Source organism: Flavobacterium sp. LC2016-01 (assembly GCF_009711135.1).
Lineage (GTDB): Bacteria > Bacteroidota > Bacteroidia > Flavobacteriales > Flavobacteriaceae > Flavobacterium.
Genome location: NZ_WMIC01000003.1, coordinates 173,014 through 403,699, shown reverse-complemented (window position 1 = coordinate 403,699; position 230,686 = coordinate 173,014). Strand labels below are relative to the sequence as shown.

Below are 230,686 nucleotides of genomic sequence, written 5' to 3'. Positions count from 1 at the left end.
GTAGTAAATAGCATCATCATAATTAGATAATTCCTTATCAGCGATTCCAAAAAAGTTATTGATTGCGGCACTGTAAACATCCTTTTTTTTTACATAAGGTAATGCTTCAGTAAGTGTTTCTCTACTGCCATAATAATCTCCATTAATTTGTTGGATATTAGCCATGAGAATAAGATTGTAAACCAAATTGGCGCTATCTTTCGAATTTTCAAATGCTATTTTGGATTTGTTTAAATTATAAAAAGCAGTACTAAAGTTTTTTTTTGCAAAGTCAGCTAGGCCTTTTTCCTGATTCTTTTTTGCTTCTTTCTTTATGGAATCCATATTCGCAGTGATAGGTTCTTTTTCATTGCATGAAAAAAGAAAAACAAATAGGATTAAATATAAAAACGGGGATTGTAACATAAACTTTACTTTCCCCGAATTTAATGATTAAATTATATTAAAATAAATTTTATTTAGTCTTTGGTTGGCGGTGGTGGCGGAAGTGGCACAGGCAAATCTCCAGGTCCATCAGCATAAGAAGGTTTTACAGGACTAATTTCCTTTTTAACATCATCATATTCGTCGGCTGTGCAAGAAAATAATGTAGTTGACAATAGGGCGAACGCTCCCAAAATGAATATCTTTTTCATAATAATTTTGTTTAAAATTTTGAAATAGGTATTGCTGTCCGGAACTTTTCCAGAGCATTTTTTAATGGCAATACCAAATTGTTTTTTTGGGAAGTGAGGTATGTAAAACAGTAAGATTTTTGTTTAGACTTCCCGGCTAAACTCCGTCTTACGGATTTCCATACTTTTAATAAAACTAGTTTTGTACTTTTGTTTTTAATCTGCAGATCATTACGTTAACTAATTTTGTTGAGGCAAAGTTATGGGGGGTTTAGAGCTGTATTGATCCGAAAGTCAGGAAAGTCTAATTAGTTTTTTTAAAGTTGAGATAAGTTCTAAAAAGTCACAAAAAGTCATAAAAAGTAGAATAAAGTCCTTTAGAAAAAGTTGTAAAAAGTTCAAAATGCCTATGTCAAACTTTACTATTGAAGATTACAGAAAAGCGATTAAAGCTAAATATGAAGAAGAAATAGAAGGAGAATATTCAAATAATTTAAGTTCGCCAACGACTGCAAATCTTAGAAATTTATGTATCAAAAGATTTGAGTCAAATAATAGTAAAGATGACTTAAGCGCCTTTGAGTATTTTTTTAATTTTCCATTTGATAAGGATAAAAAAAACTTATTTGGAGAAGAAGAGCTAAATAAATTAGAGGCAGTTAAGAGATTTTTTCAGGGCAAAACGGAGAAACCAGCAGAAGATACTATTCAATTAGCCGCCATACTTGTAGATCTTCAGCCAAGACCTTTTAATAAGTTTAAGAAGCATATTGATGAAGAAGATTTAGAACTAATAAATGACTTGAGGATTCCTAATAATTCCGGTAAAGAAGTAGTTTCTGATACTTTGAGGGAGCAAGTAGAAATTAAAGACTTAGAGGATTTAAAAACAGAATGTGCGACTGAAGAATCACGTTCAGAATCAAAAAAGTCAGTTAAGAGAAATAAGTATTTTGAAAAGCTATTTAATAGATCAAAACCGACAATGATTACAACTGCTGTAATTTTTTGTTTAATAGCAGCAACAATCTATTTTGCTTTTATTAAAAAGCATTGTATGCAATGGTCTCAAGATCATTTTGACGTTGTAGATTGTAATTCAAATAGTTCAGATAATCAAAATAAAATAATTCCATATGATGCAAATCTTCTGGAATTTAAGAAATTAAGAGTCTGTGATACGACAACTAATTATAGCGCTATCTGGTATTCTAAAAAAAATAATGTTGTAGAATTTTTTAATACGCATGGAAAAAACCCAGTAAATGATAGTCCACTTAAAGCTGTGTCGAAACATATTTTTGAAACATATGCAGAAAAATGTGGTTCTAAAAAATAAAAAACCTCCCAAAAAAATCTTCTTTGGGAGGTTCATTGATGAGGTGTATTAGATCTATTCCTGATCAGATTTATAGGCAGTATCATTTGGGAATAACATTCCATTTAAACGAGTATCTCTCTGATATACATCAGGGTAAAAATTCATATTTCCGTCTCTTGTTACCCAAGCGGTAAAATACCCTATATAAATTGGGATTTTTTTCTTCAAGAAAAAGGGTGTTTCTTTTTCACCGCTCATTGCTGCATTTATTTTATCAATTGTCCAGTCGGGATAATCTTTCATCATCGAAATGGCAAGTTCTTTCGCCTTTTCAACATTAATACAGCCGTGGCTGAAAATACGTTTTTCAAACCCAAACAAAGATTTAGATGGAGTGTCGTGCATGTAAATATCATTAGGATTTGGAAACATGAATTTTACAAGTCCTAATGCGTTATCTGGTCCTGGTTTTTGTCTTACTTTACCGCCGTTCCATTCCATATTGTGATCGGCTAGATAATTTTTATCTTCGGCCATTTTTAATTTTAATTCGTTTTGAATAATACTGGTAGGAACGGACCAATATGGGCTGAAAACAATTCGATCAATCTGCCCGCTGAAAATCACGGTTTTGGTTAAGGGAGTTCCAATAAAGACCTTGGAAACAATATCAAAATTCTTATTTCGTACAAAATACAGCATAAATGAAGGAATATTGACCATTACATATTCGTCCTGATCTTCCAAGGATGGCGGAATCCATCTGCAGCGCTCCATATTCAGCATGATCGTTTTGATTCGGTCGCTGACTGGCTCATTCATTTGGTCGATATGTTCTTTGGTAATAATATAATTTGGTGTCAAAGCGTGACGAATTTTATATTTCATTACGCCATCCATCAATTCCTGATCATAAAAATTACTTTTAGAATCTTTTGCCAAGTCGCCAATTACAAATAAACGTTGTCTCACATCGGCAATGGTCTGCGAAGTGGCGTCTGGGCGTAAATCTTGAAAAGGACTGTCCATGTGAATCACATTCCACTGATTGTTCTTTTCAATTTCGCGGTATTTTTTTAAGACTTCTTGAAGTTTATAATATTGGCTAAAAAGAACATGCTTGTTTTCCTTCAATAAATCTGGATTGCTTGCAATTGAATCTAATAACGTATCATAAGACAATTTTTTCTTTGGCAGATACCATTGAATTTTATTTTGTTCATCGGCATTAATTCCTTGATAAACGTGTTTGGCATATAAAATATACATAGAACTCAGTAAAAGCTCCGTATCAGAATCTGAAATTTTTGATTTCGATTTTGATTCCTCATTAAAAACTTCGTCGAGTTTGCCTTTGTACGGAATTTCTATTTGAACACCCTCTTCATAAGTCGAATTTAATTTATGATACAAAAGATATCCAAACTCATTGATATCATCGTTTTCATACCAAATCGCTTTATATGATCTGTCCTGATATAATTTGGCAACATCGCCTTGATACGCTTTTAAATCAGAATATTTTTTGAAAAAAGTGGTAATTGAAGCACCGGTAATTGTGGGAGCAGTAATAATGAAATGATTCTTTTTATCTGCAGAAAAGTTCAGATGATTGCTCGAGTAAGCAAATGAAGAATTTGAAAAATACCCAAATAAAAGAATTACAGCAAAGGTAAAATTTTTCATTTTTTTTTGATTTACGTTAGTAGTCCTTTAATGAAACAGTGAAAACAAAAGGTAATCTGTGTAAAAAAAATGATTTGGGGGAAATCAGTAATGCTACTCAAATTTATAAAAAATATCTTAATATTTTACGCTTTATGTTTTAAGAAATTTTGGCTTTAATGGATTCTATTTCAGTGTCTTAAGTTGTAATGATTTCTTGGTGGGAATCTTGCATCTTAGTGTTCGGCTTTCAGTATTTTTAGAGCCTGAGTAGAGAATTTTTAAAGCAAAGAAAGTGCAGGACAGTTTTTTAAATTAGGATACTTTTATTTGTCTTTAAAATTATTTTTTTGAAAAAAGTGGAGTTAAAATTTTTTTCTTCTCTAACAATCTTATATTTTTACGCAACCGATTGCAATTGTTGTTTTATTTGTAATAATGTATTTTTTAGATTAAATTTTTATCAAATATCTTTATTGTTACATAAAACATTGATTCTTTCAAAATGTAAATTTTAAAGAATAATAAAATGACTTTATCAAGATTTGTATTCCTGTTTGTTCTAATTTCTTTTTCAGCTTCGGCTCAAAAGGATTATAAATTATGGCTTCAGTATAATAAAATAACAAATCCTGAAATTGTTTCAGAATATAAAAGCAGTCTTAAGAGTATTATTTCATTTGGAAATTCAGAGACCTTAAAAATTGCGACAAAAGAACTAGAAACTGGCATTTTGAGCATCTTAGATCAAAAGCCAGAAATCAAAAAGGAAATTGAAGGAGAAAATAATTTGATTATTGGAAGTCAATTTTCTCTGAATTCTGATTTGCAAAAAGCACTTCAATCTGATTTTGAAAAAATAAATAATGAAGGTTTTATCATTAAATCGATTGCTCTAAAAAATAAAAAACAGCTTATTATTACTGGAAAAAATGATGTTGCCGTTTTGTATGGCGTTTTCAGTTTCTTGAGATTAATGCAGACAAATAAATCGCTTAAAGATTTAAATATTGCTGATTCACCAAAAACAAATATCCGAATTTTAAATCATTGGGACAATCTCGATCGCACTGTCGAACGCGGTTATGCTGGATTTTCACTTTGGAACTGGCAAAAATTGCCTGATTTTATAGATCAGCGTTATATTGATTACGCCAGAGCAAATGCTTCAATTGGAATTAACGGAACGGTTTTGACCAATGTAAATGCCAATGCCTTGATTTTGACACCCCAATATTTAGAAAAAGTTGAAGCTTTAGCCAATGTTTTTAGACCTTACGGAATAAAAGTGTATTTAACCGCAAGATTTTCGGCGCCAATTGAAATTGGAAATCTAAAAACTGCCGATCCAAAAGATCCTGAAGTGATGAATTGGTGGAAAAATAAGGCAACCGAAATTTATAAACGAATTCCAGATTTTGGCGGTTTTTTGGTAAAAGCAAATTCTGAAGGCCAGCCTGGTCCGCAAAATTACGGAAGAGATCATGTTGATGGAGCCAATATGCTTGCTGATGCCGTTGCGCCGTTTGGAGGAGTAATTATGTGGCGAGCGTTTGTATATTCTGAACATGACGCGAACGATCGTGCCAAACAAGCTTACGCCGAATTTCAGCCGTACGACGGAAAATTCAAAGAAAATGTAATCGTTCAGGTTAAAAACGGAGCAATCGATTTTCAGCCGAGAGAACCCTTTCATCCGTTATTTGGAGCAATGCCAAAAACGCCTTTAATGATGGAATTTCAAATCACTCAGGAATATTTGGGTTTCAGTACACATTTGGTTTTTCTGCCTAAATTATTTCAAGAAGTTTTAGCATCAGATACGTACCAAAAAGGAAAAGGTTCAACCGTTGCCAAAGTTGTTGACGGTTCTTTATACAATAATAAAATTACTGGAATTGCCGGCGTTGCCAATATTGGAAATGATTTAAACTGGACCGGACATCCTTTTGCGCAGGCAAATTGGTACGGCTTCGGAAGATTGGCGTGGAATCCTTATTTAGATGCAGAAGTTATCGCTGATGAATGGCTAAGAAGCACTTTTTCAAATGATGAAAATTTCATCAAACCAGTTAAAAAAATGATGATGGAATCGCGTGAAGCGGTTGTGAATTATATGACACCGCTTGGTTTGCATCATATTATGGATACAGGTCATCATTACGGACCAGGGCCGTGGGTTTCGAATTTGTCCCGACCAGAATGGAATCCGGTGTATTATCATAAAGCAGATAAAAATGGAATTGGTTTTGACCGATCAAAAACAGGTACAAATGCCACAGCGCAATATGCACCAGAAGTTGAAAAACTTTTTGATAATTTAGAAACCTGTCCAGAGAAAGATTTATTATGGTTTCATCATGTTTCATGGGATTATAAATTGAAAAACGGACAAACGCTTTGGAATGGCCTGGCATTGAAATATCAGGAAGGCGTAAATCAAGTGGCAGCAATGCAGGATGTTTGGAACAAAACTGGAAAATATATAGACAGTGAGCGTTTTCATGAAGTTCAAATGTTATTGGAAATTCAGTACAAAGAAGCAAAATGGTGGCGCGATGCCTGTTTGCTTTATTTTCAGCAATATTCTGGTAAAGAACTTCCGTTGGGAGTGGAAAAACCAACGCAGACATTAGATTATTTTAAATCATTAAAATTCCCATTTGCACCGGGAAATGGATAATAAATGGAGTAATTATAACGCAGATGTGACGAATTCGCTATCGCGAAGACACGGAAAAAAACGGATTTCCCACTTCTAAAAATGAGAATAAAAAAAATCCGTATAAATCAGCGTTTTCGCGATAGTGAATTCGTTTCATCAGCGTACGAATAAATATATTTTAAAAATTATGAGCAAGAAATCGGCAATTGTTACCGGAGGAAATTCGGGTTTAGGATTTGCAACAGCAAAAAAACTTTGTGATAATGGTATCACAACTTACATAATAGGAAGATCAAAAGAAAAAACAGAAGAAGCCTGCAAGGAAATTGGAGAAAATGCTGTTCCAGTTATTTTTGATTTGAATGATTTGGCTGGAATTCCGGCTATGATTGAAAGCATTGCTAAAAATAGTCCAATTGATATTTTGGTAAATAATGCCGGAATCAATCTGAAAAAAGAATTTTTAGATGTTACCGATGAAGATTTTTTATCGATAATTCACACCAATCTTTTAAGTGTTTTTGCAGTCAGTAAAGCGGTTGTAAAAAACATGAAAGAAAATGGAGCAGGAAGTATTGTAAACATCAGTTCGATGGCATCACAATACGGAATCCCGAAAGTAATTGCGTACTCAGCCAGCAAAGGTGCAATCGAATCGATGACTCGTGCCATGGCGGTAGAATTGGCTCCTTTTGGAATTCGTGTTAATTGTGTTGCTCCTGGATTTATCAAAACGAAAATGTCGGCAAAAGCATTGGACAGCGATCCAGAAAGAAAAAATAAAGTATTAGGAAGAACGCCAATGGGTTTTTTAGGAGAACCTTCAGATATTGCTGATGCCGTTTATTATTTCGCTTTAAGCGAATCAAAATACACAACCGGAACTATTTTGCCTGTCGATGGCGGAAATAGTATTGGGTTTTAATTTAAAGTTACTAAGGGGCGTAGGCTCATAGGTTCAAAGGTTTTTTAAAGCCACAGATTAGAGGATTAAAAAGATTAAAATCAGCTCAATATGCAAAATCTGCGGGAAACAAAACTTTGCGACTTAGCGCCTTCGTGGCATAAAAAAAAATAGTATGACAAAAATGCAACAAACAATGCGTTGGTTTGGACCTCAGGACAACGTTACTTTATTAGATATCAAACAAGCTGGAGCAACCGGAATTGTTACAGCTTTACATCATATTCCGGTCGGAGAAGTCTGGACGATCAGTGAGATTAAAGAAAGACAGCAAATAATTAAAAATGCTGGATTGGAATGGTCGGTTGTGGAAAGTCTTCCAGTTCATGAAGAAATTAAAAGAGCTTCTGGAAATTATCTTCAGTACATTGAAAATTATAAAATCAGTTTAAAAAATCTGGCAGCATGCAGTATTAAAATTATCACCTATAATTTCATGCCGATTCTGGATTGGGTTAGAACACATCATAATTTTGTTAATACTGACGAAAGCAAAGCTTTATTGTACAATCAGGATGCTTTTACTTTTTTTGATGTTTTTCTTTTAAAAAGGCCAAACTCAGAAAATGATTATTCAGATATAGAAAAAGAAAATGCACTGCAATTTGGAAATCAATTATCTGAAGAGGAAAAAGCATTATTATTTAAAAATGTTTTATTAGGATTGCCGGGAAGCAAAATCAATTTTACGGCCGAACAAATTTTGGCACTTTTAGAAAATTATGCCGATATCGACAATCAAAAACTGAGAGAAAATCTGATTTACTTTTTATCTGAAGTTGCGCCAATTGCAGAAGAAGTTGGAGCTAAATTAGCGATTCATCCTGATGATCCGCCATTTTCAGTTTTAGGTTTGCCAAGAATTGTTTCAACAGAAGCCGACTTAAAGGCGATTTTCGATGAGGTTCCTTCTCAAGCTAATGGATTATGTTATTGCACAGGTTCTTTAAGCGCCGATCCAAAAAATAATCTGGAAAAAATAATTGATGATTATGGAGATAGAATTCACTTTTTACATCTGAGAAACACCATCCGCGAAAGCGAAACTATTTTCCGTGAATCAGAGCACTTAAATGGCGATGTGAAAATGGAAATTATTCTAGAGAAAATCCTGTTGCTGATGGATAAAACAAAGATAAGTCTGCCAATGCGCCCAGATCATGGATTTTTGCATGCCGTTGATGAAAAAACAGAAACGTATCCAGGTTACTCATTGACAGGGAGATTAAAAGGTTTGGCAGAATTGCGAGGTTTGGAAATGGGAATTGCTTATAAATTGAATTTGTAATAGTATTGAAATAATACGTTTTGTTTGTCATTCCGAGGAACGAGGAATCTCCGCGAGAAGCTCTACAAAGCTTGGCGACATTCTGTGCGGAGTTACTTGCGGAGATTCCTCGTTCCTCGGAATGACAAACTAGACTAAAAACTATGTGTGTTTATACAAGTGAAACGCCTTTTTACAAACAAAGAAAATCTATGATTCTATGTGTTTAAAAATTAAGATGCTAAATATAATTTCTCTGCTTTTCCTCTTCGGATTAAGCACAAAATCATATGCAATAAATCCAGATAAATACGTAGTAAATAAAGCTTCTTCCAAAAACTTCCCTTTGGTTTCAAAAGGAAAGACAGCTTCAATTTTAGTCAGTTCAACTGATTTTTCGGGCGTTTTGAAAGTTGCGGGACATTTAGAAAATGATATTTTTAAAGTGTCAGATTTGCATCCAAAGCGAATTAAAAAGATTTCTGAAGCCGAAGATTTTGTGGTTATTATTGGAACATTTGGAAAAAGTGAAATCATCAATCAATTAGTCAAAGACGGAAAAATTGATGCGAATCAGCTTCAAGGAAAATGGGAAAAATTTACCACGCAAATTGTCGAAAATCCTTTTAAAGGAATTAAAAAAGCTTTGGTAATTGCAGGTTCGGATAAACGAGGAACGATTTACGGAATTTACGATTTGTCAAGCCAAATTGGAATTTCTCCATGGTATTTTTGGGCCGATGTTCCGGTTAAAAAGCAATCGGAACTGCATGTTTTACACGGAATTCATTCGCAGGGAGAACCAAAAGTAAAGTACCGCGGTATTTTTATAAATGATGAAGCGCCGGCATTAACGGGCTGGGCTTTTGAAAAATACGGCGGATTCAATTCTAAATTTTATGACAACGTTTTTGAATTGATTTTGAGAATGAAAGGCAATTATTTATGGCCGGCAATGTGGGGAAGAATGTTTTATGTGGATGATCCGCAGAATGCTGTTTTGGCCGATGAATACGGAATTGTGATGGGAACTTCGCATCATGAGCCTTTAACAAAAGCCCACGCCGAATGGGGAAAAGAAAATGGGAAATGGGATTTTAATAGCAATTCAGAAACCTTGATTAATTTCTGGAAAGACGGAATTAAAAGAATGGGAAATAAAGAAACCATTGTTACCATTGGAATGCGCGGTGACGGTGACGAACCGATGACGCAAGGAACTGCAATTGGTCTTTTGGAAAATATCGTAAAAACACAGAGAAATATCATTCAGGAAATTACTAAAAAACCAATTGAAGAAACACCGCAAATGTGGGCGCTTTACAAAGAAGTTCAGGATTATTACGACAAAGGAATGACGGTACCCGATGATGTTACGCTTTTATTGTGCGATGACAATTGGGGAAATATTCGAAAATTGCCGGAACTGAATGCAAAACCCAGAAAAGGCGGTTACGGAATTTATTATCATTATGATTATGTAGGCGGACCTCGAAATTATAAATGGATCAATACCAATCAAATCGAGCGTACGTGGGAACAAATGGATTTGGCGTATCAGCATGGAGTTGATAAAATCTGGATTGTAAATGTTGGCGACATAAAACCAATGGAATTCCCGATTGCCTTTTTCCTCGATATGGCGTGGAATCCTGAAAAGTTTAATGCAGGAAATTTACAAGATTATTATGTGAATTGGGCGAAAGAGAATTTTGGAAATCAGTTTGCACCAGAAATTGCCGAGATTTTAAAATTGTACACCAAATACAATTCCCGCAGAAAACCTGAATTATTAGATGAGAAAACATACAGCATTACCAATTATAACGAAGCAGATCGCGTTTTAGCGGATTATCAAAAATTGGTCGAAAAAGCCAATTCCATAAATAAAAAATTGAAGCCAGAATATAAAGATGCTTATTATCAGCTGGTTTTATTTCCGGTTTTGGCAAGCGCAAATTTAAATGAATTGTATGTCGCGACGGCTAAAAATCATTTATATGCAGAGCAGGGAAGAGCTTCGGCAAATGATTATGCTGAAAAAGTAAAATCATTATTTGAAAAAGATAGTCTGTTGACCAATTATTATCATACCAAAGTAGCGAATGGGAAATGGAATCATATGATGTCACAGACGCATATTGGTTATACAAATTGGCAACAGCCAGATAAAAATGTAATTCCGAAAACGAAAACAATTGAGGTTTCAAATAAAGCTGAAGCGAAAATTTCTGCAAAGGCTGAGACATCAATTAATAAAAATAGAAATTTAGATCATGTTCGAGGTTTTGTTGAGGATAACGGTTATATTTCGATAGAAAGTAAAAACTATTCTAAAGCAATAAATTCGGATGCTGTAAAATGGACTATAATCCCAAATCTTGGTAAAACAGATTCTGGAATAACAATAAAACCTTCGAATATTCAGCCGATTGAAATTTCGGACAAGTCGCCAAGATTAGAATATGATGTTCATTTTTTCAGCGAAGGAAATGTAAAAGTAAGCGCCTATTTTTCGCCGACAATTAATTTTAAAACGGGAGATGGTTTAAAATACGGAATTGGTTTTGATGATGAAAAGCCTCAGATAATTAATTTTAATCAGGATGATTCAGAGAAAAGTTGGGCTCAATCGGTTGCTAACAATATTAAAATTATAACCTCAACACATCAAATAGAAAATGCAGGAAATCACGTTTTGAAAATTTATGCTGTTGATCCAGCATTAGTGCTTCAGAAAATTGTAATTGAGACGGAAGAAGGAAAAGTTTTGGAGTCGTATTTAGGACCGCCTGAGAGTTTTAGGAAGGAATAATCTAAAGGAGATAATCCGTGCTGTTTGTCATTCCGAGGAACGAGGAATCACACTCGAAACTCCGCACAGAATGTCGCCAATCTTTGTCGAATCCCGAGTGTGATTTCTCCTCCGTCGAAATGACAAGATTGAGAGAGAAAAAAAACGATTAACTATTAAAACCAAAATATATGAAATTTATTAATCCTTATGTGTTTGCCGTCGCAACATTGCTGATGGTAAGCTGTTCTTCGAAAAAAGAAATGCTGTCGTTAAAAGACGCCTATAAAAACGATTTTTACATCGGTACGGCTTTAAGTGCAGATCAAATTCAAGAGAAAAATACCAAAGAAGATTCATTGATTAAAAAAGAATTTAATGCAATTACTGCAGAAAATATTATGAAATCAATGTTTGTGCATCCGCAAAAGGATAAGTATGATTTTACATTGGCAGATAAATTTGTTGCTTATGGTGAAAAAAACAAAATGTTTGTTCACGGACATACTTTGATTTGGCACAGTCAATTGGCTCCTTGGATGGAAAAAATAAAGGACAGCACAGAGATGAAGGCTTTTATGAAAGATCATATCACGACAATTGTTTCAAAATATAAGGGAAGAATTGGTTCATGGGATGTTGTCAATGAAGCTTTAAATGATGATGGAACCTTAAGAAAATCGGTTTTTTTGAATACGCTTGGAGAACAATATTTGGTTGATGCTTTCAAATTAGCAGCAAAAGCAGATCCAAAAGTAGATTTATATTACAACGATTATAATATAGAAGAACCTGCAAAAAGAGCTGGAGCAATTGCTTTAATTAAGAAAATAAAAGCAGCGGGCGGAAAAATTGATGGAGTTGGAATTCAAGGACATTGGCGATTAGCAAGCCCTTCAATAGAAGAAATCGAAAAAAGTATTTTAGAATATTCGGCTTTAGGAATTAAAGTAGCGTTTACAGAATTAGATATTACAGTACTTCCAAATCCGTGGGATTTAAAAGGCGCAGATGTAAATCAGAAATTTGAAGGAAACGAAAAAATGAATCCGTATTCAAAAGCATTGCCAGATTCTATTCAAAATAAATTGGCAGAACGATATGCTTCTATTTTTAAATTATTTTTAAAGCATAAAGACAAAATAAGCAGAGTTACTTTTTGGGGCGTTCATGATGGACAATCTTGGTTAAACGACTGGCCTATAAAAGGTAGAACAAATTATCCGTTGCCATTTGATGCTCAATTAAAACATAAAAAAGCGTACGACAGTATTCTGCTGCTTAAAGAGAAAAAAGAGTAAAAAAGGTGTGAATTCTATTTATTGAGAATGCCGGCAGACTGTTTTTTTGAAAATAATGTAATAAAGCAAAGTAAATTTGGATGGTATATTTTTTTTACTAAATTTACACAACCGATTGCTTAAGCAGAAACCTTTTGAAATCAGTGCAAGAGCTAACGAAATAATCAAAATTTTTGTGAGTATTGATTATGAAACTAACCAAAATAACCACGAACTAATAATGAATTTTAATTCCCAAAAATTATCCATTAAAGAAAAAATTGGATATAGCTTAGGCGACTTGGCAGCCAATTTAGTTTTTCAAACTTTGATGACTTATCTGGCCTATTTCTACACCGACATTTATGGCTTATCGCCAGCACATTCTTCTATAATAATGCTGGTTGTCGGTCTGATTGCAGCTTTCATTTTTAATCCTATTATTGGTGTTTTGGCAGACAGAACAAGCAGCAAATGGGGAAAATTCAGACCTTGGATTTTATGGACTGCCGTGCCGTTAGGAGTAATTGCATTGCTGGCTTTTACAACACCTAATTTTTCGTATCATGGCAAAGTAATTTATGCTGTCGCGACTTATAGTTTATTATTGCTTTTTTATGCCGGAAATAATTTGCCTTACTCGGCTTTAAGCGGTGTAATTACAGGTGATATGGGCGAGCGAAACAGTTTGTCGTCATATCGCTTTGTAGCAGTAATGTTTGCACAGTTTTTTGTTCAGGTTTTTATGTTGGGAATTATTAAAAGTGCCGGAAACGGAGATAAAGCCGTTGGAATTGAGAAAGTTATGACTGTTCTAGCTGTTATTGGAACAATTATGCTTTTAATTACTTTTTTCACCACAAAAGAACGTATTGTTCCTAAACCAGAACAGAAATCAAGCGTCAAAGAAGATTTGGCAGATTTAATAAAAAACAAACCTTGGCTGATTATGCTGGCTCTGACCACTTTGGTTTTCATTACGCTAGCAATGAAAGGTGGGTCATATGTTTATTATTTTGAGAATTATGTAGATAAAGAACAATTGGCAATAGTTATTCAGCCTATTTTGAATGTATTAGCTGATATTGGATTGAATCAGTTTGGAAGTGACCCAATCGCAGCCGGTTTTGGATTGTTTAATGCGGGAGGAATTATCTTTATGATTGTTGGGATTACGTTATCAAAAAGACTGGCAGATAAATATGGAAAACGAAATATATTTGGTTCCTTTTTATTTGTTTCAACCCTATTTGTTTTAGCTTTTTATTTCTTTTCTTCTAAATCAATCAGCTTCATGTTTTTCTCCCAAATTCTGCACGGATTTTTCTACGGAATAACAATCCCAATTCTTTGGGCGATGATTGCCGATGTTGCTGATTATTCAGAATGGCTTAATAACCGCCGAGCAACTGCAATTATTTTCTCTGCCATGATGGTTGGATTAAAGGCAGGTTTGAGTATTGGCGGGGCTTTGACTACTTCATTATTAGGATATTTTAATTATGTGCCAAATGCAGCACAACAGAGTGATATAGCTATAAACGGAATTAAACTTCTTGTAAGTGTTTTTCCAGCAATACCTTTCCTGATTGGTGTTGGATTATTGTTTTTCTACAAAATCGACAAGAAAATGGAAGTTCAGATTGAATCTGACTTAAAAGAAAGAAGAGTTTAGTGTATTTAAAAAAATAAAAAAAAGAGAACATGCCTGAAGATAGTATTGAAAACATTGACTTCGCTGCGTTAGATAAGCGCGCTATTTCAAATCCATTAGTAAATCATATTTATACCGCTGATCCATCGGCACACGTTTTTAACGGCAAAATATATATCTATCCATCGCACGATGTTGATGCAGGAATTCCATTTAATGATAATGGAGATCATTTTGGAATGGAAGATTATCACGTTATTTCAATGGATAATGTAGATGCAGAAGCTGTAGATCATGGAATAGCTTTACATGTTGATGATGTTTCCTGGGCAGTACGACAAATGTGGGCGCCCGATGCGGCCTGCAAAAACGGTAAATACTACTTATATTTTCCTGCAAAACGTGCAGACGAAATTTTCCAGATTGGTGTTGCAGTAAGCGATTCTCCAACGGGTCCTTTTAAACCAGAAGAAAATGCGATAAAAGGAAGTTACAGTATTGATCCGGCTGTTTTTGAAGATCATGACGGAAAGTTTTATATTTATTTTGGAGGAATTTGGGGCGGTCAGCTTCAAAAATACCGAAACAATACTTATGATAAATCAAATGAAGAACCTCAGGCAAATGAAGCAGCATTAGGCCCAATTGTGGCTTTGCTTACTGATGATATGAAAGAATTTGCAGAAGTTCCAAAAGAGATTAAAATTCTTGATGAAAACGGAAAAGAACTTCTTGCGGGCGATAACGACCGTCGTTTTTTTGAAGCTTCATGGGTTCATAAATACAACGGAAAATATTATTTCTCCTATTCAACTGGTGATACACATTTTATTTGTTATGCGATTGGCGACAGTCCGTACGGGCCTTTTGTTTATAAAGGAAGAATTTTAAACCCGGTTGTAGGCTGGACTTCGCATCATTCAATCTGCGAAATAAATAACGAATGGTATTTGTTTTACCATGATTCGAGTTTGTCAAAAGGAGTAACACATTTGAGGTCTATAAAAGTGACCAAAATTGAATATAATGAAGATGGCTCAATTGTAACGATAGATCCATACAGTAAAGAAGATTAAATAAGACGATTTTCAAAATTAATTCTAAAGATGATTAACGTAAAAACAGCCGGTTTAAAAATTACATTATTAACCTTTTCTATGGTTAGTGTAATGGCATGTAAAAAAATTTTCTTGAAACCACAACCGGTTGTTCAAGGAAATGCGGTTAATTACAATGGGATAAATTGTCAAAGAAAAGATGATGCGTCTGTCAATATTTTTAGATCAGAAAAAGAATCATTTGTAGAAAACTTTTCCCCGTTCAGTTTGTCATTTCGGTTCTTTCAGTCGAAATGACAAGTAATGCGGTGAATAATTCGGTAAATTTCTTTTGAAAACGTTTTGCGTGAGGGATAGCAGTGGAAAGCCCACAGCCTGACGAAGGAAGTGCGAGGACTTGAAACGGATAGTCCGACCCGCCTTTTTCGGCGGGGCACGCCCAAAAAGTCTAAATTGATTTGAAAAAGTTAACAATTTTAACGTTAAAAGTATTTTTTTATAAAATAGATTTACTTAATTTAGCATACCAGAACAGAACGTAACAGTATGCTAAACGAAGAACAGGAAACATTTGTATTTACAATAAACCATGATAGTGATATTCCGAAATACCAGCAGTTGGTAAACGGAATTAATAATGCGATTGCAGAGAATATTTTGCAGAAAGGCGATTTGCTGCCATCTGTAAATGCGATTTGTAAAAATAATCAGCTGTCGAGAGATACGGTTTTTAAGGCGTACAGTATTTTGAAGGATCAAAATGTGATCGATTCGGTGCCCAATAAAGGATATTATGTGGCAGGCGAAACGAGAAAAGTGCTTTTGGTTTTAGATACTTTCAAAGCGTATAAAGAGGTTTTGTATCACTCGGTTGTGAATAATTTGCCTGATAATGTGATTATTGATGTGCAGTTTCATCATTATAATATTGATGTTTTTAAAACTATCATTAATAACGGAATTGGGAAGTATTATAAGTATGTGGTGATGAATTTTGATCACGGCGATATTGCTTCGACTTTATCGTCAATTTCGAGTGATAAACTGCTTTTGATTGATTGGAATATTCAGGCTGATAAAACGAATAATCATGTTTTTCAGGATTTTGGAAAGGCGTTTTATGATGCTTTGACAGAAGCTGTTGATTTGTTTAGAAAGTATAAAAAAATAGAATTTGTTTATCCGGATTTTACGAATCATCCTTATGAAACGGTTGAGTTTTTTAAAAAATTCTGTGCTGATTTTAATTTTGAATATGGAATTATTACAGATCCTAAAAAGTTCAATATCGAAAAAGGAATTGCTTATATCAGTGTAAGCGACAGAATTTTGGGACACTTTTTAGAGCAGTGTAAAGAGAAAGATTTTGAACCTGGAAAAGACGTTGGATTTTTGTCGTATAACGAAACGCCAATGAAGAAATTTATATACAAAGGAATTTCGGTTGTATCAACTGATTTTAAAGAAATAGGAACCAAAGCAGCGGCATTTATTACGCACGACGAAGAAACGCAGTGTTATGTGCCGACAAAATTAATAATAAGAGAATCATTGTAAGTATGTATTATATTGGATATGATATTGGAAGTTCTTCTGTCAAGGCAGCCTTGGTAGAAGCAGAAACGGGCAAAAAAGTAATCGTTTTGAATGAACCGCAGAACGAAATGGAAATTCTTTCGCTTCATTCGGATTGGGCGGAGCAGGATCCTGAAATTTGGTGGCAGCACATTTGTACGGCAACCAAAAGAGCGATTCGTGAAGCTAATATCGATGCATCTAAAATTCAGGGAATTGGAATTTCGTACCAAATGCACGGATTGGTGATTGTAGATGCAGCTGGGAATTCACTTCGAAATTCGATTATTTGGTGTGACAGCCGTGCGGTTGAAATTGGAAACAAGGCTTTCGCCGAAATTGGAGAAGAGAAATGTATGGAGCATTTATTGAATTCGCCAGGAAATTTTACGGCTTCAAAACTGAAATGGGTAAAAGAAAATGAACCTGCAGTTTACAATAAAATTGCTAAATACATGCTTCCAGGAGATTACATCGCTTTGAAATTAACAGGCGAAGTAACGACAACTAAAAACGGTTTGTCTGAAGGAATGCTTTGGGATTATAAAGAAAATAAAGTGGCCGACTGGCTTTTGGATTACTACGGGATCGATCAGTCTTTGACGCCAAAAATTGTAGAGAATTTTACCAATCAAGGAATTGTTACTGAAAAAGCTTCGCTAGAATCTGGACTTCCTGCTGGAATTCCGATTGTTTACAGAGCGGGAGATCAGCCGAATAATGCGTTGTCATTAAATGTATTGAATCCGGGAGAAGTGGCAGCTACGGGCGGAACTTCTGGCGTTTTTTATGCGGTAAGCGAAATGTCTTCAGGAAAAAGCACGAGAGTAAACAATTTCGTTCACGTAAACTACGAACTGGAAACACCAAGAGTTGGCAAACTTTTAAATATTAACGGAGCTGGAATTCAGTACAGATGGCTTCGTAATAATATGGGCAACGAAAGTTATGAAGCAATGAATGAAAAAGCTTCAAATATTGAAGTGGGTTCAGAAGGCGTTGTGGTTATTCCGTTTGGAAATGGTGCAGAGCGTATGTTCAATAATAAAAACATCGGAACACATTTCTTAAATCTGAATTTAAACATTCATAACAGCGCGCATTTATTTAGAGCTTCTTTAGAAGGAATTGCTTTTTCATTTGTGTACGGAATGGAATGTTTAAAAGATGATAATGCGACGATTAATGTCATCAGAGCTGGAAATGATAATTTATTCCGATCAGAAATTTTCTCTAATACAGTGGCAACTTTAATTGGCCACGAAATCGAAATTTACAATACAACCGGAGCGGTAGGCGCAGCAAGAGCAGTGGGTTTAAAAGATGGCGATTACAGCAAATTTGGAACTAATGTAAGTGACAACGATCACGTAATGACGTTTTTACCATTGCACAACACAGCACCTTACGAAACGGCTTATAAAAAATGGAAACAAGAATTAGAATTAATATTAACAACTAAATAAAAGAACAAATGATAGTTTTAGGAGATAAAGAATACTACAAAGGTATTGGCCAAATTAAATTTGAAGGAAAAGAGTCTGACAATCCGTTGGCATTTAAATATTACAATCCAGACCAAGTTGTAGCTGGAAAAACAATGCGTGAGCACTTTAGATTTGCTATCGCTTACTGGCATACTTTCTGCGGACAGGGAAGTGATCCATTCGGACCAGGAACACAGCATTTTGCTTGGGACCAGTCTTCAGACCCTTATCAGGCTGCAAAAGATAAAGCAGATGCAGCTTTTGAGTTTATCAGCAAAATGGGATTTGATTATTTCTGTTTTCACGATTACGATTTGATTGCTGAAGGACCAACTTTCGCAGAATCAGAAAAACGTTTAGCATTCATTACAGAATACTTAAAAGAGAAAAAAGCAGCATCTGGAATTAAATTGCTTTGGGGAACTTCAAACTGTTTCTCAAACCCAAGATTCATGAACGGAGCAGCTACAAATCCTGACTTTAATGTAGTGGCAAGAGCTGGAGGACAAGTAAAATTAGCTTTGGATGCAACAATTGCTTTAGGCGGAGAAAACTACGTATTCTGGGGTGGTAGAGAAGGTTATATGTCTTTGCTGAACACCGATATGGGAAGAGAATTAGACCATATGGCGCAATTTTTAACAATGTCTAGAGATTATGCAAGAGCTCAAGGTTTCAAAGGAACTTTCTTTATCGAACCAAAACCAATGGAGCCATCAAAACACCAATACGATTTTGACTCGGCTACTGCGATTGGATTCTTGAAAGAATATGGTTTAGATAAAGATTTCAAAATCAATATTGAGGTGAACCACGCTACTTTGGCGCAGCACACTTTCCAACACGAATTAGAAGTTGCAGCAAAAGCTGGAATGTTAGGAAGTATTGATGCAAACAGAGGTGATTACCAAAATGGCTGGGATACAGACCAATTCCCAAATAACATTCAGGAAACTACTGAAGCAATGTTGGTTTTCTTAAAAGCTGGCGGATTGCAAGGCGGTGGAGTTAACTTTGATGCTAAAATCAGAAGAAATTCTACTGATTTAGAAGATGTTTTCTTAGCGCATATTGGAGGTGCTGATACGTTTGCAAGAGCTTTATTGACGGCTGATAAAATCATCACTTCTTCTCCTTACGAAAAATTAAGAAAAGAAAGATACAGCTCTTTTGACGCTGGAAAAGGTAAAGATTTTGCTGAAGGAAAATTAAACCTTAAAGATCTATACGATATTGCAAACCAAAATGGAGAGTTGACACTTCAAAGCGGTAAACAAGAATTGTTTGAAAATATTATCAATCAATATATTTAATTGATTAACAGCTGTCAATACAGCTTCGCATAAAATAATTTTCGATTTTTTGTGAGATTATAAAATCGAAATGAAGATTGTTTTTTGTAGTTTTTCTTCTCTGGTGCATATTGAAGGTTAGTTGATGCGCCAGAGAAAAATTTTGTAAATTAATTAGTAATTATGGCCGCTGGCTGATTGAAGCACCGGCGGTCATATCATTAATTTTGTATTCAGGCAGGATTTTTTCTGCTTTCTTCCAAGTAATTTCTTTTACTTTTTATATTTCAAATTAAACATAATGCATTTTAATCTATATCGAAAATTCAGCACTGTATGAATTGGCGATGTAACAATCACTATTAACTTAAATCAAAAAAAATAATGAAATTTTTTATAGACACAGCAAATTTAGAAGATATTAAAGAAGCACAAGCTTTAGGCGTTTTAGACGGTGTAACAACAAATCCATCGTTGATGGCAAAAGAAGGAATTACAGGAAAAGCGAATATATTAAAGCATTATCTGGATATCTGCAATATTGTAGATGGTGATGTTTCGGCAGAAGTAATTTCAACGGATTATGACGGAATGATCAGAGAAGGCGAGGAACTTGCGGCCTTGCATCCGCAGATTGTGGTAAAATTGCCTATGATTGCAGACGGAATTAAAGCCTGTAAATATTTTTCAGATAAAGAAATAAGAACAAATGTTACTTTAGTTTTTTCGGCTGGTCAGGCATTGCTTGCAGCAAAAGCTGGTGCGACGTATGTTTCTCCGTTTTTAGGAAGACTTGATGATGTGTCAACTGACGGAATGCATCTTATTGCTGAAATCAGAGAAATTTATGATAATTATGCTTTTAATACTCAGATTCTTTCAGCTTCGGTGCGACACACTATGCACGTAATCAATTGTGCGAAAATTGGTTCTGATGTTATGACTGGACCATTGTCTGCTATTAAAGGTTTGCTGAAACATCCTTTGACAGATATTGGTTTGAACCAATTTATAGAAGATGCTAAAAAAATGAATTTGTAATTTTCTCTGAAAAAAGAAGAGTTTTAACTGGATCAAGATGGAAAAATTAGAGGTAATTACGATTAAAAATAACGGTGCTCTGGAAATGACAATTTCCAATTTTGGTGCAACTGTAATTGGGCTGAAAGTTAAAAATTCAAAAGGTGAGATCTATAATGTTGCTGCGGGTTTGAAAGAAGCTTCGAATTATCTTGAAGAACCTTACTCCAATGTAAAACTCTTTTTAGGATCAAGTATTGGCAGATATGCCGGCAGAATTTCTGGAGGTGAATTTGAGATTGATAATGTTGTTTATAAAATCGAAAATGAAAACGGAGTTCATCTTCACGGAGGGGAAAATGGTTTTTTCAAAAAGTTTTGGTTTGTAAAAGAAGTGGCCGATGATTTTGTAATATTTTCTTATGAAAGCAAACATCTTGAAGAAGGTTATCCTGGAAATTTAAATGTTGAAGCACTGTTTCAGCTTACTCCAGAAAATGAAGTGAAAATAACTTATAAAGCAACGACTGATCTGGCAACTCCTGTAAATTTGACAAGTCATGTTTATTTTAATTTAAACGGAAAAGGTTCTGTTTTAGAGCATGAACTTCAAATCAGCAGCGATTTTTATTTAGATGTTGATTCGCAATTAATTCCGACAGGAAAACTGAACAAATCTCAAGGAACTGCTTTTGATCGAAATGAAAAAGGTAAAATCAAAAGAAACGATTTCAAAGGTTTTGACGATACTTTTGTATTTAATGAAAAACAGCTGAAAGCGTCTTTATCTTCTGAAGAAAGCGGCATCAATATGGATATTTTTTCGAACCAGCCTGCAATGGTTGTTTATACGCCTGAAGAATTTCCTGCTTTGCCCTTTTCAAATGAAAGTCAGTATAAAAAATTTCCAGCAATTTGTTTTGAACCACAAAATTTTCCTGATGCTCCTAATAATAAGCACTTTCCAAATTCGATTTTAAGAGCGAATGAAACCTATCTAAATGAAATGGTTTTTGCGTTCCATTTTAAATAAATATTTTCCATTTAAATTTTAAAGCTTCTTTTGAAAAAATGGAGCTTTTTTTGTTTTTTTATGCAAGCGATTGTGTGAAAATAAGTTCTTTTTTCGGGTAAAATAAAAACTCGGTTTTGAATCCTATTGTAATCATAAATAATTGTTTGAGAAGCTTTTTAATCACTATTTTTAATTGTTTAAAATACACTTATTTTTTAACTATTTTATTAGAGTTAAAACGCTGTGAATCTGTAATTTTATTGACTTTTGTGAAATTATTAATTATTGTTTAAAATCGATAAGCATAGCCGTAAATGTTTTGTTGAAATTGAAGTTTTATTGTTGATAGTCTAATTATTTGGGTTTAAAATTATTCAGTATTTAATTTAAGTGGTAATTTTTTTTGGTATAAGTAAAAAAAATACACACAACCGGTTGTGTGATTTAGTTTTTTAATTATATTTGTTAAAGAAATGCAAAATGATATGTTTTTCGGACTTATAAAAACACACGATTTTGCTCCTTAATTTGTAACTAACTCAAACTATATATTAACTATCTAACTCAATTTTTATGACTGACTTTTTTACAATGAAAAGCAAATTAAAGCTCCTAAAATGTCTGGGGTTTTTATCTCTCATGTTTCTGTTTTCTGTGAGTGCCACAGCTCAGACAACAATAACGGGAGTTGTATCTGATGCAAATGGACCAATTCCAGGAGCTAATGTGACTGTTAAAGGCACTAAAAACAGTGTTGCTACAGGTTTTGACGGAAATTATTCTATCGCTAATGTTCCATCAAATGGAGTTTTAGTGTTTAGTTTTTTAGGTTTAAAGGATAAAGAGATTTCGGTTGCAGGGAAAAATAAAATCAATGCAGTTTTAGAAGAAAGCCAGAATAATCTGCAGGAAGTTGTAGTTATTGGTTACGGTACACAGCGAAAAGAGGCTGTTACAGGATCCGTTTCTTCTATTAAAGGAGATGTAATTCGCGAAGTGCCATCGGCTAATATTACGCAGGCTTTACAAGGACGTTTAGCCGGAGTTCAAATGAATCAGACATCATCTAAACCGGGTGCCGAAATGCAGATTCGTATTAGAGGTACACGCTCTTTAACAGCAGACAATAACCCGCTTGTTGTATTAGATGGAGTTCCATTCGCAGGATCAATTGGTGATATCAGTCCAGACAATATTAAAAGTATTGATATCTTAAAAGATGCTTCGGCAACTGCTATTTATGGTTCGCGTGGTGCAAATGGTGTTATTTTAATTTCAACTAATAAAGGACAAAAAGGACAGAGAGCTAAGTTTTCATACAACACTTACAGTGGTTTGAAAACGATTTTTGCTAAATTCCCAATGATGGACGGACCTGAATTTGTTGCTTTGCGTAAAATAGCAACGCTTCCGGGATCAACTGCTCCACTTTATTCAAATGGTGCTGATGAAGCTGATAATATAAATACGGATTGGCAAGATTTAATGTATGGCGCAGGTCTAGTAACCAATCATGATGTAGGTGTTTCTGGCGGTACAGAAACAGCAAACTATAATTTTGGAACTAGTTATTATAAAGAAGAAGCAGTAGTGCCTGGGCAGGACTACAGCCGTATCTCATTGCGAGCAGCTGTAGATCAGGCAATAGGGCAGTATTTTAAAGTTGGTTTCACTACTAATAATAACTATTCGATTTCAAATGGAGCTAATTTAAGTCTTTATAATACTTTAAGTACGACTTCTATTTCTAATCCATATAATGCAGATGGTTCTTTAAAAAGAACTGTAAAAATGCCATTAGATGAAAACTGGGTTTATACAAGAGGAACGATAAATAATTTGGGAGACAAATGGATCGACCAGACAAAGGCATATAGTTCTTATAACACTTTATACGCTGAGTTAAAAATACCAGGTGTCGAGGGTTTAAAATTTCATGTAGATCTTGGAGGTAATTTCCGTACTACGAATGGAGGGCAATATACAGGAGAAGGGGTATTTAGTATTAATCCAACAACAGTTTCTACGGCTTCTGTTACGAATACGCTTAATACGAACTGGACCATTCAAAACTTGCTTACGTACGATCGTACTTTTGGAAAACATCAAGTGAATGCGGTAGCAATGTACTCATCAGAACAAACTACTTATAATAAATCGCAAATTACTGCAAAAGATATTCCTTCTGATGCTTTCCAATTTTATAATTTAGGAAGAGCAGCAGGCGAGATTGCAGTTAATCCAGACAACCAAGATTATCAGCAAAGCGGATTGGTTTCATACATGGCGCGTGCAATGTATTCTTATGACAATCGCTATATGTTGACAGCTACAGTGAGATCAGATGCTTCTTCAAGATTGGCTAAAGGACATCAATGGCATACTTACCCTGCAGTATCAGCTGGATGGAACGTGAAAAATGAATCATTCATGCAAGATGTGTCTTGGCTGGATCAATTAAAATTACGCGCAGGTTATGGAGAGACTTCTAATCAGGCAGTTGCTCCTTATTCTACTCTTGGAAGTTTAGCATCAAGACCGTATAATTTTGGTGAAACGAATACAACAGGATATTACGTATCGACACTTCCTAATCCTGATTTAGGCTGGGAATATTCGACTACAGTAAACTACGGTATCGATTTTGGCTTCTTTAAAAACAGATTAACAGGTACGGCTGAGTATTATGTTACAGATACAAAAGATATTCTTTTAAGCGTAGGTTTGCCTCCAACTGCGGGTGTGGGAAGTTACACAGCAAATATCGGACAAACTCAAAATAAAGGTTACGAATTTACACTTAACGGATCAATATTTGACAATGCAAATGGCTGGTCTTGGGATGTTGGGGTTAACTTTTATTCTAACAAAAACAAGCTGACAGCTTTATCTTCAGGACAAGACAGAGACGAAAACAACTGGTGGTTTGTTGGACATCCAATCGATGTAATCTTTGATTATGAGAAAATAGGACTTTGGCAGCAAGGAGATGCAAATCTTACTAAATATGAGCCAGGAGGAAATGTTGGTATGATTAAAGTAAAATATACGGGAGATTTTAATGCAGATGGTTCGCCAACAAGACAAATTGGACCAGCAGACAGACAAATCATAGATGTAAATCCTGATTTTCTTGGAGGTTTCAATTCTCGTGTAGCGTATAAAAACTTAGATCTTAGTGTGGTTGGTGCTTTTCAAAGTGGAGGAGTTCTTATCAGTACACTTTATTCTTCGACAGGTTATTTAAATATGTTGAGCGGACGTAGAGGAAACGTTGATGTAGATTATTGGACACCAGAAAACACAGATGCTAAATACCCTAGACCAGGCGGAATTTCAAGTAATGATAATCCAAAATATGGATCAACTTTAGGATACTTTGATGCATCTTACGTTAAAATTCGCACGATTACTCTTGGTTATAATATTACTGAAAAATTTATTAAGGATTTAGGAGTTGATAGATTTCGTCTTTACTGCACCGTGCAGAACCCATTCGTAATCTATTCACCTTACCACAAAGAAACTGGTATGGATCCAGAAACCAACTCGTATGGTAACGAAAATGCGGCAGTAACTGATTTCTACAAAAGACGTTTGCTGACATTAGGAACAAATACTCCTTCAACACGCACTTTCTTGCTTGGCCTTAATTTAACATTTTAAAAAAGATAACGATGAAACCTATACAAATAAAAACTTTTATGGCAACAGCACTGATAACGCTGTTCCTGGGAGCATGTTCTAATGTTTTAGAAGAAGAACCTCGCAGTATTTACACTCCTGAATATTTTAAGACTGAAAAAGGAGTTGTTGCAGGATTAACGTCAATGTATGCTCATTTACGTTATATCTACGGACAAGGTTATTACTACAATACAACCGAAACCGGAACCGATGAAGCGACTTATGCACAAAGTGCCGATGCCAACTTTAAGGATATGGATCTTTCGGGCGTGGGATCAATTACGCCTTCTTCAAGCCGTGCTGATGCTTTATGGCAACCGGCATTTATCAACATTAATACGGCCAGTGGCGTTATAGAAAATGCTACAGCAATTGGAACTGTTTCAAATGCAATGATTGCTGAAGCTAGATTCTTCCGTGCATTTGATTATTTCCTTTTGGTTCAAACTTTTGGAGGGGTTCCTTTAGATTTAGGAGCTGGAGAACTTAAATTCAATACAAGTCCATCAAGATTTTCTGTTAGAAATACAGTACCACAAGTTTATACTAAAGGTATTTTTCCAGATTTAGTAACAGCTGTAAATGATTTGCCAGATGTAGGAAGAGTAAAAGGAGGTTTGACTAAAACAGCTGCCAGACTTTATTTGGCTAAGGCATATTTGACTTATGCTTGGTGGTTAAAAAATCCAAATAATATCCCAACTTATCCAGAAACTACTCGCGTTGATCCAGATGGACACGATGCTGCATGGTATTTCCAGAAAGCTTATGATGTAGCAGCGACTGCTATTGACAGTCACGGTTCGTTTGCATTGCAGCCAACTTACTACGATGTAAACTTAGGCAGTAATGACCGTAACAGTGAAATTTTATTGTACGCTGACCACACTGAAAAAAGTGAATTTTTTAATGCCAGCAGTCTTACGTTTTCGAATGGTAACGCTCCAGAAAACTTTTCTATCTGGATGATGACTCCAAATTATACTGTTTTAAGAAGTTCAGGGGTAAGTTCAGTACAGCGTGAAGCAGAACAGCATTTAGGGCGTCCATTTATTCGTATGTGTCCTACTATTGGTGCAATTGCGAATACATTTGCCGACAAAACAAACGATTCTCGTTATGATGGAACATTTACAACGGTATACCGTGGAAACTGGAATAAAGCAGGAATCACAACTCCAACGTTAAATAACGCAAACGGATTGCCAGTTGCTCCAGGAGGTGCAATTCTTTCCTTCTTAAATGCTGAAAATCCAGCAATTGTTTATGCAGCAGGAAATGGCCCTGAAGGTGGAGCTGTTGGTGCAGGAGTATTGCCAGGAAGATCTGATTTTGTTATTGCGCCAAGCGGTATCAGCAGAATTATATATCCAGGTTTATGGAAATTAGGCACTTACCGTACAGATAACGGAACAGGGCTTGGTTCTCCAAACGGAGCGAGCACTCGTCCTTATAATATCGCAAAATTATCAGAACTTTATTTAATTGCTGCCGAAGCAAACGTTATGGGAGCAGCGCCTCAAGGCGGAAAAAGTGCTAGAGAACTAGTAAACGTTTTACGTGCTCGTGCCGGAAAATGGAGATTTGATAATAATGGAAATGTAGCAAAATCTGTTGATAACAGTGCCGCAATGACTGCTGCAACACCAGCAATTATTGATATTAATTATATTTTGGCAGAGCGTTCTCGTGAATATTTTGGTGAAGGATACCGCTGGTACGATTTGCTTCGTACTCAAAAATGGACAGAACTTTCTAGTTCGTACCAAATTTGCGGTGCCGCTTATGGAAACCATACACCAATTACTGTAGCTAGAGATATTAAGGCGTACCATTATTTACGTCCAATTCCTCAAGTTCAATTTGATGCAATGATTATGACAGCTTCTGAAAAAGCAGCATATCAAAATCCAGGCTACTAGGAAATGAAATCCTGATTTGCCAGAAATTAAATAGTAAAACAAACTAAAGCAGCAATTAAGTTAGATATAAGTAAGTGTTATTTTACGGAATTGGTTAGAACTGCAAATAGATTTGTTTTATAAAAAAAAAGCCGAGAGTTGAGCCCTCTCGGCTTTTTGCTGTCAAATGTTAGGCGAGAATAATTATATTTAAAAAAGATTTCAGAATTAAAGCAAAAAATAAATTGTAAAAATGAGAAAAGTATTAATTCTTATAAGCGTGCTTCTGTGCAGTACCATTTATTCTCAAATAAAACTTCCAAGGCTAATTAGCGACGGCATGATTTTGCAGCGCGATATTCCTGTGAAAATTTGGGGATGGGCAGCGCCAAATGAAAAAATCGAAATAACCTTCAATAAAAAAAAGTTTCAGACTACAACTTCTCAAGATGGAAATTGGGTTATTAGTTTGCCGTCTCAAAAGGCAGGCGGACCATATGAAATGACTTTAACAGCAAGCAATACAATTGTTTTGAAGAATATTTTATTCGGCGATGTTTGGCTTTGCTCGGGACAGTCAAACATGGAACTTCCTATGGAACGCGTGAAAGACAAATACAGGGATGTAATTGCAAAGGTAAATAATTCGGAAATCAGACAATTTTTAGTGCCGGATCAGTATGAATTTGCAAAAGAAAATAGTGATTTGTCAAGTGGAGAATGGAAAGAAGCTAATCCAGCAAATATTTTGAATTTTTCAGCGGTAGCTTATTTTTTTGCAAGCGAAATTTATGCAAAATATAAAATTCCGATTGGATTAATCAATAGTGCTTTAGGTGGTTCTCCGGCAGAATCATGGCTTAGTGCCGATGCAATTAAAAAATTCCCAGATTATGATGCCGAATATCAGAAATTCAAAGATGGAACTTTAGGTGCACAAATTGAAGCAAACGACAAAAAAATCAGCAGCGATTGGTATTCTGAAGTAAATCGTCAAGATGAAGGTTTGAAAAAACAATGGTCAAAAGCTGATGTAGATGATATTGACTGGCCGGTTATGAATATTCCGGGATATTGGACTGATTATACTTTGAAAAATACAAACGGTGCAGTCTGGTTTCGAAAAGAAGTTAATTTATCAAATCTAAAAGCTTCTTCTGCAAAATTGATTTTAGGAAGAATTGTTGATGCCGATTCGGTTTATGTGAATGGAAATTTCGTTGGAACAACTTCCTATTTATATCCGCCGAGAAAATATTCTTTTGATCCAAAGTTTTTAAAAGAAGGAAAAAATGAAATTGCTGTCAGGGTTATTAATAATTCTGGGAAAGGCGGTTTTGTTGAAGATAAACCCTATCAATTGATTTTAGATAAAGATTCAATTGATTTGAAAGGCGAATGGAAATACAAATTGGGAGTAAAAATGGCTCCTTTGCCGCCATCAACTTTCATTAGATGGAAACCTGTCGGACTTTATAATTCGATGATTGCACCTTTAAAAAATTACACAATAAAAGGCGTGCTTTGGTATCAGGGTGAATCAAGTACTAAAAAACCTCAGGAATATGCCGCACTTATGGAAACCTTAATCACAAGCTGGAGAACAGAGTGGAAGCAGGGCAATTTTCCGTTTTTATATGTGCAGCTGACTAATTTTATGGAACCAAAAACAGAGCCGGCAGAAAGCAACTGGGCGGCGCTGCGACAACAGCAAAAAAATACTTTAGCAGTTTCAAATACTGGAATGGCAGTAACCATTGATTTAGGCGAGTGGAATGATATTCATCCTTTAAATAAATACGATGTCGGAAAAAGATTGGCTTTGCAGGCTCGAAAATTGGCTTACGGAGAAAAAAACATAGTTTCTTCGGGACCGCTTTTCAAGTCAATGGAACAAAAAGGAAATCAGCTTTTGCTGTCTTTTACTGATACGGGAAGCGGATTGACAGCTAAAAATAATTCCAGTTTAAAAGGATTTGAAATAGCGGGCAGCGACGGTAAATTTGTTTGGGCAAATGCTGCGATCGAAGGAAACAAAGTTAAAATTTGGAATGAAACTATTTCAAAACCTACAAGAGTTCGATACGCATGGGCTGATAATCCAACAGGGGCTAATTTGTATAATAAAGAAGATTTACCAGCTTCACCTTTTGAGGGAAGTTTAGATAAATAAAGATTAAAAAGAAAGCAGGATTTCAAACAACGAAATCCTGCTTTTTCTTTTAAAATTAGAAATTAGAAAAGAAGAATTAGAGAAAACTCTTTCTTCTTTGTTCTTTGTTCTTTTCTCTATCCTATTGCGCAATCTTCAAATTAACATCATTTACAAAAACAAGTATCTGCATATTGCTCATATTGGTCAGCGATAAAACGCCATTTTTGTTTTCGTTTACTGCATTTATTTTGAAGCAATATTCATCGCCATCTTTATCTCTTAACGTTACAAATTCAGTAGTATCACTTGAATTATTCTGACAGCTGTTTGATATACTGTATTTATACATCACTTTCATGATGTCTTTGTCGTAATTGTAAACTTTTCCATCCTGAGTAAAGACCCATTTTGTAGTTCGGTTGGTGTTGGAAAACCAATTTCCTAAAATGCGCTTAGATGAAGGATCTTGACTTTGAGCAAAAATTGCTGATGCAAAAAACAGCAATGGCAGTATAAAAAATAGCTTTTTCATAGTTTTTAAATTATAAATAAGGTTTATTTCTTTTAAATTAGTTTGCCGGAATATAAATATCAAAAGTGGCTCCTTTGTTCAATTCGCCTTTCGCTGTGATAATTCCGTTATGATTATCGACAATTTTTTTCACAATAGCCAGTCCAATTCCGGTTCCGGTATATTCGAGTTTTCCATGCAGACGCTGAAAAACTTCAAATATTTTTGAACTGTACTGTTGTTCAAAACCAATTCCGTTGTCTTCAATTCTGATGTGGCAATATGTTTTTTCGGCATCTAATTTTTCATTTTCTAAAACAGCGCCTTTGGCAATTTCGCTTTTAATTTTGATGACAATAGGATTTTCTGGATATGAAAATTTAAGAGAATTGCTGACTAAATTGTATAAAAGCTGTCTGAATTGAAATGGAATTATGTTGGCTTCACAATTTTCTAGAACTTCAATTTTGGCATTTTTCTGTTCAATTTCTTCTTTTAAATCATCACGTACTTCGTTGACAATTTTACCAATATCTGTTTTTTCAAAAACTCTTTCCTGAATATTTGTTTTTGAATACGAAAGCAAGTCGTTAATAAGTGTCTGCATTCGCTGTGCTGCATTTTGCATTCTTTGAAATTTATCTTTTCCATAATCCGATAAATTTTCAGATTCTTTCTCCATAATCTGCGTTGCAAAAGTCTGAATTTTACGAAGCGGTTCCTGCAAATCGTGACTAGAAATATAAGCAAATGACTGAAGTTCCTGATTCATCTTTTCAAGTTCTTTGTTTTTTTGCTCTAATTCTAACGCATTTAGTTTCAGTTTGTCATCGGCTGTTTTTTTCTCTGTTAAGTCATGTGTTACTTTTGAAAAACCTATAACTTGATTTTTTTTGTTATGAACAGCGGTAATGGTAACGCTCGCCCAAAACAGTGTTTTGTCTTTTCGAATGCGCCAGCCTTCTTGTTTTGCTTTTCCTTTTTCAATAGCCAGATTCAGGAGAGTTTGCGGGAGATTGTTTTTGCGGTCAGACTCAGTATAAAATTCAGAGAAGCTTTTTCCAATAATTTCTTCGGCTTTGTATCCTTTTATTTTTTGGGCACCCAGATTCCAGTTTTCAACAATTCCTTCGTGATTAAGGTATAAAATGGCGTAATCTTGAACTTCTTCAACCATTAAATGATAACGTTCCTCGCTTTTTATGAGCGATTCATTCATAAGGCTTAATTCTTTGGTTCTTGCTGTTACTTGCTGTTCAAGTTCATGCGTAAATGCTTTTTCAGTATGAATATCAGTAAAAGCGCCTACCCATTTTATAATTTTATTTTCTTCGTTTAAAACCGGCTCTCCAATTACGGTATGCCATCTGTACACGCCATCATTTCTTCTGATGCGTACATCGCATCGATAAGTTTCTCCCGTTTTAAGACAATGACTCCAAATTCGGGCATTTTCTTCGTAATCATCAGGATGAATCATGCTTCTCCATTCTTTTTCTCCTTCTGGATAAATTCCGGTGTATTCAAACCATTTTCCAGAGGCAAATAAGGAATTTCCTTTTTCGTCTGTTTCCCAAATTAATTGTGGAATACTTTCTGCTAAAGATCGAAAACGTTTCTCGCTTTTTTCCAGTTCCTGCTGATGACTTTTTTCGTCTGTAGTATCTCTTACAGTACCCAGAAGTTTTTCTGGATTTTTATTGGCATCAAAAAAGACTTTTCCTTTGGCTTCAACCCAATGCACAGAATTATCCTTCCATATTACGCGTAGTTCATAGTTTATAATCCCAGTAATAAGCGCCTCATTGTACGCCAGATTTCGTATTTCTAAATCATCTGGATGAATGTAAGTTAAAATTTGTTCGTGTGTTAGGTTGATGTTTTCTTTATTTCCAGTTACAATTTCTAAGTAACGCTGTGAATAATGAACTTGTTTTTCTTTTACATTTAACTCCCAGGTACCAAGTTCGCTGGCTTCTACAATAATTTTAAGCCGCTCTTCATTAAGTTCGATTTTTTTTCTGGCCTCGACCTTTTCGCTTACTTCGGTCACAGTAACGATAATTCCTGAGATTTCTCCATTTTCCTCTTTAAGCGGATTATAAAGAAAGTCAAAATAAGAGACGTCTAGTTTTCCGTAGCGTTTTAAGGGAATCGCAACTTCGTTTCCATGAAATGGAACTCCTGTTGTCAATACATCGTTTAAAAGCTGGTTTACACTTTTCTTAACCTCTGGAAGCGAATCAAACAGCGGTTTGCCTACAAAATCATTTTCTGTTCTGTCAATAATTTTTAAATAAGCATCATTGGCCATTTCGACCATAAAATTAGTGCCACGTAAAATAGTTATTCCTACCGGAGCCTGTTTTACAGTATCGCGAAAACGCTTGTCTGCTTCTTCTATTTTTTTTGTGGCAAGGTGCAGATCGGTTATATCAGCGGCAGTATTCATTACGCCATAAATATTTCCATTTATGTCATAAAGCGGTGTAAAACTGTAATTAAAATAGAAGCTTTCCAATACACCTTTCATGTTAAGGTCTATTCGTGCATTTTTATTATGAAACGCTTGGCCTGTTTCAAAAACAGTATTGATCTGCTCAAAAACAGACTGATTATCAAGTTCGGGTAAAATTTCGGTATATAATTTTCCAACAACATCATTGCCTTTTCCCCAAACATCCATAATAGCTTGATTGGCAAGTTCAATTCGTTTTTCTTTACCTGTGTATACACCAATTGGGAATGGCGCATTTTCGACTAATTGTCTAATTTTTTGCTCACTTTCTTTAACTTTTGACTGTGCTAAAAGCTTTTCATTTTTTTCAGTCGTTTCAATTACCGTTACTAGAATACCTCCAACTTCACCATCTTCTTTTTTTATTGGGCTGTAGGAGAAATCAAAATAGCATTCTTCATCATAACCGTTTCGGTTTAAAACGACCATAAAATCTGGAGAACTGACTGCCTTTCCTTTCATAACATCTTGAAACATTGGGCCAATAGTAGTCCAAATTTCCGAAAATGTTTCTTTTGAACTGATTCCTAAAGCTTCGGGATGTTTTGTGGAGCCTAAAATTGGGCGAAATGCATCATTATAAAGCTGCGTAAAATCAGCTCCCCAAGCAATATACATTCCAAATGGATTACTGAGTATTACCGAAACCATTGTTCGGAGACTTTGAGGCCATAAATCTGGATCGCCTAATGCGGTTTTGCTCCAATCTTTGGATCGTATTAATTCGCCCATTTCACCGCCATCGGCTAGAAAATAATGTTCCTTATTTGTACGGCTCATTTTTTATGATTTACGGCTGAAGAACAAATTGCTCTCGCGCAGGCTGTTTTAGATTATTTTCGACAGTTGTGGTCAAAGCATTGCTGATCACAGTTTTTAGCTTAGAAAATTCGCCGGGTTTTCGTATATAATGTGTTGCTCCTTTTTGATACATCAAATCAACAATTTCAATATCTAAAGAAGTAGAAAAAATAATAACAGGAAGTGTATCGAATTCTCGGATTTCCTTAATTTCTTTCAGACATTCATGACCATTTTTGCGAGGCATATTAAGATCAAGAAAAAGTATGTCTGGCAAATTATCAGGAGAATTGGCTTTTAAATAATCCATTAATTGTACGCCGTCATGAACAGTTACAAGAGTTACAGGAAGATCTAATTCATCAAGTGCTTCTTTAAAAAAAGAGCAGTCATCATCATCATCATCTGCAAGTAAAATATTGTAGTGTTGTTTATTCATTTTATAAATAGGGTAAAATTAAATCTAAAGCGTATTTTCTCAAAAAAAAACTGATACCAATGATTAATTATAAGTTAATGTGATTCAGTTGTTTTGATAACGTATAACCAATATTTTGCCATATAACCAAAGTTTTGGTTAAATTATTATTGATAAAAAGCTTTTTTACTGCTAATATATGGCTATTTTTTTGACAAAGAATACATATTATGCTATTAACTTGTTCGCGCGATATGCAAAATACAGCTGTGACGTTATGGTTTATGATAAGTTGCTGTAATTCATTTAAATATAATAAATTGTTTTTAAAATTTCAGATTCTATGTTATAATATTTTTATGCGAAAAAACTTGATATTTTAATTTTTATAAGTACTTTTAATGTATAGTTTTAAATCCTTAAATATATGAAAAACAATCTCTTAAAAGGAATTTTATTGTTAGGTGTTTTAACTTCTGTATTTGCCTGCAATACAAAAAAAGATGAACCTGTCGTGGTTGATAAAGAAGCGATAAAAAAGGAAATTCAGGCTAAAGAAAATGAATTTGCTTCCGTTTATAATTCAGGTGAAATAAAAAGCATCGGTTATTATGATGACAATGCGATCACTTTTTTTCAGAATCGTGCGCCATTAGTAGGGAAAGCAGCGATTGTAGACTTTTTGAAAGCCGACGCAGTAGCAAATTCGAACAAAATTTCATTTAAAACCACTGAAGTTTTTGTCTCAAACGACGGAAATCAAGTTGTCGAAACAGGTGCCTATACCGTAGTAGATTCAGCAAATACGACACTTTCTACTGGAAATTACATGAGTTTGTTTGAAAAGAAAGATGGAAAATATGTTTGTGTTAGGGATATGAGTGCTTCAGACATGCCAGCGAATTAAGACAAGATGCCATATAAATAAAAAGTGATTGAATAAAACTTATTCAATCACTTTTTTATTTTAGAGTGTTTTCTTTTTAACGTCTGCGTCCGCCGCCACCTCCGCCAAAGCCACCGCCTCCGCCATGAAAGCCTCCGCCTCCGCCTCCACTAAAACCGCTTCCGCTAGATCGTGTGCGTCCACCAGAATTAAAGTTAGAAGAACTGCGATTTGATGTTGATGGACGATCAAATGATGAACCTCTATCTGAAGTTCCCGCAGAAGGCCGGTTTACAGAAGATCTGTCTGATACTCCAGATCCGCGATTTCCCGCTCCATTTGAAGCTCTGTCCGATACTCCGGCTCTATTTCCAGAACCATTTGACATTCGGTTTGATACGCCTGTATTGCCTGCGCGATTACCATAGCTTCCATTTCTATTATTGTTAGCTACTGTATTGGATCTGTTCCTGCTGTTGTTGTAATGATTTATACTGTTTCTGTTGTTAATAACTACCGTATTACGACTGTAATGCCCTCCATAATAACCTCCGTGATACCAATTATTATGGCGATAAATACCTACTGCAAGAACTGTAAATGCAGCAAAATAAGGAGGATAATAGCCGTAATAATAGGGAGGATAATAAGGTACATAAGCTGGTGAATAAACATATTGAACTATTGGCGCCGACTCGACTACTACAGTGGTAGCTGGAGCACTTACTGTAACCGGGTTAGAACCCTGATAGCCTGGATTTGCAGTAACTGCCGGAGTGCTTTTAGGCTCAATAACATAATCTTTACCATAAAGATCTTCATCTCCAACACATTGAATGGAAACTTTTCCATTTTTATCTTTATCTACTAAAATGACAGCGACATCCTGAGTTTCACTTTTGCTGATTGCATCCTGAAGCACAAACGTGAATGAATTGTCTTTTTTCTTTGTAGTAACTTTTATAAAATCTACTTTTTTATCCAGGTTTAAATCCAGATTATTAATTCCTGTTTCTTTTTTATTTAAAGCTGTTTCAAATTCTTCAATAGTTTTTGACTTTTGAAAAAGTGTCAATACGGCATATAAATCGAGATTATCTCCAGGAAGATTCAAAGCCGGTGCATCGTCACCAGATTGAGAAAAAATAGATTGGCTTGATAAACTAATCACAACTGCTAAAAAAAAGAATAGAAATTTTTTCATAATGTGTTGATTTTTAATTTGCTACATGCAAGTTAGATAATATTATGCACATAAAAAAGTATTAGTCTTAAAATTCTTATTGTAATTCGCTTTAAATCAGTATTTTATTTTTTTACTATCGAAGAGGAAGGTAGGTCTCGGTAAAAATGAAACGATATTAAAAAGGAGTACTTAATCTCTTATTTTAAAGGGTTTTTGCGTTTTTAAATCAAAAGTATGAATTGATTTAAAGTCTTAATATGTTGTTTTTTAGTCTTTTGTGGTGGTGTTTGTTTTGTCGAACGCCGATAAATTTGCACCAAAATAAAAACAGTTTTCTAAAAAGCTGTTTGGTGTAAATTTTAAATACCACTTTTATGAAAATTTTCAATTTAATCGTATTCCTTTCGATATCATTTTTTGGAACTCCGAAAACAATAATCGGCACAGAAAATTGGACTGCATCAGATATTGAACGCTTTAATAATCAGCTTACAGAAGTAAAAGAAAAAATAAAAACCAGTCATTCTTATAATGCTAAAATCGCCTTTTTTATAGACATGAAAATCAAATCAGGTAAAAACCGATTCTTTGTTTATGATTTGGAAAACGATAAAATTTTAGATGAAGGACTTGTTGCCCACGGCTGTGGATCAGAAACTGGAATTGCAGGAAATTTGAAATTCAGCAACGAGCCCAATTCTAATGCGACATCTTTAGGTCTTTGCGCAATTGGAAAATCTTATAACGGAACATTCGGAAAATCGTACAGATTATCAGGCTTGGATGAAACAAACAGCAATATTTTAAAAAGAGCTGTTGTTTTGCATTCTTATTCTGCAGTTCCTGAACAGGAGCAGGATTATTATATTTCCAGAAGCCACGGCTGTCCCATGGTAAATGAAGCTTTCTTTAAAAGACTTGAAAAAATAATTGACGGTTCAAAATCCAGTATTATCTTAAATATCTATTATTAAGCAGGATAGTGCATGACGCGAAGTTTTTTGTTATTAGATAATTTTATTACCAACTAACTAACCGTAATAAATATGAAAATTCAAAAATGGTATTCTTTGAGCGTTATTCTTCTAATGCTTTGTTTGGGAATATCAAATAAAACTATCGCACAAAATAAAACGATTAAAAATGATATTTTTTGGAATACCCAAGACGGAAAACCGTTAAACAGCCAAGGCGGAGGTATTTTTAAATTTCCTGATCCTAAAACGGGTAAAACGAAATATTATTGGTACGGTGTACATTATGCTGAAGCCGATCAATATCGTGCCGATCCTTCTAAAACATTGCCAAATGCAACTTTTGAAGCCGTAACCTGCTACAGTTCAACTGATTTTGTGAACTGGACTTTTGAAGGAAATGTTTTAACCAAAGATAAAGTCAATCAAAATGGAAAAACTTGGGTGGGTCGTTTGGGTGTCGCTTTTATAAAAGAAATTAATAAATATGCCATGTTTGTACAGCATGGAAGCGAAGTATTAATTACACTTTCAGATTCGCCAACAGGTGAATTTATCTGGCATCAGAAAATCAATATGGAAAAAATGATTGGAACCAGTAATACCGGTGACCAGACCGTTTTTACTGATGAAGATACCGGAAAATCGTATTTGATTTATTCCTATGGAAGAGGGCGAAACAAAATTTACGTTTCTGAAATTGGAATGAAAGATGAAAAAGTGAATCTGTTAGATTGTAAAGAAATTTTTAAAGGTGAAAGCAGGGAAGGAAATTGTATGTTCAAATACAAAAATCGCTACTACATGTACGCTTCAAATATATACGGCTGGGATGGTTCGTTTGCCTATTATTTAGTGGCCGATGATATTCGCGGTCCGTATCTTCCAACGAATGAAATGTTGGTAACGAAGGGTGCCGAAGAAGATTTTGCACATGTTTCGCAGACCGGTTTTTTCTTTTCTGTAAAAGGAAGCAAACAGGAAACTATTGTGTTTTGTGGTGATCGCTGGTCTGATTTTGCAGGAAACGGTTTAGGATATAATCAATGGTGTCCGCTTTCTTTTGATGGAAAAACACCTTATTTCAATTCGCTGAGCGCTTGGGATTTGGATTCAAAAACAGGAAACTGGAAAGTAAATAAAGAAAATAATTACGTAAAAAATGGCAGTTTTGAAGCCGACCGCCGACATATTCCGAGTCCTGTTAAGCCGGTGCAAATTCAGCTGACGGGCTGGGCAAGCGAGGTTATTGAAGGAAATACAATTGGATTAGACACGCTTACTTCACCTGTTTTAAATCATTTTAATACACAAGCCGAAAGGAAGATTGTAATTGGCGAAAAGAGTCTTAATATCAGTGATAAAATTAATTTCAAACGAAAAGTATTTCAAACCATAACCTCATCACCATATGTAAAACTGGAAGACGGATCATACACGCTAACCGCTAAAATTAAAAACAGCACCGGATTTGATAATCTTGAAGTGTATGTTTTAAGCAATGAAAAGAAATTTCAGTTTACAATAAAAGAGGAAAACACCGAATGGAAAACAATTGTAATAAATAATATAATAATAAAAGGAGGAAAAGCGGAGGTTGGTTTCTTAGCCAGCGGAAAAGCAAATTCTTTTTGCCTCGCCGATGATGTTTCGCTGGTGAGAAGTAAGTAGTTATGAATTAGAAGAAAGAGGCAAGAAGCAAGATATTTGAAGAAAGAAGTGAGCTGAAAATTTTAGAAGAAAGTAATTTTATTTATTTGTTTAGTGTTTTTTAAAGTCTGTAAGCGTTTGTTTACAGACTTTTTTTATTGGTTTTATTTCGAAGAAATCAATTTTCCAATTTCCAAGATTCAAGATTTTTTTTTCAAAATCTTGCTTCTTGCCTCTTTTTTCTAAAAGCATCAAAAAAATAAATAAATAAAAAAGCGTTCATTCATTTATTATTTTATCTTTGCAAAAAAAAAAGCTATGAGAGTTAGAGATATTGACAAAGAAAAACTGGTTATAAAGACGGCGATTGACCAGATTGTGCAGGAAGGATTTCAAGGTTTCAGTATGAATAAATTGGCGAAAGCCTGTTCGATTTCTGTTGGTACGCTCTATATTTATTATGCTGACAAAGATGATTTAATTCAAAAAATAGGGAGCAAAATAGCATTGAAGTTTTTTAACAGCACTGTAAATGACTTTTCGCCCGAAATGTCATTTGAAGAAGGTTTGTGGAAACAATGGGAAAACCGCGCCAGCTTTACAATGAAGTACCCTAAGGAAGTTGCATTTTTTGAGATCATCAAACATTCCCCACACGGAGAAATCATATTGGATTCGATTGCAGAGTTTGCCGATTTCAGAACCATTATGAAAAATTTTATAGACAATGCTCTTCAAAACAAAGAACTTCTCCCAATGAGTTTTGAGGCATTTTGGTGTGTGGCTTACGGACCTCTTTATACGTTGCTGAACATGCACACTGAAGGCAAAAGTATGGGAGGAAAACCATTTGTTCTTACAAAAGAAATTATGAAAGAAGCTTTTCAATCAACGGTTAAAGGCTTAAAACCATGAAAAACTATGGAAACAGATTTAAACACAATACATATTTTTAAAACAAACATCAGTGCAATTGATTCAAATTGCGCGGCGCATAATGCACTCAACAATCATCAAAATATTGAGCAGTGGAGTGTTGATTGCGAAGATGTTGACTGCGTTCTTCGCGTGGTTTCAGAAACATTGAAACCGGAAGAAATTATTAAAATAATCAGCGATTTAGGCTTTGAATGCCAAGAATTATCGTAAAAAACATATTTATAAAAAATGGAAAAAACTACTATAGAGAGCCCCGCTTTTACCTCTCATCAAAAAATTATTATTGCCATACTGGCGCTTTTGCAATTCACTGTTATTCTTGATTTTATGGTGATTTCTCCGCTTGGAGATATATTAATGAAAACATTAGATATGACAACTTCAAACTTTGGTTTTGCAGTATCGGCGTATGCTTTCAGTGCTGGAATTTCAGGTTTATTAGCGGCAGGTTTTGCAGATAAATTTGACCGAAAAAAACTATTGATTTTCTTTTACACCGGTTTTATTATTGGAACTGTTTTTTGTGCACTTTCAACCAGTTATATGATGCTGCTTATGGCGCGAATTGTAACAGGACTTTTTGGAGGTGTAATTGGTTCGGTTTCATTAGCCATCGTAACCGATTTATTTGTAATTCAGCAACGAGGGCGTGTGATGGGCGTTATACAAATGGCGTTTGCAACAAGCCAGATTTTAGGAATTCCGGTTGGACTTTACTTTGCAAATAACTGGGGATGGCATTCTGCTTTTATTATGATTGCCGTTTTAGCGGGATTGATTCTTCTTGCTGTAATCACGCAAATGAAACCTATTACAAAACACTTGGAACTTCAGTCAGATAAAAGTCCGTTTTTGCATCTTTGGCACACTTTGAGTAATAAACATTACCAAGTTGGTTTTACAGCAATTGCATTTTTGTCTGTTGGCGGATTTATGTTACAGCCTTTTGGAAGCGCATTTTTAGTAAATAATATTCATATCAGCCAGCTTGAACTGCCAATGGTATTTTTCTTTACTGGCCTTTCGGTACTTTTCATCATGCCAATTATTGGTAAACTCAGCGACAAAGTGAGCAAGTTTAAATTGTTCGCCGCAGGATCTGCGATTTCTGTTGTTATCATTGTAATTTACACTAATCTGGGGCCAGTACCTTTATGGCAAATTGTCGGATTAACGATGATTATGTTTATGGGAATTATGAGTAGAATGATTCCGGCAACAACTTTGAATACTGCCATTCCAGAGATGAAAGATCGAGGCGCTTATATGTCCATCACATCTTCTTTACAGCAGATTGCAGGTGGAATCGCAGCAGTTTGTGCGGGATTTATTGTACATCAAAAAACGAAAACATCACCACTTGAAAACTATGATATTTTAGGATACGTAATTGCTGCAGTTACTTTATGCACCGTGTTTTTAATTTGGAGAGTTGATCAGTTAGCAAAAGCAAAAATTAAAGATGCAAAAATTTAATTTGCTAGTTAATTTTTAGCACATAGAAACATAGAATTGATTGCTTAACAAAAGGCGTTTCACTTGTATTAATAAACATAGGCTATGTGTAAATGATTTGTCATTTATTTTAATCTTTATCGAATTAAATATAAATCTATGTTTCTATGTGTTGAAAACCAAATTTTTAGGAAAAACAAAAGCTTGTTCAATCGGACAAGCTTTTTGTTTTAAAATAATATCTAAATAGTTACTTTTTTCTTCCAATAAAAATAAACCGAAAGCGCATTTATAATTGCCAAAAGCCATAAAATCGGACTACTGAAAAAACTATAATAACTTCTCCCGTTTGGTATTTCGACAAAAGGAACTGTGATAAAAATATCCAAAATTAAAGCGGTTAATGACATTACAATTCCGAGTAGTAAGCCATTCGTTTTGGAAACTTTTTTATAATAAATCTTAGCGCCAAGAATTCCAAAAAAGACAATTCCAAATAGTACTATTACTGATTGAAGCCAGAAAAAATCTTGGATAAATGGAATTTGATCTAAAATGTAAAACGAAATGCTGACCAAAACCCAAACCACAAAACCAGAAAAAATTGCTCTAAAATAATTCATCCGTAAAGTCTTAAGAATTCCAAATTCCAGTTTTGGCTGTTTCTTTCGCGTAAGCAGAAAAATCTTTTGCTTTTCGGCCTAAAACTTTTTCAATATCAGAAGTGATATGCGAATTTCTTCCATCCAAAACCTCATCAAAAAGATAATTCACAAGCCAGATATGATCTTCAGGAACCTGATATTCTTTCAGCATCTGCGTATATTCTTCTAATGATAAACCTTGAAAAGTAATGTTTCGGCCAGTCGATTCGGCGATTGTATTTACGGCTTCTTTAAAAGTCAGCAATCTTGGTCCTGTTAATTCGTAGGTTTTTGAATTATGACTTTCATTTAAAAGTGCTTCCAAAACAACATCGGCAATGTCATCGGCATCGGTGAAAGGTTCAAGTGCTTCAGCTCTTGGCAAAGCAACAATTCCGGCTAAAATTGGTTCTAGAAAAATACTTTCGCTGAAGTTTTGATTGAACCAGCTTGCACGCACGATGGTCCAGTTTTTAGCATTTTGTTTCACGATTTCTTCGCAAAGCTGTGCTTCTTTTTCGCCTCTTCCTGACAATAAAACTATTTTTTGAACGCCTAGTTTTGTTGCAGTTTGAGTAAATTTCTCCATAGTTTCAACTGCCGAAGGAATGGCTAAATCAGGCTGAAATGTTACATAAACAATCTCAATGTCTTTCAGAACATTTTCCCAGGTTTCTGGTTTTTCCCAATCAAAAGGAATTTTTTCAGATCTGGAACCTAGACGAATTTCGACATCTGAATTATTTCTCAATCTTTCAACTACTCTGCGTCCCGTTTTCCCATTGGAACCCAAGACTAAAATTTTCTTTTTGTTCATATCAATATTTTTTTTAAGATTACTGATACAAAGTTGATTACATTAAAAACGAATCATTTGTCGCAAAAGAATTAAGATTTGTTTGAAAGGAATTGAAGACGGACTTCATTCGGGCGCACGCCGAATTTTTTGTGAAAGGCATTCGAAAAAGAACTCAGACTTTCATAACCCACTTCCCAAGCCGCTTCCTGAACCGTTTTTTCGCTTTCGCGGAGTAATTCATACGCTTTATGAAGCCGTTCTTCCTGGACATATTTGAAAACCGGAATCCCGAAAAGTTCTTTAAAATTCTTTTTCAGTTTACTGCTGTTCAAACCCACCATTTGCGATAATTGTATAATTGACGGCGGTTTCGAAAAATTATTGGTTACAATTTCCTTTGCTTTAAACAATTTGTTTTTGTCAATTTCTGAGAAATCAATTTTGGAATCGGTACTTAAAAGCGCGAAAAAATGCGCCAAAAGTTCGTTGACCTGACTTCTTAAAAATAACAATCGCGTATTTCCAAGGTAAGTTGTATTGAAAATTTTTTGAACTGCTAATTGCATATCAAGTGTCATATAATAGGAGGGCCCTTTTACAAAATGTTCCTTCGGATTTAATAATTCCGGAAGGTATTTTTCAAAAATCTCTTTTTCGGCCTCAGGAAGTGAGTTCAGATGTTTCGGTTTGGTAAAAATACTGATGGATTGAAGCGGTTTGTCAGGTTCAATTTTATGTGAGAATTCGACTTTCTGATTTCCAAAAAAACAAATAGCCAAACCAGTAGTATTCGTGAGATATTTTGTCTGATTGTTGTGTTTAATTTCTAACTCAACATTTCCAGATCCATAAAATGCAAATCCAATCGCGTCGCCGTCGATTTCACATTTCTGAACGATAGTTTTTGTCGTGTTCGATTGTTCTATTAAAACAATAAAGTCATTCAATTCTATAATATCAGTTGTCATCTTGTTTTTAGGTATTTAAAAATTGTTTAAGAGAAAAAGCTCATTTTTGTTTCTTCCTTAAGATTTATAAATTTAAGTTTAAACAATTCTTAAATTATGTAAAATGTTTAAAATTAAACAATTAGTGTAATTTTGGCAATTTGATTTTTTTGAATCTCAAACTTTTTGAGTGTTTAAATAAGACTTTAAAACCCTTTTTTTGTAACAGTTTTAAAGACAAAATGTTGTTGTTTTTTAAGTTTGCTGTTGATAACCTTTTTTTGAAATCAACGAATGAATGTGTTTTTTTCTGTTGACAACTTTATTTAGATTCTTTTTAAATAACTGGTTTTTCGAGTATTATGAGTTTAAAAAGAGCTGTTGATAAATACTTTTTTTGGTACTCTAAAAGAGTTTTTTTTGCTGTTGATAATTGCCTTTATTTTTAACATGAAAACGAAAGTAAAACCAAAATTCGTGGCTTAAATTTGTAAGTATCGAGATGTCAAAATACCTCCCAAATCGACATTTCGTATCCTTAATTTTGTCACCATTAAATATTTTATATTATGTCTATTTTCGATAAAAGAATCAATTATAAGCCGTTTGAATACCCGGAGGTACTGCAATTTACTGAAGCCATTAATAAGGCCTACTGGGTTCATACAGAGGTTGATTTTACTGCAGATACGCAGGATTTTCATTCGCATTTAACAGTAGCCGAAAAAACGGCAATTAAAAACAGCTTGCTGGCAATTGCTCAGATTGAAGTAGCAGTAAAAAGTTTTTGGGGAAATATTTATGAGCATTTTCCAAAACCTGAATTTAATGGACTCGGAACTACTTTTGCAGAATGTGAATTCAGGCATTCTGAAGCCTATTCGCGTTTGCTTGAGGTTTTAGGTTATAATGATGAATTCGAAAAATTACTAGACGTTCCTGTAATCCGCAAGCGTGTCGATTATCTTTCAAATGTTTTAAAAGATACACGTTCGCAGGACAATAAAAAATATATGGTTTCGCTGATTTTGTTTAGCATTCTTATCGAAAATGTTTCACTTTTTAGTCAGTTCGCCATTTTGCTTTCTTTTACAAGATTCAAAGGCTACATGAAAAATGTCAGCAATATTATTGCGTGGACTTCAATCGACGAACAAATTCATGCAAATGGTGGCATTTTTATCATCAATAAAATCCGCGAAGAATTTCCTGATTATTTTGATGATGCGACTCTATTGACGATCAGAGATACAGTAAAAGACTCAATTGGTGTAGAGTCTGATATTTTAGACTGGATTTTTGAAGATGGTGAAATCGAAAGTATCAATAAAACAGATTTGGTTAATTTCATGAAATTCAGATTGGATGAAAGTTTAAAACAAATAGGAATTCCAACTGTTTTTGATGTTTCGATAGAAGATTATAGAGCAATGTCTTGGTTTGAAGAAGAAGTTTTTGCAAACAGTCTTGATGATTTCTTTGCAAAAAGACCGGTAGAATATACCAAACATGATAAAAGTATTACAGCAAACGACCTTTTTTAATTAGCCAAGTAACATGAATACAATAATAGATACAATTTCAGAAAAGAGCGCTCCGTTAAGCGATGCAGATAATAAAATGTGGTGGAAAAATTCTGAAAGTGAACAAATATTAAACCGCGGCTATCTTTTAAAAGGAGAAACAGTCGAAGGTGCAATTGACAGAATTTGTACCGCTGCAGCAAAAAGACTTTATAAGCCGGAACTAAAAGATTCTTTTGTAGAAATGATCGAACGCGGCTGGATGAGTATCAGCTCACCGGTTTGGGCCAATATGGGAACAGAACGCGGTTTGCCAATTTCTTGTTTTAATGTTCACGTTCCAGACGAAATTGAAGGAATTACGCATAAACTAGGCGAAGTAATCATGCAGACCAAAATTGGTGGAGGAACATCTGGATATTTTGGAGAATTACGCGAAAGAGGAAGTGCCGTAACGGATAACGGAAAGAGCAGTGGTGCAGTAAGTTTCATGAAACTTTTTGATACTACTATGGACACGATTTCACAAGGTGGCGTTCGTCGTGGTGCGTTTGCAGCATATTTAGATGTAGATCACCCGGATATTGAAGAATTTTTGAAGATAAAAAGCATCGGAAATCCAATTCAGAATTTGTTTACCGGAATCTGCGTACCCGATTATTGGATGCAGGAAATGATTGACGGGGATGCTGAAAAACGTCAAATTTGGGCAAAAGTTCTTGAAAGCCGTCAGCAAAAAGGATTGCCTTATATCTTTTTCAGTGACAACGTAAATAAAAACAAACCTCAAGTTTATAAAGATAAAAATCTCCGTATTAATGCCAGCAATTTGTGCAGCGAAATTATGCTTCCGTCAGACTTTGATGAGTCGTTTATTTGCTGTCTTTCGTCAATGAATCTGGAACTTTATGAAGAATGGAAAGATACTGAAGCGGTAAAACTGGCGATCTTTTTCTTGGATGCCGTTTTGCAGGAATTTATCGAAAAGACCGAAGGAAACTACTATTTAGCTGCAGCTAATAAATTTGCAAAAAGACACCGTGCTTTAGGGTTGGGCGTTTTAGGATGGCATTCGTATCTGCAAAAAAATATGATTCCGTTTGAAGGATTGGAAGCCAAAATGAAAACAACAGAAATTTTCAAACACATCAGTGACAAAGCCGATAAAGCAACGCAGGATTTAGCCCGAATTTATGGCGAACCAGAATTGCTGAAAGGTTATGGCAGAAGAAATACAACGACAATGGCAATTGCGCCTACAACCTCTTCATCGGCAATTTTAGGGCAGACTTCTCCGGGAATTGAACCTTTCAGCAGTAATTATTACAAAGCTGGTTTGAGTAAAGGAAATTTTATGCGAAAAAATAAATATCTGAAAAAATTATTGGAAGAAAAAGGTCTTGACAACGAGGAAGTTTGGCGCGGTATTATGCTGAATGGAGGAAGCGTACAGCATATGGAACAGCTTACTCAAACGGAAAAAGATGTTTTTAAAACTTTCAAAGAAATCAGTCAGCTTGAAATTGTGCAGCAGGCAGCAATTCGTCAAAAATTTGTGGATCAAGGACAAAGTTTAAATCTTAATATTCCGGCAGAATTGCCTATTAAAGAGGTAAATCGTTTAATGATCGAATCGTGGCAGCTCGGAATTAAAAGTTTGTATTACCAAAGAAGCCAGAGTGTTTCTAAAGAATTGGTTACAAGTCTCGTGAGCTGCAGCAGCTGTGAATCTTAAAAATATAAAAATCGGAAGTATTGCTTCCGATTTTTTTTGCTTTAAAAATAAGGCCACGAGAACATCTAAATTGATAGTAAAGCTTTTTACTTTTTTATATTGAGCATTTTTTTTGAATTTATGATCTAAGAAATTGGCTACGTCATTTTTGCAATAATTCATAAAAATTCGATTTTTCCTTAAGATCGGCCCCTTTGTTAAATCCATTTTTAAACTCAAAAAAATTATGTAATGTCAAAATTTTAAGATGGCAAAGCATTTAATATTATGAAATTTTTAAGTAAAAAAGTTTTTTGTAAGATTATTTTAATAATTATAAACGAATAATATAGAAAAGAGCAAATTAGGATTATTGGATAATATTATTAAGTTTGTTGCGAATTATTCAATTTCTCTAAAGCCAAAAAATTGTCGTTACCCTCATTAAAACAGGATCAAATTTTAATCGATCGTCTTCGCCTTGGAGATGAATCGGCTTTGACGGAATTATATAATACTTTTTGGCAGGCACTCTTTATGTCGGCTTATAATGTGATTAAAGACAAAGAACTGTGCGAGGATATTATTCAGGATATATTTTTGAATATCTGGACCAACCGCGAAAAATTAGAAATTCATATTTCTTTAAAAGGTTATATGTACGCCTGCGCCCGTTATCAGGTTTTTAATCATTTAAGAAAAAACAAAGACAAAGTTAAAGTCGAGCTTTTTGATGATTTAGAAAAACGTTTTCAGCACACAACGCCTGAGACGGAACTAATGCATGAAGAATTACTGCAGCAGCTCAATTTAATTATTGAAACACTTCCAGAAAAATGCCAAGCCGTTTATAAACTCAGCAGGGAAGAACAGCTGAGTCATAAAGAAATTAGCGAACGTCTCAACATCTCAACAAAAACGGTCGAAAATCATATTACAAAAGCGCTTCATACCATTCGTTTATCAATGGGAAGTTCCTTGGGTGCTGCAATGGTTTTGTGGCTTTCTAAAAATTTATAGAAAGTCTTAAAATGATTGCCGATTATAAGTCTATACCGTTGAATTTTCTCTTATACAACGGGGCTTTTCTTAAAAAAGTAAAAAAAATAAAAAAAAATACAATTTTGACTAGGGGGTAAATGTCTTTTTAGATACTTACTTAATATACTCCCGTATTAATAATAAAAAAAATGAAAAAAGAAGAATTCTTAACGTTATTAAACAGATATCTTTCTGGCGATACTAATCGGGAGGAGAGTAAAAAATTATTGCATTTTTATGAAAGTTTCCAAACTTCTGAAGAGTGGGATGAAAGCTTAGGACCTAAAGAAGAAATGCAGCATAAAATGCTTCAAAAAATTCAGACTGCAATAAAAGCAGATGAAACTGAAGCTATTCCGTTAAGGCCTTTTTATACTAGAACAAGTTTTAGAGTTGCGGTTGCTGCATCAGTTGCTATGCTGATTTCAATTACTTTATTATTCAATACAGCCAAAAACGCGAAAAATACTATTCCTGCAGTTGCCAATAAAAATATTTTAATAGGAACTGATAAAGCCACTTTGACTTTAGAAGACGGCTCTGTCATTGCATTGGAAAAAGGAAAAGGATACGCAACCGGAAATGTATCAAGCAATGGAGAAAAATTAATTTATAATGCCAAAAATCATTCGGCAGCAATAGCAAACAACTTTTTAACGATTCCGAGAGGAGGACAGTTTTTTGTTCAGCTGGCTGACAGTACAAGAGTTTGGCTGAATTCTGAATCGCAATTAAAATATCCGGTCGCTTTTGTTGATGGAGAAACAAGACAAGTTGAGCTTGTATATGGAGAAGCTTATTTTGAAGTTTCACCAAGTACAAAACATAAAGGTTCTAAGTTTAAAGTAAAAACTTCAATGCAGAATGTTGAGGTTATTGGTACCGAATTTAACATCAAAGCTTATAAAGACGAAAGTACAATTTACACGACATTGGTAAAAGGAAAAGTAGCTGTGAGCAATGTTAATAATAAAGAAATTTTAGCACCAAATGAACAATCTCGAATCAGTAAAAATGCTGATAACATTGCAATTTCGGAAGTTGATGTTTACAACGAAATTTCATGGAGAAAAGGATTGTTTGTTTTTAAAGGGATGCCTTTAAAAGATATTGCAAAAGTATTATCAAGATGGTACGATACTGATATTGAATTTGCTGATCCGGCTCTTGGTAATGTGAAATTTAATGGAGTTTTAAATAAAAATCAAAAATTAGAAGACATATTGACTACCATCAAGAATATTAATTTCATTAATGCCTATGAGAAAAAAGACAATAAGATTATAATAAAATAAAAAGAAAAGGGATTAAAGTTCAGACCTCTCACCGTACCGCACTTCATCCCTTTCTGTGTATTAATCAATTAATCATTTTTTAACAACCAACCAATTAACATGTAAATTTATGAAATTTAAATTAACCAGTGCTTATTTCTATATTAGAAATAGGCTAATTATTAACATTATGAGAACTTTTATCTTCTTGTTTTGTACTACAATTTTTGGTTTTTCTCCCGTAAATCTATTTTCGCAAAACACAAAAGTTGTAATTGCTGCTGATAAAACGGTATCAGTCGACGAGGTTTTTGACATTATCAAGCAGCAGACAGATTATACTTTTATTTATCAGGAAGATTTATTTAAAAAATTACCTAAAGTACATTTAAAAAAGGGCAAAATTAAAGTAAATGATTTGCTGGAAGCCAGTTTTCCCAGCAAAAATTTTAATTTCAGTTTTATGAACGGGAACACAATTGTAGTTAAAGAAACTCCAGTTGAAAAAGTGGTTGTACTACAGTCTAAAAATATTGAAATTACTGGTGTTGTAACGAATCAAAAAAAAGAACCTCTGCCAGGAGTTAACGTGACGGTCAAAGGATCAAATGTAGCATCACGAACTGATTTTGATGGAAAATATAAAATTATAGCGCCAAATAACGGAATTTTATTATTTTCTTACATTGGCCACAAGTCAGAAATTGTTGCTGTAAACAATAAAAAAGTACTTAATGTTACACTAGCAGAAGAAACCAAACAACTTGAAGGTGTTGTAGTAAATACTGGGGTTACAGTTCGTAAAAAAGAATTGATTACTGGAGCGGTAACTGTTTTTAGAGGTGAGGAACTAAGACAGGTATCAACGCAAAATGTTGTACAGGCTTTAAAATCATTAGATCCCTCTTTTATTGTGGTCAATAATAATATTGCAGGTTCAAACCCAAATATTTTACCAACAATTGAGGTGAGAGGACAGACGAGTTTAACAGCAAATCAGGTTGGTAGTCAGTTTAGAGACGACCCAAATCAGCCTTTGTTTATTTTGGACGGATTCCCTACTACTTTACAACAAGTTGTTGATTTAGATATTAATAGAATTGCTAGCATTACTTTATTAAAAGATGCGGCCTCGACTGCATTGTACGGTTCTCGTTCTGCAAACGGTGTTGTGGTTATTGAAACCAACAAACCTCTTCCAGGGAAGTTGCAATTTTCTTATGTGTATAATTCATCTTATGAATTAGCAGATTTGAGTGTTTATCATTTAATGAGTGCCGAGCAAAAGCTTGAATTCGAAAGACTTTCTGGAGCATTTATTGTTAAGGATGGAACTTCTGAAACAACACCATTAACTTGGGATAAAGAATATAACAGACGTTTGGCGTCGGTTCGAAGCGGTGTAAATACGTATTGGTTAAACGAACCGATACAAATGGGAATTACATCTGGACATAGTTTAAATTTTGGAGGAGGTTCTGATGAATTTAGATTTAACGTTGCCGGAAATTATAAAACGCTGACAGGAACAATGAAAGGTTCAGAGCACGATACTTGGGGCTATAATACCACTTTGACATACAGAAAAAATAAATTAAGTATTAACAACCAGTTTTTTGTTTCTGGAGGAACGAATCAGGAATCTCCGTATGGTTCATTTGAAACTTGGGCAAAAGCAAGTCCGTATTATCCAAAGTATAATGAAAACGGAGTGATAACACGTTATATGGATGGATCGTCACTGCCTTTAACTAGTTTACAAACAATTGTAAATCATCCGGCTAATCCACTTTACAATGTCTTTTTAGGGAGTTATGATAAAGGAAAAGATTTTAATTTCACCAATAACTTTGCTATTAATTACGATATAAACTCACATATCAAGGCAACTGGAGCATTATCTGTTTCAAGGCTTGAAAACAACAATATGGTTTTTGTTTCTCCAGATGATACTCGTTTTATTAATAATATTGCGACAGAAAAAGGAACTTACACTAAGTATGATGCAATTACAGATAAATGGAATGCTAATCTTGGTGCAACTTATGCGAATGTTTTTAAAAATGTCCACTCATTCAATTACACCATTAGAGCCTCAGCTTTAGAAACAAGAAATAATTCGTATAAATCATTTTTACGAGGATTCCCTCTTGGTGTTCCCGGAAATCCCTCATTTGCTTTTGGATATGAACCTAACGGTAAACCAGAAATTTATACAGAATTGATAAGAAGTGTCGATTTAACTAATCAGATTAACTACGCTTACGACCGCAGATTTTTATTCGATTTTACTCAGACAATTTCAGGAGCGACCAATTTTGGAACAAACAAAAAATATTCACCTTATTGGGGAGTTGGTTTTGGATGGAATTTGAACAATGAGTTTAAAATGAATGAAGATATTGTCAACATTTTGAAAATTCGTGCCAATGTCGGTCAAACCGGAAATCAAAACTTAGTAGGTTTTGCTTCTTATGATGTATATGCTTATAACCCAAATACAAACGTTTTTGGTGCAGGGCTAGGAGTTTCTCAAATTGCAAACCCAAATTTAGAAGCACAAAGAACCAAGGATTTGTCTTTAGGGCTGGATCTGGCTATGTTTAGAAACAGATTAACAATGACTTTGGGAGCTTACAAACGTAAAACGTCTCCACAGATTGTAGCGATCGATCTTGCGGCTTCGACAGGACTTAATGGTTATCCTTTAAATTTGGGTTATCTAACTACACAGGGATTAGAGTTAAAAATGAACTACAATTTTATCTATGATTTGAGCCGAAATTTTATTTGGGGAATCGGCTTAATGGGAACTACTGGTGATAACAAATTAGGTGGTTTTGGTAATGCATTATCTTCTCTAAATTCTGAAGCACAAAAAACAACCAGCTTAACAAGATACTATGATGGAGCAAGCAGCAATGATCTTTGGGCTGTACCGTCATTGGGAATTGATCCGGCAACTGGTAGAGAAGTTTTCTTAAAGAAAAACGGTCAGACTACTTTTATTCTAGATAAAAAAGATGAAGTAGTAATGGGGAATTCTAGAGAAACGGCTACAGGAGTAGTTTCTACAAACTTAAGTTACAAAGGTTTTAGTTTTGGATTGTTTGTGCGTTATAGTTTTGGTGCAGAGCGATTTAACTCTGCCTTATACAACAAAGTAGAAAATATCTCGAGAGATAATATTTTTGATAATCAGGATGTCAGAGCTTTTACAGACCGTTGGACCACTCCTGGACAGATGGCACAATTTAAAGCGATAGGGCTAACCAATAATACACCAATCTCATCACGTTTTATCCAAAAAGATGATTACATCTCTGGAGAATCTATTCGATTAGGTTACCGTGTTACAGATAGAGCTTGGCTAAAAAGAGCAGGTTTGACAGCATTAGGATTTAACGCTTTGGCAAACGAATTCTTCCGTGTTTCAACAATCAAAGCAGAACGAGGTATTGATTATCCTTTCTCAAGAATATATTCTTTGAGTCTTAATTTATCATTTTAATACAGAAATTATGAATAAGTATTTATATAAAATTACATTCCTTTTGCTTGCTTCTTTAGTTGTAGTAAGCTGCAGTGATTTTTTGGATGTTGTGCCACAAGATAAAATTTTAGAAGATCAGGCCTACAGCTCTGAAGCTGGTGTGCAAAATGTGCATAACGGACTTTATCTTCAGCTGGCTGTAAATAATTTGTATGGCAGACAGCTGACTATGGATGCTGTAGAAATTTTGGGACAGCAATATAATATAGGAAGCTCACATGTTAAAAGTACAATTTCGAACTATTCTTATGCTGAGACACTTCCAAAAAATACTTTCTCTGCAATTTGGCAAAGTGCTTTTACAACGGTTTTGTCTGCAAATAAATTTTTAGAAAGTATTGACCAACATGCTGGAGTTATTTCAGCTGAGAAAGCAAATCTTTTAAAAGGAGAAGCAATTGCTATTCGTGCGATGATTCATTTTGATATGTTAAGATTGTACGGACCAATTTACAAAGTTGCGCCAGCAAATCCATCAATACCTTATTATGATGCGGCAGTAACAGCAAATAATCCAATTTTACCCGCTACAGATGTTATTGCAAAAATAACAGCCGATTTAGATGCTGCTATTGCGCTTTTGGCAAATGATCCTATACTTACGACAGGAAAAACGGTAGCATCAACAGCATTTGATTCAAATCCGTATTATTCTTCATACCGCGGACAAAGAATGAATATTCTGGCTGTGAAATGTTTAAAAGCCAGAGTTCTTTTGTACGCTGGAGATAAAACGGGAGCTTTTGCTATAGCAACTGAAGTTATAAATTTTGTAAAAGCAAATTCTTTTATTACTTGGACTCCATTTTTAGAAGCTACAAACACGTCTAATCCAGATCGTATTTTTTATGCTGAAAATTTCTTTGCTCTTAGTGATTATACTTTGTATACCAAACAAAAAGTACTTTTTGATTCTAGTTTAGACGAGTTTAATATTTATGCTCCAATGTTGAGCAGAATTAATGCTGTTTTTGAATCTAATGATAACGATTATAGAAGTTTGCCAAGCTGGAAAATTCCAATTACGGGAGGAAAAACTCAGAAGACATTTTTTAAATATGAAGACGTAACAGACAAAACTAAACTTTTCCGCTTTCAGATTCCAATGTTCAAACTTTCAGAATTGTATCTTATTGCGGCAGAAACAGCACCCGTACCAGCTGATGGTATTGCTTTTTTAAACACACTTCGATTTAATAGAGGTTTGACCAATTTGGCAGCTACTGCAGTATTGGCTACAGAAATTACAAAAGAGTACAGAAAAGAATTTATAGGTGAAGGACAACTGTTCTTCTATTATAAAAGAACCAATTCGACTGCAATTCCAAATGGTGCTGCATCTTCAGGAAATGTGACCATGAATGCAGTTAAATATGTGGTGCCATTACCAGATTCGGAAGTTAATTTTCAAAACTAAAAAAGTAATCATGAAAAAAATATTGATTTTAAGTATTCTTCTTTGTTCTCTTTTTGGCTTGACATCTTGCGATAAAGAAGAAATTGAAACGTATAAAGCCACAGATAACATTTATTTTCCACTTGCTGTATTTCCAGCATATAACAATGGACCACTTATAGACAGTACTGGATTCAGTTTTAGTTTTGATAAAGCTTCTATTACTGGAAGAGTTTATATGCTTCCAATTCGAGTTCAAGGAAAAGTAAGTGCTGTTGATCGAAAAATTAAAGTTTCTGTAGATCCTGCAAGTACAGCGGTTTTAGGAACACATTTTTCTTTGCCTGAAAATATTGTGCTGCATGCCGGCAAAGAGATAGATTCAATTCCCGTAACGGTTAAAAGAACTTTAGATTTAAAAGATAAATCGGTAACATTAGTTTTAAATCTCGAAGAAAACGAGTTTTTCACTGTAAATATGAAGGACAAAGTGACAAATGTTTTGACACAGAAAAAGATTAATTACACGCGTTTTAAATTGACATTTACTGATAAGCTGATGCAGCCAATAAGTTGGCAAACAGGAACATTCGGAGTATTTACTGCTAAAAAACTCTTTTTGATGTGTGATTTGATGAATCTGGAACCAGAAATGTTTAATCTGCCTACAACTGCGCCAGGACTTTCAATACCTGAAGTCTTGTATTATGGAAGTTTTATGAAACGTTATCTCGCCGATCAAAAAGCCAACGGCAATACAATTTATGAGGAAGACGGAAAAGAAATGTTCTTTCCTTAAAACCATTCTTTAATTTAAAAATATAAAGCGATGTTTAAAAATATAAAAATACAGACAGCCGTAGTAGCGCTTCTCTTTTTGGCATACGGATGTGTAAGCGATGAAGGCAATTACAATTATGCTGCTATAAATGAGTTGAATGTAACAGGAATTCAACAAGAATACACGGTTTACACAGGAGATTATTTTAAGATTGCACCAGAAATAAACCCGACTTTAGATGAAGGCAAAGATCCTGACCGATATGAATATAAATGGGTTGCGGTAAATCCTTTAAAATTGGTTAATGAGGCAAGGACAACTATTGCGACCACAAGAAATTTGGATGGGATTTTAAAATTACCGCCGGCAAAATATAGTCTTTATTATTTTATCAAGGATAAAGTAACGGGAATCAACTGGCAGCAACCCATTATTACATTAAATGTAGTTTCTTCTATTTATGAAGGATGGCTGGTTGTGGGAGATGTAGACGGAAAAGCGCGATTAGATATGGTTTCTGTAATCCCAGGAATTCCGCAGCCGCGTATTATAAATGATGTGTTAGATGCCGCTGGGTCTGCATTGAAATTAAAAGGAAAAGCTGTAGATGTAGAATCTTTTAGCGGGCCTTTGTCGGGAAGTGTTATTTATGGAATTTATGTAACAGCTTCAGAATCTGGAACAGCAAGATTAGAACCCGATTCTTTTGAATGGAATCAGACCATGAATATTGCATACGAAACAATTGGGGGAAATTTTCCAACAAATTTTGCAGTAGATTTTATGAAATGTCCTGGAGGATCAGAAAATTACCTGTATAAAGATGGTGATATTTATTATTACAATAGAGCCGTACAAATTAGATATGGATTGCCGCAAAATAAAGTAGATCTTGAAACTAAAACTTTCTATGCAGCTCCTTTCATCGCAGAAACCACAGGAACAGGAACTCCTGTCTTTTTTGATGCTGAAAAACACCGTTTTCTGCGTTATAGTTATTCAAAAGGAAATTGTTCAGCAATGCCTCCTGTTACAGCTTCTCCAACAACACTGGATTGGAATAATCCCAACTGCGAGCTGATTTTTATGACTACATCAAATTTCAATTTAAATGAAAGTTTTGCGGTATTAAAGAATATTTCTACAGGTAAATTCTATATGCTTCGTTTTAATACAAGTGCCGTGCAGACCTATTATAAAGAAATGCTGAATGCACCCGATTTAGATAAAGCCACAAAATTTGCCGTAAGTCCAGATGCTGGTTATTTATTTTATACTGTTGGAAACAAAGTGTATGAATACGACAGCGGAACGCAATCTGCAAAATTAATGTTGGATAAAGGAAATGAAGAAATTACCTATCTAGGTTTCAGCAAAAGAGGAAAAAAAGAGATTATCAACAAATTAATTGTGGGTTCTTACAGCACAACAGGAAAATTAGAATTGTATACAGTGCCGCCTGTAAATGGTAATTTAATTTTAGAAAACAGTTATTCAGGCTTATGCAAAATTGTCGATGTTACTTACCGTGTACGATAATTAAAGAAAGTTAAAAACTTAAAAACAATACCGAATGAAGCATGATGTTCATTCTTCATTCGGTTTCTTAACAATCACATTTATGAAACGATTTATCAAAATCGCAAGCGCAGTTTTGCTGCTTGCCTGTCCTTCTATTGCCTTAAAAGCACAGACACAATCAACCGATGAAAGCTGGGAAAATGCTAAAAAACAAGCTCAAACGGAGAAAAAATTAATTTTTGTCGATTTGTATTTCACAGGCTGTATGCCGTGTGCACAAATGGACAAAGAGGTATTTCCAGATCCTAAAGTAGCCGCTGTTTTAAATGCTGATTTTGTCACTTTCAAATCGGATATTTTAAAAGAAGAAATCGGAAAAAAACTATGCATGAAATACGGCGTTACTGGATTTCCAACTTTTTTATTCCTGAATTCTGACGGAAAAGTAATTGATATTGCTGGCGGTTTTCAAAACGTAGAACAATTTACGGCTTTGCTTCAAAATGCCAAAGATCAGGCTAAAAAAGGAATCTTTAAAAAATACAGTCCGCAGATCAACGAAAAAGAGTATCCGGATTTTTATGTGCAGGCCTATATGGCAAACAAAAGAAATGTTCCTTTTGACGTTATCGACACTTATTTGAAATCTAAAGATGTTACTGAAGAAGTTTCTTTTGTGATTATTACAGGTTTAAGAGTTGGGAAACAATATGACGATGCATTTCTTTTTAGCAGTAAAAAATTAGCGAAAGATTACGGAAAATGGAGCGTTAACAGTCATGTATTTACCATTTTGCAACGCAAGAAAAAAGAATTCGAAAAGAACAAGGATTTGAAAGGCTTTACAGAATTAGTAAATGAATCTAAAGATTTTTATACGCCGGAAGAATTTACAAAATATTCGGGTATTTTATTGAAAGATTTTGGCGTAGAAAAAGTGGTAACGAATCCATATACTTTACAAAAGTAATTCGAAATGAAAAAGATATTCTTGTTTTCAATCTTGATTTTTGGATATAATGTTTACGCTCAAAACAGCGTTCAAAAAGCTATTGAATCTTTCGAAAAAGCTTTTCAGAATAAAAATTACAGCGAAATTAAAAATCTTCTGGCACCTGAATTTACTGTTGGTGCCGGAGATTCTTCTTCAAATGAATTTTATCTGAACGGTATTTTTAATGCTTTTCCGGTTTTAGATTCTATCCAAATTGGAAAATCGGCAACAATTAAAAACGAAACTTTTGTTTTGGCCGATTTTTGCTTCAAAGGAAAAGAAAAGAAACCGACTCAAATTGTTTTCAATTCGGAGAATAAAATCGTGTACGTAACTTTTTTTGATGGTTTATATAAAGTCGATCGAAATGCGCAAGTAAAACAAGTTGCCAGTATTCCGTTCCAAATGATCGAAAACGGAATCGCTATCAAAATAAAACTAAACAAAGCCGATCGCGAATTTTTAATGCTCTTTGATACCGGTGCGGACGGAATGGCTTTAAATCCTGACAGCGCGTACAAAGCCGGAGTTGTGGTAACCAAAACTAAATCGGCTTCTGTGGTTGGCGGAAGTCAGCAAGTGCAATATTCGGCAGATAATACGATTCATATTGGCGATCAAGTTTTAAAAAATCAAGGTTTAGTAATTTTTCCAAAAAATGGTGTTTATGACGGATTATTTGGTGCCAATTTACTCCGCAATTATATAACGTCTGTCAATTTTGATACGATGACAATTGACTTGTACAATTTTGGAAATTTCACTTATTGGGGGAAAGCAAAACCATTGGTTTTTGATTATAAATCAGGGCTTCCGGTAGTAAAAATGAATCTGACTTTTGAAGATAAAAAAACAGTCGAAGGCAGTTTCACTTTTGATACTGGAGCGGGTTACGATTTAATTGCTTACGGGCCTTTTAATCATAAAAATGATCTGGAAGCAAGTTTAAAAACCGAATATACATCGGTCAATTACAGTTTAGGAAAACAAACTAAAATTGTTGGCGGTGCGATTCCGAATGTTGCGATTAACGGAAATAATTTTCCAGATGTAACTATCGCGCTTCAGGAATATGAAGAAGCTAATAAAAACTGGGCTTTCGCCGATGGATCTTTGGGAATTGATTTAATAAAACGTTTCAATTTTACAATGGATGTACTTCACAAAACAGTTTATTTGGAACCCAACAAAAATTTTAAAAGAAAGTCTTCATTTTATTTTGCCGGACTCGAATTAGAATTTGACGAGAACGAGAATATTTTAGTAAAGCGAATTTTAGACCAGCAAAATAAAGATTTGCAGCAAGTCAAAATTGGAGCAAAAGTCACTCAAATTAATGATTTTGAAGCCAAAGATTTATTGAAACCAGAAAATCTTAAAAAGCTTAAGGAAACCAAAGAAAGCAAAGATTTGATTATTGAACAAAACGATCAGTCACTGCGAATTTCAATTTAAACATCAAACAAAAAACAAATAACTATCATGAAAAAACACATTTTTTATTTCATTTTGACCGTGTTTACGGCTCAAATAGGTTTTGCTTCGAGCATTTCAGAATACGCAGTAATAAAAGGAACCATTTCGATTCCGGATTTTATTGCAAAAGAAGTTACGCTTTACAATGTTGAAGAAGGAAAGCCAGTCGTTGCTGCTACCGCTAAAGTTAATTCACTGGGGGAGTTTGGCTTTATGACACCAGTTTCAGCTGCTGGCTTTTATTATGTTGATTACGGGCAATTTAAATCTAGAAACCAATTAATTCGTTTGTATTTAGAGCCAAAACTGGATATCAATTTGGTAATCAATAAAACGAGTTATGTTTTAAGCGGAAAAAACGTAGGACAGAATGTTTTGGTTCAGAAAGCAAATGAAATCTATAACGAATTTGCGCCTTTTGCCAGACTTGGAGGAGATGCAACTTATGTAGAATTTTATCCTTGGCTTGATAAAGGGGTATCTAAAGCCAATGAATTTTCTAAAACAATCAAAACCAAAGATGCTGCATTTGATAAGTTATTAAAATTAGCAGTAGCAACAGATGTTGAAGAACTTACGTATACTTTTTTCAGAATGCCGAGAAGCGCATTTCCTGATAAAGATGATCGTCCTGCGGTTATAAAAACTTGGCAGACAGATAAAAAGTTTACAGATCCAGATTTATTAAAATTGCAGAACGGTGTTTCATTAATGTCAAATTATTTCTTTTATGTGACTATGAATTCTGGTGATGCGCCAAAACGTTTGGATTTAGCTGAAGCAATAACGCACATAACAGATCCGGCTTTAAAAGACGTTTATTTACGTGATGCTGTTGCAGGTTCTAGAATGAAAATTGAAGAATATGAAAAAGTAGCGCCAAGCATTAAACCGTATATGATTTCAAATGCGAGCAAAACATTTTTAGTAGAATACGAAAAAGTGCTTCACAAAAATGTGGGTCAAAAAGGACTTGAATTTACGTATAATGACATTAACGATAAACCAGTTTCGTTTTCAGATTTTAAAGGAAAATATGTTTACATCGATTTATGGGCAACTTGGTGCGGACCTTGTAAAGCTGAGATTCCTCACATGAAAAAAATCGAGGAAGATTATCACGATAAAAATATCGTGTTTGTAAGTCTTTCGTTAGACAAACCAAAAGACGCTCAAAAATGGAAAGATTTTGTGACTAAAGAGCAATTAAAAGGAATTCAGTTAATGGCCGATAAAGATTTTGCTTCAGCTGTGGCTAAAAATTATGATGTAAATGCGATTCCGAGATTCTTGTTATTTGACACAAAAGGAAACATCATTAATGCCGATGCGCTTCGTCCGTCAAATCCTGAGTTGAGAGTACAGCTGGATAAATTATTGAAAGGTTAAAAATAGCGCTTTATGAAGTACAGCAAAAAAATATCAGTTTTACTGCTTTTTATTGGAAGTTTGACATTCGCACAGAATTTTAAAGCAAATGATCCAATCGCGGTCAATCAGAAAATAAAAAAAGGCGTTTTGCCAAACAGAATGACGTATTATATTTATCCGACTGACGTCAATAAAAATACGGCGAGTTATTATATCATTCAAAACGTGGGTTCTATTTTAGAAAATGATCAGCAGAAAGGCCTGGCGCATTTTCTGGAACACATGGCGTTTAACGGAACCAAACATTTTGAAGGAAAAGGAATCTTGAATACACTTCAAAAACAAGGAGCCGTTTTCGGAAAAAATATCAATGCCTACACCAGCACAGATGAAACAGTTTACAACTTAGACAATATTCCGTCTAAAGATGGTGGAGTGGTGGACACTTGTTTATTGGTTTTGCACGATTGGTCTAATTTTTTGTCTCTGACGAATGAAGAAATCGATGCCGAACGCGGTGTAATTACCGAAGAATGGCGTACGAGACAAAATGCAAGAGCCAGAATTTACAATCAGCTTGCACCGTATTATTACAACAATTCGCTGTATGCAGAGCGTATGCCGATTGGTGATATGGAAATCGTAAAAAACTTTAAATATCAGGTTTTGAAAGATTTTTATAAAGATTGGTACCGACCAGATCTACAGGCAATCGCGATTGTTGGTGATATTAATGCAGATGAAGTTGAAGCAAAAATCAAAAAACTTTTTGCAGATATTCCGACGCCAGTAAACCCTAAAAACCGTTTTGAAATTGCGATTCCAGAGAGAGTTGAGCCAGCTTTTAAATTGGCTTTAGACAAAGAAATTTCAGCTTCGAATATCAATTTCATGGTTCGCCATGAAGCTGAAAAACCAACTGGAACTTTTGCCGATTTAGAAAAATCAACACAGCGAAGTATTGCTTTCGGTATAATAAACAATCGTTTGGCAGAAATGGCTCAGAAACAGGAATGTCCTTTTAAAGGTGCCCAAATTGGATATCAAAATTATTCTCGTTTAAATGATGTTTTTGTTGTAAGCATAAGCCCGAAACCGGGAAAACAAGCAGAATCTTTAACGGCGGTAATGAATGAATGGGTTCGCGCCTATAAATTTGGTTTCTCAAAAGGAGAAATGGAAAGAGCTGCTAAAGAAACGATTTCTGGATACGAAAATTATTTAGAAAAAATAAATGAGATTTCGCATAAACAAGTAATCGGAATGGTAAAAGACGATTATTTGAACCACGAAGTAATTGCAGATCCTGCAGTAGAATTTGAAATGACAAAAAGCATTTTGAAAAATATTGACAGTAAAATTCTTCAAGATCAAGTAGCTAAATTATATACAAAAGAAAACCGTGTGGTAACGGTAACTGGTGTAGAAGGTGAAGAAAATTTAATGAAGGAAAAAGCATTTGATATTATTCAGAAAGCAGAAAATGATGCTTCGTTACAGCCTTATGCAGATACTTTTGTTGCTAAATCGCTAATGGATGGTACAGATTTAAAGCCAGGTAAAATTGTTGCTGAAAAAGAAACGAAAGAAATTGGAGCGACAACTTATACGTTAAGCAACGGTGTAAAAGTGCATTATAAATTTGCTGATAAAAATAAAAAAGAAGTTATGCTGCAAGCCGTAAGTCTTGGAGGATCATCTTTATATGACGCTAAAGATACTCCTTCTATAATTTCAGCAACAAATCTGGCCATGATGTCGGGGGTAGCATCATTTTCGTATGTGGAGTTAAATAAAGTACTAAAAGGAAAAATTGTAGCAACCTCTGCTGATATAAATAATTTGACAGAAACAGTTTCGGGTTCAGCAAATGTAAAAGACATTGAAGCCATGATGGAATTGGTTCATTTGCGTTTTGTTAAACCAAGATTTGATAAAGATCAATACGATTTGTTAAAACAGAAAATGCAGAATTCTTTAAAAAACAGAGAAAATGATATTTCATCTAAAATGAAGGACAGTTTGACTTTTGCGATTTATGGTAAAAACAATCCAAAAGTGCGAATAATGAACCAGCAATTCATTGATGACTTGTCTTTTGAAAACATGAAAGCTTTCTATTTGGATCGTTTTGCTGATGTTTCAGGCTTTGAATTTTATATTGTTGGAGATGTTACGCCAGAAGTTTTAAAACCTTTATTAGAAAAATATATTGCAAGTATAAGCGGTATTAAACGAAAAGAGAAGTTTAAAAAGGACGTTCCAAAATGGGTTTCAAGTAAAATTGACAAAGATATTTTCATTAAAATGGAAACTCCTAAAAGCTCAGTTCGTATAGGATTTTTGAAAGAGTGTGCTTTTAGCCATAAAAACAAAATACTGGCTTCTTTCTTAGGTGATATATTGACGTTGCGATATACTGAAAGTCTTCGTGAAAAAGAAGGCGGAACGTATGGTGCACAAGTTAGCTCAAGTTTAGAAGAATTGCCAGTTTCAAGAATAAAAATGAATATCAATTTTGACTGTGATGCAGATAAAGTTGAACATTTACTGCCAATTGTTTATCAGGAAATTGATAAAATCAAAAAAGGCGAAATCGCTTCAGAAGATATTGAGAAAACCAGAACAAATTATTTGAAAGCAAGAGAAGACAGCAAAAACTTTAACAGTTACAGCATGAACCTAATCTATAATTATTTTGGAAATAAATATAATATGGATGATGCTGCAACTTATGAAAATATCGTAAAAAGCATTACAGTAAAAGACATTCAGGAATTTGCCACTTCTTTTTTTAGCAAAGCCGATTCTATGGAAGTTGTTTTCAAGCCCTTAAAATAATCTATCACAAGAATTTAATTTGTACTTCCGGAATCAATTAATATTTTGAATTAGTAAGCAGTGTTAATTGCAACGGATTAAACAGAGGGTTGTTTTTTGCTATTCAGCCCTCTTTTATAAAAAAAATACCCATGAACAAGAACATATTTTTAGTGAGTTTTCTGTTGTTGTTCACCATAATGGTGCAGGCACAGATATATAATCCGATAAAATGGAAAACCAGCGTTCAAAAAATTTCAGATACTGAATATGAATTGCAGGCAAAAGCCAGCATAGAAAATGGCTGGCACTTGTACAGTCAGAATGTTGCTGACGGAGGACCAATTCCAACTCATTTTACTTTTACAAAAACATCAGAATTTAAATTAAATGGTGATGTAAAAGAAGAAAAAGGACAAACGATTAGCGATCCTGTTTTTAAAATGCAGATTACGTTTTTTGAAAAAGAAACCACTTTCAAACAGCGTATAAAACTTGCCGGAAATAAACCTTTTAAGATCAAAGCAGAGGTTGAATTTATGGTTTGCAATGATGAAAATTGCCTGCCTCCGAGTTATGATTCACTTGAATTTTCTGTAACTCCATCTGCATCTGCTGTTGCGGCGGTTGAAGAAATTGTTCCTGAAATAACAGCAGATAAAATTCTGCCAGATTCAACTGCAGCTGATGAAATTCAAGCCGAACCAATCGTTATAAAAGAATCAATTGCCGCAGTAAAACCAGTCCTTACAAAAAAGAAAAGCAAAGCCGAATTAGATAATTTATGGACGATTTTTATATTGTCTTTTTTCTCTGGTTTTGCCGCATTGCTTACGCCTTGCGTTTTCCCAATGATTCCTATGACCGTAAGTTTTTTCACCAAACAAAGCAAAACAAAATCACAAGGAATTAGAAAAGCTGTTTTTTACGGAATTTTCATCATCACCATCTACATTTTTCTTGGTGCGGTTGTAACCTGGGCTTTTGGCGCAGATTCGCTAAATGCCTTGTCGACAAATGTCTGGTTTAATGTTGTTTTCTTTTTGTTGTTAATAATTTTCGCACTTTCGTTTTTAGGAGCTTTTGAAATTATGCTCCCAAATTCGCTGGCAAATAAAGTAGACAGTCAGGCAGATAAAGGCGGTATTGTGGGCATATTATTTATGGCTTTGGCACTAGCAATTGTTTCATTTTCGTGCACTGGACCAATTGTAGGTACATTATTAGTCGAAGCCGCGTCACGAGGCGGTGTTGCGCCTTTTGTCGGGATGTTTGGTTTTTCTTTGGCTTTGGCTTTGCCTTTTACCTTATTTGCGGCTTTTCCGGGCTGGCTGAATTCATTGCCAAAATCGGGTGGATGGCTGAATTCGGTAAAAGTAGTTTTAGGGTTTTTAGAATTGGCTTTGGCGTTTAAATTTTTGTCCAATGCCGATTTAGTATTGCAATTGCATTTACTGGAAAGAGAAACTTTCATAGCCATCTGGATTGCTATTTTTACAGCGCTTACTTTATATTTATTCGGAAAAATACAATTACCTCATGATAGTCCGCTGTCACACATCAGCGTGGGGAGATTAGGTTTAGGAATTGTTGTTTTGTCCTTTACCATCTATTTAATTCCCGGAATTTGGGGCGCACCTTTAAAATTGATCAGCGGTTTTCCACCGCCACTAAATTACAGTGAAATCCCGAATGGCTTTGGAACAAATTCAAATGAAATAAGTTCAAATTTACCAGATGGAGCTGAATTGGGCCCACATAATATTGTTGCTTTTACAGATTATGATAAAGGAATGGCATACGCCAAAAAAATAGGAAAACCGGTTATGATTGATTTTACCGGACACGCCTGCGTTAATTGCCGTAAAATGGAAGACAATGTATGGTCTGACAATAAAGTGCTTAAGGTTTTAAAAGATGATGTTGTTCTTATTTCTTTGTATGTTGATGATAAAAGAGAATTGGCTTCAAATGAGCAGGTTGTTTCTGAATTAACGGGGAAAAAGATTAAATATATCGGACAAAAATGGAGTGAATTTCAGACCATTAAATATAAAACCAATGCGCAGCCTTTTTATGTATTGGTCAATAATGATGGCGAATTATTAAATGAATCATCATCCTATAATCCTGATATTGACGATTATCTTAATTGGCTGAACGTCGGAGTTTCTAATTTTAAAAACAATCATTCAGATATGCAGCTAACGCAGTTTTAGCTTAAAAGAGTTTTATTTTAATTTTTATTTTTTGTTAAGCAAGGTTAAATTGCAAAAGAGGAATAGTGTAAATGCTATTCCTTTTTTTGTTTTAAAAAGTCATGAAACCACTAAAATTGCGGTTTCAAAATCGTTAAGGATTTTGGCATTTATTTTTTTTGAAAAATATCGTTCTAAAACATTCACTTGTTTAAAAAATAGTATTTATTTTGGCGGTGAATATATTTATGTATGAAGCAAATTTTAATTGTTGATGATCATTTAGTGGTTCGAAATGGAGTATCTATGGTTTTGGAGAAACAAATCGAAAACGTAGAAATTTCAAATGCTGAAAATTTCTTTGAAGCTGTTGCCCTTTTAAGGGAAAAACCTTTCTGTATGGTTCTTTTGGATATTAATATTCCGGGCGGTAAAAGCACAGAAATGATCAGCGATATCAGAGCGATTCAGCCAGCAGTTAAAATTCTTGTTTTTTCGGCACACGAAGAAGATCAATATGCACTTCAGTATATTTCGGCTGGTGCAAATGGCTATCTGAATAAGCTTTGCAGTGAAGAAAAAATGATGTTTGCAATAAAATCTGTTTTTGAAACTTCGTCTTATATTTCTCCAGAATTGGTGAGTAAATTATTGGAAGTCCGAACGGCTAAAAAAGTAAAAAATCCGCTTGAAACGTTATCAAAAAGAGAACTTCAAATTGCCGAAATGCTGATAAATGGCAATGGAAATCTTGAAATTTCAAACATGCTTAATATTCATATGTCAACGGTGAGTACTTACAAAGCCAGACTTTTTGAAAAACTTAAAATCACGAATTTAGTTGAACTGATTAATCTTTTCAAGACTTTCGATTATTAATCATATTCGACTATAATTTCAATAGCAGTTCCTTGGTTAACTTCACTTGTAATATTGATATTTCCTTCAATAATCAGGAGGAGTTCAATAATCATGTGTAATCCCAAATGGTAGTTTTTAACAATTGGATTTTTGTAAAAATCTAAATAGTACTTAATAAGTTCTGGACTCATACCTTTTCCGTTATCAATAATCGTGAGCAAAAGCGTATTGTTTTTAATTCCAGAAAACAATTCTACACGGCCATTTGGTGCATTCTTCAGCGCATTATCAACCAGATTATGCACTATAATAGAAAGGGCTTTTTTATTGGTTCTAATTTGCAGATTTGGGTCTACGCTGTTGACCATTTGTATGTTTTCAGCTTCTGCAATTTTTTCAAAAATATCAAATTTTTCTTCAATCAGATCGTATAGCGAATAACTATGATCTTCTAATTTTTTTCCTTCAATAAATATTGACGAATACTTAATAAGATTTTCAACATATTCATACAGCTGTGTAGTTGACATTCGAATTGTCCCTACATGTTTTTTTAGTTTTGGATCGTCCTGAATTATTTCACTTTCAAATAAATGACTGATTGAATTGGTCAAGAATTTCAACGGACTTTTGATATCGTGGCTTATACTTTTAACTAAGGTTTCCTGCTGTTTGATTTCTTGTTTTAGATTGCTTTTTGTCTTTTGCAGTTTCTTGACTGTTGCCGCCAGCTTTTTTGTTTTTACATCAATAACCTCCTGCAATTTGATACTTTTTCTTTTAATGTAATACAATCTGACATACCAAAGTGAAATTACAAAAGCAATTAATAAAACATAGCCTAAGATTGCAAACCAAAGCGTTTGATAAAATTTAGCCGGAACTTTAAGTAAAATTCTTTTATAAACATATTCAGAGTCAAAATCAGATAAGCTTCTGAGTGTCAGTTTGTATTCGCCGGGAGGCAAAGAGGTAAATGATATTGATCTTTCATTTTTTATTCGCTCCCAACGGCTGTTAGGTGTTTTTTCCAGTTTTGCTTCGATGTGTAAATTTTCAGGGTTGCCATAATACGGATAAGCAATTAAAATGCTGACCCTTTGAAAATTATTTGGCAGTATAATGGTATCACTTGAGTGAATCACTTTTTGATCTACAATTACTTTATCTATATAAAGATCTCTACCAGGAAGTAACGGGACGACTTTATAAGGATTAAAGAATACGAAACCGTTTATTGATGGTAAAACAATATTATCATTTTTAAGAAGATTACTGCTAGGCTGACATCCTCCATTGAATTCATTTGTCAAAAAACCATCAGATTTGTTGTATTGATGATAATAGATCGCACCAGATTTATTCTTATTATATTTAATCAAGGTTTTTCTTAATACTTGAAAAAGTCCTTTGTTTGTTGGAATCCAGAAAAAACCTTTTTTGTCTTCTACAATGCAATGTGCCGAATTTAGATAATTGTCTTCGTCTTTCGGAAAAGAAGAGAACCTTTTGCCATCATATAAAAAGAAGCTTTTCTCATAGGTCGTCAGCCATATTTTTTTCTGACTGTCAATATAGATGCTTCTGATATTTATTCTTTCAGAATTCTTTATATAATAGAGCTTCCGTGAGCTTTTATTAAATCTGAAAAGGCCTTTCTCAGTTCCAAAATAAAGGATATCTTGATCATATTGTGCAATAAAAGTAATCCTGTTTTTTAATACAGCAACCAGAGAAATTTTTCCGTTTTTGATGCAATATAATTTTGCATTATTAAATTCGTCTTCGCCAAGACTGACCCAGATTGTATTGTCTTGATCTTTAAATATAGTCTTTGGGTTTTGATTGAATTTATAAACAACATACTTTTTATAATTTGTATTTTTTAAATAACAAAGAACATTGTACAAACGGGCAATCCAGATATTTTTGTCATTGTCCAGGGCAAGCGTAATTTTTTCATCTAAGAAAACAGTTTTAGGAAAAGGAATACTGTCAATAACTCTTTTATTACTGAATATGAATCCTTCGGGAGTGATTATGGTACTGTCGCTAAGAGCGTGCCCAGCATAATAAACCTCAGCATTTTTAGAATCTTTTTTAACCGATTTAAAAACAGGAAAATTAATAATACACAAACCGTCTGTACTGCTTCCTAAATATATTTTTCTATTGATTTGATCGTAGTAAATAGAAATGATATTGCTTTTTTCAAATTCTTTGAATTCTATGATTAGTTTTGCAGAAAGCTGTTTGTTATGCTCTTTCAGAAAGTATACTTTATTTTTAACCGAGAAAAAAATCTGATGCGTGGTTATATTCCAAAAAAGTTTGCGCTTGGCTGTAAAAACACTTGGATCTAGTGAACCGGAAGATTTTCCAGATTCCGAAAAGCTGTCATATTTTCCATCTTCATTTAAATAATAAAGTGTATTTGTAGTGGCAAAAAAATTAAAAACATTACTGTTTTCATAAGCAATTTTATAGATGCTTTTCATCTTAGCATCACATAATTCAATAGTTTTAGAATCTACAAAAAAGATATTTCCATTAGATAATCTAATATAATAGGGCTCGGACTGATCGATTGTAACGTAAGAAGGCAGTCCGTCATGAAAGAAAAAATGCTGGCCATTTCTGTCAATATTAAGAGCTTCTCCTTTTTTCTTGATAATCTTTACCTTTCGCCCATTAATCAGCGCCAGCTCTTTTTTTCCTTGATTATAAGCTGTCAGACTGTCTTTTTGAATACTTCCAAAAATATCTGTAAAACGGCTTTGTTCTAACGAAGTATTGGATGAATTAAAGGCCGTAAAAACGTTGCCGTCGTAACGTACGATCCCGTTTTCTGTAGTCATCCATATAAAATTGTATTTGTCTGCAACGATTGCTTTTATACTGCTTTGTGGCAATTCGTTATTATCTGCAGTATACCATCTGAAAGCGTAGTTTTCCTGACAAAAACCTTTGACTGCGATAAACAGCAGTAAAAACCAATAATAACGAAAAGTGGGCAGTAACGTCATTTTTGAAATCAGATTTATAGCACAAACATAACAAACAAAATTTAGAATTTTTGGTTTGTAGTTTTAAATCTACAAAAATGTAGGTTTATTGGTACGCTCTTGCAATTCAATCGATTGCATATAGAATTATATTTGTAATGCTAACAAATTTTACTTTAACGATTTAAGAATTTTTTTATAAAATCAAAGTAGATTAAAAACGAAAAAATTATGAAAATTGGATTTATTGGAGTTTGCAGAACAACTATGGACTTGGCAGCAAGAGCGGCTAAATCAGGACACCAAGTATTAATTAGTCATTCACGCAACAACAGCCATGCACGGGAACTTGTTGGAATGATGGAAGGCAAAGTAAAATTAGTCAGCCGACGTGAAGCTGCAAAAGCAAGCATGCTTGTTTTATTTATCCCTCGGGAAGATATCCAGCTTTTTTTGTCTGATCTGCCTGATATGACAGAAAAAATATTGGTACACGCCAACAATCCGATTTTTAGTTTAGAATGTCTTGCACCGAGTTTAAATTTGAAATCATCGGGTGAAATTATCGCATCGCTTTTGCCAGAAGCACATATAGTTAAAATACACAATATCGTCGATTCAGAGATTCAGGTTTCGCCAAAGAAAATACAATCTGAAAATGAATTATTTTACACGGGAGCAAATAAGGAAGCAAAAAACAAGGTGAAAAGCTTTTTAAAAACCTTGAATTTTATGGGAGTTGATTTTGATGAAATGTATCTTGAAACAAAGTTTGCTTATTCTCCGAATTAAATTAAAAGTCAGAAAAAGGGAAGGTTTCTTATTAATTTTGTTGAGTTTATTGGGGGTTATTTTTTAGATTTTGAATTTAAAACTGCTTTTTTTAAAGCAGTTTTTTTTGTTTGTAAGCATTTGCAATGTTTATTTGAAAGTGCATTTATTTAAGGTTTGAAGTTCTTTTTTCATTAATTTAGACCTAAATTAAATTTTTCTGAAGAAAGAAATCTAATCTTTAAAATTCTATTTTATTATGAAAGCATTAGTAATTGGAGCGACAGGTGCAACGGGAAAAGAATTGGTAGAACAGCTTCTTGTAAATGATGATTATGATGCTGTCTCAATCTTTGTACGCCGTGCAACAGGAAAATCGCATTCAAAACTCACAGAACATATTGTAAATTTTTCAGAAATAAATCAGTTTAAGGATTTAATTGTTGGAGATGTTCTTTTTTCCTGCCTCGGAACAACATTAAAAGATGCGGGTTCAAAAGAAAATCAGTGGAAAATTGATTATGATATTCCTGCAGATTTTGCAGTTGCGGCTAAAAACAATGAGGTGCAGTCTTTTGTTTTGGTTTCCTCTTACGGAGCCTCGGCAAAAAGCAGTGTTTTTTATTCTAAAATGAAAGGAAAACTTGAAGATTTTATTGCTGCTCTTCATTTTGAGCAATATTTGATTTATAGACCTGGACCGCTGATCAGAGAAAATACAGATCGTTTGGGCGAAAAGATTTCTATTAAAGTAATAAAAGCACTAAATGTATTGGGACTTTTCAAAAATTTGAAACCAATTTCGACTTCGCTTTTGGCCGAAAAATTAATTATTGGTGCCAAGGAACTTCCATCAGGAAAAACTATTCTGGAACTTAAATCGATATTTAATTTGCATTAAAAAGTTCACATAATATAATTTAAAAAGCCTTGAAACACACTGTTTTCAAGGCTTTTTAATACTATGCTTTTAATTAATTTATTTCTGGAGCAGGAACATCAAAACCATTTAATACCATGGCCAGAAAGCTGTACGAACCTATGAGGAAAATAAGTTCGGCAACGCCGTCTTTTCCCAGTAAATCTGTTCCCAAGTTATATGCGGCATCCGGAACAATTTTGCCTTTTGCTAAAACAGAAGTAATATCATAAGCTATAGCTTCTTCTTTATTCAATTCCGCCGGACGAATTCCTGATGCTAATGATGCGACTGCCTCTGCAGAGAAGCCAAGATGTTTCGCCATGATTTCGTGTGCATAAAGTTCAAAGCGTGCGCCAAATGCTGCGCCAACTGTTAGAATTGCCACTTCTCTGACTTTTTTTGAAAGCGTCGCATGATTGTCTAATGAACGTACAAAACTTAAAGCTGGAACTCCAAATTGAGGAAAAGCAAGCATAGGAGGGAACGGGCCAGTTAAAGCACCTTCGTCATTTGTCATGGAAACTGGGCCTTGACTGTGCATGATGAGTTTAAAAATTTCATCATGAACATAACGAACTTCGGGAGTCATTGTTTCGGGGATTATAGGATTTACTCGCATGGCTTTTTTTATTTGAGTTAGTGTAGTTTTTCGTCAAATTTTCCATCTATCAGAATAAATACAACACGGCACATTTTTCCTGATTTATTGCTCCAGGCATGATTCGTGCCTCGTTGTATGATAATATCGCCGGCTCTTGCAGTTGTTTCACCGCGATCAACAATTAAGGTAAGTTCGCCTTCAAGAACAATTCCATAGTCAATAGTTTCTGTTTTATGCATCAATGGGTGTGGTGCATTTTCATCTGCTTTTGAAGCGTGCTCGCCTTTCATGGTTTTAAAATGTTCAAAAGCTTGCTCTTTGGTAAGATTTCTAATTTCCTCACTTTCGGGCGGAAAATCAATAACTCGAATTCTTGTACCCTGTTTTGGAGGACCTAAAGTAAGTGCGTTTTCTTCTGGATCTGTTTCATTGTCAATTAATGCTGGAGTTTCTTTTGTGTTCCAAATTTCGTGAAACTTAGCGCCATTTGGTCCTCCAACCATATAGGTGCGTGAAGGGACTTCGTTAGATACTATAATGGCTTTTCCGTCAGTATCATGACCCGTTACTATGCGTTTAAATGCTGTATGATTGGTTTCCATGACGATAAGATTTAGTGTTATTTTTTTTGAATACAAATACGCCTAAATAGTGAAAAACGACTCCCACTGCCCATGCTGGTGTTGACCAAAGTGGCCAAGGATAAGTTGTACTAGTAAGATACCAAACGATAAATACAATTGGGGTAACTAATAAAAATACAAGAAGATGGATTTTAAATCCTAGTTTTGGATTCTTGTTTGATTTTGCTTCGATGTTGAATGTAGTTTTCATGATTAAAAGTTTTTATTATTAGCAATAGATTAATTTTTTAAATGATATAAATAATTGATTTTCAACTTATTTACATGACAAAGGTAGCGCCGTAATTTTGTATATACCATTGACTTTGGTTAAGAACGAATCATTAATATTTATAATTGAATTTTGTATTTAGCAGAATTAAATCTAATTTTAAGGAACTTAATTCTTTTAAAATCAGTATTATGGATGCGCTTAAGAACGTTATTACATCAATTGTACCTATGTCTGACGAAGAATACAATTTTATGCTGCCGATTATTAGCCACATGGAAGTAAAGAAAGACACAGACCTTTTACAGCAGGACGAAATTTGCCGTCACATCTATTTTATTGAAAGTGGTTTTTTTAGAATGTTTTATGTGGATTATAAGGGAAACGAAATCAACAGCAGATTTGCAAAAGCAAATGATTTTCTGGTTGATTTCGCTAGTTTTATTACACAAGGAACCGCTCATTACAGCTGTAGAGCAATGGAAGATTCAAAAGTAATTGCTTTAGAATATGAGAAAGTAGAACGTTTATACAATAGCTGTCCCAATTGGTCAAAATTTGGAAGACTCATCGCCGAAGCTGCTTATCTGATCATTATTGAACGTCAGGAAATGCTTCATTTTCAAACTCCGGAAGAGCGCTACAAGACCATTTTAAAAAAAGAACCTTATCTTTTTCAATTAGTGTCGCAAAATCAGCTTTCGTCTTACATTGGCATTAAGCCAGAATCGTTAAGCCGACTCCGAAAAAGAATGATTGGCAAGTAAATTAAGCCATTTCAAGTTCTCTATAGGTTTTCCAATCTGTATAGCCGTGATTTCCCAAACCGTAATGTAAATTTCTGTTTGGCGGCGTCAGTTCCCAATTGTTTTCTAAACGTTCAACCAAATCAGGATTTGAGATAAAAGGTTCGCCAAAACCTGCAATATCAATAATTCCGGCATTTATAAGTTTTTCAGATTTTTCTCTGTCCATGCTTCCTGCCAAGATTATAACACCATCGTACCAAGAACGGAAACGCTCCAAAAATCCGTCAGGCAGCGCGTGGCTTCCTTTTGACTGTTGATCCATTAAATGTAAATAAGCAAGATTTCGTTTGGCTAGTTCTTTTGCCAGATATTGATAAGTGGCTTCAATTTCATCATAATGAGGCAAGTCTCCTAAACTGCCGTAGGGAGTAAGTCGGATGGCAGTTTTTTCATGGCCGACAGCTTCAATAACAGCATCAACAGCTTCTAATAAAAATCGGGATCTGTTTTCAATACTGCCTCCATATTCATCGGAACGATTATTCACAAATGGATTTAAAAATTGCTCGATCAAATAGCCATTAGCTCCGTGGAGTTCAACACCGTCAAAACCAGCATTGATTGCATTTTTAGCAGCATTTGCAAATTCTTTTACAATTTGCTTCACCTCTATGTTTGAAAGCGCTCGCGGTTTCGAAGAAATCACTGGGCCTTCTTTTCCATTTTCATCATAACCCCATGCAAACGAAGTTGTTGCCTGAATGTCTGAAGGACCAACTGGAGCAATGCCGCCCGGCTGATTTGATGTATGAGAAACTCGGCCAACATGCCATAATTGAGTAAATATTGTGCTTCCTTTTTCGTGTACCGCTTTAGTTACTTTTTTCCAGCCGTCTATTTGTTCTTTTGTATATAAACCGGGAATATAAAGTACGCCTTTCGCCGTTTCAGAAATTGCTGTTCCTTCGGTAATAATTAATCCGGCTCCGGCGCGCTGTGCATAATATACTGCATTGTCATTATTCGGAATTCCGTCTGCATTTCTAGCTCTCGTCATAGGGGCCATCGAAATACGGTTTTTTAGTTTTAACGAACCTAAAGAAACAGGTTCAAAAATATTTGTTTTCATTATTTTATAACGTAAGTTTTGTTTGATAACGGAAACTGAAATTTCGGTTTCCGTTATTTATTTTTTGAATAATTATTTTTTAGCCAGCCAGCTTTCTACAGCTTTTGAAAAATCAGCAACATCAATTGGATGTCTGCTTGTAATAATGTTGGCATCAACTACTACAGGTTGGTCAGAAACGATTCCGCCTGCGTTTTTAAGATCAATTTGAATGTTCCAATAGCCAGTCAGTTTTCTTCCTTTAAGAATATCTGCAGAAGCTAAAACCACAGGAGCGTGACATATAGCCGCAATTAGTTTACCTGATTTATTGAAATCCTGAATAAATTTGATAACATCTTTGTCGTAACGAAGATTATCTGGATTCCATGCGCCTCCCGGAATAAATACGGCATCATAGTCGCTTACTTTTATCTGGTCAGCCGTGCGGTCAAATTTAATCCATCCGACAGGCTGTAAATATTGAATTGCCATGATATGCGTCTTTGCCATTTCGGGCGTGCTTAAGCCATATCTTGCTGGAGCTGGATTAAATTTTGGAGCAATAATATCGACTTGAGCACCAAGTTCTCTAAAATACCAAACCGGACCAGTTAATTCAATTTCTTCAAAACCATCTGCAGCAAGTACAGCGATTTTTTTGCCTTTTAATACGGTTTTATCTTTAACAGGAGTAAAAAAGAATGTTCTCAAAGCTTCATTTCCAGGTGCGTTTAACAGCTGTGAAACGGGCATCACAGAAACATGTGAAGGAGTTGCTAATTGGTTCATTACATTCAGTTCGTGATTAACTTGTGCATTTAATGCTGTAGTTCCTAGTACGCTTGCTGCGATAATTGGTTTTAAATTTTTCATGATTTCTAATTTTTAAAATATTTATAATTGTTTTTTATGATGAAATTCTCTAGATTATTCTCTTGTTAATGGCGCAAATTCAATCAGATTATGCAATCCATTTTGAAAAGGCTGACTTTTTATGCTTGTTTCCAAATATTCAATGACAGGCTTAATTGGAGGAAAATTAAGATGATACTGAAACGCGTCATTGCTTCTGAATTTTTCATAGGTTACAAATTGTGTATCATCGCCTTCAATTTCAGAAAGCTGATAAGTCACTACTCCCGGTTCACTGCGAAACTGTGGCATTGCAATGTGATAGGTGTCTTTAAAGTTTTGCTGTGTTCCTTTTTTAGCATCAACAAACAGCATTATCACAAGCTGATTGTCTTCTTTTTTAGAAGTTGTTCTCCATTGTTCCTTTGTCAGTGGCTCAAGATCTTTTACATAATATGTTTTAGCAGGTTTTAGCAGCGATTTTTCAACTAATGTCTCTAATGATTTTGCCTGTGTTTTTTTGCTGAATTTTTCTAATTCTTTTTTGCTGTTCCATCTTTCAATCAGCCATAAAATGTTTGGTTTTTTCTCTTCGTAAAAAGCTTCGGCCATAATATTTTCTTTTGAAGCAATGGCATTAACGACATAATCCGAAAGCACTTTACGAAGTTGAGTCTGTTCTCCTTCTTTAACTTCATACATAGTCATTTTTGAAATTGTTTCGTTTAACACCTTTGTTTTTACAGTTATTGAATTTTGAGCTTTGGCTGTGACTGTCATAAGAACGAGCACATTTATCGAAGCGATAATTTTTTTGTTAATGGATTTAAAAGCTGTTGTTTTCATAATTCTTATTTTTTTAATTATTGAATGTTTTCAGTTAAATAAATTTTGAGCGAAATAATTGGCTTTATATCTGAGACAAATTTCCGTCAAGTTTAAAACCTGGCGGTTGATTGAACTCACTTTAAAAGTGTGATTCAAATCACACCTTTGAAAAAAAGCTTGATTAACTGTTGATTACGGGGCAAAAGTAGATTTACAGCGCCTTTAAAATCATTGACTTTGGTTAAGAATGATTTTTGCTGTTGAAGTGAGGCAAAAAAAAAGCGTGATAAAAATCACGCCTGTATTTTGTTATTATTGGCCGTTATTAGAATACAGGCGGCTTAGAGTTTCCCGACTGACACCTAAATATTCGGCGATATATTTTTTTGGAATTTTTTGCATTATGCTTGGATAAAGGCTCGCAAATTCTTCATATCGTTTTTTTGGATTATTGGAAAGAAGCGAAATAATTCGTCTTTGTTGCGCCGAATAACCGCTGGTTAATTTCATTCTGAAGAAATGCTCCATTTTATGAAGTTCCGAAGCTAATTGCTCCCGAGCGGAAAGTGAAAGCGATAAAATTAAAGCATCCTCCATACAAATGATATTAATGTTAGACTCTGACTGATTAAAAAAAGCATTGTAATCAGAGAGCCACCAATTTTCTAATGCAAATTGCAAAATATGTTCTTTCCCATCTTTATCAATATAAAAAGCACGAAAAATACCTTTTATAATCCAATATTCCGAAGTGACTTTATCGCCATCCTGAAGAAGATATTGATGTTTTTTAACTTTTTTCTCTTTGAAGAAGGTTTTGATATACTCAAATTCTTCATTTGTTAAGGGCGAAATTTCTTCAATATGTTTTCTCAGTTCTTCCATATGAAGTAAATTTAGCTAAACTTTTTTATACTTCAAATCACTTTTAATCTGCAATTGTCGATGATGATTTAATTTTTACATCAGCAAACTGCCAGGAATTATCAAAAGCAGTTTTTATTTTCAAGGCTTCTTTTTCCTTTTTTTGCTGCACCAAAGAATTATAAAGTCCAATTAAAGCCCAGCCATTTTTAGGCAAAGTTTCTAAATCTTGGAGATAAATTTTTTCTGCTTCTTTGTATTTTCCAGATTTGATTAATACTGCTCCTAAATAATGTCTTACAGAGAAAAACCAATCTGGCGGTTCATTGTAATTTAAGCGATCTTCAATTTCGACCGCTTTATTTAACAACACAATTGCCTTGTCCAAATTATTGTTTTTTGATTCAATTCCGGCCGAAAGCACGTTTGATGCAATCTGAACAAGATCGAGCGTTGTATTGATATTCCAAATAGTTAGATCTTTTAAAGCTTTATTTTTTGCCAATCCATTCAGCGAGGCAAGTTCTTTTTCGGCATTTTTTACTTCATTTTTTCCAAGAAAAGCCATTCCTCTTGCGTAATGCCAAATTGCATTCGGATAAACAAGATCTTCGTCAGGCTTTGGAAGCACCATAACATTGTCCCACATGGAAAATTTTACGGCAATATAATACGGAATAGTATAATAATGCTGGAGTGTGCCCCAGCCGGGTTCGCGCATAATTTGAGTTGAAATGTGTTCCTGAAGTTTTTGTGCCGATTTCCAAGCCAATCTAGAATCTCCTTCTAAAGCCGCTGTGGCCGTTAAAAAATGATAATTATGCGGATAATAGGCGAGAGGATAAGCACCCTGCGCATGGCACACGGTTGTATAAAGACTGTCAATTTTTATGGCTTCAATGTTTGAAAGCGAGCCTTGGTGATAATCGCCAGTACGAATGTAGATATGCGAAGGCATATGTACTAAATGACCAGATCCCGGAACTAAAGTTTCTAATAATTTGGCACTTTTTAACGCGTTTTCTGGATGTGCTGAAGCTTCTTCGGCATGAACTAAAAAGTGATGTGCGCCAGGATGTTTTGGATTTTTTTTGATTAATTCGTTTAAAACGCTTAGTATCTGCGGGGTCCATTTTTTGGATTTTTCAGTGTCTTTTTCGTATAAATCCCAAGGATGTAAATTCATTAAAGATTCGGCGTAAAGTGCGCCAATATCAGGATCTGATGAAAATTTGATATAGACTTTTTTCATGGCTGCCGCATAAGCAGTATCTAAAGGTTTTCGGTCAGCAGGAGGATTTTCGGTATAACGAGTGGTTAAAGCATCAATCAGAGCTGCTTCTTTTGGAGTGCAGTTTGCTGCAAGTTTTTTGGCTTTTTGTACTGCATCAAAAGCTCTTTGGAAATTGTCTTCTTCCATTCCTCCATTGTAATTTGGCCCTAAAACATAAGCAAAACCCCAATACGCCATCGCACAATTGGGATCTAAACGAGTGGCTTCATAAAACGATCGTGCAGCTTCAGCATGATTAAAGCCGTACGCCAGCATCATTCCTTGATTAAAGTATTCTTGAACTTCTTGGTTCTTTGTCGATATTTTAAAATTGATACCATCAAGACCTTTAAATTTTGGTGCTTTTTTATTTTCGGTATACCAATCTTTATCATTTGCTTTAGGCATATAACATCCTTGATTGGCACTGACTTTTACTGGTTGAGTTTCTGCATTTTTATTTTTATTGCAGGCAAAAAGAAGGAAAACAGCAATTAATAAGTAATTATATTTCATCTCAAAAATGTATTTGTATTTATATAATCGTTGTAAAAGCTTGGGGAAATAGAACTCGGTTTGATAATCTATTAAATTGAATATGAGTCTCTTAAGTAAAAGTATAAAAAAAATAAATATGTTTTGTAAATAATTGTTTTTCAGTGATTTATAACTGTTTTAAATTGCTTTGTCTATAGGGTTCTCCCGCAGATTCAGCAGATTTACAAGATTTTTTTAATTTAATCTGCCAATCTGCTGAATCTGCGAGAGAAAAAATTGCAACAAAAAAAGGTTTATACTTTTCAGCATAAACCTTTTAATATTCATATAAAATTATTTTTTAATTCGTTCCGGCAGCAACTTTATCAACCAAAAACAATAATTCGCCAGAAACTGGTTTGATCAATTGCATTGGGTAAAGCGTTGGATTGTATGCTCCCGTTGTAACTTCTTTCAAAGCGTTAATTTTCTTCTCTCCAAAAGCAACCACAACAATCTTTTCTGCTTTGTTGATTAACGGCGCAGTAAGCGTAATACGGTGCATTTTTTGAGGCGCTAAATAATAAGCGTCAACCCATTTGTTTTGTTCTTCTAAAACGGCTTCACCAGGGAAAAGAGAAGCTGTATGACCATCATCTCCCATTCCTAATAAGATTAGGTCAAATTTTCCTTCCTCACCTAAAACAGTTTTAATAGACTTCTCATATTCAGCTGCATAATCTTCTGGCGTAACACCATCTTTATACATTTCGAAGATATTTTCTTGCGGAATAGGAATGTGGCTTAATAAAGTACTGTAAGACATTTTTGCATTACTTAAATCATCATTAAGAGGCACCCATCTTTCGTCTCCCCAAAATATGAACACTTTGCTCCAGTCTATTTTATTTTTGTAATCATCAGAAGCCAATAATTTGTAAATCCCCGCAGGCGAAGAACCTCCCGTCAACACAGCAGTAAATTTGCCTTTTTCGGCAATTGCTTTCTGTGCTGCTTCAACAAATAGATTTGTAGCTGCAATATTAATTTCTTCTGTATTATTATAAATCTGTATCATCTAAAACTTCTTCTTTTGTTTGTGTATTCGGAATCCATTTGTGGCCTTGGCGTGCTAATAATTCGTCCGCTTCTTCAGGTCCCCAGCTTCCTGCTTTATAATTTGGAAAATTGGTTGGAGCTGTAGTTTTCCATACTTGCTGAATGGTATCAATAGCATCCCAGGCTTCTTCTACCTGATCCCAACGCATAAATAGGGTAGGATCTCCTGCCAAAGCATCTGCTAATAAAGTTTCATAAGCTTCTGGCGACATAGTAGAGCATTCAAAATAATCAAATACCATTTCAGCTGGTCTTAGCGACATTGATAAACCAGGTTTCTTGGTCATAAACTGCAATTTGATATCCATAGACGGCTGAATGTTGATAATCAGTCGGTTTGGAGTCATTCCTGCTTTTCCATAAGAAAATGAAGAATGCGGCACTGGCTTAAACTGAATAATAATAGAAGATTGTCTTTCTTCCATTCTTTTTCCAGAACGCAGATAGAACGGAATTCCCTGCCATCTCCAGTTGTCCAGATAAATTTTCATTGCGACATACGTTTCCGTATTAGAATCTGGTGCAATTCCTTTATCTTGACGATACCCTGGAACCGGAGTTCCTTTTATTTCACCTGCACCATATTGACCTCTAACAATGTAATGATCAACTTCATCTGGTTTGATACGGCGAATCGATTTTAAAACATCGGCTTTACGATTTCTAATGTCGTCTGCTGCTAACGAAGCGGGTGCTTCCATAGCCGTCATACATAGAATCTGAAATAAATGGTTTTGAATCATGTCTTTTAAAGCACCAACGCCTTCATAAAAACCGCCTCGTTCTTCAACTCCGACTTCCTCGGCTACTGTAATTTGGACAAAATCAATAAAATTACGGCTCCATAAAGGTTCAAACATCGAATTTCCAAAACGGAAAGCAAGAATATTTTGAACGGTTTCTTTACCTAAATAATGGTCGATTCTGTAAATCTGTTCTTCTTTGAAAGTTTGCGAAAGCATTTCATTTAATGCAATTGCAGACGTTTTATCATAACCAAAAGGCTTTTCAATAATAATACGGTCTTGTTTTGGATTCGCCGCAAGTCCGATTTTTTTGATATTGCTCGAAATTGTTGAAATAAAAGAAGGCGTGATCGAAAGATAGAAAAGACGATTGGCACGTTCTCCAAAAGCAAGATCAAAATTGTTGATCTTTTCATTTAAACCTTGGTACGATTCTTCTTTATCAATATCAAGACTGTGATACGTTATGTGCGAAAGAAATTTTTGTGTTTCTGGATCAGAAATTTCCTTTCTTCTTGAAAAGATGTTTAGATTTTCGGCTACATAACTGCGAAAATCTTCATCTGTTTTTTCTGCTCTTCCAAGAGCAATAATCTGAAACTTCTCAGACATACGTCCGTCAAGGTACAGATTTTGAAATGCCGGAAAGAGCTTTCTCTTTGCCAGATCTCCGGTTCCTCCAAAAATTACAATAATTGTTGGATTTATATTTTTATTTTTAGTCATTGTGTGTAGTTGTGTTGCTTATAAGTATTTTTATTCAGACCATTGTGTATGAAAAACACCTGCTTTATCTGTACGTTCGTAAGTATGTGCCCCGAAAAAATCGCGCTGTGCCTGAATTAAATTCGTTGGAAGATTTTCAGATCTATAGGCATCAAAATAAGACAGCGAATTCATTAATCCTGATATAGGTAAACCTTTTTGAACAGCAAACTGAATAACAGCTCTCATTCCTGCTTGGTTTTCGGTTAATTTTGAAGCAATTCCAGCATCTAAAAGCAAGTTTGGCAAATCTGATTTTGCTACATAAGCTTTTCTGAAATCTTCTAAAATAGTAGCACGAATAATACAGCCGCCGCGCCATATTTTGGCAACAGTTTCAAGATTTAATCCGTAATTGTATTCTTTAGAAGCCGTATGAAGTTGTGCTAATCCTTGTGCATAAGTCACAACGATAGAAAAATATAAAGCCGATTTTAATGCCGCAATTGCTTCGCTTGCATTTACATCTGCATTAGCTGTGTTCCAAACTAAATTTTTAGCAGCTTCAATTCTTTCTGGTTTAGTTTTAGACATATCGCGCATGTTAACTGCAGCGTCGATAGTTGGTACTGGAACCTGCAAATCCATTGCGTTTTGCGAAGTCCATTTTCCTGTACCTTTTGATTTTGCCCAATCAGAGATTTTGTTGATTAAAAGACTTCCGTCTTCATCTTGCTGTTTCAGGATTTTTCCTGTAATTTCAACTAAATAAGACTTAAGGTCATGCGTTTGGTTCCATTCTTCAAAAGTCTTCTGAATTGTATTGTCATCAAGATTATAACCTCTTTTCATTAAGTCGTAAATCTCAGAAATCAATTGCATAATTCCGTATTCGATTCCGTTATGAACCATTTTTACGTAGTTTCCAGCAGATCCGTTTCCAAGATATTCTACGCAAGGTTCACCGTCAACTTTTGCAGCAATTGCCTCAAAAATAGGACGAAGTCTTTCGTATGCTTTTTGATCACCTCCTGGCATCATAGCAGGACCGAAACGAGCTCCTTTTTCACCACCAGAAATTCCCATTCCGAAGAAATAAATTCCTTTTTCAGATAATTCTAAAAATCTTCTGTCAGTATCAGTAAAATAAGTGTTTCCGCCGTCGATAATAATATCTCCTTTATCTAAATGAGGAAGTAAGCTTGCAATAGCGCTGTCAACCGGTTTTCCAGCAGGAACTAATAGCATAATCGCTCTTGGCTGTTGAATAAGCTCAACAAAATGTTTTACATCTGTTGTCGCTTCAATTGTTTGGTTTTCGTCAGCTTCTTGTTGAAGAGAATTAACTTTTTCAGTGTCTAAGTCTAAACCTGCAGCCGCAAAGTTATGGCTGGCGATATTTAAAAGTAGGTTGCGGCCCATTACACCGAGTCCTACAATTCCAAAATCAAATTTGCTCATAGTTTTCAATTAACTAAATTATTAGAAGAATGTTTTTGCAGCAAAAAGTAGGAGAAAGTTTGGTAATTCTTTTTCATTCAATGTTTTGCAGCAAAACAAAGTTTATTTTAATCTTACATTTTAAAATATAGACCGCTAAGTTAGAGAAAAATGCTGAAAAATTAGGGGTAAAATTGTTCACTTTTGGGCTATATTGTTATAGTTTTACAGGTGTTTAAAATACACTTATAAGCCATTTTTGAACTATATCGTTATAATTAAGGAATTGCTTGCAAACTTTTTGAATTGAAAATGAAGAACAAATATTTATGCTGTTCGTAATTTTACAATTTCCTGCAAATGATAATCTTTTTCTTTGTGAAAAAAATTATTAAAAATGAAAAAAGCACTTATTTTAAACGGATTATTGCTGCTTGCTTTTTTTAGCAATGCACAAACTTCAAATTCTTCATTAAAGGAAGTCAGAGAAATTATTGAGGCAAGCAATGCGAACTATGCAGCTATTGCCAATAAAAATGACGGATCAATTTTGACAAAATATACAGATGACGCCTGTTTATTTCCACCAAACACAGCACCTTTATGCGGAGGCCAACAAATTGCTTCATTTTTTAAAAACGGCCCTCAAGTTCATGTCAAATTCACGATTCAGAATTTGTATGGTGACGGCAAAACTTCTGTGACCGAGGAAAGTTTTTACGAAATGACCGATATGGATGGCAAAAAATTAGACGATGGAAAAGTGATTGTGATCTGGAAAAACACTAAAGACGGCTGGAAAATGCACCGTGATATGTTTAGCAGTAATCATCCGGCGAAGTAAAACCTAGAAACCGATATTGACAGCCTGTTGAAAATCGGTGTCATTTTTTATTAACGAAGCTCTTGATGCCGAAGGTGTAATTCCGGTAAATTTTCGGAACTCTTTTATAAAATGCGCCTGGTCATAATAACCGCAGTCGTATGCGATTTCAGTTAATGATTCGGAAGTATTTAAAACGAGTTGCAGACTTTTATTGAATCGAAATACAGATGTAAAAGCAGAAGGAGAGATTCCGATATTATTCAGATAAAGTTTTTGAATATATCTTTCTGATAATCCCGAATCTTTTGCCAGCGTTGGCAAATCTAATTGCGAATGCTCATTGAAAATTTTCTGGCTCAAAAGCTGTAGGGTATTCACTTTTTTCAATTGGGTTTCGTTTTTTTTCAATTGCAGTAAAAAGTAATTTTCCAAGATTCTGATTTTAGAATCGAGTCCGTTTGCTTCCATCATTCGGCTGTACAATTCTCGGTTTTCACTTTTTGCTACATCGTACATGTCTGTAGCATAGTTGGTGAATTCAGAAAGCGGATCTGAGAAAAACAAAGTGCTCGCATGCGGAAAGATGCGGGCAATAAGTACCGAAGTGTCTTTTTTTACCGAAAGTCGAGTGGGAAGAGTGAGATGACCAAGTAATTCTATGGCAGGCGTATCTTTTCGTCTGCCATTGATTATGGTTGCGGCATCTCCTTCAGAAATATTGACAATAAAATCCACATAACCGCTTGGGTAAAACACTTCGTTTTCAAGATTTTTATCGATCGTAACAACCGTATAATTTTTTATATACGGCGCTAAACTTGCGGAAGGTAAAATCTGCATTGGATTATTTGTCGTAATTAAAAATTAGCTCACTGATTCATAGTTGATTATAAAGTTAGAAATTAATTCAATAAGAAGTAAAATAATTTTATTCTGCAAAGATGAGCCCTTCGTAATGTTTTCTTTTGAGATTACGACACCAGAATTGACTAAGTTTTAATTCAATAATTCCAAATGAATGATTTCCTGGGACTTTTGTATTTGTAACTATTTCTTCAAATATATGTTGTTGCTCATTAAACTGTTAGTGATTTTCGTTTTTATCTAAATTTCCTTTTATAATTTGGCGACAAAATGTTAAGTTTAATATTGCTCCAACAACTATTAGAGAAATGAAGAAAAGGCATAACATTGTTAAACTCATCCATATTTCACTGTCATCAAAAATATTTTTAAAGAAATTGTATTTTGCCAAATACTCAGGCAAGATACAAGCTAGCGCAACGGATATCGTCCAATGTAAACCTACCAAAACATTAATCGTGAATTTAGATTTAAAGCTATCTAAATATTTATATAAAAAATGTTCGGATAAGATTTTGATTAAGTAAGAGAGACCTATAATTAATACGGCTATGACAAATAAAAAAAATCGTATTCTAGGATCGTGGTTAAATGTCATATTTGAATTTGGAAGTGATTATTTGTATTGCAATTTTTTTCTATTGCAGTTTGAATCCTCTTTTAGTAAAATTAATATTTCCGACATGCTCAAACTTTTGATTGTCAATTGTAAAGTTTCCCATTTCGCAACCCCATCCTTCGCCTTTCATAGTATATTGTGCCCACATAATCATTTCCATGTTGTTCAATATATAGGGTTTGTCTTTTCCTAAATAAAATTCATAGCTATGATTAACATTTAAATTCTTTTCAATGTGAGTCCAATAAGTTTTATATTCAGGACGATTCAAATTATTTTCTTTATCAAGATAGATAAAGAATGTACTTATTTTTTTAAGATTGCTTTTTTCGATCACTTTAATAGAATCAATTTCATCAAATTCAAAACCCGTAAAGGATATTGGGTCTGGTATAAAATAAATTGTTTGTGAACATTTTGTTTTAAAATCTTGTCTTTCTTTCTCGGTCCATTCATACAATTTGTTGCAACTGATAAGGGATAAGAGAAGACAAAAAAGTATTGAGTACCTCATTCTATTTTTAGATCGGTTCGTTAATTAAAATAGCAAGTAGCTTACGGCCTTTATTTGATAAATATATAAAAAGAATTTTTCGTTTTTTTTATTAAAATTTAAAATAGAGCAAAGTCAAAGTAGATTGCCCTTAAAAAATGAAACAATTCTTATAGTAAAATGTGATATAGATCACATATGTATCTAAGTTTTTAGCCGGAACTTTATTCTTTCATTTGAAGGCATAATAACCTTCAGAAAATTACAACAATTTGTTGTTTAAAATGGGAAGATTATTAACTTAAAAATATTTTAAAATGAGTACATCACATAAAAACTTAAGTATTCCTGCACTTGGATTTGGTACCCTTATTCCTGATCCATTATTAACTATAAGTGCCACTAAAGATGCGTTAAAAGCTGGCTTTCGTCATTTTGATGCCGCAGAACGATACCGTAATGAAAAAGAAGTGGGGGAAGCCTTAAAAGAAGGAATGGCAATGGAAGGAATTGCCCGTGAAGAGATTTTTGTTACTACGAAGTTATGGAACACCAATCATAGACCGGAACGTGTTCAACCAGCCTTTGAGGCAAGTTTAAAGAGACTTGGACTCGATTATCTGGATCTTTATCTTATTCACACTCCATTTGCTTTTCAACCTGGAGATGAACAAGATCCTAGAGATCAAAACGGTAATGTAATTTATGATCACGAAGTAACTTTGCTGGATACATGGAGAGCGATGGAAAGTCTTGTTGATAGCGGGAAGGTCAGATCAATTGGCTTATCTGATATTAGTTTAAAAGAACTTATTCCTATTTACGAAGCTGCTAGAATAAAACCAGCTGTAGTTCAGATAGAAGCACATCCTTATTTGCCAGAAAATGAACTTCTTGATTTTTGTAAAGAGAAAGGAATTGTTTTTTTAGCTTTCGCTCCACTAGGACACGGAATAAAACCCGGACCAATTGAAGATGAAGTTGTTTTAAAGATTGCAGAAAAAACTGGAAAAACACCTGCACAGGTATTATTGTCTTGGGCAGTGCAACGTGGTACCACCTTGCTGACTACTCCTAAAAGCTTGGCACGAGCTCATGAAAATTTTAATATTGGTGTTTTGTCACAAGAGGACTTTGATCAAATTGATAATATAGAGACCAGACAGCGATTTAATAGCGTGGTTAAAACTGGAGTTCCAGGTTTTATTGCAAAAGGGAATTAATTGTAAAAGACGTTGCGACGATTTATCTTTAAGTAACTTTGTTAGGATCAAAATTATGTAAAGCAATGGCTATTTTTAAACTTATAACTAACTAATTTGAATTTCATAAATGTTAACTGATATTATTAAAGAAGATCTGAATGTGCTTTTTTGCGGCATTAATCCGGGCTTAAAATCGGCATCAGATGGGCATCACTTTTCGGGAAGAAGCAATCGATTTTGGAAAGTATTACATCAGGCTGGTTTTACTCCCTATCAAATAGAAGCCATAAACGATATTGATATTTTAGACTTTGAATTTGGTTTGACTACAGCCGTAGCAAGGGCAACTTCTCGTGCAGATCAGCTATCAAAAGAAGAATTTGATGATTCAATTGAGATTTTTAAGCGTAAGATCAAGAAGTTCAAACCAAAGTATATTGCTTTTCTTGGTAAAGCCGCCTACAAGGCTTTTTCAGGTAAAAAACAAATTACTTGGGGATTACAGTCTGAAGATTTTTGCGGGGCCAAAGTTTGGATACTGCCGAACCCCAGTGGCTTAAATCGTGGATTTACACTGAGTGATCTCGTTACTTCTTACTCGGAATTGCGAAAAACAATAGCCTGATATAAAAATCCACTTTTTTATGAATCATAATAAATGGCAGGATAATTCCCGTATAAAGTCTTTTTTGTAAATTTACTTTAAACATTCCTAAACTTACTTGCTATGGAATATATAGATATCAAAAACATTTCTCAACTGCTTGCGTTTTTTCATTACGATAAACCGGTTCGTCCATTGATAGCAGTTGTAGATTTATCCAAAGTCGAGCGATCACATAGAATACCTGATGCTTCGTATCGATTGGACATGTATTCCATCGCTTGCAAAAAAATAGATGGCCCGTTTAAATATGGACGTACGAACTACGATTTTTTCGAAGGTTCATTAATGTTTACAGCTCCAAATCAGGTTTTATCTCTTGGAGCAGAAAAAAATGTTAGGACAGGGCATTCACTAAAGGAATACAGAAATCTGAATTAAAATAAAAACATAGAAAATGAAAACAACATATAAAGGGATGATTTCGATACTGATAGTTTCGATATTCGGGTTTACATTAGTTGCCAATGGACAGGAAATCAAAACAATAAAGAATATTGTGCTCGTACATGGAGCATTTGTGGATGGTTCTGGCTGGAGAGGGATTTATGATATCTTAACCAAACAAGGCTATAAAGTATCTGTAACCCAGCATTCAACAAGTTCTTATGATACAGATGTTGCAGCAGTCAATAGGATAATTGATCAACAGGACGGTCCTTGTATTTTGGTGGGGCATAGTTACGGTGGAGCAATCATCACAACTGCAGGAAATAATCCAAAAGTTGCCGCATTGGTTTTTATTGCCGCACATGCGCCTGATAGTGGAGAATCAGAAGCCAATAACGGAAAATTGTATCCTCCTTTATATAAGTCATTAATAAAAGGCGATGACGGATTGGATTATATTGATCCAAAGAAGTTTTCAGCTGATTTTGCCAATGGAGTTCCTGTTAAAACGGCTGAATTTATGGCCATCTCGCAACCTGCTATAACAGATAATGCTTTTCATGTTGTGATCCAGAACCCTGCATGGAAAATAAAACCAGTCTGGTGTGTGATTGCTAAATCAGATAGAATTATCAATCCTGATCTAGAGCGTTTTTATGCCAAAAGAGCAAATAGTGTTAAAACTATTGAAGTTGAAGGTGCGGGACACTGTGTTTACATAAGCCATCCAAAGGAATGCGCCGCATTAATAGTTTTGGCATCCAAAGGAAAATAAGAAAAAACTAATAGTAGAATGAACAAAGTCAATTCAATTAGCAGACCTTTACCGAAGGAAAAGTAATGCAGTTTACAGTGTTGTTTTTGTAGTTTAATGGTTGGTTTTTAGTATTTTATAAAAGAAAAAAGGAAGGTGTTGAACACCTTCCTTTTTGTGGAGTCGCCGGGAATCGAACCCGGGTCCAAACAAGCAACTAAAGAGCTTTCTACACGCTTATTTCCTGATTAGATTTTCGTTGTTAAGCTAGGCCAGAAACAGCCACCGAACACTTATCTTCTTAATTTTCGAAACCCACCCGAAGCTCATGGATATCTAGGTTTATTTTTACGGTTCCCCTGAACGGAACGCCACAAACCAAGGCTTTCCAGGAGAATCCAGCTTCTCTACCTTGTAGAGACGTGGCGCAATCTTACTATGATTCGGATTATGCAGCTAAAGCGTAATTATTTTCGCCGTGTAAAAGTGTGAGATCTTATATTTACGAGCAAGGTCTCAATGCTCGACGTGCTTACTGTTCAATTCGACTTGCTGTCAAAACCAGTCGACCCCAAAAAATAAGTCTGCAAATTTATACTATTTGAAATTACTTTCTGCTAAAATTTTCAGAAAAATTGTATTATTCTTCGTCCTTGAAATTAAAAGGATAATCTCCAAAGATTGGAGCCAGTTTACGCACCGCATAAGTGTTTCTGGTCATTTTGTTTGACAATGCAATAATCGTAACATGCTCTTTCATTAAAGTAATGTACGATGAGGTATTGCCATGCCACCAGCCATTGTGGAAATAAAAATTCTGACCCGTTTCCCAATTAATCATTCTGATTCCGAGACCATAATTTTTGGTTCCTTTGCGTTCGTTGCTGTAACCCGTGTAAACTTGTTTTAATAATGCCGGCTTTAAAAAGTCTGGCGATTGTCTTGCGCGGTCAAATTTTAAAAGATCACGTACAGTAGAAAATACATTTTTATCTCCGTAAACATTATCTAAATAGTCAAAACCAATTTCGGCACCATTTCCTTTGTAAGAAGGAACAATTGTTTTTCTGTCTTTATCGTCATCAAAAATATAACTATGCGTCATTCCCAATGGTTTGAAAATCATTTGAGACATTGCTTCTTTATATTTTAATCCTGTGATTTTTTCAATAATCAGTGCCAGCATCGCATAATTAGTATTGCAATAACCAAAACGTGTTCCGGTTTTAGCTTCCAAGCCAATATCTTTCGTTGCTAAAATATCTAGAATGTCTTTATTCGTCAGCTGATTATGTCTGTCCCAAACCGATTTGTCGTGATCTGTAAAATAAGCATAATTGCGCATTCCCGTACGATGGCTCAAAAGCATTCTGATGGTGCAGTCTTCAAATGGAAATGTTTTTAAAATAGTATTTACCTTTTGATCCAGATCAATTTTGCCGGCATTTACCAATTTTAAAACTGCGGTTGCCGTAAGTACTTTGCTCACAGATGCAATTTGCACTGGAGTATCTGCAGTAATTTTAGTTCCTTCGTTTTTATTTGCGTAACCGTTGTATCTTTCAAAAATAATCTGTCCGTTTCTTGCTACTAAGAAACTGCCATTCATACTATTGTTTGGCCAATTTTTATTGTAAAAGTGGTTAATTCTGCCTTTTACAGAATTTATATAAGCTTGTGTAAGTCTTTTTTCTGGGCCTAAAGGCTTCATCTTAGGCAAGGTATCTTCTACCGTTTGTGCAGTATCTACGCTTGTTTTCTTATCATTGCCACATGAACTTAAAACTAAAATTAAAAAAAGTATTTGTGGTATCTTTGTCTTTTTAAGGAAACTCATTTTCATCATTCTTTAAAAACAAATATATAGAATTCAATATTTATGTTTTAGATATTTTGAAAGAGCCAACCGGTTGCTTTAACATAATATTAACTAAAATTTTAGTTAGTCGATTGTAAGTCAGCTTTAAACGGTTTTTAAAGATTCTAAATTGTAATTTTTGAAGAAAACTTTAACGAAATTTGTTATATTTGAAACAAATAAGATGTAAAAAGTTATATTATTAAATGCTTTAAACCTATTTAAATGAAATTCGGAATTATAAAAGAAAGAAAAAACCCACCAGATCGACGCGTAGTTTTTGCCCCAGATGAGTTGGCAAAACTGAAACAGCAATATCACGAAGCTATTGTAGAAGTAGAGAGTTCAGATATTAGGATTTTTTCGGATCTTCAATATAAAAGTATGGGAATTACAGTAACTGAAGATGTTTCAGACTGTGATGTGTTATTTGGAGTGAAAGAAGTTCCGGTTGAAAATTTAATTCCAAACAAAACATATTTCTTTTTTTCTCATACGATTAAAAAACAACCGCACAACAGAAAATTGCTGCAGGCCATTTTAGAAAAAAACATTGATTTATACGATCATGAAACCATAGTGAACGAATTAGATCATCGTTTAATTGGTTTTGGAAAATATGCCGGTATGGTTGGTGTTTATAACGGAATCAGAGCTTTTGGGCTAAAGTTTGAATTGTTCAAGCTTCCAAAAGCAGAAACATTATCAGGAAAAGAAGCTTTAATTATGCATTTAAAACGCATCACAATGCCGGCCTTAAAATTTGTGGTTACAGGAACAGGAAAAGTAGGGAGCGGTGCTAAAGAAATTTTGGATGCGATTAAAGTAAAAGAAATTACAATTGATAATTATTTGACTAAAAAATACGCGCAGGCGGTTTATGTGCAATTGGATGTTTTAGAATATAATAAACGTATCGACGGCCAGATTTTGGATTTTAAAGATTTTGTAAATCATCCTGAAGAATATGTTTCCGATTTTGAAAAATTCACGAAAGTTTCTGATATTTATTTTGCAGGACATTTTCACGCCAGCGCAGCGCCAATGATTTTGACAAGAGAAATGCTGAATGCAAGTGACTGCAGATTGAAAGTTGTAGCCGATATTTCCTGCGATGTGAATGGTCCAATCGCCTGCACAATTCGTTCGTCAACAATTGCAGATCCTATTTATGGTTATTTTCCATTAGAAGATAAAGAAGTAGATATATTTCATCCAGCGGCGGTTGCGGTTATGGCGGTTGATAATTTGCCATGCGAAATCCCAAAAGATGCCAGCGAAGGTTTTGGAGAACAATTTATGGAACATGTAATTCCGGCGTTCTTCAACGGAGATAAAGACGGAATTTTAAAACGCGCCAAAATCACAGAAAATGGAAAACTGACGGAAAGGTTTAGTTATTTGCAAGACTATGTTGATAATGGTGAATTGTAAATTGTTAATTATTAATTGAAATTCAGATTGTAATTATACCGTTGTCACCCTGAGCGAAGTCGAAGGGCTTGTGATATCGTAAAGCCCTTCGACTTCGCTCAGGGTGAAAGAAAAAAACAAAAGCCTGAAATTATATTTCAGGCTTTTTTAATTTATAATTAACCATTAATAATTCACAATTAAATTACACCATTTCCTCCGGTTTTACCCAAGCGTCAAAATCTTCAGGAGTAACGTAACCTAAACGAACCGCTTCATCTTTAAGAGTTGTTCCGTTTTTGTGAGCGGTTTGAGCAATTTCTGCAGCTTTATAATATCCAATTTTTGTGTTTAAAGCTGTTACAAGCATAAGAGAATTATCTACTAATTCTTTAATACGTTTATGATTTGGTTCGATTCCTTGAGCGCAATGTTCATCGAATGAAACGCAGGCGTCTCCGAGCAAACGTGCCGATTGAAGGAAGTTTGCTGCCATAACTGGTTTAAAAACATTTAATTCATAATGTCCCTGCATACCGCCAACAGCAATTGCCATATCGTTTCCAATAACTTGCGCGCAAACCATTGTTAACGCTTCGCATTGCGTCGGGTTTACTTTTCCGGGCATGATGGAAGATCCAGGTTCGTTTTCTGGAATGTGAATTTCGCCAATTCCTGAGCGTGGCCCAGAAGCCAGCATTCTCACATCATTTGCAATTTTATTTAAGGAAACAGCTAATTGTTTTAGCGCTCCGTGTGTTTCGACAATGGCATCGTGCGCGGCTAAAGCTTCAAATTTATTTTCAGCAGTTACAAATGGGTGATTGGTGAATTTGGCAATATATTCGGCAACTTTTACGTCGTAGCCTTTTGGTGTGTTTAAACCGGTTCCAACTGCGGTTCCGCCAAGAGCAATTTCAGATAAATGCGCTAAAGTGTTTTTCAATGCTTTTAATCCGAATGCTAATTGAGCAGCATAACCCGAAATTTCTTGTCCGAGTGTCAGTGGCGTTGCATCCATTAAATGTGTACGCCCAATTTTGACTACGTCTTTAAATTCAGCTGCTTTTTTAACTAAAGTGGCATGCAGTTTTTCAACTCCCGGAATTGTAGTTTCAACGACCATTTTATAAGCTGCAATATGCATTCCGGTTGGGAATGTGTCATTTGACGACTGTGATTTATTTACATCATCATTTGCTTTTATAAACTGTTCGCCTTCGCCAATTTCAAAACCTTTTAGAACCTGCGCGCGGTTTGCAATTACTTCATTCACATTCATATTACTTTGCGTTCCTGAACCCGTCTGCCAAATTACCAGCGGAAATTGATCGTCTAATTTTCCTTCCAGAATTTCGTCGCAGACTGCTGCAATAGTATCTCTTTTTTCGATTGGCAAAACGCCTAAGTCATAATTAGCAAAGGCGGCGGCTTTTTTTAGATAAGCAAATCCTTCGATAATTTCTTTTGGCATTGAAGCTGCGTTTCCAATTTTAAAATTGTTGCGGGAACGTTCTGTTTGAGCACCCCAATATTTATCGGCTGGGACTTGAACTTCGCCCATGGTGTCTTTTTCTATTCTGTATTTCATTATGTAGTAAATATGTTGTTTGTAAAATGTATTCTGTTAATGTGAAATGTGTGATATGTGAGTTGTCAAGTTGCTTGAGTAAATGAAACGCTGATAACGCTGATTTACTTCGTAAAGACACAGATTGAAACGGATTATTATTTTGAATGCTTAAAATGTCTTTTGAAAACGGATGCCTAGCCCCGATAGCAGTGAAAATCCTTTTATGTTTTTTCTTTAAAAACATAAAAGATTGTAACGGATAGCGGGAAACAGCTCCTGAAAATACTCATATTCTTCTTATTTAGACAGTTGAATAATAACCGAGAAAAAATCCTTATTTAAAATGAGTATAAATATACGGATAAATGTTATTTCACGAAAATTGATTTAGATTTTATTGCCAAGGACGAATATATAACCTACATTTGTCGTAACATTCAAAAATTCCGGAAAACATGTTTGAATTTTCACAGTACTTAGGCTTTTTACTTTTCTTAACCATACTAACTATAGGGTTTTGGTTAATGTTTTTCTTAGTTGGTTTCGTATCTTATTGGGTTACGGGAGCAAGCTGGGAAATGTTCAAAGAAAAGAGAGCTAAAAAAAGACAAGAAGAACAATCAGTTAAATATTAATTGATTTCATAAAAAAGAACCCAAATGGGTTCTTTTTTTTTGTGTCAAAAAAAAGAAATTCCAATATTGAAAATCCCAAATTTCAATTTTAGAAATACACAAAAAAGAAAATCCAAATTCCAACTTTTACAATTGGAATTTGGATTTTTTAATTTATGCCAATTAGATTGGAATTTGGAATTTCAGTATTGAAATTTACCTAGTGTTATCCAGGGAATTCTCCACCGCCGTCATCATTTCTTGGCTGTGCATTTTTATCTCTTTCACCTTTTGGTTTGTTGAAACGGTAAGTAAACGATAAATTGAATTGACGTTTACGGAACTGCATTTCACCATATGAAGTTTGACTTTCTTTTGTTACGTCATTTTGAAGGTACGTGTACGATCTCATGATTCTTGAATTGAAAATATCACTGATGTTGAAAGCAATTGTTGCTTTGTCTTTTAGTACGTCTTTGCTCAATGCAGTATTCATACCAAACATGCCTAAGTTTTTACCTTGTGCTGTTTTTTGCTCGCCATTGTAAGTAGCGTTCAATTGCCAGTCAATTTTGTACGGAAGCGTAAGTTTAGAGTTGATTCTTGCAAACCATGTGTTAGCTTGATTATCAAGGTTCTGAACTACAGTGTTTCCGTTTACATCAATATATGTATTTTCTCCAGTTGTTTTTACGTTGTAAAGGTTAAAGTTACTGTTGACTCTCCATATTTTGAATGGAGTATAGTTCAAGGTAAATTCAAAACCAAATTTTTGCTCTTGACCTAAGTTGATTGGTCGGCTTAAAATAACTGGAATTCCGTTTACTTCATTTCCGTTTGGAGTTCTTACAAAGCTGAAAACATCTTTAGTATCCTCAAAATAAGCTGAGGTGTTAAATGTTAATTTGGTCCAACGCTTGATGTAACCAATGTCATATTTGTCAGTCAAAGATGGATCTAAGTCTGGATTTCCTTGAAAAATATTAACGTTACTTGAGTAGTTAACAGCTGGGTTCATAAAACGTCCTCTAGGTCTAGTTAAACGTTTACTGTAACTTGCTGTTAAGTTGCTTTGGTCTGAAATTTCATAACTAATAAATGCACTTGGAAATAAATTATTGTATTTTTTAGTATTGAAATCACTGTTGTCTAATAAGTTAACGTGAATATCTGTATCTTCCCAACGCAAACCAAATAAATAAGATAGCTTATTTACTTTGAAACCGTATTGCGTGTAAAATGCGTTGATATTTTCTTTGTATTCTAATGTGTTTGATAAATTAGGATCTTTTACATAAGTGTTAGTTGCGGGATCATATGCAGTGACAAAATATTCATTGTTTAAGTCTCCAAAACTTCCTTTATATCCTGCCTCAAACTGACTTCCTTTTCCTAACGGCAATACGTAATCGGCTTGAAATAATACTTGTTTTTGTACCTGATCGTTTAAAGTATTGTTGAAATTTGGAGAAGCAGTAATAATGCTGTTGCTGTCGTCTGTATTTCTAGAAATAGATAAATCGGCAGTAAGCTTATGACCTTTATCGTTGAAATTTTTGATTAAATTCGAAGTATATTCAACGTTTTGACTTCCAGTATCTCCATTGTTTAAACGGAAAGATGTTCCTGTAGGATTATTATTGGCATCAAAATTACTGTAATTGATCAAATCTGTTGTATTACCAGAATTGTTTTGGTAATTGATGGCGTTTGTCCAGAAAGTGGTTTTATTTAGTGCCCATTCGATACCAGCTCGTCCGTTAAATCCGTCTGATTCTCTTTTTGTATCACGACCTTCATCTAAGAAGCCTTTTGGTGTGCCATCGGCATTAAGATAAGATGTATTAGTTAAACCGCCTCCTTCATTAGTTCTGTGGTTATATCCTAAAGTCGTGAAATAGTTTAATTTTTCTGTTTTGTAATTTAGATTCGCAGTTAAACCGTAAGTTTCAGGAATACCAGTCGAAGCAATAAAAGTTCCGTTAAGACCTTGGTTTTTTCCTTTTTTAAGAATGATATTGATGATTCCAGATCCACCTTCAGCATCATAACGTGCAGATGGATTTGTAATAACTTCTACTTTGTCAATAGCATCTGCAGGAAGCTGACGCAAAGCTTCAGCAATATTAATAGCTTGAGAAGGTCTTCCGTCAATTAAAATACGGATGTTATCGCTTCCTCTTAAACTTACATTTCCTTCAGTATCAACAGAAACTGATGGCACGTTGTCAAGTACGTCACTTACAGTTCCTCCTTTTACCATCATATCTTGACCAACATTGTACACTTTTTTGTCCAATTTGATCTCAACAGATGATTTTTCAGCGCGAACTACAACTTCACTTAATTGTGCTGCATCTTCAGATAAATTTACAACGCCTAAATTAGTATCGCCAGAAATAGTTTTTCCTTTGATTTCAGTAGATTTAAACGAAATAAACTCAACTTTTATATCATAAGTTCCAGGCGCTACTGCTACTTCAAATTCACCTTTTGGATTGGTGATGCCGCCAGCAACAACTTTAGTGTCGTTAGGAAGTATAAACGATATTGTAGCGTATTCTAGGGGTTGTTTGCTAACTTTTTCAAAAACTTTTCCAGTAACTTTTACCTTGTTTTTACCAGGAGGTGCCTGTTGTGCGTAGTTGTAAAAACTTGTAAAAAAAAGAACAAGCAGTACAGCAAATTTAATTTTCTTCATTTTATTTTTTGGTTTCATTTACTCTTTAGACGCTAAATATAGCTTTAGGTTTAAAGGGTAAAATCACAAATAAATGTTAATTCATCATTTTTTAATCAGTCAAGGAAATCAGCAACTAAATCAAGATCTCTGCCGATAATTGCTTTTCCGTCTTTAATGACGATTGGGCGTTCTATTAAAATTGGATTTTCGGTCATTGCCTGAATGATTTCGTCATCACTCAGATCTTTTCCTTTATAATTTTCAGTCCAGATATTTTCTTTAATTCGAACTAATTGAATTGGTTTCAAGTTCAGTTTTGTAAGGAGTTCTTTTAATTCGGTAAAACTTGGCGTGTCTGTTAAATACGGGATAATTTCGTATTCTTTTTTCGACTGATCGATAAAAGCCAGGCAGCTTCTTGATTTTCCGCAGCGCGGATTATGATAAATTTGAATCATTTTGTTATATTTAATATGTTGTAAGAAGGTAACGTAAAAAAATAGGTATTTTCGCAGGACCAAAAATACTATTTACTTAGTAAACTGAATTCTCATTTTAAAATTATATATAAATGTTTTTAGAGCAAGGAATTAAACCTCATAATAAATTTTTTCTGTATCTAATTGGTTCAGTAATTATTATAATCGCTTCATTTATTGGTCAGATTCCACTTTCGTTGGCGGTTCTTTATTCGAGTTTCAAAAATAAAACAGAAGTACCAACTGATAATGACGGTGTTTTGAGAGTATTTGAACCTAATCTTACTTTGTTTCTGGTAATGATTTCTTTTGTTTTTGCATTTGCGGGTGTTTATTTCGTTGTAAAATATCTTCATAAACAGACGCTTTTATCTGTTACGACATCGAGAAAGAAAGTAGACTGGAACCGAATCTTGTTTTCGTTTGTATTATGGGCCGTTTTTTCAGGTTTAAGTTTTTGGGCTATTTATTTAAAAGATCCCGAAAATTTTGTCTGGAATTTTAAATTGATTCCTTTTTTAATTTTAGTTGTAATTGGATCTTTGCTTATTCCTATTCAAACCAGTACCGAAGAATATATTTTTAGAGGGTATTTAATGCAGGGTTTTGCAAATTTGGCTAAAAACAGATGGTTTCCTTTGTTGATGACCTCGCTTGTTTTTGGATCAATGCATGTTTTTAATCCAGAAGTGGCAAAAATGGGTTATATTATTATGGTTTATTATATTGGAACTGGCCTGTTTTTAGGAATCATTACACTGATGGATGAAGGAATAGAACTGGCCCTGGGTTTTCACGCTGCCAATAATTTGACTGGCGCTTTGCTGGTCACTTCAGATTGGACTGTTTTTCAGACGCATTCTATTTTTAAAGATATGTCCGAGCCTTCGGCTGGTCTTGATGTAATACTGCCGGTTGTCGTCGTTTATCCTATTTTGCTTTTTATCTTCAGCAAAAAATACAAATGGACAAACTGGAAAGAAAAGTTGACGGGTGAAATAAATATTGTAGAAACTTCAAATTAATGATCATGTTACAGCTGACACATAAAAACGTACATAATTATTTTAAAATCAACGGATATCATTTAAATGCAAAGGATTTATGCCGAGTTGGTTATAGCTTCATAAAAGAAGGTGATGCCTATGAACGTGCTATAGGGGAGTTTTTTCTCGATTGGTTTGATAATAAGGAGTATATCGAAATGACGACTTCTGGAACCACAGGACTTCCAAAATTAGTCAGATTAGAAAAACAAGCCATGATTCAGTCGGCTTTAGCAACTGGAGATTTTTTTGGTTTAAAGCCGGGAGATAGAGCTTTGCTATGTTTGCCGACGCAATTTATTGCTGGAAAAATGATGCTGGTAAGAAGTTTAATTTTAGGACTTGATATTGATGTGAAAGCGCCAAGTACAGAGCCCTTAGCTTTCAATTCAGAACAATACGATTTTGTTGCGATGGTGCCTTTGCAAGTTCAGAACTCTCTCGATAAACTCAAAAATGTAAAGAAATTAATTATTGGAGGTGCGAAAATGGATTCGGCGCTTGAAGCGGAATTATTGAAGCTAAATGGAGAAATTTACGAAACCTATGGAATGACCGAAACCATAACGCATATTGCCGCTAAAAAAGTAGGCGAAAGTGCGTTTTCGATTTTGCCAAATGTAAAAATTGAAAAAGATGACCGTGGCTGCCTTGTAATTTATGTTTCGTCGATTTCTGAAGAACCTATTGTTACCAATGATTTGGTCGAATTGATCAATGATAAACAATTTGTTTTTTTAGGAAGAATCGATAATGTTATCAATAGTGGAGGAGTGAAGCTGATTCCTGAACAGATTGAGGCAAAATTAGTGGGAAAAATTCCAAATCGATTTTTTGTAACAGGAGTGCCAGATTCTCTTTTAGGCGAAAAATTAATCTTAGTAATTGAAGGTGAAAAGCAAGATTTTGCCCCCGATTTTTTTAATGTTTTAGGGAAGTTTGAAAAGCCAAAAGAAATTGTTTTTGTTCCAAAATTCAAAGAAAATGAAAATGGGAAGTTGCTTAGAAAACCCAGTATAGAGTAAAGAAATCAAAAAGAAAAATTCCAAAAAAAGAAATCCCAAATTCCAATAACTACGATTGGGATTTGGGATTTTTGCTATTTAATTATTCCAAAAATTGAAATTTATCTTATTTTTTTCTTTCCAAAAGTGCCATATAAAATCCGTCAAAACCAGATTCAGATGCCAGCATTTTTCGGTCTTCAATAAAAGTAAATTGTTGTCCGATTTCAGTTTTTAGAAATTTCTCTACCTGCTCCTGGTTTTCAGAAGGTAAAACAGAACAAGTTGCATAAACTAATTTTCCGCCTGGTTTTACAATTTTAGAATAGTTTTCTAAAACTTCGCTCTGAACTTTACGAATGTTATCGATAAACTCAGGCTGTAATTTCCATTTTGAATCAGGATTTCTTTTTAAAACTCCCAATCCGCTACATGGTGCGTCAATCAAAACACGATCTGCTTTTTCGTGCAGTTTTTTGATCACTTTTGTGCTGTCAATAATACGGTATTCAATGTTGAAAGCACCATTTCTTTTAGCTCTCAATTTTAATTGTTTCAATTTGCTTTCATATAAATCCATTGCAATCAACTGTCCTTTGTTTTCCATCAAAGAAGCCATATGCAATGTTTTTCCTCCAGCTCCAGCGCAGGTATCAACAACACGCATTCCTGGTTTTACGTCAAGAAATCCTGCAACTAATTGAGAATTGGCATCTTGAACTTCGAACAAACCTTGTTTAAAAGCATCTGTCAAAAATACGTTTGCTCTTTCTTTTAAAACTAAAGCTTCTGGCTGATCTTTTAAATATTCTGTTTCAATATTTAAATCCATCAACGTATTTCTCAGATTTTCTTTAGTTCCTTTAAGCGTGTTGGTTCTTAAAATTACTTTCGCCGGCTGATTTTGCGCAGTGATTTCTTTTGCCCAAACTTTTTCGCCTAGCTCTTTCACGCCTAATTCATCCATCCAGTCTGGAATAGATTCTTTTAAAGCTCTCACTTTTGAAAGCTCGTCAAAACGGCCTTTTATTTTTCTTTCAGGAGTTCCTTCTAATTGTCTCCAATCTGGGATTGGATAGCCTCTTAAAACAGCCCAAACCGCAAACATTCTCCATAAATTATCTCTGTCGTATGGTTCTTTTACTTCCGCAATTTCTGCGTAAAGACGTTTCCAACGAACAATTTCATATATTGTTTCAGCAACAAACTTCCTGTCAGAACTTCCCCAACGTTTGTCTTTTTTTAAGGCTCTGGCTACCACTTTATCTGCATATTCTCCTTCATTGAAAATTGCATTTAAAGAATCGATGGTAGTATAAACTAAATTTCTGTGTAATCTCATTTTAATAATTTGAGTTGCAAAGGTACTATTAATTGATTGAAAGTTAAATTTTTAATTCTGATTGTTGATTTGACTTTCATTTAAAAAGAAAAAAAACACTCTGATAAAGTTTAAAAGAGTGTTTTTTTTGAAATATTTTGTAAAAGTTTAATTTTTTATGATTCGGGTCAGTCCGATATTCTCTGGAGCGTGAAGCACCATTGGGAATTTCTCTATTTTAACTGAACTGCTGTCTAAACCAAACGCTCTTTCTTCAGATAAACTCAGTTTTTTGATGAAGAAGTAAGAGTTCATAATAATATTTTCATGCCATCTTAAATCATTGTCGTTTGATAAGAACTTCTCAGACAATACAAATTTAAAGTCACCAATAATATTGTTTTTGTTCAATGATTCGTAACGGCTGGTAATATCTACTTCTCCGCGTTTCACCATATCACGAATTACTTCTCTGAACATTAAATTGATTTTTGTAGGTTCTCTAAAGCCTAAATTAAAATCGATTCTGTAAATGTCATCTCTGGCAATCTCAGTCACTTTATATTCTGTTTTATAAGGCTCAGTTAGAATATTTACGTGTACAAACCAGTAAATATCGGCTCTTTTTGGACGTTTTTGCAAGATTGAGTAAATTACTTTTTCCTCCAATTCATCAACACGATTGGCATTCGTCATATAGACCAAATGCGTTGCATATTTAGGTATCGATAAATCTCTGCTCAGTTCTACTAATACTTTTTTATAGTCGTCAATTTTGATGATTTTAGTATAGCTTTTGTTGATTTTCTTAGCCAAGTACCAAATCGTCATAATTGAAATCAAAAGAATTGCAATGATCAAAGTAACATAACCTCCTTCGGCAAATTTTGTAATATTGGCAAAAAGGAAACTGAATTCAATTAATAAGTAAATCGTGATCAGCGGCACCATAAAATACAGTTTTACACGTTTCATGATCAAATAATAATTCAGCAAAATTGTGGTCATGATCATACATAAAATAATGGCAAGACCGTAAGCATGCTCCATATTTCCTGATTTTTCGAAGTGCAGTACGATTCCAACACAACCAAAAAACAATAACCAGTTAATAGACGGAATGTATAATTGTCCTTTAACTTCTGTTGGATATTTGATTTTTACTTTTGGCCAGAAATTCAGACGCATAGCTTCATTAATCAAAGTAAACGAACCACTAATTAATGCTTGTGATGCAATTACGGCTGCTAAAGTCGCTACGACAATTCCGAATGGAAGAAACCAGTGAGGCATGATCAAGTAAAATGGGTTTCCATTTTCTCCGCCCAACTGCTGTAAAGTACTTCCTTCATGGTGTGTTAAATAAGCTGCTTGACCAAAATAGTTTAATACTAAAGTAGCTTTTACAAAAATCCAGCTGATACGAATATTTTTTCTTCCGCAGTGCCCCATATCAGAGTACAAAGCTTCAGCTCCGGTTGTACAAAGGAATACAAAACCAAGAACAAAAAATCCGTCAGGATGAATAGATAATAGATGATAAGCATAATATGGATTTACTGCTTTGATAACTTCCGGATAATGAAAAATCTGAATAGCTCCTAAAGTTCCAAGCATAGCAAACCAAATCAACATCATTGGCGCGAAGAACTTCCCAACCAATTTTGTTCCAAATTGCTGAATTGTAAATAAGACGAAAAGGATTGCAATTACAATAGAAATAATGGTTTTTGTTTCCATTGTAGGATAGAATGCACGGATCCCTTCAACTGCAGATGAAATAGAGATGGGCGGCGTAATAATTCCGTCGGCCAAAAGCGCACTTCCCCCAATAATGGCGGGCACAATGAGCCATTGAATTTTTGTTTTTTTGACTAAAGCATAAAGAGCAAAAATTCCACCTTCACCATGATTGTCAGCACTTAATGTAATAAGTACATATTTTATTGTAGTTTGAAGAGTAAGCGTCCAAAAAACACATGAAATCCCCCCTAAAACAATATCCGAATTTATCGCATATTCACCAAGAATGGCTTTCATTACATACAATGGAGAAGTACCAATATCTCCATAAATAATTCCTAATGTGATCAATAGACCCCCTATAGACAACTTACTATGTAAGTTTTTATGCGCTGCGCTCATGTTTGATTTTATAAAAGACGGTTGCAAATTTACTGTTTTAAAACAAATTAGAGACAATTATAATTAAAAAGATAAAAAAAAGCACAATCCCCAAATTGTGCTTTTAATTTTAAATAAAAATTATGATATTTTAATTATCCTCTTCTTCCGCCTCCTCTAGAATTTGAACCGTTTTCTCTTTGTGGTTCACTGCTTCTTGATTCTTGGCTTGCACGCGGAGATTCAGAACGTTGTGTGCTTTGCGGTCTTGTACTGTAAGATCTGTTTTCACTGTTTCCTCTACTTTCAGAATAGCTTCTTGATGGCTGTGCTTGTTTTGCAGGAGCAGGTCTTTCATTGTTTGATCTATTCATTGAGTTTCCTCTGTTTTCAGAATAATTTCTTGACGGAGCATTGTTTTGTGAGGATGTTCTGTCTGCATAATTTCTGTTTTCTGAGTTTTCTCTAGGAACAGAAACAGTTGCATTATTTCTGTTGTAATCTGGTCTTGATGGCGCAGGTGTATTATTCTCTCTGTTGTTTACGACAGGACGGCTTGTGTTGCTGTAATTTCTGTCTGAACCTCTATTTTCACCGTATTGAGGTCTTCCAGCACTTGATCTTACCGGATTGTTGTTGTTTTGTGGTGTATTGTAAGGTCTGCTGGCCACTCTTCTTTGATCCAAATCATATCTGTTGTTTATAGAAGCGTGTCTGTCTGTAAAGCCGTAATTCGGTCTCATTCTTTCGTAACCATAAGTTCGTCTTGTTTCGTAAATAGCAGGCGCTCTATAGCTTCTTCTGTAATTTACATAGTTGTAGCTGTAGTTTGCGTTGATGCAAATATTTACGTTATTTCTATATCTGTAAACAGGGTAAGGTCTCCATGCAGTGTAATAATTTGGGTAATATCCCCAGTACCAAGTTGAACAGTATGGTCTATAATTTGTAACCCAAAATGAGCTGTAAATTACAGGAACAACATTGTAAACAGGCTCATAAATATAGTTTTCACCATATAAATAAGTGTTTCCTACAACTTGTACACTTACTTTATTGTAATTGTCTCTTTCAACATCGATTGTTGCAACATCTTGATAGACATCGCGATCTAAAACGGCCTGAATAATTACAACGTGCGTTCTGTTTTCTACAGATTCAATTACACGTAAATAATCAACTTGATCGTCATCGTTTAAGTCAAGATTTGATATCTGATATTTTGGATCATTTAGCCTTCTTTCAAAATCCTGAAGATTGGCCGATTCTCCAAACATAGATGCAACAGCTCTTAAGTCTAAGTTATCGCTGATATCTGAGTTTTTTGCATAAACTGTAGTTTGACTTTGTGCTGTACAAGAGCTAAGTCCTATAGTGATTAATGCTAGTATAAGTAGTTTCGCTTTCATGGCAAATAATATTAAAAATTAATTAATGTGGAATATCCAATTACTGTGCCAAAAAAATAATTCCACGACTGGTTTGTGTTAAGGATATGATTTTTAATATTTTGTGTTTTGTTGCTTTATTTTTACTTTTGATTCTGTAAAAAAGGCTGTTAAAAAGATTATTATCAAAAAGAATAAAAGCTATTTTATATGTTATAAATAATTGTATTTTAGCAACAACTAAACCTTAACCTACATGAGAAAATTAATATTATTTTTTAGTTTATTTGTTTTACTGGTGTCCTTTAAAGCGTTGGAAAATAATGATAAAGCACCAGGGCCAGGAGGCTTTGTTTCAATGCAGACTGAAGTTTTATTTCAGGATAAAATCAGCATCCGGGCCATTACAATTGATAATAATAAAGTGTGGTACGGCGCAGACAATTCCCGTTTTGGCTGTTTTGATTTAGATAAAAGAGAAAAATTTGAAGATCATATTTATCGTGATACACTTAATTTAGAATTCAGAAGCATAGCACAAAACGATAAAAATATCTTTTTATTAAGTGTTGCAAATCCTGCTCTTTTGTATCAGGTTGATAAAAAAACTAGAAAAGTAAAATTAGTTTATAAAGAAGTAAATGCCAAGGTGTTTTACGACAGCATGCAATTTTGGAATGATAAAGAAGGAATCGCAATTGGAGACCCTACAGAAGATACTTTTTCAATCATTGTGACACGCGATGGCGGTGAAACATGGACAAAATTATTGTCGGATAAATTGCCAACAAACACTCAAGGTGAATCTGCTTTTGCCGCAAGCAATACTAATATTGTAATTAAAGGAAATGATACTTGGCTGGTTTCAGGAGGAAAAAAATCGCGTGTTTTTTATTCTCCAGATAAAGCGAAAACATGGAAAGTTATTGATACTCCAATAACTCAAGGTAAAACAATGACAGGAATTTTTACGGCCGATTTTTACGATGCAAAACACGGATTTGCTGCGGGCGGTGATTATGAATTTCCAGAGAAAAACTCGGATAATAAAATTTGTACCAAAGACGGAGGAAAAACGTGGGAATTAGTTGGGCAGAATCAAGGTTTTGGATACGCTTCATGTATTCAATATGTTCCAGGAAGCAATGCAAGAGAATTAGTTTGCGTTGGATCTTCAGGGATTCAGTACTCTCAGGATGGAGGCGCAACTTGGAAACAATTATCAGATGATTCTAAGCTTTTTACTATTCGATTTATCAATAAAAATACTGCTATTGCAGCAGGTTACAATAAATTAATCCGAATCACTTTTATATAGCCAGACAAGATTTTTAAAAATAACAAACCCCCTAAATAATAAAGTAAGTATTATTATATAGGGGGTTTGTCGCTGTTGTACTCTTTGTTAATCTTTTCCGGCTTTTTCTCGATATTGTTTTAATAATTTTCGGCTAAAATCGTCTTCAGATTTTTTAAGCTTTAATATTTTCTTTGCAGAAAGTATCTTTTTTAAGTTTGAATTGTATTTCTCGCGCAACAGATAAAGTTCTTTATCAGTGCTTTCCATTTGAGAAAGTAAAACTGCAGCTTCTTTTTCTGAAATTGAATTTACATTGTCATCATCCAGACGTTCTAAATACACTTTCATTTTTTGATGTCTTAATTCGAATTGCTTGTCGTCAAACGCATTGTAAATAGGCCAGAATTTTTCAGCTTCGGCAGGAGTCAATTCTAATTCAGTCGTTAAAAAAGAAACTTTATAAGCTTTAATTTTTTCACGTTTTTCATCTGTTTTTCCACCTTGGGCATAAAATGAAAAACTTATCAGGAATAAAATTATCGGCAGGATATTTTTGATTTTCATCTTTTAAGTTTTGTTTTTTATTCAGAAATTAAGTGTTCAATGTTTGGGTTTGATGCTAGAATGTCTTCTAGTGTCTCATCTTCAATAGCTACATTTTTATTGAGTTTTTGAAGATCTTTGGCGTCTAAATTTTGCATCAGATCATACTGGTTTAAATTAGAGTCATACGATAAATAAGTTTCTAAAGTTGCTTCGTCAAGTTCATTAGAAGTTGTATTATAATTATTTACTATCGGAATCATCAAGGCAAAAACAATCATTGCGGCCGCAACAAGTGAAATTACTTTTTTACGTTTGTAAAGAGGTATTACTTTTACTTCTTTTTCGTTAATCTGCTGTAAAACTTTTGCCGATAAATCATCAAAATAGTGCTCTGGAGTTTTAAATCCAGATTTGATTTTCGGTTCGTTTTCTAATTTAAATGCTTTCATAATGTCTATAAGATAGTTTTTTTTACAAAAGGTTTAATTTGATGTAACATATAATTCAATTTTTTTTACCGCATGATGATAAGATGCTTTTAATGCACCAACTGAAGTCCCTAAAATCTCAGCTATTTCTTCATACTTTAATTCTTCAAAATATTTCATTTTAAAAACCAACTGCTGTTTTTCTGGCAATGTAACAATGGCTTTTTGGAGTTTGATCTGAATTTCATCTCCATCAAAATAAACATCAGATTTTAGATTTTCTATCGTTTTTGTCTGTAAAGCTTCAGATGTCAGTCCGTTTAATTTTGCTTTCTGATTTAAAAAAGTCAAAGCTTCGTTTGTTGCAATGCGATACATCCATGAAAAAAGCTTGCTCTCACCTTTAAAGTTTTTTAAGTACTGAAAAACTTTTACAAAAGTATTCTGCAAAACATCATTAGCATCTTCATGATCCAAAACGATATTCCGGATATGAGAATACAACGGTTTTTGATAATCAGACAAGAGTTTTTGAAACGCAGTATTTTGCGTTTTAGGATTTAATAATTGTTTTATAAATTCCTTCTCGTCTGTCAAATTTGTTTATTTATCTTATTAGAATGAATTTTAAGCTAAAGGTTTAAAAATCTTTATTTTAGAATTCGTCTTCTTCAGTCTTTGCTGGCGGAGTAGTGGCAGGTTTCGGTGCTGTCGGTTTTGGTTTTACAGGTTTTTTTACAACAGGAACGGTTGCTGCAGGATTAGCACCAGCAGGGTCGGTTGTTGTAGTATTTGTGACTGCAGGATCAACTGGATTGTCGTAATCTGCAGGAGCTGCAGAAACTGGGGCAACCGGTACAACTTTAGGTTTTGTTGGGAAATAAATTTCAGTAACTAATTTAGATGGGCTTTTTGTATCTAATTTGCTAACGGTCAAAATTTCAAGATGTGACCAGCTTAGGTCTGGCATTATTTTTTGATTGTTTATGTAAGCTGTTGTTTTAGCAATTGCTTCACCGGTATGTGAATAATCACCCGTTAAAGTTGTTTTTACAGCTTCAAAAGCATTCATTTTACCTGATATAATATCACTTCCAGAAGTAATTGAAATTTCTTTGTTTATTGGTAAACAAATAGAAATTTTGGCTAGACCAGTTTTGGTATCATATGTATGGTAAATGATAAATGGTTTTCCGTTTGCCTGCAATGCATTGGTTTCACTAAACTTAATAAGTTTTGGAATAACGATTCTTGCATTTTTGGTTATTTTCGAAATTTCGCTCGTAAAAGTCTGTTTGATGTATGGAATTTCAGTTTTCTGAACAACGCCATCCACGGTAACATTATACGTTTTAGTTTCGTAATCAAGATTTTTGTCAATGTTCGCAAGACTTTTTTCGTAAATTGTTCCAATAACCTTATCAGAACCTCCATTCAACGCCGTGTAAATTTTAAACAAAAAGCTCATTGTTCCTTTTGCCTTCCAAGTTACTTTTGTTTTTCCTGCTAAAGTATCTTTAAAAGTCCAGTTTACGTCGGCCTCTGTGCCGTCATACTTCATTTTTTGCTGAATACTTTCTCCGTCTTTCGCTTTTAATGTAATTGCATTTCCTGCCCCTTCAGTGCTTGTCCAGTAAAATGAAGCTCCATTTCCTGCTGTTTTATTTGGGAAAGTAAAATTTAATGATGGGTCTTCAACAGCCCAAGATTCAAAATCTTCATAATTTCTAAAATCATTCACATAATTATATACAGTTGCTTTTGGTGAATTGATCACTTTGCTTCTTTCTACAGAAAAAATTCCTTTTTGGGTAGCTACAAAAACGGTAAGAGCAACTAGGCTAAGTAATGCTAATAGAAATAAATATTTAAGAATCTTCATTTGAGGTGGTTGTTTGCTGTCGTAAAGTTATAAAATTTTCTCACTTGTAGTATTGAAATAACATTATAACAAAAATTGGTTTATTAAATTATACTGATCAAAAAACATTCAAATAAAACGATTTTGAACGAGTTTAATTATGAATTTTCTAAATTTATTTTACCTCAATTATCTTTTGAAGAAAAATTTGATTACAAACAAAATTGCAATAAAAAGCAGAAAAACAATTAGGACTTTATAATTTCCTTTATAAAATATTTTATGAAGTGCGAGATCTTTTCGATAAGCAAAAATCATAACGATTACAAAAGCAATAAAAAAACAGACTGCGAATATTAATTGTCCTTGACTAAACATAGTTAAAATTATTTTTGGCAAATTTAGAGAATTGTACACGAATTGTTGCTAATTTGCCAATTCATTTAATCAATTAAAAACATGAAGAAACAACTCGATGCAGTAACGCAATTTCATACTGCTTTTAAAATAGGTCACAGTGAAACTCCAAAAGCCGATTTGGGCGCGACTAAAAAACTGCTTCGTTATAATTTGATGAAAGAAGAAAACGAAGAATATCTTGAAGCTGTTCAAAATAATGATTTAGTTGAAATTGCTGATGCTCTTGGTGATATGATGTATATTTTATGCGGAACTATTATCGAGCACGGTCTGCAGGATAAAATAGAAGCTGTTTTTGACGAAATTCAGCGCAGTAATATGAGCAAGCTTGGAGAAGACGGTCAGCCAATTTATCGTGAAGATGGAAAAGTAATGAAAGGACCTAATTATTTTAAACCTGATTTTTCGAAGCTTTTATAAAAATGAAATTCTGCGCGTAAATATTTTAAACACATAGAAACATAGTTTTTTACCTTGTTTTAAGGAAAGACGCTATGCACATAGCTATGTTTCTATGTGTTTAAAAAAATCAAGCATAAATAGAAAACCCGACAGATTTTAAAATCTGTCGGGTTTGTTTTTATATCAATTTTGGAATTACTGAACTTTTACAGTCCATCCATAAGTATCTTCAGAAAGTTTATTTTGAAGACTTGTCAGTTTTTCTTTTAAGAATGAAGCGTATGAATTTTCAATTGGTGTCATTTCATAATACTCACCTTTATAGGAGAAGCCTTTTATTACGCTGATAACAGCAGCAGTTCCAGCTCCGAAAATTTCTTTTAAAGATCCGTTTTTAGCGGCTTCTACCAATTCTGAAACAATAACAGGACGAACTTCTACATTAAGACCTTCTTTTTCTGCCATTGCAATCAAACTTTTTCTGGTGATACCATCTAAAATTCTTTCGCTTGTTGGAGCAGTTAATAAAGTATCGTTAATTCTGAAGAAAACATTCATTGTTCCAGCTTCTTCTAATTTTGTATGCGTTGCATCATCAGTCCAGATAACTTGCTGGAAACCGTCTTTGTTTGCTAAATTAGTTGGGTAAAACTGCGCAGCGTAGTTTCCTGCCGCTTTTGCAGCACCAATTCCACCATTTGCAGCTCTACTGTAATGCTCAGCAATAATTACTTTTACTTCGCCTCCATAATATGATTTTGCAGGAGAAAGCAAGATCATGAATTTATATTCGTCAGATGGATTTGCAATAACGCCAGGTCCTGTCGCAATCATAAAAGGACGGATGTACATACTTGCTCCGTTTCCTCTCTGAATCCATTCTTGGTCGATTTTTAATAATTCATTTAAACCTTCTAAGAAAATATCTTCCGGTACTTCTGGCATTGCCATACGAACTGCAGAATTGTTGAAACGTTTGTAGTTTTCATCAGGTCTAAACAACCAAACATCATTATTTTCATCTTTATAAGCTTTCATTCCTTCAAAAATCGCTTGTCCGTAATGAAAGACTTTAGAAGAAGGATCCATTAAAATAGGAGCATAAGGCTTAATGACCGGAGTCTGCCATTGTCCATTTTTGTAATCACATTCAAATAAATGGTCTGTAAATACAGCACCAAAGCTTAAGTTTTCAAAGTCTACAGAGCTTATCTTAGACGATTCAGCTTTTCTGATTTCAATTTTGCTTGTTTGAGTTGTACTCATAATTATGTAAAGTTTTATCTAATTGAATTCTTAACAGATGAAAATATAACGTAATGATCTGATGAAGAATAGGGTTTTGTTGAATGCAAAATTACGGAAAAATATGTAATTTGCTTGGTAAAACTGCATTAATTCCTGTGTTTAATTGAGATTTATTTATCTTATAATAAACCGAAAATTTTGGCAGAGTTTTATAAAGAATTTATGAAAAAACTGCGATTTTTTAAGGCTTTACGCATTTGTTTTGATTAATTTTGATGAAGAAAACCGACTGAAAATCAGTGAAACACTATTGTAAAATTCGAAAATCGTGAAAAGAGAAATAATTAAAACGCTAGATGGCTCAACGACAATTCATTTAGAAGAATGGAATGAAAGTTATCATTCAAAACATGGCGCAATACAGGAAGCAAAACACGTTTTTATAAAAAATGGTCTTTCTTTATTTGAAGATAAACCTGTTGCCATTTTAGAAATTGGTTTTGGAACAGGCCTAAACGCTTTTATCACTTTTTTAGAATCAGAACAAAAACAGCAGACAATTGATTATGTTGGAGTAGAAGCGTATCCAGTTAATGCAGAGGAAGTGCTGGCGATGAATTATGTTGCCGAATTAGAGGCATTGGAATTTGATAACATTTTTGAGAAAATGCATAAATGTGAATGGAATGAGAAAACCGATCTTAGCAGCAAGTTCTCGTTAACGAAAAGAAAACAATTTTTTGATGAAATTGACGATTTCGAAACTTTTGATTTGATTTACTTTGACGCCTTCGGATATAGAGTGCAACCTGAGTTGTGGAGCACCGAGATTTTCCAGAAAATGTACAATAGTTTAAAACCAAATGGCGTTTTAGTAACATATGCTGCTCGCGGTGTTGTTAAAAGGAGTATGATTTCTGTTGGATTTACAGTCGAAAAATTAGCCGGTCCGCCGGGGAAACGCGAGATGTTTAGAGCTTTTAAAAAGGTCTGATTAAGTTATTTAGAATAATTCTATATTGATTTATATGTACTAAGAAAACGTATTCGTTGATAAAGTTTTGAAAAAAATAAGTTAAAAAAGATCTTTATATGTGATATTTGTTTAAATTTGGTGCGAGTTTAAAAAAATAGATAACCCCCCAAAATCTTATTTTATTATGTCAAAAATGATGTTTGATTACACGAAATCAATACTCGAGAGAGTAAGTTTCGACCCGGTACTTTTCTGTAAAGAGTTAGAAAAAGCTATCAAAACACTATTACCTTATGAAATGGAACAACTGCAAGAATGGTTATTAAATTTCATAATTGAGAAACCAGAATTAAAACAGAGTCTACTACTGATTAAAGTATAAAAAAAGGAGCCAAATTGGCTCCTTTTTTATTATTGTTTCTTTTGCAGCGGACTTATGATTTGAACATTCTGGAAAACAATTGCTCCTTTTACAACGCCAGCAATTGTTGATCTAATAGCGTCAATGATTTGCATTTTTAATTCGCTTTTAGGGTAAATTAAACTTACCTCACGGGCAGGCTTTGGCTCCTTAAAATTACGGAGTTTCAACTTATCGGAATCTTTTAAATCTAAGGTATGCAAGTACGGAAGTAATGTTGTGCCAAGGCCTTCATCGGCTAATTTTATTAAAGTTTCAAAACTCCCGCTTTGAATCTGAAAATTGTTTTGTTCAATATCAGTCCCATTTTTACATAAGTTCAAAATTCCATCTCTAAAACAATGACCGTCCTGTAAAAGTAAAATTTCGTTCAAATTTAAATCTGCAACTTCAATTTCTTCTTTTTGAAAACTTACGTGATGCTCAGGAATGTATGCGACAAACGGTTCAAAATATAAAACTATTTCTTTAATTTTTTCATCTTCGAGCGGTGTTGCAGCAATTGCAGCATCAAGATGACCATTTTTTAATTTTAAAATGATTTCATCTGTATTCAGCTCTTCAATTAAGAGTTTAACTTTTGGATATTTTTTAATGAAATTATTTAAGAACATCGGCAAAAGTGTCGGCATGATTGTCGGGATAATTCCTAAACGAAATTCACCGCCAATAAAACCTTTTTGCTGTTCAACAATATCTTTGATTCTATCCGCCTCATTTACAATATTTTTTGCCTGATTAACAATTTTTTGTCCAATATCAGTCAGCTGAATAGGTTTTTTGCTTCTGTCAAAAATTAAAATATTGAGTTCTTCTTCAATTTTCTGAATCTGCATGCTTAAAGTTGGCTGTGTAACAAAGCATTTTTCGGCTGCAAGAGTAAAATTTTTGTGTTCAGCAACTGCTAACACATATTGCAATTGAGTTATAGTCATAATGATAGTAATTTGTGATGCAAAAATAAGAAAATATAATTTTTATTTATATAAAATTTATTAAACTTACTTTAGTTTTGTAGTAAATTAGTGTAAAAAATTAGATTATGAAGACAAATATTTTAGGATTACCCGTTAAAGAATCAGAATTGTTAGTAAAAGAATTGAATATATTACTTTCAAATTTTCAAGTTTATTATCAAAATTTGAGAGGAATTCATTGGAACATCCGCGGAAAGCGTTTCTTTGATCTTCATGTAAAATTTGAAGAATTATACACCGATGCACAGCTTAAAATAGATATGATAGCCGAAAGAGTTTTGACTATTGGCGGAACTCCTTTGCATACTTTTGAAGATTATATAAAAAATAACAAACTGACGATTGGAAAAAATATCTCAAACGATGAAAAGGCAGTTCAGTTAATTGTTAATTCATTATCTGATTTACTGAAAATTGAAAGAGAAATCTTAAATAAATCGGGTGGAATTAATGATGAGGGGACAAATTCGATGATGAGCGACTTTATCGCAGAGCAGGAAAAGACAATTTGGATGATGAATGCATGGCTAGAAGAAACCTTGTAATTTATTATTTTTCAGTATATTAAAAAGCAGGATAGTCACTTTTGACCATTCTGCTTTTTTATTTGTGTTAAATTTCTATAAAATTTTTCGCTTCCCGCTTTGATTTTATTTGTTTAACGCTATTTTTGCCACAATGAAATTAGTCGCTCGCATATTATTATTCATATTTATTGCTTTTTTGGCAACACCAACTGTGGTGACGCTGCTGAAGAAAAGCAAAGATACGTCTATGTTTTTCAGTTTTTCTGAAGAGGAGCACTCGCATAAAGAACTTAAGGCTGCTGTTTACCCAGCAATACTTCACCATGAGGTAATGGTGCCAGTTTATATTGAAAAAAAGACCATAGCGTCTGAAAATATTGTAAAATTAGAGAATATTTCTCCGAGCATTTTTGCTCCACCTCCCAACTTGGCATAATACTTCCGATTATTTTGAACTGAACTGCATTTGCATAAATGCGGTCAATCTTTAATGAATAATTTTTTTAGTATTGTGTTATGACAAAAAAAATCAATCTTTTTGCCAACCTAAAATCTGATTTTGCTTCAGGTTTGGTGGTTTTCTTGGTGGCTCTTCCATTGTGTTTAGGTATTGCAATGGCTTCTGGAGCGCCGTTATTTTCTGGAATTATTGCAGGTGTTATTGGTGGTATAGTAGTAGGTTACTTAAGCCAGTCACACATTAGTGTTTCAGGTCCAGCTGCTGGATTAACAGCAATTATTTTAACCGCTATTACTGATTTTGGTGCTTTTGATGTGTTTTTACTGTCTGTTTTTATCGCAGGAATAATTCAATTAGCATTAGGGTTTTTAAAAGCCGGAAGTATATCAAATTATTTCCCTACCAATGTAATTGAAGGAATGCTTGCGGGTATTGGTATTATCATCATTTTGAAACAATTACCACACGCTTTTGGTTATGATGCTGATTTTGAAGGCGATCAGGCTTTTATTCAGAACGACGGAAGCAATTCATTTTCGTTTTTATTTGATGTAATTAATCATATTCAATTAGGAGCTGTTGTAATTTCGCTAGTTTCACTGGTAATTTTGATTGCTTGGGATAAAGTACCTTTTTTAAAGCGTTTAAAATTAGTTCCAGGCGCACTGGTTGCGGTTATTATTGGAGTTGTATTAAATGAAATTTTTGTTTCTTCAGGAAGTTCATTGGCAATTGCAAAAGCTCATTTAGTTTCTTTGCCAGTTCCAAAGTCTTTTGATGATTTCAAATCAATTCTGATTACGCCGAATTTCAGTGCAGTTACAAATCCGCAGGTATGGGTTGTAGCGATTACCATTGCAATTGTGGCTTCTATTGAAACATTATTATGTATCGAAGCTTCGGATAGAATGGATGTTCAAAAACGTTATACTGATACAAATGTTGAGCTTAGAGCGCAAGGTATTGGTAATATGTTAAGTTCGCTTTTAGGCGGTTTGCCAATGACATCTGTTGTGGTTCGTTCATCTGCAAATAATAATGCGGGTGCAAAATCTAAAATGTCAGCGATTATTCATGGTGTTTTGTTATTAATAAGCGTTTTGTCGATACCGGCAATTTTAAATAAAATTCCGTTGGCAACTTTAGCAACCGTTTTAATTTTGGTTGGATACAAATTAGCTAAACCAGCAACTTTCATGCATTTCTGGGAAAAGGGCAAATATCAATTTGTGCCTTTTATAGCAACTTTAGTCTTTGTTGTTGCTACAGACTTGCTGAAAGGGGTTGCGTTAGGAATTATAATCAGTATTATTTTTGTACTGAGAGGAAATTTAAAAAGAGCTTATAATTTCAAGAAAGAAGAATATGAAGATGGAGATGTCATTCATATTGATTTAGCTCAGGAAGTTTCATTTTTGAATAAAGCGGCCATTAAGCAGACTTTAAGTGAGATTCCAGAAAACTCAAAAGTCATAATCAATGCGCATGATACAGAATACATTGCTCATGATGTTCTAGATTTGATACGCGAGTTTAAAGAAACACGTGCCATTGATGAAAATATTAAGGTAAAACTTAAAGGTTTTAAAAAAGCGTACCAACTTGAAAATACGCCAGAAAACCACAATCATGTAACCATTGAACATTACTATGATGTTGCTAAAAGGGCTTTAGTAAAAAGAGAAACTTCTAAAGAACAATTTTAAAACAAATAAATTAAATTTAAGTATTTCTGTGGTATATGAAATGTCAAAATTTAGGTAACTTTACAAAAGTTCTTTTTTTGAGGCAATAAAGCACATCGAAATACAATTCAAAAAATAAAAAAATGAGAGAATTTTATAAACAAATACTTGAGAACAATAAAAAATGGGTAGAAGATTCGTTAGCGAAAGATCCTAATTATTTTGCTGATTTGGCAAAAGGACAATCTCCACCTTTATTATGGATTGGATGTTCTGACAGCCGTGTTCCTGCAAATGAAATTATTGGCGCAAAACCAGGTGAAGTTTTTGTACACAGAAACATTGCTAACATGGTTGTTCACTCTGATATGAATATGTTAAGCGTTCTGGATTATGCAGTAAATGTTTTAAAAGTAAAACACGTTATTGTATGCGGACACTATGGATGTGGTGGTGTAAAAGCGGCTATGGGAAATATGTCTGTTGGAATTATCGACAACTGGATTCGTCATATTAAAGATGAATACCGTTTACACGACAAATATCTAAATTCAATTGAAGACGAAACAGAACGTTTTAATGCTTTTGTTGAAATCAATGCAAAAGAACAAGTTTACAATTTGGCTAAAACTTCTATTGTACAAAGTGCATGGAAAAATGGTCAGGATCTAATGCTTCACGGATGGGTTTATGGTTTAAATTCTGGTTTTGTTACCGATTTAGAAGTAACCATCAGTTCGAATGATGAACTAGATGATGTTTACCAGCTGAGTAATCTATAAGAATAAAAAATCGCCTCAAAAGGGCGATTTTTTTTATTCGTTTTCGTCAAGATTTTCATTAAAAGCTGACGGAAGCATTGTTGGAATAAACTTTATCAAAATTGGCAATAATAAACTACCGCCCGGAAGTAAAAATATGGTCAAAGATGGAATCGTTTTACAGATATCTAAAAGCTGTTTTTTTACTTTTTTCTTTTCTTTGGCATCCAAATCTCTGGTTGTAGAATAAGCCAATAATACCATTAATTCCTTACTCTGAACAATTTCTTTAACCAGTCGGTTTTTGTTTCTTATAATCAATTTTACAACAGTGTGTGTCATTTGATCATAAAAGTGTTTCACCGGATTTGAATAATTGAAATACGGAATTTTCTTTTTATGTGTAGTGATGAAAAAATTAGTCATTGCGATACTTTTGGTTACAAAATTATCAGCAACATTCATCATCGAGCCTAAAGAATATAAAAAGTAAGCTTCTTCATTTTCAACAACACCGTCGCTCCATAAGGCCATTCCTGCCATATCGATTAAATAATAATGCTCTAAAGTATTGTTGAAATAATCTAATTGTAGCGTTTCTAAAGTTTCGACAGTAACTTTCGAAAATTTAGAATAGCGAATTGAGGCTTCAAAAAGTTTTATTAATAAATCATCGTGCTGTGATTTGGCTGTTTTTGTTTTCAGTGCAAGGCCAACGATTCCTAAAACAGTTTCTTCAATGCGTTTTAAATATTTATCAGGAATAGCACCATGTTCTAAATATTGTCTAAAGGCCAATACATCAATAAACAGCAAAGCATTCGTAACTAAATGCGAAAAATTTTTACTGATAATACTGTCATTGGTCTGTACACGCTGATCTATTATGTTTTCTAATGAAAGAGAAGGAGTATCCTTTGGAAGTAAAATTTTAAATAAATTAAAACCTTCCGGATTCATCTGGTTGTAGAACTTTAAAACTTCTGAAATAAAATTATTGGGCTCAGAGTTTCTTTTTTCTAAACAAAAAACATGATATAGTGTATTTAATAAGGCAACTTTAGAAATTTCGGTTTTAAACCAGCCTTTTATCGGAATTGGAATTTGAGAATCTATAGAAATAATATGCCCGTAGATAAAACCAGTTTCTCTCACTTTATAGTAAAAAGAATCTGTAGTCTCAAAAGGAATCGCTTCTGAAAACTTTTGTTCACTAAAAAACTTATCTATCCAGCCTGGTGCCGATGGGTTAATCATTAACTTTAATTTGAGACTGCAAAGCTAATTTTTTTTCTGTTGATAGAATTCATTTTAAATGAAATAACCACTAGATTTTGTGAAAAATAGTGGTTATTGCGTTTTTTATTATTTGATGATTCCTGCGCAGGCAACTCGACCGCCAGCATTTCCAGTAGGCTGCGTCGTAAAGTCGTCGGTTCCTTGGTGTACAATTAGACCTTTTCCTAAAACGTCTTTGTTTGCATCTCCACAGCCAACACACCATTCGTCAGTTGTCAAAGTAATGGTTCCGTTTCCTTTTGCATCAGCAGTAAAGTTCCCGATATCACCTTTATGATATTCGGCTGAACCCCATTTTCCATGTTTTTTGAAAGTTGGATTCCAGTGTCCGCCGGCAGAACTTCCATCAGCAGCAGAACAATCTGATTTTTCATGAATGTGTATTGCATGAACGCCTGGCTGTAATCCGGAAACTTTTGCAACAAACGTTACTTTTCCGTTTTTCTCAGTAAAAGTTGCAGTTCCAGAGACTGTACTGTTGCTTTTTGGCTCCAGATTTACGGTCAAAGTTTTGGCATCATTTGATTTTGTATTTGTCTTACAGCCAATAATTAAGGCTGTAATTATAGCGAAAGAAACAAGTGCTTTTTTCATATTTAAGGCTTTTGAATTAAAGATTAAGTAAATTTAACATAAAAAAGCCGATATAATTAACCCTAAAAGTTAAAAAAATCTAAAACTATTAAACGCAATTTAACGGCAGTTTGAGCTGAGAACAAAAAAATATTGCTTAAATTCGTATACGTTTTTAACGAAAAATTTCCCAAGTCTTGTTTTCTAATTCATTAATTTTTAATGCTTAACATTATGATGAAGAATTTTTTTACACTTGTTTTCTTAGTTACGGTATTGATTTCCTGCAAATGCCAAAAAACAGATTCAGTTTCAAAATTAGATGGAAATTGGGAACTCAATTATATTACCGGACCCAGAATTACTTTTGATGGTTTATACCCGAATAAAAAACCGACAATCAATTTTAATGTAAAAGAAAATCAGGTTTCAGGAAACAACAGTTGTAATTCATATACTGGAAAACTTAGTGTTACAGGAAATAAAATTGATTTTACACAGCCAATGGCAGTTACCAAAATGATGTGTGTAGACGGGCAAGGGGAGCAGGTTTTTATGAATACACTTCAAAAAATAACTTCTTATGATGTTACCGATGACGGAAAAACTTTAAATTTTATTTCAGGAGATATTGCTATGATGCGATTTACCAAAAAATAAAAGCATTCTATTTTAACTCTTAAATTCTATTTTATGTCAGTTAAATTATCCATTTTATTTGTGTTGGCTTGTCTTTTAAATTTTCCGGCCTTTGCTCAGGAAAAAACTAAAAAAGAGCTTAAAGCAGAGCAGGAGTTGAAAAAACAAAAAGAAATCGAAGCTTTAATTGATTCTAAAAATTTTGTTTTTGAAGCACAGAAAGCAACTCCGCAAGGAGGAAGACTTTTAAATCTTGACTATAATACTTATTTCTTAAAATTTAATGAAACGAACACAACGTGTGATCTTCCATTTTTTGGACGCGCCTATAACGTTGCTTACGGTGGCGACGGTGGTATTAAGTTTGAAGGCATTCCTGAAAATACAAGAATTGAGAAAAGCAAGAAAAAAATTATTGTAAGAAGCACAGTAAAAGGCAAAAATGATGTTTACGATCTTTTATTGACTGTTTTTTTTAATGGAGATGCTTCTCTTTCAGTTACTAGCAATAACAGAGCTCCTATATCTTATGATGGTGTAGTAGAGGCGCCTAAAACTGATGACGTTAAAAAATAGGAGTAATAGTCTAATTATTATGTTGCCAAATCTTTAATTTATGCCAAAAAGATACTTTTCTGTTTTGCCTCGAAAATACCTGTGCACGGCACTGTTTTTAATCAATATTATAAGCTATAGCCAAGATTTAGAACCTAGGGTTTATGCCAATGTACCCATAAAGCTAAACGTTGTGGCGGCCGGTTATGTTTTTATGAGCGGAAATGTTCTGACCGATCCCTCGTTGCCAATTAAAGACTTTACACTTCAAAGCAATAATTTGGCTGTAAATTATATCCGAACCTTTGGTTTAGCAAATAAACTCGCCCGTATTCAGGTGGCTTTGCCATTTACGTTTATGGATGGATCTGCTACGATCAGTGATCAATTGGTTACAGGTTCACGAACTGGTTTTGCTGATATGAAAGTTAGATTTGGAATTAATTTATTGGGTTCTCCTGCACTCGACAAATCTGAATTTAGAAAATTTGAGCAGAAAACTATTTTGGGAGTAAGTTTGGTTACTTCGGTACCAACAGGAAGATATTATGAAGACAAACAAGTTAATATTGGCACCAATCGGTGGGCTTTTAAACCCGAAATTGGGGTGTCGAAACGTTTTGCTCATGTATATGCGGAAGCCTACGGCGGTATATGGTTTTATACCGATAATAATGATTATTTAGGGAAAAAATTAGAACAAAAACCTACCTACAGTCTTCAGGCGCACGCTAGTTATTATTTTAAAAATCAAATGTGGATTGGAGCAAATACAAATTGGTTTTTTGGTGGAAGAACAGTAATAAACGGCGTATCAGATAATAGTCAGATTGATAATTGGCGGGTAGGAGCAACCTTTTCAACTCCAATTGCAAAAGGACAATCGCTGCGATTTCAGTATCATGTTGGCGCCTACACTAATAATGGCTTAAATTATTACGCATTATCTGCTGTTTATCAGTATTCCTTTTTTTAAATTTTAGATTAGATGTAAATGTTTTAAAATCAGTTTATTTAAGAGTGCATATTTATTTAGGAACAAATTAAAATTAAAACTATGAAAAAATTAAGTCTTATTTTTATTATGGCGATCGCCACGTTTTCAGTTAGTGCGCAATCTTCTTTTAAGGAAGATGTAGAAGTCCTGCAAAGTCTTTATGGAAAATCTAAAAGTGATTTGGTAAAACAATACATGAATTTGTCTGATGCGCAGTCGGTGGCTTTTACAAAGGTTTATGATAATTACGAAACGCAGCGCAAAGCTTTAGGGCAAACGAAGTTTCAGCTTATTAATGATTATGCCGCCAATTATGCTACTCTGACAGATGCAAAAGCAGATGAATTGGCCAAAGGCACTTTAAAAAATCATATTGCTTATGAAAAACTATATGAGAAAACGTATAATCAGGCTAAGAAAGCAATTGGTCCTATAAATGCGGCAAAATTTATTCAGCTTGAAGTTTATCTTCAAACGATTATTAGAAGCGAAATTTTAGAAGCCATTCCGTTTATTGGTGAATTAGATAAGACAAAAGTTCAGTAAACTTTTTTCATATAAAGGATAACAGCAAAAGTTAATAAACTGTTGCTGTTTTTTTTATTTTTTCTCAGAATCAGTAGTATTGTTGTGTATGATATGAATATCCTGTTGCGGAAACGGAATTTCGATATTGTTTTCTCTAAAAACTTTGTCAATCGAAATAATTAAATCACTTTTCACTTCATTTGCATCGTTGATGTTGTTTACCCAGTATTTAACGACAATATCAATCGAATTTGCTTTAAATTCAGTAATCCAGATAATCGGTTCGGGAATTTGCAAAACGAGTGAATGAGCTTCTAAAATGGCATTTAATAAATCTTTTACTTTTTCTAAATTGGTTCCGTATGCTACCCCAATTACAATATCAGTTCGTTTTTTATAATTTGATAAAGTCCAGTTTGTAAGATGCTGGCTTAATAAATCTCCATTTGGTATTATCACATCGGCACCGTCAAAAGTTGCCACGACACTGCTTCTGATTCCAATAGATTTCATTTTAACAGTTTGTCCGCCAATCTCGATTGTATCATTTATATTGACCGGTTTTTCAAAAGCAATAATAAGTCCGCTTACTAAATTGTTGACCAAAGTTTGGAGACCAAATCCAATTCCAACTCCCAAGGCACTAATAATAATGGTCAAGCGATCAACGGGAATTCCCGCAGATATAAAGGCAAGACTGATTCCGATACTAAAAATGGCAATTTGAACAAGAAGAATCCAGCTTCCAAATTTATTTTTCCGGTTAGTGTTGCTTGAATTTGAAGAACTGCTGGTTAAAAACGAAACAATTTTTGCAATAAGAACTGAAGTGATAATGATGAAAAAGAAAATGATAATACTTTGGTAAGAGTAATTTATAGCTCCAATAGTCCTTGGTTCATTAAAAAAAGCAATTATTGGATCTATTATGGCATGAAAAAAATAGGAGTTTTTTACAATTGAAATAAACCATCCAATTATAAATAAAGTATTGATTATCGGGCTGTAATGAATTGTTTCCAGTTCATTTGCTTCGAGCGGTGTTCCTTCATTTGATTCTTTTAAAAAATTAGAATATCTTATAATGTCAAGAATCAAACGATACGTATTTGTAAAGAGATAATACATCAGAATGGTAATAATTCCGTTGATCATTAGTAATTTTCCTAAATTATAATTGCTATCAAATAGGATAAAAAATATGGAACCTTTTTCACAAATAATCATAACAATAAGGCTGTATTTGAAAAAAGGATTCAGAATTTCTTTGTTCTTTTTTAAATTGTAAATGCTGAATATGGCCGAAGCGGCTGCAATAAATAAAATAAAATAAACTTCAGTTACCGAATGAATTAAAATATTGTTGTCGTACAAACCAAGAAGAATCAGAACGACATAAATTTTCCATACAAATTTCTCTTTTTTGCAAAAATGCTCTTTGTTCACAACTGTTAATGCAATAATCGAGATTAGCCAAATGATGGTTGTAAAGGCAAAGGGCGGAAAAATAAATAAAAAATTAAACACAGTGAATGAAACTAATATTGCGCAGCTGACAGGATGGATGAAAATTTGTTTTGATACATTTATAGTATCATAAAGTCCTTCTTTTATATATTTATTCTTTAAAAACAGCAAATAGATTATTAGACATGAAGCGGCCAAAAGCATTAAAATGATTGCATTAAAATGGTTTGTTATAAAAAACAGCAAAATGATTAATACTTTGGTCAATGAATAAAAGAAAGCTCCTATAAAAGAACTATTACCTTCATTTGGATTAAAAATATCTCCATCAGAATGTAGCAGGTTCTGGAATTCATTTTTTCGAATATTATCTGTTTCTATAATATCGTTTTGGAGGTCGAATTTAAATCGGCTTCCGATAATTTGAAGTTTGCTGATGCTGTCTAATGCGTCCTTAAATCGTTTGTTGAGTTGTCCGACATCCGAATTCATTTGCGAATATCTTTCGTAGTATAATGCTTTTCTAAGCGAATCTTTTGGAAGTGTAAAAAGGGATTTTTTTATGGTTAAAGAATCAATTATGCTTTGCATTTCGCTTAGTTCTAATCTATTCTTGTTGATTTTTGCAAGCTGAATCTCTACTCGGGTTTGCAGTTCTTTTAGCATTATTGAAGTTACAGTAATGTTTCGAAGCGTCTGAAAATCATTTTTGTTTTTAATGATACCGTCAATTGCCGTTTTTTTCAGTGTAATTACATAATCTAATTCTGAAGTAAAACCTTTATAATCGATTCCGGTTTTTAAAGTAAGATCTGCTTTTTGAATGTTTTTAGAAATGGCATCAAATAATTCCGCCCGTTCTCGACTTATTTGATTTTCTTTAAAAAGAGTATTGCTTTTTTCTTCGTCCTGTTCTAATAGATTTTCAATTTTATTGTATTCTGAATTTTTTCCGTCTGATTTTGTAGAGTCGGATAAATTCTGATTTTGGGAATAAGACACATAAAATTGAGAAAAAAAGAAAAATAGTACTGTAAATGTTTTTGAAACTAATGACTGAAGTTTAGCATTTTTATAAAGAAGCCTATTTGGTATAAGATTATAAAATGCCATAACAGTTTGTTTTTGAGAAGTATATCAAAAATACTACAAAAAAAAATAACCTGAAAAAAGATTTTTTCAGGTTACTCTTTAAAGTTTTAATTATTTGTTTTTGACTTCATAAATGGCATTTACCATTCCGTCTTTTGGAGTATCGAGAACAAGTTCCCAAAACATAATGCCTCCCAATTTTTTTGATTTTACATATTCCGTTTTTTCTTTTATTGAAGTAAGATCATCACCTGTTGCAAAAGTTTTTTCTTTTTCATTGTACCAATATGGCGCTTTTGCTTTATCATCCCAAAAATATTTCCAGCCATTAGCTTCTGTAAAAACTGTGGAAAAACTTTTAAAGTCAGTTCCTTGGATATGTTCTCCGGCTTGGTATAGACCATTATTGACGTTTTCAACATTTTTCCAAGTTCTGGTATAAAATGCTCCTCCAATAATTAATTTAGAAGCAGGAACGCCTTGTTTTAATAAATAAGTAACGGCTCTGTTTGTCGATTCTTCTTTTGGATTTGTGCTGTATAATGGTGTATGATGTCCTGTAACTTTAGAATAACCGTTTACTAAATCGTAACTCATAATATTGATGCGATTTACCAAAGGCGTCACCGCTTTCCAATCAATAGATTCATCTAAATATTTCTGAAAACCTCCTGCGGCAAAACTCAACTCATATTTTTTGCCTAAAGTAGAGCGAAGAATTTTAAGCAATTCTGTAAAATTAGGTTTGTCAACAGCTTGGTACAAATGTCCCGGAAGTCCTTCAATTGCTGGATATTCCCAATCTAAATCTAAACCATCAACTTTGAAATAATCACTAACTTCTTTTACTGATTTTGCAAAAGTCAATCTTCCTTCGGAAGTTGAAAATGCTGAAGAACAAGGTTCACAGCCACCCCAGCCGCCAAGAGATAAAATAATTTTTAACTGTGGATTTTTTGCTTTAAGCGAAACTAAATGTTTAATTGTTAAAGAATCTTTAGGAGAATCTACACTTAGTTTTCCCTCTTTTAAATGACAAAAACTAAAAATAATCTGGTTCAGTTTATTGACTTCATAGTCATCAATTAATTTGGAATCACCTGTATAATAAGCAATAATGTCCAATTTTTTATTTTTCTGAGCAAAAGTTGAGGTAGAAAAAATACAGAGAAATAAAAATGCAATTAGGTTAATTTGTTTCATTTTTTATTTTTTGAAGTTTTAGAATGTTAAATATAAAGCAATACATTTAATATTTAACCATTTCATACCATTGCGAAAGCTGATTTTAACGAATATTTTGCAAATCGTTGCAAAAATATTGCGTTATAAGAACTTTGTCAAAGTTTTAAACTTTGACAAAGTTGACCACTAAAAAACGCTGGTTTTAAAATGAACTTACATCACTTATATGGTTCAAAAAAAACAAAAAATAAACCCGCGCAGTTTCGGACTTGCGCGGGTTTAAACAAATTAAAAGCTAAAAACTATTGTGATATTAGAAGCAGTAAGTATCTTCTGCAACTAATTTTGCGGCGATTTTTTCTCTCAATGCCACTACGTTTGGCAAGTTGGTGTATTTTGTAAAACGTTTTAATCCCATTAACATCATACGTTGTTCGTCACCTTCAGAGAAAGAAGCGATACCTTCTTTTCCTCTTAAGTTTACGATATCTACAGCTTTATACAAGTATAATTTTGCCATAGCGATTTGCTCCTGAACTTTATCTTCGCCTTGCGCTTTTGCTAACTTTTCAGTTCTCAAAATGGTACTTTCAGCCATGTAGATTTCGATCAAGATATCAGAAGCTGCCATCAATAATTGTTGGTGAGCATCTAATTCAGGACCATATTTTTGAACAGCGCTACCAGCAACCATTAAGAATACTTTTTTCAAGTTTGCGATGATTCCTTTTTCTTCAGCAAATAATTCAGAGAAATCTGGAGTATCAAAAGATGGAATTCCCATTAATTCTTCCTGAACTTTCATTGCTGGTCCAAGTAAATCAACGTGTCCTTTCATTGCTTTTTTGATCAACATACCTACAGAAAGCATTCTGTTGATTTCGTTTGTTCCTTCGTAGATACGAGCGATACGAGCATCTCTCCAAGCACTTTCCATTGGAGTGTCTTCAGAGAATCCCATTCCACCAAAAATCTGAATTCCTTCATCAGAACAAGATTGAACGTCTTCAGAAACTGCTACTTTCAAGATAGAACATTCGATAGCATATTCTTCAACACCTTTCAATTCAGCTTCTTGGTGAGAAGTTCCTTCTGCTTCACGAGCAGCGATTCTGTCTTCGATATCTTTTGCAGCACGGTAAGAAGCACTTTCTCCAGCGTAAGCGTTAGTTGCCATTTCAGCTAATTTAGAACGGATAGCCCCAAAAGATGAAATAGATGTATTGAACTGAATTCTTTCGTTAGCATATTTTACAGCTCCAGAAGTTACTCTTCTTTGCGCATCAAGACATGCAGCAGCCAATTTAATACGACCAACATTAAGAGCATTCATTGCAATTTTGAAACCATTTCCTCTTTCAGATAACATGTTTTCAACAGGAACTTTCGTATCGTTGAAGAAAACCTGACGCGTAGAAGAAGCACGGATTCCTAATTTATGCTCTTCTTCGTTCATAGAAATTCCGTTTGATGGATCGTTTTCTACGATGAAACCTGTAATATTTTTATCATCTCCAATACGAGCAAAAACGATGAAAACGCTGCAGAAACCTGCATTCGAAATCCACATTTTTTGTCCTGTGATTAAATAATGAGTTCCGTCTTCAGATAAAACCGCTTTAGTTTTTCCTGAGTTAGCATCAGATCCTGCGCCTGGCTCAGTTAAGCAATAAGCTCCAAACCATTCTCCAGAAGCCAATTTCGGAACGTATTTTTTCTTTTGTTCTTCAGATCCATAAAGAGTAATTGGCATAGTTCCAATTCCAGTATGAGCTCCGAAAGCAGTAGAGAAAGATCCCGTTGCTCCAGAAATGTAGTCACAAACTAACATTGTAGAAACAAATCCCATTCCTAATCCGCCGTATTCTTCTGGAACTGCAACTCCAAGAAGTCCTAGTTCACCAGCTTTACGCATAGAAGATTCTGTGTAAGCGTAATCTTTTTTCTCAAAACGATCTTTATGCGCCCATAATTCTTTGTCTACGAACTCTTTTACAGAGTCACGCATCATTAACTGCTCTTCAGAGAAATCTTCTGGTGTGAAGATATCTTCGCATTTTGTTTCTTTAACTAAAAACTGACCACCACGGGTTACGTTTTTTTCGATTGTATCTGCCATTTTGTTTTTGTTTAGATTAAAAGATGCAAGAGTCAAGAAGCAAGATTTTGATCTAACTTACTTATGAAACCTGTTGTCATCTTTTGAAATTCAATTATTTTGTTTTCTATTTCTTCTGTTTTTGTCTTGGATAGATAATCATTTTGAAAAGCTATCAGTAATTGTGTTTGCAATTCAAATGACGAACCTAAACTAATATTCAAATAATGCTGAAAGTGTTTATTTCCTCTGTTTGAACCTTCAGCAATATTAGAAGGCATTGAAACAGAACATCTATTCATTTGACTTATTAAACTATAAGTTTCTGATTTTGGAAAAGTGGCAGTTAGTTTATAGATATCATTTGTAATTTCCATAGCTAAAATCCAAATTCTCAAATTCTTAAAATTGTGTCTCATTTTTTTTGAGGCAAGATAAGAAGAAAAATTAAAAGTAAGTTTTGTACTACTTTTTAAAACTCTGTTTTTAGAACATTTTCATTCCAAAATTAAGTCTTGCTTCTTGCTTCTTTCCTCTTAAAAACTACAACACTTCGTAAACCCCTGCAGAACCTTGCCCAGTTCCCACACACATAGAAACGATTCCGTATTTATTACCTCTGCGTTTCATTTCGTCGAATAACTGAACAGAAAGTTTAGCTCCCGTACATCCCAGAGGGTGTCCTAAAGCGATCGCTCCACCGTTTACGTTTACGATTTCTGGGTTAATGTTTAACTCGCGAGTTACTGCCAAAGCTTGTGAAGCAAAAGCTTCGTTTAACTCAATTAAATCAATATCATTCAATGTTAATCCTGCTTGTTTCAAAGCTTTCGGAATTGCTTTTACCGGACCGATACCCATAATTCTTGGTTCAACACCAGAAGAAGCAAAATTTACTAATCTGGCGATTGGCTCAAGATTCAATTCTTTAACCATGTCCTCACTCATGATTAAAACAAAAGCTGCACCGTCACTCATCTGAGATGAGTTTCCGGCAGTTACACTTCCGTCAGCAGCAAAAACAGGTCTTAAACCAGCTAAAGCAGCAACGGAAGTTCCAGCTCTTGGACCTTCGTCTTGTTTTACAACGTAAGACTTCGTTTCTTTTTTTCCATTTTCATTGATGAAAGTCTGCTCAACCGTAATCGGAACGATTTGTTTGTCGAATTTTCCTTCTGCTTGTGCTTTCAAAGCTTTCATGTGAGAGTTGTAAGCAAACTCATCCTGATCTTCTCTAGAGATTTTATATTGATTGGCAACCGCTTCAGCAGTTAAACCCATTCCCCAGTAATAATCTTCGTGACCTGCAGCAGCAACTTTATAATCCGGAGTTGGTTTGTAACCTCCCATCGGAATAAAACTCATACTTTCTGCTCCACCAGCAATGATACAATCTGCCATTCCTGATTGGATTTTAGCAGTCGCCATTCCGATAGTTTCTAAACCAGAAGCACAGTAACGGTTAACTGTAACTCCAGGAACATCTTCCACTTTTAACCCCATTAATGAGATCAAACGTCCAACGTTAAGGCCTTGTTCAGCTTCCGGCATGGCGTTTCCTACCATAACGTCGTCGATGCGTTTTTTATCAAAATCAGGCAGTTCATCCATCATAAATTGAATGGTTTCTGCAGCTAATTCATCAGGTCTTTTAAATCTAAAAACACCTTTTGGAGCTTTTCCAACTGCTGTTCTATATGCTTTTACTATATATGCTGTTTTCATTTGTTTTGTTTTTTTTAAGATTCATTAGAAGAAAGAGGCAAGAGGCAAGATATTTCTAAAGTCTTGCTTCTTGTTTCTTGCATCTTTTATCTAGTTACGAAGCGGTTTTCCTTTAGTTAACATATATTGAATACGCTCTAGAGTTTTTCTTTCTGTACATAAACTCAAGAAAGCTTCACGTTCGATATCTAATAAGTATTGTTCAGATACTAAAGTAGCTTCAGATAAATCACCACCAGCCATTACATAAGCCAGTTTGTTAGCGATTTTCTTGTCGTGCTCAGAAATGTATTTTCCAGCTTCCATTTGATCTGTTCCAACTAAGAACATTCCAAGAGCTTGTTTTCCTAATACTTTAACATCCGTTCTTCTGATAGGCTGTGTATAACCAGCTTCTGCCATTAACAAAGCATGTTTTTTAGCTTCAGCAATCTGACGATCTTTGTTTACTACAATAACATCTTTCCCATGTTGAAGAAGCCCTGTATCAAAAGCTTCATAACCAGAAGTCGAAACTTTTGCCATTGCGATTGTCAAGAAATACTCTTGAAGAACGTTCAATTCCACATCATTTTTGCGGAATAAATCTGAAGCTCTTAAAGCCATTTCTTTAGATCCACCACCGCCAGGAAGTACACCAACACCAAATTCAACTAATCCCATATAAGTTTCTGCAGCAGCAACCACTTTATCAGCGTGTAAGCTCATTTCGCATCCACCGCCAAAAGTCATTCCGTGAGGTGCCACTACAACTGGAATTGAAGAATAACGAACACGCATCATTGTATCTTGGAACAATTTAATCGCCATGTTCAATTCGTCGTATTCCTGCTCAACTGCCATCATGAAAATCATTCCGATATTAGCCCCAACAGAGAAATTCGCTGCCTGGTTTCCAATAACCAAACCTTGATATTCTTTTTCAGATAAGTCAATTGCTTTATTGATAGCTTGTAAAACGTCACCACCAATGGTATTCATTTTAGATTGGAATTCTAAGTTCAAAATTCCGTCTCCTAAATCCTGAATGATTGCACCACTATTGCTCCAAACTTTTTTGCTTTCGCGGATGTTGTTCAGAATAATAAATGAATCTTGTCCAGGAACTTTTACTTGTGATTTTGTTGGAATGTTATAGAAATAAGTCGCTCCCTCTTTTACAGTGTAGAAACTGTCGCTTCCAGAAGCCAACATTTCAGTTACCCATGCAGCTGGTTCTAAACCTTCTGCTTTCATGATTTCAATTCCTTTGGCAACACCAATGGCATCCCAGATTTCGAATGGACCATTTTCCCATCCAAAACCAGCTTTCATGGCATCATCAATTTTGTATAATTCGTCTGAGATTTCAGGGATTCTGTTTGACACATAAGCAAACATTCCGGCGAAACTCTTACGGTAAAATTCTCCCGCTTTGTCAGTTCCTTTAACTAATACTTTAAAACGATTGATTGGTTTATCAATAGTTTTTGTTAATTCAAGAGTAGCAAAATTTGCTTTTTTTGCAGCGCGGTATTCTAATGTATCTAAGTCTAAAGAAAGAATGTCTTTATCTACTTTTTTATAAAAACCTTGTCCAGTTTTGCTTCCCAACCAATTGTTTTCCATCATTTTTGTGATGAAATCAGGAAGTTTGAACAATTCGTGTTGTTCGTCTGTTGGGCAGTTTTCATAAATACCATTGGCAACGTGTACCAAAGTATCCAAACCAACAACGTCAACCGTACGGAAAGTAGCCGATTTTGGACGACCAATTACTGGGCCAGTCAATTTATCAACTTCTTCAATCGTTAATCCCATTTCTTTCACTAAATGGAATAAACTCTGGATTCCGTAAATACCAATTCTGTTTCCAATAAACGCTGGAGTATCTTTAGCAACAACCGAAGTTTTTCCTAAGAATTTAGATCCGTATTCGTTTAAGAAATCCAATACTTCAGTTGAAGTTTTTGGACCCGGAATAATTTCAAATAATTTTAAGTAACGCGCAGGGTTAAAAAAGTGGGTTCCGCAGAAGTGCTGTTGAAAATCTTCGCTTCTTCCTTCGCTCATAAAATGAATTGGAATACCAGATGTGTTAGATGTAACCAAAGTTCCCGGTTTACGGAATTTCTCGATTTGTTCAAAAACCAATTTTTTGATATCCAAACGTTCCACTACAACCTCAATAATCCAGTCAACATTGGCAATTTTTGCCATATCATCAGTCGTGTTTCCAGTCGTGATTCGGCTAGCGAATTTTTGACTGTAAATAGGAGATGGTTTCGATTTTAATGAATTCGCCAAGTGCTCGTTTACCACTCGGTTACGAACAGCTTTACTTTCAAGAGTTAATCCTTTTTTAGCTTCAGCCTCGGTCAATTCGCGTGGTACGATGTCAAGAAGTAAAACTTCAACACCAATATTGGCAAAATGGCAAGCTATTCCTGAACCCATAATTCCGGATCCAATTACAGCAACTTTTTTAATTGTGCGTTTCATAGTTTGTTAATTTGTTTTTGTAAGCTAGAATCTGAATTATCTCTTAAAAAGAAATACTATTCATTTTCTGTATTTTCTGTTTGATTAAATATGTTTTTATCGTGAATCAGTTCGTTTATAATTTCAGAAACTTCGATAAAATGTTTCAGCTTTTCGTCTGATACATGTTTTCTAACGGTCTCATTAAATTTTAGAACGGTATTTTTAGATAAATCTCTTTTTTCTTTTCCAAATTCGGTAAGGTAAATTAAAACGCCTCGGCCGTCACTTGGGTTTTTTTTGCGAACAATTAAACCTTTTTCCTCCATAGATTTGAGCGTTCTGGTTAAGCTTGTAGCTTCCATACCCATTCTAGGGCCTAAGGCGGTCGATGGTGTTCCTTCTTCTTTGTCCATACTTAAAAGTGCAAATCCCGTCGCCATTGTTGCATCGTACTTTGCAGCTTCTTCGTTATACATTCTTGAAACAGCTTGCCATGTCGCTCTCAAAATATAATCTATCGTTTTATCTTTCATAGGTAACTATATCGATTTCAAATATAATTAAAAAATACTATGCATGCATATTATTTTTAAATAAATTTTTGGTTAATTAAAAAATGTCTTTGGTTTACAGTGTTTTGAGGTTAAATTTTAACTGAAATATACTATTCTTTTTTGAAATTTTAACAAAATTCATGTCGTAAAAAATCTTTTTTGATTTTAAAACGGGATTTAATTTGGTATTATGCAAAAAATTATGCGTTTACTTCAGTTAAATCTTCAGAATCATATCTCGAAATTGCATTTTGAAGATTTTTTTTCATGCGATTTCTCAAACCTTCAGGCTTTAAGATTTCAAGACAGCTTCCAAATCCTAACAGAAGCCGTTCCATTTCATAATTGGGTATTACGAACAAATGCACAATAATACTTCCGTCTTCATTTTCTTTGATTAATCGCTGCGAGGTGTGCAAAGGTTTTGTCAGTACATACGGTGCATTCGAAGCATCAACCCATAGTTCAATCCGTCTAGCTTTTAATCCTGAATTAACCGTAACGCCAATTACATCTTTATAATACGTATCGGCATCAAAATCTTCTTCCAAGTAAGGATGATTAAAATCATAATCAATTGAAATGATTCGGTCCAAAGCTAAATTGGTAATAGGCTGTGAAGAATTTTTCTTTCCGATTAAAAACCAGCGATTGTTGAATTCCTTTAATATAAAAGGATGGAAATGGAATTTCGTTTCTTCAGCAGATTTAAAAGATTTATAGGTAATAATCAGAACCATTTTCTTAATAATCGCCTGATATATTTCATCAAGATAATGCAGTCCTTTTAGTTTCTCATTTTTATCCAAATAAATAACGGGTTTGGTATGCGATTTCTCGGCGTAGATTTTATCCTCCAATCGTTGTAGAATATCGGACACATCATTAAATAAGGAGAAATCCTTAAACTGCTTCAGCATCGAAACCGTTTCAGTCAAAACATTCATATCGGTTTCCGTTAGCGGAATATCGGTTATTGTGAAATCTTCGTCTTCATATTTATAATACTTTTTGTCGTAAACCACAATTGGAGCATTATAACCGAGTTTTTCACTGCGCATCAACTGAATATCCATTTGAATCGTTCGTTTGCTGATGGGGTTTTCACGTCCTTCATATTCGAATAAAGCTTCAGAACAGCATTCGATTAAATCTTCCAAAGTCCATTGCCGATATTTATTCTGCAGACATTTGTCGATTGTTTTGTACCGGATTAAGGCGTTTTTGTTTTGTGACATGTTGTGTTGTTTTTGCTCGCAAAGTCGCAAAGTCGCGAAGATTTATTTTTTATGCCACAGATTAAAACGATTAAAATGATTTGCTTATTTTTTTGTCATCCTGAGGAACGAAGGATCACATCCAATATTCCTCAAAGAGAATCGCCAATCTTTGTAGAGTTTCTTGTGTGATCCTTCGTTCCTCAGGATGACAAACTGTGCGTTTAATCTTTAATAAAAACTTTGCGACTCTGTGTCTTTGCGAGATTAATTTCGCGTTGTATTTTTTGGGCGTGTCCCTCCGGGTCGGGCTGTCCACTATATCTTTTGTGGCGAACCCCGCCACAAAAGGATGCCGTTCCCATCCCTCACGCATTTACGTTAATAATAAAATCTCTTTTTCAATATTAATCCTCGCTTTCTCTTCATATAAATTCCGAAACGCATCGGTTTGAAAAATAAATTCGTTTTCCAGAAAATGCTTCAACGCTTTCGCACGTCCAGGTTTATAAAGAAAATCAGGATAAATGCGATATTCTTTTCTGATTTGTTCGAAATAGATTTTATACTCTTCCCAGTCTTTCGAAAGGATTTTCAAATCAAAATCGATTAACCAATTAATATCTTGAATAGAATTCTGTTGATGTTGTTGCGTAGCACAAATAGCATCAAAAAATAATTGTTTATTTAAGCTGACATTTTCAGGTAAAATGGCCAAAGCATATTCGGCACTTTTGAGTTCGTTATCTTTTTTGGAAGCCGAATAAACAAAATCATGATAAAAGATTGAAAATAATATTTCGTTTGGATTTTGAAGTCTGTCCCGATACTTTTCAAAACTGGCAATCATTTCTTTTAAATGCGTGAGATTGTGATAATGCCTTGATTTTTTCGAATATGCCTTTTCTAAATTGATCCAGTTTTGCTGAATTTCATTTTCTGAAAAGCCAATATTAGAAAGTAGATCAAAATAAATTTTCTGTAAATTCATATTGTTTTTTACTCAAATTTAAAATTCTTTTTTTACTGCGCAAAATAATTGCGTAGTAGTTTTGAAATCTTTGCTTATCAAAAAACAAAAAACAATGAACACACAAATAAACGGTACAGATATATTAGCTTTAGGATTTCCAGAAGGAAAAATAATCGGAATCGCCTTAAAAATAAACAGCAAAAGAAACGGATTTACAAGACACGAAATGATTGCTAATTTCAAAAAAGTCTTAGAAACTCCGAAAAACTATACAGACGATAAAATCTTCAGTAAACTCGCTGTTGCTTTAATCGAAAAATCGAATGAGAAACCAGAAGATTTCATCGCTTTAAATCAAAATCCGAATACATATTCGGCGTACGGTTTAGATCAAATCGAAGACGGCGCCAGAAAACAAATGGAAGTTGCTATGAAATTGCCGGTTACAGTTGCCGGAGCTTTAATGCCAGACGCGCACCAAGGTTACGGATTGCCAATTGGTGGTGTTTTAGCAACAAAAAACGCCATTATTCCGTATGGTGTTGGAGTTGATATTGGATGTAGAATGGCGTTATCGGTTTACGATATTTCTGAAGCTTTTTACTTCGAAAACGAAGCTAAATTCAAAAAAGAATTAATTGCCAATTCCATTTTTGGAGCGGGTCACGGATTTCACGGTCAGTACAAATCAGATCATGCGGTTTTGGAGAACGATACATTTAATATGAATCCGTTTGTGAAAAATCTGAAAGATAAAGCCTGGTCGCAATTAGGATCTTCAGGTGGTGGAAATCACTTTGTCGAATTCGGAATCATGGAATTTGCCCAAGACGATGTCGTTTTGAATATCCCAAAAGGAAAATATGTCGCTTTGTTAACGCATTCTGGTTCACGGGGAATGGGAGCAACCATTGCAGGACATTATACTAAAATAGCCAAAGACGAATGTAAACTTCCAGAAGTAGCGAGAAATTTAGCGTATTTGGATATGAACTCACAATTAGGTCAGGAATACTGGCTGGCGATGAATTTGGCAGGAGATTACGCTTCGGCTTGTCACGAGATTATCCATAACAAAATGGAACGCGCTCTGGGTGCCACAATTTTAGCCAAAGTTGAAAACCACCATAATTTCGCTTGGAAAGAAATCTGGAACGGCGAAGAGGTAATCGTGCATAGAAAAGGAGCAACTCCAGCCGGAAAAGGCGTTATGGGAATCATTCCGGGAAGTATGACCGCACCAGGATTTCTGGTGAGAGGAAAAGGCGAGGAGAACGCGATTAATTCGGCTTCACACGGAGCAGGAAGACAAATGAGCAGAACCCAAGCCATAAAAAACATCACACAAACCGAGATGAAATCGATCCTGAAAGATCATGGCGTTACGCTTATTGGCGCAGGTCTGGACGAAGCACCAATGGCGTATAAAGATATCCATCAGGTGATGGAAGCCCAACAGGACTTAGTGGATGTTGTGGCCAAATTCACTCCTAAACTGGTTAGAATGGCAGATGATGGAAGTCGTGAGGATTAGTGGTCAGTGATCAGTTTTTTAGTGATCAGTCGCAGTCACAGTTTTCAGTGTAGAGGCGCACAGCAGTGCGTCTAACACAATGTGAGTAAAGGTTTACTCTCATTTTATGTCATCCTGAGGAACGAAGGATCACACGAGAAACTCGACAAAGATTGGCGATTCTCTTTGACGAATATTGGATGTGATCCTTCGTCCCTCAGGATGACAAACTGTATGATTAATCAGTACTAAAAAGACTTACCGCCCTAGCACCTTAGTGGCAAAAAATAAATAATAATAAAGGTTCCAAAGAGAAAAAAAAAACTTAGCATCTCAGCATCTCAGAACCTTAGCAACTTTAAAAAAAAATGACATACATAGACATAGGAATTAATTTAACAAACAAACAATTCCAAAACGACATAGACGATGTCGTACAAGACGCGCTCGACGCCGATGTATCGCAAATGATTCTAACGGGAACAAGCGTGCGAAACAGCGAAGCTTCATTAGAAATCGCAAAACAATATCCGGGAATATTATATTCCACTGCCGGAATTCATCCGCATGATGCGAAGAGTTTTGATGCACAAAGCATTTCAAAACTACGAAACTTATTAAAGCAGAAACAAGTCGTTTCGGTTGGCGAATGCGGACTCGATTTTGATCGTGATTTTTCGCCCAGAAACAGACAGGAAGAATGTTATAAAGCCCAATTAGAATTGGCGATCGAAGTACAGAAACCGTTGTTTTTGCACGAAAGAAGCGCTTTTAATTCTTTTATGAATATCACCAAAGACTATTTACCGCAATTGCCAAAAGCCGTTGTGCATTGTTTTACGGGAACGTTGCAAGAAGCCAAAACCTATCTCGATAACGGATTTTATCTGGGTTTTACGGGAGCGATTTCAGATGCCAAACGTTTCAGTCCTTTAAAAGAAGTCATTCAGTACGTACCGCTTGACCGCATGATGATTGAAACCGATGCGCCATTTATGCTTCCTAAAAATGTCCCGAACAGTCTTTTGAAAAAATACCACGAACGTCGTTGCGAACCTGCTTTTCTGCCGTATGTTGCTGGAACAATTGCACAGTTTAAAGGAATTACTTTAGATAAAGTGGCAGAGGAAACGAGTAGGAATTCTAAAGGCTTTTTTGGTATTTAGGTTTGTTTTCCTAACAGGTTTCTAAAATCTGTTAGGTATAATAGTATTCAAAAACGTAATATGTTTTATAAATTAGCAAAATGACGAATCTTAAAAACAGAGGAAAAGAAGCAAGTGACGATACTTTATTCGGAACGGAAAAAATACAGTTGAAACTCAAGGAAGCTGTAACAGATTTGTCTTATTTCCTAACTAGAGGTTATGGCGAAAAAGCGACATTAGCTTTAGTCGGGAACCGTTATCGTTTAAATTCCCGTCAGCAACAAGCAGTTCGTGGAATGAGCGCTTCTCAAAGTCAGATTGAAAATCGAAAAGCAAAAGAAATTCAGAGTCAGGATTTAGAAGGCAAAGAAATTGCTGTAGATGGTTTTAATGCTTTGATTTTATTAGAAAGCATTTTGTCTAACGCTTATGTTTTTAGAGGACAAGATGGTTTTATTCGTGATTTGTCCAGTGTTCACGGAACTTATAAAAGAGTAAAACAAACATCTCATGCAATAGAAATGATGGCTGATTTTTACAAAAAAGAAAAAATAAAAACCATTTATTGGCTGTTTGATAAACCAGTTTCAAATAGTGGCAGACTGAAAAAACTGATTGAAGAAATAGCTTCAGAAAATCAATATGATTGGCAAGTTGAACTGGTCTATAATCCTGACAAAGTAATTGCTGAAAGTAATTTTATAGCTGTCAGTTCTGATGCATGGATTTTAGATCATTCAAATGCTAATTTTAACCTGATGAAATACGTTTTACAGCAATTGAATATAAATGAGACCATAATTACTTGTGAATAAAAAATGAAACCAAATCTCTTTTTCAATCAAATAAAAGCTATAATTCCTGATCTTAATTCAGAATGGAAAGAGAAATATGCTTTGTTTTTAGCTGATGAAAATTTGAATCTTTTTTCTGAAAACCTAATTTCATTTCATTCGCAGAAATCTGATATTATAAGAATGCCTTATTTTCAGGAAGAAATTATAGTTTCCTTGCAAGATGCCGTTTCCCATTTTGAATCTGTTTTGAAAGATTTTGAAAACAATTCAGATCAACTAAAATCGAATTTGATTCATTCGCTTGAAAATGTACCTTTCGAAATTATTTTGCTTATTTTAGGACAACGCCTAACATCGGCAAGCAGACGTGATGAAACAGGAATTCCACCTTTACGTGAAATTCTTTTAGAAAGCTGTTTTAAACCTTTCAACAAAGAAATTTCAATTGCTGTAAGAGCATGGGAAAAACATGTTGGAAGAAAAAAAGACAGCATTTTTGGAGAAATCAAAGGAAATGCAATTCAGAAAAAAGAAAATGTTGAAAAACTGATTCATTACATTATAAATCATAAAACATGGTGGAATATTTTCTATCATTACAAACATGGTTTAGTTTACGAGGTAAGAGTGCAAAACGGCCAAGGACTAAGATGGTCAGCAGATGGAAAACAATTTATAGGATTTTTAGAAGATTTTTTAGAAGAATAAAATGGAAACAGAAAACAAATATACTTTTAGCAATGAAGATTGGGAACGCTGTATAAAGGTTTTACAAGCTTTGAAAGACGACCCGTTTGAAAATCCGGATAACAATTTATTCGCGGGTTTGATAACGAAGATTCATAAAAATGCCAAAAAGAATCTGCGTAGTGTAAGTTATTCTTCAAAGAAAAAAGAAGATCTTCAAGTAAGTCTGAATGCTGCATTGGTTTCAAAAGCTATAAATGGAGAAACTTTATTTGCAGAAAAAGAAAATCCCGATGATCAACAGTTTACCGAATTAAATCTGCCTAAAAATTGTTATGCCTGCAATAGTTCCTATAAGTTGGCACATAGTTTTTACACAAGACTTTGTCCTGAATGTGCTGAAGAAAATTATGAAAAGCGTTTTCAAAATATCAATTTAAAAGGCCGAAATGTTATTTTAACCGGCGGACGTGTAAAAGTAGGTTTTGCAACGGCTTTAAAGTTATTGCGAAATCAAGCAAATGTAGTGCTTACAACTCGATTTCCTGCGCTTGCTTTGGAACAATTCAAAAAGGAAGATGACTATCAGGAATGGGAAAATAATCTAATTATTTATGGTTTGGATTTAAGAAATTTAAATGCCATTAATGAGTTTATATCGTTTTATAAATCCAAATTTGACACTTTGGATATTTTAATAAACAACGCGGCGCAGACTATCAAATATCCAGATGAATATTATCTGCCTTTGATTAAAAAAGAAGAAAATTTGCTTAGTCAGTTTTCATCAGATAAAAAATTGTTTGCCAATAAAACTCAAGTCGCAGCAGAAATAAAAGCTTTAGAATATGGTTTTGAAGAACAGACAGAAGTTGCACTTTCTCGTTTTGGCCAGCCTGTTGACAACAGAGACAAAACAAGCTGGAATTCGACTTTAGAAGAAATCAGTATGTATGAATTAGTTGAAGTAAATTTAATTAATCAGATTGCACCTTATTTTTTGATAAAAGAATTAAAGCCTTTGTTTTTAAATTCAGGATTTAATGAACGATTCATAGTAAATGTTACATCGTCTGAAGGAATTTTTAGCTACACAAACAAAACGATTTTTCATCCGCATACGAATATGACAAAAGCGGCGCTGAACATGATGACACTCACTTCGGCCAAAGAATTTGCAGAAGATTCGATTTATATGACTAGTGTTGATGTTGGATGGATTTCGACGGGAGCAAAAGAAAGTCTACGGAAAAAGCAGTTTGAAGAAGGATATATTCCGCCACTGGATTCTGTAGATGGAGCGAGCAGAATTTTTGATCCAATAATGCAAGGTATCAAAGGAAAAAGTATATTTGGGGTCTTGTTGAAAAACTACAAAGTTTCTAATTGGTAAAAATTAGGATAGAAGTTTAAGTGGAAAAATATTCCTCCACAGGAAAAGTTTTGGGTTCGAGTCCCAACTATCCACTAGGGTGTTAGCTCAATTGGAAGAGCGTTCCCCGCCACTGGGAAAGGTACAGGTTCGAGTCCAGGTGCACCCTTTTTTTTCTAAGTTCAAAGGACAGAGGAACAAAGGTTTTTATTTTTACTGTTGATTTTATGAGAAAGCAAAAAAGAAAACTTTGAGACTTCTAGTCTTTGTGGCAAATTCAAATAAACTTACAATCCAAAGGTGTTAGCTCAATTGGAAGAGCAGCTGTTTGCTAAACAGAAGGATGCAGGTTCGAGCCCTTGCACACCTTTCTTTTAATCACAATAAAAATCGCGAGCCTGGCTTTAAAATCTGTTAGGTATTTATTTGTTAGCTTTTAAATCAGGGGTTTGTACTTGGTTTGAAGGCTTTTTGTTTGTATATATTTGAAGATTAGCAATGCCATAGATAATTATCGAGATTGCGGAAAACCGTAAAGTAATTAATGAAATCTTATGCAACTTTGAAGAAATAGTTGTTTTTGAGATTATAAATATTAAAATAAAATTGAATAAGTATGGCAATTTATGGAGCAGGCTCAAACTGGAGTGGACAAGAACTTAAAGATGATTTTTTTCTTAATAATAATTATGTTATTGGATGGGATATAAAAGATGCTAACGACCTGTATAGTATGATTTCAACATTTAAAGTTGGAGATATTATTTATTTAAAAGCAAATAGACCAGGTTCATTTGATATTAGAGTTAAAGGAATTGGATTTGTTAAAAGTTCTCTACTTGATGTTTTATTCGAAAAAGGAGAAAATTTATCAAAAGTGCGAAATAATTTTGAGTTACCAGTTGAGTGGATAGTAAAAGATGAGTTTTATATAAATATCCCTCATGCGATTGGTAAATTGACTAATATTCGCGCTGCTACTCTTTATGAAGAATATTTGCCATACGTTCAAAATGAAGTATTGAACAAAATACTAATTAGACTTAAACAGCTTTAATACAGATGAAAATAGAACAAATACAAATTAAAAATTATCGTCTATTAAAAGACTTTAAACTTGATTTAGAAGAATCTTTATCTCTGATTTTAGGAAAAAATAATACAGGGAAAACATCCATATTATCATGTTTGGATAAGTTTATTAATAATTCTGATAATAGGAAAATCCAAGCAGAAGATTTTAATAATATTTATAAGGATTATATAAAAAATATTATTGAATCAACAGATTTAATTGATGAGAAAGAATTTAATAAACAAATATATGGTCTAACATTAAGACTTATTATTTCTTATGGTGAAAATGACTCCTTAGCAAATATTGGTGATTTAATGAGGGACCTTGAATTGGAAAATAACAAAATTGTTTTGGGCTATGATTATTCAATGCACTATGATAAGTATTTAGAGTTTAAAAAAGAATTTAGAGATTTTAAAATTAATGAAGAGGCTAAAAAAAATAGACCAGATTATAAAGTAAAAGATTTTGATTATTTTTTTAAAAAAAATATAGCTAAATATTTCAAAATAAGATGGAAATCTCTGCTATACGATTACGCTAATAATTTAATAATTGAAGAAAATTTCATTGATTTAGAAAAAAATAATATTAAATCGAACTTGAAAAATATTATTAGTTTTAAATACATAAGTGCAAAAAGAGATGTAACTAATAAAGAAAATGAAAAGACACTTTCTGGTCAAACTTCTATGATTTATGAAACTTCTGAAAAAAATGATGAAGATGAAATCAAAATAGAAAAATTTAAAGAAGCAATTGAAAAAACAGATGATGAATTAAGTACAGTTTATGAGGGATTATTCAGTGATATAATTGATAAAATAAGTCAATTTGGAGGGATGAAAAAGGATGAATCCAAGATTAAAATTATTTCTACCTTACAAAGTAAAGAATTATTAAAGGGCAATACTACTGTTATTTATGACCATGAAGCAACTATTTTTCCAGAACATTATAATGGTTTAGGATACATGAATTTGTTGAGTATGATTTTTGAAATTGAAATACTTATTAATGAATTTAAAAGAAGTAAAGACGAAAAACCTGCAGATATTAATTTATTGTTTATAGAAGAACCAGAGGCGCATACGCATCCTCAAATGCAGTATGTTTTTATTAAAAACATTACTAATCTTCTGGATAAGGGAATTGAAATAAAACAAAAAGACAAAAAATCAACTTACCAATTATTTCAATATGTCATAAGTACTCACTCTTCACACATAGTCTCAAATTGTGATAATTTTGATGCTATTAAATATTTAAAGAAAGAAAGTGTAGGTAATGTCAAATCTAAAAATTTAAAAGATTTAGAGAAAGAATATAAGGCAGAAGATATTGAAGGCAAAAAGCATTATAAATTTTTAAAACAATACTTAACATTAAATAGAGCAGAGCTTTTCTTTGCAGACAAAGCTATTTTTATTGAAGGCGATACTGAAAGAATCTTGCTTCCCGCGATGATGAAGAAAATTGATTTAGAAGAGAATTTAGAAGAAAATGAACTTCCAATTCAGTCTCAAAATATTTCAATTGTTGAGGTTGGAGCTTACTCTTCAGTTTTTGAAAATTTTATAGATTTTATAGGAATTAAGTCAATTGTCATTACTGACATTGATAGTTATTACGAGGAACAAGCAAAAAATAAAAAAGATGGAAAATTAAAATTCAAGGACGATCTAGTAACTCCTATTATGGAAGTTATAAAATGTTCTGGGAATGATTCAAAAGCTAATAAAACATCCAATACTTCATTGCATTACTTTTTTAGTAAAACAGAAAATGATTTAGATTTTTTTAAAAAATTAAATTTTGATTCAAAAAGAATAGCAAAAAATGAACACAGAAATTGGGAACTTAGTAAGTCAGGTAATTTACTAATTATATATCAAACGGAAGAATCCGGTTATCATGCTAGAAGCTTTGAAGATTCATTTTTTCATGTTAATTATAAATTTATATGTGATAACATAAAAAATTGGAACAATTTAAGAGATAAGTGGTTAAAAGAGTTTAAAGAAAATAAGAAAGTTTTTGAATTAGCCGAAAAAGGGGTTATAAAAAAACCTTCATTAGCAATGGAAATACTCTTAAATAGTGAAAATAGTAATTATAGTTGTTGGAAGATACCAAACTATATAAAAGAAGGATTATTATGGTTGAGGAAAGATTAGAGATAACTGAAAAAGAAGTTTTATCTATATTGAGTTTTATTGATAATGGAAATAATTTTCTTTTGAGCGGTGGAGCAGGAAGTGGAAAAACTTATTCGTTGGTTAGTGTAATTAGGCAAGTTATTCGAGAAAATCCGACTAGCAAAGTAGCCTGCATGACATATACAAATTCTGCTGTTAAAGAAATTGAAGAACGAGTAAATCATAAAAATTTATTTGTTAGTACAATTCACGATTTTCTTTGGAATTGCATTAGTAATTTTCAGGAAGAATTGAAGAGAACTTTATTTGACTTGGCAAAAGATACTGAATCTAATATAGCTGTAGAGAATTTTAATTACACTGAAATTGAAGAAAAAGGAATACGCTATCAAGAGAATAGAAAATTATCAGATGGGATAATCTCTCATGACGAGTTATTAATTATCGCAGAAAAAATGTTTTCTTCTCATAAGAAACTTTCCGATATAGTTCAAGATAAATTTAAGTTTATTTTTATTGATGAGTATCAAGATACAGATGAAAAAGTGATACAAATATTTTTACTTCACTTTAAAAAATCTTCTAAAAAATCTATTATTGGATTTTTTGGAGATAGTATGCAATCCATTTATGATAAAGGAATTGAAAATTTAGATTTATATAAAGGAGATAAAGGAGATCAAGTAAGAGAAGTTCAAAAAAAACAAAATAGGAGAAATCCTCGATTAATTTTTGATTTAGCTAATAAATTAAGATCTGATTTAACTCAAGAACCTTCCAAAGATAAGAGTGCTCCAAATATGGATTCAGAAGGTAAGGTAAAAGAAGGAAGGAGACTGTTTTTATTTGGAAAAGAAGATGTTGAAAGGGATAAAATCAAAGACTATCTTTTCTCTCAGGAAAAATGGGATTTTGATAATACTAAAGAAACTAAGGTTTTGAATTTAACACACAATTTAATTGCAGATGAAGTTGGTTTTCGAAATTTAATGGAAATCTATGATAAAGATCCCATAATTTCGTTAAAAAAAGATATAGTTGAGAAAATTAAACTGAATCGTATTGTTATAGATGATAATAAAACCTTTGATGAAATAGTTGACGAAATGAATCTTCAAGCTCAGTCTTATTTATTAGATGAAATAAAGTTAGATGAAAATGCTATAAATAATTATAATAAAATCAAAGATTTACCAAAAGAAGATATTAATGATTTATTATTTACTGATAATTTTCTAAATGAGTTAAAAGATAAAGTTGTAAAACAAACGAAAATACCTAAAAAAAGATTGCATGAATTTGAAACAATTGATGATTTTGTAACTGAGTTAAATTTTATAACTAAAATTTCAAAAAAGACTAAAATCATATCAAATAATGTTAATTCGAAATTATATGACAGTATAAAAGACCTGAAATTTTCTGAGGTTAAAAAAATCTATTTAGATAAGGATATGCTTATTGATGATAAAAAGCAATCTCAGGATAGTGAGAACAAAAAGGGATCAAAAAGAGATAATTTAATCAAGCATTTATTTAAGATTCAAAATGTGTTGTACAATTACGAAAGTAAAAACTATAACGAAGTAATTAGAGTTTTAAAGAAAAATGGAAAAGCCATCGATAGTGTTAAAAAGAAAGTTGAATTAAATGGAAATATTCAACAATTATTAAAAGATGAAGGTTTAACAATTGAACAAGTAATCCAAAAAGCTAATGATTTAGGTATCGTTTCAAAGGATGATGATAAATTGACAAAATACATTGTAGAAAAAGAATATATTTATAATCGCGTTAAAGAAGTTTCATTTCAAGAATTTATTAGTTTATATAAGTATTTAGAAGGGTTTACTCCTTTTTCAACTCAGCATAAAACAAAAGGTGCTGAATTTAATAATGTTTTAGTATTACTGGATAATGGAAAATGGAATGATTACAATTTCGAATATCTTTTTACAGATAGTGTAAAAAGTCAATCTGTATTAAAGAGAACGCAAAAAATATTTTATGTTTGTTGTACTCGTGCTAAAGAAAATCTTGCTGTTTATTATAGTAATCCAAATGAGAATGTACTCAAAAAAGCAAACGAGTGGTTTGGAGAAAAAAATATCAAAGAGATCAAATAATTGAAATTAAAAGTAAACTATATTTTTTATAAAGTTTTCTCTTTGTAAAGTCCAAACATTTTATGAGCAATCAAGATCATATAACTAGATTCTTATCTGTTTCAATAAAAGTTTGTTTGTTATAATTTTGTTTAATCTTGCTATTATTTGTTAAATTAATCCAAAAATAACTACATTTGCACCCATAATAAAAAACAAAAAATACATATGATACTTTCAGTAAAACAAAATTTTGAACGCTTAGCAGGAGATTTTCCGGCTAAAAGCTCAGGATGCTATATGTATTTTTATGAAATTGAAATGTAAAATTTAGAGTTCAACTCAACATAAAATATAAAAGCGTCCTTAGTTCGGGACGCTTTTTTTGTTTTATAATAGTTTGCGAGTGTTTCGACTTCGCTCAACATGACAAAAAAAGCGCTCAGTGTGACAAAAAGATGTTTAAAAATGATAGAAAATCAAACCATAACTAAAAATAATTAAAAAAATAATTGACCAAATGTTTAATGCATAAACCAAATAGCGAAATATAATCTTGAAAAGTAATCTGATGAGAGACAGTCATTTGATACAAAAAGGAATCTGCACCAGTTTGCGGACAGGAATTTCTTTGTTTTAATTTTATGTGTAACTAATTGATAGTCAGAAAAATAATCTTAAAAAAGATTTGGATAATTGATTTTTTCGACTTTATCTTTGCCGAAGAAAATCTGAAAACAGAAATTCAAATAACAATAACAATTTCAAAATATAATACAACATATAAAATGGCCTTACATAACAACATATATAACAAACAACTGCTAAACCCGAGTTTCGATCTTGGACGTTTAACAACACAGGTGCATCAATACAGGCAATAGGATAGTCGTATCCCGTTGAATTTATAAAGCACCTTTAATCGGGTGCTTTTTTTATGCCCAAAAAATACTGATTTTGTAGCTCAGTTGGATAGAGCGTCTGCCTACGAAGCAGAGGGTCGAAGGTTCAAATCCTTCCAAAATCACTCGTTCTCTAGAAGGAACTGGCTCTTTTTTAAGGTGCTGAGGTTCTGAGATGCTAAGGTGCTGAGGTTTGTAGGGACAGAGTTGTAAAGGTTTAAAAATCTTAGTCCCTCAGAACCTTAGAATCTTAGAACCTTTAAAAAAACTGGGAAGATAACGATTGGCTGTTTACCTGCTTTGGATGCAGGAGGTTGCAGGTTCGAGTCCTGTTTCCCAGACAAATGGAAATACGCTAACGCTGGAGAGTTAGGTCGGTCTGTAAAACCGTTGTCTTTTGACTGAGTAGGTTCGAATCCTACTATTTCCACAAATTTCAGGTCGAAACCTGAGGTTAATTAAATGCAGGAATGGCGCAATTGGTAGACGCGGCTGACTTAGAATCAGTTTTTTGAGAGTTCGAGTCTCTCTTCCTGTACAAATAAAAGAATTGATTTTGTTTAAACTCAATTCTGGTTGAATTAAAAACATTAAGAAATGAAAAAGATAAGCACATTATTCGCTAAAGATCCAAACAATTTAGCGAGAGTAGTAAATAAGTTAAATGCAGAAAATGCATGGGTAATGAACGGTGAAGCGATTGCAACCAGAAAATTTGATGGTACATCGGTAGCTATTATTGACGGAGAATTATTCAAACGATTCGATGCCAAAAAAGGACGTTCGATTCCAGCGAATGCGATTCCATGTCAGGAAGCTGATTTAATTACGGGGCATCATCCACATTGGGTAAAATGTGATCGCACAAAATCGGAGGATAAACATTTCTTTGAAGGTTTTGATAGTTTAGAATTGAAAATAGATGGAACATACGAATTATGCGGACCAAAAGTTCAAGGAAATCCTGAAAACTTAGAAAAGCATACTTTAGTTAAACACGGTTCTGAAGTAATTGATTCTTTAAGTTTTGATTTTGATGATTTGAAAATTTTCTTATCAGAAAATGATATTGAAGGAATTGTTTTCCATCATATTTCAGACGAAAGAATGTGCAAATTAAGAAAATCTGATTTTGGAATTAAACGCCTAAAACTAGAAGTTGTTTAAAAGTAAATACAAGTAACACTAAAATTAAATACGATGAAACAAAAATACAACCGAATAGCCCTTGTTGGAATTGAACAGGAAGAATATGATAGCATAAAAGCTCAGTATTCAGGACATATTATCTGGCATCAATCGATACCGAAAATTGTAGTAAAAGATGAGGTTCTCTATATGGAAAAATCGAATGGAATTGGAATGTTACCTGTAGATAAAGTGGTCTATTACGGAATTTATGACAATGACTTTGATTTTATTGCAGGTCTTGCGATCTGGAATGGCGATTGTTATCCAAAGGCTTCTGCGATGCTGGACTGCCGTTTTAAGATTCCTTGTCTGGTAAAAGCTTTATCGCTTTCAAAATTTAGTGCTCCACGCGGATTTATTAGCGCGGGCGCTTCTGTCAACACAACTGAAGATACGATTGCAAAATGGGGAAATTGGCATTGCGGTGAGAATAAACATCGTTTTAATGGAGAATGGGAGAGCGAATTTACCGCAACCATTGAACCTTATTTTGAAGGCGATGCCGTTCGTATTATGATGATTGGTGATACGTATTGGCAAATAAAACTGGAAGGTGACGATTGGTTAAAATCAATTCATCCTGATAATGCCAATTTTATGCCTGTTGATCAGGATTTATTAGAAGACACGCTTTACATTAAAAATGCTTTGCAGATGGACATGATTGGAAATGATTATATCGTCGCAAAAGATGGTTCTAAATATTTATTAGAAGTAAATCATATTCCGAATATAACCCGATTTGAAGAGGTTAGACAAGTCTATTTATCGACGGTAATAGAATGGATCAATTAAAAAAAATACACTGCGCAGAATAACTGCGCAGTGGTTTTGAAATCTTTGTTCAAGAAATAAAACAAGTTCTTTTATAAACTGAAATACATCAAAGTTTAGGCTTTGATTAAAAATATCAAACAAGTCCAGTTGCGTGTTTCTGTATAGCACCATTGTAGAGAACTTTCCGCGAAAGCGAATTATGTTTTTCTATGCAACTTGGTTTGGAGGTTTTTGATTGTTTTCCAAAAAATGATCTCCATCTATGTGTCATGGGTTCGACTCCCATTTGCAGCAATGCAATAGCTCAGTTGGTAGAGCAATAGAAGTCAACGCAGGTTCGAATCCTGCACCGATTAATTTCGGTTGGATGAGCGGCTAATCAACTACAGGCTTACAATCTGTAATTCCAGAGCGCATCACTCTTTAAAAGATGTACCAGGAAAAAAACTGATTTGTCTTTGTCAGTGAAATTAGGATTCTAGAATCTGAACCTTCACACTCACGATAAAGCCAGTGCGAAAAGCAACGTTTTTTGAAATACCTGCTTTCTTTCCGATTTGATTGTTAAGATGATTTGGGGATCATCTCAATAAAATAGAATCGCAAACAATTCGGGTAAACAAATTACAAACTCTTCATCCGTTTTTCTCGGAGGAGAAAGGCAAGGAAGTTTTTTTATTTAGAAGAAAGAAAATAGAGAAAAGAAAATAGAGAATAGAAAATAGAACAAAGATTTTCGGCTGTTTCAAACTTGAAACTTGAAACAAAGAAAACTTGAAACAAAAAAATATTATGATTAAGAGAATCAAAATCGAAGCATACCAAGTGGGTTTGCTTTTCGAAAACAGAAAATTAGTAAAAGTATTACAAGAAGGTTTGCACTGGGTTTTTGGAAACAAAAATGCATTGATTTATGATCTGAATGGGGTCTTTAATGCACCTTTCGAATTGAATATTTTATTGCAGAATGAAGTTTTGGCCTCAATGTTAGACGTTGTTGAGGTTGCCGATAACGAGATTGTTTTGCATTTTATAAACGGAAATTTTAAAGGAACGCTGACTTCAGGAAGACATCCTTTCTGGAAAGGAATTGTGAAAAACGAATTCAAAAAAGCAGATCTGTCTAAAATTGAAATCACAGAAGATGTTCCTGTAAACTTATTAGAGCATAATCAATTAAAGTATTTTGTTCGAAAATTTATTGTAGCAAGTAATGACAAAGCATTGCTGTTTGTGAACGGAACTTTTGTAAAAGAGTTGAAATCTGGAACGCATTACTTTTGGAATAACGCGATTACAATCGAAGTTAAAACGGTTGATACAAGACAACAGCAACTAGAAATTTCTGGACAGGAATTGTTGACTAAAGATAAAGCAGGATTGAGAATCAACTTTTTTGTGAGATACCAAGTTGTTGATATTATGAAAGCTTTGGTCGAAAACAAAGATTTTGAAAAACAGTTGTATGTTGCCATGCAATTGGCTCTAAGAGCTTTTGTAGGCGGATTGACTTTAGATGAATTATTGAGCAAAAAAGATGCTATTGCAGAAGCTATTTTAGAAGAAGCAAAAAGTAAAATCAAAGATTTGGGTTTGAATATTTCTGATGCCGGAATAAGAGATGTAATTCTTCCAGGCGATATGAAAGAAATCATGAATCAGGTTTTGGTTGCCGAGAAAAAAGCGCAGGCCAACAGCATTATGAGAAGAGAAGAAACTGCTGCAACAAGAAGTTTGCTAAACACAGCAAAACTGATGGAAGAAAACGAAATGTTGTGGAAGCTGAAAGAGATGGAATACGTTGAAAAAATCGCAGATAAAATTGGTGAAATCACCATTTCTGGAGGTGGAAACGTAATTGGTCAATTGAAAGAAATCTTCGTAAAATAGAGAAAAGCCATCAATGGAAACGCTGATGGTTTTAGTTTAACAATAAAAATTTAAGGATGAATCAAGAAATAGGATTTGCGTGTGACCAGCATTTTGGTTGTACAACTATAGTTGAGTGTGGTGAGTTTCCGTTTGCCTCGAGTAAAGGAAATCATTTAGAACTCATTAACGAATGGAATGAAAAGGTAAGATTGAGAGAAACTTATATCATTTAGGAGATACTTCTCCCGAAAAGCATTGGCATTTTAAGCTTTGCAGATATTGGTTTCCCAGAAGTCTTACGATTTCCAGAGGTTCCCAAGAATTGCAAAGAAAAATACCATGAACAACAATACATTAAAACAATATAAAAACGCAATTAGAAAAAAATACGAGATAGAAAAAGAAGGCAAATACTTTGATTATTTGTACAAACCTTCTCGTGGAAAACTTCGTGATTTTTGCTGGCTTATTTTCGAAAACAATCCAACGAAGGATGATTTGAATGTTTTCAGTAATCTATTGGGTTTAGATTTCGATCATACCAAAAAAAATAAGTTTAAGGAAACGAAAGATAAGTTTAGACCTATCGAGACTTTCTTTAAAGGAGAAACAGATCCATCAAATATTGATGCTATAAATATGGCGGCGATTTTGGTTGATTTTGAGCCTCGTCCTTTCAAAAAGTTTTACGAAAATTCTAAAACAAAAAAGGAAAAGCAAGAGAAAAAGTCTAAGAAAAGAAGTTTTTTTCTAGATTTTAAAAGCATGTTTTTCTAAGTCTTTTACCACAGAGGCGTTAAGGCAGAAAGCTTTTTAGCCACAGATTATAAGACTAGATGGATTATAAAAAAATCTGCTTAAATCTGCTCAATCTGCGTGAAACTAATCTTAGAGGTTCTTTGCGTAAAATCTTAGTGCCTCTAGCGGTTAAAAAAATTAAACACAATTATTAAAAATTAAAAAAAATGAAAACTACAGATAAAATTATTATTATCGATTTAGAAGCCACATGCTGGCAAAGCGCGGTCCCGCAGGGCCAGGAAAATGAAATCATTGAAATAGGTTTGGCGGTTTTAGATACAGAAACGGGAGAAATTACAAAGAATCAGGGAATTTTGATAAAACCCCAGCGTTCGAACGTGAGTCCGTTTTGTACAGAACTGACAACCATTACTCAAGATTTATTGGATAAAAATGGCGTTCTTTTTGAAGAAGCTGTTAATCAGTTAATCGACAATTACAATCCCGATTTATATACGTGGGCAAGTTACGGTCAGTACGATTTAAATATGCTGAAAAAGCAATGTAAATCATTTGGAATTCCGTATCCGATGGGAGAAGAACATATTAATGTGAAAACTCATTTTGCTGAAAAGTTTGGTCTGCAAAAACCAACTGGAATGAATGGTGCTTTGCAAATGCTGAATATTCCGCTTGAAGGAACCCATCACCGCGGCATTGACGATGCTAAAAACATCGCTAAGATTTTGCATTGGTGTCTTAAAAATTAGAATTTAATTTGTTGATTACAATTGTCAAAAAGCATTGTTGATAGCTCTGGAAGGAAACTGCAGTTATTTATAGCTGTAGTTTTACTTTTTTGTTAAAAACAATTGCAAAAGCTAAAAGTAATATTTGAACAAAGGTTCAGATTTAATAATATATTTGTTCGTGTACAATTTTTCGTATGAGACGGAGAATTATTCACTTTAAAGAATAGTCCGATTTAAAAAGGCATAATTTAATAAGATGGAGAAAATAAAAACGCCTTTTTTGGATACCATTTATCATCTCAGAACCATAGAACAGGTTATTTTGTATGATAAGCTAATTACAATTGCTCAAACGGAGGAAACGGAAGCTGCTTTGTTTCTGGAAACAGAATATGAAAAAGAAGTTTTAGAATACCCGGGAATAGCGCCTAATTTTAATTCAGGAGCTGCTTTATGGGCGGCCAGAATGGTATATTTAGCTACACAACTCTTATTGCATAGAGAACATAAAATGAAAGATGTAAAGGAACTTTTATCTTTTTATATTGGTGCAGTGGACGCTTCGGCTATTATTTCGGCAGATCTCTGTCTTCGTTTTTTGCCTCAGATTATTGCGGAAATTAGGAAAATAGATCCGGAAGATTTGGTCATAGATATTTTAGAAAAACATTTAATCCAATTTCATTATTCGGCCATTGGATCTGATCTGGATACGGAAAACATAAATTTTGATGCAGTTGCGGCAAATGATTGCTTGCTGCAGCTTTATATTGACCGAATCGTACAAAGAAAATCTATAAAATGGGCCCAATCTGATTTTATAAAAAAACAACTGGAGATAGGTTTTGGAGATTATCAAAAACTTTTCTGGGCACAACTTTAAAACATTTAAAAGAATAAAAAATAGAAGTAAAGTAATGAATCCTACAACTAAATTAAATGCCGTTTTAAAACATATCAAGGAAACTTTTGTTGGAAAAAATGAAATCATCGATCTGTTAGGAATTGGACTGCTTGCACGAGAAAATGCTTTTTTGCTTGGACCTCCAGGAACTGCAAAAAGTGCAATTGTCAGATCGCTTTCTAAAGGAATCGATGGTGATAAAAATTTCGAATATTTGTTAACCCGTTTTACCGAACCTAATGAGATCTTTGGACCTTTTGATATTCGAAAACTGAAAGAAGGAGAATTGATTACCAATACTGACGGAATGATGCCCGAAGCTTCGATGGTTTTTCTGGATGAGATTTTTAATGCCAATTCGGCTATCTTGAATAGTTTGCTTATGGCACTTAACGAAAAAATCTTTCGTCGCGGTAAGGAAACTAAAAAATTGCCGGCATTGATGTTTGTTGGCGCGAGTAACCTTATGCCAGAAGACGAATCGCTAAATGCTTTGCTTGACCGTTTCCTGATTCGTATAAAATGTGATTACGTAGAACCGGATTTACTGCATCAGGTATTGCTTGCCGGTTGGAAACTGGAAAGTTCTGTGACTGAAGAAGTGCCGACAATTTCGGCCGATGAGGTTCGCGAATTGCAAAAGCTTTGCCGTCAGGTAGATTTGAGCGCGACACGAAACGAATATGTGGATATTATCCATAGCCTTCGAAATACCGGAATAAAAGTCTCTGACCGACGTGCGGTAAAGCTTCAGAATCTTATTGCTGCAAGTGCACTAATGTGCGGAAGAAAAGAATCGATTGTATCAGATTTCTGGGTTTTAAAATATATTTGGGATAACGAAGAGCAAATTGAAATTCTGGAAGGAATCATTAATAAAATTATCGAAAAAGATACTTCTACAGAAGCGCATCCTCAAGCGATGTACAATAAAACGCCGGATGCTGAAAGCGTGATGAAAGAAGTAAATTATCTAATTGAAAAATGGCAGGATGAAAGCCTTTCTTTTGAAGAACAAAATGTGATCAAAGATAAATTAAGATATATGCAAACCCGTTGCGACTGGATCAAAGACGCAGAAAAGAAAAAATACATTCAGGAACATATAGAATCTTTGTGGCAAAAAATTCTGCAAACTATTTAATATGTACTTTCTAGAAATTAATAAAGAACATAAAGATTTTCTGGGAGCAGTGCGCCATTGGGAAAATCTGAAAATAGCTTTTGAAATCAATACAATCTGGATAAAAGAATTCTCAGCCGAGCAAATAAACTCTTCTGAGATTCTTCAAATTCCGTATGCCAAAATATACGAGTTAAAAGAAAATTTATTGTTTGAAAAAGGAAAACAGCTGCCGGCCAAAAAACTGCCTTCGGGTTTGCTATGGTCGCCGGTTTTGAGAGGTTTACCCGTTTCATTGCCCAATTTCAATCATAACTTTTTTGGTATAGATCAGACACTTGATATTGCATTAAAACAATCAGAAGATGTCAAAGAAGCATATGCTTTACTTGCACAATATCAGGAATTGAAAGCATATATTGAATCAGCACCAAAATTTCGACTTGAACCTTTACAATGGGTTGTAATCAATAACAAAGCATTGATTATTGGAAAGCCTTTATTGCCGTTGAAAGGAGATACCTATTGGTTAAAAAATGATTTTCTAGTGCCTTCAGGATATGATTTTGAATGGCCTGTTTTGACACAAACACTTAAGGATAAATTAAATCCTTTTGATAAAAACCTAATACTCTGGAATAAGGATAACAGTTATTCGTCTATTCCCAAACAAAATATTAAACCACTATCAATTAGTTCATTTCGCTTAACTTTTTCATAAAATAAAAATGGAATTTCAAAGATACTTTCAATCATTCACAGACTATTTTTGGGAATGGGAAAATCAAATATTTTCTCCAGATAGTGTATTTGAGACTATCACAATTCCGAATGGGCAAACTATCGGTTATGAGAAATTTGTATTTGAAATTTTAGAAGCGCTTTCTGATACTAATTTTCCACCATTCGGAACTCTTTTATTAGCCATTACAGCCACTAATCATGATAGCGAAGAAACCATTGACAGAATTCAGAATTGGGCACAAGACAAAGAAATAATCAAATCTTTTCCTATAGAACATTCGTTTAGATTAGGTGCAAGTATTGGTTTTATGAGACAACTTTCGGCTTTGCCTGATGAATACAAGATGGGCGAGAAAAGACTGAAAATGTTTCAAACTATTTTTGACGGATGTCATAACAGAATTTCTTCCGAAAAAGCAAAAAAGATTCTGGACGAATACAAAGATTATAGGCATCATTTGGTGCGTGCAGGCGTAAAAGATCCTTTTAATGATGCCAATTTTATAAAAGATTTCAGAACATTGGCTCTGCTTAAAAAGAGATTTCCAACAGTGCAGTCGATTTTGTATGCCATGGAGGATAATCCGCATGAGGATTTAAAGGATAAGCTGAAAGAGGAAATTTTAGAAGAGGAAAACCTTAGTGATACAGCCACTTTTGTCGAGCAGCTTATAAATGATGATCGTACCTTTCACGTAGGAAGTCTTATCAAACGGCTTTGGTCGGGACTTCATATCCCGTTGCACCACAATCATCCGAGTGAACAGCCTTTGGGAGGAATCTCGGATTTGACAAACAAAGGTGATTTTGACAAATTGGTCATTTCTGAATTTGCTTACGATGATGATGTTTTTATGTCCAGAATTGCTAACAACGAAGCACTTTACATTCAAAGAGAAGTACCGCCGGAAGCAGATAAATTCGAACGTATTTTGATTATCGACAGCTCATTAAAAAATTGGGGAAATCCTAAGATTCTGTCTTTTGCTTCGGCGATCGCGATTGCAAGACATCCTAAAACCGACATTAAATGCAGAGTTTTTATAGCAGGTCAGGATTTTAAGGAAGTTCCGTTAGATAACGTTCATGATGTAATTCAGGCCTTGAGTGAACTTAGCGGCAAACTGGATTGTTCGCAAGGACTTGAATCATTTTTTCGGCAAAATAAAATCAGCAGTAAAAATCAGGAAGTATTTCTTTTTTCTGCAGAAGATAGTTTGAAACTGGCATCAATGAAAAATGTGATAAGTACTTATTACACTGAGATTAAGTATGTTTTTGAAACGGAGATGGAAGGCATCAAAGTTTATAAAAATCAGAACAAAGGGAGAAAAATGCTGCAGCATATTATAATGCCGCTAGATGAACTGTGGAAAAAAGAAAAAGGAGATTTGCCGCGTCGTAACTATTCAGAAACAGACTTAGATAATATTCCGCTTTTGTTTCCGGTAGAAAGAAGTTATCAGAATATCTTTTATTATGGTTCTGATTTTTATACGTATTTGAATGGAAATTTATTCTGGTTTGTTAGTAATGAGTTCAACAAAGGGTTTAAAAAAGTAGCTTCAAATCTTCCTTTCGACAAAGGAGAGTTTGCTATAAAAACCAATGGCAAAGGCGAGAGATTTCTGTTGTGTTACGTAAGCGATTCGACTCCAAAAATTAGTATTTATAATATTGATAAACAGGAGTTAAAGAGTAATGCGGTTTCTAATGAAGATTTTAATGATTTAAAGGTTAATGTGTTTGGACATAAGAGTGAGTTTTATTTAACTGATGGTGCAAGCTATTGGCGTGTCGATGATGATTTAATAAAAATGAAGTCTGAGTTCAGTAATTTGATTAATGATGCTTTTTCGACCTATAGCATAAAACAAAATTCTTTTGTTAGAGATTTTATGAACAGTAAATTCAAATACAGCGTCATAAAAAAACTAAAAGGAATGTCAATTGTAAATAATCATATCGAAATCAATGGGTTTAACTTCACTCACTTAGAATTTTCTAAAACAAGTTACTATAATCCTAACGATTTGAGACAAGAAACCATACGATTTGATGAAAAGGTAAATCTTATTTTGAAAAATAAAGGAGGAGCATCAACTATTGATCTTGTTCATATCATAAAACAGAATACAGATAAATCTTTAGTTGAATGTAAAAGTGTTGTAGATGATGAGCTTGGCATTATTTTAAACAATGTAACAAGACAGGAAGCCGAAAATTTAAAGAGAATAATTGAAAGAGCTAGTGCAGTTTGTTACATTGAAACCTTGTTTTTTGAATCTCCAGACGGAAGCAGAGTAACCAATAAGGACGGGATTTTAATATTTGAAAGCGGTAAAGAGGAAATTCCTAAATTTTATATTCCTTTCATTGCAAACGGAAGAACCATTATGGCTTCAGAAAGTGAATATTCCGGTAATGATTATTTTATAACAGATTCTTTTCTGGAAAATATAAAAGAAAAAGACTTTCTGGAAAAATATGTAGATCCATTTATACAAAATGTAAGACAGCATGGAACTTAAACTTAGAATAAATTCTAAAAACACATTTCCCAAAGGAGGTGTCTTTATAAAAAGTGGATTGCCAAAAGTATGGCTTCAGGAAATTCAGAATATTGGATTAGCGTTCCATTTGGTCAAAGCTTTTCCAGTTCCAGGAGCAAATGCAAACGAGCTATTTGGATGTTTATTGGTTTTGGATCAGAATAGCATTAAAGCAGATCGTATTGGAAGGAATTATTTCTGTCAATTGATAGAAAACAAATTATTTATTCCCGAAAATACAATTGTGACCCCTCAGCTAACAAAGGCTGAGTGGCACAATTTGTTTTCAGAGCATTATCATTTCATGCATCCGGATATTGGATTGGTAGAATTAAAAGAAGAAGTTTCGTGGATCGATTTACTAGAAGCACCAGTTTTTAAAGAAATTGATATAATCGAACCTTCAAAAACAGTTCATATTCCGCAATATATAGCATCATTGCGTTACGAAGCAAATACGGAAGATATTCTGGAAGCGCTAGAAAAACCATTTTCACAAGAAGATATGCCCGATGAATTGCCATTTGATATGGAGGAGTTAATGAAAGGGAATCAAAAGGAAATGGATAAGTTTTTGGCGTTTCTTGATGAAAACCCTGAAATGGCTTTAAAACTGGCTATTCCTCTGGATACATTAGGAACTGCAAGAGGAGGATTTGATGGAAAATTTTCTTTTGAAGGAAATGGTTCTGGATTCTCTGGCGGTGGTTCTTTTTCAGGAGGAAGAAGAAATACAATAAATGAATCTGGATTTGATGGCAAGCCTTTTATAATTGTCTTTAAGATAATTTTTGTGCTGGTTATGCTGTTTAATCTTAAAAGTTGTGATTTCACTAATACTAATGTCGGAACCAATTCATCTCTTGCTTTGATTGTTATTGTGTTTGCAATTGGTTTAATAATCGCACTAGCGCTTATTAATAATAGTTCTTCCAGTTCTTCTGGGAGTTATTCGCCACCACGTCAGCCATCGGCATCAGGAGGAGGTTCGGCCTTGATAGATTCTGAGCGTTTTGCCACTATACAAAATCGATATGAAAAAATGGCCACGGAATTTAAAGAAAGAAAAGATTATACAAAGGCGGCGCATGTGTATATGAAACTGCTCAAAAATCATTATAAAGCAGCTGATGTTCTTGAGGAAGGTGAGTTGTTCAGCGAAGCTGCGGCTGTTCATCTTAAATATTGCAATAACAAAAACAAAGCAGCTGAGTGTTACGAAAAAGGACATGTTTATAAGCAAGCGATTGAACTATATCGCGAACTTAATCAAGATGAGAAAGTTGGCGATTTGTATACCATTCTAAAAGACAAACTAGAGGCTGACAAGTATTATGGTAAAGTAATAGAGGGGTATAAAACGAATAACCAATATGTGAAAGCGTCATTTATTTACAAAGATAAAATCAGAAATGTAAACGCAGCACAAGAAGTACTGCTGACAGGCTGGAAAAGCAATAAAGATGCGTTTAATTGCCTGAATAACTATTTTGTAAATATAGAATCGACAGAGAAATTATCGGGGGCTATAACTTCAATTTATGAAACAGAGGTGTCGGCAGAAAATTCTGAGCTGTTTTTGCAGGCCATGAAACATGAGTATAAGAAACATGAGAATTTAGAAGAACTCACTAAAAACATTGCTTACGAAATCGTGGCTGACAAGATTAGTGTTAAACCTGACATCGCATCAGAATTGATTGCTTTTAATGAAAACAATAAATCGATGCTTAAGGATATTATGAAGTATAAACTAAAAGCAAGAAAATAAAAAAAGGCTGTCTAAATAAAGACAGCCTTTTCCTTTGGTTAATTATTTTGGAATTTTAATTATGACCATAGATTTTAGCGTAAAGATCTTTATAAATTTCTTTAATGATTTTACGTTTTAATTTTAGAGTAGGAGTAAGCTGTCCGCCGTCGATAGACCAAACATCTGGAGTTAACTCAAAACGCTTGATTTTTTCCCAGTTTCCAAATTTCTCATTGATACCTTCAACTTCTTCGTCAATTCGTTTGATTACATCTGGATTTTCGCTTATTGCTGCATCTGTACTTCCTAAAGTAATTTTATGGATTTTTGCCCATTCTTTTACGAATTCAAAATTTGGCTGAATAAAAGCACCAGGCATTTTTTCACCATCACCAATTACCATAATCTGCTCAATAAAACGTGATTGTTTCATGGCATTTTCAATGATTTGTGGTGCAATATATTTACCTCCTGAAGTTTTGAACATTTCTTTTTTACGGTCGGTGATTTTTAAGAAACCTTCACTGTCGATTTCTCCAATATCTCCTGTATGGAAATAGCCATCTTGTAAAGCTTCAGCCGTTTTTTCTTCGTCTTTAAAATAACCTAACATTACGTTTGGTCCTTTACAAAGGATTTCTCCGTCTTCAGCAATTTTAACTTCTACGTTGCGAATTACTTTTCCAACAGTTCCAATTTTGAAACCTCTGTTTCTTTGATCGTTTACCGCAATTACCGGAGAAGTTTCAGATAATCCGTAACCTTCCATAACTGGAATTTCTGCAGCAGCAAAAACTCTAGTCAAACGTGGCTGTAAAGCGGCACTTCCAGAAACCATCAAATCTAAATTTCCACCCAAACCTTCTTTCCATTTGCTGAAAATAAGTTTGCGGGCAATTTTTAATTGAAATTCGTACCAGAAACCATTTGCTCCATACGGTTCGTATTTTAAACCTAAATCAATAGCCCAGAAAAACAGTTTTTTCTTGATGCCGGTTAATTCAGTTCCTTTTGCATAAATTTTATCGTAAACTTTCTCTAAAAGCCTTGGTACAGCTGTAATTACAGTTGGACGAACTTCTTTTAAGTTGTCACTGATTTTGTCAATTGATTCTCCAAAATAAACCGAAACTCCATAATATTGATAAATGTACAAGATCATTCTTTCAAAAATATGGCAGATAGGCAAGAAGCTCAACGCCGTGCTTTTTCCTGGATCAAACGGGATTCTAGGCGCGCTGTCTAAAACATTTGAAACAATATTTTTGTGCGAAAGCATAACGCCTTTTGGTCTTCCGGTTGTTCCAGAAGTATAAATAATTGTAGCAAGATCGTCCGTTTTTATACTGTCTTTTCTAGCTTCAACTTCATTTTGATTGCTTTCGTCTTCTCCTAAAATAAGTAAATCGCTCCAGTGTTTGCATTCTGGAATTTCATTAAAAGAATATACTTCTTTTAACGTAGGCACATTTGCTTGAATTAGTCGTACTTTTTGAAGCACTTCATCATCAGAAACAAAACAGTACATACTGCCGCTGTGATTTAATATATACTCGTAATCCTCTTCAGAAATAGTCGGGTAAATTGGAACGGTCTGCGCGCCTGTCTGCAGAACACCAATATCCATTATATTCCATTCGGTACGGTTGTTTGATGTAATTAAGGCAATTTTATCATCTTTCTGAATGCCCATGCGCAATAATGCTCTTGAAACAGCATTTGCTTTTGCAATATATTCCTGGCTAGATGTTTTTTCCCAGACTCCGTTTTTTTTTGTTGCTAAAGCAACCGGAAGGTTATAAGTTTCTTGTTGATAATAGGGAAAATCAAAAAGGCGTGTGATTGAAACCATGTTTAATATATTGAATTTTATCGCAAATTAAATAAAAAATAGGTATAATTTTTAATTTTGTGGAATTTTATGGGAAAATTTATAGGGACTATTAAAAATCAACGAAAACGTTTTCTTTTTTGTAGTAAATTTTCGAAAAAATTACAAATTATCTAATTAAAAAAAATAGTATTTTTTTTGGAGATTATTGCACGTTAAAATCTTCATATTCTTTGACTCTTTCTCCCATCAGAAACATTTTTTTCTTCGCAAAATGAATGGAGAATTGAGAATAAGACCATTCGTTGCTGTCATTCGGTCTGTACCAAAAAGTGTATGATTTACTGTTGAATCCTTCCTTGAAAACCGGAATTCCCTCTTCTGTACATTCGATTCCCCAGTTGATTTTGTTTTTACTCAAATCATCTGCTTGAATAAATCCTGTTCCATCTGGATTTAATTGTGTAATAGGTCCTTTTTGGCCAATTGGTGCATAAGTTCCCGGAACCGGAAAACCGATTGTGGTTGTAATATAGCGCTCTTTAGAATTATGAGTGATTGTGTTTACTTCAGCTTGCGAATAAGATTTCGCAACAACAAAAAATAAGGCAATAAGCAATACGTGTACAGATTTCATTCTATAGTAGGGTTTAAATGTTTTTGGTCTTTAGGGAAAATCAGCGGCAGATTTTCAAGGCGAATATACTTTAAATTTCCATAGAAAAAATAAATCCCAATTACAAGAATGAAAAAATTATCAGATTTTTATTTTACGAATTATTATTCTGTCGAAAACTGATTTTCTAGCAGTTTCTCTTTAAAATCAGATTTGAAAGTGTAAGCAAATGTGATCATCAAAGCGCGCGTGTCTGATTTATTGGTTCTGTTATTGCTGAACAATGCGGTATTGTTTTTATAACCGCTTTCGAGCGTATTAAACATATCGGTTACAACCAATCCTAAGCGGGCATTTCCTTTTCCGAGTTTTTGCTGAAATCCCATATCAACATTATAGATTGGAATTCTTTTTCCTTGAGTTGTCGCCAAAGCTGAATTATAATTCCCAATAATCTGAAGTTTTCCGCCTTTCCACGGTACAAAATTATTAATGATTTTTCCGTACCAGCTAAAAGCATTATTTACAACATCTTCTCCCAGATTTGATGCATTGATATTTTGCTGAAAAGCTGTTAAACTGATATTGGCATCATAAAAACCAATGGGTTTAAGGCTGAAAATAGTTTCCAAACCATAAGTAACAGTACTTCCAATATTTCTTGGCTGAAGAAAAATTACGCCATTATCTTGTAATTCTGCATATTGTCTGATCGCATCAGTCGTGTTTCTGTAAAAAGCATTGGCTGATAACGAATAGTTTTTCCAATCTTTATTATAACTCATTTCGGCAATATGAATAATCTCAGGTTTCAAATAAGGATTTCCACCATGCGGATTAAGCGCATCTGTAATATCAATAAACGGATTCAAATCGTCTAAATCGGGACGGTTGATACGTTTGCTGTAGCCAAGTTTGACAAATTCATCTGCTTTTAAATTCAATTGCAATGAAGCCGATGGAAAGAATTTCAAATAATTATTACTAAAGCGATCGCTGTTGTTTTGAGTTGCTCCAGTGTTGGAAACATTTTCTGCACGCAAACCTAAATTGTATTTCCATTTTGGATTTTCGCTTTCGCCGATAAAAGAATTCAGCATTCCATAAACAGCATTTATTTGTTCATTAAATTCAAAGCTATTACTGGCTATGGGATTTACAACATAATCGCCATTAACTAAATCGGCACTTTCAAAATCAGAATTAAAAAAGCGGAATGTTCCTTTATAGCCCGTTTCTACAAATGATTTTTCTGAAACAGGAAAAGCGTAATTTACAATTGCATTAGAGATATTTTGGTTCTCGTAATTGTGCGTGCGCTGTAATTTGGCTTCACCAATCTGCTGCTGATATTCATCATAATTATAAGTATCAATATCCGTGTTTTCTTTGTGTTTCCCGAATGATGAGGTTATTGATGTATTCAAGCTTTTTCGTTCGTCAGAAAATTTTCGGTCATAATTAAAAGACAATTCCCCAACTTTTGAACGTTCCAGTTCTAAAGAATGTCTTTTGTTATTTGAGAAAAATGCATTAGTGCTGGTGTTTATCTGTGTGTACAAAGTTTCGTCGTTATCTTGAGTTTCGATGTTTCCTAAAGCTTCAAACGAAAAGGTATTTTTGTCATTTGGAGCATAATCAACATTAAATTTCAAGTTCTGTAAACCTTCCGTACGTTCGTCATTTCTATTTTGATGAATATAATGTTCATCATCAATAAAATAATTGGTTCTATCGGAATTTATTTTTTTGGTTCTTCCCGCAAAACGATTATCATATCCCAAACCAATATTCCATTTTTCGGTCTTATTATTTAAAAGAACCGAGCTGTTCATTCTGCCTTTTGCGCCAAAACCGCCTCCTAAAACAACAGCTCCGTTTAAACCGCTTTGATTGTTTTTCTTCAGTTTAATATTAATGATCCCGCTTTCTGCATTAGCATCATATTTCGCTGTCGGATTACTGATGATTTCAATGCTTTCAATACTGCTTGCCGCAATCTGATCCATATTAGTAATCGCCGAATTTTTTCCATTAATTAAAATCATAGGCGATTTTCCTCTTAGCGTAATACCGCCTTCAGCATCAACAGCAACTGTCGGAATACTTTTCAACATATCGGTTGCAGTTCCGCCAGATTGTGAAATATTCGAAACAGCATTAAAAATAAAACCCTCGTTGGTTTTCTGAATTTGTTTTTTCTGAGATTTTACAACAACGTCATTCAGTAAATTAGTGTCGTTTTGCAATTTGATGGTTCCAATAGAAATTGGACTCTCAGAAACTTTTATTTTTTGAGAAATAGTTTTAAAACCTATTAATTTAAATTGAAGCTGATAATCGCCAGAAGGAACATTTTCTAAAGCAAAATTCCCCATAACATCGGTCACAGCATAATTGGCTATTTTGGTCGAATCGCTGGCTCTTTTTAAAACAACATCAACAAATTCTACAGGAAGTTTTCCGTCAGTGATATTTCCTTTTATAGCTGCAGTTTTTTGAGCAAAGGAAAATTGGCTTATAATGAATAAGAGAAGTGGAAGGTATATTTTGCGTATCATATTTTTCATGAGACAAAGATATTTACCAGAATGTTTACGCTTGCTTAAGCTGTCTTAAGATACCATTAAATTAATCTTAGAATAGTTTTAAATAGTGTTTTTTGGCCACGAATTTCACGAATTTTCACGAATTGGTTTGTGGTATTGTTTTTTGTGAAAACTAAAAATTAGTGAAAATTAGCGAAATTCGTGGCAAAAAAAAAGCGCCCGAATTTATCGGGCGCTTTTAGTAAAAATATATTTCTTAGTTTTTCTCAATCCATTTTCTGGCATTAACAAAAGCTTCGTGCCAAGGTGAAACCTCGTCATTTCTATCTTTTGGATAATATGCCCAGTTCCATTGGAAAGTCGAACGCTCAATGTGAGGCATCATCACCAAATGTCTTCCTGTTTTGTCACACATCATAGCGGTGTTGTAATCAGAACCGTTAGGATTTGCTGGATAACCTTCGTAAGCATATTTAGAAACAATGTTGTAGTTTTCTTCAGCAAGAGGTAATTTGAATTTTCCTTCTCCGTGAGAAACCCAAACTCCTAAAGTGCTTCCAGCCAATGTCGATAACATAACCGAATTGTTTTCCTGAACTTTTACAGAAGTAAAGATACTTTCGTGTTTGTTACTTTCATTATGAAGCATTTTTCCATGAACTTCATGCTCTGGATTAATCACTTCCAATTCCATAAACAACTGACATCCGTTACAGATTCCAACAGATAAAGTATCTTCTCTTTTGAAGAATTTATCCAAAGCTGTTTTTGCTTTTTCGTTGTATAAGAAAGCTCCAGCCCAACCTTTAGCAGAACCTAAAACATCTGAGTTAGAGAATCCTCCAACTGCACCGATAAACTGAATATCTTCAAGAGTTTCACGACCCGAAATTAAATCGGTCATGTGAACGTCTTTTACATCAAAACCTGCTAAGTACATAGCATTTGCCATTTCGCGCTCAGAATTACTTCCTTTTTCACGAATAATAGCTGCTTTTGGTCTTGGTTTAGAATTGTCGATTTCTGGTTTCTTTCCTGTAAAATGTGCAGGGAAAGTATAATTTAAAACCTGATTTTTATAGTTTTCAAAACGTGCCTGAGCTCTTCCGTTTTTAGATTGTTTTTGATCTAATAAATAAGAAGTTTCGAACCAAATATCTCTATACTTCGCAATATCCAAATTATAAATTCCAAATTCCAAACTTGCTTTGTTTTGAACTGTTCCTAATTTGAAAAATTCGATGTTGTTTGCATTTAATTTCGCTTCAACAGCTGCATCTGATTTTGCCTGGAAAACAATTCCGATGTTTTCAGCGAAAAGGATTTTCAACAAGTCTTTTTCCGCGAAAGCGCTGAAATCAATTTTAGCACCAAGATTCACATCAGCAAAACACAATTCTAATAAAGTAGTAATTAAACCACCGCTTCCGATATCGTGACCCGCTAAAATTTGGCTTTCGCCGATTAATTCCTGAATCGTGTTAAAAGCATTTTTGAAGAACTTCGCCTCTTTTATAGTAGAAGTTTCGTTTCCGATTGTGTTTCTAATTTGTGCAAAAGAAGAACCTCCAAGTTTGAAATCATCCTGAGACAAATTGATATAATAAATAGAATCTCCGTTTTTCTGTAAAACGGGTTCCACTACTTTTCTAATATCCGTACAGTTTCCTCCAGCCGAAATAATAACCGTTCCTGGTGCGATTACTTCGTCGTTTGGATATTTTTGTTTCATCGAAAGTGAATCTTTTCCTGTCGGAATATTGATTCCCAATTCGATTGCAAATTCTGAACAGCCTTCAACAGCAGCGTACAAACGAGCGTCTTCACCTTCGTTTTTACAAGCCCACATCCAGTTTGCAGATAATGAAATACCTTTTAAACCATCTTTAATTGGCGCCCAAACAATGTTTGATAAAGATTCTGCGATAGCGTTTCTACTTCCTGCAACCGGATCAATCAAAGCAGCAATGGGAGCGTGCCCAATAGAGGTTGCAATTCCTTCTTTTCCTAAATAATCCAAAGCCATAACGCCGACGTTATTCAATGGCAATTGTAACGGACCTGCATTTTGTTGTTTAGCTACTTTTCCTCCAACACAACGGTCCACTTTATTCGTTAACCAGTCTTTTGAAGCAACAGCTTCTAAACGTAAAACGTCTTTTAAATAACTTTCGAAATCTGCAGCATTGTAAGCAACATCCGCATATTTTCTGTCGATAGTTTTGTCAGTCATAACCGTTTTTGGAGAACTTCCGAAGAAATCTTCTAAAGCATAATCCATCGGTTTTGAACCATTTGATTTTGATTGAAAAGTAAAACGGTGATCTCCCGTTACATCTCCAACCTGATACATTGGTGAACGCTCTCTGTCAGCAATTCTTTGCAACGTATCAATATCTTTTTGACCAATAACCAATCCCATTCTTTCTTGAGATTCGTTACCGATAATTTCTTTTGCAGAAAGCGTAGGATCTCCAACCGGTAATTTATCTAAATCGATTAAACCTCCAGTTTCTTCCACCAATTCCGAAAGACAGTTTAAGTGTCCACCTGCTCCGTGATCGTGAATAGAAACAATTGGATTATTGTCGCTTTCTACCAAACCACGAATCGCGTTTGCTGCACGTTTTTGCATTTCAGGATTGGAACGCTGAATCGCATTTAACTCAATTCCTGAACCGAAAGCTCCAGTATCTGCAGAAGAAACTGCAGCTCCGCCCATTCCGATTCTATAATTTTCTCCTCCAAGAATTACGATTTTATCGCCTTCTTGTGGTTTATGTTTAATTGCTTGATTTAATTTTCCGTAACCAATTCCGCCCGCTTGCATGATTACTTTGTCGTAACCAATTTTACGGTCGTTTTCTGAATGTTCGAAAGTCAAAACCGAACCTGTAATAAGTGGTTGCCCGAATTTATTCCCAAAATCAGAAGCTCCGTTTGAAGCTTTGATCAAAATATCCATTGGCGTTTGGTACAGCCATTTTCTTTCTTCAACTGCATTTTCCCATTTTCTGTCGTTGTTCAAACGAGAATACGAAGTCATGTAAACGGCAGTTCCCGCTAATGGCAATGAACCTTGTCCACCCGCTAAACGGTCACGAATTTCTCCTCCAGAACCTGTTGCAGCTCCATTGAAAGGCTCAACAGTTGTTGGGAAATTGTGTGTTTCTGCTTTTAAAGATAAAACAGAGTCGAATTCTTTTATTTCGTAAAAATCAGGTTTGTCTGCCGATTTTGGTGCAAATTGCTGCACTTTTGGTCCTTTTACAAAAGCAACATTGTCTTTGTAAGCAGATACGATATCGTTAGGATTTTCCTGAGATGTTTTTTTGATTAATTTGAAAAGAGAAGTTTCTTTTTCTTCACCGTCAATCACAAAAGTTCCGTTAAAGATTTTATGACGGCAGTGCTCTGAATTGGCCTGAGAGAAAGCAAAAATCTCAGAATCAGTTAGTTTTCTTCCTAATTTAGCTGCAAGATTATTTAAGTATTCTACTTCTTCTTCGCTTAAAGCCAAACCTTCCACTTTGTTGTAAGCAGCAATATCATCAATTTCCAGAATTGGTTCTGGCTGAATGTTAATCGTGAAAATCTCCTGATCTAATTCATTGAATTTTTGGAAAAGCATCGGATCAAAATCAGTAAAATCTTCCGTTGCTGGATGAAATTCTTCAATTCTGATAATGCCCGGAACACCCATATTTTGAGTGATTTCTACAGCATTTGTACTCCAAGGTGTGATCATAGTGGCACGTGGACCAACAAAAAAACCCGTCAGTGCGGATTTCTCGATCTTATTAGAGTCGGCAAAAAGCCAGTTTAATTTTGAAATGTCTTGAGCTGAAATTTCGTTTTGCGTCTGTACGGCAAAAACAGTTTTGCTTTGGTTTTCAAAGAAATGGATCATTTGTGTAGTTTGTTGTATTGAGCTGCAAATTTAATGTAAATAAATAGTAAGCGCAAATTTGAAAACGATCTCTTTTCAAAAAAAATGAAATTGCTTTTTTCTTGCATTTTTTCTACCAAAAAGACGCAAAATCAATACGTTTCGTTCTCTCGTGAAATTTAATGATTTATTAAAATTTCTTTTTTGATATATTCTGTATTATTAAACTTTTAGAAAGGAAAAAATTAAAAATTAAACTTTAGATTTTTAGTAGCTGCACAAAAAAGAGTTTGCAAAATTTACGAAGCCTCGAAATAGATTAGAAGAACAATTTTTATAAAAAATGTCTTGTCGAGATAAAAAAAGCGGCAATTAGCCGCTTTTTAGTGTATGAAAAAGTATTTTTAATTGATAATTATTCTTTTGAAAGCTATTTTTTCTCCTTTGGTAATTTTAATAAAGTAGATTCCAGCCGACAAATTTTGTACAGAAATTTTAGAAGAAGTTGTGTTTTGCTTTTCGAAAACTTTTTGACCCGAAAACGAAATTATTTCTATAGAATAAGGAACTGAAAAATCATTTAGTCCAACATTGAAATTTCCATCAGAAGGATTTGGATAAATCAGGATTTCCTCTGAAGTTTCAATAATTTCTTCGTTTTCTACAGGTAATGCTTTTTTGCTTGCTAAATTATTACAAGTATCAGTTGTAAACGAATCCCATTGAGCACTTAAATTGAAAGTAGTACTTGGAGAAGTTACCGTTGATTTTCTCCTTAAAGTAACATCAATTGCAAAATTGGCTGTTCCGCCATTAAAAGTCCCGATAATGTCAATCAAAACCCCATTTTTAAATAAACCTACAGCATCATTTCCATTAAAAGTCAATTCAGTAGCTGTTGTTGAAATGTTGGCTGCACTTGGAGAAAAACAAGTTGATGAAATGGAACTGTTTACAATTACAAATTTACTTCCAGTTGTCAATGTGCCACTTAAAGCTAAACCAGTGCTCCATGAACCTGCGCCATTGGTTTGTTTTTTTATAGTGTAAGCCGACAAACTAACAGAACTTCCGGTATTGTTGGCAATTTCTAAAGCTTTATTGTTTCCAGAGCCTTCAATGTATTCAGAGAAAAGCAAATCTGTTGCAGTTCCAGTGCCGCTGCTGTTGGTTGTAACTGAAATGGTATTGCTTGAAGCGGATGCATTTCCTGCAGCATCTTTTGCTTTTACATAAATAGAATATGCTGTAGAAGCCGTTAAACCCGTAATTGTTGCTGTAACGCCAGAAACACTTGTTTTTAAAACACTGTTAGCATAAACGTCATAACCCGTCACAGCTACATTGTCTGTAGATGCAGTCCATGAAAGTGAAATTGATGTCGCAGTTTTTGAGGTCGAAGCCAAACTCGTTGGAGTAGTTGGTGCCTGAGTATCGCCAGAAGGAGTTCCTCCCCAAATTTGATTTACATATTCCGGATGATCAATAAAGGGATTTCTATTGTTTTGACGTGCATAAATCGCATTGTTTCTTGCAATTTCTCTCGCACTTACAGGATCTTGTGCATTCCAGGCCAAAAGCATATTTAAAAAAGCGGTTGTAAAAACTTTATTGCTTGAACCGTCAAACATTGCATATGAATATCCCGCAACAGTATTTTCGTATCGAGTTGCAAAATAAAAGTACATTCGGGCAATATCTCCTTTAAAATCATTGATAGGTTCAAAAACGGTTCCTGAATATCCAGATACAGAACTTGATCCTAATTTCCCTCCATTTTGAGAAGTATATGTTGCAGAGCTTACAGTTCCGTGCGGATAATTGGAACGCATCCCGTTTACTTTTCCATCAGTTGGAGTGATAAAATGCGCATCGGAAACCATAGGAGATTGTTCATTAAAAACCGACTGCGGAATAATATGCTCCCTGTTGTAACAATCACCCTCAACTGAATAATTACCGCATCGTTGCGTGCTTCCGGTGCTGTAATTGTAAGGGTCTGTTCCTGATGGATTTTCAGAATACATATCTAAAACAGTTCCATCATTCTCGTAAAAATTGTCAACATCAGAAGTTTGATACGTTGTGTATAAACCTGCATAACCATTATCAGTATGACCTTTGATAATATTGTACAATTGCGTTTTTAAAGTATAACCCGTTCCGGTTGCGGTATTGTAGTAACCAGAAGGAATTTGAGAAAAACCAATTGCAGTTACGAATAATAATAGTAAAAAGTAGTTTTTTTTCATAGTAGTTTGGATAAGATTTGGTTGATAAATACTTTTTAAGAGTCTGGTTTTTAGAAATTTAAAATTGTATTGTAGCAAATCTACTACTTTTATGAATGCATTGCGTTAAGAGATGTTTAATTTTGAGGTATATTTTCTTACGAGTTGTTTTGTTGCCACGAAGACTTTAAGATGTGAAGCTTTTTTGCAGGAAATAAAGATATTACGTACTGTTTGTCATTTCGAGGAACGAGAAATCTCCGCGAGAAGCTCGACAAAGATTGGAAATTCTATACGGAGTTACTTGTGGAGATTGCTTCGCCAATTCGCTAACGCTCGTGTTCTCGTTCCTCGAAATGACAAAAACCACGATGTATGAATTTTAAAAATAAAAAACTTCCTGTCTAGATGACAAAAAAATTACTTCGGGAAATCCTGGCTCTGATAAGCACCCAAATCCGGCGGAGAAGTTCTTGTAATTCCTAAAATATCCAGCGGAATTATATAGGCCTGATTCCCTTTCGCGAAAGCGGGAGAAGTTTTATCGATATTAAATTTATTCTGATTAACATTATAAAACTTCGGATTTTCATTTAGAATGATATTGTTATAATGTTGGGTATCAGTTTTAAATTGATAATCAGGATTTGTTGTTGAGCCGCTGAATTTTAAAAGACAATTATTCAATTGATAAACAAAAGCTGCGTTGGTGTTTTTATTCAAGTTAAATTCAGTTGTATTTGAACCGTAAATTATGCAGTTGTTGAAAGTTGCCTGGGTTAGCGGATTCGTTTCTGGCGTTTTGCCTGCCAAACTATTGCTCAGATTAACTGCAAATTGTGAACTGCTTTGCCAATTGTTATTAAAAGTAGAATGTGTAAAAACATAATTCCCACCATAAACACACGATAAACTGATTAAGCCAGCATAATTAATAACTAGATTTTCGCCATTAATTCGTGCATTTTGAGCTAAAATTCCATATTCGGCGCAATTGTAAATTTGAGTGTTTTTAATTTGAATTGTATTAGAAGAATTTCTGATGTCTAATCCGGCAACTGCATTTTTTAAAGTTAAATTTTTAATCGAAAGATTATTGCTCCCATTTTCAAGAATTACCGATTTCCATTGTCCCGGAATATCAGAATAAAGAGATTCTAAGCGATCCCCTTCAAAAATAACTTCATTTTCGAGTTTTTCTGTTGTCGATTTTGCTCCATTGATTTGTAAAGATGCTTTATTGCCAACATATAAACCTGAATTAGTGTGAAAGTGCACTCGTGCTCCCGCTTCAAAAGTTACTGTTTTGTTTTCTGGCACTCCTGCGTAGCCATAAATGACATAAGGTTTTTGTTTGGTAAAAATGAATTCATTTCCGTTTACAGGATCATTTTCGTTTAGATAAAATCCGTCAACATCTTTGCCGTCAATCTTGATTTTTTCTTTGGTTCCGTCAGGATTTTGATTCGGATATAAAAAAACAGCATCCTGAATCAAAGTCACTAAAGCAACTTGCTGGAGGTTTTCACCGCTGTCAAACTGAATTTCATCGGTATATAAAAAATCGGTTGGATTTGCATCTGTAATATCGGCTGTTGTTTCTATAAAAATATACAAACTGTCTTTTGCCAAAAGTGTTACATCTTTAAAAATTTTACCGTTCGTACCAGTCATTCCGTCAACGGTCATTCGGTATTTTGAACTTAGGCCTTTTTTGAATTGTACAACAGGAATCGAAATATCATTTTTACTTCGGTTATATACTTTTAATTGATAAGTGCTTGAACCAATGTTTTTAAAAACAGTATCTAAATAAACTGTGTCTTTTGAAAATTTTAAATCTCCGGTGCTGGCAACAGTGTCAAAATCAGTTCGGCAGGAACTGAAAGCTAGAATTATACCCAGAGCAAAGATTGTAAAGTATTGACGCATTTAAATAGTTTTTTAGCCACAGATTAAAGGGATTAAAATGATTTTTTTCGCCACGAATTCGCAAATTTTTTATTTTTTAAATTAGAAAAATTCGTGAATTGCTTCGCCTATTCGCTATCGCTCGAGTCGTGACGGAAAAATTTAATACAAAGTATTTCAAAATCCTTTTAATCTGTGTAATCAGTGGCAAAAAAAAGCCAAAGATTAATATTTGATTGTTTTTGTAAAAATAGCAAAAAACTGACAAGTTCATAAATGATTTTTAATTTTAGAATCCGATTTTTCGATTTGTGTCTTATCTTTCTTTAATTTTACGATTTTAAAGTTTACTTGAATGAATTATACAAAAGAGCAGATTTTAGCACGATGCAATGAGTTTTCTAAAAACACATTAATGGAAACGCTGAAAATTGAATATATCGACGCTGGAGAAGATTTTTTAACGGCAAAAATGCCTGTAAATCCAAGTGTTCATCAGCCAATGGGACTTTTGCACGGCGGAGCTTCTGTTGCTTTGGCAGAAAGTGTTGGGAGCGCAGCTTCTTTCTTTTTTATTGATCCAAAAGAACAGGAGGTAAGAGGAATCGAAATTTCGGCAAATCACTTAAAAAGTATTCGTGAAGGCTATGTTTTTGGGACGGCCAGAATTATTCATAAAGGAAGAAGTATTCATTTGTGGGAAATCAAAATTACCGATGAAGCTGGAAATTTAGTTTCGCTCTGCAAATTGACGAACATGGTTTTAGACAGAAAGAAAAGTGAGTAAATTATGAATGCATTTTTCTTAAAAATTAAAAATCATAAAGAGCAAAATTTACCTTTTGTACTTTATTCAAAACCCAATACAACAGATCTTGTTGGGATTTTACAGCAAAATAACACATTACATACCGTTTCAGATTATAGCGAAAAAGGATTTGTTTTTGCTTCTTTTGATGAAAAGCAACTGATTCTTATTCCTGAAAATGAATCGGAAATTATTACTGCCGAAAAAGAAACGACTTCATTTGAACCGATAGAAATTGATGATTTAAATTTTGATTCTGAAGCTAAATTTCAATATGAATATTTAGTGGCGCAGGGAATTCAGGCGATTAAAAACGAAGAATTTAAAAAAGTAGTTTTGTCAAGAAGTGAAGAAGTGCTTTTGTCTGAATTTAATTTTGTTGACACTTTTCAACATTTGGTTCAATTATATCCAGCCACTTTTTGTTATTGTTTTTTTCATCCAAAAATTGGGCTTTGGATGGGAGCAACGCCAGAAAAACTGCTAAAAGCAAACGGAAATGTTTTTGAAACCATGGCTTTGGCAGGAACGCAGAAAGATAATCTGGGAACTGAAATTGTCTGGCAGCAAAAAGAAAAAGACGAACAGCAATTTGTTACTGATTTTATTGTAAAAAGACTTAGAGAATTTACGGCTTCGGTTGTTGTTTCCGAGCCTTACAGTTTAAAAGCCGGATCAATTTGGCATATTAAAACCGATATTTCTGGAGTTTTAAAAGATAATTCAACGCTGGAAGAAGTTGTTGATACATTGCATCCAACGCCTGCGGTCTGCGGACTTCCAAAAAAGAAATCAAAAGCTTTTATTTTAGAAAATGAGAAGTATGACAGAACTTTTTATACGGGTTTTTTAGGTGAATTAAACAGCAGTTTTACGGGGAATAAGGCAAGTTCTGATTTATTCGTAAATTTACGCTGCATGCAGATTCAGGATAATAAAGCCATTTTATATATGGGCTGCGGTATTACAAAAGAAAGCAATCCCGAAAAAGAATGGGAGGAAAGCGTCAATAAATCAATGACGATGAAAAGAGTTTTAAAAAAATAGTTTCAAGTTTCAAGTTTCAAGTTTCACGTTCTGTAGGCAACTTGAAACCTGAAACCTGAAACCTGAAACCTGAAACAAAACAAACAAAAAACAAATGAAATTAGACATATTAGCCTTTGGCGCACATCCAGACGATGTAGAATTGGGTTGTGCAGGAACCATTTTAAAAGAAGTTTCCTTAGGGAAAAAAGTAGGTATTGTTGATTTGACTCGAGGTGAATTAGGAACGCGCGGAACGGCAGAAATTAGAGATCAGGAGGCAAAAGATGCAGCAAAGATTTTAGGCGTTCTTGTGAGAGAAAATTTAGCAATGCGCGACGGATTTTTTGTGAATGATGAAAAGCATCAATTAGAAGTTATTAAAATGATCCGAAAATATAAACCTGAGATTGTATTGTGCAATGCAATTGACGATCGCCATATTGATCACGGAAAAGGAAGCAAATTAGTTTCTGATGCTTGTTTCTTATCAGGTTTGATGAAAATAGAAACTTCGATTGACGGAGCGAAACAAGAAGCATGGAGACCAAAGGTGGTGTATCATTATATTCAGTGGAAAAACATCGTTCCTGATTTTGTGGTAGATATTACCGGCTTCGAAAAAAAGAAAGTGGAAGCAATTTCTGCCTATAAAACCCAATTTTATGATCCAAATTCAGAGGAACCTGCAACGCCTATTACAAGTAAAAACTTCTTTGAAAGCTTAAATTACCGTGCGCAGGACTTAGGAAGGCTTGTTGGGAAAGATTTTGCTGAAGGTTTTACCGTTGAAAGATGTTTGGCAGTCAATAGCTTAGAAAATTTGTTGTAAATTTTTCATTTTTTTCTTTGTAGAACTGAACCTTTGTTCTATATTTGCACTCGCTAAGCAAAAATGGTGGTTGTAGCTCAGCTGGTTAGAGTAGCGGTTTGTGGTGCCGCGGGTCGCCGGTTCGAACCCGGTCAGCCACCCAGATTTAAAGCCTTGAAGAAATTCAAGGCTTTTTTTGTTTTCGCCCGAAAACAAATTCCAATTTAGAAATTCCAAATTCCAAATCTGATGAGTTGGAATTTGGAATTTTTATTTTGGAAATTAAAAAAGCACAACTGCTAAGTTGTGCTTTTTTTGGTGGTTATTATATTTGGTTTATGTATTATTGAATTTCTTCAAAGGTTGTACCTTGTTTGATGTCTCCGGTTTTGAAACCTTTTTTAAACCAGTACATCCTTTGTTCAGATGATCCGTGGGTAAAGGAATCAGGAACAACATGTCCCTGCATTTTGCTTTGAATGGCATCGTCACCAACAGCATTGGCCGCGCTTAACGCTTCATCAATATCTCCTGTATCTAAATTCTGCTGATTATAATGTGCCCAAACTCCTGCATAAAAATCGGCTTGAAGTTCTAAAGCTACAGAAAGTTTATTGGCTTCAGCCTCGCTTTTTCCTTCTTGTGCCTGTCGCATTTTTGCTGAGGTTCCCAGCAAAGTCTGAATATGATGACCAATTTCATGTGCTATAACATAGGCAATTGCAAAATCGCCTCCTTTTGCACCAAACCTAGTTTTTAATTCTTCGAAAAAAGCCAAATCCATATAGACTTTCTGATCGCCTGGACAATAAAAAGGCCCAGATGCCGATGATGCACCGCCACAGGCTGTTTGTACAGAACCTCTAAAAAGAACTAATTTAGGATTTTTGTAGGTCATGCCATTTTCTTCAAAAATTTTGCTCCAGATATCTTCAGTGTCAGCTAGTGTAACTCTGACGAAATTGCCCATTTCTTCATCTTCCTTGCTTAATGGAGCAGCTGTTTCAGTCTGTGTTTGCTGTCCACCCTGCATTTGTTCTAAAACTGGTGCTATTTGTTTGCCAGTTTCGCCGCCAAAAACATTCAGCAACAGAACAATGATGCCGATAACGCCACCTCCAACAGCTATTTTGCCTCCAGAGATTGATCTTCTGTCTTCAACATTATCACTTTGTCTTCTGCCTTGCCATTTCATAGTGTACTTTATTTAAGCTTATTATGTTTTTATTAATACGAATTTATAGATTTTTTAGCAATTTTGAGAGGATAAGAGTCATTTTGTTTTGAACTATTTTAGCCATTTTCGCAATGCTTCTTCTACAGTGCCTCTAATAATAGGTTTTGAGATGTAATCATTCATTCCGGCGGCAATACATTTGTTTTTCTCTTCTTTTTCAGCACCTGCCGTTACGGCTATGATAGGAATGGTTTTTCCAATTTCTGTAATTCTGATTGCTTTTGTAGCTTCATAACCATTCATAATAGGCATTTGTATGTCCATAAATACAAGATCTGGACTTATATTTTCGATTTGTTTCACAGCTTCGTAGCCGTTTTCACATTCATAAATAATCGAATTCATGTTCAGATTTTTCAGAATCGTTTTTAAAAGCAGCATATTCACTTTATTGTCTTCTACAATCAAAATATTTACATTTCTTAAATTTGAATTGTAGCTGAGCGCATAATCGGGTTCAGCTCCATTTGAAAGTGCTTTTAGTTTTTCATTGATTGTATTTTCGCTTGTTTTAAGGCTTAAGTCAAAATAAAAGGTACTTCCCTGGTCAATTTTGCTTTTAAGCTGCAGACGGCTTTCCATTAAAGCTAATAATTGATTTGAAATCGTAAGTCCTAATCCTGTTCCTCCAAATTTTCTCGTTGTAGAGCTGTCTTCCTGTGAAAAAGCTTTAAAAATTTTCTTCTGATTTTTTTCTAATATTCCAATTCCGGTATCAATAACAGAGAAACGAATAACATAAAAATCATCGTATTTTTTGTCAAGAACAGAAACATTTAATTTTATAGAACCTTCGTTTGTGAACTTAATGGCATTTGATAAAAGATTGATTAAAATTTGCTTTAAGCGCACAATATCTGTCCAAATGTATTTTGGGACATTCGGGTCAACATTCAGTTCAAGCAGCAGATTTTTTTGATTTGATTCGTAGATAATTAAATCGAAAATCTGTCCGAGGATTTTTTGAAGATCGTATAAATCAATATAAAGTTCGAGTTTTCCTGCTTCAATTTTTGAGAAATCCAGAATGTCATTGATAATTTCAAGCAGAGAATGCGCCGACTGATTAATAGTCGTCATATACTTTTCCTGAATTTCTTCAAGATTCGTTTTCATCAATAAATGAGTAAATCCGATAATTCCGTTTAATGGAGTCCGAATTTCATGAGACATATTAGCTAAGAAATCAGATTTTGATTTATTTGCTGCTTCTGCAAGTTCTTTGGCTTTAATAGCATCTTCACTTTCCTTGATTTTAGCTTGATTTCGGTGGCGGTCTAAAGCGGATGATATATTATTGGCTAAAGTTTGATAAATGTAAATTTCGTCATCCGTCCATTTTCTTTCTTTGGTGCAATCATCAAATCCAATAAAGCCAGAAAAAACATTGTCTGAAAATAATGGCAGAATCAAAATTGATTTAATATCATTTGCAACCAATAATTTTTTAAAAAAGGTTTCTTCAAGATTTTTTGTAAGTATGCTTAGTGCTCTCTTACTGTCCGAATGAAAAATGATTTCTTTTAAATTGTCTTCTGTGAATTTTTGAAGTTCCGTTATTTGATGAATAACACCGTCTCGCGACCATTTATATTGCTGGCTGATTGTATTGGTTTCAAAATCTTTTTCATAATAAAAAATGTGATCCGCTTTTGAGGCTTTTCCAATTATATTATAAGTTTCTTCAAACATTTTTTGCGGACCTTTGCTGAGCAGGAATTTCTCTGTACAAAGTGCCATTGCCGAAAGCAGATCACTTTTCAGTTCCAGTTTTTTCTCGGCTTTAAGTCTCATTTGTGATGAAATTGCCAGCGAAATAACATCGGCAATGGTTCTGGCATAATTGATATCTTCGTTATCCCATTCTCTTTTTTCACCTGTACTTTCAAAACAGGCAACTCCTGCTAATTGTCCGTTTAAGAAAATCGGAACATCCAGCATCGACTTAATTTTGTTTTTTGTAAAATAAGTTTGTTGAAATTCTGATGTTTCTAATTTGTCAAAAACATCAGGCGCATTTATTATGGCTTTATTTTTTAAGGTTTCAAAATAAATTGGATAGGATTCTTTGTCAAGAACATTTTTATCACTTAAAGTTTGATTGTCGCGACTAAATAGATTCTTGCACGTGATAATATCATTAGAAAATTTCCAGAAGCTGACCCTGTTAGCTTTTGATACACCAGCACCTTCTTTAATAATATAATCGATTACGGTTTGTATATTATCGAAATCACTGAAATTTGTTGTCGAAAGTTTTTTAGTAGAATTGTTGTATGCTTCAATTTTTTCTAAACGTCTTTTTTTCTCGTTTTCAGCATTTTTTAATTCGGTTATATCTCTGGCAATTCCAGCAAAACCGATGGTTTTTCCTAAATCATTTTTGCGGACAATGACTTTTTGGGAAATCCATAATTCCTCTCCGCTTTTCTTTAAAATCGGAATTTCAATTGTGGGATAATTGAGTTCGTTTTGTTCCAGATTTTCATAAAAATCTACAGCATTGCTGATATGATCTTCATGAATAAAATTCGAATAATGCTGTAAAAGCACTTCATCTTCGGTATAACCTAAAATAGAAAAACCAAATTCATTGATAAAAGTAAAATGACCTTCAATACTTATTTCAAAAATAATATCGGTTGCAGTCTGAATCAGGTTTTTATATTGGTCCTGAACTATTATTTGTTCGGTAACGTCTTGACCAATACTGATAATTAATTCCTCAGAAAATTTTTTATCTTTCCATTGAATGTATTTATATTCCCCGTTTTTACTTTTTAATTTTCGGATATATAATTTGTTGTCAATATAGTTTTTGTAATAATTGTCTCTGCTGAATTCTGGATCTTCGGTAAGTTTCCAAAATTCCAGCGCCATAACATCATCTGGATGATAGCCTAAAATAGAAGTAATGGTTTCACTGCAAAATAATAATTCTCCATTTTCATTTGTTGCAATAGTAAGCGAATTTCCTTTATGCACAATTTCATTGGTAAACCTGTAATTGTCCTTGTTGTTTTGAAGAACTGCATATTTTACCTGATTTACAATAAAAATAACAATACTGAAATCGATTAAAAGAATTGATGTTTTTACCGGAATTAATTGAAAAACAACAGTTGCGATTAAATAAACAAACACGAATGCAACAAAGGACCAATATACTTTTATGGGTCTTAAAATGCTGTATGAAAAGAAAAAACACATTAAAAAAGTAATAATGGGCAGTACATCATTTGGCAGATAAATTATGTTTCGGCCAACATAAATGATGTAAAAAAAGAACGAAACAATGAATATTTTTTGAATACGATCGTTCAGGTATTTGATTTTGTCCGTCAGTACATAAATCAATAATACACTGAAGCCAATTATTACATTGGTTACAATTAAACTTTTGGGTCTTATTTTAAAAATTTCATTGATAATTTCAATGACAATAACAGCAATGCCAAAAAAAAGGATGTAAAGCTGATATTCTTTAGTAACGGTTTCGGTTTCCTTTTTCTTCTGAATAAAATAACCTATTCTTTTTTTTATTCTGAAAAATTGATAAATTAAAATGGCTAAAAAGCCAAATAAGGAAAGCCCTAATATGATAAGTTTAGGATTGTTGAAGAAAATGACATCTGAAGTAAAAACAAACCAATTTGTTATAGTTGATTTCAGGCTATTACCCATGAAGGCAATTCCTGAAATCATTGCACTATAAAAACTGTAGTTTTCTACCATAAAATTGGGGAATGTGCTTTAGTTAATAGCATTTTGCGAACTTCTAAAAGAGTAGGTCAGGCTCATTTTTTTAAAATTAGAAATTCAATTTTATTATAAATCCGATTGGCCGATAGTATCAATTGAATCTTCTTCTTGTTCCATTGTGAAAATTCCGTAATAGGTTGCATAAATCAGTGATGTGTTAAAAACTAATGTAAAAAGCAGTCCTACGCCACAGGCAACTACACCAACGACAGTACCGATAATTCCGAGAATGAATAGACCGAAAATTAATAATGGATTTTTTGTAACCAACGTGATGCTTCCCTTAATTGCATCTAAAGCATTGAGATTTCCAAATACAATTAGAGGAACTGCAAAGTACATTAGATAATTAATGAAAATCGAAATTCCTACTCCTATAAATACGTAGCCTGCACTCTCAAGCGAGTTTGCAATTGCATTATTGACAGCGCTAATAATTAAAGCAGCGACAAATAACTGCGCAAAATAGGGTGCTTTATAGTAATGAAATATTGTAGCGACTTTAAATTCTTTGTCTTTGTCTGCAGCATCTGCCATTTTGAAAAATCCCGCAGAAAAAGGTGCAAATAAAGCCGTTATAAAAGAAACACCTATTGTTGAGATTAATGCATCCTCTAAAGTCAGTTTTGAAGGCTTCATGCTTTCTTCCATTATTTTAGGGACATTTTCAAGACCATAAATGGAACCTACAATTATAACTGCACCAACTGCACATATAACGATAAGCAAAAATATGATCAGCGCTGAATAAAGTGCGATTTTTTTGTAATTTTCGAAGGCATGGTCGAAAACGTTAGAAAAATCCAATGAATAGCCATTGTTTTTTATGTTTTCGATTTGGGCAAGAGTAGATTTCATTTTATTATGGAATTGTTTATACTTTTTGAATTTACGTTGAATATTGAAACGTAAATATAGTATTTTTAATCAATTACATATGATAATCTATAAAATTAACAAAGACATTTTTTATTGGCTTAAAGCCAGTCTAATAAACGTTTAAGTGAAGTTAACTTATCTTTGTAAGGAGCATAACGCATAGGAAGATCGAGCCAGTTTCCTTTTTTTACTACCGCCTTATGGTGAGAAAAAATATCAAAACTCAGCTGACCGTGATATGCGCCAATGCCGCTGTGTCCTACGCCTCCAAACGGAAGTCTTTTATTGGAAAAATGTATTACCGTGTCGTTGATGCATCCGCCTCCAAAAGAGTAATTTGAGATTAGTCTTTTTGCAAAAGTATTGTTTTCGCTAAATACATAAAATGCTAAAGGTTTTTCGTACTTGTTGATTATATTTTCAATATCAGCTTCGTTTTCATAAGAAAGAATAGGCAAAATTGGTCCGAAAATTTCTTCTTTCATTACTGGGCTGTCTAATGCTGGTTCTTCAATCAAAGTAGGCGAAATGTATAATTTTTCGGCGTCTGTTTCTCCCCCGAAAATTACTTTTTCGCGCTCGATCATGCTGTCCAGACGAAGCCAGTTTTTAGTATTGATAATACGAGCAAAATCAGGCGATTTGTCTATTTTTTTTCCGTATGCTTTTAAGATTTCCTCAATCAGAAAAGAGATGAAATTAACTTTCATGTTTTTCTGAATCAAAATGTAATCTGGAGCAATGCAAGTCTGGCCGGCATTCATGAATTTTCCCCAAACGATTCGTTTTGCTGCCAATTTTAAATTGGCGGTTTCGTCAATAATACAAGGATTTTTACCGCCTAATTCTAAAGTGACAGGAGTCAGATTTTCAGCTGCGGCTTTTGCAATAACTTTGCCTACAGCTACACTTCCTGTAAAAAAGATATAATCCCAGCGTTTTGCCAACAATTTATTGGATACTTCGACACCTCCTTCAAAAACTTCTACATGTTTGACATGGAAAGTTTTAGAGATGATTTTAGCAATAATCGCTGAAGTGTGCGGTGTAAGTTCTGATGGTTTTAAAACAACTCTGTTTCCGGCGGCAACAGCAGCAATTAATGGACAAAGTGCTAATTGAAAAGGATAATTCCAGGGTGCAATTACTAAAACTTTTCCGTAAGGTTCTTTGTAAATATAATCGGTTGAAGGGAAATTAAGAAGTGAGGGAAAAATGTTTTTAGGCTTTGCCCAGGAATTAATGTTTTTGATGGTATCTTTTAATTCCGAAATAACATAATTCGTTTCGGTTAAAACAGCTTCAAATTCTGGTTTTTTAAAATCATCGTACAAAGCTTTTACAATTAAATCTTCGCTTTTTTGAATGTTGTATAACAGTTTTTTAAGCGTTTCTTTTCTGTATCCGATGTCGTTTTTGTAGTCCATTTTGTGATTAGCTTGTTTCTAAGACTATGCAAGTTAATCGATAATAATTAAAAAATTAACAATTATATCATAAAAAATTACACCGCATTCCAAATCGTTTCGTCTGGAGTTGGTGCTGTAATTATGATATTTTCTTTAGAAACAGGATGAATAAAAACCAGTTTTCTGGCGTGAAGATGAATACCTCCATCAGGATTGCTTCTGTCTGCGCCGTATTTTAAATCTCCTTTTATTGGAGAACCAATTGCCGACAATTGTGCTCTGATTTGATGATGACGGCCTGTATGAAGATTAATTTCTAAAGCCGTATAATTTTGAAGCTCTTTAATTATTTTGTAGTCCAGGCTTGCGAGTTTGCTGTCTGGAACTTCTTTTAAATGGGCTTTTGAAGTATTGTTTTTTTCGTTTCGTTTTAAATAGTGAACCAATTTGGCTGAGGCTTCCAAAGGTTTGTTTTTGACAACCGCCCAATATGTTTTTTTAGTTTCACGATTGCTGAACAATTCGTTCATTCTAGATAAAGCCTTGCTTGTTCTGGCAAAAACCACAATTCCGGTTGTAGGACGATCTAAACGATGAATTACACCCAGAAAAACATCGCCTGGTTTATTGTATTTTGCCTTAATGTATTCTTTCACAACATCAGACAAAGGTTTGTCTCCCGTTTTATCTCCCTGTACAATATCGCCTACACGTTTATTGACCACTATAATGTGATTGTCTTCGTGCAAAATTTGGAGATTGTTTTTATCGGAAAGAATTTTCATTTTTTGGACTTGCTTAGATATTAGACTGACTTAGATTTCTTAGATTTTGATTTTTAAAATTATAATAATGTCGCTCTAAAACGAGAAGTCATTTTTGTGATTTCCTCCAACATATTAATTAACTCAGTTGTGTTGCTTTCATTTATAAATCCTAAGTCGGATGAAATTAGAAGTTGTGTCTCAACTTCGTATGCAGATCCGATTGCAATTTCTAAAAAACGTGCAAAATCTTTATTGGAATTTCGTGATGAGCCTTCAGCTATATTTGAAGGAATTGAAACAGATGCTCTTCTTAATTGGTTAATTATTCCAAACTTTTCTTCATTAGGAAATGTTGCAGTAATCGAATAAATTTTAGAACAAAATAATCTGCTTTTTTTCCAAATTAAAAGTTCTTTAAACTGATGCATAATTCTAGATTTAAAGATTTAGAGACAGGCTTAGACTTCTTAGATTTTTCAAAGATTAAAAAAAATCTAAGAAGTCTCAAATCTAAGAAGTCTAAGAAAGTCTAGAAATTAATATTGTTCACCAGCATTAGGAAAATCACTCGACTTCACATCAGCAGCATATTGACCAATTGCTTTTGTCATTAATTCGTATAAATTCAAATAACGGCGCAAGAAACGCGGACTGAATTCATTGTTCATTCCCAGCATGTCATGAATTACTAAAACCTGTCCGTCAACACCGCCACCGGCACCAATCCCGATAACAGGAATCGAAATGCTTTCAGCTACTTTTTTAGCAAGATCAGCAGGTATTTTTTCTAAAACGATAGCAAAACAACCGATTTTTTCAAGAAGTTTAGCGTCTTCCATTAATTTTTCGGCTTCTTGGTCTTCTTTTGCTCTTACGCTGTAAGTTCCAAATTTATAGATAGATTGAGGTGTTAAACCCAAATGTCCCATAACTGGAATTCCAGCGTTTAATATTTTTTTGATTGATTCTTTAATTTCTTTTCCGCCTTCTAATTTTACGGCATGTCCACCGCTTTCTTTCATAATTCTGATAGAAGAACGCAAAGCTTCTTTTGGATCTGACTGATAACTTCCAAAAGGCAAATCTACTACAACTAAAGCTCTATCGACAGCACGAACTACAGATGAAGCATGATAAATCATTTGATCTAAAGTAATTGGCAAAGTTGTTTCGTGACCCGCCATCACATTTGATGCAGAATCGCCCACTAAAATCACATCAACACCAGCAGTATCAACAATTTTGGCCATTGTATAATCGTACGCGGTAAGCATAGAGATTTTTTCTCCATTGCTTTTCATTTCAATTAATGATTTGGTAGTGATTCTTTTATAATCTTTTTTAGCAACTGACATTCTGTAGTGTTTTAGTTTTTATAATGATTTTAAAAACAGTATCTGTCTTTAAAACGTGATTTTAAGCTTGCAAAATTAAGTAATATATTCTAACAATCGGCCATATTTACCGCAATTGCTAATCCGCCTTCAGAGGTTTCTTTGTATTTAGAATTCATGTCTTTAGCCGTCTGCCACATGGTGTTGATCACTTTGTCTAAAGGTACTTTCGCGTTTTTAGAATCGGTTTCAAGGGCTAATTCTGCAGCATTTATAGCTTTTATTGCGCCCATAGTATTTCTTTCGATACACGGAATCTGAACCAAACCGCCAATAGGATCGCAGGTTAAACCTAGATGGTGTTCCATTGCAATTTCGGCAGCCATTAAAACCTGAGCAGGAGAACCGCCCATTAATTCACAAAGTGCTGCTGCTGCCATTGATGACGAAACCCCGATTTCAGCCTGACAGCCTCCCATTGCAGCAGAGATCGTAGATCCTTTTTTAAAGATACTTCCAATTTCTCCGGCAACCATCAAAAATTGTTTGATTTCTTTTTCGCCTGCATTATGGTTTTCAATTACCAGATAATACATTAAAACGGCCGGAATTACACCCGCACTTCCGTTTGTAGGAGCCGTAACAACTCTTCCTAAAGAAGCATTTACTTCATTAACGGCTAATGCAAAACAGCTTACCCATTTTAAAATCTGGCGAAATTTAACTTCGGTTTTTCTGATTTCTTCCAGCCAAGACTGTGGATCAGAATAATTTGATAAACCAATTAAATTTTGATGCATATCAAAAGCTCTTCTTCGAACATGAAGTCCGCCGGGAAGAATTCCTTCAGAATGACATCCAATGTACATACATTCCAGCATCGTATTCCAAATGCGCATTAATTCGGAATGAATTTCTTCTTCAGAACGCATTGATTTTTCATTTTCATAAACAATTTCAGAAATCGATTTGTTTTCAGAAATCGTATAATTCAAAAGCTCAACAGCATTTTGAATCGGGAACGGAAAAGCACATTTTATGACCTCTTTTATTTTGGCATTTTCACGTTCTTCTTTTACGACAAAACCACCGCCAATCGAATAAAAAGTCGATTCATATTCAGAATCATCATTTTTATAAGCTGTAAATTTTAAGCCATTGGCATGAAAGGGCAGAAAGTCTTTATTGAAAACAATATCCTGAAGAAAATAAAATGGAATCGTGTATTGATTTGCCAAAATAATTTCATTTTTGGTTTCAATAGTTTTAATAATTCCGTCAATATCATCAACCGGAATATATTCAGGATCCTGTCCGCTCAAACCCAGCATAACGGCCAAATCTGTAGCGTGCCCTTTTCCGGTTAACGAAAGCGAGCCGTATAAATCGACTTTTACACGTTTGATTTGATCTAAAATAGATTCGCTTTTTAACTCTTCTAAAAAGCGTTCTGCGGCCCTCCAGGGACCCAAAGTATGTGAGGATGAAGGTCCAACACCAATTTTAAGCATATCAAAAACAGAGATACATTCTTCCATTGTTTCATTTTTGTTACTACAAAGATAATTGAATAACGCAACGATGATTCGCTTTTGATTGTTAATGTTGCATTTTTATTAAAAAAGGTATTAAATATTAATAATTTGGCAACAAAATAAATTTAATTGCTTAATATGCAGTTTACGTAGAAAGTTAGTGTTTTTTCGGTATTTTTGTAGAGAGCCTTACACTAAAACAGCTTAAATTGTTTGGTATAATTAAAAATTACTTAAAAGAATCTCTTTTTGAATTCTGAAAATGTCTTTTACGATTACAATACCACAAAGCATAAAATTACAATATGATAGAATTTTTCAGGCATTTTTTACACGAATTCGAATTACCGCTCACTAATCCAGTATTGATTTTTTCTTTAATACTTTTTATAATTCTGCTGTCTCCAATTTTATTAAAAAAGATTAATATTCCGGGGATTATTGGTTTGATTATTTCGGGGGTTATTATTGGGCCGCATGGTCTGCATCTTTTAGAAAAAAATTCGGCAGTTACTTTATTTTCAACTATTGGGCTTTTGTATATTATGTTTATTGCTGGGCTTGAACTCGATATGAATGAATTCAAAGCCAATAGAAACAAGAGTTTATTATTCGGATTTTTTACCTTTATTATTCCGCTTTCAATAGGTTTTCCGGTTTGTTATTATTTGCTTCATTATGAATTCAATGCCAGTTTTTTAACGGCAAGTATGTTTGCAACGCATACTTTAGTTGCCTATCCAATTGTCAGTAAATTAGGAATTGCCAAAAATCAAGCAGTTGCGATTACTGTAGGAGGAACAATTTTGACTGATACTGCAGTTTTAATTATTTTGGCCGTTATTATGGGAAGCAGTCAGGGAAGTCTAAATCAGGCTTTTTGGATAAAATTAACCGTTTCATTAGCTATATTTTCGGCGATTATGTTTTTAGTGATTCCGAGAATCGCCAAATGGTTTTTCAAGAAATTAGAAAGTGAAAAACACGCACATTATATTTTTGTACTTTCGGTAGTTTTCTTCGCTGCCTTTTTGGCCGAAGTAGCAGGAGTAGAGCCTATAATTGGTGCTTTCGTTGCTGGTTTGGCGTTAAATCCTTTAATTCCGCATTCGTCTGCTTTGATGAACCGAATTGAATTTATCGGGAATTCATTATTTATTCCGTTTTTCTTGATTTCTGTTGGAATGTTGGTTGATGTAAGCGTAATTTTAAGCGGACCAACCGCCTTAATTGTTGCTGCAACGCTAAGTATTGTTGCCATTTTTGGAAAATGGACAGCGGCTTTTTTTACGCAGATCGTTTTTAAATATACCAGAACAGAAAGACAGCTTATTTTTGGATTAAGCAGTGCGCACGCCGCAGCAACTTTGGCCGTAATTTTAGTGGGTTATAAAGCTAAGATTTTAGACGAAAACATCTTAAACGGAACTATTATTCTAATTTTGATTACCTGTATTGTGGCTTCTTTCGCAACCGAAAAAGCAGCTAAAAAAATTGCAATATGCGAGGAAGAAATTGCGCATGAAGATGCTAACCATGATCAAATTTTAGACGAGCATATTTTAATTCCGCTGGCAAAAACTTCGGCGACGGCGAGTTTGCTTGATTTTGCACTTTTGATTAAAGATAAAAAATCATCAAATCCGGTTACTTTATTAACGATTGTTCCGAATAATGATCAGGCCGAAAAAAATATTTTAAAGTATCGAAAAGCGGTTGATAAATTTGTTATTCAAGGTTCGGCTTCAGAAGTAAAAATAAATACGATTGCCAGAATTGATCATAATCCTGCAAGCGGAATCGCCAGAACTTCTAAAGAAATCATGTCGGATATTGTTATTATTGGATGGCCGAAAAAGACAGGATTTCTGGATAAAATTTTTGGAGAAAATGTTGATTCGATTATCAATAATGTAGATAAAAGCTTATTCATCTGCCGTTTTCCGACGAATTTTGTAGAAGAAAAAAGACTGGTTTTTATTTGTCCGCCATTTTCTGAAAGAGGAATTGGTTTTCATCTTTTGCTCCAGAAAATCTGCAGATTATCACAGGAATTAAGCATTCCGATTGTGCTTTATGCCGATTATAAAACGCATCAAACTATCCAAGGAATTGCGAATACTTTGAGATTAAATGCAAAATTCGGCTTCAAAAGTGTAATTGAATGGGATAATTTCGAATCCATTTCAGATGAAATAAAACAAACCGATTTAATTGTTTTCAATTTATCCAGAAAAGGTTCTGTTTCTTATCAGTCTATTTTTGAAAGATTGCCGCAGAAATTTGAGAAATCATTCAGTGAAAATAATATTATCTTGGTTTATCCGCAAGATGATAGAAAAGAAAGTTCGATGGATGCCTACGAAGATTTTACCGCATCACCTTTGACCAAAAGTCTGGAAGCAATTGAACAGATTGGTAGAGGTTTGGGAAGTATTTTGAAGAAAAACTAGGATAAAAATTATTTGCATTAGAATAAATGAAATCAAAATTTCCCTTAATTATTGTATTAGCATTTTTAAGTTTTGCCGTTACAGCACAAAACAAAATGAAAAAGACAGAAGAACTAATTGATACAAAAGATCCAGGCTGGACGCTGGTGCAAGATTGGATTAAAACAGCAAAAAATAAAGTTGAGATTTTGCCTGTTGATCAAATAAAGGCCAAAGATGTATTGTATAAAACTCAGGTTACAACGCGTTCGTCAATGGGAGCAGTTATTTTTAATACAGGAGGACTTTTAATTGATGACGGGTGGATTCGGATTTTAGGTTCAGGAAATTCAAAATTTAATCGTACGCTTTCAGATTGGAACAAAGGAAAATCGTTTAATGAATTTGGTGAAAAGCCTCCATTTTTATTAATTGCTGATGATGCTATTGGCGGTTTTTACATTTTGAACGGCGGCGGACTAGGAACTGATATTGGGAAAGTTTATTATTTTTCTCCTGATAATCTTGAATATGAACCGCTTGATATTACTTATTCTGAATTTTTAGGATTTTGTTTTAATAATGATTTAGATAAGTTTTATGAAGGAAACAGATGGAAGGACTGGAGAACAGAAGTTTCAAAATTAAAATGCGATGAAGTTTTTAATTTTTATCCTTTTCTCTGGACTGCAGAAGGAAATGATATCAATAAGAATTCACGAAAAATAATTCCAATTCAGGAACAATACAGTTTGAATTTAGATTTACGAAAACAATTAGGGTTCGAAAAATAATTTTTTAAAAGATATTAAAATGAATCACAAAATCAAATCAATTCGTCCCTTCATCGGATCCAAAGACTTCGAATTATCAAGAAGTTTTTATCGTGATTTAGGATTTGAAGAAATTGTTTTAGAATCCAATTTTTCGGTTTTTAAAAGTGGAGAAACTGCCTTTTATCTGCAAGATTATTATGCAAAAGAATGGATTGAAAACACCATGATTTTCCTCGAAGTTGACGATGCAGAAAGATATTATAACGAACTTTTAGCGCTTAACTTAACAGAAAAATATGGTGTAAAACTAACGCCAACACGCCATTTAGATTGGGGAAGTGAATGTTTTCTTCACGATCCGTCTGGAGTTTTATGGCATTTTGGAACGTTTAAAAAGTAAGATTATCTCAAGCCAAAATTCCCCAAAACACGAGTAGTTTTTTTACGCTGATACCAGTCATTATAAACCAATTCTAAGCTTTTTACATCAAATTCTCCAAAATCATAATCACGAAATTTGTCTGCAATTTCGATTAATTTTTTCGGATCATGAAGTGGTTCCTGAAAACGCATAATCGTTGAATGTGCCGTCGAAATAGTATAACGGCTGTCGATACTTTGCTGTAAATTTGAGTTTTTGAAATTCTCTCGAAGTTTATTTCTAAAATTATCTAAAGTGTCATCCGTCGGAAAACCTTGAATCATAAGTGCAGAAGATGAAGCGGTAATTCCCTTGAAATGAATTTTAATTTTATCAGCATCAACCATGCTTTTGCAGATTAACTGAATATAATCATTTGGCGCAATCTGATTCAATTGAAATTCCTCCGAACAGGAAATAATTGACATCACCGTAATATGAATATCTGAATCAGGATAATAATATTGCTCTGGTTCGGCCTTTTTTAATTCATTGATAAAAAGCTGCATATTCGCTTTTATTTCATCGCTTGGGCGAATTAAAAGAGTTATTCCGAAGCGGGAATCAGATTCATTTTTAATCTCTGAATCAATTGCATATTTTCCTGCCGAAATAGCTTCAGAGGAGGTTTTATAAAGTTTATTGTAGTGTTCGGTTAAATTCATTTAAATTATTTCTTTTTGGCTTTTTCCAGATTTTCTTTCACTCGAAATTTTACAATTTTAGTGATTAAATCATAAGGCATTTTATCTTTTAGTGGAAATTGAACAGAACCTTTGCCTGATTTATATTTTGAAAGTTCATCTTTAAAAGTTTCATGTCCGCTAGGCAAAGCATAAAGCCCAATATGGTTTTTAAAAGCAGCAAAATAAACTACAATTCCGTTTTGCTCAAAAGCAGGCATCGAATAACTGATTTTTTCTTTAGCATCTGGCGCGGCTTTCTGGATCGTCATTCTCACTTTCTCCAAAATTTCCTGAACATCATTTGGGAAGCCGCCAATGTATTCGTCTATATTTTCGGGTTTTTTAAGTTCCATGTTATTTCAAATTTCAGGTTTTGTTCACATTTGTCAGGCTGAGCGAAGTCGAAGCCCACGTTCCAATTGGAATGCCCTTCGACTTCGCTCAGGGTGACACAGCTGATGTTTTTTTGTTTTAAGTTCAAGTTTTAGGTTTCAAGCAGAACATGAAATGTGAAACTAAAAAAACTTGAAACAAAAATTAAGCTAAACCTTTCGGAAATCTGTCTAATACTAAATTCAGCTGTAATTTATGTTCTAAATACGCTTTTGCGCCGGCTAAAACTAACGTAAAACCTTCTGTTGAATTACGTACCTGATCGATTATTTTATCTGAATCTCCTTTTAAGCCTGAATTTGTTATGCTCACAAAAGTCTCATTTTCATTCAGCGGAGTAAAAACCCATTCCACTAAAGTGATTTCATCAGGATTTCCCCATTCAATGACAATCTTTTTATTTTCGTGTAAAACCAATGTTGTAACTGTAAGCGAAAAACCATACATTTCCCAAGTCCATTCTGTTTTCTGGTTTTCTTCTAGTTTTCCTGAACCTTTTGTAAACCAGAATTTACTTGTGATTTCGGGATCTGCAAAAGCCTGAAAAACTTCTGAAACAGGCTTTCTAATCAGCATTTCTGCTTTTGCGAATTTGTTGTTTTCTGTTTTCATTTTATTGAAAGTTAGAAGTTATAAGTATAGGTTATGAGTAAATGTAAATATAGCTCTATTTTTTTACTTCTAAAACTTAACATATAACCCTTGACACTAAACTCATAACTCTTTCTGATCAATCCATTTTCCAACTGTTGGCGGTACGTAATTTTTCATTTTATTTAGTAAATCTTCAATGTTGTTACTTACTAAAAGCATTTTCTGATTGGCGTCTTTCAGTAAACCTTTTTCAACCATTGTTTCGGTCAATTGAACAAGCGAATCATAAAATCCGTTAATATTTAAAACTGCAATTGGTTTTTTATGAAGACCTAATTGTGCCCAGGTAAGCATTTCGAAAAGTTCTTCTAAAGTGCCAAAACCTCCTGGAAGCGCGATAACGCCATCACATAAATCATTCATTTTGGTTTTTCGTTCGTGCATGCTTTCGACCAAAATTAATTCGGTTAAGCCATGATGTGCAATTTCTTTAGATCGTAGAAAATTTGGAAGAACCCCAATTACGGTTCCGTTTTCACTTAATGCACCATCAGCGACAGCGCCCATTAAACCTACGTTTGCGCCGCCATAAACTAATTCAATATTTTCCTTTGCTAGAGTTTTTCCCAGCAAAGTGGCTTGTTCTTTATAAATTTCTTCGGTACCAAAACTGGATCCGCAGAAAACGGTTATTCTTTTCATTTATTTTACGTTACATGTTAGAAGTAAAATGTAAATTGTTAGTTGTTGTAATATTTTTTACATTTTACAATTCACAATTCACAATTCACAATTCACAATTTACGAAGTTCGTATTCAAAATAAGGTACTTCGACTCCATTAATGTTAAACATTATATCATTGATTTTTTCTGCTCCAAGTTTTAAAACGGCTTTTTGAGAACGGAAATTTTCTGCTCCAACATGAAAAAGTACCGAGTCAACATGCTGAAAAGCATAATCGATTAATAATTTTTTGTTTGACTTATTATAAGGACCGCCCCAATATTTTCTTGTAATAAAAGTGTAGCCAATTCCAACGCTTGATTTTTCCGGATTATAGTCGTAAAAACTCGTTGTTCCCATTATTTCATTGGTTTGTTTATCAAGAATTAAGAATGGACTTTTTGTAATTATGATATCAAAAAAAGTTTTAAAACCTTCTTTTTGATATCGATCTTTTACAGGATTCTGTTCCCAAATCAAAGGATCGGAAGCAGCTTCAAATAATGCTTCGAAATGTTTTTCTTCTAATGGAATTAATTTTGTGATTTCGTTTTCTAAGCAATCTGGCTGTAAATTGAAACTATTTGTTGACATAATTTTTTGGTTGTTTAGTGGTGAATAAAATACAGTTTGTCATTCCGAGGAACGAGGAATCTCCACAAGTAGCTCGACAAAGATTGTTCGCATTTCTATACGGAGTTACTTACGGAGATTCCTCGTTCCTCGGAATGACAAAAAATAAAGCTTATAATCGTTGATAATGCTAAATCCGTTTAACCTGAACACAAGAAACGTTTTCCATTTTCACTTCTTTCCCCACTTTTTTAAGAAGTCCCGTTTTTGAATTTCTTTTAAAAACAACTACATTTCCGGTGTTGACATTTGAAGCAATTAAAAATTTTCCGCTTTCATCAATGGCAAAAACTCGCGGATGTTTTCCTAAAGTAGATTGGTATCCAATGTTTTTTAAAAGCCCATTTTCGTCAATAGAAAAAATGGCAATATTATTTTCTTTTCCTCGATTTGTGGCGTATAGAAATTTTCCGTCAGGCGAAATATGAATGTCTGAACTTTCAAAACCCTCTTTTATTTTGTCTGGATGTGTAGCAATACGCTGGATTTTATTTAAAATGCCATTTTCATATTGGTAAACACTTATTTGACCCGCCATTTCTTCAATGCAATATCCAAATTTTTGATTTGGATGAAAAGTAAAATGTCTCGGCCCGGCTTCTAAATCTGTTTTTGTGAATGGATTTTTTGCTTCGATCAAAGGTTTTTTCTGATTTTCGTCGAATGCGTAACAACGTATTTTATCGGCACCTAAATCGGGTAAAAATAAATAATCAAATTGAGGCGAAAATACAGCCGAATGAACATGCGAACGTGTCTGTCTTTCTTTATGAATACTTCCGTCCATATATTGAAAATTCTGCGCAATCGAGTCTATTTTTCCGTTTTCTAAAATCGGAAAAACGGAAACGCTTCCTTCTGTATAATTAGCATTAGCAACCCATTTACCGCTTTTATGAACCGTTACATAAACGGGATTTTCTCCACCGCTTCTTTGGCTGTTTAAAAAAGTCAAACTTTTATTTTCGGGATTAAATTCAAAACTGCTGATGCTTCCTGCATTTGGTGTTTTTGTATCGGTGCAGGCATAAACATATTTTCCATTTGGCGAAACGGTCAAATAAGACGGATTAATAATGTTTTTTGCTGAAGCTGTTTTGGTTAATTTTCCGTTTAAGGTATCCAGCTGATAAACCTGAATGGCCTCGGCAGCTTTATCACGATTATAAGAGCCCAAAAAAACATAAGTATTTTGGGCAGAAATATTTAAAGTTGCCAGAAAGGCAAATGCTATAATGGTTAATTTTAGTTTCAAGGTTTTGTTTTTTGTTTCAGGTTTAATGTTTCAGGTTTTGCTCGTTTTGTCAGGCTGAGCGAAGTCGAAGCCCACGTTCCAATTGGAGCGCCCTTCTCCCGAAGCTTCGGGATCGCTCAGGGTGACAAAAGAAGGAATGTCTCATTTTTTTTATGAAATCAATTGGTATCTAAACCCGAAGACAGGAAGTTCTCCTTGCATAAAATCTAGATCTTCAGATCGTTTGAAACCAATATTTTCATACATTTTCCAAGCTGTCTTCATGGCTAAAGTGGAATGAATAATGAGTTGTTTTCGTTTATTGTCTGTTGCTTTTTTAATACATTCTAAAGTCAAAAGTTTTCCAATTCCTTTTCCTCTAGCTTGAGAATCGACACCCAAAAGACGAAAACCAGCAGAACCTTTTTCTTGTGTTGCAGTGCCGCCAGAACCGTAATATTGCATATCATTAAAATAAACCACTGCTCCTAAAATGGTATTATTTTCATCAACAGCAACTAAAAGTTCAGTTTCAGGATGTTTTGTAAAATCGCCAATATTAGCCAGCATTTTATAATAATTGGGTTGTTCCTCTTCTTTCGGAAAACCTTCTAATTTTGAATAAACGTTAATTAGAATTTTTCCAATTTCTTCAAATTCAGAAGGGTTTGCGTTTCGAATGTTATAATTGTTCATTTTTTTGTTTCAGGTTTCAGGTTTTGTATGCGTTGTCAGGCTGAGCGAAGTCGAAGCCCACGTTCCAATAGGGGCGCCCTTCGACTTCGCTCAGGGTGACATTTTTTTGTTTCAAGTTTTCAATTAACAATTAACCATTTACAATTAATAATTAATTAACCCCTTTCCACCATTGTTCAAATTTCTGATTTTCATTTTTCAATTCTACTATTTCACCAATTTTAGGTGTAATTAACGGAATCGGGTTTTCTGAATTCGCATTTAATTCGGTTATTTTTTTTAGAGGTTCGTCCCAAGGATGAAGCGCTAGAGCAAATTTAGACGAATGAACCGGAAAGACTCTTTTTGCTTTTAAGTCTTTCATTGCTTTTATCACATCTTCAGGCAAATTATGAATGTATTTCCAGGCTGGATTATATTGACCATTGTCAATCAATGCAATATCAAAAGGTCCAAATTTCTCGCCAATTGTGGCATAATGCGAATCGTAACCGCTGTCGCCGCCCAAATACATTTTAAAATCTTTGGTTTCTAAAACAAAAGAAGTCCAGAGCGTGTTGCATCGTTTAATACTTCTGCCCGAAAAATGCCTTGACGGGGTGGTATAAAGCGTTAAATTTTGATCGAGTTCTATTTTTTCATGCCAGTCTTTTTCGATTATAATTTCAGTCGGAAATTTCCAAAATTCAAAATGCGAACCAACTCCAAGTGCTGTAATTACTTTTTTTATTTTTGGTTTCAGCGCCATAATTGTAGCATAATCCAAATGATCATAATGATCGTGTGTCATCAATAAATAATCAATTTCAGGAATATCGTCGGCGGTGTAAATATCAGTTCCTTTAAATGCTTTTGTGGTGCCGTAAATAGGAGAGGCATTGCCACTGAAAACAGGATCAATTAAAAAGCGTTTTCCTTCAAGCTGAATGTAATAAGACGAATGCCCAAACCAAACCAGAATGTCCTGTTCTAACGGAATTTCATGCAAATTGGTTTTTATTGACGGAATAACATCAGTCGGAATTTTACGGTCCACTTTTTTAAAGAAAAACTCCTTTAAAACATCAAAATAGCCATAACCTTCTGCAAGTTCAGGTGTAAAGCTTTGGTTTTCAAATTTTCCGTTTTTGTACTGAGGTGATTTTTGTATTAATGCCAATCTTTCGCCAGCGGGTCTTTTTCCGAATCTCGGATGATAGGCAAAATAGATTGCAACGGCTGTTAAAAGAAGAAATAGAGTAAGAATCATATTTTTTTAGTTAGAAGGATATTGTTTTTGTAATTCTTTTACTGAAATCGAAACCATTTTTTTAAGAATTTCAACATCAATATCAGCCAGTTTTTTAACATAAACACAGCCTTTAGCCGATTTATGTTTTCCGAGTTTTGAAAGAAGTTCCTCTCTGTCTTCAGAAGGCAAGTGGAGATAAAGCGAAATAGCAGCTTTTCGTGGTGAAAATGCAGCTAAAGGTGCGTCGCCTTCATGTCCGCTTGCATATTTGTAATGGTAACTTCCAAAACCAATAATACTTGGTCCCCACATTTTAGCCTCAAAACCGCTAGTTTTCTGCATGATTTTTACAAGTTCAAAAGCGTCATTTCTTTTTACTTCATCATCAATTGGATTGATAAAATCGGTAACACTGCTTTCTGTTTCGTTTGTTTTATTTTTAGCCATTTGAATTCGTTTTTATTTTAATAAATCACTTTTCAAAAGAATATTTTTTATTTTAAATTCGGATGCATAAAATAAATCAGCATTTTTGCTCATTTGATTTTCTATGATAACCAGACTGATGTCGCTTTCGGGGAAATACAAATTTATAGAAGAAAATCCGTCTCCTAAACCTGTATGGCCAATATATTTCACGGCTTCTTTTTCGATAATTCTAATTCCGTAACCATAACCCTCATATTCTTTTCCGAACAAATTATGTTGTGAAGTGATATTGTAATGAAGTATCGACTTATAAGTTTCTGGTTTTAGAATTTTTCCCTTATGAAGATTATTGTTCCAAATTGCAAGATCATTGACGGTTGAAACAACGCCGTCAGCACCTAAATTCTGTGGCGTGATCAGTGTTTGAGTTACTTTTTCAAAAGTTCCATCGGAATTTATATATCCAGTAACTAAATTTTGATTTTTATCTTTCGAATAACAATAGGTATCCTTCATTTTTAGCTTTTTAAAAAGAGCGTTAGCCATTTCGGTATAGCTTTTTTTAGAAGTAACCTCAATAATTTTCGTTAGAAGTGTATAACTTAAATTCCCATATCCAAAATGCGTTCCGGGTTTAAAAGCCAAAGGTTTCTGTATATCAACAATTCCATGTGTGTGATTTAAAAGTTGATGAACCGTAACAGAATCGCCCCAACTTTGAGTAAGTTCAGGCAAGTATTTTTTTATTGGCGCATTCAATTCCACTTTTCCTTTTTCAACTTCTAATAAAATCAAAATAGCCGTTATCAATTTGCTGTTGGACATGATTTCAAATTGGCTGTCTATTTTCAAAGGTTTTTTGGTTTCAAAGTCTGAAACGCCTTTAGCTTTAGAATATAATGTTTTTCCATTTTTTGAAATCAGAACTACACCATTAAAAACGGGAGAAGTATTTTGAATTAAACTGTCGATTTTAGCGGCATAATTGTCTTTTTTCTGAGCAAAAGAATTGCAGTTTGAAAGAAGAAAAATTAAAGAAAGCAGAGAAAGTGTTTTGGAAAAAAAGGTCATCTTTTTAATTGTGAATTATAAAATGTTAATTGTAAAATGTTGAGGCTAATGTTTATAATTGTTATTTTTTAAATTTGGTTTTTAATTTACAATTAACAATTCACCATTAATAATTGTTTTAAAACATTCCGTTTTCGTTAATAGTTTCCGGGCGAATTTGCTGACCTAAATCCCAAAGTTCAACAATTTTATCGTCTTTAAATTTTAAAATATGAACAACAGCAAATCCTAAATCTGTTGGACTTTGTTTTAAATGCGAGTGCACGGCGACCAGATTGTCATCTTCCAAAATATGATGAACTTTAAAAACCTTATTCGGATTTGTTCTTGCAGATTCTTCCATTGCAAGCATCAAAGTATCAGCATCACCTTTAAAGTAGGCATTATGATGTTTGAATTTTTTGCTGACATGAAGTCGAAACGCTTCGTGCGGATGACCTTTGGCAGCAAGTTTTAAGAAGTCTCGGGCAATTTCTTTCCTAGTCATGATCTTTAAATATTAAAGCGAACTAAGTTAAGAAATTTGAAGCTACGGTATTGTGTAATTGAGAGTTGTTTTTTAGAAATCTTCGAGTTTTATTTCAGAAAGATCGATGCCCAGTTTTTCAAATTCTGTAAGGCCAATTTCGGTAATATAAAAATGTTTATCAGCAGGATTTTTTTTGGCAATCCATCCTTTTTCGATAAAAGTTATAGCAAGTAATTGTCCCAGTTTTCCACCAATATGTTCGTAACACATTTTGGCAGGTTTTACTTTGGTTAATTTGCTGTTCATCTTACTAAAAATTATCTTCTGCAGGTTAATTTCAGTGCCAAATATGCCATTGGGATATAAGCAAAAACTAAATCGACAACCGTAAACCACATTGGAGACGGCAACGAACAAACTGTGACAATACCGCCCAATAAAAAGAAAGCGCCAATAACCAGCGCCAATTTCTTTTTATGACTAAAAGCAATTATAGCCGTTGCAGCAGCTCCGGCAAATGTTCCAGTGGCATGCGCCAAAAACGGGAACAGAAAATGTTTAGGCTCAAACAAATGCATAGTTGCTTTAAGGCCTTCCATCGTGGTATTATCAGCCCCATTTGGTGGCGGAATAATCGAACCGCTTATTAAAATTATACTCATGTTTACAATGCTTCCAACAAAAAGGCCAATAATGACGGCCAAAGTATTTCTTAAAATAGGGTTCATAAATTATGGGTTTAGTTTTACGAATTTATGAAAATAATGAATTGTATGTATCGAAATAATTTTTAATTAAATGATTGTCTGAATTCTAAAGGTGAAACATTTGTTTTGGTTTTAAATAATTTACTGAAGGATTGCTGATGCTCAAAACCTAATTCAAACGCAATTTCACTTATTGATAAACTGGTTGTCGAAAGTTTTTCTTTAGCCTTTTCGATTAATTTATTGTGAATATGCTGTTGTGTGCTCTGACCCGTAAGCAACTTTAATAAACCACTTAAATAATTGGGCGAAACATTCAAGTTTTCTGCAATAAACTGAACTGTTGGCAAACCTTTTTTTGACAAAGAATGATCGTTGAAATAATCTTCAAGTAATTTTTCCAACCGAGCTAATATCTGATGATTGCTTATTTTTCGGGTAATAAATTGTCGGTTGTAAAAACGCTCAGAATAAGTTAAAAACAACTCGATTTGAGCAATAATAACATCTTGGCTGAATTTATCAATGTTTGATTGATATTCCTGCTGAATATTTTTGATAATTCCCACAAGCATATTTTCTTCTTTGTCAGAAAGGTGTAATGCTTCGTGAACAGCATAACCAAAATAATCATATTGCTTGATTTTTTGTGCTAACGGTGTATTCCACAAAAAATCAGGATGGATCAATAATGACCATCCTGTATGTTGCAGTTCTGAGTTTCCTTCGATTGAAAAAACCTGCCCTGGCGAAATAAACATTAAAACACCTTCTTTAAAATCGTATTCCTGCTGGCCGTAGCGCATTTTGGCATTCGAATTTCTTTTGAGTGCAATCGAATAAAAATCCAACATTAAGCTTTTTGGTTCGGCTTCATTGAGATATTTCAGATCTTCAAAATTATAAACGCTGATTAACGGATGTTGGGGTTTTGGCAAATCTCTAAATTCATGAAATTCGCTGATACTTTTTATTCGGTAAGGTTGAAGATTTGCCATAGTCTAAGGTACTTATTTCTGGTTGTAAATCGAAGCAAATTCTTTTGCGTATGTTGCAAGTTTTACTTTCCCCAATTCTGCAGGTCGGTTTTGGTAATAATCTTCACCCAATGAGCCATTGTAAAGTGCAGCATACATTTCGACCAAACCTTCAGCAATTTTTGGTTGCATTCCTACGGTAATTAAGCCATTTAAAGTTTCCTGATCTGTGGTTAAAATCCATTTTAAATCAGGCTTTCCAATCGCTTCTCCTAAAATACGTGCTGTTTCATGTCCAGTAAGTTCTTCGCTTGCAATGTAACGAACTTTTTTTCCGTCAAGCGGCGTTGTAAGTTCATCTGCGATGGCGTTTGCAATATCATTTGGAGAAACCCACGGAATAATTGCATCAGCGCCATAATTGGCAGCGATAAATCCTTGATTTTTGATTACCGGAATGTAAGCCAGTAAATTGTAATAGAAAGAAGTTGGACGCATAAAAGTTATCGAAACATCTGAAAGTCTATTCAAAACGGCTTCGATTTCATTGTAACGCTGAATAATTCCTGAGTTTTTCTCTAAATGCGCTCCAATACTGCTCAGGAAAACCAAACGTTTCACGCCAGATTTTGCAATTGCTTCGGCGTAATTATTTCCGATTTTACGAGTAAAAGCATCTAGATCAAGATTTGGATCAAAATAATTTGCACGCGGAATCATGCAATAAACAGCATTTGCGCCTGTAAAACTTTCGGTCAAGAAATCTAAATCTTCAACCGATCCAATTAATGCTTTTGCACCTAATTTTTCAATTTCAGACTGATTTTCAACATTACTGCTGATAATCGAAATGGCATGTCCTTTTTGTACCAAATTATTGGCTAAAGGTTTGCTGATGTTCCCTAAAGAACCTGTAAGTATAATTTTCATTTGTTCTAATTTTTGATATTACAAAGTTGCGTAACATCAAACAAATCGTTTTAGCCAAATCTACTATTGTTGTAGCCGAAAAATATTCTAAGATTCTAAGATTCTGAGGTTTTAGGCTTCTAGTTTTCAGATAATCTCTTTTCGTTTTCAGTTTGTGGTTTTCCAGTTGCATTTGGTTCGCCTTTTCCAGTTTCAATAAGCTTTTTAAGACTGTTTTGAATATAATTTGTCCAAGCGCCTCTGCAAATTTCAAAACATTCATATTCTGATGTTAAACCAAAATGTGTAAAACGAAGTTCTGTTTTTCCATTTTTTTCTGAAATTTCAAAAGTTGGTTTTGTATTCGTCCATTCGGTTTTATCTTCAGTAAACTTAAAGTAGTTTTCTTCAACCAGCCAGACAATTTTTTGATTCGGAATTACTTCAATTAATTTTACTTTGCAACGATGAATATCTTCAAAATGATAATCAAATTCATCATTCAGTTTCGCTGTATTTCCTTCAATTTCTTCAGACCACCAGCCACGTACATTGGTGACGGCATTAAAAACTTCCTCAGCAGATTGATCGACTTGTATTGTGGTGGTAAAACTTGTTGCACTCATCTTGTTTGATTTTTAAAAGTTGTATATCAAAGTTATTCTTTAAAAATCAATTCGTTAGGGTGTTTAAGAGACAATTTTGAGGGTGTTTTAAGACAGAGTTTTAGATTTTAGAAGCAGAAAATCCATTTCCATAAGAACCATTCGTCCCGCTGTCCGCTAAATCTTTTATGGCGAACCCCGCCATAAAAGGATATCGCTCCCATCGGGGCTATAAGAGAATATCTATTTTTCAAAAGCCTTCCAAGCAACAAACCCGACAGGTTTTTAAAACCTGTCGGGTTTGTTATTTGATATGCTTTTATTTAAACTGGACTGAAGTCCAGCTCTACAATATCATTTGTTCCTTCGGAACTATAAAAGAGCCTTTGGCTCGATCCATATTGTAGGGCCGGACTTCAGTCCGGTTTAATGTTTTTTTGATGTTTATTTGTTTTCAATGATTATCAGTTTTTTCTAAAAAGACCAAACAATAAATTGATAATATAAATTGAAATTGAGATAAAAATGATTAGCAGAAGTCCAGCTCTACAATATCATTTGTTCCTTCGGAACTATAAAAGAGCCTTTGGCTCGATCCATATTGTAGGGCCGGACTTCAGTCCGGTTTGATGTTTGTTAATGTTTATTTGTTTTCAATAATTATCAGTTTTTTTGAAAATACTAATCAATAAATTGATAAGCTTTTATTTTTTGAAGATTCATAAAAATCGTTAGGCTTGTAAATATAAAATCAGTGAAAATCTGCCAAATCTGCCAAATCTGCGTGCAATCTAAGCAAAATATTTTTTAATCGTTTCTACAGTTTCTTCGATCAGCAAAAAATGCCCTTCCATCACTTTTTCCAGTTCCAAAGTACCGCCCAAAATCAGCATTTCTTTATTCTCAAAACGCTGTCCAAGTCGGTCTTCGAGCATAATTGTTTCCATGCTTTGCGCCATTTTAATTTCCTTTAAAAAAGCATTCGGATGACCCGCTGTGCATATCACTAATCCAAAAGGAATTGTTTTCATTTTCGGAAAAACTTCCGTTTGTCCGTACGCATATCCAACCGAATAAACGCGATCAAACCAGCCTTTTAATTTTGCAGGACAATCGCTCCACCAAACCGGATAAAGAAAAATAATGCAGTCGGCTTTCTCAATTTTTTTCTGCTCGGCCAAAACATCTTCCGAAATTGGAAGATCAAGTTTTGCAAATCCTTCTCTTTCATATTCCGTTTCAGATAAATCACTTTGAAAGTTTGAAGTATATAAATCAGAGATTTCGAGATTCCAGTTTTCTTTTGCAATAACACTTTTAAGTCTTTCTAAAACCTGAAAAGTATAGGATTTTTTACTCGGATGGCAGTATACAATTAGAATATTCATTTGAGTTAATTTTTTTGAAATTAATAAATCAATTAAAATTGGAGCCGTTTTTTAATTATATAAAGTTAATTCTTATTTTTAACCAACTGCAAACCATTTCCTATTATGATAAAAAACTTTTACGCTGCATTATTTTTTATAACCGCTTCAATTTCAGCTTTTGCACAATTAAAAGCGCCATCAGAATTTATTCCGAATTACGGAAAAGAAATCTCGTACTACCATCAAGTTGAAGATTATTTTAAATACCTGACTGAAAATTCAGCTTTAATAAAAAAACAGCAATATGGTTTAACAAATGAACAGCGTGATTTAGATTTATACTTTATTTCTGATGCCGAAAATCTTAAAAATTTAGAGCAAATCCGATTAAATAATCTGGCTTCAATTGGTCTTTCCGATTCAAAATCGGCGACAGCACAGGACAAAATTATCGTTTGGTTAAGTTTTAATGTTCACGGAAACGAATTTGCCGGAACCGAAAGTGCTTTAACTGTTGCGTACGAACTTTTGAATCCGTCAAATGAAGAAACCAAAAAATGGCTTAAAAATACTATCGTGATTCTGGATCCGTGCATCAATCCTGATGGTTATTCACGTTACGGAAACTGGCTAAGAGAAATATCAGGAAAAAAAACGCATCCGGGTTTGTACGACAGAGAACATATGGAAGAGTGGCCGGGTGGCAGATACAATCATTATCTATTTGATTTGAATAGAGACTGGGCGTGGCAGACACAAGTTGAATCACAGCAGCGCATAAAAGTGTACAATCAATGGATGCCTCAGGTGCATACAGATGTTCATGAAATGAGTTACAATTCGCCGTACTTTTTTCCTCCGGCGGCCGAACCGCTTCACGAATTTATTGAGCAGTACCAAAAAGATTTTTATAATGTTTTAGGAAAAAACATTTCGCAGAAATTCGACAAACAAAACTGGATGTATAATACCAGAGAGCGTTTTGATTTGTTTTATCCAAGTTACGGCGATACCTATCCAACATATAATGGTGCAGTTGGATTAACGCTCGAGCAGGGCGGAATAGGAGCAGGCCGAGAAGTAACAATGGAAAATGGAGCAAACGTAACTATAAAAGACCGTTTGACGCATCATGCTACAGCAGTTTTGACGGTTGTTGAAAGTGCGGCTTCGCAAAAAGATATTTTGTTAAAAGGCTTCAGAGATTTTCATACCAACGCCCGTATAAAAGCAAAAGGCGTTTACAATACCTATGTCTTGAAGAGCAATGCAAAACTGGAACAATTGACCGAAATGCTGAAAAAGAATGACATTGAGTTCAGTTATGCCGATGCATCGGCAAATGCTTCCGGATTTCATTATCAAAACAAAAAAAGTGAAAGCTTCAAAATTGAGCCAAACGATTTAATCATAAAAGCAGATCAGCCAAGATCAGTTTTGGCACAGGTTTTATTTGAACCAAATCAAAAACTGAATGATAGTTTATCGTATGATATTACGGCTTGGGCTTTGCCATTGGCTTACGGCGTTGAAGGGTATGCCGTAAAAAATGCAGTTTCAATCAAAACAAAAGCGGCAATTGAGATTGCTCCAAAAAACATTCCAGCCAGCGTTTATGCTTTTTATGTGCCTTGGAACAGCAGGGTTTCGGCTCAAGTGGTTTCATCATTGCATCAGGCTGGTATAAAAGTACGTTCGGCAATGAAAAAAGCAGTTTTCGGAACCATTACAATCGAGCCGGGCGGTTTAATTATAAGCCGTGCTGATAATCCTAAAACTGCCGATTTTGAAAAAACAGTCAGCGAAATCATCAAAATAAAATCCGATTACAGTTTTATCAGCACAGGATTTTCAACCAATTCAAAAGATATTGGCGGAGAAAATTTTGTTCTCTTAAAAGCACCAAAAATCTTGATGCTTTCAGGAAAAGGAGTTGTTTCAACGGAGTTTGGCGCCAATTGGCATTATCTGGACGAAGTGGTAAAATATCCTGTAAGTATTGTTGAAACTTCAAATTTCAACCGAGTAAAATTGTATAATTACAACACTTTAATACTTTCTGACGGTTCTTATGATTTTTCAGACGATCAGAAAAAACGCATTGACGAATGGATTAAAAACGGCGGAAAAGTAATTGCGATGAGCAGTGCAATTTCGTTGTTTCAGGATCGCGAAGGTTATGCTTTAAGTTTGTTTGCAAGCAAAGAAGACAAAGAAAAATCAGAAAAAGAAGAAAAGGAAATTGAGCTTAAAAAACGCTTTTTAGACTTCGAAGGCTCAGAACGAAGAGAAATTTCAGGCACTATTCCGGGTGCGATTATCGAAAATAAACTAGACAAAACGTATCCAATGGCGTTTGGTTTAGGAAACACGTATTACAGTTTGAAAACAAACGAAAGATCGTTTTCACTTTTAAAAAATGCTATTAACGTGGCGTACATTCCTAAAAACTTTTTGAGTTACGGTTTTGTTGGAAACGACATCAAGAAAAAACTTCCCGAAACAGTAACTTTTGCAGTCGATAAAAGAGGCGACGGATCTGTGATTTATATGATGGACAATCCGCTCTTTAGAGGTTTTTGGGAAAACGGAATCCTCTTATTCAGCAATTCACTGTTTTTAGTCAATTAATAAAAATGCTCTTCGGGAATTATTCAGAAGAGCATTTTTTTTATTTTGAAGCAGCAATTTTCGTTTTCAAAAAGACATTTTGTCCCGCTGTACGCTGTATCTTTTTCTGTCTAAAGAAGCCAGAAAAAGGATGCCGCTTCCATCGGGGCTAAGCCAGAACTTTTAGTTTTCACAAGAAAAAAAATGCAACGATTTATTGTCGTACAAAATACAAATCAGAACCATCAACATAAGATTTTCCTAAAATCATTTCCCCTTGATTAGAAACTCGATAAGTCCATTTTGAACCATCGATAATGACTAACTGAGTTTTTGTTTCGTTAGCAGAAGGACTTCCTGATAAATAGTCGAATTTGTATTCGTATTTGTATTGTTCTTTTTTCCCATCTTCGCTGATGGTCAAATTAGACCCTGCATCAAATGTATAAATAATGTTTTTCTCTGAATAATCAGTTATAGATTCGTGAGGGATCGGATTAGAAGCCGTACCAAATTGTAAAGTCTGAGCTCTTACTAATTTCCAGTTTCCAATCACAGGATTATGATTGTCATCATCATCGGAACAGCTTGAAAAAGCTAAAAGAATAAAAATAATAGGTAGAATTTTTTTCATCATCATTTATTTTACTTTTTTATATTTTGATGTATAACAGTCATAACATTCTGAGGCCAAAATTAATTCATCACCATTAACAGTATAAGACTCGTTTATAGAAAATTCCTGATCTATAGCATTTTCTTTTTCAGTTATAATCATATTTTTATATCCTCCGAAAATTGATTCTTTATTTACAATAAAATATTTTCTTTTCGTCGTTACAATTCCGTCAGTATAAGTGGTTAAATGCGTGGCAGAAAATTCAAGTTCAAGTTCATTTTTGTCTTTTGAAGCTGTTATCGTGCCTCCAGAGAAACCGCCAGTTGACGAAACCCAAAGCCATCGGCCTCTTAACAATCTTGCATCGTTATAATTATTATCATCATTATTGCACGAGCTCAAAATGATTAAAACAAAAAACATAAGGTATTTTTTCATTTTGAATAATTTTAGTTTAAACGAACATACTCAGAAGCATTGCATTTGTTGCAAATTTTATTGAGGTTTAGTTTATTACCATTTATTTTAAGGCCTTCAAAGCTATGAGTAGGTACAAACAGGGCTTTTTTATTTGAAATTTGATAATAGCCACCTATAACAAGAGTTTGTTGAATAGGGGTCTCTCCGCCTACTTGCTGGGTCACTATTTCAAATGTGGTATTAATAGTTAAAGTTCCATCGATATATTTTTTAAAACTGGTACCTGAAAATTCGAGCAGAATTGTTTTTTTTTCAGTTTCGGGTGTAGTAATAGTGCCGTCGACTCCATTAGTAGTACTAGTCCAGCTCCATTTTCCTTGTAGTTTTTTTGCAACTTCAGCGTCGTCATTTTTGGGAGTATCGTCATTGTTGCACGAACTCAAAAGGATTAAAACAAAAAACAAAAGATATTTTTTCATAAGGATTGATTTAGCTTTTAATCTATTTTTGGACGTTCATATTCTGATATAATGCCATTTTGGATCTCTTGTCTTATATACAGTTTATCGCCAATAATTTCAAATGAACTTATAACCGTCGGGGCAATTTGAGAAGATTTGTTGGCAAAAGTATAAACACCTTCAAATACAAACATATTTTTTTCACCACCATAAATTGATGGCTTTTTCACAACAGAAAATTTTCTGTCGTATAATAAGGTGCCATTTTCATATTCTTTAACAGAATTACCTGAAAATTCTAAAACAGTTGTTTTATTTTGCGACGCAGGTGTAAGTACAATAGTAGACGGTTCTTTAGTAGTTTTTACCCAGTTCCAACGTCCCCTTAATGACTCTTGAGCTTCAGTATTCTTTGGCTCGCTGTCATTGTTGCTGCAGGAACTAAGAACTGCTATAAATAATAATAAGTAATATTTTTTCATCGGTTTAAATTAATTGGTTTAATTTAAAGATGAAGTTTTGGTTAAAAGGTTGCGTTAATTGTATGTAATTTATTAAAATATTGTTTATTGTCCTGGTTTATTGTTTAATCAAGAGCAATTTTCTTCCTTCCAGAATCATTCTGAAACCATAAGAAATAGTTGCAAATGCACAGCCCAAACTAACAATCACGTTAGCGGCGTTTACAGTCATGATTTTTTGTGTTATTAAATAAATACCCAAAACTGCAAATAAACAAGTCCAAGTTCCCATGTAAAAATCAAAAGTACGTTTGAATATTTTAGCAAGCGGAAAAAAATGCAGTCCGACAATTAAAACAAAAAAGCAAATAAACAGTTCGTCGTGATTAATGTTCATCAAAATATTTTTGGCGACTACTATTCCGAGACCTTCCAAACCAAAAATAATCAAAAACCATTTTTCATTTTTCTTTTCTTCTTCTGTTTTTTCAATTGTGCTTTCTGGAAGATTTTTTTGAGCTTTTGTAAACTTCAAATAAAAGAATAAAAAACTCATAATGATAAGTCCTAAAAAAATGCCGGCAATGTGAAAGTCCTTATTTTCGAAATAATATTCGGCAATAAAAGCCCAAATAGAAGTATTAATAATCATGAAGAATAGGCCGCCAATTGGTTTTTCAATGTCTTTTTTTGTTAATGTATTCATTTGTGATTCAGAGCGTTTTTTTAAGTAAGTAAATTTTATTCAACACATAGAAACATAGATTTTATTTGTCGAAAAGAGCTTTAGAAAGAAACTTGTTTCTAACACATAGCCAAAACTATGTTTGTTTAAAACAAGTGAAACGCCTTTTTTGCGCCTCCTAAATCTATGTTTCTATGTGTTTGAATTAATTGCAAACGGGTTAAGTAAAATTATTTCAGGCGAATCAAAACACCTTTTCGTTTGACAATATTTTTATAATCCCATTGAATTGTTCGGGCTTTTTCAAGCCATCTTTTCAAATCGTCAATATTGATTTGGTCGACATTAGTATATCGTTTTTCGGCGGCTTTAAAACTTCCTTCGTTATGAAGACCCGATTCTTCAAATGTTTGACCGCTCCAAAAAAGCAATCTTACAGAATCTTTCAATTTACTGTAACCCGCAACCGGATTTCCTTCTAAAAACCAAACCGGATGCCTGTGCCAGATCTTGCTTTCTGCTTCGTGCAGGAATGCATTTATTTCTGCACTTAACAAATCGCATATTTTTTTGTCTTCTGCAGTTTGAGAATCGTTATAGTTTTGGATTTCTGTATTCATAATTTTAGTTTTTTGATTCGATATTTTTTAACCTAAAATATTATTCAAAAAGCGGTTTCACAAAAATGTAGGTCAGATACGTTATGCCACATCCAAAAATGAATCCCATAAAAATAGGCAGAAAAATTTCATTATTGATGCCAGTTATTAAACAGGAAATTTGAGGTTTTTTGCCATCATAAAAAACTTTTACAGAACGGCCAATTGTTGCTTGTAATTCTTTTTCGGCATGAACATAATTTATACTGTTGGTATAACTGCCATATCTTTCAGGAAATTTACTCAGAGGTTTGAACTCTTTTGCGTACAAAGAATCAGACGGTAAAGTTTGTTTTGATGTATATTGCTGTTCTTTTACAGTATAAGAGTATTCTTTTTCAATAATGAATTTAAAAGAGGTGTCTCCATCTGAAGAGAAATCTTTAAACTTTATTTCTGCATGCGTAATTTCTCCAATTGTTGAACGCCAATTTTTACTTTGAATCATTCGATATAATCCGATAAGTCCCGTAATAAAGAACCAATAGGTAACATAGATAAAAAGCGGAAAAAATATAATAATGAATACTGTTGGCAGTGTGTCAAAAGTCCAATTGTTTAAATTCATTTTTCCTGTTTTTAATTTAATACTGTGGCCGGAGTAGGATCATTTTCTTTGATTCTGATTCTGCATTTTTTTTCAATATCGTACACGTTTTCAATTCCGGAAACGTAAATAATATCTGGAACAAATTTGTCTGGTTTGTTTTTTTGGCTTTCCATTTTTCCGGTTCGGAGTTCGAACTCGAGATTCCCAGAATTATTTTTAGCGTTTATTTTGACATTTCCTGTAAATTGCTCCCAATCGGTACTGACCGTTTTTCCATTTTTAAATTGAATCAGTCTGGTTTCGGTTCCAACAAAATATCCTCCCTTTTGAAATAAAGAATAAATTGAATTTATAACCACGTAAATTCCCGCCAAAGTCAGTAAACCGATTATTCCGCCAGGAATTATTAATTCACCAAAATCATTTAAACTTGCGGTTACGGGTTCTCCATTTGACTCAAAGTGAGCTTCTTCATTTTTAAATAAAGGTCCAAAGAAACCATATATAAAAAGACTCATAAAAGCGCACATTAGAATTCCAATGAGCAACCCGCCCAATGATTTGCTGAGTGGATATTTTCGCTGTGCTTTTATGGCGAAATCTGTTTTTTCATTTTCAATTTGTTTTTTAAGATCAATGGGTAATTCTGTTAGATTCATTTTGGGGTTTATAATTTTGGTTAGTGTATGTTTTCTAATAATTCGAATAAAATATAAGTACCGTGTTCTGAGTTTCCTTTTTCCTTTTCAACAAAGCCTTTTCGTTTATAAAAATCTACGGCTTTGCTATTTTGTTCCAAGCACTTTAAAGTGACAGGAAATTTAGTTTTTTTAATTGCGGCTTTCAATAATTCAGTTCCAATATTTTTGCCTTGATGTTCCTGATCAATGTACAAATGATGAATAAAATTATTTGGCATCCAGATCGAAATAAACCCAATCGGAATATCATTTTCTAACGCGACCAAAACAGTTTCTCCCTGAATGTGTTTTTCAAAATCATCCAATTGAAATTCAGATGGATCAAGCCATGAAAAAGTTCTTTGTCTTTCGTTTAAAAACAAATTTCTTAATGGTTCATAATCTTTATTTCTAATTTCAGTTATTGTCATTTGATTTTGTAGATATGCGTTTATTTCATTAGTGCTTTAGTTTCATTTTCAAGCATTTTTTCAATATTAAAATAAATGCCGTCAACATTGTATTTGCCTTTTTCAAAACTTAGATAATCACATTTGTCAACAAGTGACTGCGCTTTGCTTTCGAGCTCAAAAACATTTAAGAGGACATATTCATGTTCGACCAAAATGACATGAAAACCAGTTTCGCATTTTTTTCCATCTCCAGAAGATAAGATCGCGTTCAAGATGCTGTGGAATTTGAATGAAGTTGTTTTTGCACTTGCTTCGTTGCCTTTTAAATGATGTGTATAAGCCAAAAGATTAAGTTGTCTAAGATCAAAAGGAAATTCGCTTAAAGTATGATTGATCAGTTTGATTGCTTCGTCATAATCTTTAGTATCCATTTTTTCTTTACCAAAAATCTCATTGAGTCTCTTTTCGTCTGGTGATCTCCAGAAAGCATTGTATTTGGGCTGAAAAACATATCCAAAATATAAATGACGAAATTCATCATGCGTCATGAGTGTGTCATTTTTAGCCAGACGATCCATTAAATTAGGATAGTAAAACGGTGATTTTTTATCTTGAATCTCTTTTTCAATTTGTTTGTAATCTGGAATTTTGAATTCATTTTCCTGTGCAAAAGAGGTGATTGCAATGAGTAATGAAACGAACAATACAATTTTTCTAATCATGGCTTTAGGATTTAGTTAATACTGCTATTTTGGATTTGTTTCAACTTATCGGGATTCTGTTTGTTTTTTTTCAAGCATAAATAGGTAACAACGGGTAATACAATAATTTGAAGAATAAAGAATATCAAAGATTCGATTCCTTCTAATTTTTTATCACTGACAATTAAAAATTGATGACCTAAGGGGCCTTTTGAAAAAACGGCAATATGGATTAAGTTCCATCCTAAATGCAAACCAATTGGAAGGTATAAGGATTTTGTTTTTGCGTAGGCAAAGGCATACATCAGCCCCCAGATTCCGGTCATTATAAATACAACCAGCATTGAAGCAGGATTTCCGATAACGCCAAATGAAAACCAATGATAAATGCCAAAGGCTATCGCCGAAGCAATACAGGCATACTTTATTCCAAATTTTTTAATTAGAATATAAAGCAAAGCGCCTCTGAAGATTAATTCTTCGAACAAAACCGAACTTAAAACCCACCAGAAACTATGAAGGAATTGAATAAATGTGAATTGCTTATTAACAGTTATAGAATTAGCAGCATAAACAGAATAGGAGAAATAATATAAAACACAAAAAAGGGATGCTCCTAGGAAACCAAAAATAAAATTAAGGCTTTGATTGGTAGTGATTTTAAAACCTAAAACAGATAAATTGGATTTGTCAAACATCCATAGAATTAACCAGGAAAGCAAGAGTTCAACAAGTATTCCAATCATAGCAGTTTTGATTTTGTATTGTAATTAATCATTTTTATTCTGTAATCCATTTTCCCTGCGCTTTGGCAAGATCAATTAAATTTTGGCCTTGTTCTGTCATTAAATTTTCTTTAATGAGTCTTTCAGCTCTTTCAATGTTTGATTTGCTCCATTTGCTGGTTTTCGGATTCCGATGTGAAAAAGTCAAATAATAACTTTCTGCGTCGCGCTTTTTGCACAGACTGTCAATCCAGCCAAAACAAAGTGCTTCTTCAGTAGCTTCGATTAAATTGACGCTTTCGGTTTTGCTTTTTTTGTGATATAAAATTAACCAAACCGATTTTTCATTTGCACCATTTTCCAAAAGCCATTTTCTCCAGTCTGCTCTTGTGGGTGCATATACTGCTAGTTTTCCGTCTTTTGTTTCCATAAAACTCATTTTAATTATTTCAGTAAAAGTAAAATGGCATTGTGACAACGGATTGTCAGTAGTAAAAATAGTATAAAATATTGAATATAAGTGTTGTGATTTTTTAAAACAGGAACTTGTTTTATGTATTATAATTTATTTCTGGATGCGTTAAAAGTATTTGAAATATTAGTGACAAAATCTTTTGTGTATTGTCCAACTGGATCTAAATCAGGATCGAGAATCGTTATTTCAAGTCCGGTTAATTTTTCGCTTTGAAACAAATAGGAGGTAAGTTCGTTAAATTCGGCATACGAAAGTCCGTCTGGTGTTCTGCTGTCAACGCACGGCATAATATTGTCATTTAAAACATCAACATCAATATGCAGAAAGAAACCGTCAAGATTTTTGGTTTTTATTTCAGAAAGAAAAGCTTCTGCGCAATTCGAAATTCCTTGTTTTCGAAGGTCATTTAAGCTAAAATATGTGGCCTCAGAATTTCGGATTTCATTTTCATACTCGTCATCATATTCACGATTGCCTACGCACCAAAGATTTTTTTCTTTAATGTAAGGGGATAAGTTTAAGATATCAGTTAGCTTTTGATGCCCGTTTCCAGTTACTAAAGATGCTGCCATTCCGCCAACGCCGCCAGTTTCAGATAAAGAAACATCCATAAAATCAGTATGACCGTCGAGGTAAAATAATCCATAATTCCCTTTTTGTTTTAAAGCGATTGCGGTTCCTAAAAGAATACTGCAGTCACCTCCAATTATAAAAGGAAATTTATTTTGTGAAAGTAAATTATTAATCAAATATGCTTGTTCACGCGCATACTCGACCAGCGAATTTGTATTGAGAATCTGAGTTTCGGGATCTTTAATAGCAGTATATCTTGGAGCATCAAGCGTCAAGACATCTTTCGGATTAATTTCTTTATGCAGATTATGTTTCCATAACCATTTAGGCAGTTTTTTTACGCCGGGCTCTTTTCCTGGTTGAGGTTCTTTCAAACCCAAATTTGATGGAAATTCAACAATACAAATTTCTTTCATTACGTTTGTTTGTTTTATATTTCAAATTTACCAATTATTTGCTGATCATATTCGTAGTTAGCTTCATTAGGAAACTTTCCATTTAAATCAGGAAAAATTAATTGTAAATATTCATAATTTTCATTCTCATAATAGTTAATTGAGCTTAGAGTATATTCTGCTAAATCTATTTTATTGACTTTTATAAAATAAACAGGAAACGTATCAATCAAATCAACTATTTTTTTATTTAGTGGAATTTCTTTAGACCTATATTTTTCTGCATACTTTTTAATTATTTCGCCTGAAAGATTTGGTCCAAGGCCAGAAATAAATAATTCAGGTATTTCAAAATTTTTAAACAAACCAGTAGAATACGTAAAAGGCGTAAAGTTTACTTCTTCTGCTACTGAAGTTGTGTGATATCCAAAGTTTTTGATGTTATCATAAACTTTTTTAAAATATACTTCTTTTTGATCTTCTTTTTGTTTCATCGACATGAATTTGAAGTCTAAATTAAGAATTTAAAAGACTTTATGTTATGTATACTTTTAATAAATATTGAAAAAAAATCCGACTTGCTTTCACAAATCGGATGAATAAGTTTTAAACGGCCAAATAATGTTATTTCACGGGTTTTGCTTCAGGAAACTTCCATTTTCCATCTAATATTTCTTTTTTTGGACGATACAATCTCACCCAATAATTCCAGTCAGGAGCAATAGGAATACAATTCGCGACTTTGCCATCGCATCCACCAAATTGTATGGTTACTGAACCATCTTTATCTTTTTTTGCTGTAATATTATTTAATGAATAAGCATTTAAGTCATTTTTTTCAAAATAGCCTTCTTTATTGTATACGCTCACAGACCAAAAACCGTTTACCGGTACATCTTTTATTTTAAGCTTGTAAATTGTTTTTCCATCATTTTGAGAAGGCTGAATTTGCAGATACATAGCATCTTTTTCCGCATTTCCGCCCCATCCGGTGGCGGTTCCTATGAGATGACGAACAGGATCAACTTCCGTTTTTAAACCAAACATGCCTTTTGTATCAGGATATTTTTTAGATGCTTCTACTAATGAGTCATGTACTCGTTTTTGACTCTCTTTATCCCAATTCGGAATCTCAAATGTTCCTTTATCTTTCTGGTCTATTTTAATCGCATTTTGCAAATCTTTAACCTTCTGCAAATCATTTTTATCATTCGGATCAATAAAGGTGCGGATGCCTAACATAATATATCGGGTTCCAATTTTTTCTTTGGTATAAGTGAAGGTGCCGGGCGCATACACTGTTTGCGAATAATGATCTTCATCTACCAGCATCATAGACATGAAGCGCTTGCCGGGATTTGGCAAAGTAATGGTAACAGGGCCAGCATCAAGGTCAAACACAGCTGATGAATATAATACATCGCGGTTGGCGCGTATAACAGTTTGATGATCTATTGGCATCAGTTCTGTAAAATGGTGAAACTTGCCCGTCCCGCCGGCTTGCTTTATGGTAACAGCAAAGTAGGCATCAGTTTCTGCCCTAGTAAAATTCTTAGCGTTAACCAGCACACCATTATTTTGTGGTGCTTCTGCGGTTGTTTCCTCTTGTATTGAATCTTTTGAAGTTGTTGTTTTATCAGCTACTTTATTACAGGCAGCAAGAAGAAGTAATGCAATCAGTGAAATAAGTTCTTTTTTCATATTTTCTAATTTTAATTATTTTACTTTTTCTAAATCATTTAATTTCCAGCTTTGATCAAATAGGTTTGGTTTTGGGCCATAAAAGCGAGCCAATATTTCAAACTTCCCTTTTGGATCTGTCGGCACCCAATTTGATTCACCGCTTGGGGGAGGATTTGGACCAAAATATAAATCGACAGTACCATCACTGTTTGTTTTTAATCCAGGTGTTTGTGACGAACGAGCGGCCCATTTGCTATTGCGAATAAAGGTATGTGTTGCCCGATTGTAGACTGTCATCGACCAATATTGCTTAATAGGAACATTTGCAGGAACATGAACTTTGTATAAAGTATTTCCGTCTAATTCATTTCCTTCTTTGTCTTCGATCTGCATTAAATAATACTGAGATTCACCGATGTGTTTGGCACTGAAAAAAGCAATCATATAACAAATGGCCCTGTTATCAATAGGATAAATTTCAGAAACGCCATACGAACTTTTTACGCTTTTGATATTCTCTTCATCAGCAGGAAAAAACCAATGTGTGTCTTTGTAAAAAGGCTTTGTTGCTTCATAATTGTATTCTAGCCAAGCTTTCGCTTTTTTTACAGCATGTGCTAAAATTTCTTTTGTACGGGCATCTGGATTAAATGGCTGGCCTCTTTTTATTCCTATTGTCTTTAGAGGGTCAATCATGACACGGTCTCTGTCTAGCCACGGTTCAGCCTGAACAATAGTGTTTAATGTTTGATAAAACGTAGCGTCATAAGCAATGGTTGAATCGTAAACATCATTGCTGGCGTCTACAAAAACAGTTGCTGGGTTTTGTGATGCTTCGCTGAGCGGATAAACTTTAATGCGTTTTGAATATGCTACCGCTGCCGCAACATCTGCCGCACTGCCACTTTTTAGCACAGATCTTAAAAGTGCATATCCGCGATAGGTATCAGATTGCATCGGAATATAACCAGCCGGTATTTTATTTTTGTCGTAACCTGGAGGCAGAAACAGATATTTTCCTCCTTTTCCTTTATCAACACCTCCAGGACCTACATCTTCAATAGCATTTTGCCAATAGGTCATCACACTTCCGTTGAAAACGCCATTATCGGCAGGTGGAATTTCAAGAACTACAGGGCCGACTTTTTCGGTATTGAAAAAAGGCATTAAATAAATGACATCAGGATTAGGTGTCAGTGTCTGATTTTTCCAATCCAACAATTTAGGCCAGATGACAACCTGATTATAATTGCCGTTTAATTTTTCAAGTGCATTGTACATCAGCTGATAATTAACTGCAGGCATTCCCCAAATGGCGGCTTCAACTCCACGCTGATAAAGAATTTCTTCTTTAATATTAGCAGGTTTAAACGCGGTTGTTACAGTATCTGTAATGGCTGTCTGTTCGGTTGTGTTTTTTGGAGTCTGATTGCAGGATGTGAAGAAAAGCACTGTCAAAAAAGGGAAAATTATTTTTTTCATAATATCAATTTATTAATAATTAGAAATAATAGTCAGCTTTTAAAGATCTGATATTGTCAGATTTATAGCTAAAATTACGAAAAAATATGATTTTTGATTGTATTTGATTGAATTTTAATTACTTGCGTTTTTACTAATTTTGATCTGCTTATTGAATACTTGAAAGCCATTAAAAAAAACGGCACAAAAAAAATCCGACTTGCTTTCACAAATCGGATTTTAAATTGAAAATTATATGTAACCGTAAAACGGTCTATTTTTACAAGTGAATTACTTCGCCGTAAGCATCAGCAACAGCTTCCATAACAGCCTCGCTCATTGTTGGGTGAGGGTGGATAGATTTAAGAATTTCATGACCTGTAGTTTCAAGTTTACGAGCTACAACTGCTTCAGCAATCATATCTGTAACACCAGCACCAATCATGTGGCATCCTAACCATTCTCCGTATTTAGCATCGAAGATTACTTTTACGAATCCATCTGGAGTTCCGGCAGCCTTAGCTTTTCCTGAAGCTGAGAATGGGAATTTACCAATTTTTAATTCGTATCCTTTTTCTTTGGCTTGTTTTTCAGTTAAACCAACAGAAGCAATTTCAGGAGTTGCATATGTACAACCCGGAATGTTTCCGTAATCGATTGGGTCTACATGTAAACCAGCGATTTTTTCAACACAGTTAATTCCTTCAGCAGAAGCTACGTGAGCCAAAGCCTGACCTGGAGTAACGTCTCCAATTGCATAATATCCAGGAATATTAGTTGCGTTGTAAGCGTTTACTAAGATTTTATCTCTGTCAACAGCAATTCCAACTTCTTCTAAACCAATGTTTTCGATATTAGTTTTGATTCCAACTGCAGAAAGTACGATATCAGCTTCAAGAACTTCTTCACCTTTAGCAGTTTTAACAAATGCTTTTACTCCAGCACCTGTTGTATCAATTTTTTCTACAGAAGAGTTGGTCATTACTTTAATTCCGGCTTTTTTCAAAGAACGCTCAAATTGTTTTGAGATATCTTCGTCTTCTACAGGAACTACGTTTGGCATAAATTCTACGATAGTTACATCAGTTCCCATTGAGTTGTAGAAATGAGCGAACTCAACTCCAATTGCTCCAGAACCAACAATAATCATAGATTTTGGCTGTGTTGGCAAAGTCATTGCTTGACGGTAACCAATTACTTTTACACCATCTTGAGGCAAGTTTGGCAACTCACGAGAGCGAGCACCAGTTGCAATGATAATGTGATCAGCGCTGTATTCAGTAACTTTATTATCTTTATCAGTAACGTCAAGTTTTTTACCTGGTTTTAGTTTTCCAAAACCTTCAATAACGTCAATTTTGTTTTTTTTCATCAAGAACTGAACTCCTTTGCTCATTCCTTCAGCAACACCACGGCTACGTTGAACCACTGCAGGGAAATCTTTATCGAATTCAGAAACTTTCAATCCATAATCAGAAGCATGTTTTAAATAATCAAAAACCTGAGCTGATTTTAATAATGCTTTTGTTGGGATACATCCCCAGTTCAAGCATACACCACCAAGGTTTTCTTTTTCAACTACAGCTACTTTAAAGCCTAATTGTGAAGCTCTAATCGCTGTTACATAGCCTCCAGGACCACTTCCTAAAACAATAACGTCGTATTTCATTTTTTTTGCTTTTAGTATTAACTATCGAAAATGAAGTTTATATTTCCGAAACTCATCTTTCGATTTCTTCTTTTGTTATTTGTGATTGCGAATTTAAGGATTTATTTTAAATGAACACCTGAAATTTTGTTTTTAAAGACACAGATTTTGGTCTTTTCACAGAGATTGAATGAAAAGTTATAGGAAAAGGTAAAAAAAGAAAAATATACTGTTATTTTTTAATAAAATCTCAGCAAAGTTACTGGTGCAAAATTGTGACTTGAAGTTTTATAAATTAAAAACCACATCTTTTAAATAAATAAAAGTGTGGTTTTTAGTTTTAAAATATAAATAGGATTTACTGAATTATAATCTTTTTGACAATATGTGCATCTTCATTTTCTAAGAAAATATAATAAACGCCATGGGGAGTTCCTTTTAGATTAATGTGATTTTCGTCGTTTTCAGAATTTAAGCGTATCACTTTTATTAGCTTACCTGAATTATCGTAAATACTTGCTTTTTTCAGTGAAGCATTCATTATATAAAAATCTCCGTTTGATGGATTTGGATAAATAGTTGCCTTGTTAAAAACTACATCAGCAGTTCCTAAAGAGCTGCATTTTGCAGTATATTTTGCTGTAACATCTTTAGCATTAGACCAATTTGCATTAGAATAAGCTGGATCATCAACTTTAATACAAGATAGTTGAGTATTGCCTTTGAAATCTAAATTTACTAAAAGAGCATTGTGCCCGTTTTGTAAGTTTAATTCAGATAAATTATTATTAGAAGTGTTAATGTCTGTCAGATCTGGGTTTTTTGATAAATCAAGACTTGTTAGCTGATTATTTGAAACGTCGATTTTTGTCAACAAAGTATTGTTTGACAAATCTAAACTTTTCAATCCGTTTGAAGTTGAAATTGATTTTCTAACAATAACCTTTATTCCATTGACATAAAATTCTTTTAGTAATTTATTGTTTGAAATGTTCACACTTGTTAAAGGGTTATTCGAAATATCCAAATAAGTTAATTGTGTATTAGAAGATAAGTCAATTGTTGTAATTAAATTTCCAGTACAAATTAAATTTTCTAAAGCTGTAAAATTTTCAAGACCTGTTAAATCACTGATATTAGAATTTGAAATGTCTAAAGTTTTAATGCTTGAAATGCTTGAAGTTGATACTTTTCCATTTTTTCCATCTGTATCAATTCCTGCTGTGATAAGAAAATTTTCAAAATTAGGATCAGTAATTATTGTAGAATTTTTGCAATCAGTGCTAAAACTTGCTAATGCATCCTTTCTAGAAGACCATTTTTCATTTGAGTAAGCAACATTGTCAACTTCTATACAAGTTAAATCAGGATTGTCTCTAAAATCTATTCTATAAATGATTAAATTAGGATCAAAGTTATAACCGTCAAATAAAGTGTTATTTCCGTTTTTTAGATTCAGATTTTTTAATTTATTTGATTCGCATTCCAACGAGCTTAGGTTTTTATTATTTGAAACGTCAAGATATGTAAGTTCGTTATTAGCACAATCGAATGTCCCGAGTTTCGTATTGGCAGAAACATCCAGAGTAGTCAATTTGTTATTATTACAATATAGAAATTGCAAGTTTATGTTTTTAGAAACGTTTAAGCTTGTAATTAGATTCAAACTACAATCAAATGAACTTAATAAAGTATTAGTTGAGGCATCTATGTTTGTTAGTTTGTTTCCATAAACTAGTAATCTTGTTAATGCAGTATTTCCAGAAACGTCTAATGCAGTTAGTTTATTTGTATTACAAACTAATGTATTCAAGGCAGTATTTTTAGATACATTTAAAGTACTATATTGATTATTTCCAGCCCATAATTCTAATAGTTTGGTGTTAGTACTAATATCTAAGTTGTCGATTTGATTTGATGTACAAGTCAATGATGTCAATTCTGTATTTTTTGATACATTTAAAATTGTAAGTGAATTATAGCCAACATTTAATTTTGTTAAGGCAGTATTGTTAGAAACATCTAAATACGATAATTTGTTGGATGAACATTCGAGCGAAGTCAGATTTTTGTTTTTAGCTACATCTAAAGTACCTAATTTATTAGCAGTACAATTAAGCGAAACCAAATCGAGATTTTGAGATAGATCTAAATAAGTTACAAGATAATTATTGTTGCAATCTAATGTTCGTAGAGCTTTGTTTTTTGTAATATCTAAAGCAATCAAAGTGTAATTTCCATTACATTTTAAAGAAGTTAAAGAGGTAAAAGCTTCAAGACCTGTTAAGTTCGTAATAGAACTATAAGAAATATCCAAATCAGTTATTTTATTAACACTTGAAGTTAATACTCTTCCATCTGGAGTTCCAGAATCAATTCCTAATGTAATTAATTTTTTCTCAAAATTGCTATCAGGAATCAAAGTATATGTAGCAGACTGGCAGTCTGTCGAATAATTTGCTGCAGCATCTTTGGCATTAGCCCAATTTGTAGTTGAAGTTGCAGCATTGTCAACCTGAATGCAAGTTAAATTTGGGTTTACTTTAAAGGAGATGCTTTGTGGCGCAATTAATTCGTTTTTACCATTTTTTAAGTTTAAACTTCTTAAATCGTTATTGTTGCAAAATAAACCTACCATAGCAGGATTGCTTGAGATGTCTAATGCTGTTAGTTTGGTGTAATCAGTTGATAAATATCGTAAAGTTGGAATTTTTGAGATGTCAAGCTCTGTAATAAGGTTGTGGCTTACATTTAAATTATCCAGTTTAATATTTTTTGAAACATCAATTGATGTAAATTTATTAACGTGGCAATTTAACGAAATCAACAGGGGGTTGTTCGTAACATCTAAATTCGCTAGTTGATTGTACGAAACGTCAAGTACAGTTAAGTTAACATTTTTAGAAACATCAATCGTAGTTAGTTTACCATTTCCGCCATCACCTAAACGTCCTGTATTCCCATGACAATATAATCTTTGTAATGCTGTAAAGTCTTGTATTCCTGTTAGATCGGTAATGATTGTGTTAGTGCCTAAATCTAATATTGTTAAAGAAGAAACATTAGAAGTTAATACTTTTCCATCAGGAGTTCCAGAATCAATTCCTAAATCAATAAGTTTATTTTCAAAATTAATGTCAGGAATCAAAGTATATAGAGTAGACTGGCAGTCTGTAGAATAATTTGCTGCAGCATCTTTGGCATTAGCCCAATTTGCAGTTGAAGTTGTGGCATTGTCAACCTGAATGCAAGTTAAATTTGGGTTTACTTTAAAGGAGATGCTTTGCGGAGCAATTAATCCGTTTTTACCATTTTTTAAGTTTAAACTTCTTAAATCGCTATTGTTGCACAAGAGACCAACGATTGCAGGATTCTTTGAAATGTCTAATGCTGTTAATCTAGTATAATCAGCAGATAAATAACGCAAAGTTGGAATTTCCGAAATGTTAAGTTCTGTAATAAGATTGTTGCTTATATTTAAATTATCCAATTTAACATTTTTAGAAACATCAATTGCTGTAAGTTTATTTACACTACAGTTAAATGAAATAAGCAAAGGGTTATGTGTAACATCTAGACTTGTAATTTGATTGTATGAAACGTCTAATACAGTTAAATTCACGTTTTTAGAAATATCAACAGTAGTTAATTTACCATTTCCGCCATCACCTGCACGTCCTGTATTTCCATGGCAAAATAATCTTTGAAGAGCCGTAAAATCTTGTATTCCTGTTAGATCGGTAATGGTCGTGTTAGTACCTAAATCTAATATTGTTAAAGAAGAAACATTAGAAGTTAATACTTTTCCATCTGGAGTTCCAGAATCAATTCCTAAATCAATAAGTTTATTTTCAAAATTGATGTCAGGAATCAAAGTATATGGAGTAGACTGGCAGTCTGTAGAATAATTTGCTGCAGCATCTTTGGCATTGGCCCAATTCGCAGTTGAAGTTGCAGCATTGTCAACCTGAATGCAAGTTAAATTTGGGTTTACTTTAAAGGAGATGCTTTGCGGAGCAATTAATCCGTTTTGACCATTTTTTAAATTTAAACTTCTTAAATCGTTATTGTTGCAAAATACACCTACTAAAGCTGTATTGCTTGAAAGGTCTAATGCGGTTAGTTTGGTATAGTAAGCTGATAAATAACGTAAAGTTGGAATTTTTGAGACGTCAAGCTCTGTAATAAGGTTGTGGCTTACATTTAGATTATCCAGTTTAATATTTTTTGAAACATCAATGGATGTAAATTTATTAACGTGGCAATTTAACGAAATCAACAGTGGATTGTTTGTAACATCTAAACTCGCAAGTTGATTGTACGAAACGTCAAGTACAGTTAATTTAACATTTTTAGAAACATCAATCGTAGTTAGTTTACCATTTCCGCCATCGCCTAAACGTCCTGTATTTCCATGACAATATAACCTTTGCAATGCTTTAAAGTCTTGTATTCCTGTTAGATCGGTAATAGTTGTGTTAACTCCCAAATCCAATTGTGTTACAGAAGAAATATTTGAAGTTAAAACTATTCCGTCTGGGGTTCCAGAATCAATTCCTAAAGAAATAAGCTTGTTTTCGAAATTAATATCAGGAATCACAGTGTAGCCTGGACAGGTTGCAGCGTAACTTGCAGTAGCATCTTTTGCATCTGCCCAGTTTGAATTGGAGTAGGTCACATTGTCTACCTGTATACAAGTTAACGTTGGATTGTTTGCAAAAAGGTTTGGACCTCTATTTAGCAATGTGTTTTTCCCACTTTTTAGATTTAAGCTTACAAGTTTGTTTGACGATACATCAATATTTCTGAGTTCTGTCATTTTTGAAGCATCTATTAAAGTGATTTGGTTATTTCCGCAAAACAAATGCATTAAACCTGTATTCTTAGTAACATCAAGCACATTTTTTATCTTATTGTTAGTGCAATTCAAAAAAATAAGGAAAGGGTTGTTTGTTAAGTTTAATGAACCAATTAAGTTATCTGAACAGTAAAGTTTACTCAGTTGTCGATTTTTAGATGTATTTAAAGAAGTTAATTGATTTTGGAAACAATATAATTCAGTTAAAGCTGTGTTTTGTGAAACATCCAAAGTTGTTAATTGATTGGTGTAACAATCCAAGATTTGAAGAAATGGATGCTGTTTAACATCCAAGCTTTTTATTTGATTTGAGTAACAAGATAAAGTAACCAGTTTAGTGTTTTTTGTAACATCTAAAGCAGTTAATTCGTTGTATGCACATTTTAAGGTCTGAAGATTAACAAAGTCTTGAATACCTGTAAGATCTTTGATTGAAGAAGAACTTACATCTAAGGAAGTAATAGATGAAATATTCGATGTTGGTATTTGTCCGTCTAGGATCGTATCTAATCCTAGTGAAATTAACTTTGCTTCAAACTTTGGATCTGGAATTAAAGTGTTTTGTGCAAAAGAGGATAGAGTAATTAAAAACAGTAAAACAAGTAGTTTTCTCTTCATAAAAGTGTCTTTGGGTTGATTTGCAAGTTTACGATTATTAAAATTATTTCATCATATTATTCTGCCTTTTTTTGGTTTTATTTTTTAATATTTTAAAAGAAAATCAATCTAAAAGTTAAAATTTATAGTTTTATGCTGTATTCATAAGGCTTATTCAAACAAGAAGGAGCTTCCAGTAATGGAAGCTCCTTCTTGTTTGAATAATAAAGTATATTTTCTTAATGCTTTAAACTTTAACGTGTCCCCAGTTTTCACCGCTGGCAATACGTCGTATCTGCATTTCGCTCACTCCAAATTGCTTGGCGATCATTTTTAAACGTGTTTTTTGATCTGGTCTTGCTAAAATTTTCTTGATCAGCATCACTTTTGTGGTCGTTAATTTTCGGCCATCAGCTTTTAAATTGTGTTCGATCAGATTCTTTTTGGCCTGAATTACACGCGGGCTTTTTCGGCTGTGCGCCATCATTTCGGCTTTTGTTGCCCATCGAAGATTGCTGATGTCGTCGTTGCTTCTGTTGTAATCCATATGAAGTACATAAGTTTGTTCTTCAGATGTTTTCGGAATAAAATATTGGGCAACTAATTTGTATAGAAAAAGATATTTATTGACAATTTTGTCATCCTTTTTAACCTTAAATCTAAAAGTTGGGTAACCGTCACTCAAACCGCCTTTAAGGATTCGGCCGTTTTCAATTTCGTCTGTAAAACTTATTAATCGGCCTCTGTTCGAGATGGCGTATTTAAGTTGTAATGAAGCATTTATTTCTATTTCTTTGAACTGTTCGTCTGGATAAAATCTGTTTTGTGGCATTTTCTTTTACATTTGATTTCTATTATCTCAAAGATAAATAATAAACCAAAGATGAAATGTTAAAGCACCAGCCCTGACTAGCAGTTTTATGATTTCTATAACGCTGATTTAACGTTTATAAATGTTTTTTTAGCATTTTGAGCCCTAGTTTGCTACTGAAAATTGCGAATCGTACAGGTTTTTGTAATAACCATGAGCTTTATTGAGGAGTTCCTGATGTGTTCCTTGCTCAACAATCAATCCTTTATCCATAACTACAATTTTATCTGCATTTACAATTGTTGCCAATCGATGTGCGATAATGATTGAAGTTCTTCCTTTGGTAATCGTCTCCGTTGCGCGCTGAATCAATTCTTCAGAATAAGTATCAATTGAAGAAGTTGCTTCATCTAAAATCAAAATACTCGGATTACTCACATACGAACGTAAAAAAGCAATTAATTGGCGCTGGCCAGAAGAGAGCATTACGCCACGTTCTTTTACATCAAAATCATAATTATCAGGCAGACTCATGATAAAGTCGTGGACACCAATTTTTTTAGCAGCGTCTAACACTTTTTCACGAGTAATTTCTGGATTGTGTAAAGTAATATTATTATAAATCGTATCGGCAAATAAAAATACATCCTGCAAAACCACAGCGATTTGTTTTCTTAATGAAGCCAAAGTATAGTTTTCAATATTATGTCCGTCAATAAAAATAGTACCGCTGTTAATTTCATAAAAACGATTCAGCAAGTTAATTATAGTCGATTTTCCGGCACCGGTTGAACCCACAATTGCGATTGTCTGTCCAGAAGCGACAGATAAATCAATGCCTTTTATTACTTCTTCTTCCGGAATATAACTAAATCGGACGTCTTTGAATTCGATACTTCCATCAAAAACTGGCGCTTCAATCGTTCCGGTATCCTGAATGTGATCCTGAGTATCAATAATATCAAAAACACGATTAGCCGCAATCATTCCTAATTGCATTTCATTGAATTTATCCGCAATTTGACGAAGCGGATTAAAAAGCATCCCAATAAACATGGTATAAGAGAATAAGTCTCCAAAAGTCGTAAAATGATCGCCGTTCAAAATCTTGAATCCACCAAAGACAACGACCAATCCTAAAGTAATTGACGAAATAATATCAGCAATTGGAAAGAAAATGGAGTTGTAAAGAATGGTTTTAATCCAGGCAACTCTATGCTTGTCGTTTATTACTTTAAAATTTTCAGCTTCGATTTTTTCTCTGTTAAAAAGCTGTACAATCTTCATTCCCGTCACACGTTCCTGAACAAACGAATTCATATTAGCAATCTGCGTTCGTACTTCCTCAAAAGCAACTTGCATTTTGCGTTGAAAAATTCGAGTGATGTAAACCAGAATCGGCATGGCTACAACAACAATCCACGTCAGTTTCCAATTCATGTAAAACATAAAAAGCAAAACCACCAGCATTTTCATCAAATCACTTATAATCATAAAAAGACCTTGACTGAAAATACGGGCAATGGATTCAATATCCGAAACTGATCTGGTTACCAATTGTCCAACCGGAACCAAATCAAAATATTTCATTCTAAAACTCAAAATATGTTTAAAAAGCTTATTACGAATATCTTTTACAATATCCTGCCCGAGCCAGTTGGCCCAATAAACAAAGTAGAATTGAGAAAAAACTTCACATAAAAGCACAACGCCCATTAATATAATGTACATCAATAAACCATGTTTGTCATGAGTCTTGATATAGCCGTCAACCGTTTGTTTTAGTAAATAAGGACGAAGTGCCGCAAAAATCGACAGCGAAACTGCAAAAACAATAACGCCGTAATAGCGCCATTTATAAGGCTTGGTATATTTTAATATTCGTTTGAATAATCCGGTATCGAATGCTTTTGCTTTCATTTATTTTAAGGAGCTAATCCTGCTTTCCGTTACAAGTTTTTCTCAAAAATATGTTTTTGTATTATTTTTATAAAGCTTCCGTTGGTCGCTCTATAAAAATTACAAAAACTATATTTTTTTCAAAAAAGCTTTTCACTGCAATCAGGGCTATTTTATGATGTAATCGTATTTTATTTCGGTTAAATATAAACCATGCGCCGGAACCGAAAACCCAGCTTTCTCTCTGCTTTTACTGGCAATAATATTTTCAAAATCAGCCAAGGAAATTCTATGCAATCCTATATTGACTAAAGTTCCCACAATAGAACGAACCATATTTCTTAAAAATCGGTTTGCCGAAATAGTAAAAACCAATTTGCTGTTTTCTTGTTTCCAATAAGCCTCAAAAACCGTGCAATCAAATGTATTTACATCTGTATTTACTTTAGAAAAACATTGAAAATCGGTATGATTTAGTAAAATCTTCGCGGCTTCATTCATCAAAGCTACATCTAATTTTTGATTAAAATACCAGCTGAGTTCCTGTAAAAACGGATTTTTAACAGTGTTGATATGATATTCGTACGTACGTTTTGTAGCGTCAAATCGGCAATGTGCTTCATCATGAACTAATATAATGTCAAAAATGGCAATATCTTTCGGTAAATACGAATTCAGTTTATGCACTAAATTCGGAACATCAATTGCAGTATCAAAATCAAAATGCCCAAACATTTCCTCGGCATGAACTCCCGTATCAGTGCGTCCGGCTCCCATAACATTTATAGGTGAATTGAGTAAAACCGAAAGCGCTTTGTTTAAAGTTTCCTGAACAGAAGACGCATTTGGCTGAAATTGCCAGCCATGATAATGTGTTCCGTTATAAGCAAATTGAATAAAATATCTCAAGGTAAAGGTTCAAAGGTTCAGAGTCGCAAAGATACAAAGGTTTTTTTGAAGATACTAAGGTTCTGAGAGGCTAAGGTTCTAAGGTTTTTTCTTTAAAGCCTAAAGGTTTTTTGTATGGCGTTATCGTAGAGACGCACAGCAGTGCGTCTAACGTCAGATTGGCAAAATATGTTTTTTATCAAAAAATAGATTTCAATAAAAGATGCTGCAGAAATCTTAGAACCTTAGCCTCTCAGAACCTCAGAACCTTATTTAAAATCTGTTAAAACCCAAAATGCAAATCACAGTTGACACCGTAAAAAATCGTGTCAGAAATTGACAATTCCAACGTTTTAATTAATGCGTTTTTTTAACATTTTTTCGTAAAAATTTCTAAATGTTAATTTTTAAAATTTTTCATTTTAACAGGAAATATTTCTCCTATGTTTGTAATCTAAATATCAAAAACTATGAATGAAATTACTTCTTATTGGTGGATAATTTTAATCTTATTTGCCATTCTTTTTTACAAATTTATTTTACGCGTTTTCTTCGGAATGGTTATGGTTCCTGAGGATAAAATTGGTTTAGTTACCAAAAAATTCGTTTTGTTTGGTACCGATAAATCGCTGCCAGATGGCCGTATTATTGCGACAAAAGGCGAAGCAGGTTATCAGGCACAGACACTTGCTCCAGGTTTATACTGGGGAATGTGGATCTGGCAATATTCAATCGACATGACTGGATTTACCATTATTCCAGAAGGAAAAATTGGATTGGTTTTAAGTAAGGACGGAAAGGAAATCCCAACCGGACGAATCTTGGCCAGAAAAGTAGATAGTGACAATTTTCAGGATGCTACTTCGTTCCTGAACAATGGCGGGCAAAAAGGACGTCAAACGGCTTTTATTACTACAGGATCTTATCGTATTAATACATTTTTATTCGAAATTGTAGTTGCAGAGCAGATTAAGATTTATGAAAACATGATTGGGATCGTAACAGCATTAGATGGTGAACCAATTCCGCAAGGTCAGATCGCTGGTAAGTTTGTTGAAGCGCATAATAACTTTCAAGATTTTGACAAGTTTTTGGAAAGTGGCGGAAATCGTGGTTTACAGCCTCAGGTAATGTTGGCAGGTTCGTATTATATCAATACATGGGGAATTCAAATTGAACAGAATCCTATGACAGATGTGCCAATTGGTTACGTTGGAGTTGTGATTTCTTATATTGGAGAAGATGGTCAAGATGTTACAGGAGATACTTTCAAACACGGAAATATTGTTTCAAAAGGACAGCGCGGTGTTTGGATGGAACCGCTTGGGCCTGGAAAATATGCGCTTAATAAATATACGACAAAGTTAGAAGCAGTACCAACAACAAACTTGGTTTTGAACTGGGCAAATGCAAGAAGCGAATCGCATGATTTAGATAAAAACCTTTCTACGATTACGGTTCGTTCAAAAGACGGTTTCCCATTTAATCTGGACGTTGCGCAGATTATTCACGTTCCTGCAGCCGAAGCGCCAAAAGTAATTGCACGTTTTGGAAGTATGAATAACTTGGTTTCGCAGGTTTTAGAGCCTACAATTGGTAACTATTTTAGAAACTCAGCTCAGGACAGTGATGTAATTTCGTTTTTAACAACGAGAAAAGAGCGTCAGGAATCGGCAAAAAATCATATTAAATTAGTGCTTGATGAATATAATGTAAATGCAGTTGATACTTTGATTGGAGATATTGTACCGCCAGATTCATTGATGAAAACTTTAACCGACAGAAAACTGGCTGAAGAAGAGCAAAAAACATATCAAACACAAAGAATGGCGCAAGAACAGCGTCAGGGAATGGAGAAAGAAACCGCAATTGCAGATATGCAGAAAGAAATTGTTCGTGCTTCTCAAAGTGTTGAAATTGCACAAAGAACTGCCGATGCAACTGTAAAAAAAGCAGAAGGTGATGCAACCAGTTTGAAACTAAATGTAAATGCGGAAGCTGAAGCAACAAAAATGCGTGCAAATGCTGAAGCCGAGGCTACAAAAGCTAGAGCAGGAGCACAGGCAGAAGCAACAAAACTGAATGCAAGCGCAGAAGCTGAAAGAATCTCAAAAACTGGTTTAGCCGAAGCGGAGAAAATCATGGCAATCGGTAAATCTACTGCTGAAGCATATCAGTTGCAAGTTACAGCAATGGGCGGTGACAACTTTACCCGTTATAAAGTAACCGAAGAAATTGGAAAAGGAAATATCAAAGTAATTCCAGATGTCTTGATTACAGGAAATGCCGGATCTGATGGATCTATTAGCGGATTATTAGGAATGAAGCTTATGGAAATGATGGATACGAAAGATTCTAAAAATGGTAAGAAACAGTAATTTCCATAATGATAAATTGTAGAGACACACTGCAGTGCGTCTAACGCAAAGTTTTGAAATCCGATTTGCGAAGGCAAATCGGATTTTTTCATGTTTTAAAATGAAATAAAAACATGTGAAAGAAGCAATGCAGTGCGCCTCTACAGAAAAACCTTTGTAACTTTGTGTCTCTGAATCTTTGCACCTCAAAAAAAAATGACCAAAATCCTCCTCCTCTCCGATACTCACAGCCACATTGATGATACAATCTTGAAATATGTTAATCAAGCCGATGAAGTTTGGCATGCTGGAGATATTGGTGATTTGAATGTTACCGATACGATTAAGAAACTAAAACCGCTTCGTTGTGTTTACGGTAATATCGACGATGCAAAAGCAAGATTAGAATTTCCTCTGCATAACAGGTTTATGTGCGAAAATGTATCCGTATGGATTACGCATATTGGCGGTTATCCGGGAAAATACAATCCAAGTATCAGAGAAGAAATGACTTTGAATCCGCCCAAATTATTTATCTGTGGCCATTCGCATATTTTAAAAGTGATGTTTGACAAAAAGAATAATTTACTGCATATGAATCCCGGTGCGGCCGGAAAAAGCGGTTTTCATCAAATGCGAACGATGTTGCGTTTTGTTATTGAGGATGATAAAATAAAAGATTTGGAAATTATTGAAATTGGGAAAAAATAGATTCTTTAATGCGGCAGCGGAATTTTTATTTTTATCGTCGTGCCTTTGTTCGTCTTTGAAATGATATCAAAACTTCCTTTAAATTTTTTAACTCGGGCTCGTATTCGATTTAAGCCAAAACCTTCTGTGGCATCTGTTTTCTTTGTGTTAAACCCTATACCGTCATCATGAATTTTAATGATAAAAGTGTTTTGATTTTCTTTTAAATTTATCTTGGCGATTTTTGCATTACTGTGTTTTATAATGTTGTTAAAGAGTTCTGAAACAATAAAATAAATCTTCATTTCAAATTTTTCAATATATCTTTTATCCGCAGCTATTGTACTTGAAAACTCAAAATTTATAGAACGGTTTGAGTTTTTTTCGCATAAATCTTCTAAGGCATAAATTAAACCAAATCGAACCAAGAGGCTAGGAACAAGATCGTGTGATATATCACGTAAAAGATCATGCGCTTCAGATAAAATTGCTTTTGTTTTTCTGATTTCTTCTGATTCTATATTGTTTTGTGCAGTAAAAGTATTTAAATGCAGTCCAGCAGATGACAGTAAAGCACTGATGTTGTCGTGCAGGAATGATGCGATTTTTTTACGTTCGATTTCCTGATTGTCAATTCCAGAGTTTATAACATTCAAAAGGATTTTTTGCTTGACGTCTTTTCGTTTTATTTTTTGTTTTAATTTATTATTCTGATAAAAGAAATAAAAGAGAAAAAATAAGATTATAACAAGAACAATTGTCAAACTGATTATTTTTTTGTTCCGAAGCTGTACTATTTTATGCAGTTCGGCATCGTGCTTTTTTTTTGCTGATGATTGAGGTATACTTTCTTTTGAAATTTCTCTTTCTTGACAAAATACAGGATTTCCATTAAAAGAAATGAGGAGAAAAAACAAAGTTAAAATTCTGAAGATGCGCATAATCGAAAGCAATTAAGCTCAGTTTTGTTACTGAAGAATTACGGATTAATCAAATTGTTTTTTAAGGCATATTTGACCAGACCTATTGTGTTTTTTATATGCAGTTTTTTCATGATATTTTTGCGATGAGTCTCAACAGTATTTATACTGATAAAAAGCTGTTCACTTATTTCTTTTCCACTGTATTCAAGTGAAATCAGCTTAACAATTTCAAGTTCACGAGGGGTTAAAATTGGATTCTCAAAATAGGTGTTTTCATTTAATTTGGGATTATTGTGGGCAAAACTTTCAAGTATTTTCTCTTTGACAGCGGCCGAAAAATATTCTTCCCCTCTATAAACACTATTTATGGCTTCAATGATATTTTCGCCGGCGCATTTTTTTGTTAAATACCCTTTTGCATTTAATTTCATCACTTCTTTGATGATTTTTAAATCATCGTAACTTGATAAAATTATGATTTTGCAGTGACTTTCTTTCTCATAAAATTCTTGTAAAACCTTGATGCCATCTTTTTCTGGCATACTAATATCTAAAACTAAAATAGCGGCATTATTTTTTGCAACATCGTCATAAATGGTGCTTCCATTCAGAGAATGGCCTACAACTTCAAAATTTGAAACTGTCTGTAATAGATTAGTAAGGCCATCAATAAGTACTTGATGGTCATCTGCAAGATGAATCCTTATTTTGTTTGTTGTCATTGTTTTGGAAATGAGAATGCAAAATTAGATTGAAAGAATCTCTTCAAATAGCCTTATTAAGTTTGTTTTGTATCATTTAAAGCCACAAAAAAACCCGAATAAAAATATTCGGGTTCTCTTCGCACAAAAAATTAAGTTTATAGGTTTATCTCAAACGATCTACAGATTTTACAAGATCTTCGTCCTTTTTGATGGCCTTATTAGCTAAAACTAATAACACGATAGCAACAATCGGAAGAAACATCCCAATACCTTTCTCTGAAACAGCGTTAACTGTCTCTCCAGATAAATTTAGAGAGCGATATACAAATAATCCTAATAAAATTAAATTTAATATTATGTTCAGTCTGTTCATCACAAACTGGTTTTGTCTTTTTTTGTATGATATGATACTGATAATCGTCAACATTGTGCTTAATCCCAATAAAACAGTGTAAACCTGATCTTGCATAAAGTAAAAAGGCTTGCTGTTATTTAATGACCACAGCGGTATAAAAAACATTAAAACCCCTGTTATTACAAAGGTAAGAATTAGATATACGGTTTGAATTCGTTGTAACATAACTTGAAATTGTTTTACAAAAATATATTTTCTTTTTTATAAATACTATTGTATGATTAAATTTTATTCGTATTATTGCATCATAATACCGTAAGCACTTCATACTGCGGTCAATTGAAAAAAAATATCTACCTATTCTTTTTACTGTATTTCCTTTAAAATAATTAAATTCATAGAACATTCATGTTTGATATTTCTGCATTAAAAGAAATGAAGCTTTCTGAGCTTCAAGAAATAGCTAAGTTAGCTAAAACAATAAAGTTTAATGGTGTTAAAAAAGAGGCTTTAATTGGTCAGATTTTAGCGCATCAAGAAGCGACTGCAACGCCGCCGGCTCCTGCTGTGGCTGAAAAGGAAATAACAGATGATAAACCGAAAAGAGCAAGGATTGTTCCGGCTAAAAAACCAGCTGTTTCAAAAAATACTCCAGTTTTAGAATTTGATAACGCCGAGGAAGCAATTCCAGAAAAAAAGGAAGCCCCTGTAGCAAAGCCAAAAATTCAGGCAGTTCCAAAAATTCAAGAAGAGCCAAAAGCTGAGGAAAATACAGAAAGTCCTGTGGCAGACAAAAAAGAACCTAAAATCGTTAAGTTTAATAAATCAGCTTACGAGAAAAAGGTGGCACAGCAAAAGGAAAAAGAAGCAGTAAAAGAAGTGACTGTTGAAGAAGGTTCTGAAAACCAAGCTCCAGTTGAAGAAAAAGCTGAAGCAGCTCCTCAGGCAAAAAAGATAAATCCGAATCAAAATAAAAATCAAAACCCTAACCAAAATCCGAATCAGAATCCAAACCAAGCTGGAAATCAAAACGGTAATGGAAATGGGAATAACGGAAATCAAAATCCGAATCATAAAAATAAAAAGAATAATTTCAGAGATTCAGATTTTGAATTTGATGGAATTATAGAAAGTGAAGGTGTTCTTGAGATGATGCCAGACGGTTACGGATTCTTACGTTCGTCTGATTATAATTATTTAGCTTCTCCAGATGATATTTATTTATCAACTTCACAAATCAGATTATTTGGTCTTAAAACCGGAGATACTGTAAAAGGAGTGGTTCGTCCTCCTAAAGAAGGCGAGAAATTTTTCCCTTTAGTTCGTGTACTTAAAATTAACGGTCACGATCCGCAAGTCGTTCGCGACAGAGTTTCTTTTGAACACTTGACACCAGTTTTTCCTTCTGAAAAATTCAAATTAGCCGAAAAAGGCAGTTCTATATCAACTCGTATTATTGATTTGTTTTCTCCAATAGGAAAAGGACAGCGTGGTATGATCGTTGCACAGCCTAAAACGGGTAAAACAATGCTTCTTAAAGATATTGCAAATGCAATTGCGGCAAATCATCCAGAGGTTTACTTA

192 protein-coding genes, 8 tRNA genes and 1 other RNA gene (2 of these 201 running past the window's edge) are annotated in these 230,686 nt (G+C 34.0%); 96 read left to right on the top strand and 105 right to left on the bottom strand.

Annotated features, from left to right (window positions below; genetic code table 11):
- Positions 1 to 324: the 5' end (the start) of an ATP-binding protein gene (locus GKZ88_RS08755; RefSeq protein ID WP_347343862.1), read on the bottom strand. It extends 1,293 nt beyond the left edge of the window; only the first 324 of its 1,617 coding nucleotides appear in the window; the start codon lies at positions 322 to 324; the stop codon falls past the left edge of the window.
- 134 nt (positions 325 to 458) lie between these two features.
- Positions 459 to 635 carry a hypothetical protein gene (locus GKZ88_RS22305; RefSeq protein WP_196216461.1) on the bottom strand — a complete coding sequence of 59 codons (177 nt, stop codon included), beginning with the start codon at positions 633 to 635 and terminating at the stop codon, positions 459 to 461.
- Positions 636 to 1,023: 388 nt separating this feature from the next.
- Here GKZ88_RS22305 and GKZ88_RS08750 point away from each other — a divergent pair, with 388 nt between their 5' ends.
- Entirely contained in the window at positions 1,024 to 1,953 is a 930-nt protein-coding gene (locus GKZ88_RS08750; protein ID WP_155101989.1) for a hypothetical protein, read from the top strand.
- A 54-nt stretch (positions 1,954 to 2,007) separates the two neighbouring features.
- Here the strand turns inward: GKZ88_RS08750 and GKZ88_RS08745 are convergent, their stop codons facing one another.
- Positions 2,008 to 3,621 (bottom strand): L,D-transpeptidase family protein, encoded by a 1,614-nt coding sequence (locus tag GKZ88_RS08745; protein ID WP_155101988.1) that lies wholly within the window; start codon positions 3,619 to 3,621, stop codon positions 2,008 to 2,010.
- Between the two features lie 508 nt (positions 3,622 to 4,129).
- On the opposite strand from GKZ88_RS08745, the gene GKZ88_RS08740 reads away from it, so the two are divergent.
- The 15 genes from GKZ88_RS08740 to GKZ88_RS08670 all read left to right on the top strand — a co-directional run bounded on the left by GKZ88_RS08740 (position 4,130) and on the right by GKZ88_RS08670 (position 29,432).
- Positions 4,130 to 6,283 carry an alpha-glucuronidase family glycosyl hydrolase gene (locus tag GKZ88_RS08740; RefSeq protein ID WP_155101987.1) on the top strand — a complete coding sequence of 718 codons (2,154 nt, stop codon included), beginning with the start codon at positions 4,130 to 4,132 and terminating at the stop codon, positions 6,281 to 6,283.
- Between the two features lie 169 nt (positions 6,284 to 6,452).
- Complete coding sequence (locus GKZ88_RS08735) at positions 6,453 to 7,190, top strand: SDR family oxidoreductase (protein ID WP_155101986.1); 738 nt, start codon at positions 6,453 to 6,455, stop codon at positions 7,188 to 7,190.
- A gap of 163 nt (positions 7,191 to 7,353) precedes the next feature.
- A complete protein-coding gene (gene uxuA / locus GKZ88_RS08730; RefSeq protein WP_155102127.1) occupies positions 7,354 to 8,517 on the top strand; it encodes a mannonate dehydratase in 1,164 nt (387 codons plus the stop codon).
- Between the two features lie 217 nt (positions 8,518 to 8,734).
- Entirely contained in the window at positions 8,735 to 11,311 is a 2,577-nt protein-coding gene (locus GKZ88_RS08725; RefSeq protein WP_155101985.1) for a glycosyl hydrolase 115 family protein, read from the top strand.
- Between the two features lie 170 nt (positions 11,312 to 11,481).
- Positions 11,482 to 12,591, top strand: a complete 1,110-nt coding sequence (locus GKZ88_RS08720) for an endo-1,4-beta-xylanase (protein WP_155101984.1) — start codon at positions 11,482 to 11,484, stop codon at positions 12,589 to 12,591.
- Positions 12,592 to 12,811: 220 nt separating this feature from the next.
- On the top strand, positions 12,812 to 14,245 hold the full coding sequence (locus GKZ88_RS08715) for an MFS transporter (protein WP_155101983.1): 1,434 nt from the start codon (positions 12,812 to 12,814) through the stop codon (positions 14,243 to 14,245).
- Between the two features lie 29 nt (positions 14,246 to 14,274).
- Positions 14,275 to 15,300 (top strand): glycoside hydrolase family 43 protein, encoded by a 1,026-nt coding sequence (locus GKZ88_RS08710; RefSeq protein ID WP_155101982.1) that lies wholly within the window; start codon positions 14,275 to 14,277, stop codon positions 15,298 to 15,300.
- Between the two features lie 528 nt (positions 15,301 to 15,828).
- The gene (locus GKZ88_RS08705) at positions 15,829 to 16,839 is read left to right on the top strand and encodes a GntR family transcriptional regulator (protein ID WP_155101981.1); all 1,011 of its coding nucleotides are present in this window, start codon (positions 15,829 to 15,831) and stop codon (positions 16,837 to 16,839) included.
- Positions 16,840 to 16,841: 2 nt separating this feature from the next.
- Positions 16,842 to 18,323 (top strand): FGGY-family carbohydrate kinase, encoded by a 1,482-nt coding sequence (locus GKZ88_RS08700; protein WP_155101980.1) that lies wholly within the window; start codon positions 16,842 to 16,844, stop codon positions 18,321 to 18,323.
- An 8-nt stretch (positions 18,324 to 18,331) separates the two neighbouring features.
- Positions 18,332 to 19,657 (top strand): xylose isomerase, encoded by a 1,326-nt coding sequence (xylA, locus tag GKZ88_RS08695; protein ID WP_155101979.1) that lies wholly within the window; start codon positions 18,332 to 18,334, stop codon positions 19,655 to 19,657.
- 363 nt (positions 19,658 to 20,020) lie between these two features.
- Positions 20,021 to 20,677 (top strand): fructose-6-phosphate aldolase, encoded by a 657-nt coding sequence (gene fsa, locus GKZ88_RS08690; RefSeq protein WP_155101978.1) that lies wholly within the window; start codon positions 20,021 to 20,023, stop codon positions 20,675 to 20,677.
- Positions 20,678 to 20,714: 37 nt separating this feature from the next.
- Positions 20,715 to 21,689 (top strand): aldose epimerase family protein, encoded by a 975-nt coding sequence (locus GKZ88_RS08685; RefSeq protein ID WP_155101977.1) that lies wholly within the window; start codon positions 20,715 to 20,717, stop codon positions 21,687 to 21,689.
- Positions 21,690 to 22,244: 555 nt separating this feature from the next.
- Positions 22,245 to 25,337: a TonB-dependent receptor gene (locus GKZ88_RS08680; RefSeq protein ID WP_155101976.1), complete on the top strand. Its 3,093-nt coding sequence runs from the start codon at positions 22,245 to 22,247 to the stop codon at positions 25,335 to 25,337.
- Positions 25,338 to 25,348: 11 nt separating this feature from the next.
- Complete coding sequence (locus tag GKZ88_RS08675) at positions 25,349 to 27,280, top strand: RagB/SusD family nutrient uptake outer membrane protein (RefSeq protein ID WP_155101975.1); 1,932 nt, start codon at positions 25,349 to 25,351, stop codon at positions 27,278 to 27,280.
- A 232-nt stretch (positions 27,281 to 27,512) separates the two neighbouring features.
- Positions 27,513 to 29,432: a sialate O-acetylesterase gene (locus GKZ88_RS08670; RefSeq protein ID WP_155101974.1), complete on the top strand. Its 1,920-nt coding sequence runs from the start codon at positions 27,513 to 27,515 to the stop codon at positions 29,430 to 29,432.
- 121 nt (positions 29,433 to 29,553) lie between these two features.
- Here the strand turns inward: GKZ88_RS08670 and GKZ88_RS08665 are convergent, their stop codons facing one another.
- The 3 genes from GKZ88_RS08665 to GKZ88_RS08655 are packed head-to-tail and all read right to left on the bottom strand — an operon-like array spanning position 29,554 to position 33,683.
- A complete protein-coding gene (locus GKZ88_RS08665) occupies positions 29,554 to 29,946 on the bottom strand; it encodes a hypothetical protein (protein ID WP_155101973.1) in 393 nt (130 codons plus the stop codon).
- Positions 29,947 to 29,983: 37 nt separating this feature from the next.
- Positions 29,984 to 33,223, bottom strand: coding sequence for a PAS domain S-box protein (locus GKZ88_RS08660; protein ID WP_155101972.1), 3,240 nt, complete (start codon positions 33,221 to 33,223; stop codon positions 29,984 to 29,986).
- 10 nt (positions 33,224 to 33,233) lie between these two features.
- Positions 33,234 to 33,683: a response regulator gene (locus GKZ88_RS08655; RefSeq protein WP_155101971.1), complete on the bottom strand. Its 450-nt coding sequence runs from the start codon at positions 33,681 to 33,683 to the stop codon at positions 33,234 to 33,236.
- Between the two features lie 406 nt (positions 33,684 to 34,089).
- Here GKZ88_RS08655 and GKZ88_RS08650 point away from each other — a divergent pair, with 406 nt between their 5' ends.
- Entirely contained in the window at positions 34,090 to 34,569 is a 480-nt protein-coding gene (locus GKZ88_RS08650) for a nuclear transport factor 2 family protein (protein ID WP_155101970.1), read from the top strand.
- A 76-nt stretch (positions 34,570 to 34,645) separates the two neighbouring features.
- Here GKZ88_RS08650 and GKZ88_RS08645 read toward each other — a convergent pair whose 3' ends face one another.
- Complete coding sequence (locus GKZ88_RS08645; protein WP_155101969.1) at positions 34,646 to 35,752, bottom strand: hypothetical protein; 1,107 nt, start codon at positions 35,750 to 35,752, stop codon at positions 34,646 to 34,648.
- A gap of 356 nt (positions 35,753 to 36,108) precedes the next feature.
- Here GKZ88_RS08645 and GKZ88_RS08640 point away from each other — a divergent pair, with 356 nt between their 5' ends.
- The 5 genes from GKZ88_RS08640 (at position 36,109) to GKZ88_RS08620 (ending at position 40,773) form a co-directional block, all read left to right on the top strand.
- Complete coding sequence (locus GKZ88_RS08640; RefSeq protein ID WP_155101968.1) at positions 36,109 to 36,708, top strand: murein L,D-transpeptidase catalytic domain-containing protein; 600 nt, start codon at positions 36,109 to 36,111, stop codon at positions 36,706 to 36,708.
- A 72-nt stretch (positions 36,709 to 36,780) separates the two neighbouring features.
- A complete protein-coding gene (locus tag GKZ88_RS08635; protein ID WP_155101967.1) occupies positions 36,781 to 38,379 on the top strand; it encodes a family 43 glycosylhydrolase in 1,599 nt (532 codons plus the stop codon).
- Positions 38,380 to 38,676: 297 nt separating this feature from the next.
- Positions 38,677 to 39,273 carry a TetR/AcrR family transcriptional regulator gene (locus GKZ88_RS08630; protein WP_155101966.1) on the top strand — a complete coding sequence of 199 codons (597 nt, stop codon included), beginning with the start codon at positions 38,677 to 38,679 and terminating at the stop codon, positions 39,271 to 39,273.
- 6 nt (positions 39,274 to 39,279) lie between these two features.
- Positions 39,280 to 39,507 (top strand): hypothetical protein, encoded by a 228-nt coding sequence (locus tag GKZ88_RS08625; RefSeq protein WP_155101965.1) that lies wholly within the window; start codon positions 39,280 to 39,282, stop codon positions 39,505 to 39,507.
- 18 nt (positions 39,508 to 39,525) lie between these two features.
- Positions 39,526 to 40,773 (top strand): MFS transporter, encoded by a 1,248-nt coding sequence (locus GKZ88_RS08620; RefSeq protein WP_155101964.1) that lies wholly within the window; start codon positions 39,526 to 39,528, stop codon positions 40,771 to 40,773.
- Between the two features lie 221 nt (positions 40,774 to 40,994).
- Here the strand turns inward: GKZ88_RS08620 and GKZ88_RS08615 are convergent, their stop codons facing one another.
- The 3 genes from GKZ88_RS08615 to GKZ88_RS08605 form a co-directional block, all read right to left on the bottom strand.
- Entirely contained in the window at positions 40,995 to 41,375 is a 381-nt protein-coding gene (locus GKZ88_RS08615; protein ID WP_155101963.1) for a DUF5367 family protein, read from the bottom strand.
- 10 nt (positions 41,376 to 41,385) lie between these two features.
- The gene (locus GKZ88_RS08610; RefSeq protein WP_155101962.1) at positions 41,386 to 42,213 is read right to left on the bottom strand and encodes an NAD(P)H-binding protein; all 828 of its coding nucleotides are present in this window, start codon (positions 42,211 to 42,213) and stop codon (positions 41,386 to 41,388) included.
- 71 nt (positions 42,214 to 42,284) lie between these two features.
- On the bottom strand, positions 42,285 to 43,163 hold the full coding sequence (locus tag GKZ88_RS08605) for an AraC family transcriptional regulator (protein WP_155101961.1): 879 nt from the start codon (positions 43,161 to 43,163) through the stop codon (positions 42,285 to 42,287).
- 548 nt (positions 43,164 to 43,711) lie between these two features.
- Here GKZ88_RS08605 and GKZ88_RS08600 point away from each other — a divergent pair.
- From GKZ88_RS08600 to GKZ88_RS08535, 14 genes are all read left to right on the top strand, one after another.
- Entirely contained in the window at positions 43,712 to 44,686 is a 975-nt protein-coding gene (locus GKZ88_RS08600) for a ribonucleotide-diphosphate reductase subunit beta (RefSeq protein WP_155101960.1), read from the top strand.
- Positions 44,687 to 44,699: 13 nt separating this feature from the next.
- Positions 44,700 to 46,400 (top strand): ribonucleoside-diphosphate reductase subunit alpha, encoded by a 1,701-nt coding sequence (locus GKZ88_RS08595; RefSeq protein WP_155101959.1) that lies wholly within the window; start codon positions 44,700 to 44,702, stop codon positions 46,398 to 46,400.
- Positions 46,401 to 46,808: 408 nt separating this feature from the next.
- The gene (locus tag GKZ88_RS08590) at positions 46,809 to 47,399 is read left to right on the top strand and encodes an RNA polymerase sigma-70 factor (RefSeq protein ID WP_155101958.1); all 591 of its coding nucleotides are present in this window, start codon (positions 46,809 to 46,811) and stop codon (positions 47,397 to 47,399) included.
- Between the two features lie 170 nt (positions 47,400 to 47,569).
- Entirely contained in the window at positions 47,570 to 48,715 is a 1,146-nt protein-coding gene (locus GKZ88_RS08585) for a FecR domain-containing protein (protein ID WP_230392486.1), read from the top strand.
- A 169-nt stretch (positions 48,716 to 48,884) separates the two neighbouring features.
- On the top strand, positions 48,885 to 52,205 hold the full coding sequence (locus GKZ88_RS08580) for a SusC/RagA family TonB-linked outer membrane protein (RefSeq protein ID WP_196216459.1): 3,321 nt from the start codon (positions 48,885 to 48,887) through the stop codon (positions 52,203 to 52,205).
- 10 nt (positions 52,206 to 52,215) lie between these two features.
- Complete coding sequence (locus GKZ88_RS08575; RefSeq protein WP_155101956.1) at positions 52,216 to 53,664, top strand: RagB/SusD family nutrient uptake outer membrane protein; 1,449 nt, start codon at positions 52,216 to 52,218, stop codon at positions 53,662 to 53,664.
- A gap of 10 nt (positions 53,665 to 53,674) precedes the next feature.
- Complete coding sequence (locus GKZ88_RS08570) at positions 53,675 to 54,442, top strand: DUF4843 domain-containing protein (protein WP_196216458.1); 768 nt, start codon at positions 53,675 to 53,677, stop codon at positions 54,440 to 54,442.
- A 30-nt stretch (positions 54,443 to 54,472) separates the two neighbouring features.
- Positions 54,473 to 55,963 carry a PKD-like family lipoprotein gene (locus GKZ88_RS08565; RefSeq protein ID WP_155101954.1) on the top strand — a complete coding sequence of 497 codons (1,491 nt, stop codon included), beginning with the start codon at positions 54,473 to 54,475 and terminating at the stop codon, positions 55,961 to 55,963.
- Between the two features lie 82 nt (positions 55,964 to 56,045).
- A complete protein-coding gene (locus tag GKZ88_RS08560) occupies positions 56,046 to 56,915 on the top strand; it encodes a thioredoxin fold domain-containing protein (protein ID WP_196216457.1) in 870 nt (289 codons plus the stop codon).
- Between the two features lie 6 nt (positions 56,916 to 56,921).
- A complete protein-coding gene (locus tag GKZ88_RS08555) occupies positions 56,922 to 58,394 on the top strand; it encodes a retropepsin-like aspartic protease (RefSeq protein ID WP_155101952.1) in 1,473 nt (490 codons plus the stop codon).
- Positions 58,395 to 58,421: 27 nt separating this feature from the next.
- Positions 58,422 to 59,804 (top strand): TlpA disulfide reductase family protein, encoded by a 1,383-nt coding sequence (locus tag GKZ88_RS22460; RefSeq protein WP_230392485.1) that lies wholly within the window; start codon positions 58,422 to 58,424, stop codon positions 59,802 to 59,804.
- 12 nt (positions 59,805 to 59,816) lie between these two features.
- Positions 59,817 to 62,627, top strand: a complete 2,811-nt coding sequence (locus tag GKZ88_RS08545; RefSeq protein WP_155101951.1) for a M16 family metallopeptidase — start codon at positions 59,817 to 59,819, stop codon at positions 62,625 to 62,627.
- 131 nt (positions 62,628 to 62,758) lie between these two features.
- Positions 62,759 to 64,825: a cytochrome c biogenesis protein CcdA gene (locus GKZ88_RS08540; protein WP_155101950.1), complete on the top strand. Its 2,067-nt coding sequence runs from the start codon at positions 62,759 to 62,761 to the stop codon at positions 64,823 to 64,825.
- A gap of 231 nt (positions 64,826 to 65,056) precedes the next feature.
- The gene (locus GKZ88_RS08535) at positions 65,057 to 65,683 is read left to right on the top strand and encodes a response regulator transcription factor (protein ID WP_155101949.1); all 627 of its coding nucleotides are present in this window, start codon (positions 65,057 to 65,059) and stop codon (positions 65,681 to 65,683) included.
- Here the strand turns inward: GKZ88_RS08535 and GKZ88_RS08530 are convergent.
- Positions 65,680 to 68,691, bottom strand: coding sequence for an ATP-binding protein (locus GKZ88_RS08530; RefSeq protein WP_155101948.1), 3,012 nt, complete (start codon positions 68,689 to 68,691; stop codon positions 65,680 to 65,682). The two genes, GKZ88_RS08535 and GKZ88_RS08530, sit on opposite strands and share 4 nt — an antisense overlap.
- A gap of 210 nt (positions 68,692 to 68,901) precedes the next feature.
- On the opposite strand from GKZ88_RS08530, the gene GKZ88_RS08525 reads away from it, so the two are divergent.
- Both GKZ88_RS08525 and GKZ88_RS08520 read left to right on the top strand, forming a co-directional pair.
- Positions 68,902 to 69,462 carry an NAD(P)-binding domain-containing protein gene (locus GKZ88_RS08525; RefSeq protein ID WP_155101947.1) on the top strand — a complete coding sequence of 187 codons (561 nt, stop codon included), beginning with the start codon at positions 68,902 to 68,904 and terminating at the stop codon, positions 69,460 to 69,462.
- Between the two features lie 238 nt (positions 69,463 to 69,700).
- A complete protein-coding gene (locus GKZ88_RS08520; RefSeq protein WP_155101946.1) occupies positions 69,701 to 70,342 on the top strand; it encodes an NAD(P)H-binding protein in 642 nt (213 codons plus the stop codon).
- Between the two features lie 73 nt (positions 70,343 to 70,415).
- Here the strand turns inward: GKZ88_RS08520 and GKZ88_RS08515 are convergent, their stop codons facing one another.
- The 3 genes from GKZ88_RS08515 to GKZ88_RS08505 are packed head-to-tail and all read right to left on the bottom strand — an operon-like array spanning position 70,416 to position 71,798.
- Positions 70,416 to 70,982 carry a carboxymuconolactone decarboxylase family protein gene (locus GKZ88_RS08515; RefSeq protein ID WP_155101945.1) on the bottom strand — a complete coding sequence of 189 codons (567 nt, stop codon included), beginning with the start codon at positions 70,980 to 70,982 and terminating at the stop codon, positions 70,416 to 70,418.
- A gap of 17 nt (positions 70,983 to 70,999) precedes the next feature.
- Positions 71,000 to 71,566 carry a cupin domain-containing protein gene (locus GKZ88_RS08510; protein WP_155101944.1) on the bottom strand — a complete coding sequence of 189 codons (567 nt, stop codon included), beginning with the start codon at positions 71,564 to 71,566 and terminating at the stop codon, positions 71,000 to 71,002.
- Complete coding sequence (locus GKZ88_RS08505; RefSeq protein ID WP_155101943.1) at positions 71,541 to 71,798, bottom strand: 2TM domain-containing protein; 258 nt, start codon at positions 71,796 to 71,798, stop codon at positions 71,541 to 71,543. Before GKZ88_RS08505 ends, GKZ88_RS08510 begins: the two co-directional genes overlap by 26 nt.
- Positions 71,799 to 72,010: 212 nt before the next feature.
- Between GKZ88_RS08505 and GKZ88_RS08500 the strand changes: the two genes are divergently transcribed.
- Entirely contained in the window at positions 72,011 to 72,586 is a 576-nt protein-coding gene (locus GKZ88_RS08500) for a Crp/Fnr family transcriptional regulator (RefSeq protein WP_155101942.1), read from the top strand.
- A 1-nt stretch (position 72,587) separates the two neighbouring features.
- Here GKZ88_RS08500 and GKZ88_RS08495 read toward each other — a convergent pair whose 3' ends face one another.
- From GKZ88_RS08495 to gndA, 8 genes are all read right to left on the bottom strand, one after another.
- A complete protein-coding gene (locus tag GKZ88_RS08495; protein ID WP_155101941.1) occupies positions 72,588 to 73,697 on the bottom strand; it encodes an alkene reductase in 1,110 nt (369 codons plus the stop codon).
- A 72-nt stretch (positions 73,698 to 73,769) separates the two neighbouring features.
- The gene (locus GKZ88_RS08490) at positions 73,770 to 74,552 is read right to left on the bottom strand and encodes a type 1 glutamine amidotransferase domain-containing protein (protein WP_155101940.1); all 783 of its coding nucleotides are present in this window, start codon (positions 74,550 to 74,552) and stop codon (positions 73,770 to 73,772) included.
- Between the two features lie 54 nt (positions 74,553 to 74,606).
- Entirely contained in the window at positions 74,607 to 75,377 is a 771-nt protein-coding gene (locus tag GKZ88_RS08485) for an antibiotic biosynthesis monooxygenase family protein (RefSeq protein WP_155101939.1), read from the bottom strand.
- Positions 75,378 to 75,671: 294 nt separating this feature from the next.
- Positions 75,672 to 76,244, bottom strand: coding sequence for a Crp/Fnr family transcriptional regulator (locus tag GKZ88_RS08480; RefSeq protein WP_155101938.1), 573 nt, complete (start codon positions 76,242 to 76,244; stop codon positions 75,672 to 75,674).
- 43 nt (positions 76,245 to 76,287) lie between these two features.
- Positions 76,288 to 78,012: a hypothetical protein gene (locus tag GKZ88_RS08475; RefSeq protein WP_155101937.1), complete on the bottom strand. Its 1,725-nt coding sequence runs from the start codon at positions 78,010 to 78,012 to the stop codon at positions 76,288 to 76,290.
- A gap of 322 nt (positions 78,013 to 78,334) precedes the next feature.
- Complete coding sequence (gene pgl / locus GKZ88_RS08470) at positions 78,335 to 79,051, bottom strand: 6-phosphogluconolactonase (RefSeq protein WP_155101936.1); 717 nt, start codon at positions 79,049 to 79,051, stop codon at positions 78,335 to 78,337.
- Positions 79,035 to 80,564 carry a glucose-6-phosphate dehydrogenase gene (gene zwf / locus GKZ88_RS08465; RefSeq protein WP_155101935.1) on the bottom strand — a complete coding sequence of 510 codons (1,530 nt, stop codon included), beginning with the start codon at positions 80,562 to 80,564 and terminating at the stop codon, positions 79,035 to 79,037. The genes pgl and zwf overlap by 17 nt, the downstream gene beginning before the upstream one ends.
- 30 nt (positions 80,565 to 80,594) lie before the next feature.
- Positions 80,595 to 82,004, bottom strand: a complete 1,410-nt coding sequence (gene gndA, locus GKZ88_RS08460; RefSeq protein WP_155101934.1) for an NADP-dependent phosphogluconate dehydrogenase — start codon at positions 82,002 to 82,004, stop codon at positions 80,595 to 80,597.
- A 376-nt stretch (positions 82,005 to 82,380) separates the two neighbouring features.
- On the opposite strand from gndA, the gene GKZ88_RS08455 reads away from it, so the two are divergent.
- Positions 82,381 to 82,827: a hypothetical protein gene (locus tag GKZ88_RS08455; protein WP_230392484.1), complete on the top strand. Its 447-nt coding sequence runs from the start codon at positions 82,381 to 82,383 to the stop codon at positions 82,825 to 82,827.
- Between the two features lie 3 nt (positions 82,828 to 82,830).
- Here GKZ88_RS08455 and GKZ88_RS08450 read toward each other — a convergent pair whose 3' ends face one another.
- Together GKZ88_RS08450 and GKZ88_RS08445 are read right to left on the bottom strand one after the other, a co-directional pair.
- On the bottom strand, positions 82,831 to 83,649 hold the full coding sequence (locus GKZ88_RS08450; protein WP_155101933.1) for a helix-turn-helix domain-containing protein: 819 nt from the start codon (positions 83,647 to 83,649) through the stop codon (positions 82,831 to 82,833).
- Between the two features lie 662 nt (positions 83,650 to 84,311).
- Positions 84,312 to 84,806: a hypothetical protein gene (locus GKZ88_RS08445; RefSeq protein WP_155101932.1), complete on the bottom strand. Its 495-nt coding sequence runs from the start codon at positions 84,804 to 84,806 to the stop codon at positions 84,312 to 84,314.
- Between the two features lie 296 nt (positions 84,807 to 85,102).
- On the opposite strand from GKZ88_RS08445, the gene GKZ88_RS08440 reads away from it, so the two are divergent.
- The 4 genes from GKZ88_RS08440 (at position 85,103) to GKZ88_RS08425 (ending at position 87,819) form a co-directional block, all read left to right on the top strand.
- Complete coding sequence (locus tag GKZ88_RS08440; protein WP_155101931.1) at positions 85,103 to 86,008, top strand: aldo/keto reductase; 906 nt, start codon at positions 85,103 to 85,105, stop codon at positions 86,006 to 86,008.
- A gap of 109 nt (positions 86,009 to 86,117) precedes the next feature.
- The gene (mug, locus tag GKZ88_RS08435; RefSeq protein ID WP_155101930.1) at positions 86,118 to 86,615 is read left to right on the top strand and encodes a G/U mismatch-specific DNA glycosylase; all 498 of its coding nucleotides are present in this window, start codon (positions 86,118 to 86,120) and stop codon (positions 86,613 to 86,615) included.
- Between the two features lie 102 nt (positions 86,616 to 86,717).
- Positions 86,718 to 87,035, top strand: a complete 318-nt coding sequence (locus GKZ88_RS08430; protein ID WP_155101929.1) for a hypothetical protein — start codon at positions 86,718 to 86,720, stop codon at positions 87,033 to 87,035.
- 16 nt (positions 87,036 to 87,051) lie between these two features.
- Complete coding sequence (locus GKZ88_RS08425; RefSeq protein ID WP_230392483.1) at positions 87,052 to 87,819, top strand: alpha/beta hydrolase; 768 nt, start codon at positions 87,052 to 87,054, stop codon at positions 87,817 to 87,819.
- 154 nt (positions 87,820 to 87,973) lie between these two features.
- Here the strand turns inward: GKZ88_RS08425 and ssrA are convergent.
- Positions 87,974 to 88,371, bottom strand: a transfer-messenger RNA (tmRNA) gene (gene ssrA / locus GKZ88_RS08420).
- Positions 88,372 to 88,438: 67 nt separating this feature from the next.
- Entirely contained in the window at positions 88,439 to 89,641 is a 1,203-nt protein-coding gene (locus GKZ88_RS08415) for a serine hydrolase domain-containing protein (RefSeq protein ID WP_155102122.1), read from the bottom strand.
- 240 nt (positions 89,642 to 89,881) lie between these two features.
- Here GKZ88_RS08415 and GKZ88_RS08410 point away from each other — a divergent pair, with 240 nt between their 5' ends.
- Positions 89,882 to 91,090 (top strand): NAD(P)-dependent oxidoreductase, encoded by a 1,209-nt coding sequence (locus tag GKZ88_RS08410; RefSeq protein ID WP_155101928.1) that lies wholly within the window; start codon positions 89,882 to 89,884, stop codon positions 91,088 to 91,090.
- A gap of 184 nt (positions 91,091 to 91,274) precedes the next feature.
- Here GKZ88_RS08410 and fumC read toward each other — a convergent pair whose 3' ends face one another.
- On the bottom strand, positions 91,275 to 92,660 hold the full coding sequence (gene fumC, locus GKZ88_RS08405) for a class II fumarate hydratase (RefSeq protein WP_155101927.1): 1,386 nt from the start codon (positions 92,658 to 92,660) through the stop codon (positions 91,275 to 91,277).
- A gap of 437 nt (positions 92,661 to 93,097) precedes the next feature.
- Here fumC and GKZ88_RS08400 point away from each other — a divergent pair, with 437 nt between their 5' ends.
- Positions 93,098 to 93,277, top strand: coding sequence for a hypothetical protein (locus GKZ88_RS08400; protein WP_056202312.1), 180 nt, complete (start codon positions 93,098 to 93,100; stop codon positions 93,275 to 93,277).
- Between the two features lie 205 nt (positions 93,278 to 93,482).
- Here the strand turns inward: GKZ88_RS08400 and GKZ88_RS08395 are convergent, their stop codons facing one another.
- Together GKZ88_RS08395 and arsC are read right to left on the bottom strand one after the other, a co-directional pair.
- A complete protein-coding gene (locus GKZ88_RS08395; protein ID WP_155101926.1) occupies positions 93,483 to 95,957 on the bottom strand; it encodes an outer membrane beta-barrel family protein in 2,475 nt (824 codons plus the stop codon).
- A gap of 95 nt (positions 95,958 to 96,052) precedes the next feature.
- Positions 96,053 to 96,397: an arsenate reductase (glutaredoxin) gene (gene arsC / locus GKZ88_RS08390; protein WP_155101925.1), complete on the bottom strand. Its 345-nt coding sequence runs from the start codon at positions 96,395 to 96,397 to the stop codon at positions 96,053 to 96,055.
- Between the two features lie 113 nt (positions 96,398 to 96,510).
- Between arsC and GKZ88_RS08385 the strand changes: the two genes are divergently transcribed.
- Together GKZ88_RS08385 and GKZ88_RS08380 are read left to right on the top strand one after the other, a co-directional pair.
- Positions 96,511 to 97,443: a CPBP family intramembrane glutamic endopeptidase gene (locus GKZ88_RS08385; protein ID WP_155101924.1), complete on the top strand. Its 933-nt coding sequence runs from the start codon at positions 96,511 to 96,513 to the stop codon at positions 97,441 to 97,443.
- 5 nt (positions 97,444 to 97,448) lie between these two features.
- A complete protein-coding gene (locus tag GKZ88_RS08380; RefSeq protein ID WP_155101923.1) occupies positions 97,449 to 98,489 on the top strand; it encodes an AMP-binding protein in 1,041 nt (346 codons plus the stop codon).
- A 106-nt stretch (positions 98,490 to 98,595) separates the two neighbouring features.
- Here GKZ88_RS08380 and GKZ88_RS08375 read toward each other — a convergent pair whose 3' ends face one another.
- The 3 genes from GKZ88_RS08375 to GKZ88_RS08365 form a co-directional block, all read right to left on the bottom strand.
- Positions 98,596 to 99,810 (bottom strand): methyltransferase domain-containing protein, encoded by a 1,215-nt coding sequence (locus tag GKZ88_RS08375; RefSeq protein WP_155101922.1) that lies wholly within the window; start codon positions 99,808 to 99,810, stop codon positions 98,596 to 98,598.
- 147 nt (positions 99,811 to 99,957) lie between these two features.
- Positions 99,958 to 101,934 (bottom strand): KUP/HAK/KT family potassium transporter, encoded by a 1,977-nt coding sequence (locus GKZ88_RS08370; RefSeq protein WP_155101921.1) that lies wholly within the window; start codon positions 101,932 to 101,934, stop codon positions 99,958 to 99,960.
- A 134-nt stretch (positions 101,935 to 102,068) separates the two neighbouring features.
- The gene (locus GKZ88_RS08365; protein WP_155101920.1) at positions 102,069 to 103,322 is read right to left on the bottom strand and encodes a hypothetical protein; all 1,254 of its coding nucleotides are present in this window, start codon (positions 103,320 to 103,322) and stop codon (positions 102,069 to 102,071) included.
- 235 nt (positions 103,323 to 103,557) lie between these two features.
- On the opposite strand from GKZ88_RS08365, the gene GKZ88_RS08360 reads away from it, so the two are divergent.
- Positions 103,558 to 104,619 carry an oxidoreductase gene (locus tag GKZ88_RS08360; RefSeq protein ID WP_155101919.1) on the top strand — a complete coding sequence of 354 codons (1,062 nt, stop codon included), beginning with the start codon at positions 103,558 to 103,560 and terminating at the stop codon, positions 104,617 to 104,619.
- An 87-nt stretch (positions 104,620 to 104,706) separates the two neighbouring features.
- Here GKZ88_RS08360 and GKZ88_RS08355 read toward each other — a convergent pair whose 3' ends face one another.
- The 5 genes from GKZ88_RS08355 to GKZ88_RS22455 all read right to left on the bottom strand — a co-directional run bounded on the left by GKZ88_RS08355 (position 104,707) and on the right by GKZ88_RS22455 (position 107,814).
- A complete protein-coding gene (locus GKZ88_RS08355; protein WP_155101918.1) occupies positions 104,707 to 105,165 on the bottom strand; it encodes a sensor of ECF-type sigma factor in 459 nt (152 codons plus the stop codon).
- Between the two features lie 17 nt (positions 105,166 to 105,182).
- Positions 105,183 to 105,596: a hypothetical protein gene (locus GKZ88_RS08350; RefSeq protein WP_155101917.1), complete on the bottom strand. Its 414-nt coding sequence runs from the start codon at positions 105,594 to 105,596 to the stop codon at positions 105,183 to 105,185.
- Positions 105,597 to 105,629: 33 nt separating this feature from the next.
- Positions 105,630 to 106,172, bottom strand: coding sequence for a sigma-70 family RNA polymerase sigma factor (locus GKZ88_RS08345; protein WP_155101916.1), 543 nt, complete (start codon positions 106,170 to 106,172; stop codon positions 105,630 to 105,632).
- 58 nt (positions 106,173 to 106,230) lie between these two features.
- Positions 106,231 to 107,457 (bottom strand): SRPBCC family protein, encoded by a 1,227-nt coding sequence (locus GKZ88_RS08340; protein ID WP_155101915.1) that lies wholly within the window; start codon positions 107,455 to 107,457, stop codon positions 106,231 to 106,233.
- A 168-nt stretch (positions 107,458 to 107,625) separates the two neighbouring features.
- A complete protein-coding gene (locus GKZ88_RS22455) occupies positions 107,626 to 107,814 on the bottom strand; it encodes a hypothetical protein (protein ID WP_072972699.1) in 189 nt (62 codons plus the stop codon).
- Positions 107,815 to 107,895: 81 nt separating this feature from the next.
- Here GKZ88_RS22455 and GKZ88_RS08330 point away from each other — a divergent pair, with 81 nt between their 5' ends.
- The gene (locus GKZ88_RS08330) at positions 107,896 to 108,276 is read left to right on the top strand and encodes a nucleoside triphosphate pyrophosphohydrolase family protein (protein ID WP_155101914.1); all 381 of its coding nucleotides are present in this window, start codon (positions 107,896 to 107,898) and stop codon (positions 108,274 to 108,276) included.
- A gap of 177 nt (positions 108,277 to 108,453) precedes the next feature.
- Here GKZ88_RS08330 and GKZ88_RS08325 read toward each other — a convergent pair whose 3' ends face one another.
- Positions 108,454 to 109,524, bottom strand: a complete 1,071-nt coding sequence (locus GKZ88_RS08325; protein WP_155101913.1) for a branched-chain amino acid aminotransferase — start codon at positions 109,522 to 109,524, stop codon at positions 108,454 to 108,456.
- 310 nt (positions 109,525 to 109,834) lie between these two features.
- Between GKZ88_RS08325 and mnmD the strand changes: the two genes are divergently transcribed.
- Both mnmD and GKZ88_RS22450 read left to right on the top strand, forming a co-directional pair.
- Entirely contained in the window at positions 109,835 to 110,500 is a 666-nt protein-coding gene (gene mnmD, locus GKZ88_RS08320; protein WP_347343861.1) for a tRNA (5-methylaminomethyl-2-thiouridine)(34)-methyltransferase MnmD, read from the top strand.
- A 166-nt stretch (positions 110,501 to 110,666) separates the two neighbouring features.
- Entirely contained in the window at positions 110,667 to 110,864 is a 198-nt protein-coding gene (locus GKZ88_RS22450) for a hypothetical protein (protein WP_057120884.1), read from the top strand.
- 29 nt (positions 110,865 to 110,893) lie between these two features.
- On the opposite strand, the gene GKZ88_RS08310 is transcribed toward GKZ88_RS22450, so the two are convergent.
- Positions 110,894 to 111,838 carry a LysR substrate-binding domain-containing protein gene (locus GKZ88_RS08310; protein ID WP_155101912.1) on the bottom strand — a complete coding sequence of 315 codons (945 nt, stop codon included), beginning with the start codon at positions 111,836 to 111,838 and terminating at the stop codon, positions 110,894 to 110,896.
- Positions 111,839 to 111,945: 107 nt separating this feature from the next.
- On the opposite strand from GKZ88_RS08310, the gene GKZ88_RS08305 reads away from it, so the two are divergent.
- From GKZ88_RS08305 to can, 4 genes are all read left to right on the top strand, one after another.
- Positions 111,946 to 112,425 (top strand): Dps family protein, encoded by a 480-nt coding sequence (locus GKZ88_RS08305; protein ID WP_155101911.1) that lies wholly within the window; start codon positions 111,946 to 111,948, stop codon positions 112,423 to 112,425.
- Positions 112,426 to 112,558: 133 nt separating this feature from the next.
- The gene (locus GKZ88_RS08300; RefSeq protein ID WP_155101910.1) at positions 112,559 to 112,843 is read left to right on the top strand and encodes a hypothetical protein; all 285 of its coding nucleotides are present in this window, start codon (positions 112,559 to 112,561) and stop codon (positions 112,841 to 112,843) included.
- 80 nt (positions 112,844 to 112,923) lie between these two features.
- Positions 112,924 to 114,573 (top strand): SulP family inorganic anion transporter, encoded by a 1,650-nt coding sequence (locus GKZ88_RS08295; protein ID WP_155101909.1) that lies wholly within the window; start codon positions 112,924 to 112,926, stop codon positions 114,571 to 114,573.
- Between the two features lie 122 nt (positions 114,574 to 114,695).
- Complete coding sequence (can, locus tag GKZ88_RS08290; RefSeq protein WP_155101908.1) at positions 114,696 to 115,334, top strand: carbonate dehydratase; 639 nt, start codon at positions 114,696 to 114,698, stop codon at positions 115,332 to 115,334.
- A 33-nt stretch (positions 115,335 to 115,367) separates the two neighbouring features.
- Here the strand turns inward: can and GKZ88_RS08285 are convergent, their stop codons facing one another.
- The gene (locus tag GKZ88_RS08285; protein WP_155101907.1) at positions 115,368 to 116,570 is read right to left on the bottom strand and encodes an LETM1-related biofilm-associated protein; all 1,203 of its coding nucleotides are present in this window, start codon (positions 116,568 to 116,570) and stop codon (positions 115,368 to 115,370) included.
- A gap of 108 nt (positions 116,571 to 116,678) precedes the next feature.
- Positions 116,679 to 117,206 carry a superoxide dismutase family protein gene (locus GKZ88_RS08280; RefSeq protein ID WP_155101906.1) on the bottom strand — a complete coding sequence of 176 codons (528 nt, stop codon included), beginning with the start codon at positions 117,204 to 117,206 and terminating at the stop codon, positions 116,679 to 116,681.
- Between the two features lie 213 nt (positions 117,207 to 117,419).
- Here GKZ88_RS08280 and GKZ88_RS08275 point away from each other — a divergent pair, with 213 nt between their 5' ends.
- From GKZ88_RS08275 to GKZ88_RS08260, 4 genes are all read left to right on the top strand, one after another.
- Positions 117,420 to 117,845 (top strand): META domain-containing protein, encoded by a 426-nt coding sequence (locus GKZ88_RS08275; protein WP_155101905.1) that lies wholly within the window; start codon positions 117,420 to 117,422, stop codon positions 117,843 to 117,845.
- A 33-nt stretch (positions 117,846 to 117,878) separates the two neighbouring features.
- Entirely contained in the window at positions 117,879 to 118,400 is a 522-nt protein-coding gene (locus GKZ88_RS08270; protein WP_155101904.1) for a DUF4251 domain-containing protein, read from the top strand.
- Positions 118,401 to 118,440: 40 nt separating this feature from the next.
- The gene (locus GKZ88_RS08265; protein ID WP_155101903.1) at positions 118,441 to 119,355 is read left to right on the top strand and encodes a transporter; all 915 of its coding nucleotides are present in this window, start codon (positions 118,441 to 118,443) and stop codon (positions 119,353 to 119,355) included.
- An 81-nt stretch (positions 119,356 to 119,436) separates the two neighbouring features.
- Entirely contained in the window at positions 119,437 to 119,922 is a 486-nt protein-coding gene (locus GKZ88_RS08260) for a hypothetical protein (protein ID WP_155101902.1), read from the top strand.
- 54 nt (positions 119,923 to 119,976) lie between these two features.
- Here the strand turns inward: GKZ88_RS08260 and GKZ88_RS08255 are convergent, their stop codons facing one another.
- The 9 genes from GKZ88_RS08255 to GKZ88_RS08215 all read right to left on the bottom strand — a co-directional run bounded on the left by GKZ88_RS08255 (position 119,977) and on the right by GKZ88_RS08215 (position 132,696).
- Positions 119,977 to 122,484, bottom strand: coding sequence for a mechanosensitive ion channel domain-containing protein (locus tag GKZ88_RS08255; protein ID WP_155101901.1), 2,508 nt, complete (start codon positions 122,482 to 122,484; stop codon positions 119,977 to 119,979).
- Between the two features lie 90 nt (positions 122,485 to 122,574).
- The gene (locus tag GKZ88_RS08250) at positions 122,575 to 123,666 is read right to left on the bottom strand and encodes a glycoside hydrolase family 18 protein (RefSeq protein ID WP_155101900.1); all 1,092 of its coding nucleotides are present in this window, start codon (positions 123,664 to 123,666) and stop codon (positions 122,575 to 122,577) included.
- 295 nt (positions 123,667 to 123,961) lie between these two features.
- Positions 123,962 to 125,767, bottom strand: a complete 1,806-nt coding sequence (locus GKZ88_RS08245; RefSeq protein WP_155101899.1) for an acyl-CoA dehydrogenase family protein — start codon at positions 125,765 to 125,767, stop codon at positions 123,962 to 123,964.
- A gap of 32 nt (positions 125,768 to 125,799) precedes the next feature.
- Complete coding sequence (locus GKZ88_RS08240) at positions 125,800 to 126,165, bottom strand: four helix bundle protein (RefSeq protein WP_155101898.1); 366 nt, start codon at positions 126,163 to 126,165, stop codon at positions 125,800 to 125,802.
- A 124-nt stretch (positions 126,166 to 126,289) separates the two neighbouring features.
- Complete coding sequence (locus GKZ88_RS08235) at positions 126,290 to 127,471, bottom strand: acetyl-CoA C-acyltransferase (RefSeq protein ID WP_155101897.1); 1,182 nt, start codon at positions 127,469 to 127,471, stop codon at positions 126,290 to 126,292.
- A 90-nt stretch (positions 127,472 to 127,561) separates the two neighbouring features.
- A complete protein-coding gene (locus GKZ88_RS08230; RefSeq protein WP_155101896.1) occupies positions 127,562 to 129,952 on the bottom strand; it encodes a 3-hydroxyacyl-CoA dehydrogenase/enoyl-CoA hydratase family protein in 2,391 nt (796 codons plus the stop codon).
- A gap of 56 nt (positions 129,953 to 130,008) precedes the next feature.
- Positions 130,009 to 130,467 (bottom strand): MarR family transcriptional regulator, encoded by a 459-nt coding sequence (locus GKZ88_RS08225; RefSeq protein WP_035647209.1) that lies wholly within the window; start codon positions 130,465 to 130,467, stop codon positions 130,009 to 130,011.
- Between the two features lie 221 nt (positions 130,468 to 130,688).
- Complete coding sequence (locus GKZ88_RS08220) at positions 130,689 to 131,726, bottom strand: WYL domain-containing protein (protein WP_155101895.1); 1,038 nt, start codon at positions 131,724 to 131,726, stop codon at positions 130,689 to 130,691.
- Positions 131,727 to 132,081: 355 nt separating this feature from the next.
- Positions 132,082 to 132,696: a hypothetical protein gene (locus tag GKZ88_RS08215; RefSeq protein WP_155101894.1), complete on the bottom strand. Its 615-nt coding sequence runs from the start codon at positions 132,694 to 132,696 to the stop codon at positions 132,082 to 132,084.
- Positions 132,697 to 132,790: 94 nt separating this feature from the next.
- Between GKZ88_RS08215 and GKZ88_RS08210 the strand changes: the two genes are divergently transcribed.
- The 25 genes from GKZ88_RS08210 (at position 132,791) to GKZ88_RS08090 (ending at position 156,866) form a co-directional block, all read left to right on the top strand.
- A complete protein-coding gene (locus GKZ88_RS08210; RefSeq protein WP_155101893.1) occupies positions 132,791 to 134,212 on the top strand; it encodes an RtcB family protein in 1,422 nt (473 codons plus the stop codon).
- 347 nt (positions 134,213 to 134,559) lie between these two features.
- Entirely contained in the window at positions 134,560 to 135,357 is a 798-nt protein-coding gene (locus tag GKZ88_RS08205; RefSeq protein WP_155101892.1) for a TatD family hydrolase, read from the top strand.
- Between the two features lie 80 nt (positions 135,358 to 135,437).
- Positions 135,438 to 136,154 (top strand): DUF434 domain-containing protein, encoded by a 717-nt coding sequence (locus tag GKZ88_RS08200; RefSeq protein ID WP_155101891.1) that lies wholly within the window; start codon positions 135,438 to 135,440, stop codon positions 136,152 to 136,154.
- Between the two features lie 3 nt (positions 136,155 to 136,157).
- Positions 136,158 to 136,844 carry a hypothetical protein gene (locus GKZ88_RS08195; RefSeq protein WP_155101890.1) on the top strand — a complete coding sequence of 229 codons (687 nt, stop codon included), beginning with the start codon at positions 136,158 to 136,160 and terminating at the stop codon, positions 136,842 to 136,844.
- A gap of 1 nt (position 136,845) precedes the next feature.
- Complete coding sequence (locus GKZ88_RS08190) at positions 136,846 to 138,216, top strand: SDR family oxidoreductase (RefSeq protein ID WP_155101889.1); 1,371 nt, start codon at positions 136,846 to 136,848, stop codon at positions 138,214 to 138,216.
- Positions 138,217 to 138,292: 76 nt separating this feature from the next.
- Positions 138,293 to 138,365 (top strand) — tRNA-Trp (locus GKZ88_RS08185).
- Positions 138,366 to 138,492: 127 nt separating this feature from the next.
- Positions 138,493 to 138,566, top strand: a tRNA-Ser gene (locus GKZ88_RS08180).
- 245 nt (positions 138,567 to 138,811) lie between these two features.
- On the top strand, positions 138,812 to 139,252 hold the full coding sequence (locus GKZ88_RS08175) for a hypothetical protein (RefSeq protein WP_155101888.1): 441 nt from the start codon (positions 138,812 to 138,814) through the stop codon (positions 139,250 to 139,252).
- A gap of 5 nt (positions 139,253 to 139,257) precedes the next feature.
- Entirely contained in the window at positions 139,258 to 141,450 is a 2,193-nt protein-coding gene (locus GKZ88_RS08170) for an ATP-dependent endonuclease (protein ID WP_155101887.1), read from the top strand.
- Positions 141,432 to 143,558, top strand: coding sequence for a UvrD-helicase domain-containing protein (locus GKZ88_RS08165; protein WP_155101886.1), 2,127 nt, complete (start codon positions 141,432 to 141,434; stop codon positions 143,556 to 143,558). Before GKZ88_RS08170 ends, GKZ88_RS08165 begins: the two co-directional genes overlap by 19 nt.
- Positions 143,559 to 144,490: 932 nt before the next feature.
- A tRNA-Arg gene (locus tag GKZ88_RS08160) sits at positions 144,491 to 144,564 on the top strand.
- Positions 144,565 to 144,707: 143 nt separating this feature from the next.
- A tRNA-Pro gene (locus tag GKZ88_RS08155) sits at positions 144,708 to 144,780 on the top strand.
- Between the two features lie 5 nt (positions 144,781 to 144,785).
- Positions 144,786 to 144,869, top strand: a tRNA-Tyr gene (locus GKZ88_RS08150).
- A 34-nt stretch (positions 144,870 to 144,903) separates the two neighbouring features.
- A tRNA-Leu gene (locus GKZ88_RS08145) sits at positions 144,904 to 144,977 on the top strand.
- 59 nt (positions 144,978 to 145,036) lie between these two features.
- A complete protein-coding gene (locus tag GKZ88_RS08140; RefSeq protein WP_155101885.1) occupies positions 145,037 to 145,606 on the top strand; it encodes a hypothetical protein in 570 nt (189 codons plus the stop codon).
- Between the two features lie 33 nt (positions 145,607 to 145,639).
- On the top strand, positions 145,640 to 146,425 hold the full coding sequence (locus GKZ88_RS08135; protein ID WP_155101884.1) for a hypothetical protein: 786 nt from the start codon (positions 145,640 to 145,642) through the stop codon (positions 146,423 to 146,425).
- A gap of 280 nt (positions 146,426 to 146,705) precedes the next feature.
- A tRNA-Ser gene (locus GKZ88_RS08130) sits at positions 146,706 to 146,763 on the top strand.
- Between the two features lie 436 nt (positions 146,764 to 147,199).
- Positions 147,200 to 148,297 (top strand): slipin family protein, encoded by a 1,098-nt coding sequence (locus GKZ88_RS08125; protein ID WP_155101883.1) that lies wholly within the window; start codon positions 147,200 to 147,202, stop codon positions 148,295 to 148,297.
- Positions 148,298 to 148,618: 321 nt separating this feature from the next.
- The gene (locus GKZ88_RS08120; RefSeq protein WP_155101882.1) at positions 148,619 to 149,056 is read left to right on the top strand and encodes a hypothetical protein; all 438 of its coding nucleotides are present in this window, start codon (positions 148,619 to 148,621) and stop codon (positions 149,054 to 149,056) included.
- 188 nt (positions 149,057 to 149,244) lie between these two features.
- Positions 149,245 to 149,790: a 3'-5' exonuclease gene (locus GKZ88_RS08115; protein WP_155101881.1), complete on the top strand. Its 546-nt coding sequence runs from the start codon at positions 149,245 to 149,247 to the stop codon at positions 149,788 to 149,790.
- Positions 149,791 to 150,028: 238 nt separating this feature from the next.
- Complete coding sequence (locus GKZ88_RS08110) at positions 150,029 to 150,655, top strand: hypothetical protein (RefSeq protein ID WP_155101880.1); 627 nt, start codon at positions 150,029 to 150,031, stop codon at positions 150,653 to 150,655.
- Positions 150,656 to 150,689: 34 nt separating this feature from the next.
- On the top strand, positions 150,690 to 151,820 hold the full coding sequence (locus GKZ88_RS08105; RefSeq protein WP_155101879.1) for an AAA family ATPase: 1,131 nt from the start codon (positions 150,690 to 150,692) through the stop codon (positions 151,818 to 151,820).
- A 1-nt stretch (position 151,821) separates the two neighbouring features.
- Positions 151,822 to 152,520: a hypothetical protein gene (locus GKZ88_RS08100; protein WP_155101878.1), complete on the top strand. Its 699-nt coding sequence runs from the start codon at positions 151,822 to 151,824 to the stop codon at positions 152,518 to 152,520.
- A 7-nt stretch (positions 152,521 to 152,527) separates the two neighbouring features.
- Positions 152,528 to 155,074 carry a ribosomal protein L7/L12 gene (locus GKZ88_RS08095; protein WP_155101877.1) on the top strand — a complete coding sequence of 849 codons (2,547 nt, stop codon included), beginning with the start codon at positions 152,528 to 152,530 and terminating at the stop codon, positions 155,072 to 155,074.
- Complete coding sequence (locus GKZ88_RS08090; protein ID WP_155101876.1) at positions 155,064 to 156,866, top strand: hypothetical protein; 1,803 nt, start codon at positions 155,064 to 155,066, stop codon at positions 156,864 to 156,866. Before GKZ88_RS08095 ends, GKZ88_RS08090 begins: the two co-directional genes overlap by 11 nt.
- A gap of 55 nt (positions 156,867 to 156,921) precedes the next feature.
- On the opposite strand, the gene GKZ88_RS08085 is transcribed toward GKZ88_RS08090, so the two are convergent.
- The 6 genes from GKZ88_RS08085 to GKZ88_RS08060 form a co-directional block, all read right to left on the bottom strand.
- A complete protein-coding gene (locus GKZ88_RS08085; protein ID WP_155101875.1) occupies positions 156,922 to 158,700 on the bottom strand; it encodes an AMP-dependent synthetase/ligase in 1,779 nt (592 codons plus the stop codon).
- 184 nt (positions 158,701 to 158,884) lie between these two features.
- Positions 158,885 to 159,316, bottom strand: coding sequence for a hypothetical protein (locus tag GKZ88_RS08080; RefSeq protein ID WP_155101874.1), 432 nt, complete (start codon positions 159,314 to 159,316; stop codon positions 158,885 to 158,887).
- A 143-nt stretch (positions 159,317 to 159,459) separates the two neighbouring features.
- Positions 159,460 to 161,856: an outer membrane beta-barrel family protein gene (locus GKZ88_RS08075; RefSeq protein WP_230392482.1), complete on the bottom strand. Its 2,397-nt coding sequence runs from the start codon at positions 161,854 to 161,856 to the stop codon at positions 159,460 to 159,462.
- Between the two features lie 244 nt (positions 161,857 to 162,100).
- Positions 162,101 to 165,754, bottom strand: a complete 3,654-nt coding sequence (purL, locus tag GKZ88_RS08070) for a phosphoribosylformylglycinamidine synthase (RefSeq protein ID WP_155101872.1) — start codon at positions 165,752 to 165,754, stop codon at positions 162,101 to 162,103.
- Positions 165,755 to 166,137: 383 nt separating this feature from the next.
- Positions 166,138 to 167,985 (bottom strand): endonuclease, encoded by a 1,848-nt coding sequence (locus GKZ88_RS08065; protein ID WP_155101871.1) that lies wholly within the window; start codon positions 167,983 to 167,985, stop codon positions 166,138 to 166,140.
- 399 nt (positions 167,986 to 168,384) lie between these two features.
- Positions 168,385 to 169,896, bottom strand: coding sequence for a hypothetical protein (locus tag GKZ88_RS08060; RefSeq protein ID WP_155101870.1), 1,512 nt, complete (start codon positions 169,894 to 169,896; stop codon positions 168,385 to 168,387).
- Between the two features lie 334 nt (positions 169,897 to 170,230).
- On the opposite strand from GKZ88_RS08060, the gene GKZ88_RS08055 reads away from it, so the two are divergent.
- From GKZ88_RS08055 to GKZ88_RS08040, 4 genes are all read left to right on the top strand, one after another.
- On the top strand, positions 170,231 to 170,662 hold the full coding sequence (locus GKZ88_RS08055; RefSeq protein WP_155101869.1) for a PaaI family thioesterase: 432 nt from the start codon (positions 170,231 to 170,233) through the stop codon (positions 170,660 to 170,662).
- 3 nt (positions 170,663 to 170,665) lie between these two features.
- A complete protein-coding gene (locus GKZ88_RS08050) occupies positions 170,666 to 171,730 on the top strand; it encodes a chorismate-binding protein (RefSeq protein ID WP_155101868.1) in 1,065 nt (354 codons plus the stop codon).
- Between the two features lie 94 nt (positions 171,731 to 171,824).
- A complete protein-coding gene (gene bshB1 / locus GKZ88_RS08045) occupies positions 171,825 to 172,541 on the top strand; it encodes a bacillithiol biosynthesis deacetylase BshB1 (protein ID WP_155101867.1) in 717 nt (238 codons plus the stop codon).
- Positions 172,542 to 172,607: 66 nt separating this feature from the next.
- Positions 172,608 to 172,681 (top strand) — tRNA-His (locus GKZ88_RS08040).
- A 182-nt stretch (positions 172,682 to 172,863) separates the two neighbouring features.
- On the opposite strand, the gene GKZ88_RS08035 is transcribed toward GKZ88_RS08040, so the two are convergent.
- The 8 genes from GKZ88_RS08035 to GKZ88_RS08000 all read right to left on the bottom strand — a co-directional run bounded on the left by GKZ88_RS08035 (position 172,864) and on the right by GKZ88_RS08000 (position 183,446).
- Positions 172,864 to 173,715, bottom strand: coding sequence for a neutral zinc metallopeptidase (locus GKZ88_RS08035; RefSeq protein ID WP_155101866.1), 852 nt, complete (start codon positions 173,713 to 173,715; stop codon positions 172,864 to 172,866).
- Positions 173,716 to 173,808: 93 nt separating this feature from the next.
- Positions 173,809 to 177,492, bottom strand: a complete 3,684-nt coding sequence (locus GKZ88_RS08030) for a response regulator (protein ID WP_155101865.1) — start codon at positions 177,490 to 177,492, stop codon at positions 173,809 to 173,811.
- Between the two features lie 93 nt (positions 177,493 to 177,585).
- Positions 177,586 to 178,377 (bottom strand): hypothetical protein, encoded by a 792-nt coding sequence (locus tag GKZ88_RS08025; protein WP_155101864.1) that lies wholly within the window; start codon positions 178,375 to 178,377, stop codon positions 177,586 to 177,588.
- A 119-nt stretch (positions 178,378 to 178,496) separates the two neighbouring features.
- Positions 178,497 to 179,825 carry an aldehyde dehydrogenase gene (locus tag GKZ88_RS08020; protein WP_155101863.1) on the bottom strand — a complete coding sequence of 443 codons (1,329 nt, stop codon included), beginning with the start codon at positions 179,823 to 179,825 and terminating at the stop codon, positions 178,497 to 178,499.
- 77 nt (positions 179,826 to 179,902) lie between these two features.
- A complete protein-coding gene (locus tag GKZ88_RS08015; protein ID WP_155101862.1) occupies positions 179,903 to 180,592 on the bottom strand; it encodes an RNA pseudouridine synthase in 690 nt (229 codons plus the stop codon).
- A 59-nt stretch (positions 180,593 to 180,651) separates the two neighbouring features.
- Positions 180,652 to 181,002, bottom strand: a complete 351-nt coding sequence (locus GKZ88_RS08010; RefSeq protein ID WP_155101861.1) for a four helix bundle protein — start codon at positions 181,000 to 181,002, stop codon at positions 180,652 to 180,654.
- 108 nt (positions 181,003 to 181,110) lie between these two features.
- Complete coding sequence (gene panB / locus GKZ88_RS08005; protein WP_155101860.1) at positions 181,111 to 181,929, bottom strand: 3-methyl-2-oxobutanoate hydroxymethyltransferase; 819 nt, start codon at positions 181,927 to 181,929, stop codon at positions 181,111 to 181,113.
- An 89-nt stretch (positions 181,930 to 182,018) separates the two neighbouring features.
- Complete coding sequence (locus tag GKZ88_RS08000) at positions 182,019 to 183,446, bottom strand: L-serine ammonia-lyase (RefSeq protein ID WP_155101859.1); 1,428 nt, start codon at positions 183,444 to 183,446, stop codon at positions 182,019 to 182,021.
- 302 nt (positions 183,447 to 183,748) lie between these two features.
- Between GKZ88_RS08000 and GKZ88_RS07995 the strand changes: the two genes are divergently transcribed.
- From GKZ88_RS07995 to GKZ88_RS07985, 3 genes are read left to right on the top strand one after another with little or no spacing between them, the layout of a single operon-like run.
- The gene (locus tag GKZ88_RS07995; RefSeq protein ID WP_155101858.1) at positions 183,749 to 185,896 is read left to right on the top strand and encodes a cation:proton antiporter; all 2,148 of its coding nucleotides are present in this window, start codon (positions 183,749 to 183,751) and stop codon (positions 185,894 to 185,896) included.
- Between the two features lie 26 nt (positions 185,897 to 185,922).
- The gene (locus GKZ88_RS07990) at positions 185,923 to 186,669 is read left to right on the top strand and encodes a DUF2625 domain-containing protein (RefSeq protein WP_196216456.1); all 747 of its coding nucleotides are present in this window, start codon (positions 185,923 to 185,925) and stop codon (positions 186,667 to 186,669) included.
- 19 nt (positions 186,670 to 186,688) lie between these two features.
- Positions 186,689 to 187,051 (top strand): VOC family protein, encoded by a 363-nt coding sequence (locus GKZ88_RS07985; RefSeq protein WP_155101857.1) that lies wholly within the window; start codon positions 186,689 to 186,691, stop codon positions 187,049 to 187,051.
- A gap of 2 nt (positions 187,052 to 187,053) precedes the next feature.
- On the opposite strand, the gene GKZ88_RS07980 is transcribed toward GKZ88_RS07985, so the two are convergent.
- The 17 genes from GKZ88_RS07980 to GKZ88_RS07900 form a co-directional block, all read right to left on the bottom strand.
- A complete protein-coding gene (locus GKZ88_RS07980; protein WP_155101856.1) occupies positions 187,054 to 187,737 on the bottom strand; it encodes a 2'-5' RNA ligase family protein in 684 nt (227 codons plus the stop codon).
- Between the two features lie 5 nt (positions 187,738 to 187,742).
- On the bottom strand, positions 187,743 to 188,111 hold the full coding sequence (locus tag GKZ88_RS07975; protein WP_155101855.1) for a DUF1801 domain-containing protein: 369 nt from the start codon (positions 188,109 to 188,111) through the stop codon (positions 187,743 to 187,745).
- Between the two features lie 184 nt (positions 188,112 to 188,295).
- Positions 188,296 to 188,763 (bottom strand): SRPBCC family protein, encoded by a 468-nt coding sequence (locus GKZ88_RS07970; RefSeq protein ID WP_155101854.1) that lies wholly within the window; start codon positions 188,761 to 188,763, stop codon positions 188,296 to 188,298.
- Between the two features lie 102 nt (positions 188,764 to 188,865).
- Positions 188,866 to 189,447 (bottom strand): TIGR00730 family Rossman fold protein, encoded by a 582-nt coding sequence (locus GKZ88_RS07965; protein WP_155101853.1) that lies wholly within the window; start codon positions 189,445 to 189,447, stop codon positions 188,866 to 188,868.
- Positions 189,448 to 189,539: 92 nt separating this feature from the next.
- Complete coding sequence (locus GKZ88_RS07960; RefSeq protein ID WP_155101852.1) at positions 189,540 to 190,064, bottom strand: GNAT family N-acetyltransferase; 525 nt, start codon at positions 190,062 to 190,064, stop codon at positions 189,540 to 189,542.
- Between the two features lie 169 nt (positions 190,065 to 190,233).
- Complete coding sequence (locus tag GKZ88_RS07955) at positions 190,234 to 191,358, bottom strand: lactonase family protein (RefSeq protein WP_155101851.1); 1,125 nt, start codon at positions 191,356 to 191,358, stop codon at positions 190,234 to 190,236.
- A 150-nt stretch (positions 191,359 to 191,508) separates the two neighbouring features.
- Entirely contained in the window at positions 191,509 to 192,033 is a 525-nt protein-coding gene (locus tag GKZ88_RS07950) for a GNAT family N-acetyltransferase (protein ID WP_155101850.1), read from the bottom strand.
- A gap of 151 nt (positions 192,034 to 192,184) precedes the next feature.
- Positions 192,185 to 193,282, bottom strand: a complete 1,098-nt coding sequence (locus GKZ88_RS07945) for an MBL fold metallo-hydrolase (RefSeq protein WP_155101849.1) — start codon at positions 193,280 to 193,282, stop codon at positions 192,185 to 192,187.
- Positions 193,283 to 193,288: 6 nt separating this feature from the next.
- Complete coding sequence (locus GKZ88_RS07940; RefSeq protein WP_155101848.1) at positions 193,289 to 193,711, bottom strand: DUF1801 domain-containing protein; 423 nt, start codon at positions 193,709 to 193,711, stop codon at positions 193,289 to 193,291.
- Positions 193,712 to 193,723: 12 nt separating this feature from the next.
- Positions 193,724 to 194,764, bottom strand: a complete 1,041-nt coding sequence (locus tag GKZ88_RS07935; RefSeq protein WP_155101847.1) for a serine hydrolase domain-containing protein — start codon at positions 194,762 to 194,764, stop codon at positions 193,724 to 193,726.
- 118 nt (positions 194,765 to 194,882) lie between these two features.
- The gene (locus GKZ88_RS07930) at positions 194,883 to 195,251 is read right to left on the bottom strand and encodes a nuclear transport factor 2 family protein (RefSeq protein ID WP_155101846.1); all 369 of its coding nucleotides are present in this window, start codon (positions 195,249 to 195,251) and stop codon (positions 194,883 to 194,885) included.
- Between the two features lie 72 nt (positions 195,252 to 195,323).
- Positions 195,324 to 195,539 (bottom strand): ArsR family transcriptional regulator, encoded by a 216-nt coding sequence (locus GKZ88_RS07925; RefSeq protein WP_155101845.1) that lies wholly within the window; start codon positions 195,537 to 195,539, stop codon positions 195,324 to 195,326.
- Positions 195,540 to 195,550: 11 nt separating this feature from the next.
- The gene (locus tag GKZ88_RS07920) at positions 195,551 to 195,961 is read right to left on the bottom strand and encodes a hypothetical protein (RefSeq protein ID WP_155101844.1); all 411 of its coding nucleotides are present in this window, start codon (positions 195,959 to 195,961) and stop codon (positions 195,551 to 195,553) included.
- A gap of 62 nt (positions 195,962 to 196,023) precedes the next feature.
- Positions 196,024 to 196,938 carry a response regulator transcription factor gene (locus GKZ88_RS07915; protein WP_155101843.1) on the bottom strand — a complete coding sequence of 305 codons (915 nt, stop codon included), beginning with the start codon at positions 196,936 to 196,938 and terminating at the stop codon, positions 196,024 to 196,026.
- A 12-nt stretch (positions 196,939 to 196,950) separates the two neighbouring features.
- Positions 196,951 to 197,847: an NAD(P)H-binding protein gene (locus GKZ88_RS07910; RefSeq protein WP_155101842.1), complete on the bottom strand. Its 897-nt coding sequence runs from the start codon at positions 197,845 to 197,847 to the stop codon at positions 196,951 to 196,953.
- A gap of 119 nt (positions 197,848 to 197,966) precedes the next feature.
- The gene (locus GKZ88_RS07905; RefSeq protein ID WP_155101841.1) at positions 197,967 to 198,452 is read right to left on the bottom strand and encodes an SRPBCC domain-containing protein; all 486 of its coding nucleotides are present in this window, start codon (positions 198,450 to 198,452) and stop codon (positions 197,967 to 197,969) included.
- 770 nt (positions 198,453 to 199,222) lie between these two features.
- A complete protein-coding gene (locus tag GKZ88_RS07900) occupies positions 199,223 to 199,819 on the bottom strand; it encodes an NAD(P)H-dependent oxidoreductase (protein ID WP_155101840.1) in 597 nt (198 codons plus the stop codon).
- Between the two features lie 105 nt (positions 199,820 to 199,924).
- On the opposite strand from GKZ88_RS07900, the gene GKZ88_RS07895 reads away from it, so the two are divergent.
- Positions 199,925 to 202,432 carry a M14 family zinc carboxypeptidase gene (locus GKZ88_RS07895; protein ID WP_155101839.1) on the top strand — a complete coding sequence of 836 codons (2,508 nt, stop codon included), beginning with the start codon at positions 199,925 to 199,927 and terminating at the stop codon, positions 202,430 to 202,432.
- A gap of 193 nt (positions 202,433 to 202,625) precedes the next feature.
- Here GKZ88_RS07895 and GKZ88_RS07890 read toward each other — a convergent pair whose 3' ends face one another.
- The 21 genes from GKZ88_RS07890 to truA all read right to left on the bottom strand — a co-directional run bounded on the left by GKZ88_RS07890 (position 202,626) and on the right by truA (position 224,094).
- A complete protein-coding gene (locus GKZ88_RS07890; protein WP_155101838.1) occupies positions 202,626 to 203,045 on the bottom strand; it encodes a hypothetical protein in 420 nt (139 codons plus the stop codon).
- Between the two features lie 6 nt (positions 203,046 to 203,051).
- Entirely contained in the window at positions 203,052 to 203,468 is a 417-nt protein-coding gene (locus tag GKZ88_RS07885; protein ID WP_155101837.1) for a hypothetical protein, read from the bottom strand.
- 11 nt (positions 203,469 to 203,479) lie between these two features.
- The gene (locus GKZ88_RS07880; RefSeq protein ID WP_155101836.1) at positions 203,480 to 203,929 is read right to left on the bottom strand and encodes a hypothetical protein; all 450 of its coding nucleotides are present in this window, start codon (positions 203,927 to 203,929) and stop codon (positions 203,480 to 203,482) included.
- Positions 203,930 to 203,946: 17 nt separating this feature from the next.
- Positions 203,947 to 204,393, bottom strand: a complete 447-nt coding sequence (locus tag GKZ88_RS07875; protein ID WP_155101835.1) for a hypothetical protein — start codon at positions 204,391 to 204,393, stop codon at positions 203,947 to 203,949.
- A gap of 97 nt (positions 204,394 to 204,490) precedes the next feature.
- Complete coding sequence (locus tag GKZ88_RS07870; protein ID WP_155101834.1) at positions 204,491 to 205,078, bottom strand: hypothetical protein; 588 nt, start codon at positions 205,076 to 205,078, stop codon at positions 204,491 to 204,493.
- A 209-nt stretch (positions 205,079 to 205,287) separates the two neighbouring features.
- Positions 205,288 to 205,677 (bottom strand): DUF1801 domain-containing protein, encoded by a 390-nt coding sequence (locus GKZ88_RS07865; RefSeq protein WP_155101833.1) that lies wholly within the window; start codon positions 205,675 to 205,677, stop codon positions 205,288 to 205,290.
- A gap of 40 nt (positions 205,678 to 205,717) precedes the next feature.
- The gene (locus GKZ88_RS07860; RefSeq protein WP_155101832.1) at positions 205,718 to 206,284 is read right to left on the bottom strand and encodes a DUF3592 domain-containing protein; all 567 of its coding nucleotides are present in this window, start codon (positions 206,282 to 206,284) and stop codon (positions 205,718 to 205,720) included.
- Positions 206,285 to 206,295: 11 nt separating this feature from the next.
- Entirely contained in the window at positions 206,296 to 206,925 is a 630-nt protein-coding gene (locus GKZ88_RS07855; RefSeq protein ID WP_155101831.1) for a hypothetical protein, read from the bottom strand.
- 20 nt (positions 206,926 to 206,945) lie between these two features.
- Complete coding sequence (locus GKZ88_RS07850; protein WP_155101830.1) at positions 206,946 to 207,377, bottom strand: GNAT family N-acetyltransferase; 432 nt, start codon at positions 207,375 to 207,377, stop codon at positions 206,946 to 206,948.
- Between the two features lie 20 nt (positions 207,378 to 207,397).
- On the bottom strand, positions 207,398 to 208,081 hold the full coding sequence (locus GKZ88_RS07845; protein ID WP_155101829.1) for a DUF4919 domain-containing protein: 684 nt from the start codon (positions 208,079 to 208,081) through the stop codon (positions 207,398 to 207,400).
- An 11-nt stretch (positions 208,082 to 208,092) separates the two neighbouring features.
- Complete coding sequence (locus GKZ88_RS07840; RefSeq protein ID WP_155101828.1) at positions 208,093 to 208,806, bottom strand: CPBP family intramembrane glutamic endopeptidase; 714 nt, start codon at positions 208,804 to 208,806, stop codon at positions 208,093 to 208,095.
- Between the two features lie 34 nt (positions 208,807 to 208,840).
- Positions 208,841 to 209,215, bottom strand: coding sequence for a hypothetical protein (locus tag GKZ88_RS07835; protein WP_155101827.1), 375 nt, complete (start codon positions 209,213 to 209,215; stop codon positions 208,841 to 208,843).
- Between the two features lie 128 nt (positions 209,216 to 209,343).
- Complete coding sequence (locus GKZ88_RS07830) at positions 209,344 to 210,249, bottom strand: arginase family protein (RefSeq protein ID WP_155101826.1); 906 nt, start codon at positions 210,247 to 210,249, stop codon at positions 209,344 to 209,346.
- A 14-nt stretch (positions 210,250 to 210,263) separates the two neighbouring features.
- A complete protein-coding gene (locus tag GKZ88_RS07825) occupies positions 210,264 to 210,722 on the bottom strand; it encodes a DUF4262 domain-containing protein (protein WP_230392481.1) in 459 nt (152 codons plus the stop codon).
- Between the two features lie 130 nt (positions 210,723 to 210,852).
- Entirely contained in the window at positions 210,853 to 211,929 is a 1,077-nt protein-coding gene (locus GKZ88_RS07820; protein WP_155101824.1) for a DUF1254 domain-containing protein, read from the bottom strand.
- Between the two features lie 15 nt (positions 211,930 to 211,944).
- Positions 211,945 to 213,393 carry a DUF1254 domain-containing protein gene (locus GKZ88_RS07815; protein ID WP_155101823.1) on the bottom strand — a complete coding sequence of 483 codons (1,449 nt, stop codon included), beginning with the start codon at positions 213,391 to 213,393 and terminating at the stop codon, positions 211,945 to 211,947.
- A gap of 259 nt (positions 213,394 to 213,652) precedes the next feature.
- Positions 213,653 to 215,041: a dihydrolipoyl dehydrogenase gene (lpdA, locus tag GKZ88_RS07810; RefSeq protein ID WP_155101822.1), complete on the bottom strand. Its 1,389-nt coding sequence runs from the start codon at positions 215,039 to 215,041 to the stop codon at positions 213,653 to 213,655.
- A gap of 337 nt (positions 215,042 to 215,378) precedes the next feature.
- Entirely contained in the window at positions 215,379 to 220,496 is a 5,118-nt protein-coding gene (locus GKZ88_RS07805) for a T9SS type A sorting domain-containing protein (protein ID WP_155101821.1), read from the bottom strand.
- A gap of 226 nt (positions 220,497 to 220,722) precedes the next feature.
- Complete coding sequence (locus GKZ88_RS07800; RefSeq protein ID WP_155101820.1) at positions 220,723 to 221,307, bottom strand: HNH endonuclease; 585 nt, start codon at positions 221,305 to 221,307, stop codon at positions 220,723 to 220,725.
- A 144-nt stretch (positions 221,308 to 221,451) separates the two neighbouring features.
- Complete coding sequence (locus GKZ88_RS07795; RefSeq protein ID WP_155101819.1) at positions 221,452 to 223,206, bottom strand: ABC transporter ATP-binding protein; 1,755 nt, start codon at positions 223,204 to 223,206, stop codon at positions 221,452 to 221,454.
- 147 nt (positions 223,207 to 223,353) lie between these two features.
- Positions 223,354 to 224,094, bottom strand: a complete 741-nt coding sequence (truA, locus tag GKZ88_RS07790) for a tRNA pseudouridine(38-40) synthase TruA (RefSeq protein WP_155101818.1) — start codon at positions 224,092 to 224,094, stop codon at positions 223,354 to 223,356.
- 449 nt (positions 224,095 to 224,543) lie between these two features.
- On the opposite strand from truA, the gene GKZ88_RS07785 reads away from it, so the two are divergent.
- Both GKZ88_RS07785 and GKZ88_RS07780 read left to right on the top strand, forming a co-directional pair.
- Positions 224,544 to 226,451 (top strand): SPFH domain-containing protein, encoded by a 1,908-nt coding sequence (locus GKZ88_RS07785; protein ID WP_155101817.1) that lies wholly within the window; start codon positions 224,544 to 224,546, stop codon positions 226,449 to 226,451.
- Positions 226,452 to 226,646: 195 nt separating this feature from the next.
- Entirely contained in the window at positions 226,647 to 227,141 is a 495-nt protein-coding gene (locus GKZ88_RS07780; protein ID WP_155101816.1) for a metallophosphoesterase family protein, read from the top strand.
- A 5-nt stretch (positions 227,142 to 227,146) separates the two neighbouring features.
- Here GKZ88_RS07780 and GKZ88_RS07775 read toward each other — a convergent pair whose 3' ends face one another.
- The 3 genes from GKZ88_RS07775 to GKZ88_RS07765 all read right to left on the bottom strand — a co-directional run bounded on the left by GKZ88_RS07775 (position 227,147) and on the right by GKZ88_RS07765 (position 229,327).
- Positions 227,147 to 227,776: an ATP-binding protein gene (locus tag GKZ88_RS07775; protein ID WP_230392480.1), complete on the bottom strand. Its 630-nt coding sequence runs from the start codon at positions 227,774 to 227,776 to the stop codon at positions 227,147 to 227,149.
- A gap of 323 nt (positions 227,777 to 228,099) precedes the next feature.
- Positions 228,100 to 228,765 carry a response regulator transcription factor gene (locus tag GKZ88_RS07770; protein ID WP_155101814.1) on the bottom strand — a complete coding sequence of 222 codons (666 nt, stop codon included), beginning with the start codon at positions 228,763 to 228,765 and terminating at the stop codon, positions 228,100 to 228,102.
- 145 nt (positions 228,766 to 228,910) lie between these two features.
- Positions 228,911 to 229,327 carry a DUF4293 domain-containing protein gene (locus GKZ88_RS07765; protein WP_155101813.1) on the bottom strand — a complete coding sequence of 139 codons (417 nt, stop codon included), beginning with the start codon at positions 229,325 to 229,327 and terminating at the stop codon, positions 228,911 to 228,913.
- A gap of 183 nt (positions 229,328 to 229,510) precedes the next feature.
- Between GKZ88_RS07765 and rho the strand changes: the two genes are divergently transcribed.
- On the top strand, positions 229,511 to 230,686 hold the 5' portion of the coding sequence (rho, locus tag GKZ88_RS07760; RefSeq protein WP_155101812.1) for a transcription termination factor Rho. Its footprint extends 645 nt past the window's final position; only the first 1,176 of its 1,821 coding nucleotides appear in the window; its start codon is at positions 229,511 to 229,513; its stop codon lies off the right edge, out of view.

What these genes read in the sequence shown, in the direction of transcription:
- GKZ88_RS22305 (WP_196216461.1), bottom strand. Translation starts at nt 635, where the DNA reads ATGAAAAAGATATTCATTTTGGGAGCGTTCGCCCTATTGTCAACTACA.
- GKZ88_RS08750 (WP_155101989.1), top strand. Translation starts at nt 1,024, where the DNA reads ATGTCAAACTTTACTATTGAAGATTACAGAAAAGCGATTAAAGCTAAA.
- GKZ88_RS08745 (WP_155101988.1), bottom strand. Translation starts at nt 3,621, where the DNA reads ATGAAAAATTTTACCTTTGCTGTAATTCTTTTATTTGGGTATTTTTCA.
- GKZ88_RS08740 (WP_155101987.1), top strand. Translation starts at nt 4,130, where the DNA reads ATGACTTTATCAAGATTTGTATTCCTGTTTGTTCTAATTTCTTTTTCA.
- GKZ88_RS08735 (WP_155101986.1), top strand. Translation starts at nt 6,453, where the DNA reads ATGAGCAAGAAATCGGCAATTGTTACCGGAGGAAATTCGGGTTTAGGA.
- uxuA (WP_155102127.1), top strand. Translation starts at nt 7,354, where the DNA reads ATGCAACAAACAATGCGTTGGTTTGGACCTCAGGACAACGTTACTTTA.
- GKZ88_RS08725 (WP_155101985.1), top strand. Translation starts at nt 8,735, where the DNA reads ATGCTAAATATAATTTCTCTGCTTTTCCTCTTCGGATTAAGCACAAAA.
- GKZ88_RS08720 (WP_155101984.1), top strand. Translation starts at nt 11,482, where the DNA reads ATGAAATTTATTAATCCTTATGTGTTTGCCGTCGCAACATTGCTGATG.
- GKZ88_RS08715 (WP_155101983.1), top strand. Translation starts at nt 12,812, where the DNA reads ATGAATTTTAATTCCCAAAAATTATCCATTAAAGAAAAAATTGGATAT.
- GKZ88_RS08710 (WP_155101982.1), top strand. Translation starts at nt 14,275, where the DNA reads ATGCCTGAAGATAGTATTGAAAACATTGACTTCGCTGCGTTAGATAAG.
- GKZ88_RS08705 (WP_155101981.1), top strand. Translation starts at nt 15,829, where the DNA reads ATGCTAAACGAAGAACAGGAAACATTTGTATTTACAATAAACCATGAT.
- GKZ88_RS08700 (WP_155101980.1), top strand. Translation starts at nt 16,842, where the DNA reads ATGTATTATATTGGATATGATATTGGAAGTTCTTCTGTCAAGGCAGCC.
- xylA (WP_155101979.1), top strand. Translation starts at nt 18,332, where the DNA reads ATGATAGTTTTAGGAGATAAAGAATACTACAAAGGTATTGGCCAAATT.
- fsa (WP_155101978.1), top strand. Translation starts at nt 20,021, where the DNA reads ATGAAATTTTTTATAGACACAGCAAATTTAGAAGATATTAAAGAAGCA.
- GKZ88_RS08685 (WP_155101977.1), top strand. Translation starts at nt 20,715, where the DNA reads ATGGAAAAATTAGAGGTAATTACGATTAAAAATAACGGTGCTCTGGAA.
- GKZ88_RS08680 (WP_155101976.1), top strand. Translation starts at nt 22,245, where the DNA reads ATGACTGACTTTTTTACAATGAAAAGCAAATTAAAGCTCCTAAAATGT.
- GKZ88_RS08675 (WP_155101975.1), top strand. Translation starts at nt 25,349, where the DNA reads ATGAAACCTATACAAATAAAAACTTTTATGGCAACAGCACTGATAACG.
- GKZ88_RS08670 (WP_155101974.1), top strand. Translation starts at nt 27,513, where the DNA reads ATGAGAAAAGTATTAATTCTTATAAGCGTGCTTCTGTGCAGTACCATT.
- GKZ88_RS08665 (WP_155101973.1), bottom strand. Translation starts at nt 29,946, where the DNA reads ATGAAAAAGCTATTTTTTATACTGCCATTGCTGTTTTTTGCATCAGCA.
- GKZ88_RS08660 (WP_155101972.1), bottom strand. Translation starts at nt 33,223, where the DNA reads ATGAGCCGTACAAATAAGGAACATTATTTTCTAGCCGATGGCGGTGAA.
- GKZ88_RS08655 (WP_155101971.1), bottom strand. Translation starts at nt 33,683, where the DNA reads ATGAATAAACAACACTACAATATTTTACTTGCAGATGATGATGATGAT.
- GKZ88_RS08650 (WP_155101970.1), top strand. Translation starts at nt 34,090, where the DNA reads ATGAAAAACAATCTCTTAAAAGGAATTTTATTGTTAGGTGTTTTAACT.
- GKZ88_RS08645 (WP_155101969.1), bottom strand. Translation starts at nt 35,752, where the DNA reads ATGAAAAAATTTCTATTCTTTTTTTTAGCAGTTGTGATTAGTTTATCA.
- GKZ88_RS08640 (WP_155101968.1), top strand. Translation starts at nt 36,109, where the DNA reads ATGAAAATTTTCAATTTAATCGTATTCCTTTCGATATCATTTTTTGGA.
- GKZ88_RS08635 (WP_155101967.1), top strand. Translation starts at nt 36,781, where the DNA reads ATGAAAATTCAAAAATGGTATTCTTTGAGCGTTATTCTTCTAATGCTT.
- GKZ88_RS08630 (WP_155101966.1), top strand. Translation starts at nt 38,677, where the DNA reads ATGAGAGTTAGAGATATTGACAAAGAAAAACTGGTTATAAAGACGGCG.
- GKZ88_RS08625 (WP_155101965.1), top strand. Translation starts at nt 39,280, where the DNA reads ATGGAAACAGATTTAAACACAATACATATTTTTAAAACAAACATCAGT.
- GKZ88_RS08620 (WP_155101964.1), top strand. Translation starts at nt 39,526, where the DNA reads ATGGAAAAAACTACTATAGAGAGCCCCGCTTTTACCTCTCATCAAAAA.
- GKZ88_RS08615 (WP_155101963.1), bottom strand. Translation starts at nt 41,375, where the DNA reads ATGAATTATTTTAGAGCAATTTTTTCTGGTTTTGTGGTTTGGGTTTTG.
- GKZ88_RS08610 (WP_155101962.1), bottom strand. Translation starts at nt 42,213, where the DNA reads ATGAACAAAAAGAAAATTTTAGTCTTGGGTTCCAATGGGAAAACGGGA.
- GKZ88_RS08605 (WP_155101961.1), bottom strand. Translation starts at nt 43,163, where the DNA reads ATGACAACTGATATTATAGAATTGAATGACTTTATTGTTTTAATAGAA.
- GKZ88_RS08600 (WP_155101960.1), top strand. Translation starts at nt 43,712, where the DNA reads ATGTCTATTTTCGATAAAAGAATCAATTATAAGCCGTTTGAATACCCG.
- GKZ88_RS08595 (WP_155101959.1), top strand. Translation starts at nt 44,700, where the DNA reads ATGAATACAATAATAGATACAATTTCAGAAAAGAGCGCTCCGTTAAGC.
- GKZ88_RS08585 (WP_230392486.1), top strand. Translation starts at nt 47,570, where the DNA reads ATGAAAAAAGAAGAATTCTTAACGTTATTAAACAGATATCTTTCTGGC.
- GKZ88_RS08580 (WP_196216459.1), top strand. Translation starts at nt 48,885, where the DNA reads ATGAGAACTTTTATCTTCTTGTTTTGTACTACAATTTTTGGTTTTTCT.
- GKZ88_RS08575 (WP_155101956.1), top strand. Translation starts at nt 52,216, where the DNA reads ATGAATAAGTATTTATATAAAATTACATTCCTTTTGCTTGCTTCTTTA.
- GKZ88_RS08570 (WP_196216458.1), top strand. Translation starts at nt 53,675, where the DNA reads ATGAAAAAAATATTGATTTTAAGTATTCTTCTTTGTTCTCTTTTTGGC.
- GKZ88_RS08565 (WP_155101954.1), top strand. Translation starts at nt 54,473, where the DNA reads ATGTTTAAAAATATAAAAATACAGACAGCCGTAGTAGCGCTTCTCTTT.
- GKZ88_RS08560 (WP_196216457.1), top strand. Translation starts at nt 56,046, where the DNA reads ATGAAACGATTTATCAAAATCGCAAGCGCAGTTTTGCTGCTTGCCTGT.
- GKZ88_RS08555 (WP_155101952.1), top strand. Translation starts at nt 56,922, where the DNA reads ATGAAAAAGATATTCTTGTTTTCAATCTTGATTTTTGGATATAATGTT.
- GKZ88_RS22460 (WP_230392485.1), top strand. Translation starts at nt 58,422, where the DNA reads ATGAAAAAACACATTTTTTATTTCATTTTGACCGTGTTTACGGCTCAA.
- GKZ88_RS08545 (WP_155101951.1), top strand. Translation starts at nt 59,817, where the DNA reads ATGAAGTACAGCAAAAAAATATCAGTTTTACTGCTTTTTATTGGAAGT.
- GKZ88_RS08540 (WP_155101950.1), top strand. Translation starts at nt 62,759, where the DNA reads ATGAACAAGAACATATTTTTAGTGAGTTTTCTGTTGTTGTTCACCATA.
- GKZ88_RS08535 (WP_155101949.1), top strand. Translation starts at nt 65,057, where the DNA reads ATGAAGCAAATTTTAATTGTTGATGATCATTTAGTGGTTCGAAATGGA.
- GKZ88_RS08530 (WP_155101948.1), bottom strand. Translation starts at nt 68,691, where the DNA reads ATGACGTTACTGCCCACTTTTCGTTATTATTGGTTTTTACTGCTGTTT.
- GKZ88_RS08525 (WP_155101947.1), top strand. Translation starts at nt 68,902, where the DNA reads ATGAAAATTGGATTTATTGGAGTTTGCAGAACAACTATGGACTTGGCA.
- GKZ88_RS08520 (WP_155101946.1), top strand. Translation starts at nt 69,701, where the DNA reads ATGAAAGCATTAGTAATTGGAGCGACAGGTGCAACGGGAAAAGAATTG.
- GKZ88_RS08515 (WP_155101945.1), bottom strand. Translation starts at nt 70,982, where the DNA reads ATGCGAGTAAATCCTATAATCCCCGAAACAATGACTCCCGAAGTTCGT.
- GKZ88_RS08510 (WP_155101944.1), bottom strand. Translation starts at nt 71,566, where the DNA reads ATGGAAACCAATCATACAGCATTTAAACGCATAGTAACGGGTCATGAT.
- GKZ88_RS08505 (WP_155101943.1), bottom strand. Translation starts at nt 71,798, where the DNA reads ATGAAAACTACATTCAACATCGAAGCAAAATCAAACAAGAATCCAAAA.
- GKZ88_RS08500 (WP_155101942.1), top strand. Translation starts at nt 72,011, where the DNA reads ATGGATGCGCTTAAGAACGTTATTACATCAATTGTACCTATGTCTGAC.
- GKZ88_RS08495 (WP_155101941.1), bottom strand. Translation starts at nt 73,697, where the DNA reads ATGAAAACAAATATTTTTGAACCTGTTTCTTTAGGTTCGTTAAAACTA.
- GKZ88_RS08490 (WP_155101940.1), bottom strand. Translation starts at nt 74,552, where the DNA reads ATGAAAAATTTAAAACCAATTATCGCAGCAAGCGTACTAGGAACTACA.
- GKZ88_RS08485 (WP_155101939.1), bottom strand. Translation starts at nt 75,377, where the DNA reads ATGAAAACAACAGCTTTTAAATCCATTAACAAAAAAATTATCGCTTCG.
- GKZ88_RS08480 (WP_155101938.1), bottom strand. Translation starts at nt 76,244, where the DNA reads ATGGAAGAACTGAGAAAACATATTGAAGAAATTTCGCCCTTAACAAAT.
- GKZ88_RS08475 (WP_155101937.1), bottom strand. Translation starts at nt 78,012, where the DNA reads ATGAAATATAATTACTTATTAATTGCTGTTTTCCTTCTTTTTGCCTGC.
- pgl (WP_155101936.1), bottom strand. Translation starts at nt 79,051, where the DNA reads ATGATACAGATTTATAATAATACAGAAGAAATTAATATTGCAGCTACA.
- zwf (WP_155101935.1), bottom strand. Translation starts at nt 80,564, where the DNA reads ATGACTAAAAATAAAAATATAAATCCAACAATTATTGTAATTTTTGGA.
- gndA (WP_155101934.1), bottom strand. Translation starts at nt 82,004, where the DNA reads ATGAGCAAATTTGATTTTGGAATTGTAGGACTCGGTGTAATGGGCCGC.
- GKZ88_RS08455 (WP_230392484.1), top strand. Translation starts at nt 82,381, where the DNA reads ATGAAAAAAGCACTTATTTTAAACGGATTATTGCTGCTTGCTTTTTTT.
- GKZ88_RS08450 (WP_155101933.1), bottom strand. Translation starts at nt 83,649, where the DNA reads ATGCAGATTTTACCTTCCGCAAGTTTAGCGCCGTATATAAAAAATTAT.
- GKZ88_RS08445 (WP_155101932.1), bottom strand. Translation starts at nt 84,806, where the DNA reads ATGAGGTACTCAATACTTTTTTGTCTTCTCTTATCCCTTATCAGTTGC.
- GKZ88_RS08440 (WP_155101931.1), top strand. Translation starts at nt 85,103, where the DNA reads ATGAGTACATCACATAAAAACTTAAGTATTCCTGCACTTGGATTTGGT.
- mug (WP_155101930.1), top strand. Translation starts at nt 86,118, where the DNA reads ATGTTAACTGATATTATTAAAGAAGATCTGAATGTGCTTTTTTGCGGC.
- GKZ88_RS08430 (WP_155101929.1), top strand. Translation starts at nt 86,718, where the DNA reads ATGGAATATATAGATATCAAAAACATTTCTCAACTGCTTGCGTTTTTT.
- GKZ88_RS08425 (WP_230392483.1), top strand. Translation starts at nt 87,052, where the DNA reads ATGAAAACAACATATAAAGGGATGATTTCGATACTGATAGTTTCGATA.
- GKZ88_RS08415 (WP_155102122.1), bottom strand. Translation starts at nt 89,641, where the DNA reads ATGAAAATGAGTTTCCTTAAAAAGACAAAGATACCACAAATACTTTTT.
- GKZ88_RS08410 (WP_155101928.1), top strand. Translation starts at nt 89,882, where the DNA reads ATGAAATTCGGAATTATAAAAGAAAGAAAAAACCCACCAGATCGACGC.
- fumC (WP_155101927.1), bottom strand. Translation starts at nt 92,660, where the DNA reads ATGAAATACAGAATAGAAAAAGACACCATGGGCGAAGTTCAAGTCCCA.
- GKZ88_RS08400 (WP_056202312.1), top strand. Translation starts at nt 93,098, where the DNA reads ATGTTTGAATTTTCACAGTACTTAGGCTTTTTACTTTTCTTAACCATA.
- GKZ88_RS08395 (WP_155101926.1), bottom strand. Translation starts at nt 95,957, where the DNA reads ATGAAGAAAATTAAATTTGCTGTACTGCTTGTTCTTTTTTTTACAAGT.
- arsC (WP_155101925.1), bottom strand. Translation starts at nt 96,397, where the DNA reads ATGATTCAAATTTATCATAATCCGCGCTGCGGAAAATCAAGAAGCTGC.
- GKZ88_RS08385 (WP_155101924.1), top strand. Translation starts at nt 96,511, where the DNA reads ATGTTTTTAGAGCAAGGAATTAAACCTCATAATAAATTTTTTCTGTAT.
- GKZ88_RS08380 (WP_155101923.1), top strand. Translation starts at nt 97,449, where the DNA reads ATGTTACAGCTGACACATAAAAACGTACATAATTATTTTAAAATCAAC.
- GKZ88_RS08375 (WP_155101922.1), bottom strand. Translation starts at nt 99,810, where the DNA reads ATGAGATTACACAGAAATTTAGTTTATACTACCATCGATTCTTTAAAT.
- GKZ88_RS08370 (WP_155101921.1), bottom strand. Translation starts at nt 101,934, where the DNA reads ATGAGCGCAGCGCATAAAAACTTACATAGTAAGTTGTCTATAGGGGGT.
- GKZ88_RS08365 (WP_155101920.1), bottom strand. Translation starts at nt 103,322, where the DNA reads ATGAAAGCGAAACTACTTATACTAGCATTAATCACTATAGGACTTAGC.
- GKZ88_RS08360 (WP_155101919.1), top strand. Translation starts at nt 103,558, where the DNA reads ATGAGAAAATTAATATTATTTTTTAGTTTATTTGTTTTACTGGTGTCC.
- GKZ88_RS08355 (WP_155101918.1), bottom strand. Translation starts at nt 105,165, where the DNA reads ATGAAAATCAAAAATATCCTGCCGATAATTTTATTCCTGATAAGTTTT.
- GKZ88_RS08350 (WP_155101917.1), bottom strand. Translation starts at nt 105,596, where the DNA reads ATGAAAGCATTTAAATTAGAAAACGAACCGAAAATCAAATCTGGATTT.
- GKZ88_RS08340 (WP_155101915.1), bottom strand. Translation starts at nt 107,457, where the DNA reads ATGAAGATTCTTAAATATTTATTTCTATTAGCATTACTTAGCCTAGTT.
- GKZ88_RS22455 (WP_072972699.1), bottom strand. Translation starts at nt 107,814, where the DNA reads ATGTTTAGTCAAGGACAATTAATATTCGCAGTCTGTTTTTTTATTGCT.
- GKZ88_RS08330 (WP_155101914.1), top strand. Translation starts at nt 107,896, where the DNA reads ATGAAGAAACAACTCGATGCAGTAACGCAATTTCATACTGCTTTTAAA.
- GKZ88_RS08325 (WP_155101913.1), bottom strand. Translation starts at nt 109,524, where the DNA reads ATGAGTACAACTCAAACAAGCAAAATTGAAATCAGAAAAGCTGAATCG.
- GKZ88_RS22450 (WP_057120884.1), top strand. Translation starts at nt 110,667, where the DNA reads ATGTCAAAAATGATGTTTGATTACACGAAATCAATACTCGAGAGAGTA.
- GKZ88_RS08310 (WP_155101912.1), bottom strand. Translation starts at nt 111,838, where the DNA reads ATGACTATAACTCAATTGCAATATGTGTTAGCAGTTGCTGAACACAAA.
- GKZ88_RS08305 (WP_155101911.1), top strand. Translation starts at nt 111,946, where the DNA reads ATGAAGACAAATATTTTAGGATTACCCGTTAAAGAATCAGAATTGTTA.
- GKZ88_RS08300 (WP_155101910.1), top strand. Translation starts at nt 112,559, where the DNA reads ATGAAATTAGTCGCTCGCATATTATTATTCATATTTATTGCTTTTTTG.
- GKZ88_RS08295 (WP_155101909.1), top strand. Translation starts at nt 112,924, where the DNA reads ATGACAAAAAAAATCAATCTTTTTGCCAACCTAAAATCTGATTTTGCT.
- can (WP_155101908.1), top strand. Translation starts at nt 114,696, where the DNA reads ATGAGAGAATTTTATAAACAAATACTTGAGAACAATAAAAAATGGGTA.
- GKZ88_RS08285 (WP_155101907.1), bottom strand. Translation starts at nt 116,570, where the DNA reads ATGATTAACCCATCGGCACCAGGCTGGATAGATAAGTTTTTTAGTGAA.
- GKZ88_RS08280 (WP_155101906.1), bottom strand. Translation starts at nt 117,206, where the DNA reads ATGAAAAAAGCACTTGTTTCTTTCGCTATAATTACAGCCTTAATTATT.
- GKZ88_RS08275 (WP_155101905.1), top strand. Translation starts at nt 117,420, where the DNA reads ATGATGAAGAATTTTTTTACACTTGTTTTCTTAGTTACGGTATTGATT.
- GKZ88_RS08270 (WP_155101904.1), top strand. Translation starts at nt 117,879, where the DNA reads ATGTCAGTTAAATTATCCATTTTATTTGTGTTGGCTTGTCTTTTAAAT.
- GKZ88_RS08265 (WP_155101903.1), top strand. Translation starts at nt 118,441, where the DNA reads ATGCCAAAAAGATACTTTTCTGTTTTGCCTCGAAAATACCTGTGCACG.
- GKZ88_RS08260 (WP_155101902.1), top strand. Translation starts at nt 119,437, where the DNA reads ATGAAAAAATTAAGTCTTATTTTTATTATGGCGATCGCCACGTTTTCA.
- GKZ88_RS08255 (WP_155101901.1), bottom strand. Translation starts at nt 122,484, where the DNA reads ATGGCATTTTATAATCTTATACCAAATAGGCTTCTTTATAAAAATGCT.
- GKZ88_RS08250 (WP_155101900.1), bottom strand. Translation starts at nt 123,666, where the DNA reads ATGAAACAAATTAACCTAATTGCATTTTTATTTCTCTGTATTTTTTCT.
- GKZ88_RS08245 (WP_155101899.1), bottom strand. Translation starts at nt 125,767, where the DNA reads ATGGCAGATACAATCGAAAAAAACGTAACCCGTGGTGGTCAGTTTTTA.
- GKZ88_RS08240 (WP_155101898.1), bottom strand. Translation starts at nt 126,165, where the DNA reads ATGAGACACAATTTTAAGAATTTGAGAATTTGGATTTTAGCTATGGAA.
- GKZ88_RS08235 (WP_155101897.1), bottom strand. Translation starts at nt 127,471, where the DNA reads ATGAAAACAGCATATATAGTAAAAGCATATAGAACAGCAGTTGGAAAA.
- GKZ88_RS08230 (WP_155101896.1), bottom strand. Translation starts at nt 129,952, where the DNA reads ATGAAACGCACAATTAAAAAAGTTGCTGTAATTGGATCCGGAATTATG.
- GKZ88_RS08225 (WP_035647209.1), bottom strand. Translation starts at nt 130,467, where the DNA reads ATGAAAGATAAAACGATAGATTATATTTTGAGAGCGACATGGCAAGCT.
- GKZ88_RS08220 (WP_155101895.1), bottom strand. Translation starts at nt 131,726, where the DNA reads ATGTCACAAAACAAAAACGCCTTAATCCGGTACAAAACAATCGACAAA.
- GKZ88_RS08215 (WP_155101894.1), bottom strand. Translation starts at nt 132,696, where the DNA reads ATGAATTTACAGAAAATTTATTTTGATCTACTTTCTAATATTGGCTTT.
- GKZ88_RS08210 (WP_155101893.1), top strand. Translation starts at nt 132,791, where the DNA reads ATGAACACACAAATAAACGGTACAGATATATTAGCTTTAGGATTTCCA.
- GKZ88_RS08205 (WP_155101892.1), top strand. Translation starts at nt 134,560, where the DNA reads ATGACATACATAGACATAGGAATTAATTTAACAAACAAACAATTCCAA.
- GKZ88_RS08200 (WP_155101891.1), top strand. Translation starts at nt 135,438, where the DNA reads ATGACGAATCTTAAAAACAGAGGAAAAGAAGCAAGTGACGATACTTTA.
- GKZ88_RS08195 (WP_155101890.1), top strand. Translation starts at nt 136,158, where the DNA reads ATGAAACCAAATCTCTTTTTCAATCAAATAAAAGCTATAATTCCTGAT.
- GKZ88_RS08190 (WP_155101889.1), top strand. Translation starts at nt 136,846, where the DNA reads ATGGAAACAGAAAACAAATATACTTTTAGCAATGAAGATTGGGAACGC.
- GKZ88_RS08175 (WP_155101888.1), top strand. Translation starts at nt 138,812, where the DNA reads ATGGCAATTTATGGAGCAGGCTCAAACTGGAGTGGACAAGAACTTAAA.
- GKZ88_RS08170 (WP_155101887.1), top strand. Translation starts at nt 139,258, where the DNA reads ATGAAAATAGAACAAATACAAATTAAAAATTATCGTCTATTAAAAGAC.
- GKZ88_RS08165 (WP_155101886.1), top strand. Translation starts at nt 141,432, where the DNA reads ATGGTTGAGGAAAGATTAGAGATAACTGAAAAAGAAGTTTTATCTATA.
- GKZ88_RS08140 (WP_155101885.1), top strand. Translation starts at nt 145,037, where the DNA reads ATGAAAAAGATAAGCACATTATTCGCTAAAGATCCAAACAATTTAGCG.
- GKZ88_RS08135 (WP_155101884.1), top strand. Translation starts at nt 145,640, where the DNA reads ATGAAACAAAAATACAACCGAATAGCCCTTGTTGGAATTGAACAGGAA.
- GKZ88_RS08125 (WP_155101883.1), top strand. Translation starts at nt 147,200, where the DNA reads ATGATTAAGAGAATCAAAATCGAAGCATACCAAGTGGGTTTGCTTTTC.
- GKZ88_RS08120 (WP_155101882.1), top strand. Translation starts at nt 148,619, where the DNA reads ATGAACAACAATACATTAAAACAATATAAAAACGCAATTAGAAAAAAA.
- GKZ88_RS08115 (WP_155101881.1), top strand. Translation starts at nt 149,245, where the DNA reads ATGAAAACTACAGATAAAATTATTATTATCGATTTAGAAGCCACATGC.
- GKZ88_RS08110 (WP_155101880.1), top strand. Translation starts at nt 150,029, where the DNA reads ATGGAGAAAATAAAAACGCCTTTTTTGGATACCATTTATCATCTCAGA.
- GKZ88_RS08105 (WP_155101879.1), top strand. Translation starts at nt 150,690, where the DNA reads ATGAATCCTACAACTAAATTAAATGCCGTTTTAAAACATATCAAGGAA.
- GKZ88_RS08100 (WP_155101878.1), top strand. Translation starts at nt 151,822, where the DNA reads ATGTACTTTCTAGAAATTAATAAAGAACATAAAGATTTTCTGGGAGCA.
- GKZ88_RS08095 (WP_155101877.1), top strand. Translation starts at nt 152,528, where the DNA reads ATGGAATTTCAAAGATACTTTCAATCATTCACAGACTATTTTTGGGAA.
- GKZ88_RS08090 (WP_155101876.1), top strand. Translation starts at nt 155,064, where the DNA reads ATGGAACTTAAACTTAGAATAAATTCTAAAAACACATTTCCCAAAGGA.
- GKZ88_RS08085 (WP_155101875.1), bottom strand. Translation starts at nt 158,700, where the DNA reads ATGGTTTCAATCACACGCCTTTTTGATTTTCCCTATTATCAACAAGAA.
- GKZ88_RS08080 (WP_155101874.1), bottom strand. Translation starts at nt 159,316, where the DNA reads ATGAAATCTGTACACGTATTGCTTATTGCCTTATTTTTTGTTGTTGCG.
- GKZ88_RS08075 (WP_230392482.1), bottom strand. Translation starts at nt 161,856, where the DNA reads ATGATACGCAAAATATACCTTCCACTTCTCTTATTCATTATAAGCCAA.
- purL (WP_155101872.1), bottom strand. Translation starts at nt 165,754, where the DNA reads ATGATCCATTTCTTTGAAAACCAAAGCAAAACTGTTTTTGCCGTACAG.
- GKZ88_RS08065 (WP_155101871.1), bottom strand. Translation starts at nt 167,985, where the DNA reads ATGAAAAAAAACTACTTTTTACTATTATTATTCGTAACTGCAATTGGT.
- GKZ88_RS08060 (WP_155101870.1), bottom strand. Translation starts at nt 169,896, where the DNA reads ATGCGTCAATACTTTACAATCTTTGCTCTGGGTATAATTCTAGCTTTC.
- GKZ88_RS08055 (WP_155101869.1), top strand. Translation starts at nt 170,231, where the DNA reads ATGAATTATACAAAAGAGCAGATTTTAGCACGATGCAATGAGTTTTCT.
- GKZ88_RS08050 (WP_155101868.1), top strand. Translation starts at nt 170,666, where the DNA reads ATGAATGCATTTTTCTTAAAAATTAAAAATCATAAAGAGCAAAATTTA.
- bshB1 (WP_155101867.1), top strand. Translation starts at nt 171,825, where the DNA reads ATGAAATTAGACATATTAGCCTTTGGCGCACATCCAGACGATGTAGAA.
- GKZ88_RS08035 (WP_155101866.1), bottom strand. Translation starts at nt 173,715, where the DNA reads ATGAAATGGCAAGGCAGAAGACAAAGTGATAATGTTGAAGACAGAAGA.
- GKZ88_RS08030 (WP_155101865.1), bottom strand. Translation starts at nt 177,492, where the DNA reads ATGGTAGAAAACTACAGTTTTTATAGTGCAATGATTTCAGGAATTGCC.
- GKZ88_RS08025 (WP_155101864.1), bottom strand. Translation starts at nt 178,377, where the DNA reads ATGAAATCTACTCTTGCCCAAATCGAAAACATAAAAAACAATGGCTAT.
- GKZ88_RS08020 (WP_155101863.1), bottom strand. Translation starts at nt 179,825, where the DNA reads ATGGACTACAAAAACGACATCGGATACAGAAAAGAAACGCTTAAAAAA.
- GKZ88_RS08015 (WP_155101862.1), bottom strand. Translation starts at nt 180,592, where the DNA reads ATGAAAATTCTTTCCGATAAAAACAATCTCCAAATTTTGCACGAAGAC.
- GKZ88_RS08010 (WP_155101861.1), bottom strand. Translation starts at nt 181,002, where the DNA reads ATGCATCAGTTTAAAGAACTTTTAATTTGGAAAAAAAGCAGATTATTT.
- panB (WP_155101860.1), bottom strand. Translation starts at nt 181,929, where the DNA reads ATGTCAGTTGCTAAAAAAGATTATAAAAGAATCACTACCAAATCATTA.
- GKZ88_RS08000 (WP_155101859.1), bottom strand. Translation starts at nt 183,446, where the DNA reads ATGGAAGAATGTATCTCTGTTTTTGATATGCTTAAAATTGGTGTTGGA.
- GKZ88_RS07995 (WP_155101858.1), top strand. Translation starts at nt 183,749, where the DNA reads ATGATAGAATTTTTCAGGCATTTTTTACACGAATTCGAATTACCGCTC.
- GKZ88_RS07990 (WP_196216456.1), top strand. Translation starts at nt 185,923, where the DNA reads ATGAAATCAAAATTTCCCTTAATTATTGTATTAGCATTTTTAAGTTTT.
- GKZ88_RS07985 (WP_155101857.1), top strand. Translation starts at nt 186,689, where the DNA reads ATGAATCACAAAATCAAATCAATTCGTCCCTTCATCGGATCCAAAGAC.
- GKZ88_RS07980 (WP_155101856.1), bottom strand. Translation starts at nt 187,737, where the DNA reads ATGAATTTAACCGAACACTACAATAAACTTTATAAAACCTCCTCTGAA.
- GKZ88_RS07975 (WP_155101855.1), bottom strand. Translation starts at nt 188,111, where the DNA reads ATGGAACTTAAAAAACCCGAAAATATAGACGAATACATTGGCGGCTTC.
- GKZ88_RS07970 (WP_155101854.1), bottom strand. Translation starts at nt 188,763, where the DNA reads ATGAAAACAGAAAACAACAAATTCGCAAAAGCAGAAATGCTGATTAGA.
- GKZ88_RS07965 (WP_155101853.1), bottom strand. Translation starts at nt 189,447, where the DNA reads ATGAAAAGAATAACCGTTTTCTGCGGATCCAGTTTTGGTACCGAAGAA.
- GKZ88_RS07960 (WP_155101852.1), bottom strand. Translation starts at nt 190,064, where the DNA reads ATGTCAACAAATAGTTTCAATTTACAGCCAGATTGCTTAGAAAACGAA.
- GKZ88_RS07950 (WP_155101850.1), bottom strand. Translation starts at nt 192,033, where the DNA reads ATGAACAATTATAACATTCGAAACGCAAACCCTTCTGAATTTGAAGAA.
- GKZ88_RS07945 (WP_155101849.1), bottom strand. Translation starts at nt 193,282, where the DNA reads ATGATTCTTACTCTATTTCTTCTTTTAACAGCCGTTGCAATCTATTTT.
- GKZ88_RS07940 (WP_155101848.1), bottom strand. Translation starts at nt 193,711, where the DNA reads ATGGCTAAAAATAAAACAAACGAAACAGAAAGCAGTGTTACCGATTTT.
- GKZ88_RS07935 (WP_155101847.1), bottom strand. Translation starts at nt 194,764, where the DNA reads ATGACCTTTTTTTCCAAAACACTTTCTCTGCTTTCTTTAATTTTTCTT.
- GKZ88_RS07930 (WP_155101846.1), bottom strand. Translation starts at nt 195,251, where the DNA reads ATGACTAGGAAAGAAATTGCCCGAGACTTCTTAAAACTTGCTGCCAAA.
- GKZ88_RS07925 (WP_155101845.1), bottom strand. Translation starts at nt 195,539, where the DNA reads ATGAACAGCAAATTAACCAAAGTAAAACCTGCCAAAATGTGTTACGAA.
- GKZ88_RS07920 (WP_155101844.1), bottom strand. Translation starts at nt 195,961, where the DNA reads ATGAACCCTATTTTAAGAAATACTTTGGCCGTCATTATTGGCCTTTTT.
- GKZ88_RS07915 (WP_155101843.1), bottom strand. Translation starts at nt 196,938, where the DNA reads ATGGCAAATCTTCAACCTTACCGAATAAAAAGTATCAGCGAATTTCAT.
- GKZ88_RS07910 (WP_155101842.1), bottom strand. Translation starts at nt 197,847, where the DNA reads ATGAAAATTATACTTACAGGTTCTTTAGGGAACATCAGCAAACCTTTA.
- GKZ88_RS07905 (WP_155101841.1), bottom strand. Translation starts at nt 198,452, where the DNA reads ATGAGTGCAACAAGTTTTACCACCACAATACAAGTCGATCAATCTGCT.
- GKZ88_RS07900 (WP_155101840.1), bottom strand. Translation starts at nt 199,819, where the DNA reads ATGAATATTCTAATTGTATACTGCCATCCGAGTAAAAAATCCTATACT.
- GKZ88_RS07895 (WP_155101839.1), top strand. Translation starts at nt 199,925, where the DNA reads ATGATAAAAAACTTTTACGCTGCATTATTTTTTATAACCGCTTCAATT.
- GKZ88_RS07890 (WP_155101838.1), bottom strand. Translation starts at nt 203,045, where the DNA reads ATGAAAAAAATTCTACCTATTATTTTTATTCTTTTAGCTTTTTCAAGC.
- GKZ88_RS07885 (WP_155101837.1), bottom strand. Translation starts at nt 203,468, where the DNA reads ATGAAAAAATACCTTATGTTTTTTGTTTTAATCATTTTGAGCTCGTGC.
- GKZ88_RS07880 (WP_155101836.1), bottom strand. Translation starts at nt 203,929, where the DNA reads ATGAAAAAATATCTTTTGTTTTTTGTTTTAATCCTTTTGAGTTCGTGC.
- GKZ88_RS07875 (WP_155101835.1), bottom strand. Translation starts at nt 204,393, where the DNA reads ATGAAAAAATATTACTTATTATTATTTATAGCAGTTCTTAGTTCCTGC.
- GKZ88_RS07870 (WP_155101834.1), bottom strand. Translation starts at nt 205,078, where the DNA reads ATGAATACATTAACAAAAAAAGACATTGAAAAACCAATTGGCGGCCTA.
- GKZ88_RS07865 (WP_155101833.1), bottom strand. Translation starts at nt 205,677, where the DNA reads ATGAATACAGAAATCCAAAACTATAACGATTCTCAAACTGCAGAAGAC.
- GKZ88_RS07860 (WP_155101832.1), bottom strand. Translation starts at nt 206,284, where the DNA reads ATGAATTTAAACAATTGGACTTTTGACACACTGCCAACAGTATTCATT.
- GKZ88_RS07855 (WP_155101831.1), bottom strand. Translation starts at nt 206,925, where the DNA reads ATGAATCTAACAGAATTACCCATTGATCTTAAAAAACAAATTGAAAAT.
- GKZ88_RS07850 (WP_155101830.1), bottom strand. Translation starts at nt 207,377, where the DNA reads ATGACAATAACTGAAATTAGAAATAAAGATTATGAACCATTAAGAAAT.
- GKZ88_RS07845 (WP_155101829.1), bottom strand. Translation starts at nt 208,081, where the DNA reads ATGATTAGAAAAATTGTATTGTTCGTTTCATTACTCATTGCAATCACC.
- GKZ88_RS07840 (WP_155101828.1), bottom strand. Translation starts at nt 208,806, where the DNA reads ATGATTGGAATACTTGTTGAACTCTTGCTTTCCTGGTTAATTCTATGG.
- GKZ88_RS07835 (WP_155101827.1), bottom strand. Translation starts at nt 209,215, where the DNA reads ATGGAAACAAAAGACGGAAAACTAGCAGTATATGCACCCACAAGAGCA.
- GKZ88_RS07830 (WP_155101826.1), bottom strand. Translation starts at nt 210,249, where the DNA reads ATGAAAGAAATTTGTATTGTTGAATTTCCATCAAATTTGGGTTTGAAA.
- GKZ88_RS07825 (WP_230392481.1), bottom strand. Translation starts at nt 210,722, where the DNA reads ATGAAACAAAAAGAAGATCAAAAAGAAGTATATTTTAAAAAAGTTTAT.
- GKZ88_RS07820 (WP_155101824.1), bottom strand. Translation starts at nt 211,929, where the DNA reads ATGAAAAAAGAACTTATTTCACTGATTGCATTACTTCTTCTTGCTGCC.
- GKZ88_RS07815 (WP_155101823.1), bottom strand. Translation starts at nt 213,393, where the DNA reads ATGAAAAAAATAATTTTCCCTTTTTTGACAGTGCTTTTCTTCACATCC.
- lpdA (WP_155101822.1), bottom strand. Translation starts at nt 215,041, where the DNA reads ATGAAATACGACGTTATTGTTTTAGGAAGTGGTCCTGGAGGCTATGTA.
- GKZ88_RS07805 (WP_155101821.1), bottom strand. Translation starts at nt 220,496, where the DNA reads ATGAAGAGAAAACTACTTGTTTTACTGTTTTTAATTACTCTATCCTCT.
- GKZ88_RS07800 (WP_155101820.1), bottom strand. Translation starts at nt 221,307, where the DNA reads ATGCCACAAAACAGATTTTATCCAGACGAACAGTTCAAAGAAATAGAA.
- GKZ88_RS07795 (WP_155101819.1), bottom strand. Translation starts at nt 223,206, where the DNA reads ATGAAAGCAAAAGCATTCGATACCGGATTATTCAAACGAATATTAAAA.
- GKZ88_RS07785 (WP_155101817.1), top strand. Translation starts at nt 224,544, where the DNA reads ATGAATGAAATTACTTCTTATTGGTGGATAATTTTAATCTTATTTGCC.
- GKZ88_RS07780 (WP_155101816.1), top strand. Translation starts at nt 226,647, where the DNA reads ATGACCAAAATCCTCCTCCTCTCCGATACTCACAGCCACATTGATGAT.
- GKZ88_RS07770 (WP_155101814.1), bottom strand. Translation starts at nt 228,765, where the DNA reads ATGACAACAAACAAAATAAGGATTCATCTTGCAGATGACCATCAAGTA.
- GKZ88_RS07765 (WP_155101813.1), bottom strand. Translation starts at nt 229,327, where the DNA reads ATGTTACAACGAATTCAAACCGTATATCTAATTCTTACCTTTGTAATA.